We start from the raw sequence: 230,686 nt of genomic DNA, 5'->3' as shown, positions 1-230,686 counted from the left end.
AAATCACTTATGGGTTAGAGCGTTTAGCTTCTTATATCCAAGAAGTGGAAAGTGTGTATGATCTTGAATGGTCAGCAGGTGTCAAATATGGCGAGATCTTCAAACAGCCTGAATATGAACACTCAAAATATTCATTTGAAGTGAGTGATCAAGAATTATTATTAAGTAATTTTGATCGTTTTGAAAAAGAAGCGAAACGTTGTATTGAAGAAAATCTGGTCCATCCAGCATATGATTACATTTTAAAATGTAGTCACACCTTCAATCTATTAGATGCTCGTGGTGCAGTATCTGTGACTGAACGTGCTGGCTACTTGGCTCGCATTCGTAACATGGCGAAATCTGTGGCGAAAATCTTTGTTGCAGAACGTGAAAAACTTGGATTCCCATTGCTGAATAATCAATCAGAAAATCCAACGACTGTTAAGGAAGGTGAATAAGATGGCAAAGGACTTATTATTAGAAATTGGCTTGGAAGAAATGCCAGCGCATGTTGTGACACCAAGCATGAAACAATTAAAAGAAAAAACAGCAGCGTTTTTAACGGACAATCAATTGACTTACGATGCAATCGAGACATTCTCGACTCCGAGACGTTTGGCGATCAAAGTAACAAATGTGCCAGAACGTCAGGCTGACAGTGAAGAAGAAGTGAAGGGACCAGCGAAAAAAATCGCATTAGATGCTGAAGGCAACTGGTCGAAAGCAGCTCAAGGATTTGTTCGTGGGCAAGGATTGACGACAGACGATATCACCTTCCGAGAAATCAAAGGTGTGGAATATGTCTATGTGACGAAATATACTCAAGGTAAACCGGCAATCGAAGTCTTGACAGGATTGATCGATGTGATTAAAAGCATGACATTCCCTGTGACAATGCACTGGTCTTCCTTTGACTTTGAATATATTCGCCCGATTCATTGGATCGTGGCACTATTTGGAGAAGAAGTGATCCCGTTTGAATTTTTAGATGTGAAAACTGGACGTACTTCTCGTGGGCATCGTTTCTTAGGTGAAGATGTGACATTTGCTCATCCAGCAGAATATGAAGAAAAGCTATCTGAACAATTTGTAGTTGCTTCGCCACAAAAGAGAAGAGCAATGATCATGGAACAAGCGACTCAATTATCAACAAAAAATGATTGGCACATCGATTTTGATGAAGACCTACTTGAAGAAGTCAATAATCTAGTGGAGTATCCAACTGTCTTTGCTGGTGATTTTGAAGAAAAATATCTATCTGTACCGGAAGAAGTACTCGTGACTTCCATGAAGGAACACCAACGTTATTTTGATGTTCGAAATGCCGAAGGTCAACTCTTACCACATTTTATCGCTGTACGAAATGGCGATCGTGTGAAGCTAGATAACGTTATTCGTGGGAACCAAAAAGTACTGACTGCGCGTTTAGAAGATGCGGAATTCTTTTACAATGAAGACAAAAAATTCCCAATCGAGCATTATGTCAATAAGTTGAAATCAGTGACTTTCCATGAAAAGATCGGTAGTATTTATGAAAAAATGCAACGTGTGCAAGTGATTGCATCTGTTATCGGTAAATCTGTCGGTTTATCGGAGGAAGAACTAGCTGCATTACAACGTGCCGGCGAAATCTATAAGTTTGACCTAGTGACGAACATGGTTGGAGAATTTCCAGAACTTCAAGGAATCATGGGTGAAAAATATGCGTTGTTGCATGGAGAAGATCCAGCGGTTGCGACAGCGATCCGTGAACATTATTTACCGATCGCTAGTGAAGGTGAATTGCCAGAAACGACGATTGGTGCAGTCTTAGCCATTGCCGATAAATTAGATAGTATTTTCTCTTTCTTTACTGTAGGAATGGTGCCAAGTGGTTCAAACGACCCTTACGCATTACGTCGTCAAGCATATGGGATCGTTCGGATCATTGAAGCAAAACAATGGGCTTTCCCATTGGCACAATTACAACAAGAAGTGAATGCTGCAATCAATGAAAATCAAGAGCGTTTCGGGTTAGCTTTCGTTCAAGGAACTGATGTAATCGACTTTATCAAAGGTCGTTTGCGCCAACGATTGATGACAAAAGCCATTCGCCACGATGTGATCGATGCTGTCTTGAATGCGAAGGAAAGTAATTTGACAACCGTTTTTGCCGCTGCACGTCTGTTGAAGGAACGTTTGCAAGATGAAAACTTCAAACCATCGATGGAAGCTTTGACGCGTGTGATGAATCTAGCGAAAAAAGCCGAAGGAACAACGAATGAGATTGATCCAAGCCTGTTTGAAAATGAAGCAGAGCAAGCATTGTACGAAGCAGTTGAGAAAGTGAAAGCTCAGTTTGCGGAACGTACACTTAAAGAGAACTATGAGCAATTAGTCAGCTTAAGACCAGTGATCGATCAGTATTTTGATCAAACGATGGTCATGGTCGAAGATGAAGCTGTCCGTAACAACCGTTTAGCACAGTTGCAACAAATTGCTGACATGGCATTAAGTATTGCTAGTCTGGATCAAATCATTACAAAATAAGACGGATCAAGTGAAAGCTTGAAACAAAAAAAGGTTTGGGATGCGAACATCCCAAACCTTTTATTTTTTACGTTGCTGTTTACCGGCATTTCGACCGTTAGCATTTTTCTTGGTTGCTTGTGTATTGATTTTTTTCGTTGGTTTCGTCGCTTCTTCAGGTGTCACATCTTTGCGAGGTGTCACGACTTGTTTCGGTGGATTTTGTTTTAATTCTTCTGCGACTTGAGCTTTTAAGCGTGGCTTCATGATCACATTGGTGATAAATGTTTGTAGACAACTAAAGATACCACCGACTACCCAGTAAAGGGTCACTCCTGCAGGAGCACTGATCGACATGAAGACGATCATCGCAGGTGAAACGATCAACATAGTGCGCATCGTTTTTTTCTGTTCTTCAGGAATACCGATCGTTGAGATATACCCTTGGATCAGGTAAGCAATCCCGGCAATCGCAACTAAGAGCAAACTTGGATTCCCTAGATCGATCCCATAAAAAGTCGATTCACGGATACCCTCTGTATAACGAGCAGTAAAGTACAGCGCTGAGAAGATCGGCATTTGGATCAATAAAGGTAAACAACCGATTCCGCCTGTCATACTTAACCCATTTTCGCGATACACTTGTTGCATTTCTGCTTGTGCAGCCATTTGTTCTTCACGGGTCGTTGCCGCTTTTAGTTTTTCTTGGGCGGCACTGACTTGAGGTTTCAATGCTTGCATTTTTTCAGATTGGATCATTGTCTTTTTCGATTGACTGATTCCTAAAGGTAAAATGATGATTCGTACGATCACAGTCATCAAGATAACAGCCCAACCGTATGACCAGTTGAAATTCTGCACGAGATATGTAATCGCTTGTCCCATAGGTTGTACTAATACGCGATAGACGATTCCAGATGTATCAGGGTTTCCTTCAGCATCCATTCTGACACAACCAGATAAGAAAAGTAAGAGTGTTACAAGACCAGAACCTAGTAACCAATTTTTCCATTTATTCATAAAATACTTCCTCTTTTAAAATTTTTACACAAGCTTAACTATACTAAAAATATGAGAATAATTCAATGAACTTCATAGAAAATTCAAATAATTCCCTTAAGTTTAGCCGATCATGGGAAGGACAGGGAAGCGCACATAAAAGAACAGAGAATTGAAACGATCATCTTCCAGTAGACGGCCACAACGACTTTCTTCATATGTGCTTTCAAGAAGAAACATTTAGCCGATCACATCAAATTTTTTTCGTTCTTCCATCATCGGATGTTCTTGCAAGTCGACATATTGGACACGGCCACTGGGACTAGGGGATTGCTTGACTTCTTTGATGAACTGATCGATGGTTTCCTCCTCACCAGCGGCTTCGATCGTCACCGAACCATCTTCTTCGTTTTTAACTGTTCCTGTCACGCCCAATTGATCAGCTACTATTTTTGTCATATAACGAAAACCTACACCTTGGACACGCCCTTGCACATTCATTTTAACTTTTTTCATTTGAAGCACCACTCTTTCCTCTATTTGATAAATTTATGATAACGATTTTTTATAAAACTAACAAGCCCAACGATTGATTCCATGCTATAATGAAGTGAGGTGGAAAACGTGAAAAAAATTCAATCAGCAAAAAATCCTAGAATCAAAGAAATAAAAAAATTACATAAAAAAAAGCACCGCGAAGAAGGACAGGAGTACCTGCTTGAAGGGTTTCACTTGATCGAAGAAGCTGTGAATGCCAAAGTCATACCTAAAGAGATCTTTCTGACAGAACGAGGCTGGTCAGAATGGGGGACATGGGTCAAACAACACGCATTGGATTGCTTTTTAGTCACTGATGAGGTGATGGCGGTGATCTCTGATCTACCAACACCACAAGGAATCGTGGCAGTGATGCCGCTAGAAGTTAGCCAAGTGTCAATAGATACAGGAGGCTGGTTGCTTTTAGACAATGTCCAAGATCCTGGAAATGTCGGAACGATGATCCGAACAGCAGATGCGTTTGGTTTAGCAGGTGTGATCTTAGGGAAAGGCTCAGCTGATATTTATAGCACCAAAGTTTTAAGAAGCATGCAGGGAAGCAATTACCATTTACCAGTTATCTCACAAGAGTTAGACGCGCTCATTCCTGAATTGAAAGAAAAAGGATTTGCGATATACGGAACAGAACTCAATGAAGAAGCTGTTTCTCTTCCAACCGTCGTACCAACAAAAAATTATACGATCATTATGGGAAATGAAGGGCAAGGGGTGCGATCAGAATTATTGGCGCTAACTGATAAAAATATCTATATCCCAATGAATGGCCATGCTGAGTCTTTGAATGTCGGCGTAGCTACCGGCATATTGTTGTACCATCTTTCTTCTTGATTAAGGAACTATTAAGCTTTTTGGATTTTTAATCAACCTCACTAGAATATTCCGAACATGAATGATATACTATGTACAATTTCAACGATAAATGAAATTCAAAAAGGTGGCAGATCGAAAATTATGACAGAAAAATGGCGTGAAGACGAAGAATACATGTCTTATATCGAAGATCTATTAGAAACAGAAGCAGTACAAAAATTAGCTGATTATATCCAACATGTACATTCGACAAGATTGGAACACTCGATCAGTGTTTCTTATTACAGTTACAAATTAGCAAAAAAATGGGGTGGAGATGCAAGAGCTACTGCACGTGCAGGACTTTTACATGACCTATTCTATTATGACTGGCGTACAACAAAATTTGATGAAGGCACACATGCGTATGTGCATCCTAGGATCGCTGTGAAAAATGCAGAAAAGATTACTGAACTTTCTGATTTAGAGCGCGACATCATCTTGAAACATATGTGGGGGGCAACGATCGCTCCACCAAAATACAAAGAAAGCTATATTGTGACATTTGTTGACAAGTATTGTGCAGTGAAAGAAGCGGCGCAACCAGTAACGGATACAATGAAACAAAAATGGCAACGATATTTTGGAAAAGAACAGTCGATCTAACTATTTGACCAGCCGAACAGAAACAGTCGAAGGTCCCGATCATGGGAAACCTTTGACTGTTTTTTTTTTTGCGAAAGTAGTTGACGAAATAAGATTTATAAGGTTAACTCTTTATTAGGTGAATGTACATAGATGAAAAAAGCATAAAGGGGGTGATGATAAGATGCCATACGTATCTTATTTAGCAGAGTTCAAGGACTTCAGTTATTAAGCTAACTTTGTTGAAGGACTCTTTTTTCTTCAAAGTAGCTACTTTTGAAAGAAGAAAGGACTCAAAAAATCATGGAAACAACAATCAAAACGTATCAATATTTCTTTATCAAACGAGAAATCGAGCAACTGTTAAATGTCTATCATTCAGTGAATGATAAAAAAACTGTCGCAACCGTTCAAGCATTAGCCACAGAACGAATCAATGAGGTAGTAGAAAATGATCCACAAGTAATTGCCTTACTTGAACCATTTGTGAAGCAAGTTATGGATACAAACTTGAAAAAAGAAAAAGCGACAGAATTGCTCGAACGTTTAAAAGAACATGTTGCGCCATTCAAGCAACCATCAAAAATCCAAGTGGAAAAAATATTCCGAAAAGTGAAAAAGTTGAAACAACCAGATTGGCAAACATTGGATCTTAAAGAGCATACTTATGTGGGCTGGAATGATCCAGGAACACAGAAGAAATATCTGCTTTATTATGCAGATGAGCGGCTACAAGGTGTCCATGGCACACTTTCTCCGACGATCATCAAAGGAGTATGCGCGATTTGCCATAAGACTTCGAGTGTTTCGATGTTTCTTTCCACGACAAAATCAGGATCAGATGGCACGTATACTAAAAAAGGAAATTACATTTGTCATGATAGTGATCAGTGCAATCAGCAACTAGTAAAGCTGGCACCATTTTATGAATTTACAGACATCGTGAAGAAAGAAAAATAGCGCCATTGTTTTTCTTGAGAATGTATGATAAACTTTCTGTAAATGAATAGGTGATGGTGTTCGCCTTTAAATGTCGATCGATAGATGACTAATGACGCCTACTAAAAATCGGAGAATCCGTTTTTTTAGTAGGCTTTTTTTGTGGGGAGGAATAGAAAAATGGATCAACGGTTACTTAGTCCATTCAAAATAGGGACATATATGGTGAAATGGTTAGTGATCACTGCTTGTTTAGGCGTACTAATGGGAGGACTTTCCGCTTTTTTTCTAAATAGCTTAACTGTGGTGACGGATTTACGAGAAGCACATACTTGGTTATTGTATCTATTACCTGTCAGTGGGGCATTATTTGCGTTTCTTTATCAACGATACGGTGGGAATGCTAGTCGTGGGAATAATCTGGTCATTGATCAAGGGAATGGTGGGGAAGAAAAAATCCCGCTCCGATTGATTCCTTTAACGCTTTTTGGTACGATCACGACGCATCTTTTTGGCGGTTCTGTCGGTCGAGAAGGAACAGCAGTCCAAATGGGTGGCGCTTTAGCTGAAAATCTAGCAAGGGGATTAAAATTGAGTCCTATCGAGCGAGAGGTGCTGGTCATCAGTGGGATCAGTGCAGGATTTAGTTCAGTGTTTGGGACACCTTTAGCAGGCACATTGTTTGGACTTGAAGTACTAGCAATCGGAAAGATGCGTACAGAAGCGATCTTTCCCAGTTTTTTTGCTGCTTTATTTGCTAACTTCGTAACGGAAAGCATTGGTGTCACACATATCCATTATAAGATGGGGGAAATTCCAGGGTGGAGTCCAGCACTCTTTGGCAAACTGATGGTGGCGGGTATCGCTTTTGGGATTATTGGTTGGGTTTTTAGTCGTTCAATCGTCTTTTTGAAAAAGTGGTATCTGAAATGGTTCAAACATCCAATCACTAGAAATTTTATAGGTGGAGGAATTGTCGTAGTTGTGGCACTGATTTTACAAACACAACGCTACTTAGGACTTAGCTTGCCTTTATTGCAAGATGCGTTTGCCGGAAAAGCACATGCCTATGATTTTATCGGTAAGTTAGGATTTACTGTCCTTTCTTTAGGCGCTGGCTATCAAGGTGGGGAAGTGACCCCTTTGTTTGAGATTGGCGCAACTCTAGGGGCAACTTTAGCGCCCATCCTGCATGTTTCGATTCCTTTTCTAGCTGCATTAGGATTTATCGGTGTGTTTTCTGGAGCGACGAATACACCCATTGCATGTTTTGTCATGGGCATCGAATTATTCGGAGGAGAAGCAGCTAGTTTCTTTTTTATGATTTGTTTGATCAGTTTCATGTGTTCGGGAAATAACGGAATCTATTCCGCACAAAAAGTAATGATCAAAAAAGGGATTTTATTTTTACCAATGAATAAAGATCAGAGAGAATAGTTTACTGATTGAAAGAAAAAAAGAAGTTGCATGACACGCAACTTCTTTTTTTTAGGCAATAAGTGTGATCAAAGCTAACAATGCAGTCAGGCCAAGAATGATACCACATACGATCATGTGACGTTTTTTATGCAACATCAAGATCGCGATATATTCTCTAAGAAAAGCATTCGGCAAATAATAAAAGGCTGTTTTTGCACCAATGCCATTGGCTTTTAACTGTGCTTGCTTCGCAAAGAGTCCTGCACGGAAAATGTGGTAATTATTTGAACTGAAAATCGCACGATAAGCGCCACCACCAGATTCACGATCCATTAATTCTTTGGAGAAACGCATATTTTCTAAAGTGGTTGTTGAATTTGTTTCAACTAAAATGTCCCGCTCCGGAATCCCTTTTTCTAAGGCATAGTTTTTCATGGCAATTGCTTCTGGTAACTTTTCATCTGCACCTTGACCACCAGACATCAAAAGAATCGGTGGATTGAGCGTAGCATGACTTTGTGCCCAATAAAAAGCAATTGCTTTGTCGATCCGTTTGGCTAAAAGAGGAGAAACATGTTCCCCGTTGATCAGGCCTGCGCCTAACACGATAATATAATTCTGGTTATAACGTGGTCGGTTGAACTGATATAAGAAAGAGACAGTCATAAAATTATAGAAGACAATAAACAGATAAATCAAGATGACTGCTATACCAGAAAGAAGAACATTGATCCACGCTGGTAAGTAGTTGATTAAAAATACAGTGGCAATTAAATATAGCGTTAAGGCAATCCCTAGCAGTAAAGTCAAAAGATTGGCTAATGAACGTGATTCTCTTTTTAAGACGATGATGCCATTCCAAATGAGAAAGACGACCAAAATATATATGCCAAATAGTAAAATCAATAAAGCTGGTACTGCAATCAAAGCAAAAATCCCACCAATAAAGATATTCTGCGTCTCAAAAAGTAAGAGTAATAAATAAGCGCCGAAACTAATCAAAAATAAATTGAAAATCAAACCATTCAGTAGTCGCCTTTTTTCGGTGAAGTAAAAAAAAGCAAAGATACTGAAAAAAGCGAGAGGGATCAAGAAATAAAAACTCGCATAAAAAATCTCTAATACAACGAAGTACGTAAGCATCAATGTGAATGTCCAAGTACCACAATAAAAGAATAACGCGGGATCTTTTTGTTTCCTGCGCCAGATGATGATCCCAACCATCCCTACGATATAGAGAATCGAAAAAATCAAATCTCTTGTTAAATTCATAATACCAACTCCTTTTTCTAATCGTGGAGTCATCACTGCGAATGAAAAGGAAACAGCTGATTAGCAGACTAGTGATGATTATTCAACACGAACTGATAGTGTTACTCGCCCCTCATAGACCAACCCTACAAGTAACAATCTACCATATACAGTATAACGAAAAATTTGTAAAAATGCTGTTATAAAAAAAGAAAAAATAGAAAATACATTTATTTTCTGTAAGAAGCAGAAAAATACCCAAACAGTAAAGGTTGAATGCGCTTCGTCGATTCGTGAAGAAGAGCCAGCTTTTACTGTTTGGGTAAGTAGTTGATGTAACGTTTTGGAATGTTTATTTAGAATAGATTACTGAAAAAATTAGTGACGTTGCGCCAGCCAATCACAAAGATATTCGCTTTTTCAACCGAACTAGCAGTGATGATGTCTGTGCTTGGAGAGGCACCATCTTCTAAGTAACCTAATTGATCATCAGCTAAAGTGATAGTGGCTGTGCCAACCTTTGTGCCTCTAACGATCGGTGCTTCAAGTTCGTTATCCTTTACTTTTGTCTCATCGATCTTAGGTGTGATCGTCAATTGACCCGTATCCATATCATTTCTGACCCAGACACTGACTGGGCTTTTTAGTACGACATTGACAGAAGTTTCTTTTCCGTTTTTCACATCGATCGATTTGAGTGAAGGAATGCTTGCATTTGCTTTACCGATTTCTTTGACTGACCAGTTATCATAGCAATAATCCATCAAGCGAGCCGTTTCGGTGAACCGAACGCTTGGGTTTTGCTCATGACCTTCCGCATTCAATATGACTGTAATGATGCGTTTGCCGTCTCGTTCGATGGTACCGACAAAACAAGCCCCAGCAAAATCAGTTGTTCCAGTTTTTAGTCCATCAACGCCTTCTTTGAAGTTGATAAAACCTGGAAGCATCCAATTCCAATTGACCATTTCAACCGGCGATTGTGTGTTTTCACCAAACATTTTTGTTGCAGTACTCGTCACTTCTAGTACCTCAGGAAAATCGAGTAACAGGTGACGTGCGATGATCGCTACGTCTTTTGCGGACATTTGATTTTCATCTGCTTCGCCAGTACCTTCTGGACGATTTGCGCCGAGGTAAACATTGTTCAACCCAGAAACATTGACGATCGTGGCATTTTCAATGCCCCATTCTTTTAACTGGTCATTCATGACAGTCAGAAAGGCTGTTTCACTACCAGAGATCTTTTCAGCTAAAGCGACCATTGATGCATTGGCTGATTGGATAAAAGCAGAGTCAAAAAGTTCTTTTACAGTATAGGTATTCTCCTTATGTAAGGGAACATTCGATAAATTAGGTGCGATACTCAAGGTTTCAGCATAATCGGAGATTGCCACTTCATCATCCCAGGATAATTTTCCTTCTTTGACTTGGTCAAGTACGATGTACAACCCGATGATTTTTGAGATTGACGCGATCCCCATTGTTTTTTCTCCGTCTTGGTCGTATAAAATTTTTCCGCTTGTTGCGTCCACAGCAAATGCTGCTTGGGAATTCACAGAAAATGCTTCATCGGCCTGTACGGATAAAGTTGGCAAGAATGATCCTAACGTCAAAAGAAGCGTTGCCAACAGTAAAGCGAAATGTTTTTTCTTAGTGCCCATGTCCAATCTCCTTGTTTTCTAATTTGATTTGCTACAAATTAAAATTTTATCAGAGAGTGTGTGTAGTTTCAATCTTTCTGAAAAAAACTTTAGATAAACCAAACGAACACAAGAGGATAGTTAGCGTTGATTCTTTTTGACTCGTACAGGTTGAGCCTCGGGTTCATTTAGACGAAAGGCAGTGAATACAAATAGAGCAGTCATACATAGTAAACTAAATATCATCAATAATTGCATATAAACACCTCGATTTCTACTTTTCTCTATGTTATCAGTTAGGTATGAATAATTTCGCTGTGAAATGTAACGAATCATTGATGAAATTTTGAAGAATAGTTGAAGAAAACAATCCTTAGTCAGAGATGGGATTGTAAACGATTTTTTGTCTAGGGACCATTTTGTTTTATGGATAAAAATGGTTGTGGTAGACTTTAGTTAGTAGTATTGAAGAAATGATTTTTTAGGAGGGGTACGTTTATGGCGAAAAAGGATAGAGAGTTACTATCACAACTGACTTCAGCAGGTGTCAAAGGACCATTTATTACTATTATGCTAAACACTCACGTTGCACATCAAGATGTGGAAAAAGATCAGATCAAATTCAAGAACTTTGCAAAAGAAGCAAAAAAACGTTTTGAAAAGAAATATGCGGAGCATGATTGGTCGAATTTTCAAAAAAAAATCGATCAACTACTAGAAGATGCTTCATTTTGGCGCAGTGCCACTGCGAGTGTCGCGGTGATCTTGTCTCCTGAAAGTACCATTGTTCATCGTTTGAGCATTGCAGTAGATGATCAATATTATGTAAGTGACCTACCTTATTTATTAGCGATCATTAAAAATGGACATTTTAACTACTCGTATTATTTACTGGGATTGAATCGTGATTCAATGAAGCTTTACGAAGTAAGCAACAAACAAGTAAAAGAAGTTGATCTACCCGAAGGAGCACCTACAGATGTGGTGACAGCTTTAGGATCTGAGTTGACAGGTGGAGGTATCAACTACTCGTCAAATGGTAGTGAAGGCTCAACATTCCATGGGGTGAATCCTAAAGACGAAGAAGTTGAAATTGACTGGATCAATTATTATCAAGCGGTCGATGAATTTCTTAAAGACAGCTTGGATAATCCTGAAAAATGGCCTGTGTACTTGTATGCTTTGCCTGAAAATCAAACAATGTTCAAAAAAGTGGCGAAAAACCCTTATTACCGTTCAGATGTAGCGATCTCAGCTTCACCTGCCCAATTATCTTTAAAAGATATCGAAGCAGGTGCAAAGAAACTGTCGGAAGAATTAGCAGCGAAGGAAGCAAGTAGCTACAATCAATTGTTAGATAAAAAATTCTTGGATCAACTAGTGGACATCGTGCCAGCAGCGAAAGAGGGAAAGATTTCTCACTTATTTATCGCAACCTCTAATCTGGCTGACGGATTTGGTGAAGACCCAGAAACAGAGTACGACCGTCGACAAGTGTTGAATCAACTAGCTGATGATGTGATCACCAATGGCGGACAAGTCTTTATCTTGGATCAAAAAGATGCGCCTGACGAAAAGAGTTTGACCGCGATATTGCGTTATTAGTCTCTAGGAACATTACCTAGAACCGATTGATCATCCATTTTATAAGAAAGGAAAAGCCATGTAGATCATTTATTTGATTTCGTGGCTTTTTCTTATTTCTCAGGGGAGAAAGATCAGAAGATCATCAAGTTGAAAAGTGAATTTTTTTTAAGCGTAAATTAAAAACGTTCGTTTTTTTTGGAGAAATAAGCAAAAGAATGAAAAAAAAATAAAAAAAGTTCAAAATTTACTAGCTAAACTGTAATTAATGTGCTACAATAACTATGTAGTTTTTGTTCGGTAATCTTGGTAGTTTGTTTCAAATAAACATCTTCCAGATATTCACCATTCAAGTAATTGCAAAATATGTGTTTGATACACAAGGAGGATTTTTATTATGGAAACAGGTACAGTGAAATGGTTTAACTCAGAAAAAGGTTTCGGTTTCATTACAGCAGAAAACGGCAACGATGTATTCGTTCATTTCTCAGCTATCCAAGGTGATGGATTCAAAACTTTAGAAGAAGGCCAAACAGTAAACTTCGATGTTGAAGAAGGTCAACGTGGCCCTCAAGCAACTAACGTTGTTAAAGCTTAATTAACCCACTACTAAATAAAAGCTCAGTCTGCTAGTTCCTAGCGGTCTGGGCTTTTTTGTGTTTTCTTTTCATATGCTTTGATTCTCTACACCTAAGAACATCGCTTTACATGGTTGGATGAGTGATAACGAGAAAAAGAAGGGGAGAAGTAAACTTACTGTTTCTCTCAGTAGCAAAGATAATAACAGACGTATGCTTTAGGTTGATTTCCTAAGAATTTTCAAGTGATTTGTAGTATAATTTCAAAAGAAGACTAGAGGGAAGAGAAGAGGAAGATATGTTGAAACCGAAAACTTATGCAGTCGTCGATATTGAAACGACTGGGACAAATCCAAAAGAAGATCGCATTATCCAATTTGGATGTGTCATGATCGAAGATGGGCGGATCACCTCTCGTTATTCGATGGATATCAACCCTGGGCGAAAAATCTCAAAACAGATCCAGCATTTGACAGGGATCACCAATCAACGTGTCCATCGTTCACCCTATTTTGAAGATGTAGCACAAACGATTTACAACCTTCTAGCGGATACCATCTTCGTGGCGCATAATATTTATTTTGATTATCAGTTTTTGAACCATGAATTGACTCGCTGTGGCGTACCTAAATTAAAGATTCCAGGAATCGATACAGTCGAGTTGGCCCAGATATTTTTGCCGACTGAACCGAGCTTTCGGTTAGCTGATTTGTCAGAAAGTCTGGGGTTTATCCACGATAATCCCCATCAGGCAGATAGCGATGCGGAAGTGACAGCACAGTTGCTTCTACTGATTGAAGAACGGATGCGTCAGTTACCTTTAGTGACGCTTGAACAGATCGTGAAACTGAGCAATCATACAGGGATGGATACCAGATTATTCATCGAACAGATCACCAACGAACTGAGAAAGCAGCCACCACCTTTATCAGATGAACTGGAAATCATCGAGGGAATCGCCTTACAAAAAAAAGAAGTCGAACTGTTTTCAGAAGTTTACTATGGTCATAAAGATTATCCAAGAAAAAAACAAGCGAAAGAGAAAATATTTGGAAAAACGTTGATGTATCGTAAAGAACAAAATCGTTTGATGAATGTTGTGTATGATCATTTTACCAAAGATGAATCGAAAAATTTGATGATCGAAGCAGCGACTGGTATGGGCAAGACGATTGGCTATCTCTTGCCTCTTAGCTATCTAGCTACACCGGAGAAGCCGGCAGTGATCAGTACGGTATCGCTTGTTTTACAAGAGCAGATCATGGAAAAAGATATTCCTTTGTTGAATCAATTATTCGACCAACCGATCCAAGCGACGATTATCAAAAGCTACCGCCATTATCTCGATTTGCAACGGTTCAAAGCCACACTCCTTGAGCCAAAGGAGCAAAAACAATATGCACTCTACCAAATGACGGTTCTTGTCTGGTTGACACAGACGAAAACAGGAGATTTAGATGAGTTGCATCTAACGAATTTGAATCATGCCTTTTTTACAGATGTTTCGCATCGCGGGCTTGACTTTTTAGCGAAAAAACAAGCGTTCTATGAACAAGATTTTATTCGATTTTTGCATCGACAAATCAAGCAAAGCAATTTCTTGATCGTCAACCATGCTTTCTTAGTCCAAGAAACGCAAAGAAAAACACCGTTGTTGCCTGAAAGTCCTTATTTATTGATCGATGAGGCGCACCATTTGCCTGAGATTGCTGAAAAAGTCAATGATCAACGATTCAGTTTGAGTTATTTTAACAAGGAAGTGCAATTATTCGAAGAACCTGACCGCTTGTTCGATCGTTTCAAAGGCTATCTGCCAGCCAATCATGAGGGGCAGCGCTGGCTTGATATCTACAAAGAAGAGTTGTCTGCGCTTCGTGAGGCACAGCTTTGTTTAGCTGAAGGGTTACTTGAGATCATACCTCAACAAAAAAGACAAACTTACCCGGAAGAAGTCATGATCACGAAAGAGGACTTAGATAAATTATCTTTTGAAGCAAGTACAGCCATTGACCATCTTCATCTTTTTTACCAAGAAATAAAGGAATTGCAGTACAGGATCCGTTCAGGCTTAGAGGTGCTTCAAGAAAGTTGGACGAAGCAAATGCGTGTCGATCTTGCAAGTCTGTATGCTTTGTTTGATCGTTTAGATCAACAAGCAAGTTTTATGGAAGAATGGTTGGAGAATTGGCAAGAAAGTTTAGTCCATTGGTTTGTTCCGGGTGCCACCCCTCAGCAGACGATGTTCCATCTCCACGATTTTACTGCCGCACTGATTCCCAATACAGTTTGGTATCAGCACTATGAACGGATTTTATATATAGGAGGGACATTGAAAGTGGGCCCAGATCGTCAATATTTGGCGAAACGATTAGGAATTGAAGGTACTCCGCTGAAAGTCATTGCCTCTCCTTATGATTACGAAAAACAAGCACGGATCTTCGTGCCAAAAGAAGCACCAGAGATCAATCAATTAAGTGGTACAGCGTATGTCGACTATCTAACGGATGTCTTATACCAGTTGATCAGACAAGAAAAAAGACCGATCCTAGTTTTGTTTACTTCTCATGATGTTTTACAAAAGGTGTATCAACGAATGCATTTGACAATGCTTGAACAAGGAAGAGAGATTTTAGCTCAAGGAATCGGTGGCAGTCGTGAGAAACTATTGAAGCGTTTTGTTCTTTCTGATATGAGCGTGCTATTCGGCGCAGATAGTTTTTGGGAAGGCGTCGACCTGCCAGGAGATGCGTTACAACTAGTCGTCATTACGCGGTTGCCATTCGATCATCCACAACGTCCAATGGTCAAAGCGAGAAATGCGTATTTGGAATCGGAAGGCATCAACCCTTTTTATCAAGAATCCTTACCAAAGGCAGCACTGAAGGTCAGACAAGCTTTAGGTCGTTTGATTCGTTCGGAAACGGACAAAGGTGTCTTGCTGATTTTAGATCGACGATTAGTGACCGCAAAATATGGCGCGAGGATCATTCATGCCTTGCCTAAAAAGATGCCTGTCCAAGAGGCGCCTTTTGAACAAATTTGTGAGGATATCCATGATTTCTTAAACAAAAACGAAGAAATTAAGCCATAATCGAGGACTATTTTCACCTCGAAATCTGTTATAATGGACATCAATGAAAAAAGAAGGAGCGACAGTCCTTGAAGAATCAGACAAACAAAGAACATACGATCAATCGCATCTTGCTGGGCTTGATCATCGCTTTATTAGCAGTAATCGTGATCAGTACGATTTTTTATCTGCGTGCGACACGCCCAATGACGCAAGCGAAACAAGAGGCGACAAAACTAGCTGAACAATATGCAAATCTTGAGGAAGTGGACCAATTCTATTGGTTTACTCGGGAAGCCACTTATTTTTCATTAACAGGCCAAAACGATAAAGGACAAGATATTGCAGTGATCATACCTAAATCGGGTGAGCGTGTGAAAGTGTTAGAACAAAAAGCAGGCTTGACCGAAGAAGCTGCCCGCCAAGAAATCAGCAAACAACATCCCGATCAACAAGTGGAAAAAGCTTCCTTAGGGATGTACAAAGATGAACCGGTATGGGAAGTCATTACCAAAACGTCAGATGACCAGTTGAATTATTATTTACTTTCTTTTAAAACGGGAGAGGAAGTCAAAGTCATTAGCGGGGTATAGAAAAGACGGATGAAAGGATAGATTGGATGAAACAGTCAAAAAGAGTGGAACGCTTAGAGCCTTCCGTAACACTAGCAACTGCAGCAAAAGCAAAGGCATTGAAAGCACAAGGGAAAGACATTATCAGTTTGACCGTAGGAGAGCCTGATTTTGCTACACCTGAAAATATCCAAGAAGCAGCGATCGCAGCCATCAAGAATGGAAAAGCAAGCTATTATACGCCAACAGCGGGTATTCCAGAATTAAGACAGGCAATCGTTTCGTATCTGGAAACCTATTATGGCTTGACTTACGATGCTTCTCAGACGATTGTGACAGACGGGGCGAAATTTGCCCTCTATGCCTTATTCCAAACAATCCTAGATCCAAAAGATGAAGTCATCATTCCAGTACCTTATTGGGTGAGCTATGGTGAACAAGTCAAGTTAGCAGAAGGTGTCCCTATTTTTGTCACTGGTCAAGAAGTCAATGATTTCAAAGTGACCATCGAACAATTGGAACAAGCACGTTCTTCCAAGACAAAAGCAGTCATTATCAATTCTCCTTCTAATCCGACAGGGATGATCTATACAAAAGAAGAACTACAAGTTATAGGTGAATGGGCAGTAAAAAACGATATTTTAATAGTTGCTGATGATATTTATGGCCGATTAGTTTATAATGACAATGAGTTTACTCCAATTGCAACGATTTCAAAAGCAATACGTGAACAGACGATAATCATCAACGGTGTATCAAAAACCTATGCAATGACAGGTTGGCGTATCGGATACGCGGTCGGCGATCAAAAAATCATTGATGGGATGATTGCGATTGCATCACAATCAACTAGTAACCCAACTGCAGTCAGTCAATATGCGGCTGTTGAAGCATTACAAGGGGAACAAGATACCGTTGAAGAGATGCGCAAAGCATTTGAAGACCGTCTAGACATCGTATTTCCGCTTGTTGCTGATTTGCCTGGGGTGTCGGTCAAAAGACCACAAGGCGCATTTTACTTGTTTCCGAATGTGAAAGAAACGTTAGCGATATGTGGCTATGAACAAGTGACGCCGTGGGTCGAAGATCTACTAGAAGAAGCAGGGGTTGCTCTAGTTACAGGTGAAGGTTTCGGCGCACCGGAAAATGTTCGTTTGAGTTATGCGGCGAATCTAGCAACGTTAGAAGAAGGAATCCGACGAATCCAACGTTTTATTGAGAGTAAAAGTCAAAACGAATAGAAATTATTATAGGACAAAGGAGAATTTTACGTGGAACAAATTCAAATCATCGATTCAAAAAAACATGTAGGCGAAACAGTCACGATCGGTGCTTGGGTCGCTAATAAGCGTTCAAGTGGGAAAATCGCCTTTTTACAATTGCGAGATGGGACAGCATTCTTCCAAGGAGTTGTCGTAAAAAGCGAAGTGCCTGAGGAAGTTTTCCAAATGGCAAAAAATCTTTCTCAAGAAACATCGATCCTTGTGACAGGTGAGATTCGTGAAGATAGCCGTTCTAAATTTGGCTATGAGATCGGGATCACGAACATTGAAGTAGTGAGTGAAAGTCATGATTATCCAATCACACCAAAAGAACATGGAACAGATTTCTTGATGGATCATCGCCATTTATGGTTACGCTCTTCTCGCCAACATGCAGTGATGCAGATTCGAAATGAAATCATCCGTGCAACCTACGAATTTTTCAACAACAACCAATTCGTTAAAATCGATCCACCGATCTTGACTGGTTCTGCGCCAGAAGGGACAACAGATCTATTTGAGACAAACTACTTTGATCAAAAAGCGTATTTGTCACAAAGTGGTCAATTATACATGGAAGCTGCTGCAATGGCATTTGGGAAAGTATTCTCATTCGGACCAACTTTCCGTGCGGAAAAATCAAAAACACGTCGTCATTTGATCGAGTTTTGGATGATCGAACCTGAAATGGCGTTCACACACCAAGAAGAAAGCTTAGAAGTTCAAGAACAATATGTTGCTTTCTTAGTTCAAAGTGTATTAGATAACTGCGAGTATGCTTTAGACGTCTTAGAACGTGATAAAGAAGTATTGAAAACTTATACTAAATTACCTTTCCCACGTATCACGTATGATGATGCCATCGAGTTATTGAAGAAAAATGGCTTTGATGATATCGAGTGGGGCGACGATTTCGGTTCACCACACGAAACGTTCATTGCGAACTCATTTGAACAACCAGTCTTTATCTTGAACTATCCAAAAGCGATCAAACCATTCTACATGAAACCACATCCAACAAGAGAAGATGTCGTGATTTGTGCAGATATGATCGCACCTGAAGGATATGGCGAGATCATCGGCGGAAGTGAACGTGCGACTGACTATGATTTCTTACTTGAACAAATCAAGAGCCATGGCTTAGACGAAAAAGAATACTCATGGTACCTAGATCTACGTAAATACGGATCTGTTCCACATTCTGGTTTCGGCTTAGGCTTAGAACGTACAGTGACTTGGATCTCAGGGATCGATCATGTACGTGAAGCAATTCCATTCCCACGTTTGTTAAATCGTATTTACCCATAAGAAATAAGACGCGTTCCACGAAAATCGTTCTGCGAATTTTCGTGGAGCGCGTTTTTTAAAAAGTTCTTACAAAATTACTAATGTGCCAGTTCCTTCTTTCTTTGGCTAAGCGTGTGTGGGATAATAACCTAAAAGTGGCATAGAAAGTAGGGTGTGTGATGGAACAGCGACTTTTATTCATCGGGGATAGTATTACAGATGCGGGCAGAGGATCTGACGATCTCGGTCATGGTTATGCACTGTTGACAGCGGCAAAATTGGCTGCGAGTGATCCAGAAAGAACATGGACATTCTTCAATCGCGGAATCGGCGGGAATAAGTTGGCAGACCTCAAGAAGCGTTGGCAAGCAGACTGCATCGACTTGAAACCTGATATCGTCTCGATTTTGATCGGTATCAATGATACGTGGCACAATGTAGGCGAACCTGCAGCTTTTGCGACAAAAGAATCTTTTGATCGTTTTGAAGCCGATTATCGATATTTACTTGATCGCTTAGTGGAAAGTGGCATCAAAAAAATCATCTTGATGGAACCATTTGTTTTGCCAGAGCCTGACGACCGTAGAAGTTGGCGTAGTGATCTTGATCCGAAGATCCATTTGATTCGTCAGTTAGCAAAAGAATATCAAGCAGTCTTCGTTCCGTTAGATGGCACGTTGAATTCTTTAGGCATTTCTTATGGCTATGAGAAATATACAGGGGATGATGGTGTACACCCGACACTACTGGGTCATGAAACGATCGCCAATATTTGGATAGAAACGGTCAAAAAAAGAAAAGAGTGGTTTGAATGATCATTCGCCAAGCGACCGAAGCAGATCTACCAATGATCAATACGTTGATCAGGCAACAAGAAAATCGCTTCTTGAAAGAACTAACGCTAACAGAAATAAAAGATCCATTGAATATATCCATTGTAGCGGAACAGGAAGATACAGAAAAAACAATGATCTTCGCTTTTGGACAAGCGAGACAAAGCGAAACGACTGAAGCTGATCAGCAATCAGGTGAACTGGTTCAAACGATTTTTGTAGCAGTCGATCATGAAAGAACAGTAGCAGCCCAGTTTATGGAACAGTGGTTACTAGAAGCAAAAAAACGTAAAATCAAGAGAGTCGATTTCAATGGGTTTTAAAGTAAGACTCTCGTTAGAATGGAGAAAGAAACAATGAGTTGTATTGGAAACATTATTTGGTTTATTTTTGGTGGTTTACTCGGCGGACTTAGTTGGGCGGTAGCAGGTGTATTATGGTGTATCACAATTGTTGGTATTCCGGTCGGGCTGCAATGTTTTAAACTAGCGTCTTTGTCGTTTGCACCATTTGGAAAAGAAGTCATCTATACAAACAATGGCGTATCGTTGATCGTCAATATCATTTGGTTGATCGTGTCAGGTTTGCCGATTGCTTTAGGACATGTCATCAGTGGGATTTTACTTTGTATCACGATCATTGGTATTCCTTTCGCAAAGCAATCCTTCAAACTAGCACGCCTAGCGTTGATGCCATTTGGGGCAGAAATCGTTTAAATAGTGACTAAATATAAAAGTAACTCTCTTGCACAGTTGGTTGTCTGTCCAAAGAGTTACTTTTTTTACACTTAGCGAGTGATATCTGTATGTTTTTTAGGTATTTGCTTACTCAAAAAATTCGATTTGTTGGTTGCGTCTACTACGCGATGATTAAAATTCGCTTGTGTAAAGGACGTTTGTGTTGGAGAAGTTGGAAGTGGCACATCTGTGACGTTACTTTTAGAGGTCTGTCTATCAGAAAAAATCCTATCTTTGACTGTCTTCACTGCTCCACCAAACCGCTGGCTCTTAACTTTTACTTTTTGGCGGAATCCTTCTTTTAATGGTTGATCCGTTCCATCGATGATTGCGTCGATGTGAGCATCCAATGGTTTCAATCGCCTGGAATCATCATAAAAAACATGATAATAATAAGGTGCAACCTCAACGGATTGATTTTTGACAAATTTTTTTGGTGTTTTAGGATCTTCGTAGACTTTCTTTACGAAATCATCCGAAATATCAACGAATTCATCTCTGGAGATAGTTTCTTTTAAACCAGTGATTTTTTTTCGCTGTTCGTAATGTTTCCATAATTGAAAAAATTTTTGATCGTGTTTTAAATTTTCACCTAAAAAAGTCTGAAAGAACCGCTCACGAAACGCAAACGATGAGCAGAATTTAGGTTTCACTTTATCTTCAGTCAATGGTGGAGTAAAAATAGCTTTCTGACAATTATAAAGAACACTTCGGAAAGTGACAAGCGGTTCTAAAATCGGGCAGTTGGGAATCATTGCATACTCTCTCATTTCAAAATCAAGGTTTTTTGCAGGCTTATCCGAGAGTCTGGTGATTTCATTGATGAGGTTGATTTTAGACTCACTGTGGTGTTCAAGCTTTGTCGCAAATAGTATTTTACTTAATTTCCCCAACTGATCCGCTGGGATTTTTAGCAAATGATTCCCCATCTCTTTATTTGTCTCATATTTATCTAATTTCGCGACAAGATAGTCATTATCTTGCTTATAAATCACTAAGCCATAAATATGATTATGATAAGAGTCAGGGGTCACTGAATAAGCTGGAAAAATCATAAAACTGGCTGGGTCATCTTTTTTTAAATGTCTGATTTTCTCTTCCAGTTCAGCCGGTTTTTTCATATCGTAGTAGACGATCGTATTTCTTAAAGACTGGATCACTTGATTTTTTTGACTTTCATTGATCAAGGTACCAGCAACATCATTTTCAATCATTTTGATAAATCTTGAAAATAAAAATTGATAATTTTTTCTTCCGCCTGAACCGACAACTTCAAATTCCGCCGCATTTCCTAATCTTAAAGCAAGTGCCAATTGGTGGTATTGTCCATCAAAATCAAGCATAATAACTCTCCTTATTTTTTATTTTTGTGAAGTGATCCCACGATAGAAAGGATAGGATAAATTTACTTGGCAACTGTTTTTCGCTTTATTTCAATTCCGTAGGAAAACAGTTACCTTTGTATTGAACACACTTGGCGCTCTTTTTTTGAGAGAAAACTCAGGTAGGTAACATTAGCTGATGAAGTAGAAGCAATCCTATTACTTAGTGTAAAATCTTGAGAATTCTCAGCGTTTTTATGTTGAGATCTATCAGTTGCTATGTTCTTTTTATTAGTTATATGACTAATTTTTGTGTGTAACGTTTCCAATTTTTTTGACCTTGAATGAAATACTTTATAATTTTGTTGACTTGCTTCATTTGTTTGATTTCTCTTAAATTCTATTGGAACGGCTGGATCATTTAAGACTTTATTTAAATATTTAATAGAAAGATAGCGGATCTTTCCTATGTATTCTTTATCAACTAATTGAGTTTCTGCTTTTCGCATGATGTAATAATGCCATAATATAGAAAATTGTTGATTATGTTGCTCATTATCGGTTAAGAACGTTTGATAAAATCGCATCCGAAGCTCTTTTGAAGGCCATAGTTTTGGATTGATCACTTTCTTCTCCTTGATTTCGGCAGATGAAATTGGCTTATTGCAATTGTACACAGTCCATTTTAATGCTGTTAACGGTTCAAGTATCGGGCAATTTGTAACACCTGGATAACCACGCATTTCCACATGTAAAGCAGAGGGTTTTTCAACAGCTATCTTTTTTAGTGTTGAAAATATATCAACAGATATTCTCGTCTTTCGATACTCAAACTTAGAATAATAAAGAATATCGCTAAGCATATTTAAATTTTTTTCATCAATTTTAAGCTGGAAGTTCGTAGTCATTGACTCTAATTTATTGATCTTAGTAACAATGTAGTCCTTATTTTTGTGAATGATCAAGCTATATATGTGATCATGAAATAATCTTGTAGTAGTAGAGTAAGAGGGGATGATGACAAAGCTAGTTGGGTCATCCTCTCTTAAATTTTCAATGATGTGCTGAACATCTCTTCTTTTTTTTCCATCATAATAGTCAATGGTCTGTTTAAAAGAGTGTATCAAGTCATTTTTTTTATCTGTTTCAATAAAAAAGGAGTCTTGATCATTTTCGATCATTTTAATCAATTTTGAAAATAAAAATTGATAATTTTCTTTTCCTTTCTTTCCGACTGCTTTGAAGTTGGCAGCTTTTCCTAGTCGTAAAGCCATAGCTAGTATATGGTATTGATCGTTGAAATCAATCATGTATTACCTCCTTTATTTTCTATTGTAAAAGTTTATCATTCGTCACTTTTACATAAGCACCTTCTTTTACACCTTGCAGAAATAATGATTCTCTCGAACGATACTTCAATCATGATCTGTTATTACTATGATTTGACATATGAACGATCATTCATGTATAATAACTTATGAAGAGATAGTCATATGTTTAGTGAGGAGGGACTTGAAATGAAAAGTTATCAATTAGAAGGTTTAGATTGCGCAAATTGTGCGATGAAAATCGAAAAAAAAGTACAAGCAATACCTGGCGTAAAAGAAGCATCAGTCAATTTTGCGACTGGAAAAATGATGATCGATGCAGACAAAGCGGTCATTGAAGCGATTGAAAAGCAAGCAACAGAAGAAATCCATCGATTAGAACCAGAGGTCAAAGTAATCGAAGTGAAAAACCAGATAAGTGAAAATCATGAACCAGAAAAAGAAAATAAAACAGCGTTGTTACGTATCATCATAGCGTCACTTAGTTTACTTTTATTGTTTTTATGGAAGCCTGCTGAGCCAATTCGTTTCGTTACTTTTTTCGCCATTTTTGTTCTTATCGGCTTTGATGTGATCAAGCAAGCGTTTGTCAATATTCGTAAAGGACAAGTGTTTGATGAAAACTTTTTAATGTCGATTGCAACGATTGGTGCAATGATGATCGGTGAATATCCAGAAGCCGTCGCAGTCATGTTATTTTATCAGATTGGGGAGTATTTCCAACATTTTGCGGTCGATCAGTCTCGTCGGTCCATTCGTGAGTTGATGGCGATCCGACCGGAAGTTGCTCATGTGATCACTGAAAGCGGCTTGGTAAATAAGCTACCAGAAGAGGTGCAGATCGGTGAGTCGGTCATGGTCAAACCAGGTGAAAGAATTCCTTTGGATGGAACGATTTTGAAGGGACAATCCCTCGTAGATACATCTGCATTAACAGGAGAATCATTGCCTAAAGAAGTGATGAGTGGGGAAAATGTATTAAGTGGTTTTATCAATAAGACCCATCCTTTAACCATCGAAGTAAAAAAGAACTATGAAAATTCGACCATCAGCAAATTATTAGAACTAGTGGAGACAGCAAGCAGTAAAAAGGCACCTGCTGAAAAATTCATCACTAAGTTTGCTCGTTACTATACGCCGATCGTTGTTGCTTTAGCTGTTCTTTTAGCAACTGTCCCACCCTTACTTTATGGAGGAGATTTTTCTGAATGGATCTATCGAGCATTGACATTTCTAGTGATCTCTTGTCCATGTGCATTGGTCATTTCTGTTCCGCTTAGCTTTTTCGGAGGAATCGGTGGAGCGAGTAAACAAGGGATACTTGTCAAAGGTGGAAATTATCTAGAACTTTTAGCTCGTACAGAAACAGTGGTATTTGACAAAACAGGTACCCTGACAAAGGGTGATTTTGCCGTACAAAAAGTTGTTTCTACCATCGACGAGAAAGCATTTATGAAATATGTTGCGAGTTTAGAAAATCTATCGACACATCCAATCGCTAAGGCGGTCATGGATACCTACAGTGGCCCTTTATATGAAATTGAAGAACCTGCAGAAATCGCTGGAGAAGGAATCAACGCACAGGTCAAGGGACAAGAGGTACTTGTCGGAAATCAAAAATTATTGGCTCGCTATGGAGTCGAGCAACCAGAGAATCATGAAATAGGAACATTGATCTATTTAGCGATCGACAGTCAGCTCATGGGCTATTTAGTTATTGCGGATACGATCAAACCAGATGCAACATTTGCTATCGAGACATTGAAAAAAGTCGGCGTCAAAAAGACAGTGATGTTGACAGGTGATGCCCAAAAGATTGCGGAACAAGTCGCAAAAGAGGTCGGAGTCGATACAGTCTATAGTGAACTGCTTCCAGAAGATAAGGTAGAAAAATTAGAAGCATTGATGAGGGAAACGACTCAGAAAACTGCCTTTGTCGGTGATGGGATCAATGATGCACCGGTATTAGCTCGAGCAGATGTGGGAATCGCCATGGGTGGTTTAGGCAGTGATGCAGCCATTGAAGCAGCCGATGTCGTCATCATGAACGATGAGCCATCAAAACTTGCGGAGGCGATTCAAATTTCAAGAAAAACATTGAAAATCGTCAAGCAAAATATTGCGTTTGCTATTGGAGTAAAAGTAATCGTATTGGTTCTCGGAGCTATTGGCTTTGCTTCTATGGGAAATGCAGTCTTTGCCGATGTGGGTGTGACCCTGATAGCAGTTTTAAACGCCATGCGTGGGCTATCTGTCAAAAAAGTCAAATAAACAGTCAAAAAAGCACCGTTAAACCACAGAAATCATTTATTTGAGGACTGTGGTTTTTCTGTGATTAAAATAACTGGAAGATTTTAATTGTTCTGAAAATTCCAAAATAGTTAGAAAATACTTCTTGTTTGTGCGCCTTTAGATTAGGTATTAGAGGATAAAATGAAAAATAAATGTAAAAACAATGTGTTTTACCTAAAATAATCCACAAATAAAATAACGAAGTGTTGTAAACATTATGAAAATTGAATATGATAGTCAATGAATAATTATTAAATATTTATAAAGGAGAAATCAGATGAACGAAAAACAACTGCGCTGGTTTACAGTAGCGTTGATTGCATTCAACATGGTCTGGGGTATGGGGAATGTCGTCAATAACTACGCGCAACAAGGAATCTCAGTAATCACTTCATGGTTATTGATCCTAGCTATTTATTTTATCCCCTATGCACTGATCGTCGGTCAATTAGGATCAGCATTCAAAGATAGTAAAGGGGGCGTTAGTTCTTGGGTAGAAAATACTACTTCGAATAAACGCTTAGCTTATTATGCTGCTTGGACTTACTGGGTCGTGCATATTCCTTATTTAGCACAAAAACCGCAAGCAATCTTGATTGCTGCTGGGTGGGCAGTCCAAGGAAATGGCGATATCGTCAATACGATGTCCGTCCAAATGGTCGCAGTTATCTCATTGATCATTTTCTTAGCTTTCTTGTATTTATCAACTAAAGGTTTATCTACGTTAAAAGTTATCGGTGGTTTAGCAGGTACAGCAATGTTTGTCATGTCATTATTATTCATTTTACTTGCTGTTACTGCGCCATTCATCAATCCAACGATGGAATTTGCGACAGCAAATATGAACCAAGTCAAAACGTATATTCCTAAGTTTGACTTTAGTTACTTTACGACTGTTTCGATGTTAGTCTTTGCTGTAGGAGGCGCTGAGAAAATCTCTCCTTATGTTAATTCTACACGTAATCCCGCAAAAGAATTTCCAAAAGGGATGATCTTTTTAGCAGCGATGGTCGGTATCTGTGCTGTTTTAGGTTCTGTGGCAATGGGTATGTTATTTGCAAGTGATAATATTCCTAAAGATTTAATGGCAAACGGTGCGTACAGTGCCTTCCAAATCTTAGGTAACTATTATGGTATCGGTAATGCATTGATGATCATCTATGCATTGACGAATATGGTCGGTCAAATTTCTGCCTTGGCATTTTCTATTGATGCGCCATTGAAGATCTTGTTAGCCGATGCAGATCCAGAATTTGTGCCGAGTTGGTTACGTAGACGTAACCGTAAAGGAACGTTGGTCAATGGTTATATGTTAACTGGTATCTTAGTCGGTATCATCATCCTATTACCGATTATTGGTATCAAAGATATGAATGAATTAGTTAAATGGCTGACGAACTTAAATTCAGTCGTTATGCCAATGCGTTACTTATGGGTATTCCTAGCCTATATGATGTTGAACAAAGCATACAAAAAATTCACGTCAGAATATAAGTTCGTGAAAAATCCTAAAGTTGGATTCATCTTTGGTGCTTGGTGTTTTGCTTTCACTGCGTTTGCATGTATTTTGGGAATGGTACCAAAAGTGGAATACGCTGCTGATCCACAAGCTTGGTGGTTCCAATTGATCTCAAATATCGTCACACCGATCATTTTGATTTTACTAGGTATGATCTTACCAGCAATCGCGCGTCGTGATAATAAGAAAAATCCATTGAAAGAACCAGTTTCTCAACTCTAAAATAAGATTTGACCGAATCAGTCCAACGATTGGTTCGGTCTTTTTTTGCGTTATTAAGAATAAGAGGTAAAATAAAAAGATGACCATTCGAAGGAGGACAAAATGAAAATAATGATTATTGGACAGTCGGGTGCAGGTAAGTCCACACTTGCAAGAAGCTTACAAACAACGTCAGGAAGCCCTCTTTTAGCACTGGATCGTTTATGGCTAACAACGGACTATGGAAAAGCAGCCAAGCAGTGGTTGTTAAAAGAACAGGAAAAATTTATGGCTGAGAACAAGGATTGGATCATCGAAGGAAATTATCTATCGATTGCAAAAGATCGAATTGAACAAGCTGACTTGATCCTGTTACTTCGCTTGCCGAGACATATCGCGATGTATCGTGTGGTCAAACGTTCGATCAAACGAAAATTAGATAAAAGTACCCGTCCAGATGTTCCAGAAGAATTTATAGAAAAATTCGACAAAGAATATTTGGACTTTTTACTTTTTGTTTGGCGTTTCAAGAAAGATAGGGAACCCTTAGCAATCAAAAAAATCTATGAACAAGGAGCAGAAGGAAAATTAGTCATTTTGAATGGTCCGCGACAGCAAAAAAAATTTTTAGAGCAATGGCGAAGTAGAAGTAGTTGACACTTTTCGTTTACAAGTGTAATCTGTATTTAGAATTTAAGTTTACGTTTGTAAACGAAGAGGAGAGTGATACATATGGAAGAAGTGAAAAAGCCAATCAAAATCAGTGATTCAGAATGGGAGATCATGCGTGTCATCTGGACATTAGGAGACACCACTGCCCAAGAAATCACACAGATCCTTTCTGAATCAATGGGCTGGAAAGCAGCAACAGTCAAAACATTATTAGGACGACTTGTCAAAAAAGAAGCGATTTGGACAGAACAAGAAGGAAAAAAATTCATTTATCATCCAGCTGTGTCTGAAACAGATACCGTGCAAAGTGCCGCAGAGAATCTATTCTCACATATTTGTGCGAAGAAAATCGGCGAGACGATTGCAGATCTTGTTTCAGAAGCAACTTTGACACAAGCAGATATCGACCAAATCATGGCAGAATTAAAGAAAAAAGAGCCAGTAACAACTATCCAGTGCAATTGCATTCCAGGACAATGTCATTGCCATCAAAACAACTAGGAGGAAACCAGCGATGAAAACAAAAGTAACGATCAAAGGAATGAGCTGTAAACATTGCGTTGCACGAGTGGAAGAAACGGTCAATGCACTACCGGGTGTTAAAAAAATCAATGTCAACTTAAAAAAAGAGATTGGAACTGTGTCATTAGATGAAACAGTGATCCAACCATCAACGATATGTCAAGCAATCAATGATTTAGGCTATCAAGCAGAGGTGGTTTAAATGGAGCATCCAGCTAAAAAAGACACACTCGTGATTACTGGAATGACTTGTGCAAATTGTGCTGCACGAATCGAAAAAGAGTTGAATGAACAGCCCGGTGTATTATCTGCGACTGTTAATCTGGCAACAGAAAAAGCGACGGTCAATTATCAGGAAGTATCAATCGAAGAACTGATCCAAAGTGTTGAAACCATTGGTTATGGTGCGATTTTATATGATGAGGCACATAAGCAAAAAATTGCAGAAGAAAAGCAAACTTATTTAACAAAGATGAAGCGAGATGTCATCATAGGTGCTATCTTGACGCTTCCTATGATGATCGCGATGATTGCAATGATGTCAGGCTTTCATGGAACGCTTGTCCATTTTTTCCATGATCCATGGGTTCAACTGATTTTAGCAATCCCTGTCCAGTTTTATATTGGTTGGCGCTTTTATGAAGGAGCGTATCATGCCATCAAAACAAACGCACCCAATATGGATGTATTAGTGGCAATCGGTACGACCGCCGCATTTGCGCTTAGTGTATACAATGGTTTTTTCAGTACACATTCATCGGACTTATATTTTGAAAGTAGCAATATGATCATCACACTGATTTTGTTAGGAAAATATTTGGAACACACAGCCAAAAGTAAAACCGGCGATGCCATCAAGCAGTTGATGTCTCTTCAGAAAAAAACAGCACAGGTCATAAAAAATGGTGAAGAAAAGACCATACCAATCGAGGAAGTAGAGATTGGGGATATTTTACTCGTCCGACCGGGAGAACAAATCCCAACAGATGGGAAAGTCATCAAAGGGGATAGTGCGATCGATGAAGGAATGTTGACTGGAGAAAGTGTGCCAGTTGAGAAAAAAACGGGAGATCTACTCTTCGGCGGAACCATCAATTCCACAGGGATTCTTGAAATGACGGTGACCCAAGTAGGAAAAGGAACTGTCCTCTCACAAATCATCCAAATGGTGGAAGATGCCCAAGGAAGTAAAGCACCGATCCAAAAAATTGCTGATAAGATTTCTGGTATTTTTGTACCTATCGTTTTAGTCATTGCTTTCTTTACCTTAATAGTCACTGGACTCATCAGTGGCAACTGGGAACTGGCAGTGATCCATAGTGTTTCAGTGTTGGTTATTGCTTGTCCTTGTGCGTTAGGACTAGCGACACCAACTGCGATCATGGTTGGTACAGGATTAGGCGCACGAAAGGGTATTTTGATCAAAGGCGGCGAGGCATTAGAAGCTGCAACACATCTAGACACGATCCTTTTAGATAAAACTGGTACGATCACACAAGGTAAACCAGTGGTCACAGACGTTATTGGTGACGAAGAAGTGTTAACGATCGCCACCACATTAGAGCAAGGCTCAGAGCATCCTTTAGGCAAAGCCATTGTGACTTATGGAAAAGAACAGGCGATCGCGACTTTGCCTGTGGTTCAAGCAAAAGCACATCCGGGTGCTGGGATCAGTGGGGTAATCGATGGAAAATCTTATTTTATTGGTACGAGAAAACGACTAGTGGAGCTGAACGTTTCATTTGAAGCGTATCAAGAACAAGCGTTACAATTAGAACGACAAGGAAAAACCGTGATGTTTCTTGCGGATGATAGACAAGTATTGGGTATGATCGCTGTGGCTGATCAGATCAAAGACCACGCACGATCAGCAATCCAACAATTACAAGCCCAAGGATTGGCAGTTTATATGGTCACAGGGGACAATCAATCAGTTGCAACGACGATTGGACAAGAAGTTGGTATTCCAAAAGAACACATCTTTGCTGAAGTATTACCTGATGAAAAAGCAGGATATGTCGAAAAATTGCAAAAAGAAGGAAAACAAGTGGGAATGGTCGGTGATGGTATCAATGATGCCCCCGCCTTGGCTTTAGCAAATGTCGGTATCGCCATGGGGAATGGCACCGATATCGCCATGGAAACAGCAGATGTAACGTTAATGAATAGTCAACTCTCGTCGATTGGACAAACGATCGAACTTTCAAGTGTGACCTTGAAAAAAATCAAACAAAACTTATTTTGGGCATTTATTTATAACACGATCGGCATTCCATTTGCTGCGTTTGGCTTATTGAATCCAATCATTGCCGGAGGAGCGATGGCCTTTAGCTCAATCAGTGTGTTACTCAATTCATTAAGTCTAAACCAAAAAATGAAGAAATAAACGGTTCAACAAAGGAAAGGACAGAATGAAAATGAACGAGCAAAAAAAACAAACGATGCACGAGCATCATCATGATGAAATGAAGCAACAAACGAACATGACACACCATAAAATAGATCATACGAGTATGGACCATACAAAAATGAACCACGAGAGCATGGCACATGAGCATCACTCAATGGACCACAGTTCAATGGACCACAGTTCAATGGACCATAGTTCAATGGATCATCATGACCATATGAGCGGCGGGATGGATCATTCGATGCACATGGGAAATTTTAAACAAAAATTTTGGTTGTCCTTGTTGCTAGCGATTCCGATCATCTTGTTTTCTCCCATGATGGGCATGGAATTTCCCTTTCAAGTGACTTTCCCTGGCTCTGATTGGCTCGTCTTGATCCTGGCGACCATCTTGTTCATCTATGGCGGACAACCTTTTTTAAGTGGCGCTAAAACGGAATTGAAACAAAAAAGTCCAGCAATGATGACCTTGATTGCTATGGGGATCAGTGTCGCCTATGTTTATAGTGTCTATTCTTTTATCGCAAATCTCATCAATCCCCATACTCATGTGATGGACTTCTTCTGGGAATTGGCGACGTTGATCGTCATCATGCTATTAGGGCACTGGATCGAAATGAGTGCCGTTTCTAATGCAAGTAATGCGTTACAGAAATTAGCAGAATTATTACCGGAAACGGTCAAACGATTACGAACAGATGGGACAGAAGAGACGGTTTCTTTAAAAGAGGTCAAAGAGTGCGATCATTTAGTCGTTCGAGCAGGAGATAAAATGCCAACGGATGGGAAGATCCTGAAAGGTGAAACGATCGTGGACGAATCTGCCGTAACTGGCGAATCCAAAGGGGTCAAAAAGCAAACATCTGATCCAGTGATCGGTGGTTCGATCAATGGAGACGGCACTATTGAGATCGAAGTGACTGGAACTGGTGAAAATAGCTATTTAGCCAAAGTCATGGATATGGTCCGTCAAGCACAAGGTGAAAAGTCAAAACTAGAATCTTTGTCTGACAAAGTAGCCAAATGGTTGTTTTATGTCGCATTGATCGCCGGTCTATTGGCATTTGTTGTGTGGCTCTTTTTAACCGATTTACCAACTGCTTTAGAACGGATGGTCACCGTCTTCATTATTGCCTGTCCTCATGCGTTAGGTTTGGCGATTCCTTTAGTTGTTGCACGTTCGACGTCGATTGCTGCTAAAAATGGATTGTTGCTCAAAAGTCGTCGCGCCTTAGAACAAGCCAATGAGTTAGATGTCATCATGCTGGATAAAACAGGTACGTTGACGGAAGGGAAATTCACCGTCACGGGTATCGAAAGCTTAGATGATGATTATCCTCAAGAAGAACTATTGAAATATCTAGGTGCCTTAGAAGCAAACGCCAATCATCCTTTGGCCATTGGGATCATGCGTTATTTGAAAGAACAAAATATTTCTCCTTATCAAGCAGAGAATCAAAAAAATCTTTCAGGGGTTGGCTTAACTGGCACAGTAGCAGATAAAAATGTAAAAGTAGTCAACGAAAAAGAAATCAAACGTTTAGGACTTGAAATGGCGAAGGAACGATTAACTCCTTACGAAGAACAAGGGAATACAGTCAGTTTTCTATTGATCGATGATCGTTTAGTGGGATTAGTGGCTTTAGGCGACATCATCAAAGCAGAAGCAAAAACCTTTATTCAAAGTCTCAAAGAAAGAAATATCACTCCGGTGATGTTGACTGGTGACAATCCACATGCAGCAGAAGTGGTCGCACAATACTTAGGTATCGAAGAGTATTATGGCGGACTTTTACCAAATGACAAGGAAGATATCGTCAAACGTTATCAGGAACAAGGGAAAAAAGTCATCATGGTCGGTGACGGAATCAACGACGCCCCAAGTTTAGCACGTGCGACGATCGGGATGGCGATTGGAGCAGGAACCGATATTGCGATCGACTCAGCGGATGTGGTTTTGATCAACAGTGATCCAAAAGATATCTTGCATTTTTTAGATCTAGCCAAACAAACGAGAAAGAAAATGATCCAAAACCTATGGTGGGGAGCTGGTTACAACATTCTTGCCATTCCTTTGGCAGCAGGGATTCTTGCACCGATCGGGATTTTGTTAAGCCCAGCGATTGGAGCTGTCTTGATGTCATTGAGTACTGTAGTTGTAGCACTGAATGCGTTGACATTGAAGATCAAAGAATGATCATTTTTAGTAAATAATTATTGAATAATGAGTGAATATGACTATGTCAATGCGGTCGGGACAGAAGTGTTCAGTCTCAAGAAATAAGGCGCCAGCCACGAAAATTGTTTTTCAAATTTTTGTGGCTGGCGTCTTATTTCCGAAGAAGTTACTTCTGTTCCTGCCGTTTATCCGGTTTTAGGTGGTGGGAGAGAACGAAGGGCCCACTTCTTTTTTTGTCGTTGGTATGATTTACACAAACGAGAGACTTTGGATTAATTTCTGGTTAATTTTGTAAATTAGTAAAATAATAAAAATAAAAAATATTTCTTTGCGTACTTTATATAAGAGACATTTTCAGAGTATTGATGAACCACTCTGGAAAAACTATTGATAGAGTGAGGTTAAGCAATGAATTGGCAAACATTATTAACAAAAAATGCACAGAATATCTTTTTACTGATCAACCAAATGAAAGATCTGAGATGGAAGAAAAGCGACTTAGCAAAAAGGATGGATGTCGATGTCAAAACGATCGATCGTTATTTGAAGCGATTGAAATCAGAGGATTATCCCTTAGAACTAGCGTATGACAAAAAAGAAGTCCAACTGGTTTACCACCAAGCATACAATGAACCATTTCTTTTGTTTGAATTTTTGATCCGATCGGATTCGTTTTGTTTATTACGGGATCTGATTTTACAAAGAGAATACTCCTTCGAATACGATCGTTCCGCACAAGAACGATTAAAAAAATGGCTAGGGGATTATCATCTTTCTTTTTCCTACAAAAAGCGGCAAATCTATGGTTCTGAACGGAAAATCAGATATTTACTTTTTTGTTTTCTCAAAGAGTTCCCAACTTTTTTTAAAGAAGACCATGATCAAACATTTTCAGAACTATTCATCCAACTTCTAGACCAACGTCCCAAACATACAGATATTGAGATTTTTACAAATCATCAATTGTTCTTCTATGAGATTTTTCCAGAACTACTCTTTCGCTCTGAACAAAAGCTTCCGACAAAAGAAAAGAATTATCGGGCTATCCTGCGACTGAATAGCCATTTGATCACAGACAAGCGGTGGGAAAGAATCGAAAAAACCTCCGTCTATCAAAAATTATCGATCGTTACTGAAAAATTAGATTCATTATTTTGGTTGACGAATGATTTTGAAAGTTCCAACAAAAAGAAAATAACAAGAGTACTATTCCAAGAATGGTTAAAATATTCAATTGGTCTTCATGATCGCTTTATCCATGAAGAAGCTGTTGCCTACCAAGCATTAGCAGACACGATCCCTAATTTTATTGAAAAATCAAACCAGTTTCGTATCGCTTTGCAACAAGCTTTGTTTCAGCCAACAACCGATTGGGCAAGGATGTTGCTGAAATTATTAAATGAACGAGGCTATCTGGAGATGTATGCACCGGAAGTCAAAATCGTGTTCTTTTTTCGCTATGACCATGAAGAAGCTAGACGACTTGCAGCAATTTTAGATAAAACGTTACGTCATCGCAAACGCACATCGATCCACGTATGTACCAGGAGTAAGCCACCTAGTTATGCTCAACTTGTCATCACAGACCACTTTTTTTCTGCTAGTCTCACTAATGATCAGAAAACTTATTTTTATCAAGACTCACTTGGAATCGAAAAACTATTATCAGACATCGATTATTGGATCAACACAAAGATAACTTTTACGAGTAAACGAATCATCGAACGCTAGAATATGCTATAATGGACTGGAAAAACAAAGGGGGAAAATCCATTGGAATTAAAGAAACTAGAAGTACCTACATCTTCGATTACAGAAGTGAAAAGATCGCCGATGGATGTGTTTGACCAAGCTAGAAAAGCTGAAACAGGCGTATATATTTTTAATCGTGAAAAAGTTGCTGGTGTGATGTTGACCCAAGAGCAATATGAGACGTTGTTGCAAGAATTAGCCACGCTTCGCCAACTCGTTGCGACAGAAACAGAAGAGGCAAAAACAAATGGAACTGGGACAAACGAACCATTCACAAAAAATCGCACGGCCATCGTATCCACTTCTGAATCGTTAGATGAATTGGTTAGCGCCTTAAAACAATATTTAGTTACAGGTGTATCTATCTCTGCTAAAAATCTTGATGAACGAATGGTGGCATTGGGATTCATCACGAAGAAAACTGGTTTTGGCGGGGTTGTTGATATGCTCAATGAATTAACAGAAACGGGTAAAATCAATTACCAATTAAGGAAAAAACCAAATGGTAAAATCGTGATCGCAGAGATCATCGGTGAACAAGATAGTCAATCCCAACTATTCGATAAGCTGATCATAAAAAAAATCTATTTACATGAAATATAAAAAACTACGAAGTGTTGCCTTGATTGCTTCGCTAAACATTGAACCTAGGCCAAAAAGAATATAAAAATAAAAGTAAAGCCCTCTAATGACCACTAGCCGTCTCTGGGGGTTTTACTTTTATTTTGCTATCTAAAAAAGTGAACGCTTATTTTACTTGCTTATGCGAATAGGCAAATATACTACCCCAAAAGATCCCTAATAACTGTGGAAATAAGTAAATACCAGCGAGTAATAAGATGATCTTTTCAGGGGAAAAAGGATGATATAAAAAATGCCATTCAGTACATTTAGCAAAACATAAATAAGAGGTGATCGCAGAACAAAGATTGCCAAGAACCAATGTTCCTAAACGATTGGCTCGTCTCAACGTAAAACCAAGGAAAAAAGCCCAAAATATCAATAGTATAAATAGGATGACTGAATGATAATAATAATCAAAAAGTAGAGCAAGATAAAAATAAGGCACACACATCAATAAGTAGATTGTTTTTTTTATGTAGAATAATTGCAAAGGTCCATTCCTCCAAGTCAGTTCTCCTTTGTTTTAATTGTAAAATCAAACAATGAATAATCAATTCTTTTTAGAAATATTCTGAATAAAATGAATAAACTCTCATTGCTTTATTCTTAAAAAACTAGTCTTTCCCCTCAGTTTTTTTAGAGAAATAGAATATAGTATGATAGATGGAGTGTCTTTTGGGAGGTTTTGTATGAAAAAGAGAATAAAACTAGAACAATTGTATTTGTTTCTTTGGTTTTTCCCAATTTTTCTTTTGCCTTTTACATGGGTGAATGCAGTGGTACAAGGTGCCGAGATTCTTGGCATCATCAATGGAAGTGGCTTTATTATTTCCAAAAATTTTCCAACATTGACCCTTTTTTATTTTTTGATCAGTGTGAATTTGATCGTTTCAAAAACATTTATAAAAAAGTATAATTGGCATTTGATCCAGTTTTCTTCTATGCTGGTCTTTACATCTTATTTCTCGATATTACCGAGGATCATCATCGGTCCGAATGGATTAAGTGAAAGTGGACTAAAAGATACAAGCTATTCTGCGATGTATTTTTTGACCATCAAACCTTGTTTTTATGTAGCGATTGCTTCCTTTGCGTTAGCAGTCGGCCTATTCTATTATACAGAGATCCGTGAACAATCTTTACTTATAGAAAAGATATAGCTTTTTGTAGGACGTCCATTTTCGGACGTTTTTTTGTTTTACGATATATTTACACAACTTAACAATAACTTTACATATTCAATATCTAGGATTTACAGTACCCTGATACAATCAATTTGTAACTAAGAAAGGGGCATATAAATGAAAAAAGTTTTATTTTCTTTAGGAGTATTAGGTTTTATCTTAGCTGGATGTGGTTCTGGTTCAGGAAGTACGGATGGATCAGCAAGCAACTCGGCTAGTTCAGATGATCAAGTAAAAATCGTAGCGGTCGGTTCAACCGCTTTGCAACCTTTAGTTGATGCTGCACAAGAAATGTTTACACAAGATAACCCCAACTATCAGATTTCTGTTCAAGGTGGCGGAAGTGGAACAGGACTTAGTCAAGTAGCAGCAGGCGCTGTAACAATCGGGAATTCTGATGTATTTGCAGAACAAAGAGATGGAATCGACGCAAGTAAATTAGTAGACCATCGTGTAGCAGTTGTTGGAATGGCACCAATCGTAAATAAAGATACAGGCGTTGAAGATATTACAAAAGAACAATTGATCGACATCTTCACTGGTAAGATCACTAACTGGAGTGAACTAGGCGGAGCGGATCAAGAAATCAACGTCATCAACCGTGCCAACGGAAGCGGCACTCGTGCAACCTTTGAATACTGGGCATTAGATGGCGCTGTACCAATACAATCTCAAGAACAAGATTCATCAGGAACAGTTCGTCAAATCGTTTCACAAACACCAGGTGCGATCAGCTATTTAGCTTTCTCTTATTTAGATGATTCTACTCAAGCGTTGAAAATCAACGGCGTAGAGCCAACTCCTGAAAATGTCTCAGACAACAGCTGGGAAATTTGGTCTTATGAGCATATGTATACAAATGGCGAACCTGAACCAGAAGTGAAGAAGTTCTTAGACTTCATGATGACAGATGCCGTTCAAGAAGGACCAGTACAAGATTTAGGCTACCTACCGATCAGCATGATGAAAGTTGAACGTGACGCAGAAGGTAACTTATCATAAGATTGAATACATCTTTCAATCACATGTTTATTCATAACGACTACCATTGATCATTAAGCTTAGTTCCTCGTTGAGGATCTAAGCTTTTTTAGTTTATTGCACACTCTACGTTTTCGTTTTTTTCCATATGACAGTTTTGAAAGAAGAATATCAGTTATATCTGAGGATTTATTGAACGAAATGACGTATGGTTAAAGAGTAGAAAAAAAGTTGAGGGATTAGTTATGAGAAGAAAAGAAAAACAGCGAGAAAAACAGATGCAGCAAATGTTGGCACAATTAGAACGCATTGATCCTAACAAAAATGAAGGGCTGACAGACACACAGGTACAAGAAAGAATCCGTGTTGGCGCTGTCAATCAAGCAACGAGTCCTACATTTAAAACGAACAAGCAAATCGTGATGGAGAATGTCTTTACTTATTTCAATCTGATTTTTTTAGTCTTAGCGATTCTATTATGTGTCGTCAATTCCTATAAAAATTTGACTTTTTTACCTGTCATATTGGCAAATACGGGCATCGCAATCTATCAAGAGATCCATTCCAAGAAAATCTTGGATCAGTTGAGCATGTTACACGCCGCAACGGTCAAAGTATTACGGAATGGTCAAGAACAGAAGATAACTATCGAAGAGTTAGTGCTAGATGATCTCGTCATTCTAAAAACAGGAGACCAGATCCCCGCAGATGGAAAGATCATAGACGGCAATCTACAAGTGAATGAAGCGCTATTGACTGGTGAAGCGGATGAGATAAATAAGGAAATCGGCGACGAACTAATGTCGGGAAGCTTCATCGTCGCGGGTAAAGCGAAGGTTCAGTTGACACGAGTCGGCAATGAATCTTATATTGCCAAATTAACGATGCAGGCAAAAGAAATGGGTACTGGAGAACAATCAGAGATGATTGCTTCGTTAGATAGGATCATCAAGTGGGTAGGGATCATCATTATCCCCATTGGATTGACCTTATTTTCTCAAAGCTATTTTTACAATGGCAATACGTTGAGGGAAAGTATTGTTTCGATGGAAGCTGCGTTGATCGGTATGATTCCTGAAGGGCTGTACCTACTCACGACGATTGCTCTAGCAATGAGTGCGACACGCTTAGCGAAACAACAAGTGTTGCTTCATGACATGAAAAGTATCGAGACGTTAGCACGAGTGGATGTATTATGTGTCGATAAAACAGGAACAATCACTGAAAATGCAATGGACGTTCAACGTGTGCTGATTCCTGAAAATCCTTTAGCAAAACAAACAGCAGATCAGTTGGATGAATTACTTGGTGACTACGCACAGGCAATCGAAGCTGCCAATGAAACGATGCAAGCAATCAAAAATTACTTCACGAAGCATTCTGACAGGGAGGCAACAGCAAGTTTACCCTTTTCTTCTGTGAGAAAATATAGCAGCGTGACATTTACGGATAAAACGTATGTCCTTGGAGCACCAGAAATGGTCTTGCGTGAAGCGTTCACGAGTTATGCTTCTGAATTTAGCGCGTATACGGATCAAGGCTATCGTGTATTAGTTTTCGGTGAATACCAAGGGGTACTGTCACAAGAAGACTTGGAAGAAGCCGTTATCCCGTTAGGTTATTTATTGATTGCCAATCCAATCCGTCAAGAAGCGAAAGCAACGTTTAATTACTTTAAGAAACAAGAAGTTGCTATCAAAGTGATTTCTGGTGATAACCCAGCGACAGTTGCTCATGTTGCCACACAAGCGGGTATTTCAAACGCGGAGCAATATGTGGATGTCTCCTCGTTAAGGGAAGAAGAATTTCCAGAAGCCATGGAAAAATATACCGTCTTTGGCCGTGTCAAACCAGAACAAAAAAAGGAATTTGTTCGTTTACTAAAAGAGAAGCATACAGTGGCGATGACTGGGGATGGGGTAAATGATATCTTGGCGATGAAAGAAGCCGATTGTAGCATTGCGATGGCATCAGGAAATGAAGCGACGATGCAGGCCGCACAAGTGGTCTTATTAGAATCAGATTTTTCTAAAATGCCAGAGATCGTTGGCGAAGGACGGCGTGTCGTAAACAATATCGAACGTTCTGCCAGTCTTTTCTTAGTAAAAAATATTTTTTCATTCTTATTGTCTGTTTTTTCTGTTCTTTTTGCATTCACTTATCCATTAGAACCTTCACAAATCACATTGATCAGTTTATTCACGATCGGGTTACCTTCCTTTTTATTAGCATTGGAAGAAAATGAAAACCGAATCAAAGGCCGATTCATTGAGAACGTCTTGGAAAAAGCCATTCCGGGTGGTCTGACCGATATGATGGTGGTAGGCGCTTTAGTCGTGGGTGGTTCAATTTTAAATCTGAACAAAACCGATACGTCGACAGCCTCTACCATGTTGCTGATCGTTGTTGGCTTTTTAGTCCTTTATAAAATCTGTCAACCATTGAATCAATTTCGAACACGGATCATGCTATTTTGTGCAAGTGGAATCGTCTTTTCTGTTGTCTTCTTGCATAAACTATTTTCAATATCAGCCATTTCGCCAGTGTCTATCTTAATGGTGGTCATGCTCTTTTTCGCAGCAGAATCCATCTTTCGTCAGTTGACTTTTTTCGTGGAAAAATATTTGCATTTAGATAAGATCGATACGACACGTACGAAAAAACGTTGGAGAAAAGTATTTCCATTTTTCAAGAAATGAGCGAAGAATTATTGGGTACAATGAGATAGCGTCAACCTCCTAAAACAGAAATGTTCTTGGAGGTTGACGCTTCTTTCATTTATACCTATCAGGTTCACGATTAATTGATTTTAGGGATCTTCACAATAAAGGTAGAGCCGATACCAGGGTGACTCTCGATTTCCACCGTTCCATGAAGTAAATTCACGTATTCTTTCACGATCGACAATCCTAATCCTGTACCACCTGAATGGCGACTACGCGCTTTATCTACACGATAAAAACGTTCAAAGATGCGTTCTTGATCTTCGCGATCGATACCAATACCAAAATCTTGTACAGAGAAAATCAGTTGATCGTGGCTTTCGTAGCGAATGATGATCTCACTTTCTTCTTTTGAATATTGGATCGCATTTTCAAATAAGTTTTTGATGATCGGGTAAAGCAAATCAGGATGTGTCGTAAAGGCAGTATTTTCTCCAATCAATTTGATCGTCAACTGTTTTTTCCGGATCATTGGTTGATAGCTTTGGATCACTTGTTGGAAATAAGGCTCCATATAGATCGTTTGGGTTTCATGTAAACTCTCTTCGTCTTTTGATAATTGAATAATTTCTCGGATCAGCTTATCTAAACGAATCGCATCTTTTTGCATGATCAATAGAAATTCAGTCAGTGTGTCGGGGTCTTCTTTTGCACCGTCCAGTAAAGTCTCAGTAAACCCGATCAAAGAAGTGACAGGTGTTTTTAATTCATGTGAGACATTGCCGACAAAATCTTTTTGCATTTTTTCTAAATGTCTGACTTTTGTCAGATCATAAGCAACACCTAAAATTTGGCCAGTATCCTCTGAACTATTGAAATAACGCAAGCTGATATCAAGAGTTTGCGTACCGTCAGCAATCGTGACTTCTTGATGAACGATCGGTTCAGTCGGAGAAACTTGATGGATCAATTGGATCAATTTTGGTTCGCGGATCACTTCTGTGTAATGTTGATTTTCTTGATAATCTTTCACACCTAGATGGACTTGCATTTTTGGATTAAGCAGACGCAGTGTCGCATTGGAGTCAATCAGAAAGACACCGATCATCAATTCATTCAACAAGCTGTATAATTGCTCTTCCGTCGTCGTATAGGCGCGATACATTTTGGTCATCTGTTCACTCAAGCCATTGATCGTCTGGTATAATTCTTCCCATTGATCAGAAGTCTGCATAATGATCTCCGTTTGTTCCGGGTTCTTGACCATCTTTTTCAAAACAGGAATCACTGTTTTGAGTGGTTGGTTCCGTTGGTAAATCAGATAGTAAATCATAAATGTCAATAAAAGAAAGAAAACTAAGAAGAAACCAAATACCCAACGGCGAAAACTTTCCGTGCGAGGAAGAAAGCCACTTGTAGGTTCAGCGATGCGAATGATCGCTACTAATTTCCCATTGACTTTGATAGGCAAGGCGACATAAAGTAATTCTTCGTTCAATGTCGTACTCTTACGAAGTGAAGTGCCAAGCGTACTGCCTTCTAAGATCGCTTTGATTTCCGGACGTGTTTTTCTTTGTTCATGCAGAGAAGATTCTTCCGTGTCATAAATGATCGTGCCAGTTTGATCGATCAACGTCACTCGTTCATTGGATTGATGGACAAATTCATCCAGAACTGCTTTATTACTAGCAGAAGCAGGATTCTCAACATCTAGTTGACGAGCCAATAACTGCGCTTTTTTAGTCAAATAACTTTCTTGCTGTTCAATGATCTGTTGTTGGAAATAATGGGAGATGATCTGCCATCCGCCAAAAAATAAGCCAAGCAACAAGACGAGGAAAAATAAGCGCTCGGAGAATTTTTTCCATTGTTTTTTCATCGTTTTGGTTCCTGGAATTTATAACCAAAGCCCCGAACAGTCAGTAAATATTTAGGATGTTTCGGATCACGCTCGATTTTTTCACGTAAATGACTGACGTGGACATCAACAATACGACTTTGTCCAGAAAAATCAAAATTCCAGATACGATCCAACAGTGTATCTCGGTCGATCACTCGATCTTTGCGTTTCATGAAATAAACAAGCAACTCAAATTCTTTCGGCGTAAGTTCGATCGGTTGGTCCTCGATCGTCACTTGATAATTCGTCAAGTCAGCTTTGATTTGTCCAATGGATAAGTATTCTGGTTCTGCCTCATCAGATTGAGTTTTACGGGGTTCGATCCGACGAAAGATGGCTTTCATCCGTGCAAGGACTTCCCGAGGGCTGAAGGGTTTCGTCAAATAATCATCCGCACCGATCTCCAGTCCAATGATTCGATCGACTTGATCATCTTTAGCTGTTAGGATCAATATAGGTGTGTCATTTTTTTCTTGACGGAGTTTTTGTGTGATCGCGATTCCGTCGATCGAAGGAAGCATCACGTCTAAAATAATGAAATCATATGAATGTTCCAATGCAAGATCAAGACCTTCTTGACCATCTGCAGCACTGGTTACTTTATATCCTTCTTTTTCAAGATTGAATGTCAGTAATGTTACAATTGAGGGTTCGTCATCAACAACTAGTACTTTTTTCATAAATTCTCCTTTTGATAAATTTCATCTCCTTTATTTTAGCACAGAATCGGGGGCAAGGACTATTTAACCAGCTAAATAAATGGTATAATATAAAAGCAATTTGCTCAGCTAAAGGAGAAAATGTCCGATGATCGGTATCAGTGCTTGTTTAGGTGGCGTGTCATGTCGCTATGATGGCCGGGAACAAACAATCCCTGCCTTAAAAAAACTCGTGACAGAAGGTCAAGCAATCGTGATCTGTCCAGAAGTAGCAGGAGGTTTGCCCATTCCAAGAGAACCAGCAGAAATCGTTGGTGGTGATGGGTTTGATGTCTGGGATCATCAGGCTAAGGTCATGACGATCTCTGGAAAAGATGTCACAGAAGCCTATAAAAAAGGTGCGATCAATGCTTATCAAGTGCTAAAGGAAAAGCAGATCTCAACGTTGATCTTAAAAGCAAATAGTCCTTCCTGCGGCTCATCAACTATCTATGATGGTAGTTTCACTGGTAGTCTGAAAGAAGGCATTGGCGTAGCTACCGCCTATTTTCTCCAACAAAAAATCAGTGTCTGCTCAGAAGAAGAGTGGATGGATCAACGAGGTGAGTTGAATGGAAATTGAGAAAACCAATCGGATGAATGCTCTTTTTGAATTTTATTCGACACTGTTGACTGAGAAACAAATGAATTATATGGAATTATATTATGCAGATGATTTCTCACTTGGAGAAATCGCTGAAGAATATGAAGTCAGTCGCCAAGCAGTTTATGATAATATCAAACGAACGAGCAAGATCTTGGAGAATTACGAAAAAAAACTCCACCTTTTTTCTGACTATGTCGTTCGTGAACAGTTGTTGACAGAATTGACGAACTATATCAATGAACAGTATCCTGAAGATCAAACGCTACAAGGATACATCAAAAAAATTCAAGAAATCGAAGAATAACAAAAAGGAATGAATAAAATATGGCATTTGAAAGCTTAACTGAACGCCTACAACAGGCGATGTCAAAGTTACGAAAAAAAGGAAAAGTCTCTGAAGCTGACGTCAAGGAAATGATGCGCGAGATCCGTCTTGCGCTATTAGAAGCCGATGTCAACTTACAAGTAGTCAAAGATTTTACGAAACGTGTGCGCGAACGTGCAGTTGGAGCAGAAGTACTTGATAGTCTTTCTCCAGCACAACAAATCGTAAAGATCGTGGATGAAGAGTTAACGATCACTCTGGGTTCTGAAACAGTTGAATTGACTAAATCTCCTAAAATCCCGACTGTCATCATGATGGCTGGGTTGCAAGGGGCAGGTAAAACAACGTTTACTGGTAAATTAGCGAATTATTTAAAGAAAAATGAAAATGCTCGTCCCTTGTTGATTGCAGGTGACGTGTACCGTCCTGCTGCCATCGACCAGTTAAAAGTTTTAGGACAGCAATTGGATGTTCCGGTTTTTGATATGGGAACAGATGTGAGTCCTGTAGAAATCGTTCGTCAAGGGATGGAACTCGCAAAAGAAAAGAAAAATGATTACGTATTGATCGATACAGCCGGTCGTTTACACATTGATGAAACATTGATGGATGAATTAAAACAAATCAAAGACTTGACACAACCTAACGAAATCTTACTCGTTGTTGATGCGATGACTGGTCAAGACGCCGTCAACGTTGCGGATAGCTTCAATCAACAATTAGGGATCACCGGGGTCGTCATCACAAAATTAGATGGAGACACACGTGGGGGAGCGGCGCTATCGATTCGTTCAGTGACCGGTGCACCGATCAAGTTCATCGGTTCTGGTGAAAAGCTGACTGACTTAGAAGTCTTCCATCCAGATCGTATGGCAAGTCGTATCCTTGGTATGGGGGATATGTTGACGCTGATCGAAAAAGCGCAACAAGACTATGATGAGAAAAAAGCAGAAGAGCTTGCGCAAAAAATGCGTGAAAACTCATTTGACTTCAATGATTTCATTGAGCAATTGGATCAAGTCATGGGTATGGGCCCAATCGAAGACTTATTAAAAATGATCCCAGGGATGAATCAAATGCCAGGAATCGAAAATATCAAAGTTGATCCGAAAGATGTTGAGCGTAAAAAAGCAATGGTATATTCGATGACACCTGCAGAACGTGAAAATCCAGACCTATTGAATCCTAGCCGTCGACGCAGAATTGCTGCTGGTTCAGGGAACAGCGTAGTGGAAGTCAATCGTATGATCAAACAATTCAAAGAATCCCGTAAGATGATGCAACAAATGTCTAAAGGGGACATGAATATTCCTGGCATGGACCAAATGTTCGGTACTGGCGTCAAAGGGAAGCTAGGAAAAATGGCGATGAATCGCATGATGAAGAAAAACAAAAAGAAAAAGAAGAAAAAGAAATAAACAGTAATCAAGTGCAAAAAAGCTTCGAAGACGTATTTAATTTTGTCTTCGGAGTTTTTTCATACATTGTTTGAAAATCCTAAAAGGAGTGAGTCGATGAAACGCTGTCCATGGAGTGAATCAACTGAAATGATGCGTGAGTACCATGATACGATTTGGGGGGGACCTGAATATGAAGATCAACGACTGTACCGTAAATTAATGCTTGATATCAATCAAGCAGGTCTTAGCTGGCAAACGATCTTGAACAAGAGCCAAGCTTTTGATGAAGCTTATGACCAGTTTGAACTCGAAAAAATTGCCAAGTATGATGAAGAAAAAATCGAAGAATTGATGAACAACAAGGGGATCATTCGCAATCGTCGAAAAATCGAAGCGGCAATAACGAACGCACAAGCTGTTTTGGCAATGCAAGCCACTGGACTCAGTTTTTCGGATTATCTCTGGTCTTTTGTGGATGGCAAAGTGGTAACCGGAAACTACCAAGACCAAAGTGAAGTGCCAACTACTAGTGAACTCTCTGATCGTATCTCAAAGGACTTGAAAAAACGCGGCTTCAAATTTATTGGAAGTACGACCATTTATGCCTTTTTAGAAGCGGTAGGGATCATCAACGATCACCTGATCACTTGTTTTCGCCACCAAGAAGTCAAACGCTAAAGGAGAAGGATAATATGTCTAAGATCATTTTTTACGGAGCAATCAGTATGGATGGCTATCTAGCAACAACTAATGATGACTTACAATGGCTCTTCGATACGCCTACTGGGGAAAAAACAACCTATGATGCGTTTTATCAAACCATCGATACAACGATCATGGGCAGAAAAACGTACCAAGAAGCCAAAAAATATTTAGATACAGCCAAGATCTATCCAGAAAAAACCAATTATGTCTTTTCAACAGACAAAAAATTGAAGTTGGAGGATGCTAGGGTCGTTCACGAAGATCCCGTAAGCTTTCTCAAGGGGTTGAAGGAATCAAGTGAACAAAGGATCTGGGTAGTTGGTGGGGGCAGTTTGCTCAAACCAATCATTGAACAGCAACTGATCGATGAATGGTACATTCAAATTGCGCCGGTTTTACTTGGGAATGGGATTCGTCTTTTTCAAGAAGGGGATTATGTACAGCGGTATCAATTGGTGGACACGAAACGCTTTGGGGAGTTTATTGAGCTACACTATCATAAAGAAGAGCACAAAGAATAGTAGGTCATACAAAAAACCACGAAACAACATGCTGTTTCGTGGTTTTTTGTAAAATTAGCAAGACATCAAGCGTTCAATTTTCCAGCGAAATCTAGATACGCATCTAAAATCGTTTGGAAGAAATCAACGGTTCCTTGGATAATGTTGCCATCTTCATCAAGTAAGTTAGTGATATTTCCGATATACGCTTCTGGTTGTTGTAATGTTGGGACATTTAAAAAGACTAATGATTGACGTAAGTGATGATTTGCGCCAAAACCACCAACTCCACCAGGAGAAGCAGTGACCACTAAACCAGGTTTTTTATCCCAAACACTTTGACCATAAGGACGTGAACCAACATCCAAGGCATTTTTCAATACAGCTGGTACTGAACGATTATATTCAGGAGTAACAAATATCACGCCGTCTAGGTCTTTGACCTCTTCACGGAAACGTGTCCATTCTGCAGGTGTTTGCTCAGGTGTTTCAATGTCTTCGTTATAAAAAGGAAGGTCATCGATTTTTATAAATACAGGCTCGTATCCTTCCGGTAATAAGTCCGCAAAAGTTTCTGCAACTTTCTTATTGTATGAATCTTTTCTTAAACTTCCGATGAAAAAACCAATTTTTTTTGTCATAAAACAATTCCTCCTTCAATCTTTCTATATTTATCTTACAAAAAATAAGTAAACTGAGCAAATAAAAACACTTGGGTTATTTTAATGTGTGATCGAAAACACAGGAAATGCTTATGGATAGGGGATTTACAAGCTTCCTATGTTCAACCTTGATGATGCAAAAAAAGTAAGAAGAAATCCGTAGAAAAGGACACTAACTACTTAGAGAAAGAATAAAAATAGAAAAAAATCAGACTGTAAAGAAAAAAAGCTTTACAGGGTAAAAAAAAACTGGTACACTACATCTTGTGAATAAAACAATGGAGGTGGAAATATATAATGGCAGTTAAAATCCGTTTAAAACGTATGGGTTCTAAAAAGAGTCCTTTTTACCGTATCGTCGTAGCTGATTCACGTTCTCCTCGTGATGGACGTTTCATCGAAACTGTAGGTACTTACAACCCTTTGAAAGACCCTGCAGAAGTAGTTTTAAAAGAAGATTTAGTACTTGACTGGTTATCAAAAGGTGCACAACCTTCAGATACAGTACGTAACATCCTTTCAAAAGAAGGCGTTATGAAAAAACATCATGAAGCTAAATTCTCAAAGAAATAAGGTGACCGGATATGAAAGATTTAAGCGACTTAGTCTTAACAATCGTTCGTCCGTTAGTTACTTATCCTGATCAAGTCCAGCTAGAAGTCGTTGAGTCGGAAGATTTTTACGAATACAATCTAACTGTGGCTCCCGAAGATATCGGTCGTATCATCGGTAAACAAGGACGCGTTGCGAAAGCAATCCGCACGATCGTTTACGGAGTACGAATCAATGCACCGAAAAAAGTGCGTTTGAATATCATCGACAATAAAGAATAAACTGTTTCGTTTTCGCGAAACAGTTTTTTTGTGTTCTTTAGAGATCATATTTGGCAAAAACAGGTACAAAGCGTATCCTTAATAGTAAGAGAGGAGTGTTTCGAATGAAAAAAATAGGGTTGATCAGCTTATTCGCAGTCGCTTTACTCGGTGCCTGTCAATCACCAAGTGAAACGAGTCAAGAAACGACAAATGAAACAGTTCGTACGACAGAAACAAGTACTTCAAAAGAAGAGATAGGGTCATCTTCCGTAAGTAGCAATGAGACAGTCTCATCAGCTGAAACAAGTACGAGTACGCAAGAAAATTCGACGCAAACTGCCTTTGAGCAATTGCAAAAAGAGTATCCAGACACACCGATGCCCAAAGAGATCCCAGTTGGGTCATCTAACTTGAACATCGCAGCAACGATGACAAAACAAGGCTTTTCTGTCTTATACTATCAATCAGAACAAGCGCTACCACTAAACGACGCCTCATTGAACCAAGCAGAACCAATCGCTTCTTACCTTTATCAAGATGACTTTGCATCTTCCCAAGAAACACTGAACACGATTCAGCCATTTACGGTCGATACTGGAGGAAGACAAGTCGATCTCGGTTATAACATTGTCGGTTATCAACAAGGTGCTGCTGGTTCTTCGATTCTTGAATGGCAAGAAGGAAATTGGCGGTTACGAATACGTGCCAGCAATATTGACGGACAAGATCCTGTACCTTTGGCGAAACAGATCGTGACTTACTTGGAGTCTGCCCGCTTACCTGCACCGGAAAAAGTCGGAACGATCGAAATCAATATGACCGATGGCACGAATCAAAATACTCGAATCATTTGGCAACAACCAACCACTGTCTATACCATCACGAATCAAGATACGATGAATGCATTAAAAATGGCTGTTTCCATGGAACAACAATAAAAGAAGACTAGAATTGCCAAGAACCACATGCTAAAATAGACAGGAAACGATAGAACACTCTGAGTCCAAAAGCAAATCGTGACCAAGCAGAGTGAGAAGAATCATGAAAGAAATGAGGACAAAAGTTGACTGAATATCTAAACGTTGGCAAGATTGTCAATACACAAGGAATCAAAGGCGAAGTCCGTGTCATCTCAACCACAGATTTCCCTGAAGAACGTTACAAAAAAGGTGAAGTTTTGACACTCTTCCAAGAAGGAAAAGCTCCTGTAGAATTGACTGTAAAGAGTCACCGTAAACACAAAAACTTTGATTTACTCAGCTTTGAGAATCATCCTTCCATCAATGACGTTGAAAAATATCGTGATGGTATCTTACGTGTATCAAAAGAAAACTTAGTTGAATTGACAGAAAATGAATATTACTACCATGAAATCATTGGCTTGAAGGTCATCGACGAAAACGAAAAAGAACTAGGAAAGATCAAAGAGATTTTATCTCCAGGCGCAAATGACGTTTGGGTCATCCAACGACCAAAGAAAAAAGATGCACTGATCCCGTATATCGATTCCGTCGTTCAAGAAGTCGATCTTGAAAATGGCTTGGTTCGTGTGACATTATTAGAAGGATTGATCGATGATGAAGATTGACGTGTTGACTTTGTTTCCGCGAATGTTTGAAGGTCCGATGGGGGAATCGATCATTGGTAAAGCAGTAGCAAAAGAATTGTTAGAAATCAATGTTTTTAATTTCCGTGAGTATTCGGACAACAAACACCAAACAGTCGATGACTATCCTTATGGTGGTGGGGCAGGGATGTTATTGAAAGTCCAACCTATCTATGACAATATCAAAGCCATCGAAGAAAAACATCCAGAGACTAAGAAACGTGTGATCTTGCTTGATCCAGCTGGTAAACCATTTAATCAAAAAATGGCAGAAGAATTTTCGGAAGAAGAGCATTTGATCTTTATTTGTGGCCACTATGAAGGCTATGATGAGCGCATCCGTTCACTCGTAACAGATGAAGTCTCATTGGGAGATTATGTATTGACCGGTGGTGAGCTAGGCGCCATGGTGATGATCGATGCGACCGTTCGGCTATTGCCAGATGTTTTAGGTAATCAAACATCTGCCCAAACAGACTCGCATTCTACTGGCTTGTTGGAACATCCTCAATATACAAGACCAGCAGAATTCAAAGACATGAAGGTACCAGAAGTATTGACCAATGGTAACCATAAATTGATTGAAGAATGGCAACTAAAAGAATCCTTACGCCGGACATATCTTCGACGTCCAGACATGTTAGAAAAATTAGACATGACACCGCAAATGGAAAAAATGCTAGCGGAGATCAAAAAAGAAGAAGCTTGAGTTGCAACAAATAAATGAAAATTTTCTTTACACTCACCATAGAATATGATAGTATTCTATGGTGAGTGTAAAAACACTTAACTATTACGATGTTCCGCTGTGAGAAATTACTCATAAGAATGTTTGGAATAAGGAGAAGAAAACAATGAATCCATTAATCGAAGAATTAACAAAAGAACAACTACGTTCTGACATTCCAGCTTTCCGCCCTGGTGACACTGTACGTGTTCATGCGAAAGTTGTCGAAGGTACTCGTGAACGTATCCAGTTATTTGAAGGTGTTGTAATCAAACGCCGTGGTGCTGGAATCAGCGAAACTTATACAGTACGTAAAGTTTCTAACGGTGTAGGCGTTGAGCGTACATTCCCATTGCACACACCACGTGTTGCAAAAATCGAAGTTGTCCGTTACGGTAAAGTACGTCGTGCGAAATTGTACTACCTACGTGCATTACACGGAAAAGCAGCTCGTATCAAAGAAATCCGTCGTTAATTTCTCATTATCAGACAGAGGAAGAACCCTTGAATTTTCAAGGGTTCTTTTTTTATTTTCAATTTTTGAGGACCTTGATTTTATGTTTTTCCCTTCCAATGCTTTGTTACTGTAAGATGTTTGGAAGCCTTTCTTTATATTTAGTCAGAAAAGCCAGTTGCTCACGATAAATGGCGATAATCTGGAGGCGTAAATATTTCAATAGACGTTGAATATAATTGAGATATAAAATGAAATTGCTGAATGAGAAAATACTATTAAAAAAACTTTCATTCGATATTTACATATATTTATTAGATTTTGCTAATCTTTAAATGTTTTTTTTACTTTTACAGTTAATTATTAGTGTAAGAGCCAAATCATAAGGAGAAGCCATGAATAACAAAAATCAGAACCTATATATTGCACAATTTATTGCAACGGTTTGTGTTGTCGTTGTCCACTCTGGAACGATTGTTAGTGATCCGACATTGCATTTTATAGTTAAAAGCATAATTTGTCGAATCGCTGTCCCGTTTTTCTTCATCAATAATGCGTACTTCTTTCGATTGAACAGCAAAAGAGAAGGGCATTCGCTTAAGTGGCTGAGAAAGATAGTATATCTCTATGCAGCGACTTTTATGCTTTACATACCTTTTGGTATTCAGTTGGTACAACAGACAGTCCATGTTCATTTAGGATTACTACCAATAGCAATTATTGTCTCTTTCTTATACAGTGGAAGCTTCTATCATTTGTGGTATTTTCCTGCTTTAATCTTCTCGATAGTTATTGTGAGATACATGCTTCAAAAACTAGGTTATAGATGGATGTTGCTGATTTGTTTCCTGCTCTTTTCGATTGGCTCTATTGAAACATATTCAGCATTTTTTTCTAATCCGTTGCTCGTTTCAGGCGTGGAAAAATATTTCAGTGTGTTTGCGACTACAAGGAATGGTTTATTCTTTAGTCCGATATTTGTTCTCATAGGGTTTGTTCTGGCAGATAATAAGTATAAATTAAAAAAATACTCCAAGTCACTTTTCTATGGATTGATCTTAGCTAGTCTTGTTGGAGTTTTTGAGGGAATGATTGTATATCAAAATCAAGGAATTGATAAGAATTTTATGTACTTCACTATTCCATTTACGGTGTGTTTGTTTGGATTATTAGTTATTACGAAAAACAAGATAAGCGGATTTGAAAGGTTAAAACCCTATAGTCAAAGTGTTTTTTTGCTACATATGATACCTATTCAAATTTTTAATTTCTGGCATAACGAAATTACTGTCGTTAATGGCTTATTTCGTGTGATGGTGGGAGTGGTAATTCCACTCATTATTGTTTGGGGTTTTGGCATGGTAAGAAAAACAGTGTCAAGAGTAAGACTTGCCAAAATAAAGTAGATGCAGGCGGATTTTGATCCCTTGATGAATTGAAAGAGAGGTAGGTGAAAGAGATCAATGACTATTTAATTATCCTGAAAATAAAGTCAGGAGATGTTGACGCTTGGGAAAAACTTATTGATAAATATTATGACAAAATTTTCAATTATTGCAGAAGAAGGTTTTTTGGAAAAAGTAGATTAGCTGAAGATTTAACCCAAGAAACGTTTTTGAAAGTGATAAGTAGTATCGATTCTTATAAGTTCTCAGGAAGTTTTTTCAATTATCTTTTCACCATCGCTGTGAACACGTGTAATAGCTACAGCAAGAAAAATGATTTTGACGAAGTAGTATTTGATGAATCTTACAATAAAGAGTTAGATGAGCAGGATTATAACGTTAACTTTGTAAATGAACAAAGTAGGATCATTCAGCGTGCGTTAGACCAACTTCCAGAATATCAAAGAGAAGCGATCATACTGAAATTTTTCTATGATATGAAGGTTAAGGAAATAGCACAGTTAACTAAAACGAGTGTGCCAACAGCACAATCAAGGATTCAACAAGGACTAGACAAAATGAAACAAATACTTAAAAAGGAGGACTATTATTTTGAATAGAGATTATCCGAAAAATGATATTTCTACCCAAGAAGCCAAAAAAAGAATAGTGAAATTGGGAACCAAGCAAATACTTAAAAACCAAATTTCAAGAAAATCTTATTTAAGTTTGTTTTTATCCTCAATTAAGTTTGTGGGATGGAAATTGTGGAGTATTCAATTTGCACTTCTAGGATTCTCCTTGTTTCTTATGTTTTCAAAGGGTGAAATGAGCTATGAACATGTTCTGAGAGGGATAACAGGAATGGTTCTTTTTTCAGTGATATTTTTCACAGATGAGCTGTTTAAGAGCTTCACGAATAATATGTGGGAGCTAGAGCAGACGTTTAAATACGATTTACGGCAACATACAGCGATGAAAATGCTTGTTTTTGGTGTATTTGATTTGCTTTTGATAGTGATTCTTGCGGTAGTAGGTAAGCAGATGTTTCCTGTGTCTTTCTTAAGGTTTGCGTTGTATCTTCTCGCTCCGTTCAATGTTTTCTGTATTGTTTTATTCTCAATTTTTACTCTACTACGAAATAACTTGTCGAACCTATTGCTTTGGACTAGTTCGGGAGTACTAGTCGCAGTATCGATTATTACCGAAGAGATATTCAACATTTATAGTTTTCCACTTTCTTATTGGACGATTGTTTATGTGATTACTTCCATTGGACTTCTTGCATTGATAAGACAAATGCTAAAGAAACATAACATGGTTGGTGATTTTATATGAAACTGGAAATAAAGAACATTACTAAGAAATTCGATGGATTAAAAGCCTTAGATAATGTTTCCCTGACGTTGAATAAAGGCGTTTATGGCTTACTTGGAGCCAATGGCTCAGGGAAGACAACTCTTTTTAGGTTAATTTGTGGAGTGATCAAATCCGATGATGGAGAAATTTTATATAACAATAAGGATGTGTCAGCAAACAGTGAAGCATTTAGATCTATTCTCGGCTTCTTACCACAAGATTTCAGTTATTATCCAGATTTTACAGGGATAAAGTTTATGCTTTATATCTCAGCGTTAAAAGGATTGAGAGGGAAACTAGCAACAAGACGATGTTTGGAATTGCTTGAATTAGTTGGACTCTCAGATCAAAAGAATAAAAAAATAAAGAAATATTCAGGTGGTATGAAACAACGTTTAGGAATTGCTCAAACACTGATTAATGATCCTGAAATTTTGATACTTGATGAACCCACAGTTGGATTAGATCCAAAAGAGCGAGTGAGGTTCAGAAACTTAATCAGCTCCCTATCAGAGAATAAAATCATTATTTTATCTACTCACATTGTATCTGATGTGGAATATATTTCGAATGAAGTATTGGTTTTAAATAAAGGTGTGGTTCAAGATAGAGGATTAGTAACTGAATTAATGAATAATATCGAAAACAGTGTGTGGGAAGTTGAAACATCGCTTGACGAGATTGATTTATATTACCAAAAATATCCTGTAAGCAATCAAAAGTATGTAGATGATCGTGTCATCTTAAGAATCATTTCGACTGTCAAACCGAATGACAATGCTCTCCATGTGAAGGCGAACTTAGAAGATTTGTATTTATACTATTTTAGAACTGAGGATCAAACGAATGCAGATTTTTAAATTTGAAAGTGAAAAGATACTGAAAAACAAATCGATTATTGGAGCTGGGCTTGTCCTGTTATTGAGTCTTTTTGCAATCGTCTATATTGGCTTTTTTCAGTCGCAACTTAGGGGAGCTAAAAATATTACTGGTGTTTCTGGTAGGGAATCAATTGAAAGATATCTAGATTTTACAAATGAGTACCAGGGCGAGTTGACTGATCATAAGGTTAAAAAAATTACATCTGACTATTTGAAGATTTATCAGGACAAAAAAAGAAAAAACATTCAAATATTTGATTACTTTCAATGGTCAGTGGTCGATACATTTACAAATCACGAGGAGCAAGATGTTTATGTTGAAATGATAGATGCCATTAGGGACGGTAAAAAATATACCATTGACGATGTGAATCTTTTATCTATGAAAAACGTGGGCTATAAAAAAATGGACTTTCCGATCAAAATAGGGAATTTTAAGACTTGGACGGATTTGTTAAATGTCACTTCAATTGCTTTTATCCCAGTTTCACTGTTTGTCATTCTGATATGCTCGATTCTTTTTGCGAATGATACTTCAAAAAATATTATTCCTTTGTTGTTGTCTACAAGGTACGGCAGAACAAAAATGATAAAATCAAAAATTCTGGTTGGAACAGGTATGGCAATAGCTTCCTTCCTAATCGTTCAGTTAATCATCTTGATAATCTTTTATATTTATTATGGATTTAGTGGGTGGGATGTGAGCGTTCAAGCCAACTTGGATTGGAAGGTCTTTGATTTTCCATTGGAATGGAATATGCTTCAATCTTACATGTTCGGTGTTGTTTTTCAGTTAATAGGAGTGCTGTTCATCGCTGGCGTAACTATGCTGATTTCCAGTTTGAGTAGTTCACCATTTAGTGCGCTAGCTATTTCACTAGGAGTCTTTGTCATTCCGCAACCACTGACGCATATTTTTATGTCGGGAATACCGAATAAAATAATGTATTTCTTCCCAATCAATACATTTGAAATTGATAAAGTGTTGTTATGGATGAGTCGAGATAATATGTTCTTCTTTCACTCTTTTGTTGCCAACGTCGCTTTAATACTTATCGTTCTGTTGGTGACAAAAGCGGTATTAGATACAAGTATTTATGTGAGAATGAAAAAACTCAGTCTTTCTTAAAGGATACAAAGAGAAAGGGAGCCAAAAATAGAATTTAGATAAAGACCGAGCAGGATATGTTGGTTGGATCTTAGACAATATGATCGACAATGGAGAGCTATCAGAAAATCGGTATAGGAACTATTTGAAATTGCAGAAAGAACTGATTTTTCAAGAAAAGAGAATCCGCGAAAAAGAGAAGTTGAAGAATAAAAGAAAAAGAAAATAGCTCACGGTAAAATAATATTGCTCTAAAAAAGTACCCACAGCCTAAAACGTTCCATACGTTGGCTGCGGGTACTTTTTTTTTAAAACTAGATACAAACAAATAAATAATCAAGACGGACGGTTACGGATAGCTGCTTGTGCCACCGCTAATCGAGCAGCTGGAATCCGGTAAGGAGAGCAGGAGACATAGTCGATTCCAATGGCTTGAAAGAAGGGAATCGATTGAGGATCTCCGCCGACTTCACCACAAATGCCGATCGTCATCGTTGGTTTGGTTCGACGTGCATTAGAAACAGCGAGTTTGATCAATTGACCAACACCTTGTTGATCTAAATGTTGAAATGGATCATGGGTCATGATCGTTTTTTCTTGGTAGCGATTGATGAATTTTCCAATATCATCTCGAGAAAATCCATAGGTCATTTGAGTGAGATCATTTGTACCGAAACTGAAGAAATCAGCTTGTTCTGCTAATTGGTCGGCAATCAAACAAGCACGAGGTAACTCGATCATCGTACCGATCTCGTAAGGAAATGGTATGATGTTTTGTGCGTTGAAAGTTGCTTCAATCGTTTCGATCAATAAAGCTTTAAGGTGCATTAGTTCTTCTTTTTCAGCAATCAATGGGATCATGATTTCTGGAACAACTGGTATTCCTTCTTGTGTTAGCCGAATCGCACTTTGAATGATTGCTTTGACTTGCATCTGATAGATTTCTGGTGTAGTGATCCCTAAGCGACAACCACGATGACCTAACATCGGATTGGTTTCTTTCAAGTACTCGATCTTTGCTGTCAGCTCATTGACTGATCGGTTCAGTTTGTCTGCTAAATTCGCAATGTCTGGTGCCTCATGGGGAAGAAACTCGTGCATCGGTGGGTCAAGTAGGCGAATGACCATAGGTTTATCTTGGATCGTTTGGAACATCTGATAAAAATCATTTTCTTGAAATGCGAGCAATTTTGTCAGAGCTGTTTCCATTTCTCGGTGATCTTCTGCTAAAATCAAGCGACGCATTTCTAAAATACGATCTTCTCCGAAAAACATATGCTCGGTCCTAGCTAATCCGATACCTGTAGCCCCAAAATCAAGAGCAGTGGTTAAATCAGTCAACGTTTCAGCATTGGCGCGCACTTCTAAGTCCGCATGTTCATCAGCCCAAGATAAAAATAAAGTAAGGTCTTGATTATTTTCAGCGACAACTGTAGGAAGTTCCCCTAAGTAAATCTCGCCTGTATTGCCATTAACGGAGAGAATATCGCCTTCTTTTAGCCGAATGTCATTTGTGGTTACAGTTTTTGCTTCTTCGTCGATCGTCAAGGTTTCCGTACCAGTCACGCAACAAGTGCCCATCCCACGAGCGACGACAGCGGCATGAGAAGTCATCCCGCCACGACTAGTGACGATGGCTTCACTAACGATCATTCCTTCGATATCTTCTGGAGAGGTTTCTTGGCGAACCAAGATGACTTTCTTTCCTTGTCCGTATCGTTCTTTTGCTTTTTCGGCTGTAAAGACGATCTCACCTGTAGCAGCACCGGGACTTGCAGGTAAGCCTTGAGCAAATGGTGTTGCTTGATCGAGAGCTTCAGGTTTGAAAATCGGATGGATCAACTGGTCGATCATTTCTGCTTCTACTCGCAGCAAAGCCTCTTCTTTTGAAAGAACGTTCTCGTCTACTAAGTCAGTCGCAATCTTTAAAGCAGCTTTAGCTGTGCGCTTGCCATTTCTTGTTTGTAAAATAAATAGCTTCCCCTGTTCAACGGTAAATTCGATATCTTGCATATCTTTGTAATGGAGTTCTAGCATTTGTGCGTAGTGCAAGAAATCTTGGTAGACATTAGGTAATCGCTCACTAAGCTCTTGGATCGGTTGAGGCGTGCGAATGCCAGCGACAACGTCTTCTCCTTGTGCATCCAGCAAAAATTCACCAAAAAGCTGATTCTCACCTGTAGCGGGATTTCGGGTAAAGACGACCCCTGTACCGCTTTCATTTCCGCTATTTCCAAAAACCATTTCTTGGACATTGACAGCCGTGCCTAAATGATGAGAGATACCATGTAACTCTCGATAAACGTTTGCTCGTGGATTGTTCCAAGAGTGGAAGACCGCTTGGATTGCTTCTTTCAACTGATCCATAGGATGTTGAGGGAAAACTTTATTATGTTTGGCAAACAATTCTTTATAATTTTTGATCAAAGCGGATTGTTGCTCTTCGTTGAAATCAGTAACCGTTTGATTGTTTTCTTTTTCTGCTTCTATGAGTAAACGATTGAAGTTCTCTTTGTGGATACCATAAACGACATCGCCAAACATTTGCAATAAACGACGGTAGCAATCGTAAGCAAAAGCTAAACTAGTTTGCTCAGCTAAAGCATGGACACGTGAATCATTTAGACCTAGATTGAGAATCGTATCCATCATACCAGGCATAGAAAAAACAGCACCACTCCTTACAGAAACTAGCAATAAATCATCATCATTCGTAAATGACTTGTTTGTTTTTACCTCTAGCCGTTCGATCGCTGTTTGAATCTCTGTTATCAATTGTTGATCAAAGAAAGCAGCGTCTTTAAGATAGCGCATACAACTTTCTGTAGTCAGGGTAAAGCCAGAAGGAACAGGCAAACCTAAATGAGTCATCTCCGCTAAATTTGCACCTTTTCCACCTAATAATGCTTTATCTTTGCTTCTGCCTTCGTTAAAGTCATAGATCCATTTTACCATGTGATAAGCCTCCATTGATTTAATGTGAGTCATGTTTAACATAAATACATCTTAATATGACTCATATATATCTGTCAATCAGAAAAATTAAACACAAATTTATTGTGAAATCGGTTTATATATGTGTATAATAAGTAATGAGAACGAAGGAGGGAGGAAATAGTATAGATGAAACTGAGCGAACGACAAAAAAAAGTCATCGAGATCGTCAAAGAGACGCAACCTGTCAGTGGAGAAAAAATCTCTGAACTCTTAGACGTCTCCAGAGCGACATTACGATCAGATCTATCCTTCTTGACAATGGCAGGCATACTTGAAGCAACGCCTAAAATTGGCTATACCTATACAGGATCAGATTTAGAAACGCTTTTTTTCTTTAAAACATTCACAGTAAAAGTGGGTGAGATCATGGTTCCACCGTTGTTGATCGATTTGAATACCTCGATCCGTGATGCAATCACGACGTTATTTGTATATGACGTTGGGTCGATTTATGTGATTGATGGAGATAAACAATTGGTGGGCGTGTTATCTCGAAAAGATTTGTTGAGAGCTTCCTTAAATACCGAAATCGATCATACGCCGGTCGCTCTTTGTATGACTCGAAGTCCACATATCAAAACTTGTACAAAAAAAATGGATATATTAGAAGTAGCGACGATCCTTCAAGATTTTGAAGTTGACTCTCTACCAGTGGTGGATGCAGCAAATGAGCGAAACGTAATCGGTAAGATCACTAAATCAAAAGTATTGAATTTTATCACTCAGCAAGCGAGAAATGCTGAACGAAATCGATAGGGGGAGTTTATCCATGCAAAATGAAGTCATTGTTTATTCTATCTCAGATTCACTAGGTGAAACGTCTCAAAAATTATTATCCGCTGTGATGGTCCAATATCCTAACTTAGTGTTCAATAATAACTATAAATTTCCTTTTGTGAATCAGAAGGATGAGCTGTTGTCGATTTTAGCAGATGCTTTACGTGATAAAGCAATTGTGATTAGTACCCTCGTGAATCATGAACTGTCGGAAGTGGCAAAATCTTTTAGTCGGAAAACTGGATTACTCTATATTGACTTGATGCACCCTCTTTTTGAGATCATTCATGCGAAAACTGGGATGCAGCCGATTGAAGAACCAGGGGCCGTCCACAAATTGGATACAGAATATTTCAATCGGATCTCTGCTATCGAGTTTGCTGTAAAATATGATGATGGAAAAGATCCAAAAGGTTTTTTAGATTCAGATGTCGTGCTTCTTGGCGTTTCCCGAACATCAAAAACACCTCTAAGTATGTATCTGGCAAATAAAGGCTACAAAGTGTCGAATCTGCCACTGATCCCTGAAGTACCATTACCCAAAGTATTAGAAGCAGTAGACAAGAATAAAATCGTTGGTTTGATCTGTCATCCAGAGAATTTAGTGAGAATCCGGAGCAATCGCTTAGATTCTTTAGGCTTGCATCAGTCGTCAAGCTACAACAATTTAGAAACGATCCACAAAGAATTGGCATACTCCCAAGAGATTTTTGATCGCTATGGAAATGTTGTCATTGATGTATCAGATAAATCGATTGAAGAAACTGCTTTTATCGTTGAACATCATTTGAAAAGCTTGAAGTGAGGTATGAAATGAAACGCGCCCCATGTAAAGATCATTTGACTTTACATGGGTCGCTTTTTTGATTTACTGTTTTTTGATAATCGTATTGATTTGTGCAGCAAGTTCTTTAGTCGCTTTTTTGATTTCTTCTTTTGCTAGGATCGCTGAAACCACAGCAAAGCCTTGGACGGGGAAGGTTTTGAATTCTGCAATCGTGTGTTCGTTGAGACCACCGATCAAAACAACAGGGATCGAAACGTGTTGAAGAATCTTCTTGAGTTCATTTTTTGATACGATTATGGCATCTGTTTTAGTAGCGGTTGGAAACATCGTCCCTACACCTAAATAATCTGCCCCAGCTTGTTCAGCGGAAATTGCTTGTTCGAGTGTTTGGACGGAAGCGCCGATGATTTTTTCAGGGCCAATCATTTTTCTCACCACAGCCACAGGTAGATCTGTTTGACCGACATGAACACCGTCTGCGTCACAAGCTAACGCAATGTCTACTCGATCGTTGATGATCAATGGAACATTGTATGGTTTAGCTAATCGTTTCAATGCGATCGCTTCCTCATAAAAATCTCGTGAATTGGCTTTTTTTTCTCTCAACTGTAAGACGGTGATACCTCCTTCAAGAGCTTGTTGCACTGCTTCTTGGAGGGGCTTTTTTTTCAGCAGTGACTGGTCTGTCACTAGGTATAAGGAATAGTTGATGTCATTTTTCAAAGTAGTTTCCTCGCAGTAGTAATGTTTCCCGATCAATACGGCTGATTTCATCAATCAATGCGATCCGAAAACTTCCCGTACCAGCCGTTTGTTCCAACGCAAGCTCGCCAGCAATCCCCATGGTAAGAACAGCTGTAGTTGTTGCATGGAAAAGATGTTCAGGAGAACCCCCACAAAAGCTAGCAATCAATGAAGTGAGCATACAGCCAGTGCCAGTGATCCGACTCATTTCAGGACAACCATTGTGCACTAAGATTTTACGCCGCCCATCAGAAATTACATCTGTCGCACCGGTGATCACTACGATACATTTGTGAACGGTTGCTAATTGATCAGCAATCCGTTGGGCTTCTTCAATGGAGCTTGCATCATCTGCCGAGGCATCGACACCTTTCGTCGTGCTTGCGATTCCCACTAAAAAGCGGATTTCTGAAATATTGCCACGAATCACTGCACATTTCAAGTTTTCTATGATCGTTTTCGCTGTTTGATTACGAAACTGTGAAGCCCCTGCACCGACTGGATCAAAAATGATCGGGATACCTTTTTCATTGGCTGTTTGCCCAGCTGAAAGCATCGAAGCTACGGTACGTTCATTCAAAGTACCCATGTTTAGTACCAATGCCTGTGACATTGCTGTGATTTCCGCTACCTCTAACGCATCATCAGCCATGATCGGTGAACCACCGATCGCAAGTGTGACATTCGCACAATCATTGACCGTTACATAGTTCGTGATATGGTGGACCAAAGGCTTTTTCATACGGACCGTTTCTACAGCTGTTTTTAAAAATGTATTCATTGACTTTGTTCCTCCTTAAGACCATTGCGATAGAGTGAATAGAAATGATTGGTTGGGCCATGACCTTCGCCTAATTCTAGTGAATGTGCGATTGCAGTAGTGATATATTTTTTAGCCTTGGAAATTGCTTGGTCTAATGGTACGCCCAAAGCGAGTTGTGAGGCAATCGCTGAAGAGAAGGTACAACCAGTGCCATGGGTGTTTTTTGTGACGATTCGTTCAGACGTATAGGAGTAAATATTTTTCCCATCATACAATATATCAGTGGCTTCACCTGTGCGATGGCCTCCTTTGATCAAAACTGCAGCGTGAGATGTTTCATAAATGGCTTTTGCTGCTCGTTCCATTTCTTCCAGGGAAGTAATCGAGCGATCTGCGATTTTTTCTGCTTCTGGAATATTGGGGGTGATCAAAGTAGCTAATGGTAAGACGTTTTTGATCAATGTGTCGATTGCTTGTGGCTCCATCAAGGCATCGCCATTTTTTGCATACATCACAGGATCTAGTACAATATTTTTAGGTTGCCATTCTTGTAGGCTGTTTGCAACAGCTAACATGGTATCTGTGCAAGACAACATACCGATTTTGACTGCATCTGGATAGATATCCTCGAAGACGGCTGTCATTTGTTCATTGATTATTGTTGGTGCGATATCTTGGTATGAGATCACACGAGCGGTATTTTCAGCGACTACTGAGGTGATCACAGACATCCCATAAACACCATGAGCGGCAAATGTTTTTAAATCGGCTTGGATACCGGCGCCACCGCTACAGTCTGAGCCAGCAATACTTAGTACTTTTTTCATCAAATTCCTCCTTAAAATAGAAAAAAAGACATTCTTCCAGTATAGAAGAATGCCTTGATTGTTTCGATTTCGCATCAACAAAAAGGACATTTGCTCCCTACGCTGGTATCAACCAACAGGTTCAAAGGGTCAGGTTTTACCTTCTCAACGCGATAACGTCCCCCTGCAAACAAAATCATATTTAGTTACGAACCAATGATATCTAAAAAAAGCAGAAGATTCAAGTTTTTGAGTATCTAGCAAGAATGCCTTGATGTGTAGTGAATGACAAGTGAGCTTATTTGTGATTACTGTCAAATTATTTCCAAATTCCAGAAATTTTATAAGTATATTTCCTTTTACACACATGATAAAATGCAGAATGATGCATTTCCAAACGAAACATTCAGAGGTGAATACTATGGAAACATTCTTAACAAAATTATCACAGAAAAAAGTGGTGTTATTAGATTATTTATTGGAAAAAGATAACTGGTGCTCCATGGAAGAACTGAAACAGCTATTACAGGTAACTGATAAAACAGTTCTCCATTATATCGAAGAATTAACGACTTTATTGGCTGAATATGGAGAAAATATCTTTCTTGAAAATGAGAATAACAAACAATTTTGGGTACATAAAAAGAACGATTTCCCAATCTATACGATTTATCTATATTTTTACAAATCTTCTTATAACTACCAATTGATCGATTTTATGTATCGTCATCCTGAAGAGACTTTGGAAACCTTTGCGAACGCTCAATTCACTAGTATTTCTACGGTTTTTCGCTATGCTAAATTATTGGTTCCCTACTTTAAACGCTACCGCTTGAAATTCCAACCCTTTAAGTTGGAGTTGAATGCAGAAGAAAGAAACATTCGTAGTTTCTTTTATTATTTTTATTGGCATTCCACGAAAGAGAGTGAACGGGCTTGGCCATTCCAAACAGCGCTATCGACAATAGAAACTTACATTGATTCATTCGAAGCAATCTATCAAATTTCATTAAGTCCATTACAAAGACGAACTCTTTCATATTGGCTGACCATCAATTTAGAGCGGAGTAAAACGAGAAAAATCAAAATCGATCCTTCTTACCAAGTAGTCGTTGATGAGGATGCTCATTTCAGCTATTTAAATCAGTGGGTAGAACAAGTGAAGCTGGGACTGTCATTAGATGAACGATACTTTCTTTATCAGATCATTTATTCGTTTGGGATCATTGATGGTCATAAAAAATATGAAAATAGCCATGCGGCCGCCCATAGAAAATTTTGTACGACTTCCTTTCGAGCCGTGCAAAATTTAGCGGATGCGTTGAATCAAACCTTTCAATTTAAACTAGATTTAGAAGATCCGGAATTGATTTTCAATTTTGTTGCTTTTCATGAAAGGAGTTCTTTATTTTATGGGAATACGGATCTGTTTTTCAATCGTTCATATATTAAGGAAATACAAGAAGAGAATTTGCGAGAATCAGTCATAATGGAAGATTTATCTAAAATCTTGAAAGAAACATCGGATAGTGACGTAAATGATCTTTTGGAAAATTGGGAACAATTATTTTTGTCCTATTATTTTGTCTTGGATTATTATGATTTATTTTTGAACAATTTGGCGCCAATCAAAATCCTGATCCAAGATGATCTGCATCATACTCATCGTTTGTGGTTGATGAATAAGATACAAGTGTATTATGGTAATGCTTATGTTTTGGCTTTTTATGATTATCAAACTGAATTATCAGAAGTTGATTTAGTAATTTCTAATTATTATTTAAAGACGAAAAATACACCTTTACTATTGATGAAAAATATTCCTTCCGATAGAAATTGGCGACAATTGGGTGAAATTCTTTTCAGAATTGCGTATAAAAAAGCTGGTTTGTAAGTAATCAAACTAGCTTTTTTAGTGTGTTATAGAATAATCATGTTCCGATACTTTTATTTTTTTTCTAAAATCAGACGTTTTTTTAAACTAGAAAAATCATGGAGCTCATGACAAAATAATCAATAGCTCGATTAGAATAATTATTTTTTAGGAGGAGTTATAAAATGAAGAGAATAGTGACAACAGCAACGTTAGCTTTGTTAACAGCAAGTGCATATGGAACAATCGCATTTGCTGAAGAAGCAACAAACAAGACAAATGTAACACTGACAGCGGGAACTGGAACAAACGTCGAACCTGTTATTTCAGATGACACACACGATGATAATCCAAGTACAGGAAATACTGGAGCGTTGTCCATTCCTTTTGCATCGAACATCACATTTGGTAAACAAGAGATCCAACAAGGAGATGCGGATTACTATGCGCTAAATAGAAGTCCATACGTTCAAGTAAATGATACGCGTGGAGGAGCAAAAGGTTGGACTTTAGGTGTAAAAATATCGCCATTTGTAGGAGAAAACGGTGAGGAATTGAAAGGAGCAAAAATGACACTTTCTGGTGGTGAAGTCATTACAAAAAATAATCAATCTGCCCCACCAACCATCTCACAACAATCAATTGATTTAAATGGACAAAGTCAAGAAGTCATGTTAGCAAAAGAGGGGCAAGGAGCAGGGGCGTTTGCTGTTGCATTTAAAGGAGAAGACAAAGCAAATAAAAATGTCAAACTCCATGTACCACGTGCGGGTGTAGAAGCTCAAAGCTATACGGCAGATATCACTTGGGTGTTGAATGATGCGCCGATTTGATTTTATGAGAGAGCAGAGTCGATACTCTCCTCTCTTTTTTATTAGTATCATCTGCTTCTTTATTTTTTGTCTCACCACAAATGTTCATGCAGAGTCGAATAAAGTCTCTTTCGATGCGGAAGCTGTCTTACCTGAAAATCAGCAATCAGATGCTAGCTACTATGACTTGCAAGTAAAACCTGGTGAAAAACAAAATCTTATACTCAAGGTACGTAATACAAGTTCAAACCAAATAAAAGTGATAGTTGAGGCAAATAACGCTTTGACCAACAAGAATGGAGCTATCGATTATTCTAACCATGGAGAAAAACTTTTGGGAGGACCTTCGTTTGAAGACCTGATTTCGGAATCGCAAACGGTCATGTTGGCGCCTGAGGAAGAAAAATCAGTGGTTTTCCATTTAGCAATTCCGAAACAAGGATTTGACGGCACGATCTTAGGCGGATTCTATTGTTATGAAGATACGGATAGTGAAGATAAAAAAAATGAAGGATTTAGTTTGAGAAATAAGTTCGCATACACTTTAGGTGCTAAATTGACTTGCACTGACAAAGAAATCGAACCGAAATTTTCATTAGACGAGGTGACGCCAGGTTTAGAAAATGGGTACTTGACTATTTTTGCATCTTTAGCTAATGCTGCACCAGTCATAAAAAGTCAACTAGACGTTCATGCAATCGTAACAAAAAAAGGGGAAGAAAAACCAATCAAGGAATTTCGAAAGAAAGTGTCTTTTACGCCGCGTACAAAATTTAAACTGCCACTAAGTTGGGACAATGAACCATTAAAAAAAGGAACCTATGAACTTGCTATGGAGTTGAAAGATGAAGACGGAAAGACATGGCACTTAAAAAAAACATTTGAAATAAAAGGAACAGATGAAAAATTGAATGATCAGGCAGTTAAAGTGAATGATATAGATGATTCAAATCTATTTATATATTGCTTGTTTAGTTTTGCTGTGTTGATCATTCTTAGTTTGATTTGGTATATAAACAAGCTGCGCCGTCAACTAAAATGATACTTACGAAGTGATTGATCAATAACAAACGACTTTTTTACGAAAGGAGTTTAGAGATGAAAAAAATAATTTGGATCGGGTTAGTGGGGCTGTTGATTGGGGCAACAACCCCCGTGTCTGCTATAGAGGAAGGAACAAGTCAAGTCGGTATTCGGTTTGTTCAACCAGAAAATAAGACGATCCCAATGAAAAAAATAGAGGCTTCAACAGTTAATGAGGTCCAAGAAAAAAATGTTCAATCAGTTTCTTATTTGCCAAAGACCAGTGAAAAAAATAGTTGGTTAATTCAGTTACTCGGCATAACAACTTTGATTAGTTATTTGTCGATCCTTTTGAAAAGGAGAGTCAAACATGAAAAATGATCTAAAAAAATATGTAGGATGTTTAGGGGTACTGTTTTTTTGTTTATTTATCCACCCGAGTAATGTCCATGCAGGAGGTAGTATTACTAATTTACCGTACTTCCACTATGCAAATAGCATGAAAACGCCAGCAGGAACTACATTCAAAATGCATTATGGCAAGAACAGTTCCACTGAAGAAGTAGAGGGTAACTATTCTAATGGGTGGTTGGATGTTAGCCAATCAAGTCCCAACGCAAGTGCGTTGATAAAAAATGTCGGTTATTATAATGGAGCAGCTGTTAACGTAAGAATTGTTTTGCAAGTAATTGGAACAAATGATGGCGGTAAAATATCCATTAGGAATCCATCTACTTTCTTGGACATCACGATTCGGGGGCAAATGGGTGTTACTTATTTTTTTGAAAACAATGAAGGAACACAACTGCCTGTTGAAACTACATTTACTTATAATGGCTTAAATGCAAACAAAAGTATTGGGTATAAAAATATATTCGGGTTAACTCAATATTTGATTGCAAATGATCCAACTGATATCACTTATGATACAGAAGAACAAGGGGAGGATAGTTGGACTTATTTAAAGAACAACGAGCATCGTACGTGGCGACACCCTACTCAAGCTTTTCAAGTGAGTACAAAAAAAGTATCTGAAATTGAAACGATCGTTCAAAATTTAGACAGTACCCCTTCTTCTCTAATGTATGAAACTGACTTTCTGGCAACGCCTGAATATTCTGGTATAACTGCTACTAACACGACCATTGATGACCCTCAAAAAGAAGTTGGCATACAAGGTGTCCAAACCGTACCGAGTGTTTTACAAAGCCAGAAAATGAAGAATTTGAAAGTGGACTTCTTGTTGGATAATAATCTGAAACATCCTCAATATAAAGTGAAAAATTTCAGAGTCACAAAACTCAGCGGGGAAGATGTGTCTGATCTATTTGAAGGAAAGGCGTTGAATAATCATGACTATCAGTTGACGGCAAAGGATTCTGGCAATAATAGATTGTACGATACAGTTTTAAACTATCAAGTAGTACTAGAATGGATCGGAAGCAAAGATAATCCAGTAGATAAAGATTCGATTGAGAACAATTACTTGAAAATACCATTTTCAGTTGTATCAACCGTCGATAGTGAGAAAAAACCAAACAGTTCTGCCTTTACATCTGTCAATTATCTTGGACAAGTAACAGTTGAATATTTGAAGCAAGAGACAGGAGAAACGCTACTACCGCCAGAAACTATTTCTGGTTTGATCACCGATCCCTATGATCTTTCAGAAAAGTATCCTGAAATCACTGGTTATTTTCCTATCAAAGAGAATGAAAATCAGGGGATTTATACACCTGAGCCAAAAAAAGTTAGCCATTTCTATAAAGAAGGTAGCTTATTGACGTTTTCTTTAATCGACGCAGAAAATCCTTTGAGAGTATCTCATTTCAAAAAACAAAGGAAGTTGAAAATTCGTTTTTCTCACAATACCGATGAAACAATTCGTTTGGTAGCCCAATGCGGAGATGAGCGGCGAACATTAGGAGATCTTCCAAACGCTGAAAAAGAAGGCACTAGCGAGTTGCAAGTTAATTTTTCTGAAAGTTGGCTAGATAAAGACGTAGACTTTTACATGGAAAATGATAAAGGTGAGCGATCGAATATTGAAACGCGTCACTTGATTTTAGATAAGGGAGTACAACTTTTCCTACCCGCCAATCTCACATTTGGCACGCAAGAAATACCAAGCTATGACAAATCAATTGGAGCGATAAATCAAGAAGAAATCCAGATCAAAGATGAAAATATGCTAGAGGAAGAAAATTGGACAGTAAAAGTAAAGGAAGAAAAAAAGTTAACGAACAAAGAAAATAAATTATTTACGAACAACATAGAATTTTTAGTTGGAAAAGAGATAAAAAATATTAACACAACAAATCAGATAATTTGTGAAGGTAGCGGAAATATCAAACTATCAGATATAGGTAAACTTAGGGTAATTATTTCTCCGACAGATTTTGTTGGAGAATATGAAGGAACGCTTATTTGGACCTTAGAACAAGCCCCAAAATAATGTTATATACAAAAAATGATTTAATGTACAATCGTATAGTGTAACCTTCTCAACGCGATAACGTCCCCCTGCAAACAAAATCATATTTAGTTACGAACCAATGATATCTGAAAAAAGCAGAAGATTCAAGTTTTACAGGAGCAAGCCTACACTGAGTAGCTAAAAGCAACAGTTTACTTTCTGTCAAAGTAGCGTTCTTATAGGAATTGCTAGTGCGTTTCTCAAGATGGTATACTAAAGAAAAACGATAGAATATTCTAAGTGTACGATGCAATATATCAAAGCCAAACTTTTGGAGGGAATCTTATGACAGAATTAAGTAATCTACCGAATATAGGGATAGTACTAGAAGAAAATTTACGAAAGATTGGTGTGACAACGGAAGAACAATTTAAAGAAAAGGGAACGGAACAGATATTTTTTGAAATTCGTCAAAAGGTGGACAGTGGCGCTTGTCTGCATATGCTATATGGAATCGAAGGAGCGAGAAAAGGCAAGCCTGTGCAAGCTTTGACAAAAGAGGAAAAAGAAAAGTTAAAGCAATTCTATCGAAGCTTAATCTAAAATAAATAAGCAATGAAGTCAGGAAATTGTGGCTTGTTCCGTATTTCGTTGCTTATTTTTGTATAATTTTTTTAAAAAAGTTCATTGTTATCGATAGATAAGCAATCATTTGTTTTACTTTTCTGATCAAAATAATCGGTGAAGATAGAAAATACGAAATTATTAAAAAAAATTTCTTGTGAATTTAATAACAATATTAAGTTTTTTTATAACTTTTTAACAGAAATATATATTGTTAGGAAGAAGCGATGAAATTGATTGAAATTGAAAAAAACGAGAACTTAAACAAAAAATAGAACATATTTAATTACTGGTTTACTAGTATTCTGAGGATTTGGTATGTAAAAATTCATACAATTTTAATTTTAAATTTGTTATAATTTACTTGAGATTAAGTGAAGTTTCATTTTTATAAACCGCTAAAAATAGCTGATAGATAAAAAAATATAACAATTTCGGTATGTGATCGCAGGCTTTTATATTTTTATAATATTAATAATAAATTAAAAGCGAATGAAACATTACAACTAAATAGAAAGGTAGGAGATTAAATTTGTGATCGAATTTACTGTCATTAATTTTTCAAAAAAGGGGGATTTTGTAAATTAGAAAATATTCGTTTTTTATTGATCAGTATTGAGCAATTTGAAACGCAAAGGTAATGTGATTTTTGACTTCATGTCAGAATGGAGGATCATTATGAAAAAGATAGTCGCTTGTTTTATTGTTTTACTGGTGTTTTTAGGTTTCAATCCAACTATTTCTGCGGCAACTCTAGGAATCAATTCAGAAGTGTCGTATTCTGCAAATGGCATTGATTATTATGATGTCGGGGAAGATGCAATGATCCCATGGCGCTTTAATGGTGCGCAAATCAATCCTGGAAGTTCTCCAGGGATATTTTCAACACAAGTGAAATTGTTATCTCAAAACCAACAAAGTGGCAGAGCAATGGTCATGGTTGATCTAAGCACACTAGATAATACTGATGCGGAAAGAAGAAATCCTAGTGAGATGGAGCTGGAAGTTTTTCTAAATGGGACCTCCTTAGGAAAATATCAGGTCGGCGACCTATTCAGTAATACTAGCCCGTATCTAGATCAAAGTGTTCGTATGATCGGCGTCCCATTTACCATCGAAGGTGAAGTCGGTGATATAAATACACTTGAAATTCATGTCTCGCTACCAGTAGATGCGTCAAATGCTTCTCGACTAGCATCAATTACTGTAAATGCTTCATTCACACCAATTGAATCGTTTACAGTGAGTTATGTAGATGGTGTAGAGAATGAAATTGTATTTGAGGATAGAACATTCAAACGTATTGAACCTGGAGCTGCTACACCAAGTTTTGGTGCAGAACCGATAAGAAAAGGTTATACATTTGTTGGATGGAGCCCGACTGTCAGCGAGACAGTAACTACCGATGCGGTCTATACAGCAATATGGGAACCAATTCCCACTTATCAGGTCAACTATACAGACGGGGTACCAGATGAAGAGATTTTTGCAGATCAAGTCTTTACCGATTTAGTCGCCGGTTCTGCGACACCCACATTCAATGGGCAACCTACAAGAGCTGGGTATATATTTAAAGGATGGGATAAAGCAATAACTGATACAGTGACTGGTGATGTCACTTATACAGCCATTTGGGAACCTGTGATGCCACAAACTGTCACTTATCAAGTAATCTATACAGACGGTGTTGCAAATCAAACCATTTTTGAAAACCAAGTATTTTCAGAATTGTCTAAATGCATAGCAACCCCTGTGTTTAGTGGAACACCATCAAGAGAAGGCTATAAATTCATCGGTTGGACGCCAACTGTCAGCGAGTTTGTGGAAGGTGATATGACTTATACCGCACAATGGGAAAAATCACCGCAAATCATTGAACCGGTGACACCACCGACCCAACAACCAGAAGTAAACAAAGTGAGTGAAACAGTGAAAACGACTGAAACAACTAAAGCAATAACAAAAGTAATCAAGAAAGAACAAGTCGCGTATACTACACCCATAAAACAACCTAGAAAAGTGAGACATCTTCCAAAAACGGCGGAACAATCGATGTATTCGAATAGCTTGGTTGGCTTGGGTATGATCATAGTCTTCGTAGTAGGAATATACTGGTTGAAACATTCAAAATCATTAACAAGCGATAAAACTGAAACATAATGCTCGAGTAAAGAAATATAATAGAGGAAAGAACTAGTAAATAAAAAGAAGTATCACTCAATCATAAAAAGACATTAAGTCAGATTTTTTTTGGAAACTCAAAAAAAGTCTGACTTAATTATTTTCTTCTACGTAGCTATACTGAAAGCGTAAACAAAAAAAGGGGTGATAGCTTATGACAAATTGGCTGAACATTGAGGGGAAAACGATTATCGTAACCGGAGGATCTTCTGGTATCGGGAAAAGTATCGTCGAAAGTCTATTGGAACAACATGTCAATGTAGCAAATTTTGATATTAAAGATTCGACACTTAAACATCAACGATTATTATTTGTAAAAACCAATATAACATTACGACAAGAAGTAGAAGCTGGAGTTGCAAAAGTAAAGGATCATTTTGGTACGATAGATGGTTTGGTCAACAATGCAGGCATCAACATTCCACGCTTATTAGTGGATAAAAAGCAAGCGCATGGGAGATATGAATTATCCGAGGAAGTATTTGACAAAATCATCGCAATCAATCAAAAAGGATTGTATTTGATGACTCAAGCAGTAAGTAGAATCTTAGTTGCTAAAGGAGAAGGAGTAATCATCAATATGTCTTCTGAATCAGGACTTGAAGGTTCAGAGGGGCAAAGTGCGTATGCGGCAACGAAAGCCGCTGTCAACAGCTTTACTCGATCTTGGGCAAAAGAGTTAGGAAAATCAAATGTTCGGGTAATAGGGATTGCCCCAGGAATCATGGAGGAAACCGGACTACGCACACTTTCTTATGAAGAAGCCTTGGCCTATACTCGTGGCATCACGATTGAAGAGCTTAGAGCAGGTTATGCCAAAACGAGCACGATTCCATTAGGTCGAAGCGGGAAATTAAAAGAAGTCGCTGACTTAGTTAGTTACTATCTATCTGATCGTTCGAGTTATATCACTGGAGTAACCACAAATGTGGCCGGAGGAAAAACTAGAGGATAAAAAGTGGGGGAAGTAAATGACGGTGGTGAACAGATGGTATCAAATTCTACAATTACTGGTTACCCACAAAGAAATGAGGATCGGCAGTTTGAAACAACAGCTGAATACAAGTACGCAAACGGTGAAAACCAGCATTGAATCTTTAAACGAAGAATTGATTGGAATTGCAGAAATCGTTCAACATAAGAATGATTTTCATATCGAAATTGAAAATTTTGAAAAATTTGATTTGATAATGAACGGCAGTTTGAGGCGGAAGAGCGATTTTAATTCTTGCAGTAAAAGAGTTTTCTTTATCGTCAAGAAGCTGATCGAGCAAAAAGATTTTTTGCTGATCGATGATCTGTCAGAAGCATTAGGGGTCAGCCGAAGTACTGTTGTTAAAGATCTACGAGTGATGAAAAAACTGATTTCCTCTTTTAATGTCGAAGTGATTGGAACGCCGAATCGTGGACTGCGTATGCGTGGAGAAGAACTGGATCTACGACTGTTACACCTTCATTATGTACAAGAATATTTTGCCGAACGTCCATTATCAGAACGCACACAAGATTTCGTAGAACACTTAGTTCAAAAATTTAATTTACCTAAAAATCAAGGCCTTCTTTTGAAAAAAACGATTTCTATTACAATGAAACGACTCCTTAAAGGAAATATACTGGTAGATTTGCCAAATGAATATATGGACCTTATGACGAGTCATCCTGCTTTTGTCGAATTGATCCATCATTTGGAATATGAATATAGCATCACATTAAGCCAAACAGAACAAGCTTTTCTCAGTTTTCCTCTTAATATAAGTGCTATTGCTGGCATGGATAAGTCTACTATTGATGAGCAAAAAATCGAACAGTTATTTCAACAAATGATAGAGACAATTCATCAAAATTTACTAGTAGAATTTGATGAAACCTTCTTAGTCCATGAAATAAAAGAGCACTTCATTTACATGCTCAATCGTTTGATTTTTCGAATAGAGCTTCAAGATCTGTTCTATGGTGAAATCGAATCCCAATATCCTCTAGCCTATGAACTGGCAAAAATTGGTCTACAGCAGATCGGGGAGCAGTTACAACGAGTGGTTCCGACTGTTGAAATCAGCTATATTGCCTTTTATTTTGAACTTGCATTGAGGAAACAAACCAGTAACAACGAACACAAAGAAATTGCAATCGTCTGTAATACCGGAAAAGGAACAGCCTTGATTATTCGCCGTCAATTGGAACGGGTTTTGGGTCCGCAAATCAGCATGGTCCATTTTTCTGAGGAGGAGTATCAACAGGAAGACTTAGATCAATATTTTGCTGTTTTTACAACCATTCCGCTGAAAAATGTAAAGAAACATACGCCAATCATTCGATTGATCAATCTATTCAACGAAACTTGGTTGCAAGAAGAGTGGCGTAAAGCAGAAAAGTTGAGAGCCGCAAACGTTCATCACTTAAAATTAGATTTTGAGATTTTAAATGAAAAGAAACCCTACAAACAAAATCTTGATCATATGCTTGAATCACTTGAGAGCAAAGGCTTAGTCGATCAAGAATTTAAGGAGCAATTGTTTATTAGAGAAAAGTTAAGGAGTACGATTTTTGAATATGGCATTGCTTTTCCTCATGCCATCAATAAAAAATCGGCTGAAATTATTTTATCAGTGGGTATCTTTAGGAAAGGAATCTCCACGATCAACGGACAAGTGCAAGTCGTCTTGTTGTTAGCCATTCCACAAGATCTAACAATGGAAAAAGAAAAAGAATTGCTAAAACTGTATGATCAGCTTTTTGCTGTTATTGGCGATCCTGAATTTAGAAGTGAACTATGTCGTTTGGATGATTTAGTTGAGTTACAAAATTGGATGATACGAAAGGGAGTCATAACATGAACTTCATATATATATTCGGCGCATTTGCACTTGTTGCTTACGGACTGCAAGTAATATTTGGAATGAAACAAATCAAGCATTTTAATCAAATCTATCTAGAAATGCGCAGAAAAGGGAAGGTGGCTATCGGTCGTCGCTCTGGAAAAATCAAAGCAGGAACGATCGTCATGTTTGCTGTCGATCAAAAAGGAATCATTATTGATGCGCGAAAGATGCAGGGCGTGACTGTTCTAGCAAAATTTCGTCTATTGCCACAATATATCGGAACAGATATCCACTACATCGACAACTATCATCCTTTGGTACGAACAGAAAATAAATTGGTGCAACAAGCAATGGCAAATGCCAGAGAAATCTATTTGCGGGTAGAATTAGGCAATTATCAAGAAGAATCGATACCTTCCCCACTTACGATGCTTGGCATTCAATTCAGTTTATGGAAAAAACAATACCTATCAAGAAAAAGGAGTGTTGAATAATGGAATATATCACAAAATTTGCGGAAGGTTTCATCGGTTTATTTGAAACGGGTGCGGAAACTTTTATATCTTGGATGACTGGTATCGTCCCTGTAGTGTTGATCCTAATGGTCGCAATGAATACACTGATTGCTTTCTTAGGTGAAGAACGAGTAACTAAAGTTGCCAAACTATCAACGAAGAATCCCGTCACAAGATATTTGATCTTACCTTTTTTATCTGCCTTTATGTTGGGGAATCCGATGTCTTTTACAATGGCTCGCTTTTTGCCTGAATATTACAAGCCAAGCTATTATGCTTCTCAAGCACAATTTTGTCATACGAGCAATGGCGTCTTTCCCCACATCAATCCGGGTGAATTATTTGTTTGGTTAGGAATCGCCCAAGGAATCACAACCTTAGGATTAAATTCAATGGAATTAGCTGTACGTTATATGTTTGTCGGAATTCTTATGAATTTTATTGGTGGTTGGGTGACAGATTTTACCACCGCATATGTTTGTAAACAACAAGGGGTTACCCTGAGTAAAACAGTAGAAACAGCGACAGAATAAGGAGGAAGTGAGAAAATGAGCTATCACAGTATTCGAATTGTAAGAGGAACTGGTGGGTTCGGAGGGCCATTAGTGATCACACCAACAGAAGAAAAACACAAATTCATTTATATTACGGGTGGGGGAGAAAAGCCAGCGATCGTCGATAAAATTGCTGAATTGACAGGCATGGAAGCAGTCAATGGCTTTAAAACTTCTATCCCAGATAATGAAATCGCTCTAGCGATCGTTGATTGCGGAGGAACGTTGCGTTGTGGGATCTATCCAAAAAAAGGAATACCTACGATCAATGTCGTACCAACAGGAAAAAGCGGACCATTAGCACAATACATTACAGAAGACATTTACGTCTCTGCAGTAGGGATCAATCAAATCACACTGACTACTGAAGAAGGCACAGTCGGTCAATCTGTTAACATAGAAAATAAGCGTGTAGCAGCACGTGAATATAAATACGATACAAGTAAAAAAATTACTGAACAAAAAGCTGAACAGCAGAATTTTATTGCAAAAATCGGCATGGGTGCAGGAAAAGTAGTGGCAACTTTTAATCAGTCCGCGCGCGAAGGTGTACAGACGATGATCAATACGGTCATTCCATTCATGGCATTTGTTTCTTTGTTGATCGGGATCATACAAGGATCTGGTATCGGTAATTTCTTTGCCAATATTATGGCACCTTTAGCAGGGAATATTTGGGGGTTGATGATCATCGGTTTTATCTGTTCCTTACCGTTTCTATCTCCATTATTAGGACCTGGAGCAGTAATCAGCCAAGTCATCGGGACACTGATCGGGGTGGAGATCGGAAAAGGCAATATTCCGCCACAGCTCGCTTTACCTGCGTTATTTGCCATCAATACTCAAAATGCTTGTGATTTCATCCCTGTCGGATTAGGCTTAGAAGAGGCAGAGGCTGAAACAGTAGAGGTTGGCGTACCTTCCGTTTTGTATTCACGCTTTTTAAACGGTGTACCTAGGGTGTTAGTCGCATGGATAGCAAGCTTTGGAATGTATAGTTGAATCTAGGAGGAAAAAAATGTCAGTTTATTCAACAAAAGTCACTTCGATTGGCGCAGAAGCGACGCTCTTTAAAGAAGAGAAGCTCGTGATACTATTTGGAAAAGATGCACCCGATATGCTATCAGCCTATTGTTACCATATTGAACTTCAGCCAATCCACGGAGAGATCAAAGTAGGACAACAGCTCTTCGTCGATGAGACAAGCTATCGCATCACGTCTGTCGGAAGTTTGGTCAATGATAATCTAAAAGAGCTTGGACATATCACAATTAAATTTGATGGAGCGGTAACACCTGAACTTCCAGGTACTTTATACGTCGAAGGAAAAGAAATCGTTGAGATTGGTATCAAGACTACAATCAGTATTCAGTAAAATACAGAGCAACATATCTGTTGAAAGGATGAATAAAATGGAATTTATGTTAGATACGATCAATATTGAGAAAATTAGTTATTATCAATCGATCCTTCCGCTATCTGGAGTAACGTCGAATCCTTCAATCATCAAAAAAGAAGGAAAGATTGATTTGTTTGCTCACTTGAAAGAAATCAAGCAGCTCATTGGAAAAGCAAGTTTACATGTACAAGTAGTTGGAGAAACAACGGAGGAAATCTTAACTGATGCCCAAGTAATCATGGCTCACCTTGGTAAGGATATCTTCATTAAAGTACCAGTGAACGAACCAGGACTGGCTGCCATCAAACAACTGAAAGCCAAAGGAGTACATGTCACTGCAACCGCTATCTACTCTGAAATGCAAGGATACTTAGCAATTGCCGCAGGTGCCGATTATGTGGCACCTTATTATAACCGTATGGAAAATCTGAATATCGATGCTGTTGCTATTATCAAAGCATTAGCAATGGAAATCGAACGAACGCAATCTCAGAGCAAGATCTTAGCTGCGAGTTTTAAAAATGTTGCACAAGTCAATCATGCTTGTCGCCAAGGGGCGCACAGTATTACTGCGTCACCAGATATTTTTACACAAGTATTCGGTATGCCTTCCATTCATAAGGCAGTGACAGATTTTAGGAAAGATTGGGAAGAGACATTCGGTGTCAAAGATGTGAAAGCATTAGGAGCAACAGGGGCGATAAGTCCTACTAAATAAAAAAGAATAAAGAGTCATGGAATGGTTATCGATCCGTTCTGCGGCTCTTTTTAAATAACGTTATATTTATTATATTCAGCTATAATCAAATAGTCACCGTGTAGTTAAACCAACAATGGAATGAAAACTTCATATGTCCATCTACATATAGTTGATATTGTAAAAAATAAATTTTTTAATGACATTCAATAAATGAGCATATCTACTTTATGACTGGATGTTTACTAAAAAAATGAACGGTTTATTTCATCCGTTGAAGCAAGAATGATTATATTCTTTAATATACCGATTTGAATAAGTGGAAGAGGAAATAGTTGCTTCATTGCGTCTTAGTGGTTAGACCTTTATAACTGACAACTAGTCTTTCTAAGTGATATAATTTATATAAATAGTAGATTAAAAATAACCGTATGTATATTTTATAGCATGCTTTTATTAATGAAGGAGGCAGTTGATGAGGATCATAATTGTTGGAGGAAACCACGCGGGGATTGCCGCAGCACTTCGTATTCGTGAGGAATATCCAGACGATGAAGTAATCGTATTTGAAAAAAAAGATGAAATAACATTTGTCTCCCAAACAATCCCATTATTTTTGATGGGACATCAAGATATCCACTCCCAAGCAAATTATGCAACACCGCATGAAATTATTGCTCAAGGAGTGGATTTACGCATTCAAAAAGAAGTAACCAACATCGATGCGAAAAAGAAGACGTTGAATTTTAGAAATGTGTTAAGTCAACATGAGCACGAAATAACTTATGACCGATTGATCATGGCTGCGGGTTCGTATCCCAACCTTCCTCCAACTGGCGGAAAACTGAATGAGACACTTTTTCTTTTGAAAGAGCGTAAGGATGCTGAAGCAATTGAAAAATTTATATCAGAAGCCCATCATGCGGTAGTGATTGGCGCTGGACTGGTCGGTGTAGAGATTGCTCGTATCTTAGCCCAACGAAAAATGAAAGTCACTTTGATCCAATCAAATGCAAGAATCCTTGACAAATATTTGGATGAGAATGCCGCGATCGAAGTAGAGAAGCAACTAGAAGAAGAAGGTATCCAACTATTACTAGGTACTAGAGTGACAAGCTACCATACAATTGATAAAAAAATCTGGAGTCGACCTAAAATCGAAGTTGAAACTTCTTCTGATTTGACTATCCGTGCAGATGGCGTCTTTGTTTCTGTTGGCTTCCGACCAAATTCGTTCTTATTAGCTGGACAAGTTGAAACCGGTGACCGTGGAGCAATCGTCGTTGATAAGTACATGTATACAACAGATGATTCGATTTTAGCGATAGGGGATTGTTCTACGACTTATATGGACTTGACCAAAGAAAATATTTATAATCCTCATGCTTCCGATGCTTTTCGTCAAGGACTGATCGCTGCTGTCAATATCCACGAGAAAAAGCAAGAAGTAGCAATGACCACAGGGACTTATAAATTCAATATGGATGGCTTTACCATTGCGAATACTGGGATTACATTGAATCAAGCAAGAAAATTCGGATATGATGCAGAAGAAGTACACTACCAGAATCGTTATCTAGAGCGTGGCGGACAGTTTGTGCATGAATCGATTGTCAAATACTCACCAATTGAAAAAGGCAGAAAGAATCATTATTCAAGTATTTATCTAGTTTATGAGAAGAAAACAAAAAAAATCTTAGGATTGCAGGTTCTAGGAACAGTTGATATTTCTCAATATGTCAATATCATCAGTTTAGCAATCCAAAAAAATGTGACCGTGCCAGAAATTGAATTTACGGATTTCTTTTATGAACATGGCTACAAGAATCCTCTAGGTTTTACAAAAATATTAGCCTCTTTAGTTAGGGAAAAAGAAAGAGAGAGTGGTCGTGATGGCAAAGAAGAAAGATCAAATGAAATTGAATAAACCAGACAAAGAGATGTCAAAAAAACAAAAGCGAATGATTGAAGCTGGCGCACTGTTGACAGTAGGTGCTGGTGCATTTATCGGTGGCGTCACGATTCCAAATCTTTCTGCCTCTGCAGACAGTTCCTCTTTGTCCGAAAAGCGACTTGTTGAAGATGAGACCATCCAAGATATTGAACATACTTCTGTGGATGAATTGAATCAATCCTTACAAAAAGGTCAAAGTAGCAGTGTGAAGACAAATACTGGCTTTGTAGCTAAGTTAATGGATCAACTACCAAGTAAAGAAAAACTTTCTTCTATGTATGAAGGAGAAGGGATCAAAGTCAGTGATAGTCATACGGCATATGATATCCAACAAATTCTAGGAATCAAAGATGCGGACGTTTATTACCAGACTTCTACTTTATCTACAAGTGATGCGCAAGTAATGAAAATGTCAAGCTATCGGCAATTGATCCAAGCAAATCCGAATGTGAAGGTAACTTCACAAGATAATTATAAAACGGTCTCTCCTCATTTATATGAATCCAAAGAAAAGGCTTATGAAGATTCTGCAAACTGGAAAGATTCAAAAGTAGTTGCAAGTACGAGAGAAAAATCCTTAAGTTTCTCATCTAAAACGAAACCTGAAAGCACCAACTTTACCGCGGATGATGGTGCAGTATTAGGAAATATGAAAATCGATACAGGTTTTTCTTTGAACGTGAAAGCGGAAAATGGTCAAGCAAAATTAACAGATGAAATCAAAAGCGATTTTGAAGATGCAATGGAGAAGAATTTTTCCATCACTTATGAAGGTAGTACCTATTATGCAGTTTATCATGATGAGTCTATTTCTACCGACCATGGTAAAAATCAAGCAGATGGTTATTTCACATTTTCTTCGTCGACACATGGATTGCCTTTAGAGATCAATGGTCATTACTTGGTCTCACCTGTTCAGTTCGGTAGTACAGTTGACAGCTTAAAAACGTCTTTATCCTTGCACGGTGTACGGAGTTTTGAGAACACCGATTCTTGGTTAAATACAGATGAATCCAATATCAATGTAAAAGTAAATTTCGTTGATCAATTAGCGGATGAAAATACAACTTACTATGAAATCCAAGCAAAAGATCAAGTGATCGAGTCATTGAAATATGAATATGTGACCGTTAGTTTAGATGAGCAAAAAGCCACTGATTCAACTACAGCATATGCAGATGAGATGTCAATGCCAACGTATAGTGGTTCTCAATCAGGTATTAGTCCTGGGGGAGCAGTTGATGGTAATCTCGCAGAAGACGCAGCTGGATTAGCAGGATGGAATCAGACAGCGACGTTTTCTGGTGGTGGATATGGCGGACACACGATTACAGCGAATTCGGCAGTAACTGTGAAAACAGGACAGGTTTCTCAGACAAACTTTTCTTCAGTTATAAGTACGGTCAATATAACAGTAGACGGTGTGTCTTATAATCAGTTTGTTGCTCAACCAATCATGGTCAATGGGGTTCAGTATGCTGGTTATTTAACTGGTGCAAACGGAAGCGGCAGTGATTTTACGATCGTTGTGAAAGATACGAACTTTAATATCTACCAAATCGGGGGAGAATTTGCTTATATTTCTTCCTCAATGACGGATATGGCTTCACCAGATGCAACAACACCGGATGCAACCAACCCACAAGTGACCCCAGGAACAACTACACCAGAAGTCGATCCAGGCACAGGTGGCGGAGAAACTACTGATCCAGGAACAACTACGCCAGAGGTCGATCCAGGCACAGGTGGTGGAGAAACTACTGATCCAGGAACAACAACGCCAGAGGTCGATCCAGGCACAGGTGGCGGAGAAACTACTGATCCAGGCACAGGCACGCCAGAAGTAGATCCCGGCACAGGTGGAGGCGAGACTGATCCAGGGACAACAACGCCAGAGGTAGATCCAGGTACAGGAGGCGAAACTGACCCAGGAACAACAACGCCAGAGGTCGATCCAGGCACAGGTGGCGGAGAAACTACTGATCCAGGCACAGGCACGCCAGAAGTAGATCCCGGCACAGGTGGAGGCGAGACTGATCCAGGGACAACAACGCCAGAGGTAGATCCAGGTACAGGAGGCGAAACTGACCCAGGGACAACAACGCCGGAAGTCGATCCAGGCACAGGTGGCGAAACTGACCCAGGGACAACAACACCAGAAGTAGACCCCGGCACAGGTGGAGGCGAGACTGATCCAGGAACAACTACGCCAGAGGTAGATCCGGGAACGGGGGGCGAAACTGACCCGGGAACGACAACACCGGAAGTAGACCCAGGCACAGGCACACCAGAAGTCGATCCAGGCGCCGGTGGCGGCGAAACTGATCCAGGAACTGGTACGCCAGAAGTAGATCCCGGAACGGGCGGCGAAACTGATTCGGGAACAGGAACGCCAGAAGTCGATCCAGGCACAGGCGGAGGCGAGACTGATCCGGGGACAGGCACACCAGAAGTAGACCCCGGCACAGGTGGAGGCGAGACTGATCCAGGGACAACAACGCCAGAGGTAGATCCAGGTACAGGAGGCGAAACTGACCCAGGAACAACAACGCCAGAGGTCGATCCAGGCACAGGTGGCGGAGAAACTACTGATCCAGGCACAGGCACGCCAGAAGTAGATCCCGGCACAGGTGGAGGCGAGACTGATCCAGGGACAACAACGCCAGAGGTAGATCCAGGTACAGGAGGCGAAACTGACCCAGGGACAACAACGCCGGAAGTCGACCCAGGTACAGGTGGGGAAACCGATCCAGGAACGACAACGCCAGAAGTCGACCCAGACACAGGAGGCGAGACTGATCCAGGGACAACAACGCCAGAAGTAGACCCCGGCACAGGTGGCGAAACTGATCCAGGAACAGGCACGCCAGAAGTAGATCCAGGTACAGGAGGGGAAACTGACCCAGGGACAACAACGCCAGAAGTCGATCCAGGTACAGGCGGTGAAACCGATCCAGGAACGACAACACCGGAAGTAGACCCAGGTACAAGTGGAGAAACTGACCCAGGGACAACAACGCCAGAAGTCGACCCAGGTACAGGTGGGGAAACCGATCCAGGAACGACAACGCCAGAAGTCGACCCAGACACAGGAGGCGAAACTGATCCTGATACAGGAGGGGAAACTGATCCAGACCCAGGCACACCAGAAGTCGATCCAGGTACAGGAGGGGAAACTGATCCCGGAACGACAACACCAGAAGTCGATCCAGGTACAGGTGGAGAAACTGATCCAGGAACAGGCACACCAGAAGTCGATCCCGGAACAGGTGGAGGCGAGACTGATCCAGGAACAACTACGCCAGAGGTAGATCCAAGCACAGGAGGGGAAACTGATCCCGGCACAGGCGGTGAAACCGATCCAGGCACCGGCACGCCAGAGGTAGATCCCGGAACGGGCGGCGAAACTGATCCGGGAACAACAACACCAGAAGTCGATCCCGGCACAGGTGGAGGCGAGACTGATCCAGGGACAACAACGCCAGAGGTAGACCCAGGCACAGGTGGCGAAACTGATCCCGGAACAACTACGCCAGAGGTAGATCCCGGAATGGGCGGCGAAACTGATCCAGGCACCGGAACGCCAGAGGTAGACCCCGGCACAGGCGGCGAAACTGACCCGGGAACCGGCACACCGGAAGTCGAACCAGGTACAGGAGGGGAAACTGACCCAGGTACAACAACGCCGGAAGTCGAACCAGGTACAGGTGGCGAAACTGATCCTGAGACCGGCACACCAGAGGTAGACCCAACTATTCCAGATAAGCCAGATGCAGGTATTCCAATTGTCAATCCAGTTTTACCAAGTCAACCAGGAGCAAGTATTCCAGGTGTAGATATCGTAATACCAGATAAAAGTCTAAACACGGTCACGCCAGAAATTGATCCGTTAATACCTATTAACCCCGGCACGGTCACACCAGAAGTCGATCCAGGTGCTGGAGGCGAGACCGAACCTGGAACAGGCACACCGGAAGTCGATCCAGGCACAGGCGGTGAAACCGATCCCGGAACGACAACACCGGAAGTAGACCCAGGCACAGGTGGTGACACTGATCCCGGGACAGGCACGCCAGAGGTAGACCCAGGCACAGGTGGAGAAACAGATCCCGGCACCGGAACACCGGAAGTCGATCCCGGAACAGGTGGAGGCGAGACTGATCCAAGTACAACTACGCCAGAGGTAGACCCAGGCACAGGGGGCGAAACTGATCCGGACCCAGGCACACCAGAAGTAGACCAAGGCACAGGTAGTGGCACTGATCCCGGCACCGGAACACCAGAGGTAGACCCAGGAACGGGTGGAGAAATTGATCCTGATACAGGAACGCCAGAAGTAGATCCAGGTACAGGAGGGGAAATTGATCCCGAAACCGGTACACCAGGGGTAGATCCCGGTACAAGCGGGGAAACCGATCCCGGAACAGGCACACCAGAAGTAGACCCAAGCACAGGCGGCGAAACTGACCCAGGAACAGGCACACCAGAAGTCGATCCCGGTACAGGAGACGGCGAAACCGAGGTAGGCACGACAACACCAGAGGTAAATCCAAGAACCAGTGGTGGAGGAACTGATTTAAGTAGTACCACAACAACTGAGACTACCGATACAGATAATCAAATTGTAAGAACCCAAGTACTAAGTGATAACAGCTCTAACAATGGATTATCTAGTATTAATCAAACGAATGACCAAACGACTAACACACAAGGAACAAGTGACTCTGAAGATGTTTCAGGTAAGCAATTACCTAAGACTGGTTCAACTTCAGGGATGTTTGGAAAATTTGTTGGTGGGATACTTGTTGCTTTTGCGGGATTCTTTGGACTATTCAAACGTAAACGTCGTGAATTACAAAAGGATGAAGATCGTGTCGAACGTGTGATCAAAGAGGAAGATGAAGAACAAGAAAATAAAGAGGAAAATAAGGATAAAAAGTAGAAGATAAGATACAATAGAGTACTTTTACCTCGATAAGCAAGAAATCGAAACATAAGTGCTTAGCCTCGAAAAAAAGGCACCATCCACGAAATTTGTTTTAGTGGATGGTGCCTTATTTCCAATGATGTTACTTTTGTTTCCGCTGCTTATTCGGTTTTAAGTGTGTGATAGGACTAATGTCCAGACACTTTATTTTGAAGTGGTCATTTTGATTCAACTCATTCCAACTAAAGAATGGATAAAATAAAACGATAGAAAACAACCCATGAACCCCCGAAAATAGTTTCCTATTTTTGGATTTCATGGGTTGTTTTCTAATAGCTATTAGTTACAATGCTTATTCTGCTAGATTTTTATTAGGTTGTTCATCTAGAATAGGCGAACTCTCATTCACTAAATCAATCGGCTTAATAGCTAAAAATTGAGTTTGAAATTGTAATAGTTTTTTCATGAAAAATGAAATGAGATAAATAGAGATGGCAGAGATAACCGCTTGTCTTATCCCAAGAATCACAAGGTTTAGAGCGATGATCACGGTATTTGTCAGTAAAACGCCTAGAGCATGTTCGATCCCAAAATATTTTTTGAAAATCAATGGGGGAACCGTAACCCCGCCGTTTGACGCGCCGATTTGATAAAGAATGAATATTCCAAGACTAAATAGAAAACTGCCAGCGACTAAGGCGATTGGGAAATGTTGGGTGATTACCAAAGCCGGTGTGTATGCTAAAATAATCGGAAATATCAAACTACCTATCAGAGTTTTAAAAAAAACTGCTCTTTCCAGAAAGATAAAAGCTAAACAAAGCATCGCTAGATTGATTGCCCAAACAATCAATGTCCGGTCGATCAGCAAGACCATTTCTAGAAGAAAACCAATTGATCCTACGCCTGCTGAAGCAATTTGATGTGGAAGCAAAAACATATTTAGTCCCACAGTAATACTAATGATTCCAACAATAATCACAGGTAATTTTTTTATTTCTGCTTTCACACGCGTATTCCTTTCTTTTTTCACTATTTCTATAATTATAGCAAGTAGTCCAGTTAAGAAAGTAACAACTTTTTCAGACTAAACTGAAAAAAATATTCCGCGGGTTTGTTGCTTATTTGTTGACTAGATAATGATTTTCTTGTAAAGAATGTGCACGATTTTGTTTCATTTTTCGATACTCTTTAGGTGAGATTTTTTCTTTTCGTTTAAAAATAGAACTAAAATAATTTGGATCATTGTATCCCACTTCTGAGGCTATGACAGATAGTTTTGAATTGGTTTCCCGCAAAAGTCGCCTAGCCATGCTCAATCGTTGTTCAGTAAGATAGTCAATAAATGTTTGTCCTATTCCTTGAGAAAAAATCGTACTGAAATGTGAGCTGCTCAAATGGACATGATCAGCCACTTCTTTAAGAGAAAGCTCTGGTTCAAAATAGTGGTTTTCAATATACGTGACGGATTGTTCGAGTACTTCTTTATATTGATTCATGTGATTCTCAAGTACCATTTCTTTTAAAAAGTAAATCATTTGTTCAAGGTATTGGATGAAGAGAGGCGTGTCTGACAGAATGTTCGGAATTTCCTCTGTAGTGGTAAAAGAAACGACTTGATTGGTTTGGTTTTGACGTATCGTTACTAATTCATTCAACTCATTGATGATCAGATGCCTAACGAGAAGTGGATCGGCATGTTGATTGGTCTGTTTGACCAACTTCTCAACAAACGAAGAAATTTCGCTTTTTCTTAGTAAACGAATGGATTCTTTTAGATCAAAAGATTGTCCGTAATTGCCAAGCTTTTTTTCATAATCTAAATAAGAAAGAATTTTTATTTTAGGATCGATCTTCAAGTAACTGAGCAAATGAACAGCAGTCTGATAACTATGTGGAATTTCGCTGATTCGTTTCACAGGATATCCGATTGCAATAACTAAATCATCTGTTGTATGCCCTAATGTTTTGTGAGAAAGCAATGCAACCTGATTTGCTTTTTTTTGTAATAGATCTTCATTTGGATCAAAAATCAATAGTTTGATAAATCGTGAAGAAAGGGAAGAAAAAAGTATTTGTTTATCGTGATCGAATAGCTCAGCCATCTTTTCATGAAAAATATCATAATCTGAAAAAAATTTATTTGTATGATTTGCGATCAAAAGAACCATATATTTATTTCCGGCGATTTCACGTTCAAGTTTTCGACCTTCTTCAATTGCTTCTGAAAGTAGTAACTGATTATTGAACAGGGCATTCAAGTAGAAGTTTTTTTGTACTTCTAAGGAATAGCCATTTGTTTCTTTAGACTGTTTCAATAAGGAGGCAGCTTCTAGTTTTTGAATGATTTGTTCTAGGCTTTTTTGTAGTTCATTAGGTTTGATCGGTTTTAACAGATACTCGGCTACTTGAAGTTGAATCGCAGCTTTTGCATACGTAAATTCATCATATCCACTAATAAAAATGATTTGGATATCAGGCAAGAGTTTTTTTACTTCATTTGCTAATTCAATACCATTCATAAAAGGCATACGAATATCCGTCACCAAGATATCTGGTTTTTGTTCCGCAATCATTGATAGAGCAAGTTCGCCATCGCTGGCATCTTCAATGGAGCTTAATGGTAGAAAGGTTGAAAATTCAGTGATCATCCTCTTCAATGATTCGCGAATCAAATGTTCATCTTCTGCGATAAAAATTTTATACATTTGCTTCATTCCTATCTATATTTTTTGTAGGGACAACGACATGGACGACCGTACCGTGGTCGATCCGGCTAGTAATCGTGATATTTGCATCAGTTCCATAGTATAAAAGCAAGCGTTTGTTGACATTAAAGAGTCCATATCCTTTATGAAAATTAGTATCTAAACCATCTGCGAGTTCTTGGTTGATCTCTTTTAACTTGGTTTCTGTAATCCCTTTTCCATTGTCAATGATCCAAAAATGGATAAACTCTTCTTGATCTATATACGCTTTTACAATGATTTTTCCCTTCCTACGCACCAGTTTTATTCCATGATAGACCGCATTTTCAATCAATGGTTGAAGAATCATTTTTAATATTGGATGATGATCGACTTTTGGATCAATGGTTAATTGATAAGATAATTGATCTCCATAACGGATTTGCAAAATCTTCAAGTAATTGACACAATGTCTGATTTCTTGTTCGACTGGGATCCAGTCTTTTCCTTGACTTAATGAAATGCGGAAGAAGTCAGATAAGGCATATGTCATTTCTTTGACTTTTTCGATTTCGCCCATTTCTGCCAAGACCAAAATGGCGTCTAAACTATTATAAATAAAATGAGGAATGATCTGAGCTTGTAGCGTTCTGACTTCACTTTGCGCAAGATTATATTGCTTTAACGCATTTTCTTCTAATAAAATCACTAAGTTATCAGCCATATCATTCATACTATTACTTAATTTTTTCAACTCATTGTTTTGTTGTGTTTTGATCCGATGATTCAAATGACCTTCTGCTAAAGCATCAGCCATTTTGATCATTTCATCCATAGGCTGTTGGATTTGGTACATCATTTTCGTGTTGAACTTTCTAGTCAATAGAAAAATCAATGCGATGATAATGACCTCAATGGTGGAGAGAATGACTAAGGAACTGCGAACTTCTTCACTTTTTACAGAAGCAGTATCAATTTCGATTTTGACAAAATCTTGTAAAATATCATGGGCAAGTTTGACCGCAGATTCAACATGTAACATCAATGCTTGATTCTCTGCGAATGTTTCTTTTTGATGGATATTTGCAATGATTTTGTCTAAATAGTCAGAAACATTATCAAGGGAGCGCAAAACGATATTGAGTGTTGCTAATTCTTGTGAGTTTTGAGTGCTGACTTTGATCGCACTGATTTCTTCTTTGATGCGATTGATCTGGTTGCTCTTTTGGAATTCTTCAGGTGTGATCTGTCCATAAGTTAATCCAAGAGCTTCTTCGATGATTGTTTCTTCTACATTACTGGCGATTTGATTAGCAATCGAGATATTATGGATACTTTTTTCATAGGAAAAAAGATAATGTGTATAAAGTGCAATGCTAATGATCAAAGGCGTGATTGCTAAAGATAACATGAGCCAACTTGTATGTCGAAGTAGTACTTTAATGCTTTCGTTCTTTTTCATTTTTCCTCCTAATATCCCCGCGGTGGGATCGTTGAAAAATCATTTTGATCTGAGAACACCGTATCAGAAACGTAGATGTCTTGTGGAATCGCTTTCTTTTCGAAGTAGCGTTTGACTGTATTGGCTACTAGTTCACCCATAAAAGGATTGCATTCTACCACACAGTTGACCATTCCTTTTTTTAATTGATCGATCATCTCTTTTTGTGCATCAATGCTGACAATCACAAAATTCTTTTCGAGCTTTTTTTCCTTGATCGCATCTAAGGCACCTAGTGTCATTTCATCATTGTGTGAATAAATGACATCGATTCCCTCAAGTTTTCCCTCATCAATGGCTTTTGAAAATTGTTCTTTGGCTTTTAAGCGAATATAGTCTCCGGTGATCACTTGCCTGACATGGATTCTTGGGTCGCGACCGATGGTTTCTAAAAAGCCGTCTGATCGCAAGCGAGTGGGAGATGTATTTTCTGAACCACGTATCTCAAATACTTGGATCGATTCTTGTGCTTTTTGCTGGTAAAGATTGGTGACATAAAGGCCGGCTCGACTGCCTTGTGCTTTGAAACTTGAACCAATATGGGTCAAATAGAGATCTTGTTTTTCCGTTGTGATGTTGCGATCAACGATGATGACTGGGATATTCGCTTCTTTGGCTTCTTCCAAAACAGAATCCCAGCCAGTTTCTTCGATAGGAGATAACACGATCATATCGACTTGATAGGCAATAAATGTCATCACATCTTGTATCTGTTGTTTTGGATCAGAGTAACTATTTCGGTGAAGGACTTGGAAATTTTGTTTTTCCAGTGCTTCTTTGATGGACTGATTTTGAACTTTGCGCCAATTACTTTCGGTGCCAGCTTGAGAAAAACCAATAGTCAACTCATTTTTTGTAGGCTCAGTAGAGTTGAAAGCACACCCAGTCAACAACAGGCAAAAAGCTGCCAGAATAAAAAAACTTTTGTTCTTCATAATGAATCTCCCCTTTTATCTATATCATATAGCGTTTTCAAATTTCATATTAGCATGTTTGTCAATTTCGTAAGAAAATCAAGAATCGTCAAAAGAAAATGAAGAAAAATCAAAAGTTTACATAAATTTGCGACGGAATTTATAGAAACACAGAAAAATAATCAATGAAAGCGTTTTATATTTCAACTATGATGAATTCATCAAATAAGTATTTGGAGGGACACACATGAAACGAGTTGGGAAAAATTGGTTGGTAGCAATTGTTTTTTTATTAATGTCAGTGACAGTATTTGCTGGTTGTAGCAATGGCAGTGCAGCCGGAGATGAAAAAGGATTTGTAGGGATTTCGATGCCAACAAAATCTGCAGAGCGTTGGATCGCAGATGGCGACAATATGGTCAAGCAACTAGAAGAAAAAGGCTACAAAACGGATTTGCAATATGGAGAAGACAAAGTAGAAAACCAAGTGGCGCAAATCGAAAATATGATCACAAAGGGAGTGGATACGTTGGTCATTGCTTCGATTGACGGTTCAGCATTGACAGATGTCTTAGAAAAAGCACATCAGGCGGATATCAAAGTCATTGCGTATGACCGTTTATTGATGAACTCTGAATATGTCGATTATTATGCAACATTTGATAATTTTGGTGTAGGTGTTTTACAAGCTTCTTATATCGAAGATAAATTAGGCTTAAAAGATGGTGCTGGCCCATTTACGATCGAATTATTTGGCGGTTCGCCTGACGATAACAACGCATTGATCAATTACAATGGTGTGATGTCGATTCTTCAACCTTATATCGACAGCAAACAATTGAACGTCTCATCAGGTCAAACGAAATTCAATCAAATCGCGACGCTTCGTTGGGATGGCTCAACTGCACAAGCACGTATGGATAACTTATTAAGTGCTAACTATACAGATGACCAACTAGATGCAGTTCTTTCTCCTTACGATCCAATTAGTTTAGGGATCATTTCTTCCTTAAAAGGAGTAGGGTATGGCTCTGCCGACAAACCACTTCCAGTTATCACAGGACAGGATGCAACGATTGCTGGAGTGAAATCTATCATTGCAGGAGAGCAAACACAAACGATTTTTAAAGATACACGGGTGCTAGCTGATAATACGGTAGAGATGATCGAAGCAATCAACAATGATAAAGAAGTGCCGGTCAATGATGAGGAAACCTACGATAATGGTGTGAAAGTCATTCCGACTTATCTAGCTAACCCAGTTTCTGTAGATAAAGAAAATTACAAACAAGAGCTGATCGATACTGAGTATTACAGTGAAAGTGATTTAGGACAATAAGTAACAAGGGTTTTGGGACATTCGTCGTCTTATGCCTTTTATAACCGGATAAACAGTGTTCCAGAAGTAGTTCCTTCAGAATTAAGCGTGAGATCCCAGGAATTTGAAGAACGATTTTCGGTTTTTCACGCTTATTTCTCGGAGTTGAGCACTTCTGTCACAACCTCGATTAGGAAGTGGAAAAATGGCAGATTATATTTTAGAAATGAAAGAAATCATCAAAGAATTCTCTGGTGTTCGTGCGTTGAACAATGTCAATCTCCGCATCAAACGTGGAGAGATCCACGCCCTTTGTGGCGAGAATGGTGCAGGAAAATCCACGTTGATGAATGTGTTGAGCGGTTTGTACCCTTATGGCAGTTATTCAGGCGAAATCATGTATGACGGGGAGGCTTGCCAATTCAAAAATCTCAGAGATAGTGAAGCGAAAGGGATTGTGATCATCCATCAGGAATTAGCATTGAGTCCCTATCTGTCGATCAAAGAAAACATTTTTTTAGGGAACGAACAAACAAAACATGGCGTGATCGACTGGAATTTGACTGAACGAAAAACAGAAAATCTACTAAAAACGGTAGGCTTGAAAATCGATCCGAATACCTTAGTCTCACAAATCGGTGTCGGGCATCAGCAGTTGGTGGAAATTGCGAAGGCTTTTTCTAAAAATGTTCGATTACTTATATTAGATGAACCGACAGCAGCGCTGAATGAAGAAGAAAGTGCCAATCTTTTGGCGTTGATCAAGGAGTTTCGCAATCAAGGAATCACTTCGATCATTATTTCGCATAAATTGAATGAAATCGTTGCGGTAGCTGACCGGATCACGATCTTACGAGATGGTCAAACGATCGAAACGTTAGAAAATACAGCAATCAGTGAAGAGCGGATCATTAAAGGAATGGTTGGTCGTGATTTAACGAATCGTTACCCTGATCGTCATCCTAATATCGGCGAGGTTTATTTTGAAGTCAAGGATTGGACGGTCCATCATCCATTGACCACCGAGCGAATCATCAATGATCATATCGATTTTTCGATTCGACGAGGCGAAATTGTCGGTATCGCTGGCTTGATGGGGGCAGGACGAACTGAATTTGCCATGAGTGTTTTTGGTCGATCTTATGGAAGCAATATCAGCGGCAAAATTTTTAAAGATGGAAAAGAATTAGTGATCAAAGATGTTTCTCAAGCCATTGATCATGGGTTGGCGTATGTATCCGAAGACCGTAAGTCGGTTGGATTGAATCTTTTGATGGACATCAGAGAAAATACGACGATTGCTAGTCTCAAAAAAATTAGTCGAAGTGGTATCTTAGATCAAGAAAAAGAAGTGATCGAAGCAGAAAACTTCCGTAAAAAAATGAGGACCAAAGCGACTAATGTGTTCCAAAACGTCGGTAGCTTGAGTGGTGGGAATCAACAAAAAGTCGTTTTAGCTAAGTGGTTGATGACTGAACCGGAAATTTTATTTCTGGACGAACCGACTCGCGGTATCGATGTCGGGGCAAAATATGAAATCTACACGATTATTGAAGAAATGGCTGCCTTAGGAAAGTGTGTCTGTATCATTTCCTCTGAACTACCTGAGATCATCGGTATGTGTGATCGGATCTATACCATGAATGAAGGGAAAATGACAGGAGAAGTGCTTAGAGAAGAGGCAAATCAGGAGTTATTGATGAACCTGATGACAAAGGAAGAGGAGGCAGTGGGCTGATGGAAAATGTCACAAAAAAAAGTCAGGAAAAAAATGCTTGGAATGTAAAAGAAAAGATATTAGATATCTTTAGTAAATATAGTATGGTCATTATTTTGGTCGCTTTATTGATTGCTTTTCAACTAATGACCGGCGGGATCTTTTTAAGACCGTTGAATATTACGAATATTGTGTTACAAAACAGCCATATTTTGATTTTGGCTGCGGGAATGTTGTTGGTCGTGCTTTTAGGCTACGTGGATCTATCGGTAGGTTCAGTCATGGCATTTGTTGGAGCGATGGCGGGTATGTTGATGGTCAATAACAACATCAGCCCATGGCTCGCAGTCCCTTTATGTTTATTAGTTGGTGGAGTGATCGGTGCATGGCAAGGCTTTTGGGTCGCTTATGTAGGGATTCCTGCGTTCATCGTGACACTTGCCGGTCTATTGATGTTTCGTGGCTTGACACAGGTTGTATTAGGAGGGCAATCTTTAGCGCCTTTCCCTGGAGGTTTCCAAAAAATCTCGACGGGGTATTTACCAGATATCTTTGGTGTTCCTGGAATGCACTTATTGACGTTGATTTTAGGTGTCGTGTTAGCTGTTAGTTTAGTATTTGCTCAATGGCGTGCGAGAGCGCGAAGAAAAGAAAATTTATTTGAAGTTCCATCAATGAACGCATTCTTGATCAAAGCGGCATTGACGATCGTTCTTGTCTTAGGATTAAGTTATATCTTTGCTTCCTACCAAGGATTTCCAGTAATATTGATCATTTTAGGTGTGATTGTTGGGATATATGGATTTTTGACCAATCGGACAGTTGCGGGACGACAAATTTATGCCACAGGTGGCAATTTGAAGGCAGCACAATTATCTGGGATCAAGACGAAGAAAATCACTTTTTGGGTATTTGTGAATATGGGCGTCATGGCTGCTTTAGCAGGACTGATCTTAGCCGCACGTTTAAACGCTGCTACCCCTCAGGCGGGAACTTCGCTTGAATTAGATGCGATGGCTTCTGTGTACTTTGGAGGAGCTTCGACTTCTGGAGGGATTGGAACGATCACTGGAGCAATCGTCGGTGGCTTAGTCATGGGTGTGCTGAATAATGGGATGTCGATCATGGGGGTCGGAGTAGACTGGCAACAGGCAATCAAAGGCTTGATTTTATTGCTTGCTGTTGTGTTAGATATTTACAATAAAAAACGCAAAATTTCTTAAGGTGGCGAGTGGATGGAAACGACAGAGGAAAAACGGATATTATTGATTTGCACTGCTGGAATCACTTCAGGTCTATTAGTGAAAAATATCCAAAATGCAGCAAATGAAAAAGGTGTGCCTCTTCACGTATACTCTGCACCGGCAATCGTAGCAGAGCAGGCAATCCAAAACCAGCATATTGATGGACTGATGATCGGTCCACAATCTGAATATGAAGTGGAACGGTTAAAAGATTTTCTAACGGTGAAAGCTGTTCCTTACAAATTGATTCGTAAAGAAGATTACGAAACATTTGATGGGGAATCCGTCTTAGCAGATATTTTACAGTTCTTTTGAAATCACTTGAACTAAAAGCTGAAAAAAAGCAGTTGTTCCTTACAAAGCGCGAATAAAACGAATCTCACAGATGTTTTTTTCGTGTTAATAATCCTTTCCAAAACAAGTTGTGCTACAATGATATAAAATAATTGTTCGGACAACTTACGTCGGAGTGAAAGGATTGGCAAAGTAACCATGGAGAAAACAAAATATCAAATGATCGCAGATGAGATAAAGGATAAGATCATTGACCAAATTTTCAAACTAAATGAACCGATACCGCCTGAACTCCAATTACAAAAAGACTACCAAGTAAGCCGTCATACGGTAAGACAAGCGATTGGATTGTTAGTCAATGAAGGGTATCTACGTAAAGAGAAAGGCTCTGGAACATATGTTGATGATGCGTATAAGAAAACATCGGAAAGCAGAAAAAACCAAAAGACGATCGGCGTGATCACGACGTATTTATCGGATTATATTTTCCCCTCGATCATCCGAGGAATTGAAAAAACGTTGAGTGAGCAAGGCTATTCGTTATTGCTAGCGAGTACGAATAATGATCATCAACAAGAAAAAAACTGTTTGGAAAAAATGCTGCAGTTTGGTGTAGATGGCTTGATCGTAGAGCCAACAAAAAGTAATGAATACAATCCGAACCTTGCGCTTTATGTCCGATTGAGAGAACAAGGGATTCCGATGGTCATGATCAATGCTGTCTATGAAGAATTAGCGGTCGCCTCGATTTGTGTCGATGATGTAAAAGTTGGCTTTAAAGGGACAGAGTATTTGATCCAGCAAGGACATCAGCGATTACTGTTCATCACGAAAATCGATGATTTACAAGGGAAATATCGGATGAAAGGATTTATTCAAGCGTGCGAAGCCTACGGTATCCAATTTTCGCCGGAAGATATCATTACCTACACGACTGATTCACGTGGGAAACTAGGTGAAAAAGTCCTCTTACAGCTAAAGGAATCGGCAAGCACCGGCATCATCTGTTACAACGATCAAATTGCTAGCCAGTTGCTTGATGAGGTGATCGCAAAGGGTTATCAAGTACCGCAGCAATTGTCGATCATCGGAAATGATGATTCCTCGTTGAGTCAGATGGGCGCAGTGAAACTGACCACTTTAACTCATCCAAAAGAGCGGATGGGGAAAGATGCAGCAGAATGGATCATTCACACGATCCAAACGGGCAATCAAGGAGAAAATATCGTCTATGAACCTAGTTTGGTGATCAGAGATTCAGTAAGTGCAGCAAAGAATGCCGAGTAGCTGAGGGAAAACGATAAGTGTACCAAATACGATAAAAATTTATTTAATGAACATTAGTCAATGTCTAGCAAGATTATTTGCTCTTAAAAAGGTAAAGAGGAGGAATTTACTCTCTTTGCCTTTTTTATATGATAAATGTGAATTTATCAGGAAAAAGAAAAAGGATTTATGTACGAACAAATAACTATATTTGCGTTGACATGTACGTACAAAAAGTTTTATACTGTAACTATCATAAAGAGAAACTAAGGAGGCGTTTGACATCGAAGCGAAAGAAACTAGGCTGAAACGAATAGAAGCGATTCGCACAGGGCAAACAGCACTAGGTATTGAGCTAGGTTCGACGAGAATCAAAGCAGTGCTGATCGATCAACACTATGAGCCGATTGCAGCTGGAAGTTACGATTGGGAAAACCAGTTAGAAAACGGTATTTGGACCTATTCACTTGATGAGATTTGGAAGGGGTTACAATCGAGTTATCAGCAATTAGTCGACGTGGTTTCTGAAGAGTATGACACGACACTAACTACGATAGGAGCGATCGGCTTTAGCGCAATGATGCACGGTTATTTAGCATTTGATCAGCACGATGAATTGCTTGTTCCTTTTCGCACGTGGCGCAATGCCATTACCGCAGAGGCAGAAGAAAAGTTGAGCAAAGCCTTTCATTATACGATTCCACAGCGTTGGAGCATTGCCCATCTATATCAAGCAATTTTAAATAAAGAAACACATCTAAAAGATCTTAGTTACTTTACAACATTAGCTGGGTATATCCATTGGCAGTTGACCGGACAAAAAGTATTAGGAGTTGGAGATGCTTCAGGAATGTTTCCGATTGATCGTCAAACGAAGGGATATGATGCACAAAAGATTGCTATTTTTGATCAATTGGCACAAGCAGAAGGTTTTATGCAACCTTTAGAAACGCTCCTTCCAGAAATTCGTTTGGCTGGTGAGGTTGCAGGGACGCTGACTGAAAAGGGAGCCAAGCTCTTAGATCTATCCGGTAACTTATCTGCAGGGATTCCTGTTTGCCCACCAGAAGGGGATGCCGGCACCGGCATGGTCGCAACGAACAGTGTGGGGCTACGCACAGGGAATGTTTCAGCTGGGACATCGGCTTTTGCAATGATCGTATTGGATAAAGAGTTAGTAAATATCCATCCAGAAATCGACCAAGTAACAACACCTGACGGAAGCCCTGTAGCAATGGTGCATACAAACAATTGCTCATCAGAAATCAACGCATGGGTCAAGATTTTCAAAGAGTTCAGTGAGAGTCTTGGCGTGACGATCGATACACAGCAGATTTATGAAACCTTATTTTTGAGAGCGCTACAAGGAGAGGGTGACTGTGGAGGATTACTCAGCTATGGGTATCACTCAGGAGAAAACATCACAAAAATGGAACAAGGCAGACCATTATTCGTGCGACAGCCTGATAGCACATTTGATTTAGCAAATTTTATGCGGATGCACCTGTCGAGTGCTTTTGGGGCGATGCGTCTAGGGATGGAGATTCTTAAATCTGAGCAAGTCACGATCGATCGTTTAGTGGCACATGGCGGGATCTTTAAAACGCCGAAAGTTGCTCAAACGATTCTAGCTTCAGCAATGGAAGCACCTGTCACAGTCATGGAAACAGCCGGAGAAGGAGGCGCTTGGGGGATTGCCTTATTAGCTGCTTATCTCCGATCGGCAGATGGCATGACTTTGGAAGAATTTTTAGCAAAAGAGGTATTTTCAACTAGTGAAGGTCTGACGATCGAGCCTAAAGAGGCAGATTTAAAAGGTTACGAAAAATTTATTGAGCTGTATGAAAAAGGGTTGCCTATCGAAGCATCCGCGATCGTATCAATGGAAGAAGGAGTGAGAGAATGTTAGAAAGTCTGAAAGAAGCGGTTTATCAAGCGAATTTAGCTTTACCAAAACAAGGTTTGATCAAATATACATGGGGGAATGTCAGTGCGTTTGATCGAGAAACAGGATATTTTGTCATCAAACCTAGTGGTGTGAGCTATGAGGAAATGAAAGCAGAAGATATGGTTGTTGTTGATTTGAATAATCAAGTCATCGAAGGCAAGCTTAATCCATCCTCCGATACACCGACACATGCGGTTCTCTACAAACATTTCCCGGAAATTGGCGGGATTTGTCATACGCATTCGACGTGGGCAACGATTTGGGCGCAAGCGGGTCTCGATTTACCCGCCATGGGTACGACTCATGCAGATACTTTTTATGGTAGCGTTCCTTGTGCAAGATTTTTATCACAAGAAGAAATCGATGCTGGTTATGAACACGAAACCGGCAATGTGATCATTGAGACATTCCAAAATAGAAATATTGATATCATGGCGATCCCGGGAGTGTTGTTACATGGTCATGGACCGTTTACTTGGGGAAAAGACGCTTCTCAAGCGGTGATGAATGCCGTTGTACTGGATGAAGTGGCGAAAATGAACTTATTTACTCGCCAATTGAATAGTTTTTCCGAACCATTGCCACAACGAATATTGGATAAACATTATTTACGCAAGCATGGTAAAGATGCGTATTATGGCCAAAAAAAATAAAAAAAAGAGGAGTTATAAACATGTTAGCAATCAGTGAAAAAGAATTTTGGTTCGTCGTAGGTTCACAACATCTATACGGAGAAGAAGCTTTAGCACAGGTCAAAAAGAATGCGGAGACGATCGTTACAGCACTAAATGATCACCAAACGTTGCCTTATCCGATCGTACTAAAAGAACTAGCAGTGACTGCTGATACGATCACTTCGATCATGAAAGAAGCGAATTACCAAGAGCAAGTAGCAGGTGTGATCACTTGGATGCATACTTTCTCCCCAGCAAAAATGTGGATTCGTGGCACGCAGTTATTACAAAAGCCTTTGTTGCATTTAGCTACGCAATTTAATGAGAGTATTCCTTGGGAAACGATCGACATGGACTTTATGAACTTGAACCAAGCAGCCCACGGGGATCGGGAATATGGTTTTATCAATGCACGACTCAATAAGAAAAATGAAATCGTGGTAGGTCATTGGCAATCCGAAGATGTGCAACGTCAGATCTCAGACTGGATGCACGTGGCTGTGGCTTATAATGAAAGCTTCTCGATCAAGGTTGCTCGGTTTGGAGACAATATGCGTAATGTGGCTGTGACCGAAGGAGACAAAGTAGAAGCACAGATCCAGTTTGGCTGGGTGGTCGACTATTATGGGATCGGCGATTTAGTCAAAGTGATCGATGAAGTCACTGAGGAAGAGGTAGCGTCATTATTTGAAGAATATAAACAACTCTATGATTTTGATTATGCAGATTATGACCATGACACTTGGGAAGCACATGTCAAAGTACAAGCAAAACAAGAAATCGGGATCAGACGTTTCTTGGAAGCGGGCAATTATAATGCTTTCACAACAAACTTTGAAGATCTTTACGGTATGCAACAGTTACCTGGCTTGGCAGTCCAACGGTTAATGGCAGAAGGCTACGGATTTGCCGGTGAGGGGGATTGGAAAACAGCTGCTTTGGATCGGATGTTAAAAATCATGGCACAAAACAAAGACACAGGTTTTATGGAAGATTACACGTATGAATTGACGCCAGGAAAAGAAGCAATTTTACAATCTCACATGATGGAAGTAGATCCGACATTGGCGGTCAATCGACCAAAAATCGTTGTTTCGCCATTATCGATGGGTGATCGAGAAGATCCGGCTCGTTTGGTGTTTGACGGTAAAGCCGGCGATGGTGTCGTGGTTTCCATGGCAGATTTTGGCACGCATTACAAATTGTTGATCAATGAAGTGGAAGCCTTCGAACCAACAGAAGAAGCCCCACATTTACCAGTGGCACGCGTACTTTGGAAAGTCAAACCGAATTTCCATGAGGGGGTAGGTGCTTGGATCCGCACAGGTGGCGGACACCATACCGTTGTGTCATTACATCTTACTACCGAGCAGATCCAAACATGGGCGCGCTTGGTTGATTTAGAAGATATCGTCATCAAATAAGTGAAATGATCAATTGAAGGACTTTGGGACTTTAGAAAAACTTACGTCTAACACTCTTTTTCAAAGAAGTAGAGCGTTATGATGTCATTTCTTAGAGATTCAAGTTAAAGTTAAATAAATACCGTAATGTTATCAGCTGATTAAGGGATAGCACATACGAGCAGTCGAAAGAAGCGACGAAGATGAGTCTGGACACTCTGGTAAAGACCAGACTCATTTTTTGTTCTTTCGTAGGACTAGCAATGATTAAAGGGGTGTTCGATATGACAAACGTAGACAAACAAATAGAATTCGAACAATTAGATGCTTGGTGGCGGGCTGCAAATTATATTTCTGTTGCTCAAATGTATTTAAAAGATAATCCATTATTACGCCGTCCATTAACTAAAGACGATGTAAAGACACATCCTATTGGGCATTGGGGAACGATTGCTGGACAAAATTTTGTGTATGCACATCTAAATCGTGTCATCAATAAATACGATTTGGATATGTTTTACATAGAGGGCCCTGGTCATGGTGGACAAGTGATGGTATCCAATTCTTATATTGATGGCAGTTACAGTGAGATCTATCCTGAATTTACAGAAGATGAAGCCGGATTGGCACATTTATGTCGGGTATTTTCTTATCCTGGCGGGATTGCATCCCATGCTGCGCCAGAAACACCAGGATCGATTCATGAAGGTGGAGAACTTGGCTATTCACTGGCCCATGCGACAGGTGCGATCCTTGATCATCCGGATGTCATCGCGGCGACAGTTGTAGGCGATGGCGAAGCAGAAACAGGTCCATTAGCTGGCGGTTGGTTTTCAAATGTCTTTATCAACCCAGTGAATGATGGTGCGGTGCTACCGATTTTGAATTTGAATGGCGGGAAAATCTCAAATCCAACCATCCTTGCCCGCAAGAGTGATGAGGATCTTCGAAAGTATTTTGAAGGAATGGGCTGGAAACCTTATTTTGTTGAAGGCACAGACCCAGAGGCTGTTCATCACATCCTAGCTTCAACGTTAGACACAGTGATCGAAGAAATCAAAGAAATCCAAAAGGAAGCAAGACAAGCACCTGCGGAATCAGCTACGATGCCAAGATGGCCAGTCATTATTTTTCGGACGCCAAAAGGCTGGACTGGACCAAAGACGTGGGAAAATGAACAAGTTGAAGGAACGTTTCGTGCCCATCAAGTACCGATTCCAGTTGATTCAGAGCATATGGAACACGTCGATCATTTGGTTGATTGGTTGCAGTCTTATCGCCCAGAAGAGTTATTTGATGAACAAGGAAGAATCAACCAAGAAATCAAAGATCTTTCACCGAAAGGCAATCGCCGGATGTCGACAAACCCAATCACAAATGGCGGAATCGATCCCAAACCGTTAGTCATGCCTGATTGGAAAAACTATGCCGTGGATACTTCAACACCAGGAGCTGTCGTTGCACAAGATATGATGGTCTTTGGGGAACAAGCTAGAGATGTAATCACGGAGAACCCAACCAATTTTCGGATCTTTGGTCCGGATGAAACAAAATCCAATCGCTTGAACAAAGTATTTGAAGTGACTGATCGACAATGGTTGGAACCTAAAGATGCTTCAGATGAGTGGCAGTCATCAGTAGGAAGAGTTATTGATGGTCAATTGTCGGAACATCAAGCAGAAGGCTTTTTAGAAGGCTATGTTTTGACAGGTCGGCACGGATTCTTTGCTAGTTACGAATCCTTTTTACGTGTTGTTGACTCGATGTTGACGCAACACTTCAAATGGATGCGTAAAGCCAGTGATCAGCCTTGGCGGAAAAACTATCCTTCGTTGAACTTGATTGCCACATCGACTGTTTTTCAACAAGATCATAATGGTTATACCCACCAAGACCCTGGTGTGTTGACTCATTTAGCAGAGAAAAAAGCAGAGTTTATTCGCGAATACTTGCCGGCAGATGCGAATAGTTTGATGGCTGTGATGGATCGTGCGTTGCAAGAAGAGCAAGTCATCAACTTGATTATTTCAAGTAAACATCCACGTCCACAATTTTATTCGGCAACAGAAGCAGAAGAACTAGCCAATGAGGGCTTGAAAATCATCGATTGGGCAAGTACCGTTTCTGCGAATGAGGAACCGGATCTAGTAATCGCAGCAGCAGGGACAGAACCAAACCTTGAAGCACTTGCGGCAGTCTCGCTATTGAATCAAGCATTTCCACAACTAAAAATCCGCTTTATCAACGTGGTTGATATCTTGAAGTTAAGACACCCATCTGTTGATCAGAGAGGACTAAGTGATGAAGTGTTTGACACGTTCTTTACAAAAGACAAACCAATTCTGTTTGCTTTCCATGGCTATGAAGGCATGATCCGGGATATTTTCTTTTTACGACACAATCACCAATTGATGGTCCATGGCTATCGAGAAAATGGCGATATCACTACACCGTTTGATATGCGTGTCTTTAGTGAGTTGGATCGTTTCCACTTAGCGCAACATGCAGCGATGACTGTGTATGGTGAAGAAGCTTCGGCTTTTTCTGAGGAAATGACGCAACAATTGAAAGAACATCGAGAGTATATTCGGAAAGAAGGTCATGATCTGCCAGTAGTGGAAAACTGGAAATGGGCGGAGTTAGCTCGGGTGAAGGAATATTAACTAAGAATGACACTAGTAAAACGCGGATCTATCTGCCTTTACTAGTGTTTTTTTAGCACTCGTAAATTTAGTTGCTTTGCAGAATTTTAGTGTGGGAAAAATCAAAGCAACCTATTAGTGGATTAAAAAAGCGAGTCGTGCATACAATGAGCATCATATTCATTATTTATTCATAAATATTAATGTTTTATGATTTCGTTTGCAACTACTGATGTCAAAGTATTTTATTGTAGTTAGCGTTCTCTAAATATATAATGTTATAAGCATAAAAATTCATTTAAAAAATAAAGTATGTTATTATTTTTTTGATGAGAGATATCGTAAGAGAATAGTTAAATTATACATAGTTTTATTTTTTTATTTTGGGTAACTCGCTTAGTTTCTCCGTTGTTTTTACATAATAGTCTTTGATAAATTTTCATTTTCTAGTGAAATCTAGTAGAAATGGACCTGATCTCAAAGGCTATTTGAAAAAATGATAAAAGTAACGACTTTTTAAAAGTCTTCTATATTCAAATTGCGATAGTTTGGACAAAGGAGGTAAAGTTTGTGGGGATAAGGAATGGAATTCAAACCAATACGCGACCGTTTTTTATAACGTTCGTTATTATTGTGGTGTTCTTTATTGGAGGCGTTTGCTCTTCTGTTTTTGCTGATGTCAATCAAAGGCAATCAACGAATGTGTTGATCGATAATGGAGAAGTGGCGTTATCACTCGAAGACACGAATAAAGGGGTGCGATTTAAACTAGAAAAAAATTCATCTGAAGCGTTACAATTTTCCGTAAATTTGATTGATTCTAAGGGTGAAAAAATCCCGCTTATGATAGAGGATCAACCCATTGCTGAGAATCAGGTATTGACAGAAGAACAATTTTCTACCCTACATTTTACCAAACCAACTGAACCTGTTCGATTATTTGTCAAGTATAAGTCCGCAAATGGAACACTGACGGATCTGACACCACCTGAAGGAGAAATTCTTCCACTTGTTGAACCAGAAAATAATGATCAATCAGGTACTTCAGGGAGTCAACCAACCGAAGTAACGAGCGGTACCATTGAAGAAAATAGCGAAACTGGAGAAAATCAGGAACCAACTGAGACACAGCAAGCAACCAGTGAAGCGGAAGTAGCGGAAGAACAAAGCTCGACGTCTTCTGACTATCAACCACCCCAGGCACGAGCAATCCAAGCTTTTGCAACAGGTACAGGTTCTCAATACGTACCGCCGGGAGCTATGCCTATCAGTGGCGCTTTTGCTGCACCAAATGGTGGGGCTGTCGTTTCAAATGTCACGAATACGAATGACAATGGCGGAAAACCATTTTCACAAATCTCTCTTTCGGGGAGTAATAACTGGACGTCGATTTGGTCAAATGACGCGTATCGCTTAGATTTCACGAAATCATTTTCACAACGGGTCTACGTCAATTTTGGCACACAGCAGGCAGATGGCGTGGCGTTTGTCATGCATAATGATGCAAGAAAGACAACAGCGATCACGAATTCTCGAGCAGTCGGTGTAGACGGACAAAACTTGGGCGTCTACGGAGCAACTGGCGGATACTATGAGGGATTATCACCACGTACGCCAGAAACGACCGCGATTCGTAATTCATTTGCGGTTGAATTTGATTTATTTGCTAATGAAGCAGTAACTGGTAGAGCACGCTATGATGCACAGATTCCTGCTGGAAATACGCCGCATATGGCTTATACCTTTCCAGGTAACCTAAGCCGAACGTATCAACCGATCAATGCAGTGAATGGTGATTTAGGAGCAAATGATTGGTTCACTTTGACCCTCGCCAATCCCGGACGGATCAAACACAACAGCTTGATCCCACTTAATGGAGCTGTCAGTACCAATGTCCAAGATGGAACATGGTACGAGTTCAATTATAGCTTTAATAGCACCACACGGAACTTTACGTATTCATTTAGAAATCCTGTCAATGGAGCAAAAACTGCTGACACAACGATACCTTGGGGAGAGCTGAACTCGGAATTGCAGTTAGCAACCAACAACAATCGAGCCTACTGGGGATTTACTGCAGCCAACGGTAGCGTATCAGGACAAGTTCGTTTTGCTTTTACACAACCGCCGATACCGATAGGCGCGACAGTGACGAGTAATGTATTGGACAACGCCAATACATCTGTGACTGTTCCAAGTACAGATACAAGTAAAAGTAAATATTTGATGAGTGAGCAGCCAGCTAAGATCCAATCAACGATCAAGGTAAATACAGGCGAAGCCGCCTTGAATACTACGAGGTGGACGACGGTGCTTGATGCGAAAGCAATCAATTTGGCAACAAATGCGACAGTCACACCGACGATCACGAAAACGACTGCCGCAGGGGTGACGTCAACGATTGCCCCAGCAAATTTAGCAACAGTCGTGACAAATAACGCAACGACTGGCGTGATCACAGTGGTCACGACGATAGCCAATAACGCGATCAATCTCAATCCCGGAGATTCAGCGACACTGAGTTATTCAGCACCAACAAGAACATTGTCAGCGGATGCACTAACTAGTTACGGAAGTTCAGTCTTAGCAAATCCAGTGGGAACGACCCCCAACGACACAACGAACGTCACCTACTATGGCGATACCGTGTATTACTGGGTTAAAAAAACGGATCAGTTTACCACTCTGTCATGGGAAAATGTCAATACGGTGACCAATTTTAGTGAGACGTTGGATATCTCTGCGAATCGCGATCCTGGGTACAAAAGAACATTTTATTGGAAAGATTTAGATGTCGGCGATCGATTGAGTTTCAAAGTGAGAAAAGGAACGACTTATCTCACTGATGTTCCATTCTCTGATGTCACGACAACAGGGGCGACAAGTTTTAATGCAAATACACAGTTAGTGATTCCTACAAAATATTTTGATTATGGTGAAAATAAATTTGTCATTGAAGTGTACTCTTCTGGAAAATTGACGAAACCCGAAGAACCGGCTGCATCATTGAATCTAACGGTAACCTACACTGGTGAATTAAGACTTGAGCAGGCACCAAGTACATTCAAATGGACGAATCGAAAGGTTCGTCAAAGTAAAGGGATCTTGGATCGTGATGCGGGCAATAGCTTAGAATTAAAGGTATGGGATTCGAGAGATCCACGAACAACAAGAAATTGGTCGGTTGGACTTTCGATCACGAGTGGAACGAACGCACCTTTTTCTTTCGTCTGGAAAACAAGTCCTACGAGTGCGGTTCAAAATTTGGGTAATTCACCAATCAAAGTGTTTGATTCTGCGAGTGTGACCCCGACTGGTTATGTTTATACGCTGAATATGAGTGAAAATGCGGGTGTGTTGTTGAATAGCTCAAAACTGTTGCCTGTAGGTGATTATAGTGGACGAGCAACAGCTAATTGGAAGCTATATAACACGGCTACGATCGAATAAGGAGGCGATGAGATGAAGCGAATAACTATGAATCTTTTGTTCCTGCTTAGTGTTGTTTTGTTCACTGGCTTTGTGCGAGTCGCTCCTACGTTTGCCGACGAAGTGATTGCTTCCGATCAGCAAGAAATCCAGTTTGAATTATATGAAAAAGATGAAGTGAGTCCCATAGATAAGGGTGAAAGTGGAACGACCAAACCGCAAGCGGAGGGGATGCTTCCGCAAACAGGTAGTTTGTTGTATGGAACGTCTGCATTTCTCGGTACATTGCTGATTGGATTTGTCGGACTGATGTATCGATCAAGGAGGCAGAAGCGATGAAGCCTAAAATCAAATGGTTGCTACTATTTATCTTGCTCCTGATGTTTGTTTCTCCTCCAAAGATCCGAGCTTCTTCTGTTGGTGAAGAGAAAAAATCAGCAGTGAATGTCCAAATCATCGAACCTGCTATTTATTTAAAGAAAGTAATACCACCAACTTTTGATCGCTACCCAGTCCCTGAGACGGACATTGAAGTACAAGCAAAGCAAGATCTAGTGATCGAAGTGGTTGACAATCGTTCTGGAACAAACGGGTGGAAACTCGATTATTCATTATCTGCTTTTAAAAATCAGCAGGAATATACAGCAAAACTTTCTATGAAAGATGGACAGTTGACGACAGAAAAAACCACTGTCTATCAAGTCAATGATATAGAAAATATCAGTCATGGCGAAACGCAAGAACTCGTCAAAGTCAGTCAAGGAACGAAACAAAACTTTCGATTGATCATCCCGAAAGAAAGTATTAAGTTGAGTGTTCCTGCTAATAGTCCAAGTGGTACCTATAAAGCGATACAGACGGTCAACCTCGTAAATGTGGTTGCCGATGTAGATTAATTGAAAATCAAGGAGGAATAAAAATGAACCACAAAACAAAAACATTAAGTGCAGTATTCGCAGGGTTGATTTTAGTAAATATAGGTGGAGTAGCAGCATTCGCAGCAGAGGTACCAGGACAAACTGGAAGTACACCAACGACTGTAACGATCACCGATGCTACTTCAGGAGATTTAAGACTCGATGCCGTTCCAGCGACTTATGCGTTTGAGACGGAAATCGAAAATGGCACGTATTCACTTAGTACTGGAACGATCGGTACACCAGGAAATATCGTTGTTTCAAATGATAGTATCGCTCAAGCATGGTCAGTGAGAGCAACTGTTGCGAATAATCAATTGACACGAGCAGCTGCACCAGCCACATTTGATGTGAATTCATTCCAAATCAATGGTGCACAATTAGTTGGTACAGGCGCAACTGGGATTGTCGCTCGATCAGCGACTACACCAGATGCCGGAAATAATACCGGTCAAATCACCACTCCGGTAACATCGATCGCAATTGGTTTTACCGATCCGAGCAATGTCTTACAAGTAAATAATGTCTTGAACGGTACGATCAATTATCAATTGTACAATACGGCAGATGCTTCTTAATGGCTGTACCCAAATTGAGAAGATTGGAGCAATCGCATTCAGCGATTGCTTCAATTCTTTCTATAAGTTTTTGTTCATGATCAAATCTCTGGGAAAAACCAAATGAATCGATAAATGAGGTGTAGTGATGCGGAAAATAATTTTAGCCATTTGTTTCATGTTTGCTTTTTGCTTCCCTTTAGTCACCGAGGCAGAGACTGAGAGTGAAGTGGGCTTTCATATCAAAGCAATTATTCCAGAAAATCAATCCGATAAAAAATTAACTTATTTTGATTTACAACTAGAACCTGGTCAAAAACAAACGATCAAGTTCCTGATAGAAAATACATCGAATGAAGAGTCAACTTATCAGGTTGCAGTAAACCAAGCCTATACGAATGACCAAGGGTTTATTGATTACACGCAACCAACTGATGAACCAGATATACCGGAGGAATTTCAAATCGACAACATTGCGAAAGTCCCAGAAAGCATCATTTTAGCTGGTGGGAAGTCACAAGAAGTTAGCGTTGACCTCACAATGCCGGAAAAAGAATTTGATGGACAAATCTTGGCAGCCATCCATGTCATGAAAGTAGGTCAAGCGGAACAAGAGGGCCAAATCGTTAACAATTATGGCTATGTCTTAGGATTGAAATTAACGAATAATACGAATGAAGTGCAAAGAAAGGTGGAATTGGAAGGCGTCGAACCAGCCATTTCATTTGGGAAAACAAGTGTGGTAGCAACTTTGAAGAATCCAACGATGGATGCGATCGGTCATTTGAAATATGCAGCTGAGGTGAAAGATGCCACAGGGGAAGTCATAAAAGAAGTATCCTATGATAAAGAGATGCAAATGGCACCCTTGTCCACGTATCGATTTGCAATCGATTGGGACAATGAACGACTGGAAGCGGGAGATTATTCCTTACATTTGACAATCTCAGATGCCAAAGACAACGAGTGGGTATTCGATCGCGACTTTACAATCAGTGAGAGTGATGCGAAAGAAGTGAATAAGGTAGCAATCTCTAAAGTGAATCAGCAGTCAATCCCGACTTGGGTCTATGTAGTTGTGGGTATCTTACTTGGGATCATCCTTCTATTGATCATTTATTTTCTATTCATACGTAAGAAGAAAAAAGAAGAGTAACCAAAAGGGGTTGTGATCCTTATGTTAACACGAGTCTTAGCATAGGGATCACAATCTCTTTCTGTCAGTTAGCGTTTTTTATAGAAATAATAAAGCACACTGATGAAAAAAATCACAGATATTAGAAGGCCGATTTCGTAATATACAAACACCCTCAGAGAATCATAAAAGTAATACGCCATGATTTTAGTGATAAAATAAATCACTGGACATGCAGCTAGGAACACCAGAAAAGTGCGCTTAGTTAATTTAAAGAAATAAAAAAATGCTAGCACGGCAATACTTAAAGGAAACCAAAATAAAAACTTGCTTAATTGGACCAACATCCTTCACTCCTCTATTATCTTCATAATCAAATAATACCATTTTTGTGTTATTTTTAAAACTATTAATAGTATCATAACAAAATATTTTTTTTGATTTTAAAATAAAAATAAGTGGTTTTTATATATAAACGCTTGATTTGCAGAGAATTGTGAAAATATGTTCATGTAGAACGTTCGTTTTTTAATAACATTTTAAAAAATGGAATTAGGTTCCTTTGTTATATATCGACCATTTTTTTAAAATGATTTTAACGAGTTTGTACGGATGAAATGTAAAATCATTTCAGTGATCCAAGGACAGTCTTGGCGACGCATACTGAATGGTTGGTAACCATTATAGCGATAGATATATTCATTTTTCCAACCTTCTGTTTTGGTTTGCTTCATTTTCAATAACTCGATCAATGGGCGTAATGTCTCTTGATCAAGATCTGGAGTATGAGAAGCGATGTAGATAAGATCGGTCAAGGATAAAACGTAGCCTTGTGGAAACATATTTTCTGTAATATGTGCAGAAATGGGCTGTCCATTCGATAAGCGTTTGAACCATTGATGCTTTTCCATATACATCACACCATCAGCAATCATTTTTTTTACTTGCGGGTCAGTTTGATCCACCATTTTTTGATAAGTGATCAACGCACGAACAGTTTTTCCAATGCCGATGTAACAAGGGGTTTTTCTTAAGCAACCGCCATGTTGACAAATACCACGTCCTGTCCATGAGGTTGTTTGATTCCGTTCAAAGAGCTGATAATTTTTGATCCACATGAGTGCTCGCTGTGCAGAAAGTTTTTGCCCTAAACCGAGACGAACATAGGCTTCCAGTAACATTGCATTGTAGCAAGGAACGATATCTTCTGCTTTTCCGGTATAAGAAAAACCGTCTGACGTCGCAATCGTTTTTTCTACATACTGTATCAATGACTGGGTAACTGGTAATTGACTGGCATAGGGGATTTCGGCTAAACCAACCAAAGCAAAAATTTTTCCTAAAGCGGATAGATTCTCTTGTTGTTCATATTTTTTGACGATCTGTGATTGCTCAAGATAGATCATGGGATCTTCAATCGGTTCATTTTGATCTATTTTCATTTTTAATCGATAAGCTGCATCCATAAAAGCATGACTCCTTCAATTGCTTATTGTGAGTATTTGGTAAGGGTTTCACAAATCAAGTATATCATCAAATGGCTGTTCCATGATGGCGCAGCCATCAAATTTTAGCTGGTATATTTTGATGTTCCTTTTTTTTATTTCCGAAAAAATTATGATACTGGGAGATTTCTAATAATTGAGTGTTCTTTTAATAGCAGTAATCAATGGCGAATATTTCTAAGATATTGGTGTGAATTTATTTCTATAATAGGAAATAATAAGCACGATAATGCTGATAAATGGTGTTATTATTCTTGGTGTAAAGGATGTGGATTGTTATTTCTTTACAAAAAACTGCCAATAAAAGGGGGCTATGAATGGGTGAAGAATCTATCCATAGATAATTGGTGGGTAAAATTTCCTTAGGAGGATGATCTACATTATGAAAAAAAGGAAAACAATGTGTCAGTTGATGTTGCTCGGTCTCACTGTGTCGACAATGATGGTGCCAGTTTCCCATGTGTCAGCAGCAATTCAGTCAGTAGAAAAGAGCAAGGAGAATGATTCTTTACAGACGAGTCAACTCAATCAGTCTTTACTAGGATCGATTACTTCCGACCAAGAACAAATCAATCGTTTAGATCAAAAGTATGAGTTAGTCGCTTATGATGCAACTGTCTTGCCTGAAAAAATTGATTCTAAGTCACTCTTAGTGGCTGCAGATGCGAAAGTCGTTGATGAAGAAGGTGAACCTCTAAGTGGTTTCACGCCTTATGTCAAAGCAACAACCGTTGAAGCAAAGCCAGGGGAATATCAGCTGACCGTTGGCTTAAAAGAAGATGCCAGTGTGGAAAAAACAGTAAAAGTAACAGTTTTAAATGAGAAACAAGAAACAAAATATACGATTTTAGCAGAAGACGTGACTGTACTAGTAGGACAAACCGCTACTGATTACATTCTAAAAGTTGCCGGTGCCTATGCACGTAATGAAAAGGGCGAGTTATTTGATGTGATCGTAAAAAGCTCAAACGTTGAAAATCAATTAGGTGAGTATGAAATGACCTTAGGGATCAAGGAAGATCCTCGTGTGGAACGAACGATCAAAGTCACTGTCTCAGACAAAGAAAGCTACGTATTCAGTGCCCAGGATGCGACAGTCATGGTCGGTCAAACGGATGAGGCATCAATCCTCTCAGCTGCTAATGTCGAGATCACGAATCAGCGTGGCGAAGCAGTGGACGCAAAAGCCGTCATCAAGTCATCCACTGTCCAAGACTTTCCAGGTATTTATCTAGCGACAATCGCTGTCGATCAAGATATGACTATTGAAAAAACAATCACTGTCACCGTGATGCAGGCAAACGAGGACACAGTAGGTCAGCCCAATTATCAATTACTTGCTGAAGATACGATAGTTTCTATTGGACAAACAGATGAACAATCATTGATAGCGGCAAGTGGGGCATATGCAATCGATGCAACGACAGGAAAAGTGGGACAAGTCGTTGTCAAACAGTCAACAGTCCAAAATACTCCGGGAGAGTATGACGTGACATTTGGTGTAATCCAAGATGATTCTATTGAAAAAAAAGTGAAAATTACGGTACAAAATCCAGAGGACCAGCCTAAGTATCATTTGAATGTCTTGGAAAAGAATATCACTTTACAAGTTGGGCAAACCGATGAGGCGACAATTCTCTGGGCTAGTGGCGCTGAAGTGAAGGATCAAGATGGGTATTTGACGTACGAAGCAAAACCAATCATCAAATCCTCAACCGTTGAAAATAAAGCAGGTGTCTATGAAGCAACGATTGCAGTGGATAAAGACCTTTCAATCGAACAGAAGATCCAAGTGACAGTCATTGGTGAAGAGACAACTGAACCTGAATTATCCTATGAACTTTATGCCAATGATGGCTTCACAACAGTTGGTCGAACAGATGCTCGTTCAATCATTGAAGTAACCAATGCGCAGGCCTATGATAGCTATGGAAATATGATCGCTGTTATCGTTAAAAACTCAACGATAGAAGATAAAGCAGGTGTCTACAAAGTCACGCTAGGAATCAGTCAAGACTCTACGATTGAAAAAACAGTGAATGTGACTGTTGAAGGAGAAGAAACTGAAATCCCTAACTTTGATTATTTCGTGATTGCAGAAGATGCAGAAGTCAAGGTCGGACAGACAGATGATTACTCCCTTTTGTTAGCAACCAATGCGTATGTGTTCAATCAAACATTAGGAAAACAAGTCGTACCGATCATCAAGCATAGCACAGTAAAAGATACTCCAGGAGAATATGAAGTGACGATTGGTATCGAACAAGATGAACGTGTGGAAAAAACAGTGAAAATCACAGTAGTTGGGGAGCAAGTTCCACAACAAGAGTACATTTTAAATGCAGCAGATGCTGCTGTGACTGTCGGACAGACGGATGACCAATCAATCTTAGCGGCAGTCGGGGCCACTGTGACAGATTTATCTGGTCGACCAGTCGACGCACGACCAGTGATCAAAGCATCGACAGTCAAAGACGAAGTCGGTTACTATGAAGTAACGATCGGTATCGATAAAGGCGATATTGAAAAAACAGTTGAAGTGATCGTTCGTTCTGAAAATCTTACAGAAGGCTATACGTTTTTAGCAGAAGATGCTGTTATTACGGCCGATGAAATAGATGACGCCTCCATTATCAAAGCGACAAATGCACGAACTGTTTATAGTGATGGCAAAGTCGTGAAAGGTGCAGTCATCAAAGAGAACAATGTTTTGCCTATTCCTGGCGAATATGAAGTGGTACTGATGGCGAATCAGTATGGTTTTGGGGCAAAAACTGTCAAAGTAACAGTCGTAGCAGTCAACTGATACGTCATTACTAATTGATCTGTACCGGTTCATTATCTTACGGATATCACAAGAGATGGAAACAGAAGTGTTTAAGCTCAAGAAATCAGGCGACAACCATGAAAATTGCTTCTTAAAATTTTTGTGGTCGTCGTCTTTTTTTGAAGATCGTACTTCTGTTTCCGCCGTTTATTCGTTTCTAAGGTGCGCACAGTCTTCTTTTTATTTCAGGTAAATGTTACACTTGTGAAAAGAATCCAACGATCATCAAAGGAGAAAAAAATGAAAAATCACTGTCTGATTTACCGAGCATTTGGTTTGCCACAAGAGGTTGTGCAACTAGAAGAGCAACCACTCACTTTAAGACAAGGAGAAGTCTTGGTCAAAATGTTAGTGGCTCCAATCAATCCTTCTGATTTGATTCCAATCCACGGCGCCTATGCACATCGCATCAACTTGCCACAAATTGCTGGGTATGAAGGTGTCGGGAAAGTGATCCAAGTCACTGATCCTCAGGATAAACAAATGATAGGACAGTACGTTTTACCCCTACGAGGGGAAGGAACTTGGCAAACCTATCACACAGTACCCAAGAGTGAATTAGTAATTGTTCCCTCTTCGGTCGATCTATTAACAGCTGCCCAGATGTACATCAATCCTGTAACCGCATGGTTGATCTGTACAAAAGAATTGAACCTCAATAAAGGAGATCATATTTTGCTCAATGCAGGAAATTCTTCCATTAGTAGAATTTTTATCCAATTGAGTAAAATTTTATCATTTAAAGTCATTGCAATCGTTCGCCACGAAAAATATAAAGAAGAGTTAACTGAACTAGGAGCAGATTTGGTCGTTCTTTGGGATGAAGAAACAACGTTGCCGCAAATTTTAGCACATACAAAGGGGAAAGGCGTAAGGGCGGCGATTGATCAAGTAGGTGGGAAAAGCGGTGAAACTATGGCGCGAGCGATTCAACCGTATGGGAAGTTCGTTGCGATCGGGTTACTCTCTGGTCAACAAGTTGATTGGTCGCTCATCCAAACATTGCCGATCCAAGCCAAAGTCTATCATCTAAGGCATTGGGCGGATTCGGTTTCCAATGAAGAATGGCAGAAACAATTTCAACAACTATTCCGTTTGGTTGAAGAGGGACAATTGAACCTACTAACTACCGCTCCCATGTATCCAATTTCTGAGTATCGTCAGGCATTGATAGAGGCAGAAAAGAAAAAAGAAAAAATATTTTTAAATTTCGATGTTCCATTAGAGGGCTGAGACAATCAAAAGAGAGTGTGATATTCGTCCTCTTGTACCACTTAAAACCGAATGAACGGCAAGAATAGAAGGAAACTCTTCGCAAAATAAGGCGCCACCCACGAAAACTTGGAGAACAAATTTCGTGGGTGGCGCCTTATTTCTCGAGGTTAAACACGTCTGTTTCGACCTCTTTTTGAGATCACGGCTAAAGGATAGGGAGTGTTTTTCCTTTAGTTAGTTTGTGAATAAGCAGGCAAAGACAAATAAGTGATCGTCTCCATTAAAAGACGCCAATCCGCTATCGTCGGCACATTGGAGATTCGATGGATGCGACAAACCTGTTCATCAATCAAATGAAGATCGTAATTACAAACTACGAGATCAGCTTGGTAGGTTTCGATCGATTCTTTTGTGACAGCATGTTCAATTTGAAATTCGACCGTTGACCGTTGCATAAAAAGTGTCTCGATCTCATTCAGGATATAATCATCTAAAGATGGCGGTCCTTGGATCGTAAACAAAATGCGTAAAGGGCGATACGACTGCTTCATCAACAGCGAAGCATGAAACGTTGTCAACGCAGCTGCAAGATAATCGATATGAACAAAACCAAATAATGGGTTATTTTTTAGAATCGTCAGTTTTTCAAGCCATACTTGGTAGAGCTCAGAATAACGTGCCTTCATTTGCGTCACCATCGTGGGTGAATGTAATTCATAAGTATGGCTCATTTTAGAAAGTAAACGCGCATTGACCAAGTAAGCTTCCATTTTTTCTAGTGTCCCGTCTTTGATCATGTGTTCCGGGAAAACAGTCGCTAGAAAACGTTGGATCGCTTCGATGACACCAGGGCTTTCTTCTCGATAAAATGCATAGGAGCGACCATCGTCCAAATTGCTTTGACGTGTGTAGGAAATACAATGAAGTGAGACCAAGTATAACCACATCGTTTCATTTAATGAGAGCGTTTCATTCGAGCGTGAAAGATAGTAATCCTGTAATAATGGCTCAAGTGAAGAGAAGCCTTTGCTGCTTTTGATCAACACTTTGATACTTCGATTTAAGTTGCAAAGTTTTTTACACTTCCACCGTGCTTTTGCAATCGACAGCCATAAAGCGGCACGAAAATGGCTAAAATGTAAAAAGGCATGATCTCTTTTATGGCCTTCGTTGACTAAATACTGTGCATCGATTTCACTATCTGAATCAATGATCGTACTATCGCCAAAACTTGAGTAAAAGGCAAAAAAACAAAAACGAATATCTTCTTCTCTACCTGATAAAGTCAATGGTCCAGTGGTGATCGTTACACTGAATTCCTTCAAGATATTATTCATATGACGGATCGTTTTAAAAATTGTACTTCTAGAGACCATCAAGGCATCAGCTAATTCATCGGTTGAGTAAGTTACATGATGAAGCAATAGATCCATGATCTGGTAGGTGATGGTCCTTTTAGCTAATAAGGTGATCATCGAATCGATTGTCATTACCTTTTTGTAGTGAAACGATAGTAGTCCCTTGTGATCAATCTTTAGTGAAACGCACTGCTCGTTCAGCGCATGGTTGATTTCCTCGATGTCTTTTTTTAGTGTTGGTTTTGACTTCTCTAAGTTAAGAGAAAGATCATTGAGCGTTAACTGGTTGGTTTTATTTTTATGTACTAAATTTAAAATTTGATATTGTCGTTTAAACTGATTATCAAGTTGTAAGGTGATGGGTAAATTTTCCATTATTCTGGCTTCCAATCTTTATTTTTCTATAAATATGTAAGAAATATAGTCTCTCTGTAAAGTTAAAACACATAGTTAGATAGGCTCAGGGAAAGATGTGCATATTATAAGTATACAAAAAAAACAAACGTTTGAAATAAAAAATCATTATAATTTAAAAATAATCTGTTTTAAATTAAGGACAAATAGTTGGGATTGCCGTGTTTTTTATCGAATAATTGTTTTTTAAATAATTTTGTTATTTTTTATAAGTGAAGATATTTTGTTTTTTCAATAAAAAGTATACAAAAATTTCTTAGGCGCATAGTGTGATATTTTTTTCTAAATAATAAAAAAATAGTTTTTGACTATGGGTGTATGTATTGAAACCAATGACTATTACTATAATTACAGAACTTATAGAAATAAGGCAGTGCTTTATTTTTTTTTGTTCGAAAAAAAATAAAAATAAACAAAGAATAGATTAGTGTTATTATAATCAAAAGATGAAAAAATAATAGTTTTGTTACATCGTTATTTAATATCATAGTTTCATCTGGGTTAAGAAAGGGGGCCAGCTATTCAATTAGTCGAACATATAACTAGCGATATCTAAAAAAGTAGGCATGTTCTATTACAAAGAACAGTTGTTTAGGGAATCAATCGTGCAATAGAAGATACTAAGTAGAAAATGAATCACTATAAATCAGTACATTCCATACATTGAGTATAACTTTCTGCCAAAAAATCAGCAGATTACGTCACGTCAAGTAATACGTGTAGAGTAGGAGGAGGAAATGACTCATTTTTATAAGAAACAAAGTTTACATATTATTGTAATTATCTTGCTGCTTTTCTCGTCATTAGGAAATACTATCAGTGTTATCGCTGAGACGATCAACGAGTCAAGCGTAGAAGAACAGGTAGAAGACGTTGGTGAATCACAGGAAACAATAGAAGAAACATTGGTAGAAGGTGAGGAGCCGACTGAGGACGAGAGCGAACCGGTAGTACCAGAAGTAGTAGGCGATGAGCCTTTACTGGATAGAGAACCAAGAGCGTTACAGGAGATAACTAATCTTGATCATTTTTGGCTAACTCGTTTTTTGAAAGGGAATGCGAGTGGGACTCGCACACAGTTTCCAACAACATTCAGTAATTTCTTTTCAAACGACAGTCGGGCAAGAGTAGTATGGACCGGCAGTAGTCAACTAGGAAATCGAACAGGAAGTCGAATTGAAGGGACAGTTTCGTTACCAAGGCAGTTTATATTTCGTAATGGTAGTGATTATTTAATGGCAGGAGGAAGCATACCGACTTTTCCTTCCATGCCACTCAGGAACGCTTATCAATTTGGCAGTATTGTCTTGCAACATAGTCAAGGGGATTTTACAGCAACCATTCGTGAGCGAACACCTTATCAAATAAAGAATGCTGTTTTATCACCATCCAATACGAATGAAGGAACATTAGCAGATTTTCAAGAATTCATCATTACCATTGAACGAACGAAGGATGCCACGATTACGAGTCAACGTACCAACACAATGACAATTGATACCAGCTGGATATTCAATACATTTTTTGAAATCCCATCTAGTTGGTTTTATGGGTACTATCCTAATTATGTCGCATTTGCCTCTCAAGGAATCCGTGGCAGTTTCACAGAACTACCCTCTCATACATTAGCATTTGCTAGAAATCCATCGCAAGGAGCGAGTGCAAATCCATCGGCGCCTATGACTACACTGGCACAAGGGGCAACAACGACAGTGACCGCTGCGGCTCCAGCGACGGGATATCAATTTGCAGGATTTGATGTGAGTGGTACAGGAAGTTCGATCACGAATGTGAATACAGCCAATCGCACAGGTACGTTTACCATGGGATCACAAAATGCGACCGTTACCGCACGTTATGAGTTGAGTAATCGAACCTTGACTCTGGCACGTTCGCCACAAGCCGGAAGTGCAAGCAATCCAACTGCACCAACGACTACTCTGGTGGTAGGTGCAACGACGACGGTCACCGCAGGGGCACCTTCACCTGGCTATCGTTTAGCGGGATTCAATGTGACAGGTAACAGTACGATCACAAATGTTGATTTAACCAATCGCACAGCCACCTTTACTATGGGAACTGAAAATGCGACAGTCACAGCAGAGTATGCTTCGACGGTCATCCGCAATGCAGAGGATCTTGGAAAATTTTTAAGAAGCGAATTTCCTTATGATTCCAATGAACAGACGTACACGATCGAACCAGAAGCCAATCAGACAATCGATATGTCTGGACAAGGGAACTTTTCAGGGCGTAGTCAATTTTCAGGTAACCTGATCGGAAATGGGACGATCATCAAAAATCTTTCATTGGTGGCGTCAAATGCTTCTCTTGGATTGATCCAAACACTCAACGGCGGCAACGATTCTAGAATCGAAAATCTAACCTTAGCTGGCTTGGTACTCAATAATACACGAACATTGTCTAACTCAGCTGGAATCATCGGTCAAGTTGCTACTGGTACGTCAGTTGCGCTTGAAAATATCACGATTGATGAAAGTAGTCAAATCGCAGCGAATCAACCGAATGGAAGTGCGGGACTGATCGGGAACAATCAGGGGTCAGTAACAATCAAAAACAGTGACATCGCTGGTACTGTGCATTCCAACACTGCCAATGGTTTGATGGGGGGGATCGTTGGACAAAATGAAGGTCAATTGACCATTGAAACGAGTCTCTCACAAGTGGAATTTACCTCAGGGGGATCTTATACACTAAGTATAGGAGGTCTAGTAGGCGTAACCAGTGGATCAGTCACGATCACTGATTCAAGGAGTGAGAGCCATGCAGCCATCAATTCATTGAGCGGAACATATCGAGGTGGATTTATTGGTCGAGTGATTTCTCCGGGAAATGCGACGATCCAACGAAGTGCTAACGTCAGTGATATGCGTGGAAATAATAGTTATGTCGGTGGGTTTATCGGCCAAATGTCTGGAACTGCGAGAATTGAAGAAAGTTACCACAGCGGGCATGTCCAAGGAAGTACGAGCCTTGGAACCGCAGGCTTTGTCGGCTTGACTGAAGGCAGTGGTGCTCTTGACATCATGGATAGTTATAGCATTGGCTCTTCCAATGGTAATGGGGTGATCGGTGTCAATCAACTAGCAAGTAATGTTACGTTGAATCAACTCTTTGTCGCAGGTTTTACTGGGGGGCAACCCATCACTTCAAGTACGTCAGGGATCAATGTGACGAACGTTTATTATGATTCAAGTACCACGAATAAAACAACTACGTCAGGTGTAGGTGAAGCAAAAACAACCTTGGAGATGATCGAATCGACAACCGATATGTTAGGTTTTGGGAATCGTTGGCGGACCGATTTTTCAGTGGCTCAGCGAACGAATAAAACCTATCCTTACCTGAGTTGGCAGACCCAAGACACGCAACCGGTGATGTTTTTTGACAGCATCGATCCAATGGTCGATCGTCAAGTAACAGGTAATCAAGTGTCGGTAACGTTAGATCTACAAAACGAGCCATTGAAACTATTCAATCCATATAGTTCTGGCTTAGCTGGTGAAGCGACAGCAGGAACCTTCACTTTCAATCGTGGATCTATTGCAAGAGTGTCGATTGGTGTCATCAATCAGCAAGGCGTCGTTGGCTTTACTGCCCGACGAATGACGGCGACGAGCGCTCGTAATCCAATCGCTGGTAGTGATCATGATCCAGAGATTGAAAAAAATGATTTTCTTGAAGGTGAAACGACACAAATCAAAGCAGCTGCACCTAACGAAGGCTATCGCTTTGTTGGGTTTAGTGTGACCGGTGCGGGTAGTTCAGTTTCAAACATCGATTTGACCGCACGAACAGCGACAGTCACGATTGGAACTGAAAACACGGTCATCACAGCAGAATACGCCTCAACGATTATCCGTAATGCCGATGATCTTGGAAAGTTTTTACGAAGTGAGTCTCCTTATGATGCAAACGACCAGACTTACACGATCGAACCAGAAACAAATCAAACGATCGACATGTCAGGAGAAGGTGATTTTTCAGGACGTAGTCAATTTTCTGGTCATCTGATCGGAAATGGCACGATCATCAAAAATCTTTCATTAGTAGCTTCCGGTGTTTCTCTTGGATTGATCCAAACGTTAAACGGTGGCAACCTTTCACGAATCGAGAACTTGAAGTTAGAAGGACTACTCGTCAATGATACGAGGACGCAATCTAACGTGGCTGGAATCATCGGTCAAGTAGTAAGCGGTAAGTCAGTTGAGCTTGAAAATATCATGATCGATGAAAACAGTCAAATTGCTGCTAGTCAACCCTATGGGAGTGCCGGATTGATCGGGAACAACCAAGGTTCAGCATCGATCAAAAACAGTGAGGTTTCAGGAACGTTACACTCCAACACAGCTAATGGACTAATGGGTGGACTTGTTGGTAAAAATGACGGTCCATTGATCATTGAGAGTAGTCTTTCTCGAGTTACTTTTACTGGTGGTGGTTCATATACATTAAATATCGGTGGACTAGTGGGTGAAACCAGTAGTGAAGTAACAATCACTGATTCTGTAAGTGAAAGCCAAACAGCAATCAATTCATTGAGCGGAACATATCGAGGTGGAATGATTGGTCGAGTGACCTTCTCAGGGGAGGTCACGATCCAACGAAGTATCAATGCCGGTGATATGCGAGGAAATAACAGTTATGTGGGCGGATTTATCGGAAGGATGTCAGGAACTGCTAACATCGAGGAAAGCTATCACAATGGACATGTCCAAGGAAGTACAAGTCTAGGAACTGCTGCGTTCATTGGTATGACCGAAGGCAGTGGCGCCCTTGGTATCGTGGATAGTTATAGCATTGGCTCATCCAATGGCAATGGTGTGATCGGGATCAATCAATTAACGGATCGAGTGACACTCAGCCAACTATTTGTTGCAGGTTTTACTGGGGGGCAACCCATTACCTCAGATACGATGGGGATCACTGCGACCCATGTGTATTATGATTCCAGTACAACGAACAAATCTACTACGACTGGAGTAGGTGAAGCGAAAACTACGCTAGAGTTGATTGAATCAACAACCACTGCACTAGGTTTCGGGAGTCGTTGGCGAACCGACTTTTCAGTGGCTCAACGTACGAATAAAACCTATCCATACCTGAGTTGGCAGACCCAAAATACGCAACCATCTATGTTTTTTGATAGCATCGATCCAATGGTCGATCGTCAAGTGACGGGCAACCAAGTAACGGTAACGTTGGATTTGAAAAATGAGCCATTGCGATTATTTAATCCATACAGCTCGGGGTTAGCCACTGAAGCCACAGAAGGAAGCTTTGTTTTCAATCGCGGCAATGTCGCAAACGTATCAATTGGGGTCATCAATCAGCAAGGAGTTGTTGGCTTTACCGCACGGCGAATGAGTTTGACACTGGCCCGTGATCCCTTGGCAGGGAGTGCAGCTGATCCAAACGCTGACCAAACGAATTTTATCGAAGGGGAAACAACAACGATTCAGGCGGCTGAAGCAAATACAGGGTATCGTTTTGTTGGATTTAGCGTGACGGGCACAGGAAGTACCGTGACAAATGTTGATCAAAAAAATCGAACAGCTACTTTCACGATGGGGACAGAAGATGCAACAGTGACAGCAAATTATGTGCAAACGGTCATTCGTACAGCAGAAGATCTAAGTCGCTTTTTGAATCGTCAAGCACCTTTTGATCAAGACGATGAAAACTATTCGATTGAACCAGAAGATGGGATAGCAATCGATATGGCAAATGCAGGTACCTTTTCTGGCAGACAAGTATACGGAGCGAAATTGATCGGTAATCATGCGGTCATCAAGAATTTGACATTGACTAGTGGAGAAATAGACTTAGCCTTTATTCGCTCAGTCGGGAATGCTTCTTTACGAATTGAGAATCTAACATTTGAAAACTTGAGGGTGACGAATACTAGAGGACAGTCATATACCAACTATACAGCAGGGGTGATTGCTCAAATTGGTACAGGAAATATGGTTGAACTTGAGAATATCCAGATGGATAGTAACAGTAGCATTGTTTCAAACCAGTCAAATGGAAGCGGAGCTTTTGTTGGAACCAACAATGGACAACTAACGATTACGAATAGCCAAGTATCAAGTAATCTTCACTCGAATACTTCGAACGGTCTATTAGGGGGTCTCGTCGGTCGCACGACGGGCGTGCTTAACATGAGTCACTCTAGTTCAAAAGTGAATTTTACTGGTGGTAATAATTATACCTTGAATCTAGGCGGGCTGGTCGGTGAAGTATCTGGTACAGTAACGATCACCGATACACAGAGTGAAACTCGCTCGACAGTGAATTCTTCAACTGCTAGCTACCGTGGAGGGTTGATTGGCTATGTGACAGAAAATGGTCAAGTGCAGATTGAGCGAAGTATCAATTCGAGTGATCTCCGAAGTGGAAATAGTTCTATTGGTGGATTCATAGGTGTCATGTTAGGGAATGTCACCATCAATGAGAGTTATCACAGTGGCTATATCCTTGGAAATGTTGCAACTGGCACTGGTGGTTTCATTGGCAGGATTGAAGGAAATGGTCGCTTAACATTGACGGATAATTATAGTGTTGGCTCAACAAATGGGCATGGAGTGATCGGAACAATCGATTCGACTGCTACCGCTCAACTTACGAATTTATTCGTCGCAGGATTTACTGCTGGAGAACCAATTTCGAATACTACCACAGGAATCACAGCAAGCAATGTTTATTTTGATTCAAGCACGACAAGAAAAACAACGACAAATGGTGTGGGTGAAGCACGTAGTACTACAGGATTGATCGATAGAACGATAACTGAACTTGGGTTTGGTGAAAAGTGGTTCACAGGTTTTGCTTTGGGGAGCAATGCCAATCGAACTTATCCGTACTTGAGGTGGCAGACGAATGGGGCACAAACAGCCGAGTTCTTCCACTCGATCCAACCAGAAGTAGATACAGCTGTCTCAACCAACCAAGTAACAGTAACTTTAGATCTTGCAGGACAACCTGTTCGCTTATTCAATCCATATCAAGCGGACTTGGCAGGAGAGATCACATCAGGTACATTCCAGATCAATCGGAATAATGCCGAACGCTTTTCAATCGGGGTCATCAATGAACAAGGCGTCATTGGTTTTACTGGTATCGGAAATTATACAGATATCCAGCCAAAGAACCAAGTTTTGAACTATGGATATGGAGAAACGGATTATCAGGCAAAAGACTTTGTCACAGTCTTCAAAGATCAAACTGAAACAGAGGATTATGATGCACGTTTTGTAAGTTTCCCTGATTCACTAAATGGTCAAGCTGCACGTGTAGAGGTTTCAAAAAATGGCACAGTATTAGCTACAATCGATGTTCCTGTCACTTATCAGTTTGGTCATTCGCTAAATGTAAGAGGCATTAGTTTTCAAGGAACAGACCTACGAGCAGCAACTTTAAGCTTGAACAGTGATCAGACACAAATTGTTGCGACCTATAATAGTGCATTAGCTGGAACTTCGGTTCATTCCTATTTTGGAGATGATATGTACTATCAAATCAGGCACTATAACCAAGCAACTGTTTCTAGTGGTCCAATGAATGCACAAACACCAGATTTCGATTTTTCTGTAAATGGCAATCAAAGGTTAGATACATTGAATGGTTTCGGAACAAATCGAAGACTATCAGTTGCGAAAGGCGATATCGTGGAAATTTTCCATGCAGAAGCTAATGGCAGACTGGACAACTTCCAAGATAATGCGGTGCAGCCAAGGATATCGGATAATCGAAGTCATTATCAAATCACTGCGAAGGGGTTTGAACGAATAAACATCGATCGTTTAAATCCAAGGGAACAAAAAACAGTGTTAGGAATGTCTCGTGAAGATATGGATCGTCAAGTTGGGCGATATTTAGATGTCAGTCAATATCCAACCTTGAAAATTGAAGGTTTTACTCAATATCCTGATACATCAAAAGAAGGAGCGACGATTGGCAAGATCGTTGTCAGCGAGTCATTGGTTAATGGCGAAACAGCCACATGGGAATATACCGTTCCTTTTGTGGTGGAAAGTGATCCAGCGATCCATGTAACGTTACCGGTTCGGATGGCTTTTGATGTCTTAGACGATCAAGTGACTAGTGATGATTACCAGGTGGTCAATCATTCGACAACGACAGAACTGACAGTTTCCTTCCATACCAAAAACGATGTGGAATTAGCAAGTACTTCAGATATTGTCTTTTTAGATTCATCAGAACAAGAGACGACGAGCGAATCGATGTTTTTATATTTACAACGAATCGGTGCGGCACCATCTGACAAGCCGTTAGTTGGACAAGCAAGTACTTTTGCTGGTACCCAATGGGCGGAATCAGTGCCGTCAGATTCCCGAATGTCGCTTGGTTTTACAGGAAAATATTTTGGTGATACCACACAAAATAATAAAGTAACAGGCAAGTTAAATTTACACCTTGCTGCGAAGATAAATTGAACACACACAAGAAGGTGAACATGATCACACAGGAAACACAGAAAATAACTGAAAAAAATGAACAACAAAAGAAAAAAAGATTACTGGCGCTTCTTTTATTATTGCTTGCGTTCGTTGCGATTGGTTGGTATTGGTATGTCAATATCCAACCAACGCAGATTTTGTCGGACGATTTCCCGGAAATCAAACATGCGGAAAAAATGACAGGCGACCAATTGAAAAAATATGCCAATCAAGCGGTAGACGACAGTAATGTAACTATCAATGTGTATCCAGAAGTCAGTGTCAATGCGGATGGGAAAACGGGCAATATCTGGATCCAAAACTTGCCGACCAATCGCTATGGGCAACAAGCCATATTGTCTATGAAGGATTCTAAAGAAACATTATATGAAACAGGCTTATTGGAACCTGGATATGAAGTAACCGAATTGACATTAGCAAAAGAGTTGACGACAGGCACGCATCCAGGAGTAGTGGAATTAGAGTTTTATGATTTAGAAAATAAAAAGCTTATGGGTAAAACGACGGTTGACGTGACCATCAATGTCAATCAATAAAGAGGGAATAAAGCAATCATGCTTTAGGATATAAAGACATAAATAAAGGAGAAAACAAAATGAAAGCAAAAAATATTCTAGCAACAGGTTTGATGTTCGGCACGATTTTAGCAGCAGGGGCAAGTGTTCAAGCTGATATTGTCATCAACGGAGATGATCAAACGATCGATAATTCATTAGGTGGATCGATCGATAAGACTGCAGATGTGGCGATCGATGGAACTTTAGGTTTTGATAACACAGATCCGGAGGCACCAGAACCAGAAAATCCAGATAAATGGTTGAATGTGACGTTACCTTTAAAAGCGGTCTTCTTCACTGAACCAGAAGACTATAAGACAATTCTAGGTGGAGAGCATACGATTACCAATCATTCAGGTCGTCCAGTAAAAATCACTCTAGGAAATTACGCAGTTTCATCTGGTGATATCTCAGCAATCGATCGGTTAACATTGGTTGGTAGTTTAGGAGACAGCAATCTTTTGATTGAAAATGGTTTGGTGAATTCAAACTTATCAGGCAATTTGATGACCTTAGCTTCACCGAATGCACGTCCTGGTGATTTAACAGGAGCAAGCACAGCGACGTTTACTTTTGAAGGAGATGTTGATACTGATGTTCTTGATTTTCCAACGGATAAAGGATCAATCTCAATTGCAAGTACGTTGACATTGAATATTGAAGCGCTAGATGAAGCTGGAGATCCTTATCCATAGTTCAAATTGTGAGGTGATTGGATGAAACAAAAAAAACAAACAATTCTTTGTTTGTTCATGGCTTTAAGTCTATTGATCGTTGGATTGCCACAAACGCACATAGAAGCTAGTTCTAATACCATTGAAGTCACTGGAGAACTAGAGTTTGATTCAAATGCGACACAAGAAACAAGTCCCACAAAGCCGAACACCGATGATCCGAAAGAATCAGTGACACCAAGCGCACCGCCTAAAAAGAACGTTTTACCACCATTGGGAGAACAAATACAAATATTGTACGTTTTGACAGGTGTGATTTTGATTTTGATCGTTCTTGTTAGTTATCAAATTATTCGTGACAAGCGACGAAATCCAAAAAAAATGGGTAAAATCATTGTGAACTATTCATCGAAGAAATAAATAAAAAGCCGTAGATTGAAGGATCTACGGCTTTTTTAATGAAAAAAATAGCTTTATAACAGCACGTTCAACATTTTCGCAAATTAGAATTATTTGTTAAAAAAATCACTTGACTTAGAGTTCGGTTCAAGGTGTATGATTAAGCAGAAATAAAGGAGGGAAATTCATGTTATTAAAACAAATAAAAGGTCCTCAAGATCTAAAGCAATTGAAGCAAGAAGAGCTTCAACAAGTGGTAGAGGAAGCACGTGCCGCGTTATTGCAAAAAATCAGCCAATATGGTGGACATAATGGCCCCAATCTAGGCGTTGTTGAAATGACGGTAGCGCTACATTATGTGTTCGATTCACCAAAAGATCAATTTGTTTTTGATGTCTCACACCAAACCTATGTGCATAAAATGTTGACAGGAAGAGCGCAAGCGTTTTTGGACCAAGCGCATTACCAGGAAGTCTCAGGTTACACGAACCCATTAGAAAGTGAACATGATCTCTTTACGATCGGACATACATCGACTTCATTGTCTTTAGCAAATGGTCTAGCTAAGGCGAGAGATTTAAAAAACGAAAAAAATAATGTCGTTGCAGTGATTGGCGATGGGTCGTTGTCGGGAGGTTTAGCCTATGAAGGTTTGAATAATATTTCTGAACTAGGCACCAATACGATCATTATCGTCAATGATAATGACCAGTCGATCGCAGAAAATCATGGAGGACTTTACAAAAATCTCAAAGAGCTAAGGGAAACGAATGGTCAGGCGACGAACAATTTCTTTAAAGCATTAGGACTTGATTATCGCTATCTTGACGCAGGTAATGATTTAGCTGCTTTGATCGAGTTATTCGAAGAAGTAAAAGATCAAGAAGAGCCAGTTGTGTTGCATATCCATACCGTCAAAGGAAAAGGCTTCTCCTTTGCAGAAGAAAATCGCGAAAAATTCCATGCGGGTGGACCGTTTAGTCTCGAAACGGGTGAGTATCTGCGATCGAAAGGAGCAGAAACCTATAGCAGCCTAACCACAGACTTCTTATTGCGCAAAATGTCGGAAGATCCAACAGTTGTGGCAGTAAATGCAGGCACACCAATGATTTTATTTTCACCGGAACAACGTCAACAAGTCGGCGCACAATTTGTTGATGTAGGGATTGCCGAAGAACATGCGGCGACGATGACTGCTGGTTTAGCTAAAGGCGGAGTAAAACCTGTATGGGCAGTCCATTCACCATTTTTACAAAGAAGTTATGATCAAATTTCTCATGACTTAGCGTTGAATCGTTTATCAGGTACGATCCTCGTGACACTTGCTTCTGTAAACGGAATGAATGATGAAAGTCATTTAGGGATCTTTGATATTCCATTTTTAAGTCATATCCCAAATCTAGTCTACTTAGCCCCAACTACGAAAGAAGAATACTTAGCGATGCTTGAATGGTCGATCGATCAAACGGATCGATTAGTGGCAATCCGCGTACCAGTCGGCCCAATCACTTCTTCTGGTGAAGTAGATCGAACAGATTACAGTCAGTTATATAAGAACAAAGTCATCCAAAAAGGCGAAAAAGTAGCAATCATGGGTGTAGGTAATTTTTATGGTTTGGCAGAAGAAGTCGCTGTTGAATTGAAGAAACATCTCCAACTAACTGCGACGGTGATCAATCCAGCTTACATTTCAGGTTTAGATACTGAATTACTGGATGAACTTAAAGAAACGCACGATATAGTTGTAACACTTGAAGATGGTATCTTGGAAGGTGGGTACGGTCAAATGGTCGCTGGCTATTTAGGGGATGCAGCGATTCGTGTACAAACTTACGGTTTAGATAAAGCTTTTCATGATCGCTATGAAGCATCGGAACTATTAGCGGAAAATGGGCTGACAGTAGAGAATATCGTGAAAAATATTAAAGAAACGCTTGTCGAGCAACGATAATCAAGTCGAAGAAGTGCTTATTTATGGAGAGCGCTTTGGACCGAAGCGAGCTTACACTTGAACCAAATTTACATCAAATAGATAAATAAAATGATCTAGTAAGTAATCACTGAAACAGTGGTCTGCTTTCAATGCTGAGGATAGCGCATTGAAGCAAGCCACTGTTTTTTTATAGAAATACTTATCTGAAAATGATTAGAAAATTTACACAAAAAATATATATTCCTACAAATAATTTACTTAAAGTTAATCAGAAGTAAAAAGTGATTTTCTACAATTAGCAGTATAGAAAGAACAAAGGAGTGAACGCATGTTAAAGCTAGATGGTATTAGTAAGACGTTTAATCATCATGAAGTGTTAAAAGAAATCAATGTATCGATCGCTAAAGGTGAGATCGTTTCGATACTCGGTGCCTCGGGTTCAGGAAAAACAACTTTATTGAATATCATCCTTGGATTGGAGCAACCAACAAATGGTCAACTACTTTATGATGGCGAAGATATCACAAAACAGGTCATGGAAAAACGACCATTTAATATTGTCTTTCAGGACTATGCTTTATTCCCTAACCTAAGTGCCTATGAAAACTTGGTGTACGGGTTGCGAAAACAAAAAAATATCACTTCTAAAGAAGAATTGCAAGAATTGATCGATCTATTGGATTTGAATGATCATTTGGATAAACGCATCCACCAACTATCTGGCGGGCAAAAACAACGGGTGGCATTAGGTCGGACTCTGGTGATGAAACCCCAAGTATTGTTACTAGATGAGCCCTTAAGTGCATTGGACGGTGTCATCAAAGAATCGATCAAAGAACGTATCCAATTGATTGCTAAAAAACTGAACTTAACGACGATCATCGTCACGCATGATCCAGAAGAGGCATTGACCCTTTCTGATAAAATCATGGTTTTGAAAGATGGTCGAATCGCACAATACAGTACACCAAAAGAAATCGTGACGAATACGATGGAACCCTTTGTACAGGCATTTATTGTCGATCAGCTAAAAATCAAACGACGTAATATTGAACGGATCTTTACTCAAGCAACCGGCGTAGTTCATGAAAAAGTGGTTCGCTTCTCATGAGAAAGATGAAAATAGAAGCATTACTGCCAGCGTTCATCTTGTTTGGTTTTGTCCTCGTATTGTTTTATCCCTTAGCGAATGTTTTGAAAGAAGCGTTGACTGTTGAAGGCGGCTTTTCCTTTGAGTTGTTCAGGGAACTAGCAAGGAACTTCGATTGGCTAAATGCGTTAAGTAATAGTTTGCTCATTGCTGGGCTCACAGCACTTTTTGCCACCTTTCTTGGCTTTTGGTTTGCTTACGGGATGCACTTTACGAATCTACCCAAGGGGTTCAAATGGGTGATTGAGAAATGCTTTATGTTGCCAATGTTATTACCGACCATCACATACGGGTTTGTGTTGATCTATTCTTTGGGCCGTCAAGGATTGTGGACACGTCTAGTCGGTCAAGAGTTGTTTTCGATCTATGGAAAATCAGGTGTGATCTTAGGGTTACTGATCTATACGATCCCAGTGACTTTCTTGTTGATGAATGACGCCATGAATTATTTGGATAAACGCTATTTGACGGTATCCAGATTGATGGGAGACGGATTTTTTAGAGGATTGAAAATCACGATCCTGCAACCGTTGGGCAAAACATTTGGTGTTGCTTTCGTCCAAGCCTTTTTCATGGGGTTTACTGATTTTGGTATACCTGTAGCGGTAGGTGGTCGAGAACCCTTTATCACGACTTTATTGTATGAGTATTTTATGGGGTCGATTCCAGACTTTAATCGCGGAGCCGTCATTGCACTGATCATGTTAGTTCCTTCGATCATTAGTGTTCTGTTTTTGCGTAAGATCCAAAAAAATGATCATGCAACCCCCGGGACAAATACGTCAGTAAAAAGCAACCCTGTCAGAGATTTTTTCTTTGGTGTAGGACTGACAGTTGGTGGCCTGTTTATTGTCGGAGTCTTCCTCGTGATGTTCCTTCTTCCTTTTGTCGAAGGGTGGCCCTTTGATATGACTTTTACCACACGCCATATCGAAGCGTTCCTACAAACGTCTGATTTAAGAAGAACGTTGAATACAGGGATTTTCGTTGCCCTATGGACGGCGCTGTTTGGAACAGTAATTGCTTATTTGGCAGCAATTTTCACCGCTAGATCCACAAAACAAAGCGTGATCACAAAAACGATCGATAGTCTCGCTTCTGTCACGAACTCGATTCCAGGTATGGTTTTAGGGATTGCCTATTTGCTGGTGTTTAGCGGAACAACTCTTCAAAGTACGATCAGTATTTTGGTGATTGCCAACATGGTGCATTATTTTGCAACCCCTTATCAGTTAGCGAAAAGTGCCTTATTAAAAATGAATCCCAACTGGGAAAACACAGCGAAGATGATGGGGGATAGTTGGCTTGATACAGTGGTTCGCATCATTCTTCCAAATTCAAAGCGGACGATCGTGGAAATGGCTTGTTACTATTTTACAAATTCGATGGTTACGATCAGTGCAGTGGTGTTTTTGACAAGTGCCCGAACGATGGTGATCACGACCAAAATCAAAGAATTACAACATTTCGGCAGATTCACTGAGATCTTTATCCTATCCATCTTATTATTGTTGATCAATTTAACCGCAAGAATACTTGCGCAATCTATCATGAGGAGATTTGAAGCAAATGAAAAAATTAGTCAAAAAAGGGTTCATTTATCTGTCCTTCGCCAGCGCTTTAGGAATTTTAGGGGCGTGTAGTACGTCAAACGCAAGTGAGAATGCCAACGGTAACGAAGAGAAAGTCATCATCTACACGAATGCAGATGAAGAGCCGGTTCAAATCATCAAAGATGTTCTTGATTCGAATGGATTTGAAAACCAATACTTGCTACAATCCTTCGGCACTTCGGAATTGAGCGGAAAACTTTGGGCGGAAGGCACAGATATTGAAGCGGATCTAGTGACCATGAGTACGTTCTATTTGGATGGTGTCCAAGAAAATGAACCGATATTCAAAGAATTGGCATTAGAAGTCCAACCAATCGATGATCTGCCAAATTACCAAGCACCGATGACGACACAAGAAGGGGTCATTTTCTACAATACTCAAGCAATGGAAGAAGCAGACTTGCCTGTACCGACAAGTTTAGCTGATTTAGCTGATCCAATCTATGAAGGGCAACTAGCGATTTCTGATATCAACCATTCCTCAACAGCTTGGTTATTGTTCCAAGGATTGATTGATCAATATGGAGAGACAAAAGCACAAGCGATTTTAGCCGATATTTATGACAATGCAGGCGACCATATTGAAGCGTCTGGTTCGGGTCCGTTGAAAAAAGTCCGCGTCGGTGAAGTGGCGTTGGGTTTTGGGTTACGTCATCAAGCAATCAAAGATAAAAAAGAAGGATTGCCGATCGATTTTGTGGAACCAAGTGAAGGAACATATGCTTTAACAGAATCACTCGCGGTGATCGATAAAGGTGAAGCGACGAATCCTTTAGCCGAAGAAATGTTGAATGTGATCCTTAAAGAAGGTCGGGCAGATTTATTACAATTCTACCCAAGTAAACTTTATGAAACAGATGATCTAGCGGGGGTTGAAACCGCTAAAAATCAAAAAGTTTTCCCGGAAGCATTAACCCCAGATCTGCTAAAAAAACATGCCAGTCTAGTTGAATAGGAGAAAGAAAATGAGTGGAAAAACAAAGGTGATCGAACATTATGAAAAAGAAATCAATCACAGTAAAATCAATTATAAATTACTGACACCAGGTCCTCTGACCACGAGTCGTACAGTGAAAGAAGCAATGCTTGTCGATCATTGTACATGGGATGATGATTTTAAAGTCATCACTCAGGCGATTCGACAACGATTGCTTGATCTTGCTGGTGTCTCCAATGAAGCTTATACAGCTGTGTTGATGCAAGGAAGTGGCAGCTTTGCAGTTGAATCTGTGTTAAGTTCAGTTGTTGGCGCGACCGATCGTTTACTGATCTGTACAAATGGTGCTTATGGCGAACGGATGGTGCAAATGGCTCAATACCATGGCATTGATCATGTGATTTATCAAGTGGCTGAAAATGAAACACCACAAGCTGAAAAAATCGAGGAACTATTAGCGTTGCATCCTGGTATTACTGCACTTGCAATGATCCACAGTGAAACGACTTCTGGTATTTTGAATCCTTTAGAAGAGATTTCAGCAGTGACAAAGAAACACAAATTATGTTTTATCGTCGATGCGATGTCAAGCTTTGGCGGCATCCCGATCCCTGTTGGAGAGTTAGGAATCGATTTTCTAGTTTCAAGTGCAAATAAATGTATCCAAGGAGTACCTGGATTTGGCTTTGTGATTTGTCAAAAAGAGCTACTAAAAAAAAGTGCCGGACAAGCACGCACGTTGAGCATGGATCTGTATGATCAATTTCGTGTGATGGATGTAGACGGGAAATGGCGTTTCACTTCACCAACCCATACTGTTCTCGCATTTTGGCAAGCGCTAGAAGAGTTGGCGGAAGAAGGTGGTATCGATGCTCGCTATGACAGATATCAGATGAACAATGAGCGTTTGCGTGAACGAATGGCAGAAATTGGGTTTGAAGCCTATGTTAGTGAGAATCAGGGACCTTTCATCACGTCATTCAAATATCCTGAGAATATCCAATTCGAATTCCAAGCATTTTATGACTATTTAAAAGCGCATGGCTATGCGATCTATCCTGGGAAAATCAGTGATACTGATTGCTTCCGGATTGGGAATATTGGTGAAATCTATCTGGAAGATATCGAAAAAGTAGCTGGGTTGATCCAGCAATATATGGAGGAACGAAAAAATGATTAATGTGGTCATCTTAGATTGGGCAGGAACAGCAGTCGATTTTGGTTGTATGGCACCGGTGGCGGCGTTTCGCGAAGCATTCAAACATCAAGGGATCACTGTGACTGAACGAGAAATCAGAGAGCCGATGGGAATGAAAAAAATCGAGCATATCCAAATGATGCTAGAAATGCCTCGTATTGCTGAAAGTTGGTTAGAAACTCACGGACGTCAGCCTGAAACTACTGATATCGAGGCAATCTATGAAACATTTGAAGAAGTATTGTTCCAGCAATTGGCAAATCATGCAGAAGTGAAACCGGGTGTACTTGACACCGTCGCAACTTTACGTAAGCGAGGAACCAAAATCGGCAGTACGACTGGTTATACGAGTGAAATGATGGCAATCGTTGTTGCGAAGGCGAAAGAACAAGGGTATCAGCCAGATCACATCGTCACGCCAGATGAAGTAGACGGCAAAGGGCGTCCCTCTCCAGAGATGTTATTAACGAACTTGAATTATTTTAAACAGGAAAATAGACAAGAAGTGTTAAAACTAGGAGATACGATCTCTGATATACTCGAAGGGAAGAATGCGGGAGTTCTTTCTGTGGGCGTAATTGAAGGAAGTTCACAAGCTGGTTATTCCTTTGACACGTATCAGCAATTGACGGCTGCTGAAAAAGAAAAACTTTTTGCACGGGTGCGGCAAGAATTTTTAGAAGCTGGCGCAGATCATGTGATCGATCGGTTTTCTGATTTGCCAAGACTCATTGAAACAATTGAAGAGAAGCAAGCTGTTATGAATTGAATCAATCAACCATCAAGAGGTCGAGACCGAAATGTTTAGCCTTGAAAAATAAGGCGCTAGCCGCGAAAATTGTTCTTCCAATTTTTGTGGCTGGCGCCTTATTTTTTTCGAAGAGGTTACTTCTGTTCCTGCCATCTATTCGGTTTTAGGTGGTAAAGAATTAGTGGCCCACTTATTTTACGAAAAAAACAGCAGAATATTGCAAAACAATGCAAAATAGCGTATCTTAGATGAAAGGAGTGAGCGTCATGTTGAAGGAAGAACGCATCCAACGTATTAAAACAATGATTGATCAAGAAAAAAGTGCTTCGATCGAAGATTTAGCAGATCGCTTAGATGTATCTAAAGATACGATTCGTCGGGACTTGATCCAGTTAGCAAAACAGCGCCAAATCAAACGGACCCATGGCGGTGCTTTAGCGATTCAAAAAGAAGCAACGATCTTTGATTATGAGCAACGATCAACGATCCTAAATGATGTGAAAAAACAAATGGCTGAGCAGGCGCTTGAAATAATGGCAGATCCTTCCTCGATCATCTTTGATTCTTCGACTACAGTGGAAGCGGTGATTAGAGAACTACCGGACAAAAAAATCCATGCGGTCACCAATTCTTTATCTCACGCTTTATTACTAGCTAATCATCCGAAAACAGTTATTTCCTTATTACCCGGTAGATTACACAAAGAACAGTTGTTTTTATTTGGAACGGAAACAGTGGAACAGTTGAAAAATTATCAAGCAGACTACACACTACTTGGAGTATTTGCGTTGACAAGCGAAGGACTGTTCATCCATACAGAGGAAGAAGGCTTAGTGAAACGTCAGATGATCCAACAAGGACGCAGGGTGATCGCGCTAGCGGATCATACAAAACTAGATAAAACTGGTTTTTATAAAGTCTGCGACTTATCAGCGATTGATTATTTGATCACGGATCAAAAGCCTCCAAAAGCATTAGCCAAGGCACTGACTGAGAACCATGTAGAACTCATAGAAGCGAGGAAGAATGAATGAAAAAAGAAAACATCCAGTTAACAACTATACCAAAACCAGCGATTTTTCCAGATGTTCCCCCTGTCTTTTTGACAGAGGACACAATCACCGAACGGATCAACAAAACGATCGAACGCATGAAAGACGAAGCGATAGATCTGTTGGTGATATATGCAGATAAAGAGCATGGTGGTAATTTTGAATATTTTACAGGCTTTATCCCGCGATTTGAAGAAGGATTATTGGTGTTAGATCAATCGGGCAAATTCACGATGATCCTTGGGAATGAGAATCTAAAAATGAATGCCCATGCGCGGATCACTGCGGATTTGATCCATTATCCAGCATTTTCGTTGCCGAATCAACCAATGGACCATGAACAAAACCTGTCAGCTATTTTTGCATCATTAAAGGTGGCGGATAGAAAGAAAATCGGGTTAGTCGGTTGGAAGTTGTTTACGTCTATGACACAAAACAATCGCCAATTGTTCGATGTACCATTCTTTATCGTAGATGCGCTAAAACAAGCAATCACTGCGGAAACTGCTATCGTCAATGGCACTCATCTATTGATTGGTGAGGAAGGGGCGCGTGTCACGAACAATGCAAATGAAATCGCACACTACGAATATGGGGCAAATCTTGCTTCGTCTTGCATGCTACGTGCATTAGATGCCATTGAGCTTGGTGTGAAAGAATCCGAGATCGGAGAGTTGTTGCACGGACAAGGACAAGCGAATACAGTGATCACGATTGCTGCAACTGGACGCCGTTTTGAATTTGCGAATCTTTATCCGACAGCAAAAACGATCCAATTTGGTGATCCGCTGTCATTGACGACAGGCTTCAAAGGTGGCTTATCCAGTCGTACAGGATTTGTGATCGAAGAAGAAGCTCAACTGCCAGTAGAACAAGCTGATTATCTGGATCGAGTAGCAAAACCTTATTATGCAGCTATCGTCAGCTGGCTAGAAGCTATCCATATCGGAATGAAAGGGGCTGATCTCTATCAATTGATTGAAACAGTCTTGCCGCAAGCGACCTATCACTGGCATTTGAATCCAGGACACTTGACGGCGGATGAAGAATGGTTAGCCTCGCCCATTTATTCTGATTCGCAAGAAATCATCAAGAGTGGCATGATCTTCCAGTTAGATATTATTCCTTCTGTATCAGGATATACTGGAGTAAGTGCAGAAGAATGTGTGGCACTAGCAGATGAAGGATTAAGAAATGAACTGAAGGAGCAATATCCAGACATGTGGGAGCGGATCGTTAGACGTAAGCAATATTTAACGGACGTCTTGAAGATTCATTTAAGTGAAGAATTGCTGCCTTTATCAAACACTGTCGGTTATCTCCGTCCGTTCTTTTTAGCCAAAGAAAAGGCATTTTGTGTAGATTCAGTTGAATAAGCAACCTCCCTTCTTAACGATCGAGTAATCTGGTTGAGAGGGGATTTTTTTATTTAAGTGCAAAAGAGTATTCTCGTTGGGCCTCCTTTATTGTATAATATGTAAACGATTTCTTTTTGTGGAGGTAAAGATGAAAAAGGTTTTATTGATTGATAATGGACGTAAATATTTTTCGAAAGAACAATTGATCCAGAGCATAAAAAAAGCAAGTCAATGTCGATACACGGCGATTTCTTTTGCGCTGGGAAATAACGGATTACGTTTTTTACTGGATGACATGACGCTGACTGTCAAAGGAAAAACTTATTCCAGTCAATCAGTCAAAGAAGCATTGATTGCAGGAACAAAACAGTACTATGATGATCCTAATGGTACTTATTTGACGGAAACAGAAATGACAGAGTTAGCTAGTGTGGCTAAGGCAGAAAACATGGAAGTGATCCCGCTTATCAATACCCCTGGCCATATGGACGCGATTCTAACAGGAATGCAACAATTAGGCATCGAACACCCTTGTTATCAAACGTCGATTCGAACACTTGATTTGGATAATCAAGAAGCGGTCGCTTTCACCAAAGCACTACTTGAAAAATATGTGAGCTACTTCTCAACGATCACTAATTCTTTCAATATAGGTTGCGATGAATTTGCCAATGATTTAACTGATGGCGGGTGGCGAGGACTCCAGCAGTCTGGGAAGTATCGCGATTTTGTCACTTATACCAATCAATTGGCTGAACTGGTCAAAACCTATGGGATGATTCCGATCGTATTTAACGACGGCATCTACTACGAGGAAAAAGAACAATTTGGTCGATTCGATCAAGACTTAGTGATTGCCTATTGGACAGCGGGGTGGGACAACTATCACGTCAGTTCTGCCGAATTTTTACTTGATCAAGGGCATCAACTGGTGAATACGAACGATCACTGGTATTGGGTCATCGGTCGAAAAACAAGCGAACAAGGACATTACTCCTTTGATACAGCAAAAAACGCACTAGCGACAATTTCGACATCCACTGTAGTCAGCAATACCGAATTACCAGTGATGGGTAGTATGGTCGGTGTTTGGGCAGATGAGCCACAAGCAGAGTTTGTACTAGCCGATCTGTTTGAACTACTAGTAACAACTGTAAAACAATAGTCAAAACAAAAAAACTGTCATTCGATGGCGCACGTAGTTGCCCGTTGAAAATCAGTTTTTTTGTTATTTTTAATTGTTTAAAATGAGTGGCCATTCATTTGAAGGTATTTTCATTCGTTTTTTTATTGACAGTAATTCGCTACTAGCGTATATTATATTTTATAAATCGTAATCATTACTATTTGAAACTTGAGTGGTTTGATCGAAGCTGAAAATAGGGCAACGATTGAATGACTAAAAAAGAGTGAGAGAAGGAGAAAACATGCGCCAAAACATTACATTAGAATGCAAAGAAACGGGTGAGCGAATCTATCTGACGAGTAAAAACAAAAGAAATACACCGGAACGATTAACGTTAAAGAAATATTCGCCAAAGTTAAGAAAGAAAATGCTATTTACAGAAGTAAAATAAGGTGAAATGAATGTTCTAGAAAATGGGGGGATAAAATGGAGAAGCAAGACCTTTCAAGCGCATATAGACGATTGAAAAGCCCGAATATCAAAAACACGAAAACGTGCGCTCAAACTCATCCAACAATCAAAAAGATCGAAGAATAAACACTAATAGTAGTAATATCAATGGTTTCAATATAACTCCTTTTTTTGCTATATAACGATGATAAAAAACGTGTTATACTATTCAAAAATAAAGGGGGCGAAACCAATCGATATCAAGTATACCTATGCAACGATCAAGGATCTACCGCGAATTGTTGACATTTATAATCAGTCTATCGCATCGAAAAAAGCAACGGCGGATCTGGAACCGATAACGGTTGACTCGAGGGTCCCTTGGTTTGAGGCGCATCATGCTGATTCTAGACCGCTTTGGGTAATGCGTCATGGCGATCATATCGTCGGTTGGATCAGCCTTAGTGATTTTTATGGTCGGCCTGCGTATCAACAGACAGCGGAAATCAGTATTTATCTAGACCCAGTGACACGTGGTCATCATTTAGGTAAGGCCGCCCTTGACTTTGTGGAAACTCAACTGCGTCGTTTAAAAATCCAGACAGTGCTTGCATTTGTTTTTGATGTGAATCAGGCAAGTAAAAAGTTATTTCTCAAAAATGGATACGCCGTTTGGGGACATTTGCCAAAAGTTGCCAATATGGGCAATCAAGAAAATGACCTGATCATTCTAGGAAAAAAATATCAAAAGCAATAAAAAAGATGTACTTTTTGTCCATGTGACAAAAATGTATGTCTTTTTTTTTGCTTCTTACTACACAAATGACTCATTAAGTGCTAGACTAATAGATGAAACAGGTGTGAATATCTGTATTAATATTATTTCTATTTATAATGTAATGATCATGTAAATAGCGTTGAAAAGGAAGATGTCTCATGTTGCTTAAGGAAAAACAAGGTGTAGAAACTGTATCAGAAGAAGTAATTAAAGAAAAACAAGGTTCAACAACTGTAGTAGAAAGTTTAATCAATCATCAAGTTGATTACGTATTCGGTATTCCAGGAGCGAAAATCGATGGAGTATTCAATGAATTAGAAGATCATGGTCCAGAGTTGATCGTGACGCGTCATGAGCAAAACGCTGCCTTTATGGCGCAAGCAATTGGTCGTATTACTGGAGAACCAGGTGTGGTGATTGCGACAAGTGGGCCTGGTGCGAGTAATCTAGCAACCGGACTAGTCACAGCGACAGCAGAAGGTGATCCTGTGTTGGCAATCGCAGGGCAAGTAAAACGAAGTGATTTATTAAAATTAACACATCAAAGCATGAACAATGCTGCATTGTTTGAACCAATCACAAAATATAGTGCAGAGATCCAAGATCCTGAAACAATTTCAGAAATTATCGCTAATGCCTATCGAATGGCAAAGAGTTCGAAAAAAGGCGCTAGTTTTATCAGTATCCCTCAAGATGTGGTAGATGCACCAGTCAAAAGTGAGGTCATCAAACCATTACAAGATCCTAAATTAGGCTCAGCATCTTCAGGAGATATCGACTATCTGGTTGAACGGATTCGTGAAGCGAAGTTACCTGTATTGTTAGTTGGAATGCGTGGATCAAGTAAAGATGAAACAGCAGCCATTCGTCAGCTTGTTGAAAAAACAGGATTGCCTGTGGTAGAAACTTTCCAAGCAGCCGGAGTCATTTCTCGTCAATTAGAAGACCACTTTTTTGGTCGAGTAGGTCTATTCCGCAATCAACCAGGAGATATGCTGTTAAAACGGAGTGATTTAGTGATTGCGATTGGTTATGATCCAATCGAATATGAAGCGAGAAACTGGAATGCTGAAAAAGATGCTAGAATCATCGTCATTGATGAAACACCAGCTGAAATCGACAGTTTCATGCAACCAGAACGTGAACTAATCGGGGACATTTCTGCAACATTAGATTTACTGACAGAGTCATTAGAAGAAACACAAGTATCGGCAGATGCGCAAGAATATTTAAATACGTTGCAAGAAAAGTTGAAGGCACGAGATATTTGTGAAACCAGTAGTGAAGACGGGATCTTACATCCGTTAGAAGTAATCAATACACTGCAATCGAAAGTAACGGACGACATGACTGTGACGGTTGATGTCGGTAGTCATTATATTTGGATGGCCCGCCACTTTAGAAGTTATGAAGCGCGTCATTTGCTATTCAGTAATGGCATGCAGACATTAGGCGTTGCACTACCTTGGGCGATCTCTGCTGCACTAGTTCGTCCAAATACGCAAGTAATCTCTGTATCAGGAGACGGTGGCTTTTTATTTTCTGCCCAAGACTTAGAAACAGCTGTGCGTAAAAAATTGAAGATCATTCATTTGATTTGGAATGATGGTCGTTATAATATGGTCGAGTTTCAAGAAATCATGAAATATGATCGAGCATCAGGGGTTGATTTTGGTCCAGTTGATTTTGTTCAATATGCCGAAGCTTTTGGCGCTAAAGGTCTGCGAGTAAGCAATGCAGAAGAATTGGTCTCTGCCTTAGAAGAAGGATTTGCTACAGAAGGACCAGTCATCATCGATATCCCGATTGACTATCGAGATAATGAAAAATTAGGTGAAACGATCTTACCAGACCAATTTTACTAAGGGGATGTTCAGATGACAGAGAAAGTATTATATCAACATGGTACATTAGGTGCGCTAATGGCGGGACTGATGGACGGTACAACTTCCATCGCGGAGGTCTTAAAGTACGGTACACTAGGTCTTGGAACACTACATGGGTTAGACGGCGAAGTGATATTTTTAGACGGTGAAGCCTATCAAGGTAGATCAGATGGCGCATTGATCCATTTGTCCGGAGAAGAGTCCACTCCTTATGCGGCAATCACTGCATTTTCAGCGGATCGTTCATTTGCAGTCAAACATCTATCTAGCGAAGCATTAAAAGAACAAATCCTGAAGGACGAAGCAGGAAAAAATCTCTTTTTAGCAGTCAAGATCAGCGGTATATTTAAAGATATGCATATCCGGATCATGCCAAAACAAGAAAAACCATATCGACGCTTAGCGAAGATCTCAGAATCCCAGCCAGAGTTTCATCGATCAGATATTCAAGGGACAATTGTTGGGTTTTATACACCGGAATTATTTCAAGGGGTGGCTGCTGCAGGCTTCCATTTACATTTTATTGATGAAGAGAAAACATTTGGAGGGCATATCCTCGATTTTACTGTGTCGCAAGGAACAGTAGAAATCAGTCAAATGGAATCTTTGGTGCAACATTTTCCCACGAATGATCCGACTTTTATCCAAAATGAAATCGACTATGCAGATCTAGCTGCTGAAATCGAGCAAGCAGAATGATCTAGTCATTAAGAATCAAAAACAAATCATAGCGTTGCTCCTTGAATTAGGCTATAATTTTGGGCATAGAAGGAGTGATTTTGGATGTTATGGACAGAAAAAGAAAAAAGAGATGCTTATGAAATTTTGCTACTCCAACAAAAAGGACTTTTAGAAGCAGAAGACAACTGGTTGGCCAATTTAGCTAATTCCTCTGCATTATTGAATGAAACATTACCTCAAACAGTCTTTGCCGGCTATTATTTATATGATGGGCAAGAATTGATTTTAGGCCCCTTCCAAGGTAGAGTGTCATGTACCCGTATCAAAATGGGAAAAGGTGTTTGTGGCGAAGCAGCAGAAAAACAAAAAACATTGATCGTTGCGAATGTGAAAACCCATGAAAATTATATTTCATGTGATTCAGCCGCACAATCTGAAATCGTAGTACCTATGATCAAAGAAGGTCAATTGATCGGAGTACTTGATATCGATTGTGGTGTGACCGAGGGCTACGATGCTTTAGATCAAGAATTTTTGGAACAATATGTTGAGTTATTGTTAGGTGATTTTCCTGTAAATGTTATGAAATAAAGTGAAAAAGAGTTGAAAAAAAGTGTTTGATCACTTTTTTTTAACTTTTTTTTAGTTTATTGAATATTTTTGTTTTCATAATCTAATTTTAATGTTATTATCATTTTATAAAATATTAAAGAACCAAGAGGAGAATGAGTTATGACAAGCGAAACAATCGTTTTAGGACAAAAATATGTATGTCATCCAATCGGCATCAAAAATAAAGTAATTGGAGAAGTAATCGGAAAATTAGAAAACTGTGTGATTATGAGTGTAGAGGAATATGATCGTACAGATCACTTAGATATTCTAGAGAAATGTGGGAAAGTTGTCGCAAAATATACAGATATCTTTGAGTTGAGTCCCGTTGAACAGGTCTTTCAGTCACCAACCAAGCTGTACACACAAGCAATGGTATCTTAAAGTGATGAATACGCCTATCGCCTATCAGGAAGTCTGATTTGAATAAGCTATTGTTAATTATCAGACTTCCTTTAATTTGCATACATAATAGAAGCAATTGAACATTCATACATAATCGTTAAGAAATAGAATACTCGAATACAGACAGTTGAAAAAGAAGCAAGTTAAAAGGGAAAATAACTTTTAACTTGCTTCTTTTTCTTTTTACTTTACAAAAGGAAGTAAATGATTTATATTATTGACAAGTCAATAATTGATTAGTCAACGATAGTAGGAGGCAACATTATGGAGCTGAGAAAGTTAAGTCAATTGCTTTATCAGATAAAAATCATCAGTCAAGAAGGAACAGCTTTATTTGAAAAAGAAACTGGATTTAGTTTAACGAGGTACGAGATCTTGATGTTCTTACAAGAAAACGGGGAATGTTTGCAAAATAAGTTACAGAGCGATTTAAAAATCGATTTGGCAGCTATTTCACGTCATCTAAAGATATTAGAACAAAAAGGATATGTGATCAGAAAAAGAAATGAGAACAATAATCGTGAAGTATTCGTTTCTTTGTCCGATAAAGCAGTGAATGAATTGACCGAGTGTGAAAAAAAACATCAAGAATCAGATGACTCCCTGTGTGTTTCGCTATCAGATGAAGAAATCGATCAACTGACTAAATTACTAGATAAATTATACTAAAAATCAAAACGAAGAAAGAAGCGGTTAAGTAATGAATAAAACTCTAGCAAACAATGATTTTTCTGATATCGTCTTTGGCAGAAAATCAATCCGTGTGTACGACGAAAATGTGAAAATCCCTCATGAAGAAATGTTGGAAATGATCCAAGAAGCAACAACAGCACCATCTTCTGTGAATCTACAACCTTGGCGCTTTGTAGTAGTTGAAAGCGAAGAAGCAAAAGCGAAATTGAAACCATTGATCCGTTTCAACACAAAACAAAATGATACGTCATCTGCCATGGTCTTGATTTTTGGTGATATGAATTGCTATGAATACGGAGAAGAAATCTATGATCAAGCTGTGGAAGAAGGCAAAATGCCAGCAGAAGTTCGTGACGAACAATTAGCAGCGATCATTCCTTATTACAAAAATTTCACACGTGAACAAATGAATGACGTAGTGAAAATCGATTCAAGCTTAGCAGCTATGCAATTTATGTTAACTGCACGTAGCCATGGATATGATACAAATCCAATCGGCGGATTTGAAGCAGACCAATTAGCAGAAGCTTTCGATTTGGACAAAGAACGTTATGTCCCTGTAATGATCTTGTCAGTTGGTAAAGCAGTCGATCAAGGCTACGAATCTGTTCGTTTAGCTTCAGAAAAAATCACTTCTTTCAAATAGAAAGAAAAAGGAGACGGACGAATGATCATCATCAATGCAAAATTTACCATCAAAGAAGCAAAACGCGCTGAATTTTTAGAAGAAGCGACACAACTGATCGAAGCGACTAGAAAAGAAGATGGCTGCTTGAGTTATCAATTGTATGAGTCAACGGAACAAGTAAATGTCTTTGTGATGGTTGAAAACTGGCGTGACGAACAAGCAATCGAAGGACATAACCAAAGTCCATTGTTGCAACAATTGTTCAAGAACATGCCTGAATATGCAGAAAAAGAAACAGAATTGAATGTCGCAAAAACACTTGCTTAAAAGGATTTGCTGACACGTTCTTTTGCGATCGAAGCAGCTAAAGTAGAAAGAACGTCCACTTTAAGAGGGAGCAAGAAAAGTCTGATGTCTATTCATCCCTAAGACCTTTCTTGCTTCGCTCAAGAAGTGAAGCATCTACTCGAAAAGCAAACAACCATATTGAAAAAAAACTACATATATGGTATATTATGTAAGTATCTTGAAAATACCGTAACCCATTTTATTAAGGGGACGTTACGGATTCGACAGGCACAGTTCGAGCTTGAATTGCGTTTCGTAGGTTACGTCTACGCTAAAACGTTACAGTTAAATATAACTGCTAAAAACGAAAACAACTCTTACGCTTTAGCTGCCTAAAAACAGTTAGCGTAGATCCTCTCGGCATCGCCCATGTGCTCGAGTAAGGGTCCTAACTTTAGTGGGATACGTTTCAACTTTCCGTCTGTAAGTTGAAAAAGAGAACATCAGACTAGCGATACAGAATGCCTGTCACTCGGCAAGCTGTAAAGCGAACCTCTAAATGAGTTGACTATGAACGTAGATTTTTAAGTGGCGATGTGTTTGGACGCGGGTTCGACTCCCGCCGTCTCCATTCGGAGAAATCACACGATTTAGCTGAACGCTAGAATCCTTTTTATGAAGGATTTTAGCGTTTTTAGTTTTCGGTTGATTTCGCTTTTTGAAACTTTATCTAGGTCAAAATCTAGGTCAAAAATGTTTTTTTATTGTATTTTCTTTTTTTTGAGACGAGAAATCATCGTTTCTGTGCGTATAATAGAGCTGAAGAATAAATTGTGATATTATGATCAATTGCTTTTTTTAATTGAATAAGTAAATTACAGTTTTAACCTATGGATGTTCTGGGCAGGAGGAAAGAAAATGAGAAGTGAAAAGATATTGGCGATTGATGAAGATCTAACATTTAGAAGAATGATTTGGAAGGCATTACAGCCAACTGGCGTTTTGATCTATCAAAGTGATTCCGTCGAAAAAACACTGGATATCATGTCTAGAGTGACCTTTGATCTGTATCTTTTAGATATTCGTTTAGCTCATCAAACAGATGGCTACCATATTGTGCAACTGATTCGAGAGCAAGACAATCTTTCACCGATCGTTTTTTTTACTGAACAACAAAATGAAATTGAAATTATCACTGGATTGGAGATGGGAGCAGATTATTACATCACTAAACCATTCAATCCAACACTATTAAAGGCGCAAGTCATGGCTATTTTGGATAGACACAAGGTACTTAAAGAACAAACCACCAACTGTAAAGAAAATAAAATCATCATAGGTGATTTTTGCTTTGACAAAGCGCTCTATCGTTTATATAAAAAAGGCAGATCCATTGAGTTGTCTTCAAAAAAAATCAAGCTGATGCAATTCTTTATAGAAAATCCCGAACAGGTTTTTTCAAAGGAACAAATCTATCAAAGTGTTTGGAATGACAGTGAGCTGGATGCCAATACCATTATGGTTTTTATCAATCACTTACGAAACAAAATCGAAGATGATCCAAAAAATGTCCAGTACCTCAGAACGGTTAGAGGACTTGGTTATATTTTCTTACCCTCTGGTAAAGAAAGTAATCCTTCTAATTGAGCGAAAAAAATACCTAATGAAAGTAAATCTGCTGCACCACCAGGGCTTAAATTGCGTTTGGTCAATCGTTGATCATAGATTGTTAATTCATCAAGTAGCTGCTTCCATGGAAGCTTTGCTTGATGAATTTTTTTTGTTTCTTGTTGTACTTTTTGCCACTCTTGAATACCGCCTCGGTGAAGTATATTCCCGTCTTCGATTTCGCTCATCAATAAAACCAAGGCACGTAGAAAGACTTCATCGGGCGCATGATAGTTTGCTGAACGTAAGTAAGGGAGAAGAATGGAAGTAAGGCTGGGATAACACTGAGCAGCCTCGCCACGAATACCTGAAATACCATGTGTCAAAAAAAGCTCTTCCCCATGTGTACGGTGTGTTTTCCGCGCTAAGTCGTGAAAATCCTCTTTGATCAAATCATGTGTCAGTTCTCCTGTAAAATCTAGTATTTGCTCCGTCTGTTTAGCGTTTAATGGAAGTCTTTGGATAAAACGTTGTTGCATGTGCCAACCGATAGCGCCTAAGATGACTGCAAACGAAAAATTCGCTCCTTTATGTGTATTGATATCATTCGTTGCGACAAGCATTGCTTGTTCTGCTTGATACCCCATGCTTCTTAGTTTTTTAAATAATGATTTCGTATTCCCTTTATGAGTAAAACCTGCTTCGATATATTTTTGGAAAAAAGGTGTTAACGTTTCGATACTTATTTGAAAGGTTTGAAAATCCATATCATTATGCGCGCCATTTGAAATAGGATCGACTAGTCCTGGTTTTGGACTCAAGGCTACTTCATAAAGCAAAGCGTACGTTGCAGTTTCTGCGATCGTACCTATCAGTGTATGATCAGTCAATTTTTCTACGCTCCATTTCAGCTAAAATAAATTGTAATGAACGATCTAAATGCTCGTGGGTGATCAAGGTGATTTGTTCTGCGTTTTTTGTTTGCATTCCGCGATAGATCAGCCAATGTTCTTCAAGCGCTTTATCTCTCCGTCTGGATGAACGAATGGCGATATCGCGAAAATAAACGAGGTAAGCTTGTAACTCTAAGACAATAGATTTTAAACGGAGCATTTGGCTTTTCTCGTAAATAAACGTATTGAAGTCTGAAAAATTTTGCAAGACTTTTTCTGTTTGATCTGCTTGATTATAGCTTTCGCCTCGTAATAATAGTTCTTTCAGCTCAATGAAATCTTCTTTTGTCATCTGATTCATTGCTTTGATCGTGGCAAGTGTATCTAAAGATTTACGGATATCATAGATTTCGTAAGCATCTTTTATGCGAATACCTTTGACGACGATGCCGATCTTAGGCACGTGTTCAACTAATTTTTCATTGACTAATTGCTTCATTGCTAAGCGAATGGGTGTGCGACTGATATTCAATTCTTCCGCTAAGACTTTTTCATTGATTCGTGTATTTGCAGGAATATCACCAAGAATGATCGTTTTACGAAACGCTTCATAAATAAGTGCATTCAATGTTTTATTTTGAGTTAGATCCAAATTTTTTCGTAATGCTTCAACCACTTGTTTCATTTTTTTCTCCCCATTTCTACTTAGACATTCAGTTTCTGTTCTAAGTTTATCATGCTTTCCAACCCTCAAGAGAACGAACCCAAAAATATGTCAATAGCAGTTAAAACGGCTCCTTCACTTTGGCAGAACGTGAAAATTAGTATTCCAATAATGAAGGAGCCGTTCGTTTAGTTAGTCACTCTTGTTGGTACGATTGGTTTTTATTGTGGGATGTAAAATGGCATATGTCCAAAAAGAATAATTGTGACGACAAAAATAGTAAAAATACCCAAGGCATATTTTCCAGCTTCTCGTTGCCATTTCCCCATATCCAATCCGGTCAAACGTAACAAAAGATAGATAAAAGCGACTAAAGGGCTGAGCAAATGGAAGGCTTGACCCATCAAAGAGGCAAGAGCCATTTGCATATTCGTAAAACCATAGGCATGTCCGGCTTCTGCTAAAACCGGTAATACACCGAAATAAAAACCGTCATTTGAAATAAAGAAAGTACCGGGCGCTGAAATCAACGCAATAACTAATCCCCAGAATCCTGCTAATTGTTTTGGAATGAGATAAGTAAAGCTGTTCGCGAGTGCTTCAGCCATACCTGAACCTTGGAAAAGCCCCATAAAAACTCCCGCTGCAAAAACTAAAATCACGACTTGCACCGCATCACCACCATTTGCACCAATACGGGCGGATTGATCTTTTAGATTAGGGTAATTGACCATTAAGGCAATGCATGTTCCTACTAAAAATAATAAAAGAGGTGGCAAGGCAATCGAAGAGATAAATGAGCTGGCAACTAACCAGGCAATCAACACGATGGTGAGTACACCATTGAATACAAAATTTTTAGGACAGCGCATTTTGACTGTTTCAGGATCGGTGATTTTAGTGATTTCTTCAATTTCCTCATTTGATAATTGGGTAATACCTAAACGGTCACGTTCTTGTTTTCCCATCCGGCGTGCAACGAAAAAAATGACATAAAGCAAAGACAAGATCATTCCAGGAGCTAGGTAAGACAAGATATCCGCATCGACTTCCAATACTGCCATCGCTCGAGCGGTCGGTCCACCCCAAGGTAATAGATTCATGATGGTATTTTGAAGAATGATCAATACCCCTAAGTTCATCATTTTCATGTTTAATTTTTTATAGATAGGAATAAAAGCGGAACAGCAAATCAACGTAGTCGTTGTCCCATCGCCATTCAGCGAAACGGTTGCGGCAACGATCGCAGTTGCCATTAAAACTTTCATTGGATCGCCTTTGGCAAAATAAATCATTTTTTTAGTGATTGGATCAAATAGACCAGCGTCCAACATGATTGAAAAATATAAAATGGCAAATAATAGCATGATTCCTGTATTTGAAGTTGTTTTGATACCTTCTAATACAAAATCGCCAATATTTCCTTTCTGTGAAGCACCAGAAATCATTGCAACTAAGGTAAATAAAAGTGGAATAACCACAAGGGAAGTAAAAGGGGACATTTTCTTTTTCATGATGACATACATGAAGATAATGATCATTGCATAAGATAAAACGGTTAGTAACATACGCTTCTCCTTTTCTGATTGTATTATTTGTAAGCGGTGTCAAAATTAGGTGGGTAGAAAATTATTCTTAGGACAGAAAGAGTTGTATTTTACTAAAATTGACGCCTCCTTGACGACTCTAGGATAAGCAATATTTTAAAGGGAAGATAGGTGAAGTAAGAAAAAAGAACATGAAAAAAACAATTTGGTCTACCTAATCTTATCGAATGCTTAATAGTACCTTAACAGAACATTAATTCATTGGAAAAAGCTTTTATATCAATGTTTGTATTGCTTTTTTTGCCTGATTCAAGAAAAAGAAACAACAAAAAAACAATCTTATATCAGTTTGGAAAACATAATTGGTTGAATCACTCTATAATAAAAATAAGGACAGAAAAGAAGAAAGGAGCATGAAGTATGTGGCTGTTTACAAAACGAAGAAAGAAGCAACAACCAGCAGTGGAGCCCAGCCCCACAATAGTAGAAAGAGACAATGAAAAGATGGATGAAATGAAACCGGTTCCTGCATATATTGATGCTGCGCCAGCTGATGTTCAGCTTGTCAGTGTGGTAGCTGCAAGTTTAGCAGCAGAATATGATCCGGAGAGTCGATTCATTATCAAAAAAATCAAGCAGAGAAATCCGGAAGCAATTTTGGTTTCACTGATTGCTACAGGTGTAGCAGCGGGAGTCAATCCAAATAGTCAGTTTATTATACGAAAAATAGCCAAAAAATAAATGTTTTGGAGGAGAAAAAATGTTGCGGAAATTCAAAATCTCAATTGATGGAAAAGAATATTTAGTGGAAATGGAAGAAATCGGTGGAAGTCCGCAAACGAACCCAGTTCCAACACCAGAACGATCTACACCAGTGGAAGCGGTCGTACCATCAGAGGTCTCAACAACTGTACCAGAAACGAAATCCTCAGTCGAAGCGGGAGCGGATGCGATGACTTCGCCGATGCCAGGCACGATTTCTCGTTTATTAGTTACAGTTGGGGAGGTAGTGGAAATCAATCAACCTTTGATGATTTTAGAAGCGATGAAAATGGAAAATGAAATCGTTGCTGGAAAAGCTGGTCAAGTGACTGGAATCCATATCAGTCAAGGAGAAATGGTGAATCCTGGTGATCCACTTATCACGATTAGTTAAATGTTCGCTTTGAGAGTAGAGTCATTTTGGTGACTCTTGGTATTCAATATTAAGTAAAAGGAAGTGACATGTGTGGAAACACTTATTGAAGGAGTTATTGGCATGGGGCAAGAGCCGGGACGCATCGTGATGATGGTGATTGGCGGAGTCCTCATGTACCTTGGGATAAAAAAAGAATATGAACCAACGTTACTCGTACCGATGGGGTTAGGTACGATCTTAGTCAATTTCCCTAATTCAGGTGTGCTGAGTGCCGGTGGTGAGGCCGGCGCATTCCAAATTTTGTTTGATATGGGGATTACGACGGAGCTATTTCCGCTCTTATTATTCATTGGTATTGGTGCAATGATCGATTTCGGCCCCTTGTTACAAAATCCATTTTTATTACTTTTTGGAGCCGCCGCACAATTTGGGATTTTCTTTACGATCATCGTAGCGATCCTATTAGGTTTTGATTTGAATGATGCAGCTTCTATTGGCATCATCGGAGCAGCGGATGGACCAACTTCCATTTTTGTCGCGAACACGTTGAATTCGAAATATATGGGGGCCATCATGGTGGCTGCCTACTCGTATATGGCCCTCGTGCCAATCATTCAGCCAGTTGCGATCAAAGCTGTGACGACTAAAAAAGAGCGACGTATTCGAATGAATTATCGTGCAGGTGAAGTGTCGCAAACAGCAAAAATCCTCTTTCCTTTAGTTATTTCAGTCGTCGCTGGTTTGATTGCGCCTGTTTCTCTGCCACTTGTTGGTTTTTTGATGTTTGGAAATTTGTTACGAGAATGTGGGGTATTGGATCGTTTGTCGATCACTGCTCAGAACGAGTTAGTCAATCTCATCAGCATATTATTAGGGATCGCCATTTCGGTCAAAATGCAGTATGAAGAATTTTTACAGATCGATACGTTGATGGTTATCGGTCTAGGGCTGGTTGCTTTCATTATGGACTCGATCGGTGGAGTATTGTTTGCTAAATTGTTAAATTTATTCCGAAAAGAGAAAATCAATCCAATGATCGGAGCAGCAGGAATCTCTGCTTTTCCAATGTCTAGCCGCGTCATTCAGAAAATGGCAACAGAAGAAGACCCACAGAACTTTATTTTGATGCACGCAGCTGGAGCCAATGTATCTGGTCAGATTGCTTCAGTGATTGCCGGCGGCTTATTGCTCGCCTTATTGGTATAAGAAAGGAGAAAAACGATGTCAGCAGAGTTAATCAAATCTCTTGAACTACTAGTTTTAGGATGGGGTGGCGTATTCGTTGTTATCTTGATCATTTATCTTGCTTCGATGCTATTGAGTCGCTTGTTTCCAGTAAGAAAATAAAAAGAAGGTCTTGTACATGTATACAATCAAAAGATTATGGTTGGAAAAGGATGCTCAAGTCTATCAACAATGGCTGGAGCTGATCGAAAAATCCGGTCTCACATTGAATGAAAAGGTAGACTATACCTTTGGGATCTATCAAGAAGAGCGGCTGATTGCCACCGGTTCTTATGAGCGCAATATTTTAAAATATTTGGCTGTTGCGAAAGATTTCCAATCAGAAAATTTGTTGACGAAGATCGTTCAGCAATTAATTGATCATTTATCCGAAGAAAACAAAAGGCATTTCTTTGTCTACACAAGTCCTAGTAATCACCCGATTTTTCATGCTATGGGATTTAAAGAGATCATTGCCACTGAAACCATATTGTTTATGGAACAAGGTACACCTGACTTTCAAGATTATCTTGCCATGTTGAAGGCAAAAAAGAAAAAAGGTACAGGCTGTGGGATTGTGATGAATGCCAATCCTTTTACAAAAGGACATCAGTACTTGGTGGAGTGCGCAGCCAAACAAGCAGACCAAGTCTACCTTTTTATCCTTTCAGAAGATCGTTCAGAATTTTCCTTTTCCGAACGGTTCGAAATGGTCAAGCAAGGGGTCGCGCATGTAAAAAATGTCACGATTTTGCCGACAGAAGATTATCTGATTTCTTCCGCCACATTTCCTGCCTATTTTTTAAAGGAACATGCTACAGAAGAAGCGGCAAAAGTGCAAGGTACTTTGGATGCGCTACTTTTTAAAGAAAAAATTGCACCGATACTTGCAATTGAAAGTCGGTTTGTCGGTGAAGAACCCTACTCTAAGGTAACTGAAATCTATAATGAAACGTTGAAAAAGGTATTTGGAGAATCGCTTTCTTTGATCGTCCTACCACGCAAACGTATCAAAAGAGTAGCAATCAGTGCAACAAAAGTCCGAAAAGCCTTACAAGAAGATGACGTGCAGACATTACAAGCGTATTTGCCTGCTTCGACTTATAACTATATCAAAAATCATAAACGTAATAGAGGTGACAGGAAGTGAAAATTTATCAAAGTGCAGTGGCTGGAACAATTGAATCCAGTGATATCATGATCACGATCGATCCAAAGATAGAAAAAGGCATTGAACTTTCCTTGACAAGCAATGTCGAAAAACAATTTGGTCACCAAATCAGAAAAGTCATTATGGACACCCTTCAACAGTTAGGCATTGAAGCCGCCAAAGTAACAGCTGTCGATAAAGGTGCGCTTGATTGCACGATCCAGGCAAGGACGATTACAGCAGTCCATCGAGCTGGAAAGCAAGAGCGCTATGATTGGAAGGAGATCAATTCATGGAACGTTTAAGAAGAACGATGATGTTTGTTCCTGGTGCAAATGCAGCGATGCTGAGAGATGCGCCATTATACGGTGCAGATTCACTCATGTTTGATTTGGAAGACGCCGTATCTTTAAAAGAAAAAGATTCGGCACGCTTGCTCGTTCATATGGCATTAAAAACATTTGACTATAGCAAAGTAGAAACGGTCGTTCGAATCAACGCATTGACGGCTGGGGGTGACCAAGACATTGAGGCAATGGTATTAGCAGGGATCGATGTCATTCGCTTGCCAAAAACAGAAACCGCACAAGACATCATCGAGGTTGATCAGGTCATCACTTCAGTGGAAGAAACCTATCATATCCCAATGGGAACCACAAAAATGATGGCAGCGATCGAATCTGCAGAAGGGGTATTGAATGCAAGAGAAATCGCTAAAGCTTCCAAACGGTTAGTTGGCATCGCGTTAGGTGCCGAAGATTATGTGACCAATATGAAAACCCAACGATATCCCGATGGACAAGAATTGTCTTTTGCTCGAAATATGATTCTTCATTCAGCCAGAGTTGCGGGTGTTGCAGCAATCGATACTGTCTATTCAGATGTCGAAAATCTTGAGGGATTTCAAGCAGAAGTCCGTCTGATCAAACAATTAGGCTTTGATGGGAAATCAGTGATCAACCCACGTCAGATTCCATTAGTCCATGCCATTTATGAACCAACAGAAAAAGAGATCCAAGCAGCGAAAGAAGTGATCTGGGGCATCCAAGAAGCAGAAGCAAAAGGTTCAGGCGTGATTTCTGTGAATGGCAAGATGGTGGATAAACCAATCGTCGAGCGAGCAGAAAGAGTGATTGCTCTTGCAAAAGCGGCGAAGTTGATCAGAGAGGAGGATATCTAGAAATGGTTGTAAATAAAGTTGGTAAAGAGATTCCACAAACAGCAACAGTTGCTCATCGTCTGTACGAAGGTGAGTTGGACCATATTGAACCATACAAAGAAGCCAGTAGAAGCATCCATCCTGTCCGTCCGAATGACAAAAAAATAGTGGGAAGTCTCAAAGAAGCCATTGAAAAAACTGGACTGAAAGACGGGATGACGATTTCTTTTCATCATCATTTCCGTGAAGGTGACTTTGTACTAAACATGGTCATGGAAGAAATTGCATCTCTAGGAATCAAAAATATCACGATTGCACCAAGTTCAATCGCAAATGTCCATGAACCATTGATCGAGCATATAAAAAATGGCGTTGTGACTGGAATTACAACGAGCGGCTTGCGGGATAAAGTAGGTGCCGCGATTTCGGAAGGAATCATGGAAAAACCAGTAGTCATTCGTTCACATGGTGGAAGAGCGCGAGCGATCGCATCCGGTGACCTGCATATTGATGTCGCTTTTTTAGGCGCGCCAAGTTCGGATGAATACGGAAATGCCAATGGAACCGCTGGGAAAGCTATTTGTGGCTCACTAGGTTATGCCATGGTCGATGCAAAATATGCGGATCAAGTCGTTATCCTCACAGATAATTTGGTTTCCTTTCCCAATACTCCAATCAGTATTGCACAGACGGATGTCGATTATGTTGTAGAAGTGGAGGCGATAGGTGATCCTGAGGGCATTGCCAAAGGTGCGACACGCTTTACTAAAAATCCTAAAGAACTATTGATCGCAGAGTATGCAGCAAAAGTCATCACTCATTCCCCTTACTATCAGCAGGGATTCTCCTTTCAAACTGGAACAGGCGGTGCTGCACTGGCTGTTACTCGCTTTTTGCGGGAAGCAATGTTGAAAGACCAAATGACAGCTAGTTTTGTATTAGGTGGGATTACGAATGCGATGGTGGAATTACTGGAGGAAGGTCTAGTAGAAAAGATCATCGATGTTCAAGATTTTGATCACTTATCTGCGATTTCTTTAGGCGAAAACAACCAACATTATGAAATCGATGCAAGTATGTATGCTTCTCCAGCAAGTAAAGGTGCTATGGTAAATCAGCTAGATACAGCCATTTTGTCTGCGCTAGAAATCGATACAGCTTACAATGTCAATGTCATGACTGGTTCAGATGGAGTGATTCGTGGAGCTGTTGGCGGGCATCCAGATACAAGCATGGGTTGTAAAATGAGCCTGGTGATCACGCCACTCGTTCGTGGACGGATACCCACTGTTGTTGATCATGTCAATACGGTTGTGACTCCCGGAACTAGCATTGATGTCTTAGTTACGGAAGTAGGTATCGCCATCAATCCTGAACGTCAAGATCTGATCGAGTATTTTAAGGGTGTAGATATACCTCAATATACGATTGACGAGCTTAAACAAAAAGCATATGCCATCGTTGGCGAACCTTCAGCCATCCAGTATGGCGAAAAGATCGTTGCCTTGGTGGAATATCGTGATGGCACACTGATCGATGTGGTCAAAAATGTGTAGCAAATTATTCGATGGACCAATTGTGACGCATGAAGAGATCCTTATCGCAAGAGAGGCCCGTGCTAACAGACAAAGAAAATTATTGGAAGCAAATCCACAACATGTGTTGCTTTCAGCAACTATGAATATACCAGGTCCTGTCAAAACGTCAGAAGAAATCGCACAAGTCTTTCATATAGTGGTCGAAGCTATAGAAGAATGTGTTTCAGAAGTCACTCCATTGGTCCAATTGTACCGTAAGAAAAAAACAGGTTACGAGTATTTTTTGCTTCTTCCTTTAAGAAAAGAGCTACTAAAAAAGCGCATGATCGAACTCGAAGAAACATGCCCCTATGGTCGATTAGTTGATCTTGATGTACTTTTTTGGGAAGAAGGAAAGATGCAGCAGTTGAGTCGCGAGATGCTGGGATATAACCAACGGACATGTTACGTGTGTAACGAAGTAGCCAAAGTTTGTAGTCGCGAACAGAAACATTCCCTGCAAATGATACGCACACATATCCAGCAACTTGTTGAGAAAGGAAGAAAGTAAATGGCAAAAAAAATCCAAATGATGGAAACCGTTTTGCGTGATGGGCAACAAAGCTTGATTGCCACAAGAATGACTACAGCAGACATGTTGCCAATCCTGAAAACAATGGATCAAGCAGGCTATCATTCATTAGAGATGTGGGGTGGCGCTACTTTTGATGCGTGCTTACGTTTCTTAAATGAAGACCCATGGGAACGCCTGCGCTTGATCCGTTCACAAGTCAAACAAACAAAGCTACAAATGTTGCTTCGAGGACAAAATCTCCTTGGTTATAAAAATTATGCAGATGACGTAGTCAAAGAATTTGTCGAGAAATCGATCAAAAACGGTATTGATATTATTCGTGTGTTTGACGCATTGAATGATGTCCGTAACTTACAAACTGCTATTGTGACAGCGAAAGAAGCTGGTGGACATTGCCAAACAGCTATTTCTTATACAACGAGTGAAATCCATACGATCGATTATTTTGTGAGGTTAGCAAAAGAAATGGCGGATACAGGAGCAGATTCGTTATGTATCAAAGATATGGCGGGTGTATTGACTCCAAAAACGGGTTACGAACTGATCAGTCGAATCAAAGATGCCGTGCCATTACCCTTAGAAGTCCATACTCATGCAACAAGTGGGATCGCTGAAATGACCTATTTAAAAGCAGTTGAAGCAGGAGCGGACATCATCGATACGGCTATCTCTTCTTTTGCGGGTGGAACGAGCCAACCTGCAACTGAATCAATGGCTTTGGTGCTTGAAGAAATGGGCTATGAGACAGGGTTAGATATGAAAAAAGTAACAAAAATAGCAGAATACTTCAATCCGATCAGGGATCGTTTTCGCGAAGAAGGGATGTTAAATCCTAAAGTCAAGGACATTGAACCTAAAACATTGATTTATCAAGTGCCTGGCGGTATGTTATCTAATTTATTAAGTCAGTTGACGGAACAAGGATTACAAGACAGATATGAAGAAGTATTAGCAGAAGTGCCAAAAGTTCGAGCAGATCTTGGGTTTCCGCCACTTGTTACTCCGTTGTCCCAAATGGTAGGAACGCAAGCGCTGATGAATGTACTCTCTGGTGAGCGGTACAAGCTTGTCCCTACTGAGATCAAAGAATATGTTCGAGGGTTGTACGGCCGTCCTCCAGCACCAATCGCTGAAGCCATCCAACAAACAATCATTGGCGATGAACAAGTGATCCAAGAGCGACCCGCAGATTTACTAGCACCTCAATTGCCGCTACTCAAAAAAGAAATCAGTGAGTATGCAAAATCACCAGAAGATCTTTTAAGCTATGCCTTATTCCCTCAACAAGCCAAAGATTTCTTAGGGCGTCGCGAAGACCGTTTTTATGACGTACCACTGCAAACGGTTGAAGTGATGATCGACATGGACTGATATCAAAACAAGGATTCGGTTTTTAGCCGCGGTTGAGAGATAGTAAAATAAAGGTGGATATATGTCATTTTAGAGATGTTGAGTAGTTAAAATTCCCTACTCATGGACTTAGGGGCGATGTCTGAATCCTCAGTCTTGGGCGAGATTAACAATAAAAAAGGAACTGCGTGAACAGTCCCTTTGGAAAGCGCCGCTAAAAAAGGCGCCAAAAATTTCATTCGGTATAGTAGAAATAGTCGTCCTCTGTTAAAGTGACGGCTATTTCGTTTTGTCATGTTTAAGCAGTTCCACAATCAAATCAATTCAAAATGCTTCAATGCGTGAACGATCCCGCCTTCGGTATTTTTCTTCGTAATGAAGGTTGCAAGTTCTTTCAACTCATCATAAGCATTGCCCATCGCGATTTTGTGATCACAAGCTTCAAGTAAGGCAAAATCGTTCGGCCCGTCACCAAAACCAAAAGTTGGGACATTCTCTAATTTTAATGTTTCTTTTAAGCGTTTGACCCCTGCACCTTTTGAAATACCCTTTCTGACCGTATCGATCGAATAGGGACTATTGCGGTAAAAAGTCATGTCTGGGAAACGTTCATGATAATATTCATCACCTGATTCGGAAAGAATCAGCAACATATTGATCGGATGATCCTGAAAAGCGGAAGGATCGATTGGTGGCACATCTGAATGGATAAAGCCATAAGCTTTTCTCATGGTCTCTGTGTGATGAGTACTCCAAATGTTCTCTCTATTATAAAAACAAAGGGCATGACCTTGCTCTTCGATATGGTCAAGCATTTTTTGACATTCTTCTTTAGAAAAGCGTACAGAATAAATTTCTTCTCCTTCTACGCTAATACAAGAACCGTTCATTGTTACAGCGGAAGTAATACCTGCATCACGCATGATTTGTTTGATTTCCATTTCTGTCCGTCCAGTAGCGATAACAGGTAGGATATCATTCTCTTTTAATGCTTGGATTGCTGCGGCGATCTCAGGAGTTATTTTAGAATGTCCATCTAATAAAGTCCCATCGAGATCGAAAAATGTGATTGCTTGATAGTTTGTCACAAATAAAACTCCTTTTTCATTTGACTATCTTTATCTTATCAAAGAATGAACAAAAGACAAACGTTTCGTGAAGAATTACTGAACTTATTGGTTCAGCAACCATTTTAGAGTATACTATAGACAGAGATTGGAGAGTGAAATCATGATTTTTTTAACAGTTGGTCTTTTTTTGACCTTGATAGGGCTCTTATTTTTAATTTTGCCTTCTAAAGGTAATTTACCTTTCTATGGTTATCATTCAGAACGTGCCACTAGATCCGACGAACATTGGCGGATTGCCCAACGAACAAGCGGAAAATATTTCTTGATTTTCGGATTATTGATGACCTTGATCGGCTACGGATTAAAAATCACCGAACATACCAATTTTTTTATTATTGAAATGTTGGTCTTAGTGTTTCCGATCATGCCGATTTTTATATTAACAGAAAAAAAATTACAAACTTACGATTTGATAAATGGAGGAGACGAGCATGAACATTTTAATGATTGAAGATAATCAATCCGTATCTGAAATGATGCAGATGTTTTTTTTGAATGAAGGATGGGAAGCAACCTTCAAATACGACGGAAAAGAAGGACTAGATGCGTTTTTAGAGAATCCACAACATTGGGATATGGTCACGTTGGATCTTAATCTTCCAACATTGGATGGCATGATGGTTGGACGAGAAATCCGAAAAGTTTCTAGTACGGTACCAATCATCATGTTGACCGCACGAGATTCTGAAAGTGATCAAGTGATCGGTTTGGAAATGGGAGCTGATGACTATGTCACTAAACCTTTTAGTCCCTTGACGTTGATTGCACGTATGAAGGCATTACACCGTCGTAGCGAATTGGTAGAAACAAAAGAAGAAAATCCATTATCTGATCAAAATTTTGACATCCAAACCGATCACTTCAAGATGAATACGAAAACGCGTGAAGCCTACTTGAATAACCAACCGATCGATGGATTGACACCAAAAGAATTTGATCTTTTATTTACATTAGCAAAAAAACCAAGACAAGTATTTTCAAGAGAACAGTTATTGGAACTCGTTTGGGATTATCAATATTTTGGTGATGAACGAACCGTCGACGCCCATATCAAAAAACTGCGTCAAAAAATCGAGAAAGTAGGCCCACAAGTGATCCAGACCGTTTGGGGAGTAGGCTATAAATTTGATGATTCAGGTGTTGCCTGATGCGCTATTTATACCAACAATTACTGGCATTTTGTGGGATGATCGCGATGATCATCTTGATCGTCGGTATTTCTTTTACGCAATTGACCAAGCAAACCATCGAAGAAAATAATTACCAACAACTTTTTGGTTATGCCGAGTCGGTGGAGAAAACGACCCAAACCTTTGCGGATACGTTTCCTCAATTCAATCAAGATCAAGCATTCCAAAATGCGTTGGAACTGACTGAACAAGTATTAACTGAACAAAATGTCAATTTTATCTTTATTGATAAATATGAGCGAGTGATCTATCCAACGGCAGGGGTTTACTTGAATTTTACGATTACAGCAGATCAATGGGAAAGTTTGAGAAGCGGTCGCCAAGTCAAGTTTACTTCAAATAAAAATATCTCAGGAGAGAATCAAGCCACATCCTATGCTTTGGTTCCTTTCAATTTGAATCATGAGTTTTATGGGGGATTAGTTGTAAGCCAACCAGCCAGAAATATCGACAATAGTGTGCGATCAGTCACCTTGAACCTCTTCAAAGGCTTTATCTTCTCAAGTATTATAGCAATCATCGCAAGCTATGCCTTTGCGGCTTTCCAAGTCAAACGGATCAATCGTTTGAGAAATGCTACAAAAGAAGTCACGAATGGCAACTTCGATGTGCAATTACCTGTAAATGACAAAGATGAATTTGATGAATTAGCAGACGATTTCAATAAGATGACCAACTCACTGAAAGAATCACGAGCAGAAATCGAGGAACAAGAGAATCGGCGCAGACAATTCATGGCAGATGCTTCCCATGAAATGCGGACCCCTTTAACAACCATCAATGGCTTGTTAGAAGGCTTAGAGTATAATGCCATCCCAGAAAACCAACGGGAAAATGCCATTAAATTAATGAAAAATGAAACTGAACGTTTGATTCGTCTAGTCAATGAGAATTTAGATTATGAAAAAATCAGAACGAATCAAATCAGTATGGTCATCAAAAAATTTGATGGGACAGAAACGTTAAAAAACATTGTTGCTCAATTGGAAGCAAAAGCAGAAGCTGCGGGTAATCAATTGATTTTAGAAGCACCTGAACAATTAGACGTATACGCTGATTATGATCGGTTTGTACAGATCATGGTCAACATTATTCAAAATGCGATCCAATTCACTGAAAATGGAACGATCACAGTCACATTAGAAAAAGGTTATCTTGAAACGATCATCAAAGTGACCGATACCGGTATTGGTATGTCAGAACAACAAATGAAAAGCATATGGGATCGCTATTACAAAGTTGATCCATCTAGAAAAAATACAAAATATGGCGAATCCGGCTTAGGGTTACCAATCGTTCAACAATTAGTTCGATTGCATAAAGGAAAACTCGACGTAACAAGTGAGTTAGGAAAAGGAACGACATTTACTGTAAAATTACCAGATGTTGAAATCGAATGATAACTAAATCAAAAACCGTTAAAACAAGGCTTCTTTCTTGTTTTAACGGTTTTTTTATGAAGATCAACAAGCACAAGTCAACTCGCTTCTTTACAATCAGTGACATATGGGCTTTCGGCTATGGAAAGATCATGAGTCAACAATAAGATCGAAAAAGAATGATCATTGACTAAATCGCAAAGATTTGTCAAAAGATCTTGAATCTCGATAATCGACAAATCATCGATAGGGTCTTCGATGATCAGTTTATTTTTATCGGCGAGGATCGCATGCATCAGTTGCAATTTGATTCTTTCATACGTGCTCAACTCACTTACTGATTTTTTAAGCAACGAGGAATCTATCATTAGCTTATCTTGCGCTTGTTCCTGTTTGGCTTTTTTTTGTTTTTCGGGGATGTCCAAAAAGACTTGTTCTTTTAAATTAAGATAAGGGAAGAACGGCCAATTTTTTTGAACGATCATCAGATCAGTTCGTTCTGAAGCAAGGAGTTGTGCTTTGATCTCTGTGAAAATCACCTGTTGTTCGGCTTTCGAACCGATCAGAACAGTAAAACCGCTAAATGATATCAGTGAATCATGTTGGTTCATCAATGATCAGCTTCTTTCTTTTTAAAAGTCGATTTGAAATCATGAAAAGACAGGTACTAAGTAATGTGCTAATACTAACTAAACAAATGATCGTCTGTCCGATCCCTTTTAAGGTATCTACTAAAAAGTTATCGCTAAAAAAATCGATCATAAAAAAACTATTTTGGTCAATCGAGATCGATAAACCATTTCCAGAAGAAAAGACACTTGGTAAGTTCGGTAGTTCGAAGAAATCTAACAGAGCCAAATTGATTTTTTGGAGTAAAGCTTGATAGCCATTTTGGAAAGCAAAAACGATCAAAAGCACGCCAAGACAACTCAGAACTAATGGAATCAAGGATTGCCAAAAAACAAAGAAGAACATTTTTGGTTTGGAAAGACCCGCTAATCGCCAATTGATGATTTCCATACGATGACGATAGAGTGAGAGTAAAAAGAAAAAAAAGAAACACAAGGCAAACAGTGCCAGTATACAACTGATCACAACCAGATAGGCTTGTTGAAGTGTTTCTGATGAAGGCAAGTTCTCTTTGACATCAGAAGCATCAAATATCAACACCCGATCTTGGATTTGTTTGTGTAAAGTGGTTTGTAGATTATATAAGTTAAAGCTGATCAATAATAGAAAAGCAGAAAAGCTTGAAAACAAAGTATATAGAAATGTTTGTTTTTTGTAATAAAGTAATCGTGCGGTAGAATAACGGATCATATTCATACTTTTCACCTCAAGAATAGTATAAAAAATGAATATGAATAAAGTATGAAAATCATTTAGTGAAAAACCGAAATAAAGGAAGGCTGATCAAGTAGGACAAGCAAAGGGAACCTGGAGGCGTATAAAAAACTTCTTTAGTGACGCTATTCTTTTGGTCCTACTATGAGATCCAGTGCAAAAACTAATAGGAAAATGTATCAATTTCAAGATTTATGAACGAGCGATGAGTCCCCAAGAATCAAATGATTTGTCTGGGATCTTATTCGTTTCAGACTTAGAGTATGTATGAGGGGACAGAGGTGCATCGAATATGATTAGTAGCATCTCTTTGCACTTTTCAATCGTGCGGGTAAGAAAAAAATCACTGAGTAGAAATAAGCAAATCTATTTATATCTCTAGTTATTAGATCAAAAAAAGCACCCGAAGAAAGGATTTCTTCGAGTGCTGTTCGTTGAGTGATAACATTCGCTACTTGTTCTCACGTTGTTCATTCGTTGTTTTCTACTGCATCTTCACTATCCGTAGGTTCCTCGGTAGGAATACCATGGATATCTTGGAAAGTTTTTGTTTCGTAAAGATTTTGTGTCGTTTGATTGTTGTTCTCACTGAAGACGCTTGTTGATTTGTCACCAAGTGAACGCTCGGCATCACTTAGATGTTGCAAGCCATTTTTGTAATCAAACTTAGAAGTATCAAGTGGTTCTAAACCACTTTCTGTATAAAATCGAAGTAGATCGCCATTGTTGATCTGGTCTGAAACGGCGAGTTGCTTGCTGACTGCTTCACGTAAGGCAGTAACTTCTGCTTGTTGTTCTTCAGTCATATCGGAAAGGACTGCACCTGTTTGGGTATCATAGACAGCTCCACCATAATAGGTGTATTTAGGTGAAACGAAGTCACCATCACGGAAAGCGACTAACTGGTTATTATCAGGTGAGAAAAGATCTTGTCCTAATTGGATATAATTTTTTGAATCAACACCTAATAAATGAAGCAATGTCGGTAAAGCATCGACTTGGCCACCGTACGTATGATTGATCCCGCCTTTTGTTTGTCCAGGGATATGGATCATATATGGCACGCGTTGCATCGCTGCATTGTCAAAATTTGTCCATGTCGAACTTGTTTTACCAACTAATTCAGCTAAAGATTTGTTTCTTGTATTAGAGATCCCGTAGTGGTCACCGTATAAGACGATGACTGAGTTTTCATACAAGCCACTTGCTTTTAAATAGTTGAAGAATTCTTCTACCGCTGTGTCTAAATAGTTAGCTGTCGCAAAGTAACCATTGATTGTTTCATCGTTCGTATTAGCTACTGGGAATCCAGCTTCCTCATTCGTGAATTTTGAATAAGGGAAGTGATTCGATACAGCAATGAATTTTGAGTAGAAGGGTTGTTGCATCCGTTCTAAATATTGGACGGATTGTTCAAAGAATGGTTTGTCATGTAAACCGTATTGGAATGAGTTATCGTCATTCACGTCATAGTATGAAGCATCAAAGAAGTAATCATACCCAAAACTCTTATAAGTTTCGTTACGGTTCCAGAATGTACCAGCATTCCCATGGAATGCTGCACTGGTATAGCCTTTTGTTTGTTTTAAAATATTTGGTGCTGCTTGGAAAGTATTCTTACCACCAAGTTGAGTGAATAGCGATCCTTGGTTCAAACCGAATAATGAATTTTCCATCAATGTCTCTGCATCACTTGTTTTTCCAGCTTTTACTTGATGGAAGAAATTGTCAAAACTAAATGTTTCATTACTGTGGAATAAACTATTCAAGAAAGGTGTTACTTCATGTTCTACGCCATTTTCGTCTTTCAGTTTATAATCGATCACAAACTGTTGTAAGCTTTCTAAATGGATATAGATAACATTCTTACCCTCAGCTAATCCATAGAGATCTTGGTTTGGTTGCGCATAATGTTCTTTGACGTAAGTTGCTACTTCTTTCATATCATTTGGACTTGCTTCAGCTCGTACTTGGTTCGTTTGGTAAGTTTGGATACCGTCGTATACCATGAACGCGTTCAGTCCAAGATATTTAACTAAATAATCACGAGAGAATGTACGTGTCAATAACTCTGGGCGATCTGCTTCAGCTAAAAATAGATTTCCAGAGAAGATCATCACTGCTAATGTAGTAAAAGCAAACGCCATTCGAGCCCGTACAGGACGTGTGTCCATTTTGATTTTTTTCGTTGCTAAAAGTGCAATGATCAAAATGATATCGATCCAATAAAGGACATCATAAGGACGGAATAACCGTAAGGCACTTTCGCCTAAACCACTTGCGACTTTTCCGGCGCCTAGGATCGCGTTGATCGTAATAAAATCAGTGAACTCACGATAATAGATGATGTTAGAAAATAAGAGCAAGGTCAACAAGAAATAGATGACTAGCATCGTGATATACGCTGCTTTCGTTCGTCTAACATATAAGGCAATCCCTAAAAGAAGGATAGTCGTTGCGATCGGGTTGATGAACAAGATAAAATATTGGATGCCACTCTCGATCCCTAAATGGAAATCAAATAGATAAGTAGCAATCGTTTTGACCCATAACAAAACTGCTAGTAAAGTAAAAAATCCGAGCCTTTTATTTAAAAAAGCGGGTGTTTTTATTTTCAAATTAATCTTCCTTTCTGCACTCTTACATAAAAAAAGAGTGACATGAAACATACTCACGACTCACATACTCCTAACCATTTTACTAGTAGACCAAAATAGTGTCAATTGAAAGTACAAATCAAGCTTGATAGATTAAGATTTTCTTTAAGATCGCTAAGTTTTGTACAAAAATCTACACATGAATAGGGAGGACAAAAGTGCGCAGCACTGAGCAATCATCATGGAAAATCGGAAATCATTCTTCAAATTGTCTTTTTTTCAAATTTTTTTCTGAAGGAGCTACTTTCAGAACACTGTGCATTTCGTTTTAGTGGGAGATAAGGAGTTTTTATTTTAGCTCTTTTCTAAAGGAAACTACCTATAAGACAAGGAATCTCTAAGACAAGAAGCGTGTTTTTTGTTATACTAAAAAGGAGAATGAAAAAGCAGGTGAGCCAATGAAACTAACAATAAAAAAAAGAGCAGTCAAGAAATTTTTAAAAGGCTATCCATTGATCCAAGAAGAAGATCTAGTCCAAATGAAAAAAACGACAGAATGGGTAGAATTAATTGATCAGCAAGGGAAATTTTTAGGAAAAGGCTATTTAGGAAAACAAAACAAAGGGATTGGTTGGGTACTCAGTCAAAAGGATGAACCATTTGATCAATCATTTTTTGAACTAAAATTTCTGACAGCTAAAGAAAAAAGGACAAGCTATTTTAATGATGAGCAGACAACAGCTTTTCGTTTGTTCAATGGAGAAGGAGATGGGATCGGTGGTTTGATCATTGACTACTACGATAGCTTTGCTGTCTTTTCTTGGTACAATGAAACCTTATATTTGGCTCGTGAAGTTTTATTAAAAGCTTTTCAAGCTGCTTATCCTGAAATTGTCGGAATCTACGAAAAAATTCGCTTTGAAACAACACGATTACCGGAGAGCCAGCATGTGAATGGAGAAGAGGCCAAAGAACCACTACTTGTCCAAGAAAATGGAGTGACTTATGCCACTTATTTGAATGAAGGTCTGATGACAGGAATTTTCCTTGACCAAAAAGAAGTCAGAGGGGCATTGATCGATGGCTTAGCTTTAGGGAAATCAGTACTGAATATGTTTAGCTATACCGGTGCTTTTTCTGTAGCTGCTGCTATGGGTGGGGCAACAGAAACGACAAGTGTCGATCTAGCAAAACGAAGTTTGAAAAAAACTCGTGAACAATTTGAGGTCAACGGGTTGACACCGGATGCCCATAAAATCATCGTCATGGACGTTTTTGAATACTTTAAATATGCCCAACGCAAAGGTTTCTCTTATGATGTAATCGTTTTGGACCCTCCAAGTTTTGCTCGGAACAAGAAAAAAGTCTTTCGTGTAGCCAAAAATTATGGTGAATTAGTGAAAGATAGCTTGTCAATCTTAGCCGATGAAGGAATCCTGATTGCCTCAACAAATGCAGCCAATGTGTCGATTGATCAATTTCAAGCAATGATCGAAGATGAACTAATTTCTGCTGAGTATGAATACCAAATCAGCGGTGTTTATCGTTTGCCTGATGATTTTCAAACCATTGATTCTTTCCCAGAAGGAAATTATTTAAAGGTATTTGTTTATGAAATAAAAAAATAGAGAGGGCGTGAAGTAAATGTTTCAAGTAAAAGGAGTAAGATTTGGTACTGGACGTCCAAAAGTCTGTGCGCCCTTGACTGGTACAACTCGCGAAGAACTTCTGAGAGAAGCAATCCTGGCGAGGGAAGCCGGTGCTGATTTGGCTGAATGGCGTCTTGATTGTTATCAGGATGTCTTCAACAAAGAACAACTAAAAGAAACGTTAGTACTGATCTATGAAATGTTAGAAAGACTTCCATTGCTTTTGACTTTTCGAACCTTAGAAGAAGGTGGAACGCAAGATATTTCCATCAAAGACTATCACGATCTGTATAAATTTTTGATCGACACAGAATTAGTGGAAATGCTAGATATTGAGTTGTTCAAAATCGAAAGTATGGAAAAGGATCTGCTCCATGATATCCACCGCCGCCAGATCCCACTGGTCATCAGTAGTCACGATTTTAAAGAAACACCAGCAGATCCGGTCTTGCTGTATCGTTTGAATATGATGGAACATTTTGGTGCAAGTATCGGCAAAATTGCTGTGATGCCAAATAATGAACGTGATGTATTACGGATGATGGAATTGACTCGTCGTGCACATGCGTTTGTGTCAATGCCTCTAGTCACTATGTCAATGGGTGAGCTTGGCATGGTCTCTCGACTTGCAGGCAACGTGACAGGTTCAGCCATCACTTTCGGTGCGTTAGATGCGACACGAGCTTCTGCACCTGGCCAATTACCAGTTAAAGAATTAAAACAAATCATTAGTTTACTCAATGAAAATTAAGCTAGACGAAGGTGAAGATTTTGGCAAAGAAGAAACCAGTAAAAACGAATGCTATACGTATGGTAGAACAAAAAAAGATTGCTTATATAGAACATGAATATGCTTGGGATGAAGCACATATCAGTGCCTCATCCGTTGCTGCTCAGTTGCCAGGAAGTGAATCACGAATTTTTAAAACATTAGTAGCAGTGGGGAATAACACAGGCCCGATCGTTGCCGTTATTCCTGGAAGTACTGAACTTGATTTAAAAAAACTAGCAAAAGTCTCCGGCAATAAAAAAGTAGAAATGCTCCATCTCAAGGACTTGGAAAAAACGACCGGATATATTCGAGGTGGCTGTTCACCAATTGGTATGAAAAAATTATTCCCAACATTTATTGAAGAACAGGCAAAAGAATATGACCAGATCATTATTTCTGCTGGAAAGCGCGGACTGCAAATGGAACTTGCTCCAGAAGCAATCGCTGAGTTGACCAATGCAACATTTGTCGATATCAAAATTTAAAAACCACAAACAAAAAGCAAAACAAATGCTGAAACATCCATGAAAGGCGAACGACACGCGTTGCCTTTCATGGATGTTTCATTCAAGCAATGTTTTGCTTTTTTGTCTCTTACCATTGACTTTGCATGGCTGCGTGCATTCCTGAAACACGTCCCGTAGCAAAAGCTGCCGTGATATTAAAACCACCTGTATACCCATTTACATCAAGTAACTCTCCACCAAAAAACAGTCCGTTCAATACTTTGCTTTCCATGGTTTTTGGATTGACTTCTTTTAATGAAACGCCACCACCAGTAACAAAAGATTTCTCGATGGGAAATGTCTTATGGATCAATAGCTCAAAGTTTTTACATAATTCAGCAAATTCTTGGATTTGTTTTTCAGATGTTTGGCTACCAGTTAGTTCGGTCATTTCTAGCCGTTCAAGATAAAATTGGAGTAGACGTTCAGGTAGAAAACCACGCCACGCATTGATCAAATTCTTTTTCGATTCCTTACTTAGTTCCACTAACTCCTGTATCAGTTCTTCGACTGATTTCGTCGGGAAGCAATCTAAAGAAACAGTTACAGGTGCCTGCGTTTTTTGTAGCTCATTGTTGATGAAGCTGGAACACCTTAAAGCTGCTGGTCCAGAGATCCCAAAATGGGTAAATAAAAGATCCATCGTGTGTTCCGTGATCACTTTTCCTTTTTGGTTCAAGACACGTAACGTGATATCTTGTAAAGAAAGACCTTGCAACACTTTATCCGCAATAAATGACTCCTCAGAAATTAAAGGAGACTCTGTTGCATAAAGTGGTGTGATCGTGTGGCCTACTTTTTTGACCAATTTATACCCATCACCCGTTGCACCAGTAGAAGGATAGGTGCGTCCACCAGTCGTCAAAATGACGCATTTTGCTTTAAATTCATCAAATTCAGTACGCACACCATAGATTTGGTTGTCCTTATGGATCAATTTTTCTACACGTTCACCAAAAAACATCGTGACGTTCAATTCATTCAGACGATGAACCAACGCTTCAATGATCGTTTTTGATTTATTTGTCACTGGAAACATCCGTCCGTGATCTTCTTCTTTTAAGTGAACCCCTTGTGTTTCAAAGAATTCCATGATGTCAAAATTGTTGTATTGAGAAAACGTACTATATAAAAATTTACCATTTCCTGGGATATGCGTAATCAAATCATCGACAGGGCGATTATTTGTGACATTACATCGACCGCCACCAGTCATCAATAATTTTTTACCTGCTTTTTTATTTTTTTCGATCAACAAGACACTGGCACCGTACTCGGCTGCACTGATTGCAGCCATCATGCCACTTGTTCCTGCGCCAACAACAATCACGTCATAAGTTTTTTCCATTTTCTCACCTCACAGAGAGTGTAGCATATTTGAAGACGATTCGCAGAAAATGTTTTGACCTATGATTGAAATAAGCTAAAATAAAGTCAGATGAATAAAGGAGCGTGAACCTATGTCAAATGCAAAAGAATACGTACAAGCGATACAAGAAAAACTTCACCAAAAAGATGACGGCCAAATCGAGTTTCTGCAAGCGGTCGATGAATTTATGCCTACGGTCATCCAATTTTTAGAAAAAAATCCAGAATACATTGAAAAAAATATTCTAGGGATTTTAGTAGAACCAGAACGAGTGATCCAATTCCGTGTTCCTTGGCAAGATGATCAAGGAAACTGGCAAGTGAATCGTGGGTACCGAATCCAATACAATTCAGCCATCGGACCATATAAAGGTGGCTTACGTTTTCATCCAAGTGTCAATTTGAGTATTTTAAAATTCTTAGCATTTGAACAAATTTTCAAGAACAGCCTGACAGGCCTACCAATCGGTGGCGGTAAAGGCGGAAGTGATTTTGATCCAAAAGGAAAATCGGATCATGAAATCATGCGCTTTTGTCAAAGTTTCATGTTGGAACTGGCAAAACATATCGGACCTTCAATTGATGTACCGGCAGGCGACATCGGTGTAGGTGCTCGTGAGATCGGCTATATGTATGGTGCCTATAAACGATTGAAACAATATGATGCAGGCGTTTTGACAGGGAAACCTTTAGATTTCTGGGGAAGTAAGATCCGAACAGAAGCAACAGGTTATGGCTTAGTTTATTATGTAAAACATCTATTGAACGAAGAACAAGATTCATTTGCTGACAAAACAGTGATGGTTTCAGGCAGTGGGAATGTGGCAATCTATGCAATCGAAAAAGTCCATGAATTAGGTGGGAAAGTCGTTACTTGTTCTGATTCAGGTGGCTATATCTATGACCCAGAAGGTATCGATCTTGATCTATTAAAAGAATTGAAAGAAGTCAAAAGAGCCCGCTTAACAGAATACGCCAAAGAACGCTCATCGGCTGAATACCACGCAAATGAATCGGTTTGGACTTTGAAACAAGCGGCTGATATTGCTTTACCTTGTGCAACGCAAAATGAAATCGACGGACAATTGGCAGAGATCCTTGTAGAAAATGGCGTGAAGATCGTCGCAGAAGGTGCGAACATGCCATCCACATTAGATGCTGTTTCAGTCTATGAAAAAGCAGACATCTGGTATTGTCCAGGAAAAGCTGCCAATGCTGGTGGTGTAGCTGTATCTGCGCTAGAAATGAGCCAAAATTCACAACGTTTGGTGTGGGAAAGCAGCCAAGTTGATGCGCAACTTGATGAGATCATGGCAACGATCTATCAAACATGTCGTCAAACTGCCAAAGAATTTGGCAACGAAAAAAATCTTTTGCTTGGTGCCAATGTGGCAGGTTTTGAAAAAGTCGCAAAAGTAATGGCTATGCAAGGTTTAGTCTAAAAAATGGAAGTTTCTTGCAAATATTAGAAGCTTCTCGCATATTTGCTTGAAAAATAATAAAAAAAAACGTAAAGTATATCTGTAGATTGAAACTTTTAAGGAGGAACAAAAATGGCACACATTCATTTTGACTATTCAAAAGTTGCACCATTTGTCAATGAACATGAGTTAGGCTATATGCAGAGTCAAGTTACTGCTGCAGACAAATTATTACGAGAAGGAACTGGCGCAGGTAGCGATTTCCGAGGATGGATCGACCTACCTACGAACTACGACAAAGAAGAATTTGCTCGTATCAAAGCTGCTGCTAAGAAAATCCAATCTGATTCTGAAGTCCTTGTGGTCATCGGTATCGGTGGTTCTTATTTAGGTGCTCGTGCAGCAATCGATTTCTTACAACATACCTTCTACAACTTGTTGGGAAGCGACAAACGCCAAACACCACAAATTTTCTTCGCTGGAAACTCAATCAGCTCAACTTATCTTGCTGACTTGATCGAAGTGATCGGCGACCGTGACTTCTCAGTAAATGTCATTTCAAAATCAGGAACAACGACTGAGCCAGCCATTGCATTCCGTGTATTCAAAGAATTACTTGTTAAAAAATATGGTCAAGAAGAAGCAAACAAACGCATCTACGCTACAACAGACAAAGCAAAAGGGGCTGTTAAAGTAGAAGCAGACGCAGAAGGATGGGAAACATTTGTGATTCCTGATGATGTCGGTGGACGTTTCTCTGTATTAACAGCAGTTGGTTTATTACCAATCGCCGCAAGCGGAGCAGATATCGATGCCTTGATGCAAGGTGCTGCCGATGCAAGCAAAGCTTATTCAAGCGACAAACTTGAAGAAAACGAAGCTTACCAATATGCAGCAATGCGTAATATTCTTTACCGTAAAGGCAAAGTTACTGAATTATTGATCAACTACGAACCAGGAATGCAATACTTCTCTGAGTGGTGGAAACAATTATTCGGCGAATCAGAAGGTAAAGACCAAAAAGGAATCTACCCTTCAAGTGCAAACTTCTCAACAGACTTGCACTCACTTGGACAATACATCCAAGAAGGACGTCGCAATATCTTCGAAACAATCGTAAAAGTTGAAAAACCACGTAAATCGATTACAATTCCAGAACAAGCAGAAGACTTGGACGGACTTGGTTATTTACAAGGAAAAGAAATCGACTTTGTAAATACAAAAGCTTTTGAAGGTACATTATTAGCTCACACAGACGGCGATGTACCAAACCTATTAGTTAAAATCCCTACAATGGATGCTTACACATTAGGTTACACAATGTACTTCTTTGAAATTGCTGTCGGCATTTCAGGTTACTTGAATGGTATTAACCCATTCGACCAACCAGGAGTAGAAGCTTACAAGAAAAACATGTTTGCTTTACTAGGCAAACCAGGGTTTGAAGACCTTGCGAAAGAATTGAACGAACGCCTGTAAGATAGGGGCTAGAGAAGATTCTTAGTAATGCAAACGACTAAACATGTAGATACCATTTTATTTTAGTGGTACTACATGCAGAAAAGACAGCCGATTATTGGCTGTCTTTTTTTTGATGTAAATTGGACCAGTTGACCAGTTTCTTTCTTATCTGGATTGTTTAAAAAATCATCTGATTTACTTATAGCACGTTCTTTGACAAGGAGAGAGAGGTGAGCATATATCTGGGGGGAGATACTTCTTTGTAACTGAGTATAAATGGAGTGAGAAATATATTTATGGAGGTAGGATAGGTTGATCAAGGTTTATTGACAAATAAAGCCTACTAAATTTTTGGTTAAATAATTAAACTGCGTTTCCGTATGCATCAGTTATTGTGATCGTTCCTTCCTTAGAAACTCGATAAAAACCTACCGATCCTGATCCTCCTTGTTCAAGAATTGATTTACTTTGTGCATGGAATAGATAGTCTGATTCAATCATTTTATAGAAAGTAACCACGATATCCTCATTTTGTAATTCAGGAGAATCACTGATAAGTACTTGCATTGCTCGTTCCTGAGAGGTTATTGCATTACCTACAAGGGGCGAAGAAGCAGCCGCTGATTCCGTTGTTACCTCAGATGATTGAGTAGAATTTATAGCTTCTTGAATTTGTGAACTTTGAAAAGTTGATAAATTTTCTTCCGACGAAATCTCTTTATAAGTTGTAGTTATTTCAGTGCTACTCATTGAACTTTTAGATTGTGTATCTGACTCTGTACTTTTTGAAGTAGTTGTCTCACAAGCAGCAAGTAAAAAAAGACTATTTAGCATACCAATATAAATAATTTTTTTCATTGTATTTTCTCCATATAGATTATTTGTTTATTTATCGTACACTTCATATATGTATATTGTAAAAAGATTAGACATCCAAATTAGTGTTATGAACTTAATAACCTTGAATTGGGTTGTTAAAGTTATCGGTATAAAAAAGTTTGATTTACTAAGGGTATTATTCACAGAAAAAAATATTCATAATAAGATATAAGCATAGTAATAATAACTTACATTTAATTTTTCGACTTGAGACAGGTATTATAAGCACTAATTACAGTTAGTAAGTGTTAATATTTGTGTTCTTAGGTAATACATGCTATATTATATAAGTAATCTAATTTGAAACGTAATCTGAGCGATATATTCACACTATAAAAACTCCTTTTACCAAGTAATATTAATTGCAACAAAACACGTATGATATACGTAATAGGAGGAAATATATATGAATAACGGTACAGTAAAATGGTTTAACTCAGACAAAGGTTTTGGATTTATCACTGGTGAAGATGGACAAGATGTATTTGCACATTTTTCAGCTATCCAAGGTGAAGGCTTTAAGACTTTAGATGAAGGTCAAGCAGTTACATTTGATATTGAAGATGGTCAACGTGGACCACAAGCAGTAAATATCAATAAATAATTCAATAGACGAATTTGAACCATCTCCTTGTGAGATGGTTTTTTTGTTATTAGAAAATAGAAAAGAGGAAAACTATATGGACTACTTGAATTTAACAAATAGACATTCCGACTGGCTAAAAGTAGCTAACGAGATTAGTCAATTTGATTGGAAAGCAGCAAAGTATACAGCGGAAAAAATGAAGAATGAAGAATTTACAGATTGGGAATCAGTGATTATCGCAAAAGAAAGCGACAAAGTAGTGGGATTTTGTACTCTTGTAAAAAAAGATATTATCGACACAAATGAATATACCCCTAATATTGCCACTGTTTTTGTCGCACCAGCATATCGAGGAAATCATATTAGCCAGAAGCTAGTGGAAATAGGCGAACATAAATTAGGAGAAATAGGTTTTAGTAAAGTTTATATAACAACACAACATGAAGGGCTATATGAAAAGTGGGGATATCAGGAAATAACAAAGGAAAATGATCGGTTTGGGCGATTGATGCGGGTGCTAGAAAAGAATTTAATAGGAAAAGTATAATAAAAACTTGTCATAAGGTTTTATTATTTTTTTAGATTTAAAACGAATAAATCCGAGACGAAATTTTACTTAACTATTTATTAAACTACAATAGTTAAGTAAAATAATCTTTAATATCATCAATCATAAAGTCTTTGATCAATGAAACATCGTGAATGTAAGAGCCTTTTTTAAGAACCTCTTCGCAAGAAATGAAAGACCAGTTTTCTTCTTTACCTCGGTAAGTTGGATTATTCGAATAGACTACTCCATCTATCCCCGCCCAAATAATCACTGAGCTACACAAAGGACATGGTTCAAAAGTGCTATATAACCAATATCCCTCAGGTAATATATGTGTTTTTAATTGCTTACACGCACTTCTGACGGCATTTAATTCAGCATGAGAAGTGGGATCATGATCATCTAAGACAGTAGTTTTTCCGATGGATATAATCATATTTTTGTTGTCTACAACAGCAGCAACGATGGAATGATCTTGCTTTTGTAACTGAATCAATTTATGCATGATCCTTTTTTGAGGATGAAAATTCATAGTACATTCTCCTGAAATTTTATACAGATATTGTAGCATATTTTTTGTTGATGAAAGAAAAAAGCAGAATTGGTGATGAAGAAAAAAACAGTAAGAAAATCGCTTACTGTTTTTAATAAAAATGATTTGTCCCTACGAAGGTAGTCATATTATATCGAATTTTACTTTTTCTAAAATTTATTATTTTGACTTTTATAGAAAAAAATATAAAACTACAAGACTTTTAGAAAAAAGACCTGTAGCTTATTCTGTATTAAATCAAAAACCGATAACAACTCTCTGGAAGGCCATAAAGTCTTGTCAGCTCTTCCACTTCTCTTGGGTAGGTTTCCGTATCTTCTTTGTACAAGGAAACGATCAAGTTCGAAGCAAAGCAGTTAGCTTCGCTCTCAGATTTGCTTCTTGAATTTCTAGAGGATACATAGTAACTAGATATTTCTCGATGGAACAAAGCGTGTCCAAGTTCATGGGCACAAATGTAAAAACGTTCTTCTGATTCTTTCAGTGAGTTGTTCAATAAAATAATAGGGGAGCCTAATAGTTCTTGAAACTGTCCTTTTGGATTATCGAGAAAAGAAACATATCTGATTTCTATTCCTAATTTTTCAGCAATCACAAAAGGATTGGCGGTATCATAGGTACGCTTCAGTTCGCTTACTAGTTTGATAATATCCATCTCCATATATGCTCACTTCTCTTTGCCACGTTTTCGAAATTCCCAGAAAAGCCCTGTCAATACATCTTTCACACGTTGCTTTTCTTGTTCTGTCAATGTTTCTCCACCATACGCCATATTGACATTTGAATTGAGCATTTTGTCTAACTCAAATAAATCATCTTTATTTGCCCATTTTGGCGCTTGGTTGCTGCCCAATAAGAAATCAGTTGTTACCCCAAAATAATCCGCTACTTTTTTTAAATTTTCCGACTTGGGTGAAACACGATCCCATCTTCGGATCTGGCCATTAGAGATTCCTACGGCACGTTCGACTTCAGCAAAGGTTACTTTTTTTTCTTCTGCTAATTGTTTGATTCGCGCAACTAGTGTCATAAGGAACCACCTTTCTTGATATTCAAATAGCATAAAAGTCATTATGGTTGACAATTAGCTTTTAAGCTATTATAGTTTGCTTATACACTGATTCAATTGTTCGAAAAGTTAAGAATACAGTTACTTAAAAGTTCTTTCGATAGAGCATGCTTAAGATAAAGCATGCTTAAGATAAAGCGTATTCTTATGATTTCTATTGACTTTATAATAGCTTAAAAGTTATTTTGTGTCAAAGATGATGAACATTGAATTGTAATCAAATTGAAGTAGTCTGTTGGAATAGGTAAGATCAAACGAAGGTTAGGTATTCCAGAAAGTGGAGGGTGAGCAAAATGATTGTAGAGAATGCTGTGGTATTGAATGAGTTTAGAAATCTTGTAAGTAATGTGTACATTCAGATTTTTGTATTGATTCTATGTCTTGATTTTATTAGTGGTATCTGTCTGAAAACAGGAAAAAAGAAACGATTCAAACGTTCTGTGGTAAAAGATGTAATCAAATATTTGTTGATTTTACTTATTGTTTTGATTGCTTATCCCTATCTCAAAATTACAGGTTTTGAAGCAATTGGTATTGCTTTGGTTTTTTCGTATTGTGCGATCTATGGCTTGTCCGTTATTGAAAATCTAAGGAAACTAGGAATACCTGTACCTGATTTTGTTAAAGTACGTTTGAAAAAATGGCGTGATTTCTCAGAGGAGCAGGGGAAGTACAAAAATGATCGATAGGATTTTCTTAAAAGTGCTGCTAGGATATTCTTCTTATTTGGAGTAAACAAAAAAGACGTTTCTATGGCTCGTTTAGCCAAAAACGTCTTTTAATTCTCTATAGAATTATCAGCTGACATGAAAAGGGAACACTCCTTAGTTAGATTCGTGTAGCGCTTTTACTGCTTGCTCAATGGTGATCCCATAAGCGATGTGTTGTTCGTTCATTGCATCGATTGCCATGAAGCGATTCGTTGAACTATCAAATGCTACACGATAGCTGATGCTTGTTTTTGTGAATGTCATAGATATTTCTCCTTTCATTGGTATTTGTGCATTCATGAAATTTTTCATAAAACTTCCGAATACACCTTAAGTTTAGCACCATTCTAAAATTTGGGCAATCAATGTGCTATAAGATAGCTGTTACTATTTTACTTGAAATTAATTCTCTGAGATTCCCATCAATAATCCAATCATTAATAAGATAAATATACCAGTTTGAATATAGACCATCATTATTCACCTCTTTGACCCTAGTGTAGCTCTTTTTTAGCTTGGACTCACGAACAGTGGGGGATAAAGTTCAAACAAAATTGTCATATTTTTGGTTGGGATGACTGAAATAATAGTAACGAAGGAATCAAAATAGTGAAAATTGGAAGCGGTGAGCAAACACTTGCTTTGAGATATTTCGCAAACTTCATTATAATAAAAGAAAGGGGGCGAATCGCTATGCAAAAAAGAAAAAATTCTGGTAAACTAAGCATTTTTCTAGCAGTTATATCTGCTATCCCTGCTGTTTTAGCAGTCGTTCGAGCTATTAAGGAATCAAAGCAAAGATAAACTAAAAAAAACGTGTTGCTTACTTATCCGGTGGGATAGTGAGCAACACGTTTTTATATTAACCAACACCAAGAACAAAGTTTAATAACTTGTCAGAGTAAGTAATTTCTCCTTCAGAATCTTTGATCGTATCATTCAACGCTTGCATATCATCTGTGATGATACCATCTACACCATAAAACATCATCCGGCTCATATCGTCTGACTCATTGGGTGTCCATACATAGACTTTTTTGCCATCCTGATGGGCAGAATCAATGAAATTACGATTGATCGTACTGTACTCCATGGTCAAGAAATCGGCAGGTGTTACTGGAGGACCAACTAGATTAAAAGGCAAAATGTAGCCAACGTAAAAATTAGGGTTTTCCGCTTTTAAATCTGACACTGTTTGATAAGTCAAACTTTGTAAAATATGTCCATGTGTTAAAATAGTTTCTTCGTATTTTTTAACAAAATTTTTAACTAAATCATCCGAATCTTTTCGAGTCGTTTTGATTTCGATCAATAATTTTTGGTTCAGTTCATTTGCTCGGTTTAAATACGTATCGAATGAAACCAATGGCTCTTTGGCACCATTTTCAGTCACAGTCAATTTTTCCAGTTCTGCTAGAGTTAGGTCTTGCGGTGCTTTATTGACTCCAGTCAAATTTCTTAAATTGAAATCATGCATGACCACGAATTGACCATCTTTGGTTTCTTGGATGTCCATTTCTACATAATCTGGATGGTAATCTTTGCTCGTCTTTTCTAGTGCAGCAATCGTATTTTGTGCGCTGTTTCCTAAGCTAACGCCACGATGGGAAATCGTTAGAGGTTTTGTTTCAGAAGCAGATGTCAGGTAATTCATATTGTAAATACAAACACCAACACCGAAGAAAACAGCAAATAAAGTAAACGCAGTATTTTTTAAAGCTGTGTGTTTTTTGGGCACTTCTTGTGAAGAGAACCAGCTGGGTATATCTGGTAAGAAACCTTCATCATCCATAAAGTCTACAATGACGTAAAAAATTCCGACGGTAGACATCACAATATTGAACAAAAGAACGCCTTGTAAGAGTGTCATGGCAAAAACAGCACTAATCAATGAGTAATCGGAGAAATATTCCTCAACAAAGATCTGACCGGACAAGATCGCCAAGTAACTGATTGTTGAAATCAATAAAATCGTACCACTGATCACTAAAAATTGACCTGAAATCGCAAAAAAACGTGCTTTGGTCAAACGCCAACTCTCACGGATCGCTTCACGAAAAGGGCGATCTCTTAAAATCATTTCAGGTAATGCAAAGATTAAACGAATCCCGATATAACCGAGGAAGACATAGACAAGTAGAAAAGAACTCACGATGATCCAGCGGTTAGTGAAAATAAAATCCATAATAAATGCAGGAATTTTTATTTTAGAAAGTAAGTCCGAATTAAAACTTAATCCGCTGATTGGTAAAATCAAAAAAAAGTAAGCTAAGAAAAATAAAAAAATCATCGGACGAACTTTTTTTATTTGTCGGATGGTCAACTGTAATAATTGCTTCAATGAAATTGGTTCTTGTTTTTTGATGAAATAAACACTCATTAGCAAAAAAGTAAACTCAAAATAGACTAAGAGCAAAATCAACAATAAGACAGCGATCAAGGAGAAGAAAACTCCTGGATGTTGCGAAATCAGTGTGGGGATATTATCCGTTGAAAGATAATCGATCGACCCACGTTGTAAAATCAAGCGTGTCATACTACCAAGCAAAGGCAAACAAATAAACAAAATAAACCCATGCATCAGAACTACATCACGAAAATAAGCTTGTGTTCCTTTCAGGAAGTCCCAAGCATTTCCTAAACTTCGTTTTAAATAAACGATCATTATTATCACCTACTCCTAACATTATAGCGCAAAAAACATAAAAAAGGAGTACTGCAGGAATCTTTCATTGCAGTACTCACAGTGTATCTATTAAGAAATCATCCTAACAAGCCAGTCAGGAAGTTACCACCATAAATCAATGCCATGCTGTACAAAAAGATCGATAAGGGTTTAGCAATCAAAATAATCAACGTGTATTTTTTGACTGAGATATTTGTCAAGCCAGCCATTAAACACAAGGCATCGTCTGGTGCTACTGGTAAGAAGATCGCTAGCGCGAAAAGCTTTTCAAAACGACTTTGGTTTTCTAACCAACCAATATATTTGTCATATGTTTTATCACTGATCATCGACAGGATAAATGGTTTTCCATATTTTCTACCTAATAGGAAAATAATGATCGAACCGATAAAAATACCAACATAATTATAGATAAAGCCAGCGTAAGGACCAAAAATCAGGACACCTGCTGCGGTGCTGATCCCTCCAGGAATGATCGGTATAACGACTTGCAGTATTTGGATCAAGATAAAGATTATCGGTCCTAAAATAATTGAATCACCTACAAGACCTCTTAATGCGTTCAAATCTTTAAAGACGCCTAGATTAATAAAATAAATCGTGAGTGCAATTGAAAAACCAATACCGATGATCGATATAATATTCATTAATTTACGTGATACTGCAACGTTCATCCCTAGTCAACTCCTTCGAGGTTTTCATCTGATAATTGTATTTTACCTGAAAAGCGCAACTGCGCGCCACTATTTCAAGTGAGAAACAACAAACAATTTTGTAAGTTCAAACCAAGTATAGAGGATGAAACAAATTAAAACATCCATCTAGAGTCTTATTTACTTAATTTTATGATCTATAAAAGGATCATGGCTAGTTCACATTTAAATCCGGCGAAAGATCTTGATGTTCAAAATTGGCGAATCATACATGATTTCCACATCATCGATCAGATTCCCAAGTAATCGATAGGATTCTTGGCCATGAGAAGGGGTACCTAGCAACTCGTGGTAATAGATCTCCATACTAGGATCTCTAGGTGTATTCAACAGTGAGGCCAATGTATTCAAATCTTTTGGCGGATTTTTCGTTGTTCCTTGAAATTCGATATATAGTCCTTCATCTGTATATTCTAAGCCAATACGAATCTCATTGATCTCGTGTTCGTAAAAATACGTGAGAAATTCATCAATGATCCTCTTTGATAGTTCTTTTTCCATTTCCATGTGCGTTCTTTCCCTTCCCGGTAAACGTAAAATTTTCTAGGATAGGCACTAGTATACCAGCAATAAATCCCGTTGAAAACCCACTATTATATAGATTCAATCCTCCGTGTAATGTGCTGAGATTATGGACAAGAGTAATATGTAAAAAGCCTGCAATCACTCCATAAACGCCGCCATAAAATCCACTGATCGGGGCAAGCCCTGTACCGAAAATCGCAGCTACGAGCATGGTTGTTTCGGTCATATCATGCATCGTCCCTAATATTGAGGCAATGTAGATACCAATCAAAATCGGAAAACAATTTTTAACATGACTTCCAAATGAGCTGAAACCAGCCACTGAGATGATTCCTCCCACCACTGGTCCATTTAGCACACCACCGATCAGCAGGACGTAAGACATCAATAACAAGCCAACCAAGCCCATATTGATCAAGGTGGCGCCGATACCTGATGTGCCGATGAAATCTGTTGTAAGTTTTCCAGAAGACTCAAAGATTTCACGTAATCCTTTCAATTTGAAGGCATTAAAGAAGAAGCCACAAACAGCGGTTGATAAAAAGAATAAAAAAATGATCCAAGTCAATTCATGGTGGTAATCAGTCGAAAGAATCGAATGCACTTCGATCGAATAACTAAATTGCCGAAGGATACCTGTCACCAACATAGCAATCAAACCTGAAGTAAATCCAATATTATAAAGTGTAAAACCACGATGAAAGGTCAGAGTCTGAACAGCTAGGATCGGCAATAAAAAGCCAACGATCAAACCGGCTAAATTACCTAGGAAAGCACCTTGAAGGATTGGTAAACCCATCCCGAATGTAATATAGCTGACAACAGGGGAGAGTGCACTACCAAATAAGCCAATCATTACATATTGAGAAAACGGTTTGTGCATAAAATAGGCATATAAATAAACACCGAGGATGATGGAGATGGAATTGTATAGATTTTTCCCAAAGAATGAAAAACCTGCGACAGTCAATATGGAAGCAAACATTGCACCATTCAACATGACTTTATGGCGATAGGCGAGTAACACAGAAGAGAGTGTAAGTAAGCCTACATTCATAAATGCGCTTCCAAATCCACCTAAAGCAATATAGTCGGTCAAAAGATTACTGGGGGAGGTCATGATGACCATTAATCCCACGAGGTTATTTGATAAAGAATCGCTAAGCAATCCAATAATCAAAAAAAACACGCCTGTAAAAATAAGGTAAAAATAGTTTTTCCTTTGAGAAATGATTCTTTTTTTAGGATGAATATAAATAACGTCACTTTTATTCTTCATTACACACCTTCTTTTCCTTTTTATTTAACTATAACTTGAAAGAAAACTTTAGGTCAACTTAAATTCAACACAAAATCAAAAATTGTAAGGGGAAACAAATTACGCAAAAAAATATTTAGAAAATTGAGAAAATCAATAAAAAACACATATATGCTTTAAAATATAACAATTTAGGTATATTATTTGCAAAAATTGATCAATATCGGTTAAAATAAAAGAACAGAGACTGTAGCATGAAGTGGGGGAGTTTATTATGAGAAGAAAAGTCTATACGAAGGATCAAATTCTGAAAGCTGCATATGAAGTTGTTGCTAAAGAAGGATTTAAAGGTTTCACTGCACGAAATATCGCGAAGAAGATGGGGATATCTACCCAACCGATTTATTTAGAGTTCAAAAATATGGAAGATTTAAAAAATACGCTATTAGATGTCATCTTCCAACAGTTAGAAGAAGAAGTGTTTCCTGTAGAGCGTACAGGCGATAAAATCATCGATTTAGGATTGAATTATATTTATTTCGCTAAGAAAAACCATAGCCTTTATATGGCTTTATATATCGATGAGCATGGAAATGGTCAAAAGATGCATGATTTTTCTTATAATTATTTCCGCAAGTTATTAAAAGAGGACGCCCGCTATAAAGATTTATCGGAAGAGTATATTGATGCGCTTCATACTGGTACTTGGGTAACCATCACTGGTATTGCTTCATTGATGTCTTCTAGTATTATGCATCCGACAGAAGAGCAAATCATTTCGATCATCAAAACGACGGTCGATTCTGTACTTGCAATTGAAAACCCAGAAAAAATACGTTAATTACAACAGCATGAGGTCGAGACAGAAGTGTTTAGCCTCTAGAAATAAGACGCCATCCACGAAAAATGTTCTTCAAATTTTTGTGGATGGCGCCTTATTTTTCGAAGAGGTTACTTCTACTGTTAACGCCGTTTCTTCGTTTTTTGGTGGTGCGAGAAGACGAATGTCCCGTAAGCTATTTTATTCCAATCCTGTAATTTGAAAAGTGTTTTCAAATTTAAACATAACAGTTATGGTATTTAAATGACCAGTTTACAAAACAAATAAGATGAACTGGAGTGCATAATACCTCTTGACATTTGTAGAAAAAAGATTAAAAATAGTAGGCATGGAAGGTTGGCAGAGTGGTAATGCACCGGACTCGAAATCCGGCGAGCCGCAGTAATGTGGTGCACGGGTTCAAATCCCGTACCTTCCTTATATACCAACGTTTAGACACGATTTAGGTCGTGTCTTTTTTGTTGTATTTTTATCTTAAATTATTTTTTGACTCCCCTTTTGGTACTCCTTTTATAAATTTACATACTCATCTCATGTGATTTGTAAATTTACAAACACGATCTATTTTATGTATAAAGAAATTTCTCTATAAAAAGAAACAAGGGACAGCCTAGCTATCCCTTGAAAGTCAACCGTTATGGCAGTCTTTGCAACAGTAGCGACATCCATCGAAACTTTTGGATGTGTGGGTTGTGCTTGCTTTATGTAGGGCTTCTTCACATGTAGAAAATACGCCAATAAAAAGTGCATCCTCTGGACAATGCGTACATGAGATCACGTGGACTTCGTGATTTCCTCGCGCATCTGTTTTTTTGTTAAAATAATAAATTGCCATCTATATCTACCATCCTGATTTATTTCAACGTCTTGCTCGTTGATACTTAAATTATACGGGAAGGTTGAATGAACATGAGGATTATTTTTTCGCTATGATGGAAGAGGTTGTTTTAAAATACTCTTGCAATAAAAAGGATGTAAAAAAAATTCTTATAAAAATAGTGATTGCCAATTTTGATTTTTTTATGATTGAATCTCAAGTTCTTGCTGTTTGTTCCTAGTAATGGGGCAATCATTAGCTTCCTATCCTGAGCAATAAAAAATTTTATTTACAAGAAGATAAGCGCAGAAATCTAAACGACGGTGTAGTCTTTTTTGGTTTATGCGCTTGTTTTCTTGTATTCAAGTAATCTGTTCTCTATTTTAGATAGATTTTCTATTTATCTGAAATCAACTAATATAGCCATGATTTTTTAAGGATTTTTGATGTTCGCAAGGTGTTCCAACGATTGTAAAAGGAGTTATTTTAGTTGTCGTCGTTTGGCCATTCCATTCATAGGCGTAATTTCTACCGTTCCAATTCGTGTCGCAAGCGAAGCAGTGATATTCTACCTCTATTCTTCCAGTTGCGTCTTCTGCTTGAATCCAGCCGATAGACTGAGCGGTGCCGTTCGTGATATTCGCTTGATTTAAATCCCAATCATAAGGATCTGAGCTAAAGGCGCTCAATGGTGTAGCAGGTGTATTTAATGCCTTTTCCAAAATTGGATCTTGGGTTTGTCCTTGTGTAGGTGTTTGATTTACCAGCTGTTGATCATTTGGGCTTGTTGTTTCTGTTGTGGTTAATGAACGTTCGGTACTTTTTGTCTGTGAAGTATTCGTGCCTTCTTGAATTGTCGTGTTTTGGATTTCTGGTGCAAATAACGGGAATAGCATGATACCTAATATAAATGCCCCAATGATAGTTGTTACCCCTAACAATATCCCTAATAGTACTTTTCCGATTTTCATGTTCATCCTTCCTAACTTTAAAATAAAATATGTTCTTAAATTGAGCATCTCCGAAATTCGTTTTTTCGTCAAGTGATTTGATAGCAGGTTATAGTTATTGTATATTGATTTTTATTTCTTGAAATTTACCTATTCTGCAAAGTGAAGCAGGTAGTACAAAGAGATACTCAGTTATTTTCAAATGAAATAAGAGGTGAATAAAAAGTTTTTTTATATATTGTGCTGAGTAATTCTCACTTCTACCAAACAGAATATCTTACTTTTTTTCTCGCATGATGATTTTCTTACATGCCGACGTAAAAGACAGTGATGGATAAAAGGTCTCCTATCAAAGCGCAAACAAAGAAGATTTTAGACTGAAATAAAAAATGAAATCGCTTGTTATTTTGAAGATATATGTCTACAAAAATCTCCCTATTTATGAATAACATGAAATATTTGTAAACTATAGGAGAATCCAGTAGCTTCCTAGGATAAAACATGTTAAATTAATTGTTGAGTCTACTTTTTTTAAAGATAGAGATTTTTCATTTTATTTGTTTTCATGTGACGAAATTGTAAGAGTGAAAATCATTCATTCTGAATGCCTTCCTGTGATAAGATTCATGTGGACATAATAATGGAAAAGTAATTTTAGTAGGATGTGAAATAAATGTGCGGAATCGTAGGATTTGTTAATAACAAAGATAATAAAAAAGCAATCATCAATGACATGATGGATCGCATCATTCACCGCGGACCGAATAGTTCAGGTGAATACATTGATCGTGATGTAGCTTTGGGTTTTAGACGTCTAAGTATTATTGACTTAGAAGGGGGCACACAGCCCATTTACAATGAAGACCAAACAAAAATCATTATTTTTAATGGAGAAATCTACAACTATCAACCACTTAGAAAAGAATTGATCGATGCAGGTCATATTTTCAAAACCCATGCAGATACAGAAGTTTTATTACATGGCTATGAAGAATGGGGAACTGAGTTATTGCAAAAAGTACGTGGGATGTTTGCTTTTGCGATTTGGGATAATGAGAAAAAAGAATTATTCGGTGCAAGAGACCATTTTGGGATCAAACCATATTATTATGCTGAAATGAACGGAACTTTGATGTTTGGTTCTGAAATCAAGAGTTTTTTACCACATCCAGATTTCAATAAAGAATTGAATCGGGAAGCATTGAAACCATATATGACGTTCCAATATTCTCCTTTGAATGGGGAAACATTCTTTAAAGGCGTCTATCGTTTACCAGAAGGTCATTATTTCACTTACAAAGATGGCCACATGGATATCCAACAGTATTGGGATGCGAACTTTGAAGAAAAAGGCACACAAAGCCGTCAAGAATGGATTGATCAAATTGATGAAACTGTGAAAGCATCGATCGAAGCACACACGATCAGTGATGTGGAAGTTGGCTCGTTCTTATCAAGTGGGGTCGATTCAAGTTATGTGACTTCTGTTTTGAAACCAGACCATTCATTCTCAATAGGCTTTGATGATAAAACTTATAATGAAGCAATCGAGGCGCGTAAATTAACAGAAATGCTTGATTTGGATAATACCGCAGCTGTCATTGATGGAGACATGTCCTTTAAGGCTTTCCCTTTGATTCAATACCATTTAGATGAACCAGATTCTAATCCATCTTGTGTACCGTTGTATTTCTTAGCGAATCTTGCGGCACAAAGTGTACGAGTCGTTCAATCTGGCGAAGGGGCAGATGAATTATTTGCTGGCTATCAATCATATGGCTTTCACACAAATTCAAAATTTATCCGAGTGATTGCTCAAGGATTGAAAAAATTACCGAAAGGCACTCGCTATAACTTAGGTAGAAAAATCGGTAAGATGCGTAATTTCCATGGTAGGATCCATCTATATGAATCATTAGCGCCTGCCAAAGAATATTTTATCGGACATGCACGGATCTTTGAAGAAAACGAAGCGGCCAACCTGTTGACGCCAGAATTTCAACAAGCCCCAACAGTCAAAGAAATCATGGCAGAACATTATGCGAAAACGGAAGGAATCCAAGACGAAATCAACAAGATGCAATATGTTGACTTACACCAATGGATGCCAAAAGATATTTTGTTAAAAGCCGATAAACTTTCAATGGCAAGTTCACTGGAAGTGCGGGTACCACTTCTTGATATCGAAGTAATGAAATTAGCGCAACAAATCCCAAGTAAGTATTTATTGAATCAAAACAATACGAAAGATGTCTTTAGACAAGCTGCGAACAAGCATCTGCCTGAAGAATGGTCAAATCGTGTAAAACTTGGTTTCCCTGTACCGATCAAAGCTTGGCTGAAAGAAGAACATGGCTATCACCAAGTAAAAGAATTATTTGAAGCTGATTTTGCGAAAGAGTTCTTTGATCAAGCGAAAATCATCCAATTACTTGATGACCATCATGAAGGTAGAAGTGAAGAACAACGTAAGATTTGGACGATTTTCAGTTTCTTGACGTGGTACAAAGTTTATTTTGTGGATGAAACGATTCCTCAAGCTGAACCGATCCAATATGTAACAGTTTAGACGATCCAACGATGTTTCTATTGAACGCAAAAACGAAGAGTGCCGATCCATAATGGGTAGACTCTTCGTTTTTTTTTTTGCCGTAAATCGGAATGAGTTGATTTTTTATTCAAAGAGACGATAATATACAATCAGTAATGGACTTCTCGCTCGAATGTGCCATCTTTTTTATAGATCATTAAGGATGTTTCTTTATTACGAGCTACTTCTTTTCCTTTTTCAATGGCATCTTCTTTATGATCGAAGTGATTGCTTGCTTTTTCAGCGCCTTTAGAGCGAACGATCCAATGATCTTCTTCGAATTTGACTTCGACTGTGGCGTCTAATAATTTAGCTGCTCGCGGATTGCTATCATGCTTGTCATTTTTTTGTGGATTTTTCTCTTTTGAGAAAGCTTTCTTCTCTTTCTCATCTGCACTTTCCACCCATTCTTTGGCTTGACTGATTGCGATCGGGATTGCTCGATCATCAGGGTAACCTTCATCTAAAAGAGCATTGCCGATATCGATTGCTTTCTTTTTGGTCAACTCTTCCAAGTTCTTCATGGCTGGTGGGAAATCTTTCATATTCCAAGGCATAGTTAACTCCTCCTAAAAGAATAATTGATTTTACTACTATAACAAGTGTAATCTCAACTTGGTAAAAAGAAAAATCATCTGTTTCAATTTTTCCTGAGCTTGTTTTTTGCTCGTCAAGTAGAACTACTTAACAAAATCGTCAAAAAGGCTAGCAATCTGATAAAAATCATGGTAAGATAATCAAGTCTGAGAGTCATCTTAGAGGATTCTAGTATAAATGGGAGGGAAAATCATGCGCGTAAACATTACTTTAGAGTGTACTTCTTGTAAAGAACGTAACTACCTAACTAACAAAAACAAACGTAACAATCCTGATCGTTTGGAAAAGCAAAAATATTGCCCACGCGAACGTAAAGTTACTTTGCACCGCGAAACAAAATAATATGTCTAAAAAAGTTTGGGTCTGTACCCAAGCTTTTTTATTTTTAGTATAATCAAGTAGTAGATGAAAGGAGCGAGTCAAAATGTTTATTTCCATGTGGGCCCAAGACAAGAATGGATTGATCGGTAAAGATGGGTTATTGCCTTGGCGTTTGCCAAATGATATGCGTTTTTTCAGAGAACATACGGTGGATCGTTTATTAGTGATGGGGCGTAAAACATACGAAGGCATGGGCGACCTATCTCTTCCTTATCGCCACATCATCGTGTTGACTACCCAAGAAGATTTTGAGGTCAAAGAAAATGCAGAAGTCATGCATTCGATCGATGAATTATTGGCTTTTGCTGAGACTGTTTCAGAAGATATTTATGTTTCTGGTGGAAGTCGGATCTTTCAAGAATTATTGCCCCAGACTGGGATTATTTGGCGAACACTGATCGATGGTGAGTTTGATGGAGATACGTATATTGGAGAGATCGACTTTAGTGATTTTGAACTAGCAGAAGAACATATCGGTATCACGGATCAAGAAAACCATTATGCGCATCGCTTCCAAAAATGGGTAAGAAAGTAAGTTCTGATCATTGATGTATAAAATGAATGAGTGGAAGAAATAAAGAGAGATGTTCAAGATGGAAGTGACACTATAATAAGATACAATTAAAAAAGAGCACCTCAAATTTAGTAAAATAAATTTGGAGGTGTTTTTATCATGACAAAACATAATTATTATCCCAAAGAATTAAAGATTCAGATTGTTAAACGTTTGCTGGCAGGTGAATCAGCTACTGCGCTTCGAACAGAGTTCCATATCCCTAGTACTGGAACCATTTTTACTTGGAAAAAATGGTATCTTACTAATAATTTAAAAAGGCTTGATTCTTCTTCTGGTCGTCCTAGAAAAGAACAACTGACAGTCTTACAAGAACTAGAAGAAAAGAACAAGGAACTGTCCCTCTTAAAAAAATTTTTCTCTCAGGAAAGGTGGTGACATTAGAAAACATCGTTCACTTTATTAACCAGCATACCAATGAATTGTCAATTGTACGCTTGACGGAGTTATTTGGTATCTCAAGAAGTACCTATTATCGCAATCGGAATCGAGAGTTTTCTGCACTCACTTCAATTGAAAAACGTGTTCATCAGTTAGTTGTGGCAAACCATTTCTTATTTGGTTATCGAAAAATCCATGCTTTATTGAATCGAGAAATGTTTGTAGGTATTAATAAGGTTGCACGAATTATGAAAAAATACGGATGGAATTGCCTTGCTAAAGTAAAAAAACGTAAACATGCTGGGAAAATACACAAAACCTTTGATAACCTTATCCAAAAGAATTGGACGACAAACCAACCAATGGAAAAACTAACCACAGATATTACTTACTTGCCCTTTGGCAAATCCATGTTATATCTTTCTACCATTATGGACACCTTCAATAGTGAAATTGTTGCTTATCAATTGTCTGAACAAGCGGATACTCAGTTAGTCGTAGACACATTTAATCAATTAAAACATTTAAAAGAAACAACTATTTTGCATAGCGACCAAGGATCAACTTACACTTCGAAGGTATTCTGCGAACTTGTTAAACAAAAAAACGTTATCCAAAGTATGTCCCGTAAAGGAACACCTTCAGATAACGCTCCGATAGAATCGTTTCATTCCTCACTAAAGTCTGAAACGTTCTACATTTCAAAAGAACCAATAGGCTCTAATAATAGAGTAATCGAAATTGTCGAAAATTACATCTATTTTTGGAACAATCAACGAATTTTAGCCAAATTAGGCTATAATTCTCCAATTGACTATCGAATGAAAGGAACAAATTGAGTTGCTCTTTTTATTTTGTATCAAAAAATAGTTGCACTTCCGATCATGGGAGCATCTTTTTTTTGTCTTTTTTATAGAGAAACAGCTAAGTCAAGCGAGGGTTGCTCCTTAAGATTTAGCTGTTTTTTTGTGTTGTATAAAGAACATATAAAGAAATTTCTTGAATATTAACACTATCTTTATAGTCCTCTGTCTATGATGAAAACAAAGGAGAGGAAGAAAATGATCTTATTTTTAGGTTGTATCAGTATTATGTTGTTAGCTTATCTATTCTGGTTTTTATTTAAGGGGGAAGAGCAATGATGAGTGCAGTATTTCAAGGATTGTTTTTCTTTTTTATTCTACTTGTTTTAGCCGCACCTCTTGGGTGGTACATCAAGTTGATCATGACAGGGGAAACACCAAAATATGTACGTTTCATCCAACCAATCGAACGCTTTTTTTATCAATTGATTGGTCCTGAGAGTCAAAAGAAAATGACGGCGAAGCGCTATTTAGCGCATGTGTTGGGTGTTGGAATCTGTTCTTTGCTATTTTTAACCGGATTATTGATGGTCCAAGGTTGGCTTCCTGGCAATAATGGCGTGGAAAATCTGTCATTTGATTTAGCCGTGAATACAGCTGTTAGTTTTGTGACAAATACCAACTGGCAAGCTTACGCAGGAGAAGTGACACTGTCGAATACGACACAAATGCTTGGCTTGACTGTTCAAAATTTCTTGTCAGCAGCTGTAGGTTTAGCGGTTCTTTGTGCATTGATCCGCGGCATCATCCAAAGGAAATCAAGCCAACTGGGCAATTTTTGGCAAGATCTAGTACGCAGTTTGCTTTACATTTTTTTACCACTTTCATTAATTACTGCTGTACTTCTGATTTCCCAAGGCGTGGTTCAAACGTTTAGTCATGGGCTGTCTTACACTGGTCTATCTGGAGAATCTTTATGGTTGTATCTAGGACCTGTGGCCAGTCAAGTAGCCATCAAACAATTAGGAACCAATGGTGGTGGATTTTTTGGTGCAAATTCCGCGCATCCATTTGAGAATCCGACGATCTTTTCTAATTTCATCGAGAATCTCGCCATCTTGTTGATACCTACTGCATTGATTTTTGCTTTTGGCTATTGGGTCAAAGAATGGAAACAAGGTCGAACGATTTTGATCGTTTCGTTTGTTTTTCTTTTTGCAGCTTTTGTAGGTGTAGCAATTAGTGAATATCATGGGCCCGCTTTTACGGATGTACTGGGTTCACTGAATATGGAAGGAAAAGAAGTACGTTTTGGTGTGGGTTGGTCAAGTTTATGGGCTGTTAGCACAACAGCGGCATCGAATGGATCAGTCAATGCGATGTTGGACAGTTTTACGCCTCTCGGTGGTGGTATTCCGCTTTTCTTGATGCAATTAGGGGAGATCATCTTTGGAGGTGTGGGTAGTGGATTATATGGTATGTTGGCATTTCTACTACTGACGGTTTTTATCGCTGGGCTACTTGTCGGGCGTACGCCAGAATATTTAGGCAAGAAAATCGAGGCTTTCGATATCAAGATGGCTAGTTTAGTGATTTTGACGCCAGTATTATTGACGTTGTTTGGTACGATGGCAGTTTCACTGCATCCTGCTGTTTTAACTTGGTTGACCAATAAAGGGCCTCATGGATTTAGTGAGTTGCTTTATAATGTGACTTCTCTAGCAAATAATAACGGGAGTGCATTTGGTGGGTTGACGGCAGATACACCGTTTCTAAATCTTTTAGGAAGTGTCTTGATGTTGTGCTCTCGCTACATTCCGATCGTTGCTATTTTGTTCTTGGCTGAAAACATGGGAAGGAAGAAAACGATCGCGATCAATGATGGAACACTTTCAACAACGAATGGCACATTCATCTCCATGTTGATGATCGTTATCCTTGTTGTCGGAGCATTGAGCTTTTTACCAGCGTTGGCATTAGGTCCGATCGCTGATCATTTTACCTTAAGTTAGAAGGAGTAAAATCAAATGAAAACTATTTATGTATGGGCAATCAAAGAAGCCTTTGTCAAATTAGACCCAAGACAACAAATCAAAAACCCAGTGATGTTCATGGTCTACATCGGAGCGATCTTAGCGACGATTCTTTGTTTTGAACAAACAACGGTGCCTTTATGGTTTACTATAACGATCACCTGTTTGTTATGGATCACTTTGTTGTTTGCAAATTTTGCCGAAGCAGTGGCAGAAGGTCGCGGAAAAGCGCAGGCAAATAGCTTGAAGCAGGCAAAAAAAGAAGTAGTCACTTATAAGATCAATCGCTTAGAAGACATTGAAAACCAAGAATTTATTGAGATCAAATCTTCTGATCTCAAAAAGGGGGATCTGATTTACGTAGTATCGGGTCAACAAATTCCGGCGGATGGTGATGTAATCGAAGGAGCTGCTTCAGTGGACGAAAGTGCCATTACAGGGGAATCAGCGCCAGTGATCCGTGAATCAGGGGGCGATCGAAGTGCCGTTACTGGTGGGACGACGGTGGTTTCTGATTACTTGGTGATCCGTGTGACATCCGAAAATGGACACTCCTTTTTAGATCAAATGATTTCAATGGTGGAAGGGACACAACGAAAGAAAACCCCGAATGAGATCGGGTTACAAATCTTTTTGATCACGTTAACGATCATCTTTTTAGCGGTCTCTGTTAGTTTAGTTCCTTTTACCGAATTCAGTAGTCAGCTGTCAGGTAAAGGGGCGCCGATTGCGACGATCGTTGTCATTGCTTTATTCGTATGTTTAGCGCCAACGACGATCGGTGCATTGATTTCATCGATCGGAATTGCTGGAATGAGTCGATTAACGAAAGAAAACGTGATTGCAATGAGTGGTCGTGCCATCGAAGCAGCGGGAGATGTTGATGTATTACTGTTAGATAAAACAGGAACGATTACTTTAGGAAATCGTCGGGCAAGTGAGTTTTTACCGGTCAATGGCGTCACAGAACAACAATTAGCGGATGCAGCACAACTTTCATCTTTGGCAGATGAGACGGCAGAAGGCCGCAGTATTGTCATTTTAGCTAAAGAAAAATTTGCTTTGCGGGAACGTATTTTTGAAAAATCCGAAGTGAAGTTCATTGATTTTAGTGCGCAAACCCGCATGAGCGGCATGGATTATCGTGGCGATCAGATTCGTAAAGGTGCCGCAGATACGATCAAGAAATATGTGCAGGCACGTGGTGGACAATATCCAGAAGAATGTGATCACATCGTTGCAAAAGTTGCCCAAGCTGGCGGAACTCCTTTGGTGGTTGTAAAAAATGATCAAGTGATGGGGGTCATTTATCTCAAAGATATTGTAAAAAATGGCGTACAGGAAAACTTCGCAGATATGCGTAAAATGGGGATCAAAACTATCATGATCACAGGAGATAATCCTTTGACAGCAGCGGCGATTGCGGCTGAGGCGGGGGTCGACGACTTTCTTGCAGAAGCAACACCTGAAAATAAAATGGATCTTATTCGTGACTATCAAGAAAAAGGCCATCTTGTAGCAATGACAGGGGATGGAACGAATGATGCGCCAGCATTAGCACAAGCGGATGTGGCAGTGGCGATGAATACAGGGACACAAGCAGCAAAAGAAGCGGGCAATATGATCGATTTAGATTCTAGTCCAACGAAGCTATTGAAGGTCGTACGTATCGGTAAACAATTATTGATGACTAGAGGTGCTTTGACCACGTTTAGTATTGCAAATGACGTCGCAAAATATTTTGCTGTGATTCCAGTCTTGTTTTATGGGATCTATCCCGAATTGGCCCAATTGAATATCATGGCATTAGGTAGTCCTCTTACGGCGATTTTATCGGCTGTTATCTATAATGCAGTGATTATTGTCGCATTGATTCCTTTAGCGTTAAAAGGAGTCAAGTATACAGAAAAACCTGCCAGTCAGATTTTGCGGCATAATCTATTGGTCTATGGATTAGGTGGTTTAATTGCCCCATTCATATTCATCAAACTGATCGATCTCGCTTTGAGCTTTTTCTTAATATAAAAAGAAAGACATTTTGCAGAAAGAAGGAATTCACCTATGAAAAAGATCCTTAGAGCACAGCTTAGTTTTTTATTCCTCAGCATCCTACTCCTTGGTTGGTTATACACCGTCGCTGTTACTGGTATCGGTCAACTTTTCTTTGCCCATCAAGCCAATGGTAGTCAGGAAGTCGGTTCAGGGAAGGTGGTCGGCTCTTCGTTGATTGGACAATCCTTTCAACAGGCAGCTTATTTTAATGGAAGAGGGCAAGACGTGACCCAACTTTCACCAACCTCATCGGAGCAAAAGAAATTAGTAGAAGATAAAACGAAATTGACACAACAAAGCAATCAAACTACGGAGATTCCAATCGATTTAGTCACAAACTCTGCAAGCGGTGTTGATCCGCATATCAGTGTGGCAGCCGCAGAAAGTCAAGTCTCTCGTATCGCTAAAGAGCGGGGAGAAGACGTTGCCAAGATTCGTGCTATAATACAGGAAAAAGCACAAAAAGATTGGTTTTCAGATCGAATGTTTGTCAACGTGCTTGAATTGAATCTGTCACTTGATAACATGTAGGTGGCAGAGGGGTTAGGAGAAACAAAGATGGAAAGACAGGATGTTTCAGAAATGTTACACCAGCGTGAAAAAAGCCGAGGTCGTCTACGGGTGTATTTTGGTTTCGCGGCGGGAGTCGGCAAGACGTATGCAATGCTGGCAGAAGCACAAGAGCTGAGCGTACTAGGTAAAGACATTGTGGTAGGCTACATCGAACCTCATGATCGCCCGGATACGAACCAATTATTAGAAGGATTACCACAGATTCCTTTAAAAGAAGTGACGTATAAGGGGCTGACTTTGAGTGAACCTAATATCGATGCTATTATCAAACGTCAGCCAGAAATCGTTTTGATCGATGAATTAGCCCATAGTAATGCGCCAGGATCAAGAAATCGCAAGCGATATCAAGATATCGAAGAATTATTGAATGCAGGAATCAATGTCCATACGACGATCAACGTCCAACATATTGAAAGCTTGAATGATATCGTTGAAGAAGTGACTGGGATCGAAGTAAAAGAAACGGTTCCGGATACGTTTTTCCAACAGGCGACATTGAAGGTCATCGATGTGGAACCAGATGAATTGATCGATCGTTTAGCGCAAGGGAAAATCTATGCTGATGAAAATGCAAAACGCGCCTTGCAGCACTTCTTTATTCCTAAAAAATTGGAACAGTTACGAGGTCTAGCGATCCAACGGGCTTCGGATCATATCAATCGTGTGATCGGTAAAACAAATGGTGTCCAAAGTAAATTGATCACGATCGTTCAAGATGCTTTCCCTAAAATGGCTGAGAAAAGTATTCGGTGGACTGCTCGGTTAGCTCAAGGCTTGGGGGCAGAATGGATCGTGCTATACATTCGTTCCGATGATCGTTTACAAGGGACGAATGACTTAGCGGAGAAACTTGGCGCAGAAGTCGTGGTGATCGAGGAGGATCATTCATTTGAAACGATCGTCGAATATGCTAAACTGGTCGGCGCAACCGATTTGATCATCGGTAAAAATTTGGCGAAACCGTGGACGGAGCGATTGTTTTCAGAAGAGCTGGATGTACGACTGCTCAAACGATTGCCAGAAACTGAACTTCACTTGATTCCTTATAAAGAAAAACGTTTAACCATCCTTTCCCATTCCAAGAAACTAGTGGAAGGGGGAGGAAAAGATTTTGCGATTTCATTGATCTGTGTGTTCGTAGCAACGCTCTTGACTGAAGTGATGCAGTATCTTCACTTTGGAGAACAAAACTTGATGTTGGTGTACATTTTCTTTATCTTACTTGTTGCCCGTTTGACCTCTGGCTATTTTTGGAGCGCATTATCTTCTATTTTAAGTGTCTTAGCTTTCAACTGGTTTTTTGTCGAGCCGCTGTATTCCTTGACCGTATATAAACAAGGTTATCCGATTACTTTAGTCATCATGCTGATCGTTGCACTGATGATCAGTAATTTGATGGTTCGTCTGAAAAAACAGGCTGTCCATGCCAGAGAAAAAGAACAACAGATGGAAATTCTGTATGAACTGAACAAGCAGTTTGTTTTAGCAGAAGACCAGCAACAAATCGTTGAATTATCTGCCACTTATTTAGGTAGACTATTGGATCGGGAAGTGATTTTCTTTGATAAACATGCCATCAAGCTAAGCCAATATACACCAAAAGATGCCCCATTTTTACTCGATCATCCAGAAGAAGCAGCAGTAGCTTATTGGACGGCTAAAAATCAAAAAGACTCAGGTTATGGAACGGATACATTAAGTGGCGCAAAAGGTTTTTATTTACCGATTGTCGCAAATGGTAAGACGTTAGCTGTTTTAGGGATTCGTCGCAGCCGCGGGCTTCCAATAGAGGATAGCCAATTGAACTATTTACGATTAGTGTTGACTCAGCTTGCTGTTATCTTAGAGCAAACAGAGCTTAAGAATGAAAAAGAACAAATTGAGTTAGAAAATGAACGTGAAAAAGTTCGCAGTAATTTATTACGTGCGATCTCCCATGATTTGCGTACGCCATTGACTGCGATTTCTGGGATTGCAGAAACACTCTTGCAAACAGATGAAGAGCTGAAACAAGCAACGCGCCAAAAATTGCTGACCGATATCCAGACAGAATCCCAATGGTTGATTCGCATGGTGGAGAATCTGTTGTCGATCACACGGATCAATATGGACACGATGCAAGTGAAAAAAACAACAGAACCGATTGAGGAAATCATCGAAGCAGTCTATGAACATGTCACAAAAGTTTATCCTGACAAGGAACTATTGGTTCATTTACCGACAGCGGTTTTATTTGTCGAAGTTGACCCTATCTTGATTGAGCAAGCGATGTTCAATCTGGTGGAAAATGCGTTTCGTCATGGATCGACACAAGGGCAAGTAGAAGTCAGCGTGTTTCAAGAGGGACAACAGGTCATTTGTGAAGTGAAGAATGATGGTGAAATCTCATTGAAGCAATATGAAAAAATCCAGATGAATCTATCCAATGAAGAAGAAGTACCAATCGATTCAAAAAATGGTCTTGGCATTGGATTAAGTATTGTCAAAACCATCATCCATGCCCATAATGGGAAATTAGAGATGGCTGTATCAGAAGGGAAAACAGTGGTTCGTATCTATTTGAACAAGAGTGAGGAGGTGACGTTACATGAGGAAAGTACTATTGATTGAAGATGACCCAACGATCACTGATTTTATGGAAGTCGTGATGGCAAAAGAACATTATCACGTTACGATTGCCACAACAGGCATGGAAGCTTTGCATGTGTTCCAAGAAGATTCCTTTGACTTGATTTTGCTCGATTTAGGTTTGCCAGACATTGATGGTATCGAATTATTAAAAATCATTCGTAAACGACTGGCTACACCGTTGATCGTGATCTCAGCGCGAAACAACGAGCATGAAAAAGTCAAAGCCCTCGATCTCGGTGCTGATGATTACGTCACTAAACCTTTTGGGATGAATGAATTACTTGCTAGGATCAGAACCGCTTTTCGTCATCGTAAACAAGAGGAATTACCTTCAGTCATCACCAATGGTGAATTGACTTTGGACACAGAAAGCCAGCTGTTAACCAAAGCAGGAGAACCGATCCATCTCACTAAGAATGAATATCGCATTTTGCTCGTATTATTCCAACACCTTGGAAAGGTCGTCACTTATCGCGTATTAACATCAGAAGTTTGGGGGCCTTATGGAACAGATTCCCAAGTGTTGCGAGTGAATATGTCAAACATTCGGAAAAAAATCGAGAAAAATACCATTCGTCCAGAATATTTGATCACTGAGATCGGAGTTGGCTATCGGTTACGTGATTACCGAAATTCTTAGTAAGCGACAAACAAATTGAATATCGAAAAAAACGACAATCACCGAAGAATTTTACCTCTTGGTGATTGTCGTTTTTCGATGTGCTGTTTACCAGCTAGCACATGGAACACTTCTTTTATTTACAGCGCAAGCCAAATTGTGGTTTTCACGTTTTTACTTTAGCTCGCCTTTGATATCATCGATCATTTGACGACTAGCGATTGGTCCATTATATAACCAGCTAGAAGTTGGACCAAATTCGAACACTTGACCCGCTTTGACTGCTTTCAGATTTTGCCAAGTGGGTTCGTTGAACATCGCTGCTTGTTCATCACTATTGACTAAGATGATATAGTCTGCATCTAATTCAGCTAATTTTTCTGATGAAACAGCAGACCAATCAGAGGTTGCTTCTTTTGATACTTCTTCCACTAAAGGTGGGACACCGAATTGTAGATCTTCATAAACGATGCGACCACTTGAACGATTCTGGCTGACCATAAAGGCAGAGTTGTTCGTGACCCATAAGACGGCCGCTGTTTTCCCATCGATCTGATCACTCAATTCTTCTCGTGTTTCTTTCGCGTAATCTTGATAATCTTGAATGATTTCCTCTGCTTTGTCCTCTTTATTCAATACTTTGCCAATGTCTTGCAACTGTTCTTCCCATGTGACATCGGTACCATTTTTAACAACATAGGTTGGAGCAATTTTACTATATTGCTCGTATTTGCCGCCTTCAACAGTGGCTGAAGAAGAAATCAATAATAAATCAGGTTCAAAACTTAACACATTTTCATAGGGTAGATCATAGGAGATAGTTGGGACATCTTTCAGATCATCTTGTAAATAATCTTGGATCGAACCACTGCCGACTGTCCATTGAGCAACCGGGGTTTCACCTAACGCAACAAGATAATCCTCTAAATAACTGCCGATGATCCGCTTCGGTTGGTTAGGTATTTCAACTGAATGTCCTAATGTATCTGTCAAGGTATGCGTACCATTATCGGCAGTAGTCGATGAGGCGGTTGTCTCTTCGGTTGTAGATGAGCCTGGCGAGCAAGCACTCAGTAATCCCACCAAAAGTAATGCACTAGAGATTGTGAATAGTTTATTTTTAAGTCTCATGTCTTTCCTCCAAACGTAATTGAGAATGTTTCTCAATTGCTATTATTCCCCAAGAAAAGGGCGCTGTCAACTCTTTTTACTAACGTAAACGACGAAATTTGTGCTTGACGAATTTGTGAAGTACCGTCATAATTGAGAATGATTTTCAATGAGAGGGGGAAGTATATGTCTAGATTAAATGCAGTTGAAATTACTACCGGTTACCCCAACAAAACGATAATTGAAAATTTGTCTGTCGCTATACCAGAAGGGAAAATCACCAGTTTGATTGGCCCGAACGGCAGTGGAAAGTCTACACTATTAAAAAGCTTTACCCGCATACTTCCTGTAAAAAACGGTAAAATATTAGTCAACGATCGTGACTTGACGACCTATCATTCGAAAGAACTAGCTCGGAAACTTGCCTTACTAGCCCAAACGAGTGAATACCCATTAGGAATGACAGTCGAAGAAGTCGTTTCTTACGGTAGATATCCTTATCAAAAACTATTCAGTGGCATGGATGATCAAGATCTGCAAGCCATTGAGTGGGCATTGACAGCGACCGATCTGATCTCGCTAAAAGATCGAGACTTAGCGAGTTTATCCGGAGGTCAAGCCCAACGAGTCTGGATTGCGATGGCGTTAGCTCAAGAAGCAGATATCTTGATCCTTGATGAACCGACAACTTTTTTAGATCCGGCGCATCAACTGGAAATCTTAGATCTGCTGAAAGAAATCAACCGAATGAAAAAAACAACGATTTTGATGTCGATCCATGACATCAATCATGCCTCCCGCTTTTCCGATTATTTAGTCGCAATGAAAGATGGGCGATTAATCGTCAACGGGACCCCAGAACAAGTCATCACGAAAGAATGGATGAGAGAGATTTTTGAGATCGAAGCACAAATCGTTCAATTACCTGAAACAAATAAACCTGTCTTTTTAACATATGATCTCATCAAGAAACCGGAGGGAAAATGATGAGGAAAGGGAAAAAAATAAATATCCTATGGCTGCTTCTGTTATTGGCAATCCTTGTCTTCTTTTTTGCTTTGTATAATGGTGCTTCTGAAGTTAAAGGAAATGAAGTCTGGCAGGCGTTGTTCCAGTTCGATCCAACTGATCAAGCCCAGCAAATCATTCGTAATATCCGTTTGCCTCGGGTCATCGGAGCATTTATTGTGGGTAGCTGTTTCGCCCTCAGCGGCGCTTTGATGCAAGGGGTAACGCGAAACAACTTGGCAGATTCAGGATTGTTAGGGATCAATGCTGGTGCCTCGTTAGCCATGGCATTTAGCTTTGCTTTTTTACCTAAAGCTTCGCCGTTTTCAATTTTTCTGCTTTCATTACTTGGTTCGTTGATCGTGACGATGATCGTTCTAGGTTTTTTCAGTTTTTCAAAAATAGGACTCAGTACTATGCAGATGATTTTAGCCGGTGTGGCAATCAGTTCTTTTTTTACCGCAATCAGCCAAGCACTGACCCAGTTATTTAATCTACAACAAGATTTGACTTTTTGGTTTGTTGGCGGTGCGGCGAATATTACTTGGCAACAGTTGCTCGTTCTTTCACCTATCTATCTAGTGGCGGTTATTGGCTCTTTTCTATTAGGGAAGTCGATCTCCCTGATCCATTTGAGTGAATCACATGCGATCGCCTTAGGAGGACATCCACAGCGCACACGGGTATTGGTTTTCATCTTTGTTTCGATCTTAGCAGCGTTAGCTGTTTCTTTAGTTGGGCCCGTCTCTTTTATTGGTTTGATGGTTCCACCTGTTGTTCGTGGCTTTGTCGGTACGGATTATCGGTATGTCTTGCCAGCTTCATTTATCGCTGGGGGAATCTTAGTCATGTTAGCAGATTTTGTGGCACGCATGGTCAATCCACCATTTGAAACACCTTTTGGCTTAGTCATTTCCTTGATTGGTGTCCCTTTTTTATTGGTACAAGTTAGGAGGGAACGCGTGTGAAAAAAATATATTGGGGGATTGGCCTGTTACTATTTTTATGGCTTGTGACTGCGGGAATCAGTTTAATGATCGGTACACCGTTTCTTTATATTGATCAATTGATCGATGTCGCACTTGGTAGAGGAACACAGGTCCAACAATTGGTTCTGACAGAATTTCGCTTGCCACGCCTATTGATCAGTTTATTCGCAGGTACCTGTCTAGGAATCGCAGGCTATCTTTTGCAAGGAGTAACTAGAAACCCATTAGCTGATTCAAGTATTTTAGGCATCAACTCCGGCGCAGGATTTTTTGTGATGCTATACTTAGGTTTTTTTACTAGCCATGCGTCACCTTTCTTGTTGCTTTTCGTTGCCTTTCTAGGCGGCACGCTTGCTGCATGTCTAGTCTATTTTGTTGCCTATCAGCGTTCTGGACAAGTAGCGATGAATCGCTTGCTCCTTTCAGGTATCGCTGTGAATGCGGGCTTTTCTGCGGCAATGCTATTAAGTACGATAAAAATCTCAAAAGAAAATTATGGCTTTGTGAACGCTTGGTTAGCAGGTTCGATCTGGGGGGCTAGTTGGCCTTATGTCACTGCCTTTTTGCCATGGGTACTTATTCTGATCCCTTTAGCGTTTTTCTATAGTCGCAGGATTGGTCTTTTATCCTTTGGACCAGAACGTGCGCAAAGCTTAGGGTTGAACGTGTCACGAAGTCAGTCAGTTTTATTACTGCTTGCAGTTGGTTTAGCCTGTGGCAGTGTTGCTGTCGCAGGTAGTTTGTCTTTTATTGGTTTACTCGCACCTCATGCTGCAAAAATCAGCGTACGTAAAGAAAATCATTGGGCGTTCCTATTGAGTGGGTTGTTCGGCGGGCTTTTTGTCAATATTGCCGATATTCTTGCCCGAGTCATTTTACCTGATGGGGAAGTACCGACGGGAATATTGATTGCTGTCTTAGGCGCACCGTACTTTCTTTACTTACTATTTCATATTCAAAAGAAACAACTATCCGTATAAGAGAAAGCCAGAATATTGGTGTTGGTTGGAATAGGAAAATACTGGAGGAATTTCTACCTTCAGTGTTTTTTTACATTGAAGGATATATTCAACAGATAAGAAATAAAGTAACGGGACCTATCTAATTGAATTTTTATCCATTGAAAGGTTATGTATTGTTATAATGTAATGTGTAAGCGTTCCCCCAAATCTATAGAATAGAGGAGGAAATTGATGAGCACCTTGATGAGCACATTTAGCAGCAATTCTCAACAAGCTCAGCAGTCCACTTCTAAAATCAACAGTGCAACCACACCTTTACAACAATCAATATCGCTTAAAAATGACACACGAACCACGCTTATTGGCAATCAAGACATTCGGAGAATATATTAGATGAAAAAAAATATTTTAGATAGAGAACTAGTTAAGGAGTTTCGTGACATTTCTCGGTGTAAAAGTAATTTAGAAAGCTATGAAAAATACTATCAAGCGTATGTAAAGTTTATAATTAAAAATGAATTTTATTTCACCGATTTAATTTTAAAAAAATGGGGATTAGACATTTTAATAAAGATCGATAGTAAGGATTATATTGTTTCATCTCCTGATCTATCTTTAGATAGGGAAAATACAAGGTTGAGTAGAGGTAAGTATGAAGACATTGATACACTTGCAATGTCGATTCGAGATACTTTATGGGATATGGTAACAATATATTCCGGGAAAGATTGCCCTATAACACAAAATGATGAACTGAGATATATAAAATTAATCTATAAGGATAACTCTAGTAAAATTCTTTTAGAGTGTGCGGGGTGTGGTTGGATAGAAGATACTGATGGAAACGAGTATAAAGAGCCTGGTGGTAAAGTATTTCCTGTGAAAAAAGTGGAAATTGCAGAATATATATAATAACTTAGAGACCTTTTACACAGAGATAGTAGCGAACGATGTAAACAAAATAACGAATTTCTTAACTAGATAATGGGAAATTAGGTCAAAGATTGAAAAACAAACACAATCATAAAAAATCATTCGCATCACTAGTTTTCATCTAGTCTGTGAATGATTTTTCTTCTGTCGTTTACATCAAGAAAGAGTAAACTTAATTCATCGATTCCACATAAACTATAATGATTTTCAGTGTTATCTAACGAATGAATGATTGACGATTGTTAACATCAAATGGGTACAGGTTGATATTCTAACTAAAATAAGTTAGAACAAATCCAAAAATCTAAAAAAGTTAAATTGCTATTTTCTCCGTTTTCCGCTACCATTTTAACAGAAGGTAGGCAGGTGATTATTTGGGACACGAAAAGCAGAAAAAAGAACAGCTCCGTCAATTTGGCATTAACGAACTTAAAAAAATTGCTGCAAGTGGTTATAAAAAAGAAAAAGAACAAAAAATCTATAAGCAATTGTTTGCAACAGACTATTGGGAAAACGCGCAGATCATCGGGTTGACACTTTCAAATGAATTTGAAATAGATACACGACCGTTGATCGAACAAGCGAGAGCCTCAGGGAAAATCGTTGTGATCCCCAAAACATTGCCAAAACGTCAGATGGCATTTTACGAGTTCTCGGAGAACACCGTATTGGAACGGTCAAATTTTGGCGTTTTAGAGCCTGTTTCTAATCATCTTTATGAGGCGACAGTAATTGATTTATTGATCGTACCCGGCATTATCTTTCATCCGGATGGATACAGGATCGGCTTCGGCGGAGGGTACTATGATCGTTATCTGCAAGAGTATCCGCATCAAACGTGCAGCTTGACTTTCAAAGAGATGATTCATAATGATTGGGAACCAGAAGAATTTGATAAGAAAATCCAACATTTATTGAACGACTAAAAAAACAAGGGGGTATATATGAAAGTAAATCGGCAGCAACAATTCAAATTAAAATCTTGGCTCGATGGGCCATTTTTAACACAGATTTTTTTAGTGATCCAAACAATCGTCTTTTTCGCAATGGAGGTATTACCTGGTAATAGCGTGGCTTTTGAACTAGGTATGTCTGGCCAGCATGTTGCCTATTTACATGAATGGTGGCGTTTGATCACACCAATATTTATTCATTTTGGGATGATGCATTTTGTATTGAACTCTGTCGTCTTGTATTTTATGGGTGCACAAATCGAAACGGTATATGGTCATTGGCGCTTTTTCTTGATTTATTTACTAAGTGGTATCATGGGAAATGTGACCAGTTTTGCCTTCAATGAAATGAACGTATTGTCTGGTGGGGCGAGTACATCGCTTTTTGGTTTATTTGGCGCGTTATTTGTTCTAGGTGTTCATTACAAAAATGATTATGTGGTGAAACAGCTGGTACGCCGTTACATGATATTCATTGTTTTTTCTTTTATATTCGGTATATCAGATACCTCAGTGGATATTTGGGGACATGTTGGTGGCTTGATCGGAGGTTTCTTGATAGGGAATCTATTAGGATTACCAAATCGATCCAATGATTACTCTATCCATCATCGGATTATATCGTCGATTGTTTTTCTCTTTCTTTTTATAATATGTGTTTTAGTGGGTTTAAAAAATTATGGAATACTTGTATAATGTGAAGGAAGTGCTTTAAATGGAAAGCTTATACGACGTACAACAGCTATTCAAGAGATTTGGTATCTTTATTTATGTGGGAGCACGGATTTATGATATTGAATTGATGACGATTGAATTACGTAAGCTTTATGATAATCATTTGATCGATCACGAAACATATATGACTGCGTGGCACATCTTAAAAAGAGAACACCGAATCGAAGAGAGCAGAAAGAAAGGAATTTGATCATGGACAAAAAAATTATTGGGATTGATTTAGGTGGAACAACAGCAAAATTTGCGATCTTGACACCTGACGGAGAAATTCAACAGAAATGGAGTATCGATACCAATATTTTGGATGATGGCAAACACATTATTCCTGAAATCATTGAATCTATCAATCATCGTCTGAACTTATACGGTATGAAAGCGGAAGATTTCATCGGTATCGGTATGGGGACACCAGGAACAGTCGACAGCGAAGCTGGAACAGTGATTGGTGCGTACAATTTAAACTGGCGCGAGCTTCAATTTGTCAAAAAAATGATTGAAGAAGGAACGGGCATCAAATTTGCCATTGATAATGACGCCAATGTCGCAGCACTAGGCGAACGTTGGAAAGGTGCAGGCGAAAATGATCCAGATGTTGTATTCATCACTCTAGGTACAGGTGTTGGTGGCGGTATCGTGGCGGATGGTCATTTACTTCATGGTGTGACTGGAGCCGCTGGAGAAGTAGGACATATTACGATCGATCCAAATGGATTCGAATGTACTTGTGGCAAACGTGGCTGTTTAGAAACTGTCTCAAGTGCGACAGGTGTCGTTCGAGTGGCCCGTCATTTAGCAGAAGAATACGCTGGCGATTCAAGATTGAAAGCAATGCTTGATAATGGTGAAGAAGTAACAAGTAAAGATGTTTTTGAATTAGCAGAAGCAGATGATCCATTTGGTTTGATGGTGGTCGATCGTGTCTGTCTATATCTAGGACTAGCTTGTGGGAATTTAGGGAACACGTTGAATCCATCAAGCATCGTTATCGGTGGTGGCGTATCAGCTGCGGGAGAATTTTTACGCAGTCGTGTGGAGAAATACTTCAAAGAATTTACCTTCCCACAAGTGAGAGAATCAACAAAAATCAAATTAGCTGAATTAGGAAATGAAGCAGGCGTTATCGGTGCTGCCTCATTAGCCTTGAAATATGCTGAATAAAGTGGAGGCACGACATGGTTTTATGGATTATTAACATCATTTTATTACTGATCATCTTAGCTATCGTATTTTGGGAAGTTTACTTACGAGTAATGGCTAAACGTTCTGCAACAATGCTTGAAGAAGAAGAATTTCGTGAAGGAATGCGTCGTGCACAAGTCATCGATGTTCGTGAAAAAGATGTCTTTGATGCGGGTCATATTTTAGGCGCTAGAAATATTCCTTATACAGTACTAAAAAATTCACTTGGTTCGATTCGTAAAGACCAACCGGTTTATATTTATGATCAAAAGAAAAGTTTGAGTATTCGTACAGCTAACCAACTGCGTAAAGCAGGCTACCAAGATATCTATATCTTAAAAGGCGGCTATGATGGTTGGTCAGGTAAAATCAAAAGTAAAAAAATCTAACGAGGAGTCTTGTACTTCTTATGTTACCTTAGTAGCAACAAGAATAAGAGCGGTTATTCGCTCTTTTTTCTTGTTGTTTTTTCTTATTGCAGAAAAATTATGCTATGATGGAATGAGAGGATATGACAAAGGTAGTCAACACTAAGTATTTTCCTAAATTCGTTTTTTTGATTTACGGATGTTATTTGGAAATCAGTTGGTCACAAAATGAAAAACATGAAGAACTGTTGCTCCTTAGTGAGTTAGCCAAGTAAATCATTGTAGCGTGTATTGAGTGGAATCAAGAGAAAAGATGCGTGACAATCAAGCAAATACATATAGGTAGGTGGATAGATGAGAATTGGGATCATCGGGGCAGGACCTCGTGGACTTAGCATGTTAGAGCGTTTACTCTATAATCAACAACAAGAAGATATTGAGATCCTCCTATTTGATCCAAGTGGGATCGGTGGCAAGGTTTGGCGAGTCGATCAGCCAAAAGAAGTACTGATGAATTCATTGGCGTCACAAGTGACGATGTTTACGGACGAGACATTAAGTACTGGAGGCGTGGTCGCTAACGGAGTGAATCTTTATCAATGGGCGAAAGAATTTGCCCCTTCTTATCTTAGTCAGACAACTATCAAAGAAAAAGAAGCGTTTTTGTGTGAAGCAGCTAATTTATTAGACAACCAACCAACAAGTCGTCGCTTCTTTGGCGTCTATCTCCAATGGTTTTATGCGCGTCTACAAGAACGATTTTCTGATCGTTTCGATTATATACAAGAATTAGTCATCGAAGCCACCAAGAAAGAGAAACAATTCATTCTGCGAACTAAAGAAGAAGCCTATGTGGTGGATCAACTGATCTTAGCAACGGGTCATTGGGAACATGAACAAACGTCAGAAGAAAGCCAATTAAGTAAGTATGCGGCTGAGCATCACTTATTTTACCAAGGACCAGCTAATCCAGCAGATGTTGATTTATCGATGATCCCTGCCCAAGAGTCGGTATTTATTCGAGGGTTAGGACTATGCTTTTTTGATTATATCGGTTTGTTGACACAACAACGAGGCGGTCGCTTTGAAGAATTGGAAGGTCGATTAGTTTATCGTCCGTCTGGAGAAGAGCCAGTCGTCTATTGCGGCTCTCGGCGAGGCTTACCTTATTATCCCCACGGACGAAACCAGAAAAAAGTTGGTGAAGTGGCACAACCAGTCATTCTGACGCAAGAACGATTAAATATGTATTATCGTACTAAAAAACTGACTGGGGAGGATTTTTTTACTGACTTAAAAAAAGATCTCGAATTGTTTTATTATAAAAAAGTGATCGAGGAACATGGGTTGTCGATTGCTCTCAGCGAATTTCAAGAAGTCTTTCTTGGGGCTACAGAAAAGGAATGGCTGCGAAAATATCCTGAATTATCAAGCCACTTGTGGTCATGGGACTTACTGGATTACTTGACCGACCACACGTTGCCGTATCAACAAATGAGTCGGAGGTATATCGAAGATCAAATCAATGAAGCGTTAAAAGGCAATGTGAGCGGTCCATTGATTGCGACGTTGGATGCATTGAAAGATTGGCGAAATATCGTGCATCAAGTGATGCTATGGGAAGTTTTTTCTGCAAAAGAATATAAAGAAATATTGTGGCAATGGTTCAATACGTTTGATGCGTTTTTTACTATTGGTCCGCCTTTACGAAGAACGCAGGAATTAGCAGCATTAATCGATGCAGGAATTTTCCATTTGGTGGAACCTCCTTTTACTGTTGTAGGAAAGGACAAGAGATTTCACCTGGAACCAGGAGGGCTTACAAGTAGCTATCTAATTGAGGCACGATTACCAAAAAATGACTTACGAACAACAAGAAATCCAGCCCTGATCAGTCTACGTGATGCCCAGATCCTTCAGCCATTCCAGTTGCATGATCCAAGTGGCGATTTCGTTTCTGGTGCGGTAGCAATCGAACGAGAAAATTCACGTGTGATCGATGCCCATGGAGAAGTACAAAACAATTTGTATTGTATCGGCATCCCAACTGAAGGGGTAGAATGGTTAACAGCCTCCGTTCCGAGACCCCATGTCGATTTTTGGAATCTTAGACAAATTGATCGTATCGCACAACTGATTTTAGCAGAAAAATCATAAAAAGAACGTTCTTTTTGAATAGCATGAGGGAGATAGTGGAGACACAACTGTGCTATTTGTCAGCTCCCATTTCTATCGTAACTTAAAAATGCGAGTTTTAGAAAAAACTCGGTAGAAACAAAAAAACCCAAAAAATTGAAGAACAATTTTGGGTTTTTTGTTTTTGAAGCTGAATGCTTCAATCACTAGCTCTTATCGTGATACACGTTTTCTCATTGCTTTTTTACGATTTTCTTCAATCATTGCTTCTTTTTCGTCGATTGGGTCGATGACTGTTTTCTTCACAGAAGTTACTAAACCAGCCACAGCTGCTACAGTAGCCAAGCTACCTACTAAGATACCTGATACAAATTTTTTCATAATGATTCACCTCATTTATCTATTTGACACTTCTATTATGAAGCAAAACAAGGAAAAACGCTAGTCTTTCGTTTTTTTATTTGAAACCCTTTACAATAAATTCTTGAAAAAATTTACTAAATGTTTTATTATAAATTTACTAAATAAAATGAAAGAAGGTTTTGTCAAAAAAAGTCCCTGTTTTCTGGTCATCACTTTTGTTAAAATAAATAACGAATATAATTATATGGATAAAGGAGTCTTAACATGACAATTTTAGTATTAGGCGGAGCAGGCTATATTGGTTCCCATGCCGTCGATCAATTAATTGAAAAGGGCTATGATGTAGCAGTCGTGGATAATCTTTTGACAGGCCATCGTCAAGCAGTTCATACTGATGCACGTTTTTATGAAGGCGATATTCGTGACAAAGAATTTTTACGCGGAGTTTTCCAAAAAGAAACGATTGAAGGCGTCTTGCACTTTGCAGCGAGCTCGTTAGTCGGTGAATCAGTTGAAAAACCCTTAGTCTACTTCAATAATAATGTTTATGGCATGCAAGTATTATTAGAAGTAATGCACGAGTTTGATGTGAAACGGATTGTCTTTTCTTCAACAGCTGCGACTTACGGTGAGCCAAAAGAATCGCCAATTACAGAGGAGTCACCAACGAATCCGAAAAATCCTTATGGCGAAAGTAAGTTGATGATGGAAAAAATGATGAAGTGGTGTGACGAAGCATATGGCATGCGTTATGTGGCTTTACGCTATTTTAATGTAGCAGGAGCTAAAAATGATGCGTCGATCGGCGAAGATCATACACCTGAAACTCATTTAGTGCCGATCATTTTACAAGTAGCTTTAGGCCAACGAGAGTCATTAGCGATCTATGGGGATGATTATGATACGCCAGACGGAACATGTATCAGAGATTATGTACAAGTGGAAGATCTGATTGCTGCGCATATTTTAGCTTTAGAATATTTAAAAGCTGGAAATGAAAGCAACTTCTTCAACTTGGGAAGTAACAAAGGTTATTCAGTCACAGAGATGCTAGAAGCAGCACGAGAAGTCACAGGCCGTGATATTCCTGCGAAAATCGCACCACGAAGAGCAGGTGATCCAAGTCGTTTAGTAGCTTCAAGTGAAAAAGCGAGAGCAATCCTTGGCTGGGCACCTGAATATACAGATGTGAAAGAAATCATCAAAACTGCTTGGGCATGGCATGAAAGCCATCCTAACGGGTATGAAAAGTAGGTGGAAGAAAATGACGATTAGTCAAACAATTGCAGATTTTGTCACACTAGCAATCGCTTCTGGCGGTTGGATGGAAATGGACCGTATCTACTTACAAAATCGTATTTTAGGTCTTATTGGCGAAGAAGTCGGCGAGTCTTTTGAAGTACGTCCAGTGCAAGAAGAATCGGTCGATCTATTGAATCGTTTAGTTGAACAAGCAAAAGAAAATGGCTTGGTGACGGATGTAACAGCTGACCGAGAAATGTTTGAGGCACAATTGATGGATTTCTTGACGCCACCACCTTCTGTTGTCAATGCTTTTTTTGCTCAACATTATTCAAAAAGTCCAGAAGAAGCAACGGATTATTTTTATCAGTTGAGCCGCAACAATGACTATATCAAAACACGAGCCATCGCAAAAAATATCGTGTATACTTATCCGTCTGAATACGGAGACTTGGAAATCACGATCAATCTATCTAAACCTGAAAAAGATCCAAAACAAATCGCTGCAGAAAGAAAAGCGGTGCACGTCGATTACCCATCGTGTATGTTATGTATGGAAAATGAAGGGTACAAAGGAAGATTGAATTACCCAGCACGAACCAATCATCGAATCATCCGAATGAACTTAGATGGAGAAAGTTGGGGATTTCAGTATTCGCCTTATGCCTACTACAATGAACACTCGATCATTTTATCAGAAGAACATCGACCAATGCGCATCACAAAAGAAACGTTTGCTCGGTTGTTGAAAATCACTGAAGTCTTACCACACTATTTCGTAGGTTCAAATGCTGATTTGCCGATCGTTGGTGGATCGATCCTTTCACATGACCATTATCAAGCTGGACGTCACGAATTTCCGATGGCAAAAGCGCCGATGGAGAAATTGATCAAGCTAAGCGAGTATCCGCAGGTGATTGCAGGGATCGTCAAATGGCCGATGTCGGTGATCCGGTTACAGTCGCCCGATAAAGATTTATTAGTAGAAGCAGCGGATGCGGTCTTAAACAAATGGCAGAACTATTCAGATGAATCAGTATCAGTCATCGCCTATTCAGCAGATGGTACGCCACATCACACGATCACGCCAATTGCTCGTCGCAGAGAGGATTACTTTGAAATCGACTTAGTATTGCGTGACAACAATGTGTCCGAAGAACATCCTGAAGGGATTTTCCATCCTCATCGTGATATCCAACATATCAAAAAAGAAAACATTGGCTTGATCGAAGTTATGGGATTGGCTGTGTTGCCGCCACGCTTAAAACCAGAATTGGAAGAAGTGAAGCAATATCTATTAGGTGAAGAAAACCAAGTCGCGGACTATCATCGTGAATGGGCAGAACAGCTAAAACAAGCAAATCCTGATTTGACTGAAGAGACTGCGACAGTTGTTATCCAAAATGCTGTTGGGCAAGTCTTCGCCAGAGTGTTAGAAGATGCCGGTGTCTTCAAACGGGACGAACAAGGAAGAGCTGCGTTCTTGCGCTTTACTGAAACATTATAAGCATCGGTCACTTACAGGAGGGGAAACGAATGGCCACAATCAAAGATATTGCTCAGTTGGCGGGAGTTTCTCCTGCCACTGTCTCAAGAGTGCTGAATTATGATGAGAAATTGTCAGTAGGAATGGAAACGAAACAAAAAATTTTTGAAGCAGCTGAACACTTGAATTATAAAAAACATCATAAGAATCTAGCCTCTGAAAAACAAACGATCAAATTGATCCAATGGTATGACACGCAAGAAGAATTAGAAGATCTTTATTATCTTTCTATACGCTTAGGAATCGAAAAAAAAGCGGAGGAAGCGAATATTCGCCTGATCAAGGAAACCTGGGATGCCATCAGTGATCAATCTGCAGATGGAACGATTGCTTTAGGAAAGTTTGACGAAGAGCAATTGAAAGAATTGAAACGTACGCAAGAGAACCTTTTACTTGTCGATTCAGATGGCACAAGATTTGGCATCGATTCTTTAGTTGTTGATTTTGAGTCGAGTCTTCGCTTAGTGATGGATCATTTCTTACAAGAAGAAGTCAAACAACTCGTGATGTTAGCCGGAAAAGAGTACACGAAGCAACACCGAACACCGGTGACTGATCCTAGAACGGCAATTTTTCAAAAACTGATCAGTGAAGAAAAGAACCTCACAGGAACGATCATTGAAGCGGATTTTTCAGTGGAGGCAGGATATCAAGCTGTTCATGATTTTTTATTGCAAGAAAAGGAATTACCGGATGCGTTGTTTGCTGCGAATGATGCGTTAGCAATTGGTGCATTGAAGGCAATCAAAGAAGCAGGATTGACTATTCCGCAAGATATCTCAGTGATTGGCTTCAACGATATCAGTGTGGCAAAGTATGTCTCACCACCCCTCTCTACAGTCAAAGTGTACACCGAATGGATGGGGGAGTTGGCAGTTGAGACATTGACCCAGTTAATCCATAGTACTGCACCGGTTGCAAGAAAAATCACGATCGCGACAGAACTAATTTTACGAGAATCAACAAAACAAGCTACGATCAAATAGACGATTATCAACCTAAGTAAAGGGGTGGGAATTTCAACAGCGGCGAGAGCCAAACTTGATTTTTCCTCCCCTTTTTTACCTCGAAGTATGCTACAATGATAAACGACATTAGAGTAGCAGAAGGGAACGGTCAAATGATTACATTAGGGATCGATACAGCAAATCAAACCTTAGCTGTTGGCGTATTGGAAGACGAAACAGTGTTAGGTCAAATCCAAATCAATAGAAAGAAAAATCATAGTCTGACGTTGATGCCAGCGTTGGATCAATTGATCTCAGATTGCCAACTCACTCCAGAACAAATCGATCGAATTGCTGTGTCAAGTGGTCCAGGCTCTTATACAGGATTGAGAATCGGTGTCACAACTGCCAAGACATTAGCATATACTTTAAAGAAAGAATTGGTTGGTGTTTCCAGTCTTGCTGTACTTGCAGCAAATTGCGTAGGAATCGAAGGAATCATTGTACCGATGTTTGATGCGAGAAGAAAAAATGTTTATGCTGGTGCCTATCGCTGGCATCATGGAACATTAGAAAACGTTCTAGAAGACACCCATATTTCTTTCGTAGAATTAACCGAAAAATTAAAACAAATGGATGGATCGATCACTTTTGTCGGTAGCGATTGTCACAAATTCAACTCAGAAATCGCTGAATCAATACCTGATGCTAAACGTAACTCCTTGCCACTTTGGGATATTCCTAGTGGAGTTGTCGTCGCGCAATTAGGGGCTTCAAGTAATCCGGTCAACGATATCCAAGCCTTTTTACCACGTTACCTAAAACGAGTGGAAGCAGAAGAAAAATGGTTGGAGACACATACGCCAGGAGAAGAAAGCTATGTTGAAAAAATTTAAAGCCTATCTACGGACCATGCTTCAAGAAAAAGCAGATTATCCAGAGAAAACGATCACTGTAGGCGAAAAGCAATTTCAAATACGGGAACTGACAGTTGAGGATGTCAAGGCGTTATTAAGTATCGAACGGGAAGTTTATTTAGGGGAATTACCTTGGACAAAAAGTGCATTCATCTCAGAGCTGACTTCCCCATTCATGACTTTATATTTAGGGATATTCGATCGAGAAGAATTATTCGGCTTTGTTGGATCTAGAGTATTAGGACTCGATTGCCATCTCACGAACATTGCGGTCAGTCCGAGTTACCAACGGCAGCGTGTCGGCACCTATTTAATCAACGAGATCGAGACATTTGCACGGATGAATCAATGCGAGACCCTGTCATTAGAAGTACGGATCAGTAATCAGAATGCCCAACGCTTATACAGAAAACTAGGCTTCCAATCGAGAAAAGTAAAAAAAGGGTATTATACAGAAACGAATGAAGATGCCTTAGATATGGTAAAACTATTAAAAGAAGAGTGAAATAAAGTGATTGAAGAAAAAACAGCTTTCAATGATACAAAATTAGCTCAAGCGCTTTGGCAAGTCAGTGACGATGCTTTTTTAAATGGATCACCTTGGACAAAAGAGCAATTTTTATCTGATATCCAACAACCGCAAACCAATTATTTAGTCCTTCATCAGGCAGATGAAATCATTGGCTTTATTGGATATGCCAAAGTACTTGATGAAGTAGAAGTGACGAATCTTGCAGTTCTGACTGCTGAACAACACAAAGGTGTAGCAAGACAATTATTACAAGAGATGCTGCAACGAGAAAAAGCTAACCAAGCGCATAGTGTTTTTTTAGAAGTACGACAGTCAAATATTGCTGCCCAACACCTTTACGAATCAGAAAAATTCCGCCAAGTAGGTAAACGAAAAGCCTACTATCATGATCCGGTCGAAGATGCGGTCATCATGTGTACAAAGCTAAAAACAGAGGTGATGAAACCATGAATGATAAACAAACAGAATTGATTTTAGCAATCGAGTCAAGCTGTGATGAAACAAGCGTAGCGGTCGTGAAAGATGGACAAGAAATCTTATCGAATATCGTTGCCTCTCAAATCAACAGCCATAAACGCTTTGGCGGGATCGTACCTGAAGTGGCCAGTCGCCATCATGTAGAGCAAATTACTTTATGTCTCGAAGAAGCGTTGGTAGAAGCAGGCGTGACTGCCGAACAACTTACTGCGGTTGCTGTCACAGAAGGACCAGGTCTTGTAGGGGCATTACTCATCGGTATTTCAGCAGCAAAGGCTTTTGCTTGGGCAAATCATCTGCCATTGATCCCAGTGAATCATATGGCAGGACATATTTACTCCGCCCGCTTCGAAAAAGCATATGAATTTCCATTGATGGCGTTGTTGGTCAGTGGAGGGCACACGGAGTTAGTTTATATGGAAGAAGATGGCGCTTATGAGATCATCGGTGAAACAAGAGACGATGCCGCTGGAGAAGCCTACGACAAAGTAGGACGTGTTTTAGGATTGAGCTATCCAAGTGGAAAAGAAATCGATGAATTAGCCCATCAAGGTAAAGATGCCTACCACTTTCCTCGGGCAATGCTTCGTGAAGATAATTATGATTTTAGTTTCAGTGGCTTAAAAAGTGCATTTATCAATTTAGTTCACAACGCGGAGCAACGAGGGGAAGAATTGGATCGAGCAGACCTTGCTGCAAGTTTTCAAGCCAGTGTTGTCGAAGTCTTGGTAACAAAAACGATACGTGCTTGCAAAAGTTATCCGGTGAAACAATTGATCCTTGCAGGTGGCGTTGCTGCCAATCAAGGACTAAGAGAAAGCTTGAAAGCAAGTTTAGCCTCAGAATTACCAGAATTGGAACTGATCGTACCACCATTACGCCTTTGTGGGGACAATGCGGCAATGATCGGTGCCGCTGCATCCGTCGAATGGCGAAAAGGGCATCTTGCTGATTATCGACTGAATGCAGAACCAGGTTTAGTGTTAGGTGAACCAATAGAAAATGTCAGGTAATTTACCTGACATTCATCTTAGAAATTTGAATACAATAAAGATTATATGGATATAATCTAGGTTATTATAAGTGTAGTTATGGAATTAGAGGCTTCTCCTTTTCTATAGACTTAGCACTGACAAGGCTGATAGGTTAAAAAACTTAAGTTAACTCAGGTTATATAAATTGTGTCAGTTAATTCTATGTGATAGTATAAGAATTGTAGAAAATAAAAAGGATAATGTTATTTTCTATAATGTTTTACCGAAGGCTGAAAGCCTTCACAATTCAATGCAAAGGAGGTCGAATGGATGAAAAAGTTTGTCGGATATTTAGTTGTATTTTTCACTGCATTATTGTTCACTGTCCCTGTAGATGCCGCTGGCGCGATTTCTGCGAATGAGCAACAGATCCTAGACTTGTTGAAAGCACCAGTAAGTATTCAAGGAAAAGAATTCACTGTCCCTGATACTTACATTACACAAGCCGAAAACCATTTGAAACAAAATGATTTAACGGATGCACAAGTAGAAACTGCCGTTACAGGTATTCAAAATGTGCGTAATCTGTTAGGTTCAGTAACAATAGATATGACAGGAGTCAACACGCTTGATGATTTGATCCGTGCTTTACCACGGGATGTCATCATGCAAATCCAACAAGAGGTAACGAGAGTTGCTGACGCGTTAGGGTTAGTTGTACTAAATTGGAATGGTGGTAATATCCAAATCGGTGTGAAAAACGCTGATGGAACAACATCACCAGCTTTTAGTACTAGTTCTCCAATTAAACAAACAGGTGGTAGCTATACCGCTAGTGCAATGGCAATTGCTTCATTACTATTAGTCGCAGCAGGTGCGGTTGTAGTAGGAAGAAAGACAAAGATTGCGTAAAAAGCGCAAGCTGCTTAAGAGACTAGGGGCAATGCTTTTTGTCCCTGTCTTTTTTTTGGCAGCTGGTTATTCTCTAATGTACGTCATAGGAAGACCTGTCATTCATTTTGCCACTTCTTCTTTAAATTTGTTTTTACTTTCAGATGTCCCAACATTTGAAACGCAAGAACAAAGCTTTGAAGCTGTAAAAGAAGAAGATGTCGCTAAAGATGAGAACAATGAACTGGCATCTAGCAGTATCGCTTACCCTAGAGGTGGCGAACGTTATGGTGACATCATGGTGGATTCTTTAGATCTGAATGTGCCTTTGTATTTTGGAGATACCGATGAGATATTAAGAAAAGGTGCCGGACAATATATGGGTTCTGTCTACATAGGTGAGACTGGAACGTCACTAGTTGGTGGGCACAATGTTGATGGGTTTGGTAAGCTAAGCGGTATTCAAACAAATGATATCGTGACAGCTAAGACGACCTATGCGAATTACCGCTATCAAGTAAAAGAAATGGTGATTCGTCATAAAGATGATCCGGAAATCAATGAATTGATCAGTCAAAAAGATAAACCAATACTGCTTCTTTATACATGCTATCCTGTTGATAGTTTAGGCATGACGGATGAACGACTTTTTGTTATCTGTGAGTTAGTTGAAGGTCCGTTGATCAATCCTAATAAATAGGAGGAAATCATGAGTACGCAAAAATTCATGCAAAAAGGGTCTCGTTGGCTACTTACTTTTATTTGTTCTTTGAGTTTGTTTGCCGGCATGACGTTAGTTGTATTGAGACTAACGTTGTTCAACCAACAGTTTATGGAAAAAGCCATGGAAGAAGCCAATTATTCAGAAACGATCACCTCTGAGATCAATCAAAGAATCAGCGATCTAGGTCGAGGAAGCAATATTCCTGCAGATGTATTGGCAGACACTGTTCCTCAAGCTTATGTACAATCGAATGTTGAACACTATATACGCACCATTTATACAGACATTCCTTTTTTGATTGAACGGACAGAGGATGTAGACAAAATCATCCAGAAAAAAGTCGAAGACTATGCGAAAGAAAACAATTATGAAATCAATGCAGAAACACAACAATCGATTGATAATCTAAAAAAATCTGCCATCGAAACCTATAGTGAATATATTGAGATCCCTTATCTTTTGACCTATGGGAAGCAAGTGATGGGGTATAAAAGAACGCTGACCTTATTGATCTTCTTTACAATGACAGTTTCTGCATTATTAGTGATTGCGATCATTGCAATCGACACACGTTTTTTCCATCGTGCGTTACGCTATTTAAGTTATGCAGTGGGTGGCGCTGGTCTAATGCTTTTAGCGTTACCTCTTTTTGTGTACCTTTCAAAAATGGTCGAGCGTATCGGCATCAATTCAAAGTCGCTCTATCATTTTTTAACTACGTATCTAAGCAACTTTATTGTAACATTTATCCAATGGGGAATCGTGCTCATTATTTGTAGTTTCATCATCTGGATGTTGAGCGAACTATTAAGAAGACGAAAAGTTAAGAAAAGATATTAACGATAGAAAGTGGAGAAAACATGGAAGAAACGATTAGTCTAGGAGAATTATTTGAGATTTTAAGAAAGCGTTGGTTGCTGATTCTTGCGACCACGCTTGCCGGATTTGCATTAGCTGCTGGAGTCACGTTCTTTTTGATCACACCTAAATACAGTTCATCAGCTGAGATGATCGTTCAGTCAAAAGCAGAAAATACGAATACGAATCTACAAGATGTCAATGCTAACGTATTGTTGATCAATACTTACAAAGATATGATTTTAGGCGATGTTGTCATCAATGATGTTCAAAGAGAACTTGAACAAAATTATGGACAAAGTCTTACAAAGGGTGAGTTGAAATCGGTGATCAGTGTCAACCAATCACAAAACTCACAAATGTTCCAAATCGTTGCAACTGTCGATAATCCAGATCATGCAACTGACATCGCAAATGTAACAGCACAAGTGTTCCAATCAAAAGCCACGGACGTATTGAATGTCAATAAAGTGACGATCACTTCTGCGGCGCAAAGTAATCCTACGCCTGTTTCACCAAACAATATGTTGAACGTAGTTATCGGCGGGTTGCTTGGCTTGATGATTGGAGTCGGATTAGCCTTTCTTCTAGAACTGCTAGATAAAACAGTCAAGGACGAACGTTTTGTAACAGAAGAATTAGGATTGCCGATTCTTGGAGACGTCAATGAAATGACGAAGAAAGAACTTGAAAACGGCCGTATGTTTCAACCATCAAAAGTCGAAACGATTGAAACAACTGAACAAAGAGAAAGCCGTCGTTCACGAAAACGTGTATAAGGAGAAGTATTTATGAAGAAAAACACTATTTTACCTGTTTCACTCCTCAGCATTACCGATAAAAATGCCATGGTTTCCGAACAATTTCGGACGATTCGTTCAAATATCCAATTTGCTTCTGTTGATCGTGAGTTGAAGACAATGGTCGTGACTTCATCTGGACCAGGTGAAGGAAAATCAACAACAGCTGCTAACTTAGCTGTCGTATTTGCAAATAGTGGCAAAAGAGTCTTACTAGTCGATGCTGATTTGAGAAAACCAAGTGTGGCATTGACCTTTCAATTACCAAACGTCAATGGGTTAAGTAATTTCTTAGGTGATCGCGAAGGAAGACCGGAATCATATTACCATACCAGTTCCGTCGAAAATCTGTGGGTCATGACAAGTGGACCGAAACCACCTAATCCATCAGAACTACTTGATTCGAAACGAATGGAAGAAGTGATCGAACAACTAAAAGCATTGTTTGATTTGATCATTTTTGATTTACCACCCATTGCAACAGTCACTGATGCTCAGATCTTAGCCGCAAAAACAGATGGGACACTGTTAGTCGTCCGAGAACGTAAAACAATGAAACAAGAATTAATCAAAGCCAAAGAACTGCTATCCATTGCACAAGCAACGATTTTAGGTGTTGTTTACAACGGTGCGAAGAAAAATGCAGATTTTAATTATTATTACTATTGATGAGGAAGTGAGAAAAAATGATTGATTTACATTGTCATATTTTACCAGGAATCGATGATGGAGCAGAAAATTTAGATGCAAGTATTGCTATGGCAGAAAAAGCAATTAGCCAAGGCATTACTCATATTTTATGCACTCCTCATCATAATAATGGGAAGTATCGCAATGAAAAAACGGAAGTCATTTCTCTTGTCGCTTCTTTGCAAGCAGAACTGGAGAAAAGACAATTACCATTAATATTACTGGAAGGTCAAGAAGTACGTATCAGTGGAGATTTACTTGAAGACATTCAACGAGATGAAATCTTATTTACAGATTTGGAGGATACGTATCTTTTGATTGAATTTCCAACACTTGCTGTGCCATTATATGCAGAGAAGCTTTTTTTTGAACTGCTAGAATTAGGAAAAATACCAGTGATCGTTCATCCCGAGCGCAATGCTCATTTTCGAAAAGATCCTAATCATCTTCTTCCTTTTCTTGACATGGGGTGTCTCGCACAACTGACGGCTCCCAGTTACGTTGGTGTATTTGGTAAAGATATCCAAAAAACAGCCAAAATAATGGTCAAACATAATCTAGTTCAGATGGTTGCATCTGATGCCCACGGCATTTCCAAACGGAATTTTTATTTAAAAGAATGCTATGAGCAAATCGTCAAAGATTTTGGAAACGAAAAAGTAGAGCAGATGAAGCAAGTTGCAAAGGATCTGATCAATGGAGATGAAATTAGTTATCCAGTGTATGAAGAGATAAAAAGGAAAAAATTTGGTTTATTTTAGGTCCTGATTTCAAAGCAAAAAGGAAGAGGGGAGAGTGAAATAGTGAAAGAAATTGAAAGTATGGAAAGTGAGGATTTACTGGCTCACATTAGTGAAGTGCATACTAATCAGATTTGGTTAGATAAAGAAAAAGTAGAAGGCCGATATATTTATTTGTTTTTTAAAAGAATAATTGATATTATGGGAAGTATTTTTGGTTTAACTTTAACATTACCATTAATGATTTATGTTGCATATCAAATTAGGAAAGAAGAGCCTAAAAGTCCAATTATTTTCAGTCAAACACGTGTTGGTAAAAATGGGAAAACATTTAAGATGTATAAGTTTCGTTCTATGTGTTTGGGTGCAGAGGAACAATTAGAAGAATTACTTGATCAAAATGAAATTGAAGGTGCAATGTTCAAAATAAAAGAAGATCCTCGTGTGACCAATATAGGAAAAGTTATTCGTGCTAGAAGTATCGATGAATTACCACAGCTTTGGAATGTTTTGAAAGGAGACATGAGCTTAATTGGTCCACGGCCACCATTAGAAAGAGAAGTAGCTGAATATACCAGTTATGATCTTCAACGTCTATATGTAAAACCAGGATGTTCAGGTTTGTGGCAAGTCAGTGGAAGAAATGATGTTAGTTTCCATTCGATGATTGATTTGGATTTACAATATATAACTAATCAAGGATTATATAACGATTTTAAAATAATTTTAAAAACAATTTTAATCGTTATTAAACCTAATGGGGCTTATTAGTGAGGAGTTTAAAAATTGAAAGATAATAATATTCAACATGTATATATTATTGGGTCTAAAGGAATACCTGCTAAATATGGTGGTTTCGAATCATTTGTAGAAAATCTCACCAAGAAAAATGAAAATAAAAATATAAAATATCACGTAGCTTGTATGTCTGAAAATTCTTTGAAGTCAGATATTTTTGAAAAAGAATTTTTCTATAACAATGCTGATTGTTTTAATGTAGATGTTCCAAATATTGGCCCAGCTAAAGCCATCTATTATGATATAAAAGCTTTAGAAATAGCAATAAAAAAATCTAAAAGTAATAATGATATTTCACCTATATTTTATGTTTTAGCATGTCGAATTGGACCATTTGTTTGGGAATTTAAAAAAAAGATAAAGAAGATGAATGGTAAACTTTACGTGAATCCTGATGGACATGAATGGCTAAGAGCCAAATGGAGTTATCCTGTGCGTAAGTACTGGAAATATTCGGAAAAATTAATGGTTAAAAATTCGGATTTATTGATATGTGATAGTAAAAATATTGAAAAATATATTCAAAGTCAATATAAAAAATATTCACCAAAAACAACTTATATTGCTTATGGAACAGATTTGGAGTATTCAAATTTGAGTAAAGATGATAGCATCGTAAAAGAATGGTTTGATAAAAAAAATATTAAAGAAGGAAATTATTATCTCATTGTAGGACGATTTGTTCCAGAGAATAATTACGAAATTATGATACAGGAATTTTTGAAATCATCCACTAAAAGAGATCTTGTATTAATAACTAATGTAGAAAAAAATAAGTTTTATGAAAAACTAAAACAAATACCACATTTTGATGAAGATTCTCGTATAAAATTTGTGGGTACAGTTTATAATCAAGATTTATTAAAATATATAAGAGAAAATGCTTTCGCATATATACATGGACATGAAGTAGGTGGCACAAATCCTTCTTTATTAGAAGCATTGTCTAGTACTAAGTTAAATTTATTGTTAGATGTTGGATTTAATAGAGAAGTAGCATTGAAAGGTGCAAAATATTGGAATAAAGAAACCGGAAATCTAAGTAATACTATAAATGAAGTTGAAACTTATAATGATAAGATTATTTCTTTTTTTGCCTGTGAATCGAATACAATAATATCTGATAATTTTACATGGGATAAAATAGTAAGTTTATATAGTCAGCTTTTTATTAGTAATAAGGAGGTATAATAATTTGAAAAAATTAATTTTTATTCCTTATCATGACGTTAATTACTTTAAAAATTTTCAGATTATGACAAGAGAATACGCTCTACTAAAATTAATGATGGATACTGAAATGTTTGACTTGTATGCTATTTCAAAACCTAGAACAATTTTAGATAAACAGAAATCTAGAGTAGATACAGGGATTTTTCCTCAAGGCAGTATCGAAAATAAGATAATGGAAATCATTAAAACTGCTCATATAATTGATCTTGATTATTTATTTAAGTGGGATATTGTCACAAAAAAAAGAGGGTGGTGGGTAAAAGGATATAATGATGCTTTTCAGAAAATATCAGATATTGTAAATAGCGACACATATATATATAGTAATAATCCTTTTGCTTATAAATTGATACAGGATTGCAAAAAAAAAGGAGCAAAAGTGATTTTTGATATGATGGATAATTTTGCAATTCACCCGTCCCTTAGTAAACTTGAAAAAGAATGTGCATACGAAGGCTACAACCAACTTATTAAAATAAGTGATTTTTATTGTTGTAATTCTGTCGAAACCCAAAAATTCTGTAAAAAAAATTTTTCTGTAACTCCAAAATTAATCAAAAATGGTGTATTTCCTGTTATATATAGTAATGAAAAAAATAAGAAGAGAGAAGAATTGAAAAAAATAATCAATAATTATGAAAAGACTGTTGGATATATAGGGAAGTTAGGAACCAGAATTGATGAAAAATTGGTTGAAAGCTTATCACGGAGTTTGCCTAGCACTGTATTCACGTATATTGGACCACACCTAAAAGGACAAAAAAATAAAAAACTAATTGATATTTTTAATAATAATAATAATATCATAGAGTTTGGACCAATAAGCTCATATGATATATATTCATATCTAGAATTGTTTGATATATTAATTATACCTCATGCTGTTGGTAAAAATGAAAATGGAGGAGACCCTCTAAAGCTATATCAATACTTAAATACTGGTAAAAAAATAATAACAACAAGAATATTGGGTGTCGAAGAATTCAAAGAAATTGTTACGGTTACAAATGACTATAAGAGATGGATTAACGAAATAATGAAATATGATAAGAATAAAGTGAAACAATATGATATACCAGATAGTATATCTTGGAGTTATAGAGCGAAAAGCTTAATTCGTTATATTTTAGATACTTCTAATAAATATGAGAGGTAATGAAATGTTAAAAAAATCAAAGAAAAATATTTTTTTTAAATTTATCTATCTCTCGATATTAATACTAAACGCACAAATGTTTATGCTACCTATTTTTTTTACATCTTTAACCAAAATCAACTCATATCATAATAAAATATTAATAACTCTATTTAGTCTCACCTTATTTATTTTTTGGTTGTTATTTAGAGAAAAAGGTTTAAAATTAGGTAAAGCAGACTTATTAGTGATTAGTTTGTTAATAATTATGGGTAGTTTGCTTTTTATACAAATGATTACATCCAAAGAAGAAAATAAACTATTATTAGGCAATTTTTATTATAATTTGATACTGTTATTGTATTTTCCTCTTAAAAGTTTTTTCAGAGACAAAATTAACTATATATGGTTTATAAAAGTCTATGTAAATATCGGTTTACTTTTTACTTTATGTACAATTATCTTCTATTATTTTTTTCAAGATTATGTTATTCAAAATAATTTAACTCTAGTACAATTAGTAAATAATAAAATTAGGTTCCCTCAAACATCTGATATAATAGGAAGTACTGTATTGTTTATTTTAATTGGTACGTGTTTAAATATATACAGTGAAAGAATCTCATTAATTTTAATAATTGTATGTATGTATGCTTTGTTAGAAGTGTCAAATGTCAGAATGATTTCATTACTTTCTTTAGTTTTGATTGTATATTATTTTTATATAACATTATTAAAAAAAGAAAGAATATATGTAAAAATATTATCCCATATGATTGTTGCTTTTTTTACAATAATTGTTTTGATTAGGTTAGATTTTTTAGAAAAATTTATTGGAGTAGGACAGCAACAGGCAAGTGTGCTATATAGATTTGAAGTTATCAATCATTATCGGAAACATTTTTTTGATAATATTATATATGGTTTCGGATTTAGTGATTATGTTAAGAATATTTATAATTTTACAGATATAGGAATATTGGGATTTATGTTTAGATACGGAATTTTAATAGTAATATGGTTAGTATTTTTGATGAATTATTTTATAAAAAATATAAGATTTAATTTTGAAAATAAACTAATTTTTATTTATTTTATAGGTATGTCAATATCGCTTAGCTTATTTGATCCGCAAAGAATCCTTTATTTCCCAATAATTTTTTCGATTTTTTCAAATTATGTTGAGAGAAGGGAAACAAATGAAATTTAGTTTTGTAATCCTAAATTATAATACGTTTAATGAGACAAAAAAATGTATTGAAAATATAAATAAGTTAAAAAATGATTTTGCTACTGTCATAATTATAATTATCGATAATTGTTCTACTGACGATAGTTTATCAAAGCTTTTAAATAAGTATTCTAATACTGATAATATAGAGATAATAAGTATGGAATATAATGTAGGTTTTGCAAAAGGAAACAATATTGGATATACGGTAGCCAAATATAAGTATAACTCTGATTACATTGTTATATTGAATAGCGATGTTTATATACAGAGTTTGGATTTTTTAACTCAAGTACATCAACTATACGTAAGTAATCATTATGATATTTTAGGCCCTAAAATATCTGATTTAATCGGAAATGATCAGAATCCAATAGAATATGTTCATGATTCTGTAAATAAAATTAATAAGACATTGATATTAAATTTATTCAGATATATATATTATTTTTTGAATTTTTATAAAAATAAAGTCTCTAAAATACGAAAAACTGACCTTTCAGATGAGGTAGATGTACCTTTACATGGGTCTTGCCTGATATACTCCAATAATTATACTAAACATAATGAGTTTGCGTTTTACCCAGAGACTTTTTTATATGGAGAAGAAGATTTTTTATTTTATTTATCGAAAAAAAAAGATAGAAAACTACTTTATTCACCTAGTATTCACGTAATTCATGCTGAAGATGCAGCAAGTAATAGTATTAATAGAAATATTAAAGAAAAAAAACTATTTGTTTTGAAAAACTCTACAAGTTCTTTGAAAAAATTAAAAAAATTAATAAAAAATATGGAGGAGTAAAATGTTTGGATTATATGAAAAACTGATTAATCATCAGGAAAATATATCATTAATTGGGCTAGGATATGTAGGAATGCCTATCGCAGTCGCATTTTCAAAAAAAGTAAAAGTAATAGGTTTTGATACTAACAAACAAAAAATTGATTTATACAAAAAAGGTGTTGATCCAACTTTAGAAATTGGAGATGAAGCTATAGCCTCCAGTAATGTTTACTTTACAAGTGAACCATCAAGATTAAAGCAGGCTAAATTTCATATAGTTGCAGTTCCTACACCTATAAATCAAGATAAAACACCTGATTTGTCACCAATAGAAGGAGCTAGTAAAATATTAGGTGAAAATCTCACAAAAGGATCAATTGTAGTTTATGAATCTACAGTTTATCCTGGAGCCACTGAAGAAGTATGTATACCAATTTTAGAAAAATACTCAGGACTAAAATGTGGGGTTGATTTCAAGGTGGGCTATTCTCCAGAAAGAATTAATCCGGGAGATAAAATTCATACTTTAGAAAAGATAGTTAAAATTGTTTCAGGAATTGATAATGAAACAAGAAATGAAATAGCTAAGGTCTACGAGATTGTAATTTCTTCTGGTGTACATTTAGCATCTTCAATAAAAGTAGCTGAAGCAGCAAAAGTAGTGGAAAATAGTCAACGTGATATCAATATTGCTTTTATGAATGAACTAGCAATGGTTTTTGATAAAATGAACATTAGCTCTATAGATGTTATAGAAGCTATGAATACAAAATGGAATGCTTTAAAGTTTTATCCTGGATTAGTGGGAGGCCATTGTATAGGTGTTGATCCATATTATTTTATTTCTGAAGCGGAAAAATTAGGTTATCATAGTCAAATTGTATCTGTAGGTAGAAAGATAAATGATTCAATGGGAGAATTTATTGCTAGTGCTACAATTAAAGAATTAGTAAAAACAGGAAAACAAGTTAAAGAAGCAAAAATAGGTATTTTAGGTTTTACATTTAAAGAAAATTGTCCGGATATTAGAAATACAAAAGTAATAGATATTTTTAAAGAATTAAAAGAATATGATGTGAATGTTTTAATTTCGGATCCGTATGCTGATAAAGAAGAAGTGAAAAAGGAATATGGTGTAGAATTAACAAATTATGAAGATTTAAGTGATTTAGATTGTTTAATTGTTGCTGTGGGTCATGAAGAGTACAGAAAAGACTTTAAAAAATATGAAAAGTTATTTACTAATAAGCAGCAGAATGTTCTAATTGACGTAAAAAGTTTATTTAATAAAGAAGAAGTTACTAATAAGAATTTTAGGTATTGGAGTTTATAAATATTTTTATCATTTATGTTACTTCTTTTTTATATTGATATATTTTCAATTATTGAGATAAAAATGTAAATTTATGTGAAGAGTATTTAATATACTCCTGATAGGATAAGCATCAAACATTAGCAATTCTAGTCACAAACTTTAAGGACAGTTATTACTTAAATTATTCTGATAGTCTTTTCTATTTATTTTGAATAAGCCAAAAGGTATTTATAAGAAAAGTATAGCATTAAATAAAAGATCAAATAAAGATGATCAAATTCAGATTCTTTGTCAAGTACACATGAATTCGCAAACTCATTCAACCTGAAGAATAAAAGCTAGGGTTACCGAAGAATTATGGATGAAAAGAAAAAGACGTTATTATTTTGGAAAAGAAAGCTTTGCTTTTTTTTAAACTGACTTGCTTTATCTCGTGAGAATCTTGAAATATCGCGAATGAGTATATGCATAAAAGTTTGATTTTACATGAAATAAAGTCTCTTTGTCAATAAGGACTGATGAGTTGCGAAAAATTAAATCTGGGTCAGAATGAACCTCATTCTGGCTCAGATTTTTTGTTATCTCACTTTGATTAATTGATTGGTCAAAAAGATTCTAATTTTCATGTTCTCAAATGATCTAAATCCGTAGGATACTCGTTTCATCGTTTTTATGTGGGTATTCTTTGCTTCTATTTTTCCATTGGAGTAAGGATAAATCATCGCATTGGCGATGCCTTCTTCGTAGGTCAGTAGGTTTTGAAGTTTCTCACGAAAGCCGTCATCTAACGTTTCGGGAAGTTCTGCCAATAAGGAGAAAAACAAGTCAGGGTCTTTGTCTCGAAAAGCTTCAACTAATTCATGGAAAAAGGGATACGCCTCCTTTAGGGGCTTAGAAAAGCTAAGCAATCGATCAATCATCATTGCTTCAGTAAGAAATGGGTATTTAGGTGCTCGGAAACTTTTCCATGTTTTATACTCATAGTGATTAATGTTTGCACGATTTTTTAGCAGAAAGCGCCAGTTCTTTTTCAGTTTTTCTGCATGGCTTTTCTGTCCTGCTTTACGCAGTTCATTCATTTCACGGATACGCAACTCATTGAAAGCTTGATTCATGTGTTTGACAATATGAAACCGATCAATCACTACTTTCGCATTTGGCAGAACGCGTTTGGTGAGCTGGAAGTAGGCGGCGTTCATGTCTGTGACTAAGAATTTTACTTCTTCTGGATTGGTGCAGCCAAAGAAATAGTTTGTTAATCGAGGTAATTTACGAGTAGGTAAGATATCAATTAAATTACCTGTTTCTCCATCTGCGCAAATAAAGCTCATTTTATATTCTATGGAAGTGTGCGAACGAAATTCATCAACCATCAATACTTTGGGGAGAATCCTCTTAGTGGGCTTTGGTAAATAGCGTTTAAACTCTTTCAATGTACGAATAACGGTAGTCAAAGATACCTGACAGCTTTTCGCAATAAAAGATAAAGAGACTTTTTCAGTCAGTAAAGAAGCAATTTTATATCTGACATGATCCGCAATTGAATGTCTTGGGCGTACAAAATAGCTTTGAGCAGTCCAATGGGTTCGACAGTTTTTACAGGTATAGCGTTGCTTTTTTTAAACGCATAAGCATAGGCATATGATTGTATTGTTCAAAGCGGACAATGATTTCCTTCTTCCCGTTTCTCACCACACTTGCTTTCCCATTTCCATCTACCACAGTAGAACCACAACTTCTACAGGCACGAGGATCAGCTGAGAGAATGGCATTAATGATCAATGTCTTTTCCTTATGAAAGATCACGTAAGAGATCTCAGTAATCATCAAATCTTTATCTATTAGTCTCAGCATTTTTTTGAGAGAATCATTCATATAGCATATCGTCCTCTCAGTTGTTTATTTTGTGGACTAGAGAACGATATGTTTTTTTATAACTTAAATGAAAATGGGACTGAAGAATCAATTTTGATTCATCAGTCCCATAAATTATAGAGCTCATTTTTTCACTCCCGCCACCCCGGCGTCACTGCCTCCTTACAAAACGTGAACCGCTTCTTGTCATAATTCACCAAGCCTGAATCTTTCAGCTGTTTGATCACCTGTCCGGCGGTTTCACGAGTGGTACCGCTATTGACTGCTAGTTCTTTCAACGTGATCGGATAGGGTATCGATATATGACCGTCTTCTGTAGGGATTCCTAATTCTTCTTTTAAAACAAATAAGTTTTGTTTCACTCGGTCAAATGCACTGGAGGTCAAGCCGATTTGAATGCGTAGTTCGTGCATCTGAACGACTTTTCCTAACTTTTGGATCATGTAAATCAATTGATTGGGGTTGTTTTTGACGATTTTTTCATAACAAGCTACAGGAAAATAAAAAGTCTCGATATCTGTCATGGCTTGTGCTGTATACGTATAAGGTTCTTCTTCAAAAATACCAGACATTGGAAAGAGATTATTTGCTGTGACATAATCATAGTAGTAATAAGTCGCACTTTCGTCATAACGCTCTAAACGGATCAATCCTTCTGTTAAGACATAGAAACGTTGCCGCTCATCTCCTTCATCAAAAAGCACTTGTCCTTTCTTATATGAACGTAGGACAGTCTGCTCTTTGATTTCTTCAAATTCCTCATCAGTAAAGTGTTCAAAATCAGGTTGATATCTGAGTTTAGAAAAATGATAATCGATTTTATTTACACGCATGAACATCCCTGCTTCCTATTATTCTTTAATTCTATTGTGACTTCTTTTATTTCTTTTGTAAAGCCATAATACATTCCGAGAAAAGCTATATTTTGTAAAAAATCAATTGCGTTTGTTATTATGTAGGATTTATACAAAACAGATGAATATAATTTGATGAGTGATCATAAAAGTGTATAAAAAACAAATAATATACATAAAGTAAACGCTAACAACATTAATTTAAATGGGATTTAAAAATATACAGAAAAATTTTTTTGATGAATAAAAATTTTTTTGATAGAGTTTTCAGTATAAAAAAAAGAGAAATTATTAATAAAAGATGCAAAAATGTGTAATTATTTAATTAAGCTTTAATAATGAGAGATTCTTCTCATTTAAAATGCGAGAAAAGCATGAAAGTGATTACAAAAGCAGTTTATTCTAAGTATGTAATCAAAACGAAGGAGGCAACACAACATGGATAAACCGATTCACGTTTTCTCTGAGATAGGAAAGTTAAAGACAGTATTATTAAAACGACCTGGTCAAGAAGTGGAAAATCTAACACCTGATATTATGGATCGTTTGTTGTTCGACGACATTCCGTATCTACCGATTGCACAAGCTGAGCATGATGAATTTGCACAAGTGCTCCAAAGTGAAGGCGCTGAAACATTATATTTAGAGAAATTAGCGGCTGAAGCAATCGATGCAGGTAATGTCAAAGAGGAATTTTTAAATAAAATGTTAGATGAATCTTTTATTGCATCTAATGCTGTTAGAGATGGTCTTCATGAGTTCCTTCTATCAATGGAAACTCAAGATATGGTAGATAAGATCATGGCGGGTGTCCGTACAAAAGATATCGATGTGAAATCACGTAGTTTATACGATTTATCATCTGATGACGACTATCCATTCTACATGGACCCAATGCCAAACCTATACTTTACAAGAGACCCTTCCGCATCAATGGGAAATGGGATGACAATCAATAAAATGGCATTTGAAGCGCGTCGTCGTGAGTCAATGTTCACAGAATACATTTTGAACCACCATCCACGTTTTGCAAATAAAGGTGTTGACGTATGGTTGGATCGCGAAAATCCAGATCATATCGAAGGTGGGGATGAATTGATCCTTAGTGACACAGTTGTCGCTGTTGGTATCTCACAAAGAACAAATGCAAAAGCGATCGAGCGTTTAGCACGTCACTTATTTGCGAAAAACGCAGGATTTGAAAAAGTCTTGGCAATCAAGATTCCGAATAATCGTGCGATGATGCATTTAGATACAGTATTTACAATGGTTGACCATGACAAATTCACGATCCACCCAGCGATCCAAAGTAAAGAAGGAAAAATGGACGTCTTTACAATCGAACAAGCTGGCGATGATATCAAAATTTCTCATTCAGATGATTTACAAGAGTCATTGAAATCAGTTCTAGGTTTAGATGATCTTGTATTGATCCCAACAGGTAATGGCGATGCGATCGTTGCACCTCGTGAACAATGGAATGATGGCTCAAACACATTAGCGATCGCTCCAGGGGTGGTAGTTACTTATAATCGTAACTATGTATCAAACGAATTATTGAGAAGCTACGGCATCAAAGTATTGGAAATCACTTCAAGTGAATTGTCACGCGGTCGTGGCGGCCCTCGTTGCATGAGCCAACCGTTAGTTCGTGAAGATTTAAAATAGTTTATTCCTGATGGCAGTCACTGTCAGCTGCCATCAGATTTCCTCTTAATACCAAGTACTTTATGTACTATCAAATAGAATACAATTTTAAAGGAGAATGTTCATATGAAAGAATCAGTATTTCAAGGAAGAAGTTTATTAGCAGAAAAAGATTTTACAAAGGAAGAGTTACAATATTTGATCGACTTTTCTCAACACTTGAAAGATTTGAAAAAACGTGGCATCCCACATCATTACTTAGAAGGAAAAAATATTGCATTACTATTTGAAAAAACATCAACACGTACTCGTGCAGCATTTACAACTGCAGCAATCGATCTTGGTGCGCATCCTGAATATCTAGGTGCGAATGACATCCAATTAGGTAAAAAAGAATCTACAGAAGATACTGCCAAAGTATTAGGTAGTATGTTTGACGGAATCGAGTTCCGTGGTTTCAGCCAAAAAATGGTGGAAGAATTAGCTGAATTCTCAGGCGTACCTGTATGGAATGGTTTAACTGATGAATGGCACCCAACTCAAATGATCGCTGACTTCTTAACGATCCAAGAAAACTTCGGTAAAGTGGAAGGCATCACAGTTGCTTATTGTGGCGATGGACGTAACAACATGGCGAATTCATTGTTAGTAACAGGTGCGATCTTAGGAACAAACATGCGTATCGTTGCACCAAAAGAATTACAACCTGAAGAAGAAATCGTGAAAATGGCTGAAGAGTTTGCAGCGAAATCAGGTGCACAATTAATGATCACTGACGATGTTGCTAAAGGGGTTGACGGAGCAGACGTTCTTTACTCAGACGTTTGGGTATCAATGGGTGAAGAAGATAAATTTGAAGAACGTATCAAATTATTGAAACCTTACCAAATCAATATGGATATGATCGAAAAAACAAACAATACAGATCGTTTGATCTTCTTACACTGCTTACCAGCCTTCCATGATACGAAGACAGTTTACGGTGAACAAATGAAAGAACGCTTCGGCATCACTGAAATGGAAGTAACAGACGAAGTATTCCGCAGTAAATATGCACGTCAATTTGAGCAAGCAGAAAACCGTATGCACTCAATCAAAGCAATCATGGCAGCAACACTAGGAAACTTATTCATTCCTCGTGTGTAACAACTAACAAGTAAATAATCAAAACGAGTCAGCGTGAGGATCGTTCAGAAAGAACGCTGGCTTGTTTTGTCATCGGTAAAATTCAGAATGTTCTGAAAGAAAGGGAGATAGACATGGCAAACAGAAAAGTGGTTGTTGCATTAGGCGGAAACGCGATTTTATCAACAGATGCAAGTGCAAAAGCACAACAAGACGCATTGATGGAAACAGCAAAATACTTAGTGAAATTTATTGAACAAGGAGATGAATTGATCATCTCACATGGTAATGGTCCTCAAGTTGGAAATTTGTTGATCCAACAACAAGCGGCTGATTCAGAAAAAACACCGGCAATGCCATTAGATACATGCGTGGCGATGACGGAAGGTTCAATTGGCTATTGGTTGCAAAATGCGATGGGCGAAGTGTTGAAGGAAAAAGGAATCGATAAAGATGTCGTTTCTTTAGTGACACAAGTCATCGTTGATGAAAATGATCCATCGTTCAAAAATCCAAGCAAACCAGTTGGACCTTTCTATACAGAAGAAGAAGCGAACGATCAGATGAAAGCAGACTCTTCCGTAACATTCAAAGAAGATGCAGGACGTGGTTGGCGTAAGGTCGTTGCTTCTCCAAAACCAATCTCAATCAAAGAAGCTCGTGTCATCCAAACATTAGTGGAACAAGGCGTGATCACCATTTCTGTAGGTGGTGGCGGTATTCCAGTAGTGGAAACTGCAACAGGTCTTGAAGGAAAAGAAGCCGTGATCGACAAAGATTTTGCTTCTGAAAAATTAGCAGAGATCATCGGAGCAGATCTACTGATCGTGTTGACG

General features: G+C 38.7%; 207 protein-coding genes, 1 tRNA gene, 1 other RNA gene, 2 pseudogenes and 2 riboswitches (2 of these 213 cut by a window edge). Of the genes and pseudogenes, 168 read left to right on the top strand and 43 right to left on the bottom strand.

Annotated features, from left to right (window positions below):
• Together glyQ and glyS are read left to right on the top strand one after the other, a co-directional pair.
• Nucleotides 1-440, top strand: partial view of a glycine--tRNA ligase subunit alpha gene (glyQ, locus tag IGI79_RS09470; protein WP_010734964.1) — the end only. Its footprint begins 478 nt before the window's first position; 440 of the gene's 918 nt are visible here — the last part of the coding sequence; its start codon lies off the left edge, out of view; the stop codon is at nucleotides 438-440.
• 1 nt (nucleotide 441) lies between these two features.
• A complete protein-coding gene (gene glyS, locus IGI79_RS09465; protein WP_438845897.1) occupies nucleotides 442-2,511 on the top strand; it encodes a glycine--tRNA ligase subunit beta in 2,070 nt (689 codons plus the stop codon).
• Nucleotides 2,512-2,571: 60 nt separating this feature from the next.
• Here the strand turns inward: glyS and yidC are convergent, their stop codons facing one another.
• Nucleotides 2,572-3,510, bottom strand: a complete 939-nt coding sequence (gene yidC, locus IGI79_RS09460) for a membrane protein insertase YidC (RefSeq protein ID WP_065096282.1) — start codon at nucleotides 3,508-3,510, stop codon at nucleotides 2,572-2,574.
• Between the two features lie 219 nt (nucleotides 3,511-3,729).
• Complete coding sequence (locus IGI79_RS09455) at nucleotides 3,730-4,005, bottom strand: acylphosphatase (protein WP_034687338.1); 276 nt, start codon at nucleotides 4,003-4,005, stop codon at nucleotides 3,730-3,732.
• 108 nt (nucleotides 4,006-4,113) lie between these two features.
• Here IGI79_RS09455 and IGI79_RS09450 point away from each other — a divergent pair, with 108 nt between their 5' ends.
• The 4 genes from IGI79_RS09450 to IGI79_RS09435 all read left to right on the top strand — a co-directional run bounded on the left by IGI79_RS09450 (nucleotide 4,114) and on the right by IGI79_RS09435 (nucleotide 7,857).
• Nucleotides 4,114-4,875, top strand: coding sequence for a TrmH family RNA methyltransferase (locus IGI79_RS09450; protein ID WP_108146304.1), 762 nt, complete (start codon nucleotides 4,114-4,116; stop codon nucleotides 4,873-4,875).
• A 123-nt stretch (nucleotides 4,876-4,998) separates the two neighbouring features.
• Nucleotides 4,999-5,502 (top strand): HD domain-containing protein, encoded by a 504-nt coding sequence (locus tag IGI79_RS09445; protein WP_010734969.1) that lies wholly within the window; start codon nucleotides 4,999-5,001, stop codon nucleotides 5,500-5,502.
• A 282-nt stretch (nucleotides 5,503-5,784) separates the two neighbouring features.
• Nucleotides 5,785-6,441, top strand: a complete 657-nt coding sequence (locus IGI79_RS09440; RefSeq protein WP_065096284.1) for a FusB/FusC family EF-G-binding protein — start codon at nucleotides 5,785-5,787, stop codon at nucleotides 6,439-6,441.
• 40 nt (nucleotides 6,442-6,481) lie between these two features.
• Nucleotides 6,482-6,549: riboswitch (Fluoride riboswitch) on the top strand.
• 51 nt (nucleotides 6,550-6,600) lie between these two features.
• Nucleotides 6,601-7,857, top strand: a complete 1,257-nt coding sequence (locus IGI79_RS09435) for a voltage-gated chloride channel family protein (RefSeq protein ID WP_065096285.1) — start codon at nucleotides 6,601-6,603, stop codon at nucleotides 7,855-7,857.
• Between the two features lie 51 nt (nucleotides 7,858-7,908).
• On the opposite strand, the gene IGI79_RS09430 is transcribed toward IGI79_RS09435, so the two are convergent.
• Together IGI79_RS09430 and IGI79_RS09425 are read right to left on the bottom strand one after the other, a co-directional pair.
• Nucleotides 7,909-9,111 (bottom strand): YdcF family protein, encoded by a 1,203-nt coding sequence (locus IGI79_RS09430; RefSeq protein WP_438845896.1) that lies wholly within the window; start codon nucleotides 9,109-9,111, stop codon nucleotides 7,909-7,911.
• Between the two features lie 335 nt (nucleotides 9,112-9,446).
• Nucleotides 9,447-10,754 (bottom strand): serine hydrolase, encoded by a 1,308-nt coding sequence (locus tag IGI79_RS09425; protein ID WP_062804932.1) that lies wholly within the window; start codon nucleotides 10,752-10,754, stop codon nucleotides 9,447-9,449.
• Nucleotides 10,755-11,231: 477 nt separating this feature from the next.
• Between IGI79_RS09425 and IGI79_RS09420 the strand changes: the two genes are divergently transcribed.
• The 9 genes from IGI79_RS09420 (at nucleotide 11,232) to IGI79_RS09380 (ending at nucleotide 20,635) form a co-directional block, all read left to right on the top strand.
• The gene (locus tag IGI79_RS09420; RefSeq protein ID WP_104776395.1) at nucleotides 11,232-12,338 is read left to right on the top strand and encodes a baeRF6 domain-containing protein; all 1,107 of its coding nucleotides are present in this window, start codon (nucleotides 11,232-11,234) and stop codon (nucleotides 12,336-12,338) included.
• Nucleotides 12,339-12,714: 376 nt separating this feature from the next.
• Nucleotides 12,715-12,915, top strand: a complete 201-nt coding sequence (locus tag IGI79_RS09415) for a cold-shock protein (protein ID WP_005875554.1) — start codon at nucleotides 12,715-12,717, stop codon at nucleotides 12,913-12,915.
• Between the two features lie 281 nt (nucleotides 12,916-13,196).
• Nucleotides 13,197-15,986: a helicase C-terminal domain-containing protein gene (locus IGI79_RS09410; protein WP_438846070.1), complete on the top strand. Its 2,790-nt coding sequence runs from the start codon at nucleotides 13,197-13,199 to the stop codon at nucleotides 15,984-15,986.
• A 68-nt stretch (nucleotides 15,987-16,054) separates the two neighbouring features.
• Nucleotides 16,055-16,558 carry a cell wall elongation regulator TseB-like domain-containing protein gene (locus tag IGI79_RS09405; protein WP_010734977.1) on the top strand — a complete coding sequence of 168 codons (504 nt, stop codon included), beginning with the start codon at nucleotides 16,055-16,057 and terminating at the stop codon, nucleotides 16,556-16,558.
• 26 nt (nucleotides 16,559-16,584) lie between these two features.
• On the top strand, nucleotides 16,585-17,778 hold the full coding sequence (locus IGI79_RS09400; RefSeq protein WP_438845895.1) for a pyridoxal phosphate-dependent aminotransferase: 1,194 nt from the start codon (nucleotides 16,585-16,587) through the stop codon (nucleotides 17,776-17,778).
• A gap of 30 nt (nucleotides 17,779-17,808) precedes the next feature.
• Nucleotides 17,809-19,107, top strand: a complete 1,299-nt coding sequence (asnS, locus tag IGI79_RS09395; RefSeq protein ID WP_195339492.1) for an asparagine--tRNA ligase — start codon at nucleotides 17,809-17,811, stop codon at nucleotides 19,105-19,107.
• A gap of 158 nt (nucleotides 19,108-19,265) precedes the next feature.
• The gene (locus IGI79_RS09390; protein WP_438845894.1) at nucleotides 19,266-19,901 is read left to right on the top strand and encodes an SGNH/GDSL hydrolase family protein; all 636 of its coding nucleotides are present in this window, start codon (nucleotides 19,266-19,268) and stop codon (nucleotides 19,899-19,901) included.
• A complete protein-coding gene (locus tag IGI79_RS09385; RefSeq protein ID WP_066025744.1) occupies nucleotides 19,898-20,242 on the top strand; it encodes a hypothetical protein in 345 nt (114 codons plus the stop codon). The genes IGI79_RS09390 and IGI79_RS09385 overlap by 4 nt, the downstream gene beginning before the upstream one ends.
• Nucleotides 20,243-20,275: 33 nt before the next feature.
• Nucleotides 20,276-20,635: a YccF domain-containing protein gene (locus IGI79_RS09380; RefSeq protein ID WP_010734982.1), complete on the top strand. Its 360-nt coding sequence runs from the start codon at nucleotides 20,276-20,278 to the stop codon at nucleotides 20,633-20,635.
• 71 nt (nucleotides 20,636-20,706) lie between these two features.
• Here IGI79_RS09380 and IGI79_RS09375 read toward each other — a convergent pair whose 3' ends face one another.
• Complete coding sequence (locus IGI79_RS09375) at nucleotides 20,707-21,999, bottom strand: hypothetical protein (protein WP_438845893.1); 1,293 nt, start codon at nucleotides 21,997-21,999, stop codon at nucleotides 20,707-20,709.
• Between the two features lie 110 nt (nucleotides 22,000-22,109).
• Entirely contained in the window at nucleotides 22,110-23,288 is a 1,179-nt protein-coding gene (locus tag IGI79_RS09370) for a hypothetical protein (RefSeq protein ID WP_438845892.1), read from the bottom strand.
• 207 nt (nucleotides 23,289-23,495) lie between these two features.
• Here IGI79_RS09370 and IGI79_RS09365 point away from each other — a divergent pair, with 207 nt between their 5' ends.
• From IGI79_RS09365 to IGI79_RS09325, 9 genes are all read left to right on the top strand, one after another.
• A complete protein-coding gene (locus IGI79_RS09365; RefSeq protein WP_438845891.1) occupies nucleotides 23,496-25,577 on the top strand; it encodes a heavy metal translocating P-type ATPase in 2,082 nt (693 codons plus the stop codon).
• Between the two features lie 298 nt (nucleotides 25,578-25,875).
• Nucleotides 25,876-27,339 (top strand): APC family permease, encoded by a 1,464-nt coding sequence (locus IGI79_RS09360; protein WP_019723076.1) that lies wholly within the window; start codon nucleotides 25,876-25,878, stop codon nucleotides 27,337-27,339.
• A gap of 102 nt (nucleotides 27,340-27,441) precedes the next feature.
• Complete coding sequence (locus IGI79_RS09355) at nucleotides 27,442-27,975, top strand: topology modulation protein (RefSeq protein ID WP_438845890.1); 534 nt, start codon at nucleotides 27,442-27,444, stop codon at nucleotides 27,973-27,975.
• Nucleotides 27,976-28,050: 75 nt separating this feature from the next.
• Nucleotides 28,051-28,491: a CopY/TcrY family copper transport repressor gene (locus IGI79_RS09350; protein WP_019723074.1), complete on the top strand. Its 441-nt coding sequence runs from the start codon at nucleotides 28,051-28,053 to the stop codon at nucleotides 28,489-28,491.
• 13 nt (nucleotides 28,492-28,504) lie between these two features.
• On the top strand, nucleotides 28,505-28,714 hold the full coding sequence (gene copZ, locus IGI79_RS09345; protein WP_438845889.1) for a copper chaperone CopZ: 210 nt from the start codon (nucleotides 28,505-28,507) through the stop codon (nucleotides 28,712-28,714).
• On the top strand, nucleotides 28,715-30,898 hold the full coding sequence (locus IGI79_RS09340; protein WP_438845888.1) for a heavy metal translocating P-type ATPase: 2,184 nt from the start codon (nucleotides 28,715-28,717) through the stop codon (nucleotides 30,896-30,898).
• A gap of 157 nt (nucleotides 30,899-31,055) precedes the next feature.
• Nucleotides 31,056-33,119, top strand: coding sequence for a copper/silver-translocating P-type ATPase CopB (gene copB / locus IGI79_RS09335; protein ID WP_438846069.1), 2,064 nt, complete (start codon nucleotides 31,056-31,058; stop codon nucleotides 33,117-33,119).
• A gap of 390 nt (nucleotides 33,120-33,509) precedes the next feature.
• Nucleotides 33,510-34,832 (top strand): hypothetical protein, encoded by a 1,323-nt coding sequence (locus tag IGI79_RS09330; protein WP_438845887.1) that lies wholly within the window; start codon nucleotides 33,510-33,512, stop codon nucleotides 34,830-34,832.
• Nucleotides 34,833-34,874: 42 nt separating this feature from the next.
• Complete coding sequence (locus IGI79_RS09325) at nucleotides 34,875-35,456, top strand: hypothetical protein (protein ID WP_010734993.1); 582 nt, start codon at nucleotides 34,875-34,877, stop codon at nucleotides 35,454-35,456.
• A gap of 145 nt (nucleotides 35,457-35,601) precedes the next feature.
• Here the strand turns inward: IGI79_RS09325 and IGI79_RS09320 are convergent, their stop codons facing one another.
• Nucleotides 35,602-35,967: a hypothetical protein gene (locus tag IGI79_RS09320; protein WP_438845886.1), complete on the bottom strand. Its 366-nt coding sequence runs from the start codon at nucleotides 35,965-35,967 to the stop codon at nucleotides 35,602-35,604.
• A 199-nt stretch (nucleotides 35,968-36,166) separates the two neighbouring features.
• Between IGI79_RS09320 and IGI79_RS09315 the strand changes: the two genes are divergently transcribed.
• The 3 genes from IGI79_RS09315 (at nucleotide 36,167) to IGI79_RS09305 (ending at nucleotide 40,341) form a co-directional block, all read left to right on the top strand.
• Nucleotides 36,167-36,637, top strand: coding sequence for a hypothetical protein (locus IGI79_RS09315; RefSeq protein ID WP_010734995.1), 471 nt, complete (start codon nucleotides 36,167-36,169; stop codon nucleotides 36,635-36,637).
• Between the two features lie 141 nt (nucleotides 36,638-36,778).
• A complete protein-coding gene (locus tag IGI79_RS09310; protein ID WP_438845885.1) occupies nucleotides 36,779-37,663 on the top strand; it encodes a phosphate ABC transporter substrate-binding protein PstS family protein in 885 nt (294 codons plus the stop codon).
• A gap of 224 nt (nucleotides 37,664-37,887) precedes the next feature.
• Nucleotides 37,888-40,341, top strand: a complete 2,454-nt coding sequence (locus IGI79_RS09305) for a cation-translocating P-type ATPase (RefSeq protein ID WP_438845884.1) — start codon at nucleotides 37,888-37,890, stop codon at nucleotides 40,339-40,341.
• A 100-nt stretch (nucleotides 40,342-40,441) separates the two neighbouring features.
• Here the strand turns inward: IGI79_RS09305 and IGI79_RS09300 are convergent, their stop codons facing one another.
• Together IGI79_RS09300 and IGI79_RS09295 are read right to left on the bottom strand one after the other, a co-directional pair.
• The gene (locus IGI79_RS09300) at nucleotides 40,442-42,184 is read right to left on the bottom strand and encodes a sensor histidine kinase (protein ID WP_023519976.1); all 1,743 of its coding nucleotides are present in this window, start codon (nucleotides 42,182-42,184) and stop codon (nucleotides 40,442-40,444) included.
• Complete coding sequence (locus IGI79_RS09295; protein ID WP_010734999.1) at nucleotides 42,181-42,885, bottom strand: response regulator transcription factor; 705 nt, start codon at nucleotides 42,883-42,885, stop codon at nucleotides 42,181-42,183. The genes IGI79_RS09300 and IGI79_RS09295 overlap by 4 nt, the downstream gene beginning before the upstream one ends.
• A gap of 127 nt (nucleotides 42,886-43,012) precedes the next feature.
• Between IGI79_RS09295 and IGI79_RS09290 the strand changes: the two genes are divergently transcribed.
• The 5 genes from IGI79_RS09290 (at nucleotide 43,013) to IGI79_RS09270 (ending at nucleotide 46,461) form a co-directional block, all read left to right on the top strand.
• Nucleotides 43,013-43,486: a DUF523 domain-containing protein gene (locus tag IGI79_RS09290; protein WP_010735000.1), complete on the top strand. Its 474-nt coding sequence runs from the start codon at nucleotides 43,013-43,015 to the stop codon at nucleotides 43,484-43,486.
• Complete coding sequence (locus tag IGI79_RS09285) at nucleotides 43,476-43,814, top strand: putative DNA-binding protein (RefSeq protein WP_010735001.1); 339 nt, start codon at nucleotides 43,476-43,478, stop codon at nucleotides 43,812-43,814. Before IGI79_RS09290 ends, IGI79_RS09285 begins: the two co-directional genes overlap by 11 nt.
• Before the next feature lie 20 nt (nucleotides 43,815-43,834).
• Nucleotides 43,835-45,253: a signal recognition particle protein gene (ffh, locus tag IGI79_RS09280; protein WP_010735002.1), complete on the top strand. Its 1,419-nt coding sequence runs from the start codon at nucleotides 43,835-43,837 to the stop codon at nucleotides 45,251-45,253.
• Nucleotides 45,254-45,349: 96 nt separating this feature from the next.
• The gene (locus tag IGI79_RS09275; RefSeq protein ID WP_104776380.1) at nucleotides 45,350-45,913 is read left to right on the top strand and encodes a DNA-3-methyladenine glycosylase I; all 564 of its coding nucleotides are present in this window, start codon (nucleotides 45,350-45,352) and stop codon (nucleotides 45,911-45,913) included.
• Nucleotides 45,914-45,927: 14 nt separating this feature from the next.
• A complete protein-coding gene (locus tag IGI79_RS09270) occupies nucleotides 45,928-46,461 on the top strand; it encodes a dihydrofolate reductase family protein (RefSeq protein WP_104776379.1) in 534 nt (177 codons plus the stop codon).
• Nucleotides 46,462-46,526: 65 nt separating this feature from the next.
• Here the strand turns inward: IGI79_RS09270 and IGI79_RS09265 are convergent, their stop codons facing one another.
• Nucleotides 46,527-47,081: an NADPH-dependent FMN reductase gene (locus IGI79_RS09265; RefSeq protein ID WP_104776378.1), complete on the bottom strand. Its 555-nt coding sequence runs from the start codon at nucleotides 47,079-47,081 to the stop codon at nucleotides 46,527-46,529.
• 318 nt (nucleotides 47,082-47,399) lie between these two features.
• Between IGI79_RS09265 and rpsP the strand changes: the two genes are divergently transcribed.
• From rpsP to IGI79_RS09210, 11 genes are all read left to right on the top strand, one after another.
• Nucleotides 47,400-47,675, top strand: a complete 276-nt coding sequence (rpsP, locus tag IGI79_RS09260; RefSeq protein ID WP_010735006.1) for a 30S ribosomal protein S16 — start codon at nucleotides 47,400-47,402, stop codon at nucleotides 47,673-47,675.
• Between the two features lie 11 nt (nucleotides 47,676-47,686).
• On the top strand, nucleotides 47,687-47,935 hold the full coding sequence (locus tag IGI79_RS09255) for a KH domain-containing protein (protein WP_010735007.1): 249 nt from the start codon (nucleotides 47,687-47,689) through the stop codon (nucleotides 47,933-47,935).
• 104 nt (nucleotides 47,936-48,039) lie between these two features.
• Nucleotides 48,040-48,855 (top strand): hypothetical protein, encoded by an 816-nt coding sequence (locus IGI79_RS09250; RefSeq protein ID WP_104776377.1) that lies wholly within the window; start codon nucleotides 48,040-48,042, stop codon nucleotides 48,853-48,855.
• 125 nt (nucleotides 48,856-48,980) lie between these two features.
• Nucleotides 48,981-49,505: a ribosome maturation factor RimM gene (rimM, locus tag IGI79_RS09245; RefSeq protein ID WP_010735009.1), complete on the top strand. Its 525-nt coding sequence runs from the start codon at nucleotides 48,981-48,983 to the stop codon at nucleotides 49,503-49,505.
• Complete coding sequence (trmD, locus tag IGI79_RS09240; protein WP_181055211.1) at nucleotides 49,495-50,232, top strand: tRNA (guanosine(37)-N1)-methyltransferase TrmD; 738 nt, start codon at nucleotides 49,495-49,497, stop codon at nucleotides 50,230-50,232. The genes rimM and trmD overlap by 11 nt, the downstream gene beginning before the upstream one ends.
• Nucleotides 50,233-50,377: 145 nt before the next feature.
• On the top strand, nucleotides 50,378-50,725 hold the full coding sequence (gene rplS / locus IGI79_RS09235; RefSeq protein WP_002286913.1) for a 50S ribosomal protein L19: 348 nt from the start codon (nucleotides 50,378-50,380) through the stop codon (nucleotides 50,723-50,725).
• A gap of 374 nt (nucleotides 50,726-51,099) precedes the next feature.
• The gene (locus IGI79_RS09230) at nucleotides 51,100-52,110 is read left to right on the top strand and encodes an acyltransferase family protein (RefSeq protein ID WP_195273226.1); all 1,011 of its coding nucleotides are present in this window, start codon (nucleotides 51,100-51,102) and stop codon (nucleotides 52,108-52,110) included.
• Between the two features lie 44 nt (nucleotides 52,111-52,154).
• Nucleotides 52,155-52,709 carry an RNA polymerase sigma factor gene (locus tag IGI79_RS09225; protein ID WP_104776374.1) on the top strand — a complete coding sequence of 185 codons (555 nt, stop codon included), beginning with the start codon at nucleotides 52,155-52,157 and terminating at the stop codon, nucleotides 52,707-52,709.
• On the top strand, nucleotides 52,702-53,427 hold the full coding sequence (locus IGI79_RS09220; RefSeq protein ID WP_104776373.1) for a hypothetical protein: 726 nt from the start codon (nucleotides 52,702-52,704) through the stop codon (nucleotides 53,425-53,427). Before IGI79_RS09225 ends, IGI79_RS09220 begins: the two co-directional genes overlap by 8 nt.
• Entirely contained in the window at nucleotides 53,424-54,308 is an 885-nt protein-coding gene (locus IGI79_RS09215) for an ABC transporter ATP-binding protein (RefSeq protein ID WP_104776372.1), read from the top strand. Before IGI79_RS09220 ends, IGI79_RS09215 begins: the two co-directional genes overlap by 4 nt.
• Nucleotides 54,295-55,458, top strand: a complete 1,164-nt coding sequence (locus IGI79_RS09210) for an ABC transporter permease subunit (RefSeq protein WP_104776371.1) — start codon at nucleotides 54,295-54,297, stop codon at nucleotides 55,456-55,458. Before IGI79_RS09215 ends, IGI79_RS09210 begins: the two co-directional genes overlap by 14 nt.
• A 315-nt stretch (nucleotides 55,459-55,773) precedes the next feature.
• Here the strand turns inward: IGI79_RS09210 and ppdK are convergent, their stop codons facing one another.
• Nucleotides 55,774-58,392, bottom strand: a complete 2,619-nt coding sequence (gene ppdK, locus IGI79_RS09205; protein ID WP_104776370.1) for a pyruvate, phosphate dikinase — start codon at nucleotides 58,390-58,392, stop codon at nucleotides 55,774-55,776.
• Nucleotides 58,393-58,560: 168 nt separating this feature from the next.
• Between ppdK and IGI79_RS09200 the strand changes: the two genes are divergently transcribed.
• Together IGI79_RS09200 and IGI79_RS09195 are read left to right on the top strand one after the other, a co-directional pair.
• Complete coding sequence (locus IGI79_RS09200) at nucleotides 58,561-59,190, top strand: CBS domain-containing protein (RefSeq protein ID WP_065096529.1); 630 nt, start codon at nucleotides 58,561-58,563, stop codon at nucleotides 59,188-59,190.
• Between the two features lie 13 nt (nucleotides 59,191-59,203).
• The gene (locus IGI79_RS09195; RefSeq protein ID WP_065096528.1) at nucleotides 59,204-60,016 is read left to right on the top strand and encodes a pyruvate, water dikinase regulatory protein; all 813 of its coding nucleotides are present in this window, start codon (nucleotides 59,204-59,206) and stop codon (nucleotides 60,014-60,016) included.
• 63 nt (nucleotides 60,017-60,079) lie between these two features.
• Here the strand turns inward: IGI79_RS09195 and thiE are convergent, their stop codons facing one another.
• The 3 genes from thiE to thiD are packed head-to-tail and all read right to left on the bottom strand — an operon-like array spanning nucleotide 60,080 to nucleotide 62,332.
• Nucleotides 60,080-60,721: a thiamine phosphate synthase gene (gene thiE / locus IGI79_RS09190; RefSeq protein WP_065096527.1), complete on the bottom strand. Its 642-nt coding sequence runs from the start codon at nucleotides 60,719-60,721 to the stop codon at nucleotides 60,080-60,082.
• The gene (gene thiM, locus IGI79_RS09185; RefSeq protein ID WP_065096526.1) at nucleotides 60,711-61,523 is read right to left on the bottom strand and encodes a hydroxyethylthiazole kinase; all 813 of its coding nucleotides are present in this window, start codon (nucleotides 61,521-61,523) and stop codon (nucleotides 60,711-60,713) included. The genes thiE and thiM overlap by 11 nt, the downstream gene beginning before the upstream one ends.
• Nucleotides 61,520-62,332: a bifunctional hydroxymethylpyrimidine kinase/phosphomethylpyrimidine kinase gene (gene thiD, locus IGI79_RS09180; RefSeq protein WP_065096525.1), complete on the bottom strand. Its 813-nt coding sequence runs from the start codon at nucleotides 62,330-62,332 to the stop codon at nucleotides 61,520-61,522. The genes thiM and thiD overlap by 4 nt, the downstream gene beginning before the upstream one ends.
• Before the next feature lie 77 nt (nucleotides 62,333-62,409).
• Nucleotides 62,410-62,507, bottom strand: a riboswitch (TPP riboswitch).
• Between the two features lie 225 nt (nucleotides 62,508-62,732).
• Here thiD and IGI79_RS09175 point away from each other — a divergent pair.
• From IGI79_RS09175 to IGI79_RS09100, 16 genes are all read left to right on the top strand, one after another.
• The gene (locus IGI79_RS09175; RefSeq protein ID WP_104776369.1) at nucleotides 62,733-64,205 is read left to right on the top strand and encodes a helix-turn-helix domain-containing protein; all 1,473 of its coding nucleotides are present in this window, start codon (nucleotides 62,733-62,735) and stop codon (nucleotides 64,203-64,205) included.
• 164 nt (nucleotides 64,206-64,369) lie between these two features.
• On the top strand, nucleotides 64,370-65,017 hold the full coding sequence (locus tag IGI79_RS09170) for a WxL domain-containing protein (RefSeq protein WP_104776368.1): 648 nt from the start codon (nucleotides 64,370-64,372) through the stop codon (nucleotides 65,015-65,017).
• Complete coding sequence (locus IGI79_RS09165; protein WP_104776367.1) at nucleotides 65,004-66,038, top strand: DUF916 and DUF3324 domain-containing protein; 1,035 nt, start codon at nucleotides 65,004-65,006, stop codon at nucleotides 66,036-66,038. Before IGI79_RS09170 ends, IGI79_RS09165 begins: the two co-directional genes overlap by 14 nt.
• Before the next feature lie 56 nt (nucleotides 66,039-66,094).
• Nucleotides 66,095-66,400 (top strand): LPXTG cell wall anchor domain-containing protein, encoded by a 306-nt coding sequence (locus IGI79_RS09160; RefSeq protein WP_066025718.1) that lies wholly within the window; start codon nucleotides 66,095-66,097, stop codon nucleotides 66,398-66,400.
• Entirely contained in the window at nucleotides 66,390-68,474 is a 2,085-nt protein-coding gene (locus IGI79_RS09155; protein WP_438845883.1) for a MucBP domain-containing protein, read from the top strand. Before IGI79_RS09160 ends, IGI79_RS09155 begins: the two co-directional genes overlap by 11 nt.
• A 306-nt stretch (nucleotides 68,475-68,780) precedes the next feature.
• Nucleotides 68,781-69,038: a TfoX/Sxy family protein gene (locus IGI79_RS09150; protein WP_019723363.1), complete on the top strand. Its 258-nt coding sequence runs from the start codon at nucleotides 68,781-68,783 to the stop codon at nucleotides 69,036-69,038.
• 699 nt (nucleotides 69,039-69,737) lie between these two features.
• Nucleotides 69,738-71,219, top strand: a complete 1,482-nt coding sequence (locus IGI79_RS09145; RefSeq protein ID WP_195475790.1) for an InlB B-repeat-containing protein — start codon at nucleotides 69,738-69,740, stop codon at nucleotides 71,217-71,219.
• Between the two features lie 175 nt (nucleotides 71,220-71,394).
• Nucleotides 71,395-72,195 (top strand): SDR family oxidoreductase, encoded by an 801-nt coding sequence (locus IGI79_RS09140; protein ID WP_010735016.1) that lies wholly within the window; start codon nucleotides 71,395-71,397, stop codon nucleotides 72,193-72,195.
• A 16-nt stretch (nucleotides 72,196-72,211) separates the two neighbouring features.
• Entirely contained in the window at nucleotides 72,212-74,074 is a 1,863-nt protein-coding gene (locus IGI79_RS09135) for a BglG family transcription antiterminator (protein ID WP_195475792.1), read from the top strand.
• Nucleotides 74,071-74,553: a transcriptional regulator GutM gene (locus IGI79_RS09130; protein WP_195475793.1), complete on the top strand. Its 483-nt coding sequence runs from the start codon at nucleotides 74,071-74,073 to the stop codon at nucleotides 74,551-74,553. The genes IGI79_RS09135 and IGI79_RS09130 overlap by 4 nt, the downstream gene beginning before the upstream one ends.
• On the top strand, nucleotides 74,553-75,107 hold the full coding sequence (gene srlA / locus IGI79_RS09125) for a PTS glucitol/sorbitol transporter subunit IIC (RefSeq protein ID WP_019723990.1): 555 nt from the start codon (nucleotides 74,553-74,555) through the stop codon (nucleotides 75,105-75,107). Before IGI79_RS09130 ends, srlA begins: the two co-directional genes overlap by 1 nt.
• Nucleotides 75,108-75,122: 15 nt before the next feature.
• Nucleotides 75,123-76,130, top strand: coding sequence for a PTS glucitol/sorbitol transporter subunit IIB (srlE, locus tag IGI79_RS09120; RefSeq protein WP_195475795.1), 1,008 nt, complete (start codon nucleotides 75,123-75,125; stop codon nucleotides 76,128-76,130).
• Nucleotides 76,131-76,146: 16 nt separating this feature from the next.
• On the top strand, nucleotides 76,147-76,503 hold the full coding sequence (locus IGI79_RS09115; protein WP_195475797.1) for a PTS glucitol/sorbitol transporter subunit IIA: 357 nt from the start codon (nucleotides 76,147-76,149) through the stop codon (nucleotides 76,501-76,503).
• A 37-nt stretch (nucleotides 76,504-76,540) separates the two neighbouring features.
• On the top strand, nucleotides 76,541-77,245 hold the full coding sequence (locus tag IGI79_RS09110; protein ID WP_195475799.1) for a fructose-6-phosphate aldolase: 705 nt from the start codon (nucleotides 76,541-76,543) through the stop codon (nucleotides 77,243-77,245).
• Nucleotides 77,246-77,699: 454 nt separating this feature from the next.
• Nucleotides 77,700-79,151: an FAD-dependent oxidoreductase gene (locus IGI79_RS09105; RefSeq protein WP_195273219.1), complete on the top strand. Its 1,452-nt coding sequence runs from the start codon at nucleotides 77,700-77,702 to the stop codon at nucleotides 79,149-79,151.
• Entirely contained in the window at nucleotides 79,117-84,120 is a 5,004-nt protein-coding gene (locus IGI79_RS09100) for an LPXTG cell wall anchor domain-containing protein (RefSeq protein WP_438845882.1), read from the top strand. The genes IGI79_RS09105 and IGI79_RS09100 overlap by 35 nt, the downstream gene beginning before the upstream one ends.
• A 337-nt stretch (nucleotides 84,121-84,457) precedes the next feature.
• Here IGI79_RS09100 and IGI79_RS09095 read toward each other — a convergent pair whose 3' ends face one another.
• The 4 genes from IGI79_RS09095 to IGI79_RS09080 all read right to left on the bottom strand — a co-directional run bounded on the left by IGI79_RS09095 (nucleotide 84,458) and on the right by IGI79_RS09080 (nucleotide 89,228).
• Nucleotides 84,458-85,114 carry a YitT family protein gene (locus tag IGI79_RS09095; protein ID WP_010735027.1) on the bottom strand — a complete coding sequence of 219 codons (657 nt, stop codon included), beginning with the start codon at nucleotides 85,112-85,114 and terminating at the stop codon, nucleotides 84,458-84,460.
• A 112-nt stretch (nucleotides 85,115-85,226) separates the two neighbouring features.
• Nucleotides 85,227-86,813 carry a response regulator gene (locus IGI79_RS09090; protein ID WP_195273218.1) on the bottom strand — a complete coding sequence of 529 codons (1,587 nt, stop codon included), beginning with the start codon at nucleotides 86,811-86,813 and terminating at the stop codon, nucleotides 85,227-85,229.
• Nucleotides 86,806-88,254 carry a sensor histidine kinase gene (locus IGI79_RS09085; protein WP_195273217.1) on the bottom strand — a complete coding sequence of 483 codons (1,449 nt, stop codon included), beginning with the start codon at nucleotides 88,252-88,254 and terminating at the stop codon, nucleotides 86,806-86,808. The genes IGI79_RS09090 and IGI79_RS09085 overlap by 8 nt, the downstream gene beginning before the upstream one ends.
• A gap of 8 nt (nucleotides 88,255-88,262) precedes the next feature.
• Nucleotides 88,263-89,228, bottom strand: coding sequence for an ABC transporter substrate-binding protein (locus IGI79_RS09080; protein ID WP_104776354.1), 966 nt, complete (start codon nucleotides 89,226-89,228; stop codon nucleotides 88,263-88,265).
• Nucleotides 89,229-89,502: 274 nt separating this feature from the next.
• Between IGI79_RS09080 and chvE the strand changes: the two genes are divergently transcribed.
• From chvE to IGI79_RS09010, 14 genes are all read left to right on the top strand, one after another.
• A complete protein-coding gene (gene chvE / locus IGI79_RS09075; RefSeq protein ID WP_229049006.1) occupies nucleotides 89,503-90,546 on the top strand; it encodes a multiple monosaccharide ABC transporter substrate-binding protein in 1,044 nt (347 codons plus the stop codon).
• 184 nt (nucleotides 90,547-90,730) lie between these two features.
• On the top strand, nucleotides 90,731-92,263 hold the full coding sequence (mmsA, locus tag IGI79_RS09070) for a multiple monosaccharide ABC transporter ATP-binding protein (RefSeq protein ID WP_019723426.1): 1,533 nt from the start codon (nucleotides 90,731-90,733) through the stop codon (nucleotides 92,261-92,263).
• Complete coding sequence (gene mmsB / locus IGI79_RS09065) at nucleotides 92,263-93,465, top strand: multiple monosaccharide ABC transporter permease (RefSeq protein ID WP_019723427.1); 1,203 nt, start codon at nucleotides 92,263-92,265, stop codon at nucleotides 93,463-93,465. Before mmsA ends, mmsB begins: the two co-directional genes overlap by 1 nt.
• A gap of 12 nt (nucleotides 93,466-93,477) precedes the next feature.
• Nucleotides 93,478-93,801: a PTS sugar transporter subunit IIB gene (locus tag IGI79_RS09060; RefSeq protein ID WP_104871104.1), complete on the top strand. Its 324-nt coding sequence runs from the start codon at nucleotides 93,478-93,480 to the stop codon at nucleotides 93,799-93,801.
• 177 nt (nucleotides 93,802-93,978) lie between these two features.
• Nucleotides 93,979-95,067 carry a GntR family transcriptional regulator gene (locus IGI79_RS09055; RefSeq protein ID WP_019723429.1) on the top strand — a complete coding sequence of 363 codons (1,089 nt, stop codon included), beginning with the start codon at nucleotides 93,979-93,981 and terminating at the stop codon, nucleotides 95,065-95,067.
• Between the two features lie 301 nt (nucleotides 95,068-95,368).
• Complete coding sequence (locus IGI79_RS09050) at nucleotides 95,369-96,955, top strand: xylulokinase (RefSeq protein WP_396349516.1); 1,587 nt, start codon at nucleotides 95,369-95,371, stop codon at nucleotides 96,953-96,955.
• Nucleotides 96,949-97,647: an L-ribulose-5-phosphate 4-epimerase gene (locus IGI79_RS09045; RefSeq protein ID WP_104776350.1), complete on the top strand. Its 699-nt coding sequence runs from the start codon at nucleotides 96,949-96,951 to the stop codon at nucleotides 97,645-97,647. Before IGI79_RS09050 ends, IGI79_RS09045 begins: the two co-directional genes overlap by 7 nt.
• A 20-nt stretch (nucleotides 97,648-97,667) precedes the next feature.
• Complete coding sequence (gene araA, locus IGI79_RS09040; RefSeq protein WP_195273215.1) at nucleotides 97,668-99,092, top strand: L-arabinose isomerase; 1,425 nt, start codon at nucleotides 97,668-97,670, stop codon at nucleotides 99,090-99,092.
• A 263-nt stretch (nucleotides 99,093-99,355) separates the two neighbouring features.
• A complete protein-coding gene (locus IGI79_RS09035) occupies nucleotides 99,356-101,734 on the top strand; it encodes a phosphoketolase family protein (RefSeq protein ID WP_207463628.1) in 2,379 nt (792 codons plus the stop codon).
• A gap of 549 nt (nucleotides 101,735-102,283) precedes the next feature.
• Nucleotides 102,284-105,163 carry a lectin-like domain-containing protein gene (locus IGI79_RS09030; protein ID WP_195475808.1) on the top strand — a complete coding sequence of 960 codons (2,880 nt, stop codon included), beginning with the start codon at nucleotides 102,284-102,286 and terminating at the stop codon, nucleotides 105,161-105,163.
• 12 nt (nucleotides 105,164-105,175) lie between these two features.
• On the top strand, nucleotides 105,176-105,481 hold the full coding sequence (locus IGI79_RS09025) for an LPXTG cell wall anchor domain-containing protein (RefSeq protein ID WP_010735041.1): 306 nt from the start codon (nucleotides 105,176-105,178) through the stop codon (nucleotides 105,479-105,481).
• Nucleotides 105,478-106,038: a WxL domain-containing protein gene (locus IGI79_RS09020; protein WP_019724051.1), complete on the top strand. Its 561-nt coding sequence runs from the start codon at nucleotides 105,478-105,480 to the stop codon at nucleotides 106,036-106,038. Before IGI79_RS09025 ends, IGI79_RS09020 begins: the two co-directional genes overlap by 4 nt.
• Nucleotides 106,039-106,061: 23 nt before the next feature.
• Nucleotides 106,062-106,637 carry a hypothetical protein gene (locus IGI79_RS09015; protein ID WP_010735043.1) on the top strand — a complete coding sequence of 192 codons (576 nt, stop codon included), beginning with the start codon at nucleotides 106,062-106,064 and terminating at the stop codon, nucleotides 106,635-106,637.
• Between the two features lie 127 nt (nucleotides 106,638-106,764).
• Nucleotides 106,765-107,772: a DUF916 and DUF3324 domain-containing protein gene (locus tag IGI79_RS09010; protein WP_258183259.1), complete on the top strand. Its 1,008-nt coding sequence runs from the start codon at nucleotides 106,765-106,767 to the stop codon at nucleotides 107,770-107,772.
• 563 nt (nucleotides 107,773-108,335) lie between these two features.
• On the opposite strand, the gene IGI79_RS09005 is transcribed toward IGI79_RS09010, so the two are convergent.
• Nucleotides 108,336-109,217 (bottom strand): hypothetical protein, encoded by an 882-nt coding sequence (locus tag IGI79_RS09005; protein ID WP_108146192.1) that lies wholly within the window; start codon nucleotides 109,215-109,217, stop codon nucleotides 108,336-108,338.
• Between the two features lie 421 nt (nucleotides 109,218-109,638).
• Here IGI79_RS09005 and IGI79_RS09000 point away from each other — a divergent pair, with 421 nt between their 5' ends.
• Together IGI79_RS09000 and IGI79_RS08995 are read left to right on the top strand one after the other, a co-directional pair.
• Nucleotides 109,639-112,062, top strand: coding sequence for a hypothetical protein (locus IGI79_RS09000; protein ID WP_438845881.1), 2,424 nt, complete (start codon nucleotides 109,639-109,641; stop codon nucleotides 112,060-112,062).
• A 261-nt stretch (nucleotides 112,063-112,323) separates the two neighbouring features.
• A complete protein-coding gene (locus IGI79_RS08995) occupies nucleotides 112,324-113,316 on the top strand; it encodes a zinc-dependent alcohol dehydrogenase family protein (RefSeq protein WP_104776344.1) in 993 nt (330 codons plus the stop codon).
• A gap of 212 nt (nucleotides 113,317-113,528) precedes the next feature.
• Here IGI79_RS08995 and IGI79_RS08990 read toward each other — a convergent pair whose 3' ends face one another.
• The gene (locus IGI79_RS08990) at nucleotides 113,529-115,031 is read right to left on the bottom strand and encodes a helix-turn-helix domain-containing protein (protein ID WP_195475810.1); all 1,503 of its coding nucleotides are present in this window, start codon (nucleotides 115,029-115,031) and stop codon (nucleotides 113,529-113,531) included.
• Nucleotides 115,032-115,807: 776 nt separating this feature from the next.
• Here IGI79_RS08990 and IGI79_RS08985 point away from each other — a divergent pair.
• From IGI79_RS08985 to IGI79_RS08865, 25 genes and pseudogenes are all read left to right on the top strand, one after another.
• Nucleotides 115,808-123,550, top strand: a complete 7,743-nt coding sequence (locus IGI79_RS08985) for an InlB B-repeat-containing protein (RefSeq protein WP_195475812.1) — start codon at nucleotides 115,808-115,810, stop codon at nucleotides 123,548-123,550.
• A 20-nt stretch (nucleotides 123,551-123,570) separates the two neighbouring features.
• Complete coding sequence (locus tag IGI79_RS08980) at nucleotides 123,571-124,110, top strand: hypothetical protein (protein WP_010735054.1); 540 nt, start codon at nucleotides 123,571-123,573, stop codon at nucleotides 124,108-124,110.
• Nucleotides 124,111-124,169: 59 nt separating this feature from the next.
• On the top strand, nucleotides 124,170-124,826 hold the full coding sequence (locus IGI79_RS08975) for a hypothetical protein (protein WP_195273208.1): 657 nt from the start codon (nucleotides 124,170-124,172) through the stop codon (nucleotides 124,824-124,826).
• 21 nt (nucleotides 124,827-124,847) lie between these two features.
• Nucleotides 124,848-125,225, top strand: coding sequence for a hypothetical protein (locus tag IGI79_RS08970; RefSeq protein WP_195273207.1), 378 nt, complete (start codon nucleotides 124,848-124,850; stop codon nucleotides 125,223-125,225).
• A 166-nt stretch (nucleotides 125,226-125,391) separates the two neighbouring features.
• Nucleotides 125,392-127,155: a 1-deoxy-D-xylulose-5-phosphate synthase gene (locus IGI79_RS08965; protein WP_438845880.1), complete on the top strand. Its 1,764-nt coding sequence runs from the start codon at nucleotides 125,392-125,394 to the stop codon at nucleotides 127,153-127,155.
• 310 nt (nucleotides 127,156-127,465) lie between these two features.
• Nucleotides 127,466-128,248 carry an ABC transporter ATP-binding protein gene (locus IGI79_RS08960; protein WP_023519938.1) on the top strand — a complete coding sequence of 261 codons (783 nt, stop codon included), beginning with the start codon at nucleotides 127,466-127,468 and terminating at the stop codon, nucleotides 128,246-128,248.
• The gene (locus IGI79_RS08955; RefSeq protein WP_438845879.1) at nucleotides 128,245-129,930 is read left to right on the top strand and encodes an ABC transporter permease; all 1,686 of its coding nucleotides are present in this window, start codon (nucleotides 128,245-128,247) and stop codon (nucleotides 129,928-129,930) included. The genes IGI79_RS08960 and IGI79_RS08955 overlap by 4 nt, the downstream gene beginning before the upstream one ends.
• Nucleotides 129,857-130,855 (top strand): extracellular solute-binding protein, encoded by a 999-nt coding sequence (locus IGI79_RS08950; protein WP_108146261.1) that lies wholly within the window; start codon nucleotides 129,857-129,859, stop codon nucleotides 130,853-130,855. Before IGI79_RS08955 ends, IGI79_RS08950 begins: the two co-directional genes overlap by 74 nt.
• A 10-nt stretch (nucleotides 130,856-130,865) precedes the next feature.
• Nucleotides 130,866-132,017 carry a 2-aminoethylphosphonate--pyruvate transaminase gene (gene phnW, locus IGI79_RS08945; protein WP_108146262.1) on the top strand — a complete coding sequence of 384 codons (1,152 nt, stop codon included), beginning with the start codon at nucleotides 130,866-130,868 and terminating at the stop codon, nucleotides 132,015-132,017.
• The gene (phnX, locus tag IGI79_RS08940; RefSeq protein WP_108146263.1) at nucleotides 132,010-132,804 is read left to right on the top strand and encodes a phosphonoacetaldehyde hydrolase; all 795 of its coding nucleotides are present in this window, start codon (nucleotides 132,010-132,012) and stop codon (nucleotides 132,802-132,804) included. The genes phnW and phnX overlap by 8 nt, the downstream gene beginning before the upstream one ends.
• Before the next feature lie 248 nt (nucleotides 132,805-133,052).
• On the top strand, nucleotides 133,053-133,820 hold the full coding sequence (locus tag IGI79_RS08935; RefSeq protein WP_108146264.1) for a DeoR/GlpR family DNA-binding transcription regulator: 768 nt from the start codon (nucleotides 133,053-133,055) through the stop codon (nucleotides 133,818-133,820).
• Nucleotides 133,817-135,214, top strand: a complete 1,398-nt coding sequence (locus IGI79_RS08930) for a M24 family metallopeptidase (RefSeq protein WP_438845878.1) — start codon at nucleotides 133,817-133,819, stop codon at nucleotides 135,212-135,214. Before IGI79_RS08935 ends, IGI79_RS08930 begins: the two co-directional genes overlap by 4 nt.
• 130 nt (nucleotides 135,215-135,344) lie before the next feature.
• Nucleotides 135,345-136,361, top strand: a complete 1,017-nt coding sequence (locus IGI79_RS08925) for a family 20 glycosylhydrolase (RefSeq protein WP_438845877.1) — start codon at nucleotides 135,345-135,347, stop codon at nucleotides 136,359-136,361.
• 262 nt (nucleotides 136,362-136,623) lie between these two features.
• Nucleotides 136,624-136,773 (top strand): 50S ribosomal protein L33, encoded by a 150-nt coding sequence (rpmG, locus tag IGI79_RS08920; protein ID WP_010735066.1) that lies wholly within the window; start codon nucleotides 136,624-136,626, stop codon nucleotides 136,771-136,773.
• A gap of 35 nt (nucleotides 136,774-136,808) precedes the next feature.
• Nucleotides 136,809-136,926, top strand: a pseudogene (locus IGI79_RS08915) (putative metal homeostasis protein).
• A 51-nt stretch (nucleotides 136,927-136,977) separates the two neighbouring features.
• On the top strand, nucleotides 136,978-137,529 hold the full coding sequence (locus IGI79_RS08910; RefSeq protein ID WP_438845876.1) for a GNAT family N-acetyltransferase: 552 nt from the start codon (nucleotides 136,978-136,980) through the stop codon (nucleotides 137,527-137,529).
• A 179-nt stretch (nucleotides 137,530-137,708) separates the two neighbouring features.
• Nucleotides 137,709-139,415 carry an acetolactate synthase AlsS gene (gene alsS / locus IGI79_RS08905; RefSeq protein WP_438845875.1) on the top strand — a complete coding sequence of 569 codons (1,707 nt, stop codon included), beginning with the start codon at nucleotides 137,709-137,711 and terminating at the stop codon, nucleotides 139,413-139,415.
• 12 nt (nucleotides 139,416-139,427) lie between these two features.
• A complete protein-coding gene (budA, locus tag IGI79_RS08900) occupies nucleotides 139,428-140,135 on the top strand; it encodes an acetolactate decarboxylase (protein WP_438845874.1) in 708 nt (235 codons plus the stop codon).
• 84 nt (nucleotides 140,136-140,219) lie between these two features.
• Entirely contained in the window at nucleotides 140,220-140,708 is a 489-nt protein-coding gene (locus IGI79_RS08895; RefSeq protein WP_065095991.1) for a GAF domain-containing protein, read from the top strand.
• A 141-nt stretch (nucleotides 140,709-140,849) separates the two neighbouring features.
• Nucleotides 140,850-141,113: a hypothetical protein gene (locus IGI79_RS08890; RefSeq protein WP_438845873.1), complete on the top strand. Its 264-nt coding sequence runs from the start codon at nucleotides 140,850-140,852 to the stop codon at nucleotides 141,111-141,113.
• 285 nt (nucleotides 141,114-141,398) lie between these two features.
• Nucleotides 141,399-141,803: a MarR family winged helix-turn-helix transcriptional regulator gene (locus tag IGI79_RS08885; protein ID WP_195339541.1), complete on the top strand. Its 405-nt coding sequence runs from the start codon at nucleotides 141,399-141,401 to the stop codon at nucleotides 141,801-141,803.
• A 31-nt stretch (nucleotides 141,804-141,834) separates the two neighbouring features.
• Nucleotides 141,835-142,473 carry a nitroreductase family protein gene (locus IGI79_RS08880; protein WP_010735080.1) on the top strand — a complete coding sequence of 213 codons (639 nt, stop codon included), beginning with the start codon at nucleotides 141,835-141,837 and terminating at the stop codon, nucleotides 142,471-142,473.
• Nucleotides 142,474-142,494: 21 nt separating this feature from the next.
• On the top strand, nucleotides 142,495-142,782 hold the full coding sequence (locus tag IGI79_RS08875; RefSeq protein WP_023519920.1) for a putative quinol monooxygenase: 288 nt from the start codon (nucleotides 142,495-142,497) through the stop codon (nucleotides 142,780-142,782).
• Between the two features lie 227 nt (nucleotides 142,783-143,009).
• Nucleotides 143,010-143,377: a transfer-messenger RNA gene (gene ssrA, locus IGI79_RS08870) on the top strand.
• Nucleotides 143,378-143,661: 284 nt separating this feature from the next.
• Nucleotides 143,662-144,390 (top strand): response regulator transcription factor, encoded by a 729-nt coding sequence (locus tag IGI79_RS08865; RefSeq protein WP_438845872.1) that lies wholly within the window; start codon nucleotides 143,662-143,664, stop codon nucleotides 144,388-144,390.
• On the opposite strand, the gene citG is transcribed toward IGI79_RS08865, so the two are convergent.
• The 3 genes from citG to IGI79_RS08850 form a co-directional block, all read right to left on the bottom strand.
• Complete coding sequence (gene citG, locus IGI79_RS08860; protein WP_438845871.1) at nucleotides 144,345-145,241, bottom strand: triphosphoribosyl-dephospho-CoA synthase CitG; 897 nt, start codon at nucleotides 145,239-145,241, stop codon at nucleotides 144,345-144,347. The two genes, IGI79_RS08865 and citG, sit on opposite strands and share 46 nt — an antisense overlap.
• The gene (locus IGI79_RS08855; protein WP_019724391.1) at nucleotides 145,234-145,929 is read right to left on the bottom strand and encodes a GntR family transcriptional regulator; all 696 of its coding nucleotides are present in this window, start codon (nucleotides 145,927-145,929) and stop codon (nucleotides 145,234-145,236) included. The genes citG and IGI79_RS08855 overlap by 8 nt, the downstream gene beginning before the upstream one ends.
• 200 nt (nucleotides 145,930-146,129) lie before the next feature.
• Nucleotides 146,130-147,476 (bottom strand): CitMHS family transporter, encoded by a 1,347-nt coding sequence (locus IGI79_RS08850; protein ID WP_438845870.1) that lies wholly within the window; start codon nucleotides 147,474-147,476, stop codon nucleotides 146,130-146,132.
• Nucleotides 147,477-147,875: 399 nt separating this feature from the next.
• Between IGI79_RS08850 and IGI79_RS08845 the strand changes: the two genes are divergently transcribed.
• The 10 genes from IGI79_RS08845 (at nucleotide 147,876) to IGI79_RS08800 (ending at nucleotide 155,609) form a co-directional block, all read left to right on the top strand.
• Nucleotides 147,876-148,196: a hypothetical protein gene (locus IGI79_RS08845; protein WP_066025250.1), complete on the top strand. Its 321-nt coding sequence runs from the start codon at nucleotides 147,876-147,878 to the stop codon at nucleotides 148,194-148,196.
• A gap of 19 nt (nucleotides 148,197-148,215) precedes the next feature.
• A complete protein-coding gene (locus IGI79_RS08840) occupies nucleotides 148,216-148,611 on the top strand; it encodes an acetyl-CoA carboxylase biotin carboxyl carrier protein subunit (protein WP_029594282.1) in 396 nt (131 codons plus the stop codon).
• Nucleotides 148,612-148,683: 72 nt separating this feature from the next.
• Nucleotides 148,684-149,799, top strand: a complete 1,116-nt coding sequence (locus IGI79_RS08835; RefSeq protein ID WP_034691433.1) for a sodium ion-translocating decarboxylase subunit beta — start codon at nucleotides 148,684-148,686, stop codon at nucleotides 149,797-149,799.
• 15 nt (nucleotides 149,800-149,814) lie between these two features.
• Nucleotides 149,815-149,940, top strand: coding sequence for an OadG-related small transporter subunit (locus IGI79_RS08830; RefSeq protein WP_010735089.1), 126 nt, complete (start codon nucleotides 149,815-149,817; stop codon nucleotides 149,938-149,940).
• A gap of 16 nt (nucleotides 149,941-149,956) precedes the next feature.
• Nucleotides 149,957-150,967, top strand: coding sequence for a [citrate (pro-3S)-lyase] ligase (gene citC, locus IGI79_RS08825; RefSeq protein WP_438845869.1), 1,011 nt, complete (start codon nucleotides 149,957-149,959; stop codon nucleotides 150,965-150,967).
• Nucleotides 150,964-151,272, top strand: a complete 309-nt coding sequence (gene citD / locus IGI79_RS08820) for a citrate lyase acyl carrier protein (protein ID WP_010735091.1) — start codon at nucleotides 150,964-150,966, stop codon at nucleotides 151,270-151,272. Before citC ends, citD begins: the two co-directional genes overlap by 4 nt.
• Complete coding sequence (gene citE, locus IGI79_RS08815; protein WP_438845868.1) at nucleotides 151,260-152,147, top strand: citrate (pro-3S)-lyase subunit beta; 888 nt, start codon at nucleotides 151,260-151,262, stop codon at nucleotides 152,145-152,147. Before citD ends, citE begins: the two co-directional genes overlap by 13 nt.
• Before the next feature lie 2 nt (nucleotides 152,148-152,149).
• Complete coding sequence (citF, locus tag IGI79_RS08810) at nucleotides 152,150-153,682, top strand: citrate lyase subunit alpha (protein ID WP_438845867.1); 1,533 nt, start codon at nucleotides 152,150-152,152, stop codon at nucleotides 153,680-153,682.
• Nucleotides 153,675-154,214: a citrate lyase holo-[acyl-carrier protein] synthase gene (gene citX, locus IGI79_RS08805; protein WP_195339550.1), complete on the top strand. Its 540-nt coding sequence runs from the start codon at nucleotides 153,675-153,677 to the stop codon at nucleotides 154,212-154,214. The genes citF and citX overlap by 8 nt, the downstream gene beginning before the upstream one ends.
• A complete protein-coding gene (locus IGI79_RS08800; RefSeq protein ID WP_438845866.1) occupies nucleotides 154,215-155,609 on the top strand; it encodes an oxaloacetate decarboxylase subunit alpha in 1,395 nt (464 codons plus the stop codon).
• A 293-nt stretch (nucleotides 155,610-155,902) separates the two neighbouring features.
• Here IGI79_RS08800 and IGI79_RS08795 read toward each other — a convergent pair whose 3' ends face one another.
• Nucleotides 155,903-156,676 carry a Cof-type HAD-IIB family hydrolase gene (locus IGI79_RS08795; protein ID WP_438845865.1) on the bottom strand — a complete coding sequence of 258 codons (774 nt, stop codon included), beginning with the start codon at nucleotides 156,674-156,676 and terminating at the stop codon, nucleotides 155,903-155,905.
• Nucleotides 156,677-156,818: 142 nt separating this feature from the next.
• On the opposite strand from IGI79_RS08795, the gene IGI79_RS08790 reads away from it, so the two are divergent.
• The 3 genes from IGI79_RS08790 to IGI79_RS08780 are packed head-to-tail and all read left to right on the top strand — an operon-like array spanning nucleotide 156,819 to nucleotide 159,308.
• A complete protein-coding gene (locus IGI79_RS08790; protein ID WP_019724437.1) occupies nucleotides 156,819-157,169 on the top strand; it encodes an SdpI family protein in 351 nt (116 codons plus the stop codon).
• Nucleotides 157,150-157,866 (top strand): response regulator transcription factor, encoded by a 717-nt coding sequence (locus IGI79_RS08785; RefSeq protein WP_065095978.1) that lies wholly within the window; start codon nucleotides 157,150-157,152, stop codon nucleotides 157,864-157,866. Before IGI79_RS08790 ends, IGI79_RS08785 begins: the two co-directional genes overlap by 20 nt.
• The gene (locus IGI79_RS08780; protein WP_019722958.1) at nucleotides 157,866-159,308 is read left to right on the top strand and encodes a sensor histidine kinase; all 1,443 of its coding nucleotides are present in this window, start codon (nucleotides 157,866-157,868) and stop codon (nucleotides 159,306-159,308) included. Before IGI79_RS08785 ends, IGI79_RS08780 begins: the two co-directional genes overlap by 1 nt.
• A 77-nt stretch (nucleotides 159,309-159,385) precedes the next feature.
• Here the strand turns inward: IGI79_RS08780 and IGI79_RS08775 are convergent, their stop codons facing one another.
• The 3 genes from IGI79_RS08775 to IGI79_RS08765 form a co-directional block, all read right to left on the bottom strand.
• Nucleotides 159,386-159,898: a hypothetical protein gene (locus IGI79_RS08775; protein ID WP_010735100.1), complete on the bottom strand. Its 513-nt coding sequence runs from the start codon at nucleotides 159,896-159,898 to the stop codon at nucleotides 159,386-159,388.
• Entirely contained in the window at nucleotides 159,885-160,613 is a 729-nt protein-coding gene (locus IGI79_RS08770; RefSeq protein ID WP_019722957.1) for a hypothetical protein, read from the bottom strand. Before IGI79_RS08770 ends, IGI79_RS08775 begins: the two co-directional genes overlap by 14 nt.
• Nucleotides 160,614-161,101: 488 nt before the next feature.
• Nucleotides 161,102-163,300 (bottom strand): LTA synthase family protein, encoded by a 2,199-nt coding sequence (locus tag IGI79_RS08765; RefSeq protein ID WP_438846068.1) that lies wholly within the window; start codon nucleotides 163,298-163,300, stop codon nucleotides 161,102-161,104.
• 386 nt (nucleotides 163,301-163,686) lie between these two features.
• On the opposite strand from IGI79_RS08765, the gene IGI79_RS08760 reads away from it, so the two are divergent.
• Genes IGI79_RS08760 through ybaK form a run of 3 tightly spaced genes read left to right on the top strand, consistent with a single transcriptional unit; the run spans nucleotide 163,687 to nucleotide 166,134 of the window.
• Complete coding sequence (locus IGI79_RS08760) at nucleotides 163,687-164,856, top strand: class I SAM-dependent rRNA methyltransferase (protein ID WP_438845864.1); 1,170 nt, start codon at nucleotides 163,687-163,689, stop codon at nucleotides 164,854-164,856.
• A gap of 16 nt (nucleotides 164,857-164,872) precedes the next feature.
• Nucleotides 164,873-165,628, top strand: coding sequence for a type I 3-dehydroquinate dehydratase (gene aroD, locus IGI79_RS08755; RefSeq protein WP_108144838.1), 756 nt, complete (start codon nucleotides 164,873-164,875; stop codon nucleotides 165,626-165,628).
• Nucleotides 165,629-165,648: 20 nt separating this feature from the next.
• Entirely contained in the window at nucleotides 165,649-166,134 is a 486-nt protein-coding gene (gene ybaK, locus IGI79_RS08750) for a Cys-tRNA(Pro) deacylase (protein ID WP_317742940.1), read from the top strand.
• A gap of 109 nt (nucleotides 166,135-166,243) precedes the next feature.
• On the opposite strand, the gene IGI79_RS08745 is transcribed toward ybaK, so the two are convergent.
• Nucleotides 166,244-167,503: an NAD(P)/FAD-dependent oxidoreductase gene (locus tag IGI79_RS08745; protein WP_438845863.1), complete on the bottom strand. Its 1,260-nt coding sequence runs from the start codon at nucleotides 167,501-167,503 to the stop codon at nucleotides 166,244-166,246.
• Between the two features lie 112 nt (nucleotides 167,504-167,615).
• Between IGI79_RS08745 and gdhA the strand changes: the two genes are divergently transcribed.
• Nucleotides 167,616-168,965 (top strand): NADP-specific glutamate dehydrogenase, encoded by a 1,350-nt coding sequence (gene gdhA / locus IGI79_RS08740; RefSeq protein WP_066025259.1) that lies wholly within the window; start codon nucleotides 167,616-167,618, stop codon nucleotides 168,963-168,965.
• Nucleotides 168,966-169,076: 111 nt separating this feature from the next.
• Nucleotides 169,077-170,423 (top strand): glucose-6-phosphate isomerase, encoded by a 1,347-nt coding sequence (locus tag IGI79_RS08735; protein WP_019722952.1) that lies wholly within the window; start codon nucleotides 169,077-169,079, stop codon nucleotides 170,421-170,423.
• A gap of 345 nt (nucleotides 170,424-170,768) precedes the next feature.
• Here the strand turns inward: IGI79_RS08735 and IGI79_RS08730 are convergent, their stop codons facing one another.
• Nucleotides 170,769-171,263, bottom strand: coding sequence for a hypothetical protein (locus IGI79_RS08730; protein WP_438845862.1), 495 nt, complete (start codon nucleotides 171,261-171,263; stop codon nucleotides 170,769-170,771).
• 427 nt (nucleotides 171,264-171,690) lie between these two features.
• On the opposite strand from IGI79_RS08730, the gene IGI79_RS08725 reads away from it, so the two are divergent.
• Together IGI79_RS08725 and IGI79_RS08720 are read left to right on the top strand one after the other, a co-directional pair.
• Entirely contained in the window at nucleotides 171,691-171,888 is a 198-nt protein-coding gene (locus IGI79_RS08725) for a cold-shock protein (protein ID WP_019722950.1), read from the top strand.
• A gap of 43 nt (nucleotides 171,889-171,931) precedes the next feature.
• Complete coding sequence (locus IGI79_RS08720) at nucleotides 171,932-172,417, top strand: GNAT family N-acetyltransferase (RefSeq protein ID WP_438845861.1); 486 nt, start codon at nucleotides 171,932-171,934, stop codon at nucleotides 172,415-172,417.
• A gap of 94 nt (nucleotides 172,418-172,511) precedes the next feature.
• On the opposite strand, the gene IGI79_RS08715 is transcribed toward IGI79_RS08720, so the two are convergent.
• From IGI79_RS08715 to IGI79_RS08705, 3 genes are all read right to left on the bottom strand, one after another.
• Nucleotides 172,512-172,952 carry a nucleoside deaminase gene (locus tag IGI79_RS08715; protein WP_438845860.1) on the bottom strand — a complete coding sequence of 147 codons (441 nt, stop codon included), beginning with the start codon at nucleotides 172,950-172,952 and terminating at the stop codon, nucleotides 172,512-172,514.
• Nucleotides 172,953-173,205: 253 nt separating this feature from the next.
• Nucleotides 173,206-173,634, bottom strand: coding sequence for an ImmA/IrrE family metallo-endopeptidase (locus IGI79_RS08710; RefSeq protein WP_019722947.1), 429 nt, complete (start codon nucleotides 173,632-173,634; stop codon nucleotides 173,206-173,208).
• Between the two features lie 6 nt (nucleotides 173,635-173,640).
• A complete protein-coding gene (locus tag IGI79_RS08705) occupies nucleotides 173,641-174,003 on the bottom strand; it encodes a helix-turn-helix domain-containing protein (RefSeq protein WP_010735116.1) in 363 nt (120 codons plus the stop codon).
• A 332-nt stretch (nucleotides 174,004-174,335) separates the two neighbouring features.
• Here IGI79_RS08705 and IGI79_RS08700 point away from each other — a divergent pair, with 332 nt between their 5' ends.
• Nucleotides 174,336-174,731 (top strand): phage holin family protein, encoded by a 396-nt coding sequence (locus IGI79_RS08700; RefSeq protein ID WP_438845859.1) that lies wholly within the window; start codon nucleotides 174,336-174,338, stop codon nucleotides 174,729-174,731.
• Between the two features lie 135 nt (nucleotides 174,732-174,866).
• Here the strand turns inward: IGI79_RS08700 and IGI79_RS08695 are convergent, their stop codons facing one another.
• The gene (locus IGI79_RS08695) at nucleotides 174,867-175,016 is read right to left on the bottom strand and encodes a hypothetical protein (RefSeq protein WP_010735118.1); all 150 of its coding nucleotides are present in this window, start codon (nucleotides 175,014-175,016) and stop codon (nucleotides 174,867-174,869) included.
• A gap of 345 nt (nucleotides 175,017-175,361) precedes the next feature.
• Here IGI79_RS08695 and IGI79_RS08690 point away from each other — a divergent pair, with 345 nt between their 5' ends.
• Nucleotides 175,362-175,556 (top strand): hypothetical protein, encoded by a 195-nt coding sequence (locus tag IGI79_RS08690; RefSeq protein ID WP_019724616.1) that lies wholly within the window; start codon nucleotides 175,362-175,364, stop codon nucleotides 175,554-175,556.
• 58 nt (nucleotides 175,557-175,614) lie between these two features.
• Here the strand turns inward: IGI79_RS08690 and IGI79_RS08685 are convergent, their stop codons facing one another.
• From IGI79_RS08685 to IGI79_RS08670, 4 genes are all read right to left on the bottom strand, one after another.
• Complete coding sequence (locus tag IGI79_RS08685; protein WP_175401364.1) at nucleotides 175,615-177,414, bottom strand: glycerophosphoryl diester phosphodiesterase membrane domain-containing protein; 1,800 nt, start codon at nucleotides 177,412-177,414, stop codon at nucleotides 175,615-175,617.
• A gap of 101 nt (nucleotides 177,415-177,515) precedes the next feature.
• A complete protein-coding gene (locus tag IGI79_RS08680; protein ID WP_438845858.1) occupies nucleotides 177,516-178,112 on the bottom strand; it encodes a TVP38/TMEM64 family protein in 597 nt (198 codons plus the stop codon).
• Nucleotides 178,113-178,316: 204 nt separating this feature from the next.
• Nucleotides 178,317-178,652, bottom strand: coding sequence for a hypothetical protein (locus tag IGI79_RS08675; RefSeq protein ID WP_023519896.1), 336 nt, complete (start codon nucleotides 178,650-178,652; stop codon nucleotides 178,317-178,319).
• Complete coding sequence (locus IGI79_RS08670; protein ID WP_108145755.1) at nucleotides 178,621-179,955, bottom strand: DUF1576 domain-containing protein; 1,335 nt, start codon at nucleotides 179,953-179,955, stop codon at nucleotides 178,621-178,623. The genes IGI79_RS08675 and IGI79_RS08670 overlap by 32 nt, the downstream gene beginning before the upstream one ends.
• Before the next feature lie 253 nt (nucleotides 179,956-180,208).
• On the opposite strand from IGI79_RS08670, the gene IGI79_RS08665 reads away from it, so the two are divergent.
• Both IGI79_RS08665 and IGI79_RS08660 read left to right on the top strand, forming a co-directional pair.
• The gene (locus IGI79_RS08665; protein ID WP_023519894.1) at nucleotides 180,209-180,775 is read left to right on the top strand and encodes a TetR/AcrR family transcriptional regulator; all 567 of its coding nucleotides are present in this window, start codon (nucleotides 180,209-180,211) and stop codon (nucleotides 180,773-180,775) included.
• 330 nt (nucleotides 180,776-181,105) lie between these two features.
• Nucleotides 181,106-181,193 (top strand) — tRNA-Ser (locus IGI79_RS08660).
• An 809-nt stretch (nucleotides 181,194-182,002) separates the two neighbouring features.
• On the opposite strand, the gene IGI79_RS08655 is transcribed toward IGI79_RS08660, so the two are convergent.
• The gene (locus tag IGI79_RS08655) at nucleotides 182,003-182,563 is read right to left on the bottom strand and encodes a hypothetical protein (RefSeq protein WP_108145756.1); all 561 of its coding nucleotides are present in this window, start codon (nucleotides 182,561-182,563) and stop codon (nucleotides 182,003-182,005) included.
• Between the two features lie 652 nt (nucleotides 182,564-183,215).
• Here IGI79_RS08655 and asnB point away from each other — a divergent pair.
• Nucleotides 183,216-185,111, top strand: coding sequence for an asparagine synthase (glutamine-hydrolyzing) (gene asnB / locus IGI79_RS08650; RefSeq protein ID WP_438845857.1), 1,896 nt, complete (start codon nucleotides 183,216-183,218; stop codon nucleotides 185,109-185,111).
• A gap of 131 nt (nucleotides 185,112-185,242) precedes the next feature.
• Here the strand turns inward: asnB and IGI79_RS08645 are convergent, their stop codons facing one another.
• Nucleotides 185,243-185,689: a DUF2188 domain-containing protein gene (locus IGI79_RS08645; protein ID WP_010735127.1), complete on the bottom strand. Its 447-nt coding sequence runs from the start codon at nucleotides 185,687-185,689 to the stop codon at nucleotides 185,243-185,245.
• A gap of 217 nt (nucleotides 185,690-185,906) precedes the next feature.
• Between IGI79_RS08645 and rpmG (IGI79_RS08640) the strand changes: the two genes are divergently transcribed.
• The 9 genes from rpmG (IGI79_RS08640) to IGI79_RS08600 all read left to right on the top strand — a co-directional run bounded on the left by rpmG (IGI79_RS08640) (nucleotide 185,907) and on the right by IGI79_RS08600 (nucleotide 195,797).
• Nucleotides 185,907-186,071: a 50S ribosomal protein L33 gene (gene rpmG / locus IGI79_RS08640; protein ID WP_373865805.1), complete on the top strand. Its 165-nt coding sequence runs from the start codon at nucleotides 185,907-185,909 to the stop codon at nucleotides 186,069-186,071.
• An 82-nt stretch (nucleotides 186,072-186,153) separates the two neighbouring features.
• Entirely contained in the window at nucleotides 186,154-186,645 is a 492-nt protein-coding gene (locus tag IGI79_RS08635; protein ID WP_086334834.1) for a dihydrofolate reductase, read from the top strand.
• A gap of 138 nt (nucleotides 186,646-186,783) precedes the next feature.
• Nucleotides 186,784-187,062 carry a helix-turn-helix domain-containing protein gene (locus IGI79_RS08630; RefSeq protein ID WP_066025821.1) on the top strand — a complete coding sequence of 93 codons (279 nt, stop codon included), beginning with the start codon at nucleotides 186,784-186,786 and terminating at the stop codon, nucleotides 187,060-187,062.
• Nucleotides 187,059-187,904, top strand: coding sequence for an IS3 family transposase (locus tag IGI79_RS08625; protein ID WP_438845672.1), 846 nt, complete (start codon nucleotides 187,059-187,061; stop codon nucleotides 187,902-187,904). The genes IGI79_RS08630 and IGI79_RS08625 overlap by 4 nt, the downstream gene beginning before the upstream one ends.
• A gap of 299 nt (nucleotides 187,905-188,203) precedes the next feature.
• Nucleotides 188,204-189,880 carry a potassium-transporting ATPase subunit KdpA gene (gene kdpA / locus IGI79_RS08620; RefSeq protein WP_438845856.1) on the top strand — a complete coding sequence of 559 codons (1,677 nt, stop codon included), beginning with the start codon at nucleotides 188,204-188,206 and terminating at the stop codon, nucleotides 189,878-189,880.
• Between the two features lie 15 nt (nucleotides 189,881-189,895).
• The gene (gene kdpB, locus IGI79_RS08615; RefSeq protein WP_438845855.1) at nucleotides 189,896-191,926 is read left to right on the top strand and encodes a potassium-transporting ATPase subunit KdpB; all 2,031 of its coding nucleotides are present in this window, start codon (nucleotides 189,896-189,898) and stop codon (nucleotides 191,924-191,926) included.
• A 36-nt stretch (nucleotides 191,927-191,962) separates the two neighbouring features.
• Entirely contained in the window at nucleotides 191,963-192,484 is a 522-nt protein-coding gene (locus tag IGI79_RS08610) for a potassium-transporting ATPase subunit C (RefSeq protein ID WP_438845854.1), read from the top strand.
• A gap of 27 nt (nucleotides 192,485-192,511) precedes the next feature.
• Nucleotides 192,512-195,136, top strand: a complete 2,625-nt coding sequence (locus IGI79_RS08605) for a DUF4118 domain-containing protein (protein ID WP_438845853.1) — start codon at nucleotides 192,512-192,514, stop codon at nucleotides 195,134-195,136.
• On the top strand, nucleotides 195,114-195,797 hold the full coding sequence (locus IGI79_RS08600; protein ID WP_438845852.1) for a response regulator transcription factor: 684 nt from the start codon (nucleotides 195,114-195,116) through the stop codon (nucleotides 195,795-195,797). The genes IGI79_RS08605 and IGI79_RS08600 overlap by 23 nt, the downstream gene beginning before the upstream one ends.
• 153 nt (nucleotides 195,798-195,950) lie before the next feature.
• Here IGI79_RS08600 and IGI79_RS08595 read toward each other — a convergent pair whose 3' ends face one another.
• Entirely contained in the window at nucleotides 195,951-196,907 is a 957-nt protein-coding gene (locus IGI79_RS08595; protein ID WP_104776573.1) for an iron-hydroxamate ABC transporter substrate-binding protein, read from the bottom strand.
• Between the two features lie 165 nt (nucleotides 196,908-197,072).
• Between IGI79_RS08595 and IGI79_RS08590 the strand changes: the two genes are divergently transcribed.
• The 10 genes from IGI79_RS08590 (at nucleotide 197,073) to IGI79_RS08545 (ending at nucleotide 206,170) form a co-directional block, all read left to right on the top strand.
• Entirely contained in the window at nucleotides 197,073-197,873 is an 801-nt protein-coding gene (locus tag IGI79_RS08590; RefSeq protein ID WP_066025272.1) for an ABC transporter ATP-binding protein, read from the top strand.
• Nucleotides 197,873-198,862 (top strand): FecCD family ABC transporter permease, encoded by a 990-nt coding sequence (locus tag IGI79_RS08585; protein ID WP_108145762.1) that lies wholly within the window; start codon nucleotides 197,873-197,875, stop codon nucleotides 198,860-198,862. Before IGI79_RS08590 ends, IGI79_RS08585 begins: the two co-directional genes overlap by 1 nt.
• Nucleotides 198,859-199,863, top strand: coding sequence for a FecCD family ABC transporter permease (locus tag IGI79_RS08580; RefSeq protein WP_108145763.1), 1,005 nt, complete (start codon nucleotides 198,859-198,861; stop codon nucleotides 199,861-199,863). The genes IGI79_RS08585 and IGI79_RS08580 overlap by 4 nt, the downstream gene beginning before the upstream one ends.
• Before the next feature lie 375 nt (nucleotides 199,864-200,238).
• Nucleotides 200,239-200,757, top strand: a complete 519-nt coding sequence (locus IGI79_RS08575) for a hypothetical protein (protein ID WP_066026081.1) — start codon at nucleotides 200,239-200,241, stop codon at nucleotides 200,755-200,757.
• Nucleotides 200,758-201,152: 395 nt separating this feature from the next.
• Nucleotides 201,153-201,704, top strand: a complete 552-nt coding sequence (locus tag IGI79_RS08570; RefSeq protein ID WP_108145764.1) for a 5-formyltetrahydrofolate cyclo-ligase — start codon at nucleotides 201,153-201,155, stop codon at nucleotides 201,702-201,704.
• Nucleotides 201,705-201,722: 18 nt separating this feature from the next.
• A complete protein-coding gene (locus IGI79_RS08565; protein WP_066026079.1) occupies nucleotides 201,723-202,427 on the top strand; it encodes a rhomboid family intramembrane serine protease in 705 nt (234 codons plus the stop codon).
• A gap of 19 nt (nucleotides 202,428-202,446) precedes the next feature.
• Entirely contained in the window at nucleotides 202,447-202,656 is a 210-nt protein-coding gene (locus IGI79_RS08560) for a YqgQ family protein (RefSeq protein ID WP_010735144.1), read from the top strand.
• 2 nt (nucleotides 202,657-202,658) lie between these two features.
• Entirely contained in the window at nucleotides 202,659-203,624 is a 966-nt protein-coding gene (locus IGI79_RS08555) for an ROK family glucokinase (RefSeq protein ID WP_019723942.1), read from the top strand.
• A 14-nt stretch (nucleotides 203,625-203,638) separates the two neighbouring features.
• A complete protein-coding gene (locus IGI79_RS08550) occupies nucleotides 203,639-204,034 on the top strand; it encodes a rhodanese-like domain-containing protein (protein WP_010735146.1) in 396 nt (131 codons plus the stop codon).
• A gap of 333 nt (nucleotides 204,035-204,367) precedes the next feature.
• Nucleotides 204,368-206,170, top strand: a complete 1,803-nt coding sequence (locus IGI79_RS08545) for an FAD/NAD(P)-binding protein (RefSeq protein ID WP_108145765.1) — start codon at nucleotides 204,368-204,370, stop codon at nucleotides 206,168-206,170.
• 192 nt (nucleotides 206,171-206,362) lie between these two features.
• Here IGI79_RS08545 and IGI79_RS08540 read toward each other — a convergent pair whose 3' ends face one another.
• Nucleotides 206,363-206,530 (bottom strand): DUF3042 family protein, encoded by a 168-nt coding sequence (locus IGI79_RS08540; RefSeq protein ID WP_010735150.1) that lies wholly within the window; start codon nucleotides 206,528-206,530, stop codon nucleotides 206,363-206,365.
• Between the two features lie 246 nt (nucleotides 206,531-206,776).
• Between IGI79_RS08540 and galE the strand changes: the two genes are divergently transcribed.
• The 19 genes from galE to IGI79_RS08445 all read left to right on the top strand — a co-directional run bounded on the left by galE (nucleotide 206,777) and on the right by IGI79_RS08445 (nucleotide 224,367).
• On the top strand, nucleotides 206,777-207,766 hold the full coding sequence (gene galE, locus IGI79_RS08535) for a UDP-glucose 4-epimerase GalE (RefSeq protein ID WP_065096439.1): 990 nt from the start codon (nucleotides 206,777-206,779) through the stop codon (nucleotides 207,764-207,766).
• A 10-nt stretch (nucleotides 207,767-207,776) separates the two neighbouring features.
• Entirely contained in the window at nucleotides 207,777-209,261 is a 1,485-nt protein-coding gene (gene galT, locus IGI79_RS08530) for a UDP-glucose--hexose-1-phosphate uridylyltransferase (protein WP_108145767.1), read from the top strand.
• Between the two features lie 29 nt (nucleotides 209,262-209,290).
• Nucleotides 209,291-210,286 carry a LacI family DNA-binding transcriptional regulator gene (locus IGI79_RS08525; RefSeq protein ID WP_104776241.1) on the top strand — a complete coding sequence of 332 codons (996 nt, stop codon included), beginning with the start codon at nucleotides 209,291-209,293 and terminating at the stop codon, nucleotides 210,284-210,286.
• Nucleotides 210,287-210,420: 134 nt separating this feature from the next.
• Nucleotides 210,421-211,143 (top strand): tRNA (adenosine(37)-N6)-threonylcarbamoyltransferase complex dimerization subunit type 1 TsaB, encoded by a 723-nt coding sequence (gene tsaB / locus IGI79_RS08520; RefSeq protein WP_317742801.1) that lies wholly within the window; start codon nucleotides 210,421-210,423, stop codon nucleotides 211,141-211,143.
• On the top strand, nucleotides 211,127-211,669 hold the full coding sequence (gene rimI / locus IGI79_RS08515) for a ribosomal protein S18-alanine N-acetyltransferase (protein ID WP_104776243.1): 543 nt from the start codon (nucleotides 211,127-211,129) through the stop codon (nucleotides 211,667-211,669). The genes tsaB and rimI (IGI79_RS08515) overlap by 17 nt, the downstream gene beginning before the upstream one ends.
• Nucleotides 211,670-211,675: 6 nt before the next feature.
• Nucleotides 211,676-212,146: a ribosomal protein S18-alanine N-acetyltransferase gene (gene rimI / locus IGI79_RS08510; RefSeq protein WP_065096444.1), complete on the top strand. Its 471-nt coding sequence runs from the start codon at nucleotides 211,676-211,678 to the stop codon at nucleotides 212,144-212,146.
• Nucleotides 212,143-213,186: a tRNA (adenosine(37)-N6)-threonylcarbamoyltransferase complex transferase subunit TsaD gene (gene tsaD, locus IGI79_RS08505; RefSeq protein WP_071867865.1), complete on the top strand. Its 1,044-nt coding sequence runs from the start codon at nucleotides 212,143-212,145 to the stop codon at nucleotides 213,184-213,186. The genes rimI (IGI79_RS08510) and tsaD overlap by 4 nt, the downstream gene beginning before the upstream one ends.
• 291 nt (nucleotides 213,187-213,477) lie before the next feature.
• Nucleotides 213,478-214,059 carry a hypothetical protein gene (locus IGI79_RS08500; protein ID WP_104776244.1) on the top strand — a complete coding sequence of 194 codons (582 nt, stop codon included), beginning with the start codon at nucleotides 213,478-213,480 and terminating at the stop codon, nucleotides 214,057-214,059.
• 31 nt (nucleotides 214,060-214,090) lie between these two features.
• Complete coding sequence (locus IGI79_RS08495; protein WP_023519871.1) at nucleotides 214,091-214,738, top strand: class D sortase; 648 nt, start codon at nucleotides 214,091-214,093, stop codon at nucleotides 214,736-214,738.
• Nucleotides 214,739-214,747: 9 nt separating this feature from the next.
• Complete coding sequence (locus tag IGI79_RS08490; protein WP_010735160.1) at nucleotides 214,748-215,602, top strand: hypothetical protein; 855 nt, start codon at nucleotides 214,748-214,750, stop codon at nucleotides 215,600-215,602.
• A 20-nt stretch (nucleotides 215,603-215,622) separates the two neighbouring features.
• A complete protein-coding gene (locus IGI79_RS08485) occupies nucleotides 215,623-216,399 on the top strand; it encodes a YveK family protein (RefSeq protein WP_438845851.1) in 777 nt (258 codons plus the stop codon).
• Between the two features lie 12 nt (nucleotides 216,400-216,411).
• Nucleotides 216,412-217,089 (top strand): CpsD/CapB family tyrosine-protein kinase, encoded by a 678-nt coding sequence (locus IGI79_RS08480; RefSeq protein WP_019724207.1) that lies wholly within the window; start codon nucleotides 216,412-216,414, stop codon nucleotides 217,087-217,089.
• A gap of 17 nt (nucleotides 217,090-217,106) precedes the next feature.
• Nucleotides 217,107-217,871: a tyrosine-protein phosphatase gene (locus tag IGI79_RS08475; protein WP_195273157.1), complete on the top strand. Its 765-nt coding sequence runs from the start codon at nucleotides 217,107-217,109 to the stop codon at nucleotides 217,869-217,871.
• Nucleotides 217,872-217,931: 60 nt separating this feature from the next.
• A complete protein-coding gene (locus tag IGI79_RS08470; protein ID WP_438846067.1) occupies nucleotides 217,932-218,621 on the top strand; it encodes a sugar transferase in 690 nt (229 codons plus the stop codon).
• A gap of 30 nt (nucleotides 218,622-218,651) precedes the next feature.
• Nucleotides 218,652-219,839 carry a beta 1-4 rhamnosyltransferase Cps2T gene (gene cps2T / locus IGI79_RS08465; RefSeq protein ID WP_411161347.1) on the top strand — a complete coding sequence of 396 codons (1,188 nt, stop codon included), beginning with the start codon at nucleotides 218,652-218,654 and terminating at the stop codon, nucleotides 219,837-219,839.
• Nucleotides 219,840-219,843: 4 nt separating this feature from the next.
• Nucleotides 219,844-221,037: a hypothetical protein gene (locus tag IGI79_RS08460; RefSeq protein ID WP_438845850.1), complete on the top strand. Its 1,194-nt coding sequence runs from the start codon at nucleotides 219,844-219,846 to the stop codon at nucleotides 221,035-221,037.
• A 4-nt stretch (nucleotides 221,038-221,041) separates the two neighbouring features.
• Entirely contained in the window at nucleotides 221,042-222,226 is a 1,185-nt protein-coding gene (locus IGI79_RS08455) for a hypothetical protein (protein ID WP_195273154.1), read from the top strand.
• Nucleotides 222,216-223,052, top strand: a complete 837-nt coding sequence (locus IGI79_RS08450; RefSeq protein ID WP_438845849.1) for a glycosyltransferase family 2 protein — start codon at nucleotides 222,216-222,218, stop codon at nucleotides 223,050-223,052. Before IGI79_RS08455 ends, IGI79_RS08450 begins: the two co-directional genes overlap by 11 nt.
• Before the next feature lies 1 nt (nucleotide 223,053).
• On the top strand, nucleotides 223,054-224,367 hold the full coding sequence (locus IGI79_RS08445; protein ID WP_438845848.1) for a nucleotide sugar dehydrogenase: 1,314 nt from the start codon (nucleotides 223,054-223,056) through the stop codon (nucleotides 224,365-224,367).
• Between the two features lie 560 nt (nucleotides 224,368-224,927).
• Here the strand turns inward: IGI79_RS08445 and IGI79_RS08440 are convergent.
• Nucleotides 224,928-226,224, bottom strand: a pseudogene (locus tag IGI79_RS08440) (ISL3 family transposase).
• A gap of 131 nt (nucleotides 226,225-226,355) precedes the next feature.
• Nucleotides 226,356-227,057 (bottom strand): Crp/Fnr family transcriptional regulator, encoded by a 702-nt coding sequence (locus IGI79_RS08435; protein ID WP_023519859.1) that lies wholly within the window; start codon nucleotides 227,055-227,057, stop codon nucleotides 226,356-226,358.
• 459 nt (nucleotides 227,058-227,516) lie between these two features.
• On the opposite strand from IGI79_RS08435, the gene arcA reads away from it, so the two are divergent.
• The 3 genes from arcA to arcC all read left to right on the top strand — a co-directional run.
• On the top strand, nucleotides 227,517-228,746 hold the full coding sequence (gene arcA, locus IGI79_RS08430; protein ID WP_062805084.1) for an arginine deiminase: 1,230 nt from the start codon (nucleotides 227,517-227,519) through the stop codon (nucleotides 228,744-228,746).
• Between the two features lie 105 nt (nucleotides 228,747-228,851).
• Nucleotides 228,852-229,871: an ornithine carbamoyltransferase gene (gene argF, locus IGI79_RS08425; protein ID WP_010735175.1), complete on the top strand. Its 1,020-nt coding sequence runs from the start codon at nucleotides 228,852-228,854 to the stop codon at nucleotides 229,869-229,871.
• Between the two features lie 113 nt (nucleotides 229,872-229,984).
• A protein-coding gene (gene arcC, locus IGI79_RS08420) for a carbamate kinase (RefSeq protein WP_010735176.1) crosses the window boundary here: on the top strand, nucleotides 229,985-230,686 show its 5' portion. Its footprint extends 252 nt past the window's final position; the window shows 702 of its 954 coding nt (coding positions 1-702); its start codon is at nucleotides 229,985-229,987; the stop codon falls past the right edge of the window.

Origin of the sequence: Enterococcus sp. AZ084, assembly GCF_051714905.1 — a bacterium.
Lineage (GTDB): Bacteria > Bacillota > Bacilli > Lactobacillales > Enterococcaceae > Enterococcus_B > Enterococcus_B pernyi.
The sequence above is the reverse complement of the archived record's forward strand: the minus strand, read 5'-3'. Positions and strand labels throughout refer to the sequence as shown.

What these genes read in the sequence shown, in the direction of transcription:
- glyS (WP_438845897.1), top strand. Translation starts at nt 442, where the DNA reads ATGGCAAAGGACTTATTATTAGAAATTGGCTTGGAAGAAATGCCAGCG.
- yidC (WP_065096282.1), bottom strand. Translation starts at nt 3,510, where the DNA reads ATGAATAAATGGAAAAATTGGTTACTAGGTTCTGGTCTTGTAACACTC.
- IGI79_RS09455 (WP_034687338.1), bottom strand. Translation starts at nt 4,005, where the DNA reads ATGAAAAAAGTTAAAATGAATGTGCAAGGGCGTGTCCAAGGTGTAGGT.
- IGI79_RS09445 (WP_010734969.1), top strand. Translation starts at nt 4,999, where the DNA reads ATGACAGAAAAATGGCGTGAAGACGAAGAATACATGTCTTATATCGAA.
- IGI79_RS09440 (WP_065096284.1), top strand. Translation starts at nt 5,785, where the DNA reads ATGGAAACAACAATCAAAACGTATCAATATTTCTTTATCAAACGAGAA.
- IGI79_RS09435 (WP_065096285.1), top strand. Translation starts at nt 6,601, where the DNA reads ATGGATCAACGGTTACTTAGTCCATTCAAAATAGGGACATATATGGTG.
- IGI79_RS09430 (WP_438845896.1), bottom strand. Translation starts at nt 9,111, where the DNA reads ATGAATTTAACAAGAGATTTGATTTTTTCGATTCTCTATATCGTAGGG.
- IGI79_RS09425 (WP_062804932.1), bottom strand. Translation starts at nt 10,754, where the DNA reads ATGGGCACTAAGAAAAAACATTTCGCTTTACTGTTGGCAACGCTTCTT.
- IGI79_RS09420 (WP_104776395.1), top strand. Translation starts at nt 11,232, where the DNA reads ATGGCGAAAAAGGATAGAGAGTTACTATCACAACTGACTTCAGCAGGT.
- IGI79_RS09415 (WP_005875554.1), top strand. Translation starts at nt 12,715, where the DNA reads ATGGAAACAGGTACAGTGAAATGGTTTAACTCAGAAAAAGGTTTCGGT.
- IGI79_RS09400 (WP_438845895.1), top strand. Translation starts at nt 16,585, where the DNA reads ATGAAACAGTCAAAAAGAGTGGAACGCTTAGAGCCTTCCGTAACACTA.
- IGI79_RS09390 (WP_438845894.1), top strand. Translation starts at nt 19,266, where the DNA reads ATGGAACAGCGACTTTTATTCATCGGGGATAGTATTACAGATGCGGGC.
- IGI79_RS09385 (WP_066025744.1), top strand. Translation starts at nt 19,898, where the DNA reads ATGATCATTCGCCAAGCGACCGAAGCAGATCTACCAATGATCAATACG.
- IGI79_RS09380 (WP_010734982.1), top strand. Translation starts at nt 20,276, where the DNA reads ATGAGTTGTATTGGAAACATTATTTGGTTTATTTTTGGTGGTTTACTC.
- IGI79_RS09375 (WP_438845893.1), bottom strand. Translation starts at nt 21,999, where the DNA reads ATGCTTGATTTTGATGGACAATACCACCAATTGGCACTTGCTTTAAGA.
- IGI79_RS09370 (WP_438845892.1), bottom strand. Translation starts at nt 23,288, where the DNA reads ATGATTGATTTCAACGATCAATACCATATACTAGCTATGGCTTTACGA.
- IGI79_RS09365 (WP_438845891.1), top strand. Translation starts at nt 23,496, where the DNA reads ATGAAAAGTTATCAATTAGAAGGTTTAGATTGCGCAAATTGTGCGATG.
- IGI79_RS09360 (WP_019723076.1), top strand. Translation starts at nt 25,876, where the DNA reads ATGAACGAAAAACAACTGCGCTGGTTTACAGTAGCGTTGATTGCATTC.
- IGI79_RS09355 (WP_438845890.1), top strand. Translation starts at nt 27,442, where the DNA reads ATGAAAATAATGATTATTGGACAGTCGGGTGCAGGTAAGTCCACACTT.
- IGI79_RS09350 (WP_019723074.1), top strand. Translation starts at nt 28,051, where the DNA reads ATGGAAGAAGTGAAAAAGCCAATCAAAATCAGTGATTCAGAATGGGAG.
- copZ (WP_438845889.1), top strand. Translation starts at nt 28,505, where the DNA reads ATGAAAACAAAAGTAACGATCAAAGGAATGAGCTGTAAACATTGCGTT.
- IGI79_RS09340 (WP_438845888.1), top strand. Translation starts at nt 28,715, where the DNA reads ATGGAGCATCCAGCTAAAAAAGACACACTCGTGATTACTGGAATGACT.
- copB (WP_438846069.1), top strand. Translation starts at nt 31,056, where the DNA reads ATGGCACATGAGCATCACTCAATGGACCACAGTTCAATGGACCACAGT.
- IGI79_RS09330 (WP_438845887.1), top strand. Translation starts at nt 33,510, where the DNA reads ATGAATTGGCAAACATTATTAACAAAAAATGCACAGAATATCTTTTTA.
- IGI79_RS09315 (WP_010734995.1), top strand. Translation starts at nt 36,167, where the DNA reads ATGAAAAAGAGAATAAAACTAGAACAATTGTATTTGTTTCTTTGGTTT.
- IGI79_RS09310 (WP_438845885.1), top strand. Translation starts at nt 36,779, where the DNA reads ATGAAAAAAGTTTTATTTTCTTTAGGAGTATTAGGTTTTATCTTAGCT.
- IGI79_RS09305 (WP_438845884.1), top strand. Translation starts at nt 37,888, where the DNA reads ATGAGAAGAAAAGAAAAACAGCGAGAAAAACAGATGCAGCAAATGTTG.
- IGI79_RS09300 (WP_023519976.1), bottom strand. Translation starts at nt 42,184, where the DNA reads ATGAAAAAACAATGGAAAAAATTCTCCGAGCGCTTATTTTTCCTCGTC.
- IGI79_RS09295 (WP_010734999.1), bottom strand. Translation starts at nt 42,885, where the DNA reads ATGAAAAAAGTACTAGTTGTTGATGACGAACCCTCAATTGTAACATTA.
- IGI79_RS09290 (WP_010735000.1), top strand. Translation starts at nt 43,013, where the DNA reads ATGATCGGTATCAGTGCTTGTTTAGGTGGCGTGTCATGTCGCTATGAT.
- IGI79_RS09285 (WP_010735001.1), top strand. Translation starts at nt 43,476, where the DNA reads ATGGAAATTGAGAAAACCAATCGGATGAATGCTCTTTTTGAATTTTAT.
- ffh (WP_010735002.1), top strand. Translation starts at nt 43,835, where the DNA reads ATGGCATTTGAAAGCTTAACTGAACGCCTACAACAGGCGATGTCAAAG.
- IGI79_RS09275 (WP_104776380.1), top strand. Translation starts at nt 45,350, where the DNA reads ATGAAACGCTGTCCATGGAGTGAATCAACTGAAATGATGCGTGAGTAC.
- IGI79_RS09270 (WP_104776379.1), top strand. Translation starts at nt 45,928, where the DNA reads ATGTCTAAGATCATTTTTTACGGAGCAATCAGTATGGATGGCTATCTA.
- IGI79_RS09265 (WP_104776378.1), bottom strand. Translation starts at nt 47,081, where the DNA reads ATGACAAAAAAAATTGGTTTTTTCATCGGAAGTTTAAGAAAAGATTCA.
- rpsP (WP_010735006.1), top strand. Translation starts at nt 47,400, where the DNA reads ATGGCAGTTAAAATCCGTTTAAAACGTATGGGTTCTAAAAAGAGTCCT.
- IGI79_RS09255 (WP_010735007.1), top strand. Translation starts at nt 47,687, where the DNA reads ATGAAAGATTTAAGCGACTTAGTCTTAACAATCGTTCGTCCGTTAGTT.
- IGI79_RS09250 (WP_104776377.1), top strand. Translation starts at nt 48,040, where the DNA reads ATGAAAAAAATAGGGTTGATCAGCTTATTCGCAGTCGCTTTACTCGGT.
- trmD (WP_181055211.1), top strand. Translation starts at nt 49,495, where the DNA reads ATGAAGATTGACGTGTTGACTTTGTTTCCGCGAATGTTTGAAGGTCCG.
- rplS (WP_002286913.1), top strand. Translation starts at nt 50,378, where the DNA reads ATGAATCCATTAATCGAAGAATTAACAAAAGAACAACTACGTTCTGAC.
- IGI79_RS09230 (WP_195273226.1), top strand. Translation starts at nt 51,100, where the DNA reads ATGAATAACAAAAATCAGAACCTATATATTGCACAATTTATTGCAACG.
- IGI79_RS09215 (WP_104776372.1), top strand. Translation starts at nt 53,424, where the DNA reads ATGAAACTGGAAATAAAGAACATTACTAAGAAATTCGATGGATTAAAA.
- IGI79_RS09210 (WP_104776371.1), top strand. Translation starts at nt 54,295, where the DNA reads ATGCAGATTTTTAAATTTGAAAGTGAAAAGATACTGAAAAACAAATCG.
- ppdK (WP_104776370.1), bottom strand. Translation starts at nt 58,392, where the DNA reads ATGGTAAAATGGATCTATGACTTTAACGAAGGCAGAAGCAAAGATAAA.
- IGI79_RS09200 (WP_065096529.1), top strand. Translation starts at nt 58,561, where the DNA reads ATGAAACTGAGCGAACGACAAAAAAAAGTCATCGAGATCGTCAAAGAG.
- IGI79_RS09195 (WP_065096528.1), top strand. Translation starts at nt 59,204, where the DNA reads ATGCAAAATGAAGTCATTGTTTATTCTATCTCAGATTCACTAGGTGAA.
- thiM (WP_065096526.1), bottom strand. Translation starts at nt 61,523, where the DNA reads ATGAATACATTTTTAAAAACAGCTGTAGAAACGGTCCGTATGAAAAAG.
- thiD (WP_065096525.1), bottom strand. Translation starts at nt 62,332, where the DNA reads ATGAAAAAAGTACTAAGTATTGCTGGCTCAGACTGTAGCGGTGGCGCC.
- IGI79_RS09175 (WP_104776369.1), top strand. Translation starts at nt 62,733, where the DNA reads ATGGAAACATTCTTAACAAAATTATCACAGAAAAAAGTGGTGTTATTA.
- IGI79_RS09170 (WP_104776368.1), top strand. Translation starts at nt 64,370, where the DNA reads ATGAAGAGAATAGTGACAACAGCAACGTTAGCTTTGTTAACAGCAAGT.
- IGI79_RS09165 (WP_104776367.1), top strand. Translation starts at nt 65,004, where the DNA reads ATGCGCCGATTTGATTTTATGAGAGAGCAGAGTCGATACTCTCCTCTC.
- IGI79_RS09160 (WP_066025718.1), top strand. Translation starts at nt 66,095, where the DNA reads ATGAAAAAAATAATTTGGATCGGGTTAGTGGGGCTGTTGATTGGGGCA.
- IGI79_RS09155 (WP_438845883.1), top strand. Translation starts at nt 66,390, where the DNA reads ATGAAAAATGATCTAAAAAAATATGTAGGATGTTTAGGGGTACTGTTT.
- IGI79_RS09150 (WP_019723363.1), top strand. Translation starts at nt 68,781, where the DNA reads ATGACAGAATTAAGTAATCTACCGAATATAGGGATAGTACTAGAAGAA.
- IGI79_RS09145 (WP_195475790.1), top strand. Translation starts at nt 69,738, where the DNA reads ATGAAAAAGATAGTCGCTTGTTTTATTGTTTTACTGGTGTTTTTAGGT.
- IGI79_RS09140 (WP_010735016.1), top strand. Translation starts at nt 71,395, where the DNA reads ATGACAAATTGGCTGAACATTGAGGGGAAAACGATTATCGTAACCGGA.
- IGI79_RS09135 (WP_195475792.1), top strand. Translation starts at nt 72,212, where the DNA reads ATGACGGTGGTGAACAGATGGTATCAAATTCTACAATTACTGGTTACC.
- IGI79_RS09130 (WP_195475793.1), top strand. Translation starts at nt 74,071, where the DNA reads ATGAACTTCATATATATATTCGGCGCATTTGCACTTGTTGCTTACGGA.
- srlA (WP_019723990.1), top strand. Translation starts at nt 74,553, where the DNA reads ATGGAATATATCACAAAATTTGCGGAAGGTTTCATCGGTTTATTTGAA.
- srlE (WP_195475795.1), top strand. Translation starts at nt 75,123, where the DNA reads ATGAGCTATCACAGTATTCGAATTGTAAGAGGAACTGGTGGGTTCGGA.
- IGI79_RS09115 (WP_195475797.1), top strand. Translation starts at nt 76,147, where the DNA reads ATGTCAGTTTATTCAACAAAAGTCACTTCGATTGGCGCAGAAGCGACG.
- IGI79_RS09110 (WP_195475799.1), top strand. Translation starts at nt 76,541, where the DNA reads ATGGAATTTATGTTAGATACGATCAATATTGAGAAAATTAGTTATTAT.
- IGI79_RS09105 (WP_195273219.1), top strand. Translation starts at nt 77,700, where the DNA reads ATGAGGATCATAATTGTTGGAGGAAACCACGCGGGGATTGCCGCAGCA.
- IGI79_RS09100 (WP_438845882.1), top strand. Translation starts at nt 79,117, where the DNA reads ATGGCAAAGAAGAAAGATCAAATGAAATTGAATAAACCAGACAAAGAG.
- IGI79_RS09090 (WP_195273218.1), bottom strand. Translation starts at nt 86,813, where the DNA reads ATGTATAAAATTTTTATCGCAGAAGATGAACATTTGATTCGCGAATCA.
- IGI79_RS09085 (WP_195273217.1), bottom strand. Translation starts at nt 88,254, where the DNA reads ATGAAAAAGAACGAAAGCATTAAAGTACTACTTCGACATACAAGTTGG.
- IGI79_RS09080 (WP_104776354.1), bottom strand. Translation starts at nt 89,228, where the DNA reads ATGAAGAACAAAAGTTTTTTTATTCTGGCAGCTTTTTGCCTGTTGTTG.
- chvE (WP_229049006.1), top strand. Translation starts at nt 89,503, where the DNA reads ATGTCAGTGACAGTATTTGCTGGTTGTAGCAATGGCAGTGCAGCCGGA.
- mmsA (WP_019723426.1), top strand. Translation starts at nt 90,731, where the DNA reads ATGGCAGATTATATTTTAGAAATGAAAGAAATCATCAAAGAATTCTCT.
- mmsB (WP_019723427.1), top strand. Translation starts at nt 92,263, where the DNA reads ATGGAAAATGTCACAAAAAAAAGTCAGGAAAAAAATGCTTGGAATGTA.
- IGI79_RS09060 (WP_104871104.1), top strand. Translation starts at nt 93,478, where the DNA reads ATGGAAACGACAGAGGAAAAACGGATATTATTGATTTGCACTGCTGGA.
- IGI79_RS09055 (WP_019723429.1), top strand. Translation starts at nt 93,979, where the DNA reads ATGGAGAAAACAAAATATCAAATGATCGCAGATGAGATAAAGGATAAG.
- IGI79_RS09045 (WP_104776350.1), top strand. Translation starts at nt 96,949, where the DNA reads ATGTTAGAAAGTCTGAAAGAAGCGGTTTATCAAGCGAATTTAGCTTTA.
- araA (WP_195273215.1), top strand. Translation starts at nt 97,668, where the DNA reads ATGTTAGCAATCAGTGAAAAAGAATTTTGGTTCGTCGTAGGTTCACAA.
- IGI79_RS09035 (WP_207463628.1), top strand. Translation starts at nt 99,356, where the DNA reads ATGACAAACGTAGACAAACAAATAGAATTCGAACAATTAGATGCTTGG.
- IGI79_RS09025 (WP_010735041.1), top strand. Translation starts at nt 105,176, where the DNA reads ATGAAGCGAATAACTATGAATCTTTTGTTCCTGCTTAGTGTTGTTTTG.
- IGI79_RS09020 (WP_019724051.1), top strand. Translation starts at nt 105,478, where the DNA reads ATGAAGCCTAAAATCAAATGGTTGCTACTATTTATCTTGCTCCTGATG.
- IGI79_RS09015 (WP_010735043.1), top strand. Translation starts at nt 106,062, where the DNA reads ATGAACCACAAAACAAAAACATTAAGTGCAGTATTCGCAGGGTTGATT.
- IGI79_RS09010 (WP_258183259.1), top strand. Translation starts at nt 106,765, where the DNA reads ATGCGGAAAATAATTTTAGCCATTTGTTTCATGTTTGCTTTTTGCTTC.
- IGI79_RS09005 (WP_108146192.1), bottom strand. Translation starts at nt 109,217, where the DNA reads ATGGATGCAGCTTATCGATTAAAAATGAAAATAGATCAAAATGAACCG.
- IGI79_RS09000 (WP_438845881.1), top strand. Translation starts at nt 109,639, where the DNA reads ATGAAAAAAAGGAAAACAATGTGTCAGTTGATGTTGCTCGGTCTCACT.
- IGI79_RS08995 (WP_104776344.1), top strand. Translation starts at nt 112,324, where the DNA reads ATGAAAAATCACTGTCTGATTTACCGAGCATTTGGTTTGCCACAAGAG.
- IGI79_RS08990 (WP_195475810.1), bottom strand. Translation starts at nt 115,031, where the DNA reads ATGGAAAATTTACCCATCACCTTACAACTTGATAATCAGTTTAAACGA.
- IGI79_RS08985 (WP_195475812.1), top strand. Translation starts at nt 115,808, where the DNA reads ATGACTCATTTTTATAAGAAACAAAGTTTACATATTATTGTAATTATC.
- IGI79_RS08980 (WP_010735054.1), top strand. Translation starts at nt 123,571, where the DNA reads ATGATCACACAGGAAACACAGAAAATAACTGAAAAAAATGAACAACAA.
- IGI79_RS08975 (WP_195273208.1), top strand. Translation starts at nt 124,170, where the DNA reads ATGAAAGCAAAAAATATTCTAGCAACAGGTTTGATGTTCGGCACGATT.
- IGI79_RS08970 (WP_195273207.1), top strand. Translation starts at nt 124,848, where the DNA reads ATGAAACAAAAAAAACAAACAATTCTTTGTTTGTTCATGGCTTTAAGT.
- IGI79_RS08965 (WP_438845880.1), top strand. Translation starts at nt 125,392, where the DNA reads ATGTTATTAAAACAAATAAAAGGTCCTCAAGATCTAAAGCAATTGAAG.
- IGI79_RS08960 (WP_023519938.1), top strand. Translation starts at nt 127,466, where the DNA reads ATGTTAAAGCTAGATGGTATTAGTAAGACGTTTAATCATCATGAAGTG.
- IGI79_RS08955 (WP_438845879.1), top strand. Translation starts at nt 128,245, where the DNA reads ATGAGAAAGATGAAAATAGAAGCATTACTGCCAGCGTTCATCTTGTTT.
- IGI79_RS08950 (WP_108146261.1), top strand. Translation starts at nt 129,857, where the DNA reads ATGAAAAAATTAGTCAAAAAAGGGTTCATTTATCTGTCCTTCGCCAGC.
- phnW (WP_108146262.1), top strand. Translation starts at nt 130,866, where the DNA reads ATGAGTGGAAAAACAAAGGTGATCGAACATTATGAAAAAGAAATCAAT.
- phnX (WP_108146263.1), top strand. Translation starts at nt 132,010, where the DNA reads ATGATTAATGTGGTCATCTTAGATTGGGCAGGAACAGCAGTCGATTTT.
- IGI79_RS08935 (WP_108146264.1), top strand. Translation starts at nt 133,053, where the DNA reads ATGTTGAAGGAAGAACGCATCCAACGTATTAAAACAATGATTGATCAA.
- IGI79_RS08930 (WP_438845878.1), top strand. Translation starts at nt 133,817, where the DNA reads ATGAAAAAAGAAAACATCCAGTTAACAACTATACCAAAACCAGCGATT.
- IGI79_RS08925 (WP_438845877.1), top strand. Translation starts at nt 135,345, where the DNA reads ATGAAAAAGGTTTTATTGATTGATAATGGACGTAAATATTTTTCGAAA.
- rpmG (WP_010735066.1), top strand. Translation starts at nt 136,624, where the DNA reads ATGCGCCAAAACATTACATTAGAATGCAAAGAAACGGGTGAGCGAATC.
- IGI79_RS08910 (WP_438845876.1), top strand. Translation starts at nt 136,978, where the DNA reads ATGATAAAAAACGTGTTATACTATTCAAAAATAAAGGGGGCGAAACCA.
- alsS (WP_438845875.1), top strand. Translation starts at nt 137,709, where the DNA reads ATGTTGCTTAAGGAAAAACAAGGTGTAGAAACTGTATCAGAAGAAGTA.
- budA (WP_438845874.1), top strand. Translation starts at nt 139,428, where the DNA reads ATGACAGAGAAAGTATTATATCAACATGGTACATTAGGTGCGCTAATG.
- IGI79_RS08895 (WP_065095991.1), top strand. Translation starts at nt 140,220, where the DNA reads ATGTTATGGACAGAAAAAGAAAAAAGAGATGCTTATGAAATTTTGCTA.
- IGI79_RS08890 (WP_438845873.1), top strand. Translation starts at nt 140,850, where the DNA reads ATGACAAGCGAAACAATCGTTTTAGGACAAAAATATGTATGTCATCCA.
- IGI79_RS08885 (WP_195339541.1), top strand. Translation starts at nt 141,399, where the DNA reads ATGGAGCTGAGAAAGTTAAGTCAATTGCTTTATCAGATAAAAATCATC.
- IGI79_RS08880 (WP_010735080.1), top strand. Translation starts at nt 141,835, where the DNA reads ATGAATAAAACTCTAGCAAACAATGATTTTTCTGATATCGTCTTTGGC.
- IGI79_RS08875 (WP_023519920.1), top strand. Translation starts at nt 142,495, where the DNA reads ATGATCATCATCAATGCAAAATTTACCATCAAAGAAGCAAAACGCGCT.
- IGI79_RS08865 (WP_438845872.1), top strand. Translation starts at nt 143,662, where the DNA reads ATGAGAAGTGAAAAGATATTGGCGATTGATGAAGATCTAACATTTAGA.
- IGI79_RS08855 (WP_019724391.1), bottom strand. Translation starts at nt 145,929, where the DNA reads ATGAAACAAGTGGTTGAAGCATTACGAAAAAATTTGGATCTAACTCAA.
- IGI79_RS08850 (WP_438845870.1), bottom strand. Translation starts at nt 147,476, where the DNA reads ATGTTACTAACCGTTTTATCTTATGCAATGATCATTATCTTCATGTAT.
- IGI79_RS08845 (WP_066025250.1), top strand. Translation starts at nt 147,876, where the DNA reads ATGTGGCTGTTTACAAAACGAAGAAAGAAGCAACAACCAGCAGTGGAG.
- IGI79_RS08840 (WP_029594282.1), top strand. Translation starts at nt 148,216, where the DNA reads ATGTTGCGGAAATTCAAAATCTCAATTGATGGAAAAGAATATTTAGTG.
- IGI79_RS08830 (WP_010735089.1), top strand. Translation starts at nt 149,815, where the DNA reads ATGTCAGCAGAGTTAATCAAATCTCTTGAACTACTAGTTTTAGGATGG.
- citC (WP_438845869.1), top strand. Translation starts at nt 149,957, where the DNA reads ATGTATACAATCAAAAGATTATGGTTGGAAAAGGATGCTCAAGTCTAT.
- citE (WP_438845868.1), top strand. Translation starts at nt 151,260, where the DNA reads ATGGAACGTTTAAGAAGAACGATGATGTTTGTTCCTGGTGCAAATGCA.
- citF (WP_438845867.1), top strand. Translation starts at nt 152,150, where the DNA reads ATGGTTGTAAATAAAGTTGGTAAAGAGATTCCACAAACAGCAACAGTT.
- citX (WP_195339550.1), top strand. Translation starts at nt 153,675, where the DNA reads ATGTGTAGCAAATTATTCGATGGACCAATTGTGACGCATGAAGAGATC.
- IGI79_RS08800 (WP_438845866.1), top strand. Translation starts at nt 154,215, where the DNA reads ATGGCAAAAAAAATCCAAATGATGGAAACCGTTTTGCGTGATGGGCAA.
- IGI79_RS08790 (WP_019724437.1), top strand. Translation starts at nt 156,819, where the DNA reads ATGATTTTTTTAACAGTTGGTCTTTTTTTGACCTTGATAGGGCTCTTA.
- IGI79_RS08785 (WP_065095978.1), top strand. Translation starts at nt 157,150, where the DNA reads ATGAACATTTTAATGATTGAAGATAATCAATCCGTATCTGAAATGATG.
- IGI79_RS08780 (WP_019722958.1), top strand. Translation starts at nt 157,866, where the DNA reads ATGCGCTATTTATACCAACAATTACTGGCATTTTGTGGGATGATCGCG.
- IGI79_RS08775 (WP_010735100.1), bottom strand. Translation starts at nt 159,898, where the DNA reads ATGAACCAACATGATTCACTGATATCATTTAGCGGTTTTACTGTTCTG.
- IGI79_RS08770 (WP_019722957.1), bottom strand. Translation starts at nt 160,613, where the DNA reads ATGAATATGATCCGTTATTCTACCGCACGATTACTTTATTACAAAAAA.
- IGI79_RS08765 (WP_438846068.1), bottom strand. Translation starts at nt 163,300, where the DNA reads ATGTTTCATGTCACTCTTTTTTTATGTAAGAGTGCAGAAAGGAAGATT.
- IGI79_RS08760 (WP_438845864.1), top strand. Translation starts at nt 163,687, where the DNA reads ATGAAACTAACAATAAAAAAAAGAGCAGTCAAGAAATTTTTAAAAGGC.
- aroD (WP_108144838.1), top strand. Translation starts at nt 164,873, where the DNA reads ATGTTTCAAGTAAAAGGAGTAAGATTTGGTACTGGACGTCCAAAAGTC.
- IGI79_RS08745 (WP_438845863.1), bottom strand. Translation starts at nt 167,503, where the DNA reads ATGGAAAAAACTTATGACGTGATTGTTGTTGGCGCAGGAACAAGTGGC.
- gdhA (WP_066025259.1), top strand. Translation starts at nt 167,616, where the DNA reads ATGTCAAATGCAAAAGAATACGTACAAGCGATACAAGAAAAACTTCAC.
- IGI79_RS08735 (WP_019722952.1), top strand. Translation starts at nt 169,077, where the DNA reads ATGGCACACATTCATTTTGACTATTCAAAAGTTGCACCATTTGTCAAT.
- IGI79_RS08730 (WP_438845862.1), bottom strand. Translation starts at nt 171,263, where the DNA reads ATGAAAAAAATTATTTATATTGGTATGCTAAATAGTCTTTTTTTACTT.
- IGI79_RS08725 (WP_019722950.1), top strand. Translation starts at nt 171,691, where the DNA reads ATGAATAACGGTACAGTAAAATGGTTTAACTCAGACAAAGGTTTTGGA.
- IGI79_RS08715 (WP_438845860.1), bottom strand. Translation starts at nt 172,952, where the DNA reads ATGAATTTTCATCCTCAAAAAAGGATCATGCATAAATTGATTCAGTTA.
- IGI79_RS08710 (WP_019722947.1), bottom strand. Translation starts at nt 173,634, where the DNA reads ATGGAGATGGATATTATCAAACTAGTAAGCGAACTGAAGCGTACCTAT.
- IGI79_RS08705 (WP_010735116.1), bottom strand. Translation starts at nt 174,003, where the DNA reads ATGACACTAGTTGCGCGAATCAAACAATTAGCAGAAGAAAAAAAAGTA.
- IGI79_RS08700 (WP_438845859.1), top strand. Translation starts at nt 174,336, where the DNA reads ATGATTGTAGAGAATGCTGTGGTATTGAATGAGTTTAGAAATCTTGTA.
- IGI79_RS08695 (WP_010735118.1), bottom strand. Translation starts at nt 175,016, where the DNA reads ATGACATTCACAAAAACAAGCATCAGCTATCGTGTAGCATTTGATAGT.
- IGI79_RS08680 (WP_438845858.1), bottom strand. Translation starts at nt 178,112, where the DNA reads ATGAACGTTGCAGTATCACGTAAATTAATGAATATTATATCGATCATC.
- IGI79_RS08675 (WP_023519896.1), bottom strand. Translation starts at nt 178,652, where the DNA reads ATGGAAAAAGAACTATCAAAGAGGATCATTGATGAATTTCTCACGTAT.
- IGI79_RS08670 (WP_108145755.1), bottom strand. Translation starts at nt 179,955, where the DNA reads ATGAAGAATAAAAGTGACGTTATTTATATTCATCCTAAAAAAAGAATC.
- IGI79_RS08665 (WP_023519894.1), top strand. Translation starts at nt 180,209, where the DNA reads ATGAGAAGAAAAGTCTATACGAAGGATCAAATTCTGAAAGCTGCATAT.
- IGI79_RS08655 (WP_108145756.1), bottom strand. Translation starts at nt 182,563, where the DNA reads ATGAAAATCGGAAAAGTACTATTAGGGATATTGTTAGGGGTAACAACT.
- asnB (WP_438845857.1), top strand. Translation starts at nt 183,216, where the DNA reads ATGTGCGGAATCGTAGGATTTGTTAATAACAAAGATAATAAAAAAGCA.
- IGI79_RS08645 (WP_010735127.1), bottom strand. Translation starts at nt 185,689, where the DNA reads ATGCCTTGGAATATGAAAGATTTCCCACCAGCCATGAAGAACTTGGAA.
- rpmG (WP_373865805.1), top strand. Translation starts at nt 185,907, where the DNA reads ATGGGAGGGAAAATCATGCGCGTAAACATTACTTTAGAGTGTACTTCT.
- IGI79_RS08635 (WP_086334834.1), top strand. Translation starts at nt 186,154, where the DNA reads ATGTTTATTTCCATGTGGGCCCAAGACAAGAATGGATTGATCGGTAAA.
- IGI79_RS08630 (WP_066025821.1), top strand. Translation starts at nt 186,784, where the DNA reads ATGACAAAACATAATTATTATCCCAAAGAATTAAAGATTCAGATTGTT.
- kdpA (WP_438845856.1), top strand. Translation starts at nt 188,204, where the DNA reads ATGATGAGTGCAGTATTTCAAGGATTGTTTTTCTTTTTTATTCTACTT.
- kdpB (WP_438845855.1), top strand. Translation starts at nt 189,896, where the DNA reads ATGAAAACTATTTATGTATGGGCAATCAAAGAAGCCTTTGTCAAATTA.
- IGI79_RS08610 (WP_438845854.1), top strand. Translation starts at nt 191,963, where the DNA reads ATGAAAAAGATCCTTAGAGCACAGCTTAGTTTTTTATTCCTCAGCATC.
- IGI79_RS08605 (WP_438845853.1), top strand. Translation starts at nt 192,512, where the DNA reads ATGGAAAGACAGGATGTTTCAGAAATGTTACACCAGCGTGAAAAAAGC.
- IGI79_RS08600 (WP_438845852.1), top strand. Translation starts at nt 195,114, where the DNA reads ATGAGGAAAGTACTATTGATTGAAGATGACCCAACGATCACTGATTTT.
- IGI79_RS08595 (WP_104776573.1), bottom strand. Translation starts at nt 196,907, where the DNA reads ATGAGACTTAAAAATAAACTATTCACAATCTCTAGTGCATTACTTTTG.
- IGI79_RS08590 (WP_066025272.1), top strand. Translation starts at nt 197,073, where the DNA reads ATGTCTAGATTAAATGCAGTTGAAATTACTACCGGTTACCCCAACAAA.
- IGI79_RS08585 (WP_108145762.1), top strand. Translation starts at nt 197,873, where the DNA reads ATGAGGAAAGGGAAAAAAATAAATATCCTATGGCTGCTTCTGTTATTG.
- IGI79_RS08575 (WP_066026081.1), top strand. Translation starts at nt 200,239, where the DNA reads ATGAAAAAAAATATTTTAGATAGAGAACTAGTTAAGGAGTTTCGTGAC.
- IGI79_RS08565 (WP_066026079.1), top strand. Translation starts at nt 201,723, where the DNA reads ATGAAAGTAAATCGGCAGCAACAATTCAAATTAAAATCTTGGCTCGAT.
- IGI79_RS08560 (WP_010735144.1), top strand. Translation starts at nt 202,447, where the DNA reads ATGGAAAGCTTATACGACGTACAACAGCTATTCAAGAGATTTGGTATC.
- IGI79_RS08555 (WP_019723942.1), top strand. Translation starts at nt 202,659, where the DNA reads ATGGACAAAAAAATTATTGGGATTGATTTAGGTGGAACAACAGCAAAA.
- IGI79_RS08550 (WP_010735146.1), top strand. Translation starts at nt 203,639, where the DNA reads ATGGTTTTATGGATTATTAACATCATTTTATTACTGATCATCTTAGCT.
- IGI79_RS08545 (WP_108145765.1), top strand. Translation starts at nt 204,368, where the DNA reads ATGAGAATTGGGATCATCGGGGCAGGACCTCGTGGACTTAGCATGTTA.
- IGI79_RS08540 (WP_010735150.1), bottom strand. Translation starts at nt 206,530, where the DNA reads ATGAAAAAATTTGTATCAGGTATCTTAGTAGGTAGCTTGGCTACTGTA.
- galE (WP_065096439.1), top strand. Translation starts at nt 206,777, where the DNA reads ATGACAATTTTAGTATTAGGCGGAGCAGGCTATATTGGTTCCCATGCC.
- galT (WP_108145767.1), top strand. Translation starts at nt 207,777, where the DNA reads ATGACGATTAGTCAAACAATTGCAGATTTTGTCACACTAGCAATCGCT.
- IGI79_RS08525 (WP_104776241.1), top strand. Translation starts at nt 209,291, where the DNA reads ATGGCCACAATCAAAGATATTGCTCAGTTGGCGGGAGTTTCTCCTGCC.
- tsaB (WP_317742801.1), top strand. Translation starts at nt 210,421, where the DNA reads ATGATTACATTAGGGATCGATACAGCAAATCAAACCTTAGCTGTTGGC.
- rimI (WP_104776243.1), top strand. Translation starts at nt 211,127, where the DNA reads ATGTTGAAAAAATTTAAAGCCTATCTACGGACCATGCTTCAAGAAAAA.
- tsaD (WP_071867865.1), top strand. Translation starts at nt 212,143, where the DNA reads ATGAATGATAAACAAACAGAATTGATTTTAGCAATCGAGTCAAGCTGT.
- IGI79_RS08500 (WP_104776244.1), top strand. Translation starts at nt 213,478, where the DNA reads ATGAAAAAGTTTGTCGGATATTTAGTTGTATTTTTCACTGCATTATTG.
- IGI79_RS08495 (WP_023519871.1), top strand. Translation starts at nt 214,091, where the DNA reads ATGCTTTTTGTCCCTGTCTTTTTTTTGGCAGCTGGTTATTCTCTAATG.
- IGI79_RS08490 (WP_010735160.1), top strand. Translation starts at nt 214,748, where the DNA reads ATGAGTACGCAAAAATTCATGCAAAAAGGGTCTCGTTGGCTACTTACT.
- IGI79_RS08485 (WP_438845851.1), top strand. Translation starts at nt 215,623, where the DNA reads ATGGAAGAAACGATTAGTCTAGGAGAATTATTTGAGATTTTAAGAAAG.
- IGI79_RS08480 (WP_019724207.1), top strand. Translation starts at nt 216,412, where the DNA reads ATGAAGAAAAACACTATTTTACCTGTTTCACTCCTCAGCATTACCGAT.
- IGI79_RS08475 (WP_195273157.1), top strand. Translation starts at nt 217,107, where the DNA reads ATGATTGATTTACATTGTCATATTTTACCAGGAATCGATGATGGAGCA.
- IGI79_RS08470 (WP_438846067.1), top strand. Translation starts at nt 217,932, where the DNA reads ATGGAAAGTGAGGATTTACTGGCTCACATTAGTGAAGTGCATACTAAT.
- IGI79_RS08455 (WP_195273154.1), top strand. Translation starts at nt 221,042, where the DNA reads ATGTTAAAAAAATCAAAGAAAAATATTTTTTTTAAATTTATCTATCTC.
- IGI79_RS08450 (WP_438845849.1), top strand. Translation starts at nt 222,216, where the DNA reads ATGAAATTTAGTTTTGTAATCCTAAATTATAATACGTTTAATGAGACA.
- IGI79_RS08445 (WP_438845848.1), top strand. Translation starts at nt 223,054, where the DNA reads ATGTTTGGATTATATGAAAAACTGATTAATCATCAGGAAAATATATCA.
- IGI79_RS08435 (WP_023519859.1), bottom strand. Translation starts at nt 227,057, where the DNA reads ATGCGTGTAAATAAAATCGATTATCATTTTTCTAAACTCAGATATCAA.
- arcA (WP_062805084.1), top strand. Translation starts at nt 227,517, where the DNA reads ATGGATAAACCGATTCACGTTTTCTCTGAGATAGGAAAGTTAAAGACA.
- argF (WP_010735175.1), top strand. Translation starts at nt 228,852, where the DNA reads ATGAAAGAATCAGTATTTCAAGGAAGAAGTTTATTAGCAGAAAAAGAT.